Origin of the sequence: Psychroflexus halocasei (genome assembly GCF_900107595.1) — a bacterium.
GTDB classification, from domain to species: Bacteria; Bacteroidota; Bacteroidia; order Flavobacteriales; family Flavobacteriaceae; genus Psychroflexus; species Psychroflexus halocasei.
Map to the genome: position 1 here is coordinate 230,687 of NZ_FNQF01000001.1, position 229,772 is coordinate 460,458.

Annotated in this window: 202 protein-coding genes and 3 tRNA genes (1 of these 205 cut by a window edge); 74 read left to right on the plus strand and 131 right to left on the minus strand. The window is 34.1% G+C overall.

Going from position 1 to position 229,772, the window contains the following annotated elements; translation table 11 throughout:
* Positions 1 to 541, minus strand: the 5' portion of a protein-coding gene (locus BLV84_RS01010) for an alpha/beta fold hydrolase (RefSeq protein ID WP_093238156.1). It extends 227 nt beyond the left edge of the window; only the first 541 of its 768 coding nucleotides appear in the window; it begins with the start codon at positions 539 to 541; its stop codon lies beyond the left edge, outside the window.
* On the minus strand, positions 541 to 1,254 hold the full coding sequence (locus BLV84_RS01015; RefSeq protein ID WP_093238159.1) for a pyridoxine 5'-phosphate synthase: 714 nt from the start codon (positions 1,252 to 1,254) through the stop codon (positions 541 to 543). The genes BLV84_RS01010 and BLV84_RS01015 overlap by 1 nt, the downstream gene beginning before the upstream one ends.
* 87 nt (positions 1,255 to 1,341) lie before the next feature.
* Between BLV84_RS01015 and BLV84_RS01020 the strand changes: the two genes are divergently transcribed.
* The 8 genes from BLV84_RS01020 (at position 1,342) to murI (ending at position 9,274) form a co-directional block, all read left to right on the plus strand.
* Positions 1,342 to 1,989: a CBS domain-containing protein gene (locus tag BLV84_RS01020; RefSeq protein WP_093238162.1), complete on the plus strand. Its 648-nt coding sequence runs from the start codon at positions 1,342 to 1,344 to the stop codon at positions 1,987 to 1,989.
* Between the two features lie 13 nt (positions 1,990 to 2,002).
* Positions 2,003 to 2,884, plus strand: a complete 882-nt coding sequence (locus BLV84_RS01025; RefSeq protein WP_200796244.1) for an NAD kinase — start codon at positions 2,003 to 2,005, stop codon at positions 2,882 to 2,884.
* Between the two features lie 105 nt (positions 2,885 to 2,989).
* Positions 2,990 to 3,703 (plus strand): type IX secretion system protein PorG, encoded by a 714-nt coding sequence (gene porG / locus BLV84_RS01030; protein ID WP_262501503.1) that lies wholly within the window; start codon positions 2,990 to 2,992, stop codon positions 3,701 to 3,703.
* Positions 3,703 to 4,440 (plus strand): isoprenyl transferase, encoded by a 738-nt coding sequence (locus tag BLV84_RS01035; protein WP_093238174.1) that lies wholly within the window; start codon positions 3,703 to 3,705, stop codon positions 4,438 to 4,440. Before porG ends, BLV84_RS01035 begins: the two co-directional genes overlap by 1 nt.
* A gap of 58 nt (positions 4,441 to 4,498) precedes the next feature.
* Positions 4,499 to 7,027 (plus strand): outer membrane protein assembly factor BamA, encoded by a 2,529-nt coding sequence (gene bamA, locus BLV84_RS01040; protein WP_394330488.1) that lies wholly within the window; start codon positions 4,499 to 4,501, stop codon positions 7,025 to 7,027.
* A gap of 6 nt (positions 7,028 to 7,033) precedes the next feature.
* On the plus strand, positions 7,034 to 7,852 hold the full coding sequence (locus BLV84_RS01045; protein ID WP_093238179.1) for an OmpH/Skp family outer membrane protein: 819 nt from the start codon (positions 7,034 to 7,036) through the stop codon (positions 7,850 to 7,852).
* A gap of 33 nt (positions 7,853 to 7,885) precedes the next feature.
* Positions 7,886 to 8,401: an OmpH/Skp family outer membrane protein gene (locus tag BLV84_RS01050; protein ID WP_093238182.1), complete on the plus strand. Its 516-nt coding sequence runs from the start codon at positions 7,886 to 7,888 to the stop codon at positions 8,399 to 8,401.
* An 81-nt stretch (positions 8,402 to 8,482) separates the two neighbouring features.
* Positions 8,483 to 9,274 (plus strand): glutamate racemase, encoded by a 792-nt coding sequence (murI, locus tag BLV84_RS01055; protein ID WP_394330487.1) that lies wholly within the window; start codon positions 8,483 to 8,485, stop codon positions 9,272 to 9,274.
* Positions 9,275 to 9,277: 3 nt separating this feature from the next.
* Here murI and BLV84_RS01060 read toward each other — a convergent pair whose 3' ends face one another.
* Positions 9,278 to 10,291 carry a PorP/SprF family type IX secretion system membrane protein gene (locus BLV84_RS01060; protein ID WP_093238185.1) on the minus strand — a complete coding sequence of 338 codons (1,014 nt, stop codon included), beginning with the start codon at positions 10,289 to 10,291 and terminating at the stop codon, positions 9,278 to 9,280.
* A gap of 1 nt (position 10,292) precedes the next feature.
* On the minus strand, positions 10,293 to 14,639 hold the full coding sequence (locus BLV84_RS01065; RefSeq protein ID WP_159429375.1) for a choice-of-anchor L domain-containing protein: 4,347 nt from the start codon (positions 14,637 to 14,639) through the stop codon (positions 10,293 to 10,295).
* 72 nt (positions 14,640 to 14,711) lie between these two features.
* Here BLV84_RS01065 and BLV84_RS01070 point away from each other — a divergent pair, with 72 nt between their 5' ends.
* A complete protein-coding gene (locus BLV84_RS01070) occupies positions 14,712 to 15,629 on the plus strand; it encodes a NifU family protein (RefSeq protein ID WP_093238765.1) in 918 nt (305 codons plus the stop codon).
* Between the two features lie 87 nt (positions 15,630 to 15,716).
* Here BLV84_RS01070 and BLV84_RS01075 read toward each other — a convergent pair whose 3' ends face one another.
* The 6 genes from BLV84_RS01075 to BLV84_RS01100 form a co-directional block, all read right to left on the minus strand.
* Positions 15,717 to 16,520: a Rossmann-fold NAD(P)-binding domain-containing protein gene (locus BLV84_RS01075; RefSeq protein ID WP_093238191.1), complete on the minus strand. Its 804-nt coding sequence runs from the start codon at positions 16,518 to 16,520 to the stop codon at positions 15,717 to 15,719.
* Complete coding sequence (locus BLV84_RS01080) at positions 16,517 to 18,817, minus strand: M20/M25/M40 family metallo-hydrolase (RefSeq protein WP_093238194.1); 2,301 nt, start codon at positions 18,815 to 18,817, stop codon at positions 16,517 to 16,519. Before BLV84_RS01080 ends, BLV84_RS01075 begins: the two co-directional genes overlap by 4 nt.
* Position 18,818: 1 nt before the next feature.
* Positions 18,819 to 19,169: a hypothetical protein gene (locus tag BLV84_RS01085; protein WP_093238197.1), complete on the minus strand. Its 351-nt coding sequence runs from the start codon at positions 19,167 to 19,169 to the stop codon at positions 18,819 to 18,821.
* A gap of 103 nt (positions 19,170 to 19,272) precedes the next feature.
* Positions 19,273 to 21,159, minus strand: coding sequence for an OmpA family protein (locus BLV84_RS01090; RefSeq protein WP_093238200.1), 1,887 nt, complete (start codon positions 21,157 to 21,159; stop codon positions 19,273 to 19,275).
* Between the two features lie 19 nt (positions 21,160 to 21,178).
* Entirely contained in the window at positions 21,179 to 22,081 is a 903-nt protein-coding gene (locus tag BLV84_RS01095) for a PorP/SprF family type IX secretion system membrane protein (protein WP_093238203.1), read from the minus strand.
* Positions 22,082 to 22,158: 77 nt separating this feature from the next.
* Positions 22,159 to 25,503 (minus strand): T9SS type B sorting domain-containing protein, encoded by a 3,345-nt coding sequence (locus BLV84_RS01100; RefSeq protein WP_093238205.1) that lies wholly within the window; start codon positions 25,501 to 25,503, stop codon positions 22,159 to 22,161.
* Between the two features lie 168 nt (positions 25,504 to 25,671).
* On the opposite strand from BLV84_RS01100, the gene hflX reads away from it, so the two are divergent.
* On the plus strand, positions 25,672 to 26,898 hold the full coding sequence (gene hflX / locus BLV84_RS01105; RefSeq protein WP_093238208.1) for a GTPase HflX: 1,227 nt from the start codon (positions 25,672 to 25,674) through the stop codon (positions 26,896 to 26,898).
* A gap of 4 nt (positions 26,899 to 26,902) precedes the next feature.
* Here hflX and BLV84_RS01110 read toward each other — a convergent pair whose 3' ends face one another.
* From BLV84_RS01110 to BLV84_RS01130, 5 genes are all read right to left on the minus strand, one after another.
* Positions 26,903 to 28,210: an HTTM domain-containing protein gene (locus BLV84_RS01110; RefSeq protein ID WP_093238211.1), complete on the minus strand. Its 1,308-nt coding sequence runs from the start codon at positions 28,208 to 28,210 to the stop codon at positions 26,903 to 26,905.
* Positions 28,203 to 29,141, minus strand: coding sequence for a bifunctional riboflavin kinase/FAD synthetase (locus BLV84_RS01115; protein ID WP_093238214.1), 939 nt, complete (start codon positions 29,139 to 29,141; stop codon positions 28,203 to 28,205). Before BLV84_RS01115 ends, BLV84_RS01110 begins: the two co-directional genes overlap by 8 nt.
* Before the next feature lies 1 nt (position 29,142).
* A complete protein-coding gene (gene pth, locus BLV84_RS01120) occupies positions 29,143 to 29,709 on the minus strand; it encodes an aminoacyl-tRNA hydrolase (protein ID WP_093238217.1) in 567 nt (188 codons plus the stop codon).
* A gap of 82 nt (positions 29,710 to 29,791) precedes the next feature.
* Entirely contained in the window at positions 29,792 to 30,427 is a 636-nt protein-coding gene (locus BLV84_RS01125) for a 50S ribosomal protein L25/general stress protein Ctc (protein ID WP_093238220.1), read from the minus strand.
* A 15-nt stretch (positions 30,428 to 30,442) separates the two neighbouring features.
* A complete protein-coding gene (locus tag BLV84_RS01130) occupies positions 30,443 to 31,384 on the minus strand; it encodes a ribose-phosphate pyrophosphokinase (protein ID WP_093238223.1) in 942 nt (313 codons plus the stop codon).
* A 123-nt stretch (positions 31,385 to 31,507) separates the two neighbouring features.
* Between BLV84_RS01130 and BLV84_RS01135 the strand changes: the two genes are divergently transcribed.
* From BLV84_RS01135 to BLV84_RS01150, 4 genes are all read left to right on the plus strand, one after another.
* Positions 31,508 to 31,589, plus strand: a tRNA-Leu gene (locus BLV84_RS01135).
* 285 nt (positions 31,590 to 31,874) lie between these two features.
* The gene (locus BLV84_RS01140) at positions 31,875 to 32,705 is read left to right on the plus strand and encodes an OmpA/MotB family protein (RefSeq protein WP_093238226.1); all 831 of its coding nucleotides are present in this window, start codon (positions 31,875 to 31,877) and stop codon (positions 32,703 to 32,705) included.
* Between the two features lie 149 nt (positions 32,706 to 32,854).
* Positions 32,855 to 33,850 (plus strand): aspartate-semialdehyde dehydrogenase, encoded by a 996-nt coding sequence (locus tag BLV84_RS01145; RefSeq protein ID WP_093238229.1) that lies wholly within the window; start codon positions 32,855 to 32,857, stop codon positions 33,848 to 33,850.
* Positions 33,851 to 33,939: 89 nt separating this feature from the next.
* Positions 33,940 to 36,081, plus strand: coding sequence for a prolyl oligopeptidase family serine peptidase (locus BLV84_RS01150; protein WP_093238232.1), 2,142 nt, complete (start codon positions 33,940 to 33,942; stop codon positions 36,079 to 36,081).
* A 78-nt stretch (positions 36,082 to 36,159) separates the two neighbouring features.
* Here BLV84_RS01150 and aat read toward each other — a convergent pair whose 3' ends face one another.
* The 6 genes from aat to BLV84_RS01180 all read right to left on the minus strand — a co-directional run bounded on the left by aat (position 36,160) and on the right by BLV84_RS01180 (position 40,419).
* Positions 36,160 to 36,801 (minus strand): leucyl/phenylalanyl-tRNA--protein transferase, encoded by a 642-nt coding sequence (gene aat, locus BLV84_RS01155; protein ID WP_093238235.1) that lies wholly within the window; start codon positions 36,799 to 36,801, stop codon positions 36,160 to 36,162.
* A gap of 67 nt (positions 36,802 to 36,868) precedes the next feature.
* Positions 36,869 to 37,246, minus strand: coding sequence for a DUF3127 domain-containing protein (locus BLV84_RS01160; protein ID WP_093238238.1), 378 nt, complete (start codon positions 37,244 to 37,246; stop codon positions 36,869 to 36,871).
* Positions 37,247 to 37,255: 9 nt separating this feature from the next.
* Positions 37,256 to 38,125 (minus strand): flavin reductase family protein, encoded by an 870-nt coding sequence (locus tag BLV84_RS01165; RefSeq protein WP_093238768.1) that lies wholly within the window; start codon positions 38,123 to 38,125, stop codon positions 37,256 to 37,258.
* A 54-nt stretch (positions 38,126 to 38,179) separates the two neighbouring features.
* Entirely contained in the window at positions 38,180 to 38,725 is a 546-nt protein-coding gene (locus BLV84_RS01170) for a DUF4136 domain-containing protein (RefSeq protein WP_159429376.1), read from the minus strand.
* 49 nt (positions 38,726 to 38,774) lie between these two features.
* On the minus strand, positions 38,775 to 39,266 hold the full coding sequence (purE, locus tag BLV84_RS01175) for a 5-(carboxyamino)imidazole ribonucleotide mutase (protein WP_093238244.1): 492 nt from the start codon (positions 39,264 to 39,266) through the stop codon (positions 38,775 to 38,777).
* On the minus strand, positions 39,253 to 40,419 hold the full coding sequence (locus BLV84_RS01180) for a 5-(carboxyamino)imidazole ribonucleotide synthase (protein ID WP_093238247.1): 1,167 nt from the start codon (positions 40,417 to 40,419) through the stop codon (positions 39,253 to 39,255). Before BLV84_RS01180 ends, purE begins: the two co-directional genes overlap by 14 nt.
* 95 nt (positions 40,420 to 40,514) lie before the next feature.
* On the opposite strand from BLV84_RS01180, the gene BLV84_RS01185 reads away from it, so the two are divergent.
* Positions 40,515 to 41,672: a sensor histidine kinase gene (locus tag BLV84_RS01185; RefSeq protein ID WP_093238250.1), complete on the plus strand. Its 1,158-nt coding sequence runs from the start codon at positions 40,515 to 40,517 to the stop codon at positions 41,670 to 41,672.
* A 66-nt stretch (positions 41,673 to 41,738) separates the two neighbouring features.
* Here BLV84_RS01185 and obgE read toward each other — a convergent pair whose 3' ends face one another.
* From obgE to hpt, 3 genes are read right to left on the minus strand one after another with little or no spacing between them, the layout of a single operon-like run.
* Positions 41,739 to 42,761 (minus strand): GTPase ObgE, encoded by a 1,023-nt coding sequence (obgE, locus tag BLV84_RS01190; RefSeq protein WP_093238252.1) that lies wholly within the window; start codon positions 42,759 to 42,761, stop codon positions 41,739 to 41,741.
* Between the two features lie 4 nt (positions 42,762 to 42,765).
* The gene (locus BLV84_RS12650; RefSeq protein ID WP_093238255.1) at positions 42,766 to 43,338 is read right to left on the minus strand and encodes an adenylate kinase; all 573 of its coding nucleotides are present in this window, start codon (positions 43,336 to 43,338) and stop codon (positions 42,766 to 42,768) included.
* A gap of 2 nt (positions 43,339 to 43,340) precedes the next feature.
* A complete protein-coding gene (gene hpt, locus BLV84_RS12655; RefSeq protein ID WP_093238258.1) occupies positions 43,341 to 43,865 on the minus strand; it encodes a hypoxanthine phosphoribosyltransferase in 525 nt (174 codons plus the stop codon).
* Positions 43,866 to 44,339: 474 nt separating this feature from the next.
* Here hpt and BLV84_RS01210 point away from each other — a divergent pair, with 474 nt between their 5' ends.
* The 5 genes from BLV84_RS01210 (at position 44,340) to BLV84_RS01230 (ending at position 50,112) form a co-directional block, all read left to right on the plus strand.
* A complete protein-coding gene (locus tag BLV84_RS01210) occupies positions 44,340 to 44,582 on the plus strand; it encodes a hypothetical protein (protein ID WP_093238264.1) in 243 nt (80 codons plus the stop codon).
* 77 nt (positions 44,583 to 44,659) lie between these two features.
* Positions 44,660 to 45,301 (plus strand): GLPGLI family protein, encoded by a 642-nt coding sequence (locus BLV84_RS01215; RefSeq protein ID WP_093238267.1) that lies wholly within the window; start codon positions 44,660 to 44,662, stop codon positions 45,299 to 45,301.
* 430 nt (positions 45,302 to 45,731) lie between these two features.
* Entirely contained in the window at positions 45,732 to 46,637 is a 906-nt protein-coding gene (locus BLV84_RS01220; RefSeq protein WP_093238270.1) for a T9SS type A sorting domain-containing protein, read from the plus strand.
* Positions 46,638 to 46,776: 139 nt separating this feature from the next.
* Entirely contained in the window at positions 46,777 to 49,596 is a 2,820-nt protein-coding gene (gene polA / locus BLV84_RS01225) for a DNA polymerase I (protein ID WP_093238273.1), read from the plus strand.
* A 36-nt stretch (positions 49,597 to 49,632) separates the two neighbouring features.
* Positions 49,633 to 50,112 carry a UpxY family transcription antiterminator gene (locus BLV84_RS01230; RefSeq protein WP_093238276.1) on the plus strand — a complete coding sequence of 160 codons (480 nt, stop codon included), beginning with the start codon at positions 49,633 to 49,635 and terminating at the stop codon, positions 50,110 to 50,112.
* A 13-nt stretch (positions 50,113 to 50,125) separates the two neighbouring features.
* On the opposite strand, the gene hemB is transcribed toward BLV84_RS01230, so the two are convergent.
* Both hemB and BLV84_RS01240 read right to left on the minus strand, forming a co-directional pair.
* Entirely contained in the window at positions 50,126 to 51,118 is a 993-nt protein-coding gene (hemB, locus tag BLV84_RS01235) for a porphobilinogen synthase (protein ID WP_093238279.1), read from the minus strand.
* 6 nt (positions 51,119 to 51,124) lie between these two features.
* A complete protein-coding gene (locus BLV84_RS01240; RefSeq protein WP_093238284.1) occupies positions 51,125 to 52,798 on the minus strand; it encodes a glutamine--tRNA ligase/YqeY domain fusion protein in 1,674 nt (557 codons plus the stop codon).
* Positions 52,799 to 52,953: 155 nt separating this feature from the next.
* On the opposite strand from BLV84_RS01240, the gene folB reads away from it, so the two are divergent.
* Positions 52,954 to 53,310 carry a dihydroneopterin aldolase gene (gene folB, locus BLV84_RS01245; RefSeq protein ID WP_093238770.1) on the plus strand — a complete coding sequence of 119 codons (357 nt, stop codon included), beginning with the start codon at positions 52,954 to 52,956 and terminating at the stop codon, positions 53,308 to 53,310.
* 53 nt (positions 53,311 to 53,363) lie between these two features.
* Positions 53,364 to 53,434, plus strand: a tRNA-Cys gene (locus BLV84_RS01250).
* Between the two features lie 134 nt (positions 53,435 to 53,568).
* On the opposite strand, the gene BLV84_RS01255 is transcribed toward BLV84_RS01250, so the two are convergent.
* From BLV84_RS01255 to BLV84_RS01290, 8 genes are all read right to left on the minus strand, one after another.
* Complete coding sequence (locus BLV84_RS01255; protein ID WP_093238289.1) at positions 53,569 to 54,510, minus strand: T9SS type A sorting domain-containing protein; 942 nt, start codon at positions 54,508 to 54,510, stop codon at positions 53,569 to 53,571.
* Positions 54,511 to 54,514: 4 nt separating this feature from the next.
* Complete coding sequence (locus BLV84_RS01260; RefSeq protein ID WP_093238291.1) at positions 54,515 to 56,875, minus strand: zinc-dependent metalloprotease family protein; 2,361 nt, start codon at positions 56,873 to 56,875, stop codon at positions 54,515 to 54,517.
* A 323-nt stretch (positions 56,876 to 57,198) separates the two neighbouring features.
* The gene (locus BLV84_RS01265; protein ID WP_093238294.1) at positions 57,199 to 57,888 is read right to left on the minus strand and encodes a LysE family translocator; all 690 of its coding nucleotides are present in this window, start codon (positions 57,886 to 57,888) and stop codon (positions 57,199 to 57,201) included.
* Between the two features lie 37 nt (positions 57,889 to 57,925).
* Positions 57,926 to 59,629, minus strand: a complete 1,704-nt coding sequence (gene recJ, locus BLV84_RS01270) for a single-stranded-DNA-specific exonuclease RecJ (RefSeq protein WP_234953062.1) — start codon at positions 59,627 to 59,629, stop codon at positions 57,926 to 57,928.
* Complete coding sequence (locus BLV84_RS01275) at positions 59,629 to 62,340, minus strand: PD-(D/E)XK nuclease family protein (protein WP_093238300.1); 2,712 nt, start codon at positions 62,338 to 62,340, stop codon at positions 59,629 to 59,631. The genes recJ and BLV84_RS01275 overlap by 1 nt, the downstream gene beginning before the upstream one ends.
* Before the next feature lie 100 nt (positions 62,341 to 62,440).
* The gene (locus tag BLV84_RS01280; protein ID WP_093238773.1) at positions 62,441 to 63,811 is read right to left on the minus strand and encodes an OmpA family protein; all 1,371 of its coding nucleotides are present in this window, start codon (positions 63,809 to 63,811) and stop codon (positions 62,441 to 62,443) included.
* Between the two features lie 99 nt (positions 63,812 to 63,910).
* Positions 63,911 to 65,110: a glycine C-acetyltransferase gene (gene kbl / locus BLV84_RS01285; protein WP_093238306.1), complete on the minus strand. Its 1,200-nt coding sequence runs from the start codon at positions 65,108 to 65,110 to the stop codon at positions 63,911 to 63,913.
* Between the two features lie 17 nt (positions 65,111 to 65,127).
* The gene (locus tag BLV84_RS01290) at positions 65,128 to 68,253 is read right to left on the minus strand and encodes a UvrD-helicase domain-containing protein (protein ID WP_093238312.1); all 3,126 of its coding nucleotides are present in this window, start codon (positions 68,251 to 68,253) and stop codon (positions 65,128 to 65,130) included.
* 218 nt (positions 68,254 to 68,471) lie between these two features.
* Between BLV84_RS01290 and BLV84_RS01295 the strand changes: the two genes are divergently transcribed.
* Positions 68,472 to 69,080 (plus strand): superoxide dismutase, encoded by a 609-nt coding sequence (locus BLV84_RS01295; RefSeq protein WP_093238315.1) that lies wholly within the window; start codon positions 68,472 to 68,474, stop codon positions 69,078 to 69,080.
* A gap of 57 nt (positions 69,081 to 69,137) precedes the next feature.
* Here the strand turns inward: BLV84_RS01295 and BLV84_RS01300 are convergent, their stop codons facing one another.
* The 3 genes from BLV84_RS01300 to BLV84_RS01310 form a co-directional block, all read right to left on the minus strand.
* A complete protein-coding gene (locus BLV84_RS01300; RefSeq protein ID WP_093238318.1) occupies positions 69,138 to 70,175 on the minus strand; it encodes a glycosyltransferase family 9 protein in 1,038 nt (345 codons plus the stop codon).
* Positions 70,175 to 70,783 carry a DUF4254 domain-containing protein gene (locus tag BLV84_RS01305; protein ID WP_093238321.1) on the minus strand — a complete coding sequence of 203 codons (609 nt, stop codon included), beginning with the start codon at positions 70,781 to 70,783 and terminating at the stop codon, positions 70,175 to 70,177. The genes BLV84_RS01300 and BLV84_RS01305 overlap by 1 nt, the downstream gene beginning before the upstream one ends.
* Positions 70,784 to 70,912: 129 nt before the next feature.
* Entirely contained in the window at positions 70,913 to 72,748 is a 1,836-nt protein-coding gene (locus BLV84_RS01310; RefSeq protein WP_093238324.1) for a T9SS type A sorting domain-containing protein, read from the minus strand.
* 160 nt (positions 72,749 to 72,908) lie between these two features.
* Between BLV84_RS01310 and BLV84_RS01315 the strand changes: the two genes are divergently transcribed.
* Together BLV84_RS01315 and BLV84_RS01320 are read left to right on the plus strand one after the other, a co-directional pair.
* Positions 72,909 to 73,835 carry a mechanosensitive ion channel family protein gene (locus BLV84_RS01315; RefSeq protein WP_093238327.1) on the plus strand — a complete coding sequence of 309 codons (927 nt, stop codon included), beginning with the start codon at positions 72,909 to 72,911 and terminating at the stop codon, positions 73,833 to 73,835.
* 26 nt (positions 73,836 to 73,861) lie between these two features.
* Positions 73,862 to 75,139: an L-lactate MFS transporter gene (locus tag BLV84_RS01320; protein WP_093238330.1), complete on the plus strand. Its 1,278-nt coding sequence runs from the start codon at positions 73,862 to 73,864 to the stop codon at positions 75,137 to 75,139.
* Here BLV84_RS01320 and BLV84_RS01325 read toward each other — a convergent pair.
* On the minus strand, positions 75,136 to 75,789 hold the full coding sequence (locus BLV84_RS01325; protein ID WP_093238333.1) for a metal-dependent transcriptional regulator: 654 nt from the start codon (positions 75,787 to 75,789) through the stop codon (positions 75,136 to 75,138). The two genes, BLV84_RS01320 and BLV84_RS01325, sit on opposite strands and share 4 nt — an antisense overlap.
* 169 nt (positions 75,790 to 75,958) lie before the next feature.
* Between BLV84_RS01325 and BLV84_RS01330 the strand changes: the two genes are divergently transcribed.
* From BLV84_RS01330 to BLV84_RS01345, 4 genes are read left to right on the plus strand one after another with little or no spacing between them, the layout of a single operon-like run.
* Complete coding sequence (locus tag BLV84_RS01330) at positions 75,959 to 77,266, plus strand: TolC family protein (protein ID WP_093238336.1); 1,308 nt, start codon at positions 75,959 to 75,961, stop codon at positions 77,264 to 77,266.
* A 13-nt stretch (positions 77,267 to 77,279) separates the two neighbouring features.
* The gene (locus BLV84_RS01335; RefSeq protein WP_093238339.1) at positions 77,280 to 78,362 is read left to right on the plus strand and encodes an efflux RND transporter periplasmic adaptor subunit; all 1,083 of its coding nucleotides are present in this window, start codon (positions 77,280 to 77,282) and stop codon (positions 78,360 to 78,362) included.
* A gap of 6 nt (positions 78,363 to 78,368) precedes the next feature.
* Positions 78,369 to 81,572, plus strand: coding sequence for an efflux RND transporter permease subunit (locus BLV84_RS01340; protein WP_093238342.1), 3,204 nt, complete (start codon positions 78,369 to 78,371; stop codon positions 81,570 to 81,572).
* An 18-nt stretch (positions 81,573 to 81,590) separates the two neighbouring features.
* Positions 81,591 to 81,779 carry a YgaP family membrane protein gene (locus BLV84_RS01345; protein ID WP_093238345.1) on the plus strand — a complete coding sequence of 63 codons (189 nt, stop codon included), beginning with the start codon at positions 81,591 to 81,593 and terminating at the stop codon, positions 81,777 to 81,779.
* Between the two features lie 77 nt (positions 81,780 to 81,856).
* Here the strand turns inward: BLV84_RS01345 and BLV84_RS01350 are convergent, their stop codons facing one another.
* The 6 genes from BLV84_RS01350 to panC are packed head-to-tail and all read right to left on the minus strand — an operon-like array spanning position 81,857 to position 88,139.
* The gene (locus BLV84_RS01350; protein ID WP_093238348.1) at positions 81,857 to 83,377 is read right to left on the minus strand and encodes a lytic transglycosylase domain-containing protein; all 1,521 of its coding nucleotides are present in this window, start codon (positions 83,375 to 83,377) and stop codon (positions 81,857 to 81,859) included.
* 49 nt (positions 83,378 to 83,426) lie between these two features.
* Positions 83,427 to 84,794 carry a DNA repair protein RadA gene (gene radA / locus BLV84_RS01355; protein ID WP_093238351.1) on the minus strand — a complete coding sequence of 456 codons (1,368 nt, stop codon included), beginning with the start codon at positions 84,792 to 84,794 and terminating at the stop codon, positions 83,427 to 83,429.
* 8 nt (positions 84,795 to 84,802) lie between these two features.
* Positions 84,803 to 85,945, minus strand: coding sequence for an alpha/beta hydrolase (locus BLV84_RS01360; protein ID WP_093238354.1), 1,143 nt, complete (start codon positions 85,943 to 85,945; stop codon positions 84,803 to 84,805).
* 30 nt (positions 85,946 to 85,975) lie between these two features.
* Entirely contained in the window at positions 85,976 to 86,938 is a 963-nt protein-coding gene (locus BLV84_RS01365) for a lysylphosphatidylglycerol synthase transmembrane domain-containing protein (RefSeq protein ID WP_093238357.1), read from the minus strand.
* The gene (gene panD, locus BLV84_RS01370) at positions 86,935 to 87,285 is read right to left on the minus strand and encodes an aspartate 1-decarboxylase (protein ID WP_093238360.1); all 351 of its coding nucleotides are present in this window, start codon (positions 87,283 to 87,285) and stop codon (positions 86,935 to 86,937) included. Before panD ends, BLV84_RS01365 begins: the two co-directional genes overlap by 4 nt.
* 8 nt (positions 87,286 to 87,293) lie before the next feature.
* Entirely contained in the window at positions 87,294 to 88,139 is an 846-nt protein-coding gene (gene panC, locus BLV84_RS01375; protein WP_093238363.1) for a pantoate--beta-alanine ligase, read from the minus strand.
* A gap of 100 nt (positions 88,140 to 88,239) precedes the next feature.
* Here panC and BLV84_RS01380 point away from each other — a divergent pair, with 100 nt between their 5' ends.
* The 5 genes from BLV84_RS01380 (at position 88,240) to BLV84_RS01400 (ending at position 94,404) form a co-directional block, all read left to right on the plus strand.
* Positions 88,240 to 89,076 (plus strand): glycogen/starch synthase, encoded by an 837-nt coding sequence (locus BLV84_RS01380; protein WP_093238365.1) that lies wholly within the window; start codon positions 88,240 to 88,242, stop codon positions 89,074 to 89,076.
* Position 89,077: 1 nt separating this feature from the next.
* Positions 89,078 to 90,640 carry a BamH family beta-barrel-assembly machinery protein gene (locus BLV84_RS01385; RefSeq protein WP_159429377.1) on the plus strand — a complete coding sequence of 521 codons (1,563 nt, stop codon included), beginning with the start codon at positions 89,078 to 89,080 and terminating at the stop codon, positions 90,638 to 90,640.
* A 20-nt stretch (positions 90,641 to 90,660) separates the two neighbouring features.
* Complete coding sequence (gene glmS / locus BLV84_RS01390) at positions 90,661 to 92,508, plus strand: glutamine--fructose-6-phosphate transaminase (isomerizing) (RefSeq protein WP_093238370.1); 1,848 nt, start codon at positions 90,661 to 90,663, stop codon at positions 92,506 to 92,508.
* Positions 92,509 to 92,609: 101 nt separating this feature from the next.
* A complete protein-coding gene (gene atpD, locus BLV84_RS01395) occupies positions 92,610 to 94,118 on the plus strand; it encodes a F0F1 ATP synthase subunit beta (protein WP_093238373.1) in 1,509 nt (502 codons plus the stop codon).
* A gap of 10 nt (positions 94,119 to 94,128) precedes the next feature.
* Positions 94,129 to 94,404, plus strand: coding sequence for a F0F1 ATP synthase subunit delta/epsilon (locus BLV84_RS01400; protein ID WP_093238376.1), 276 nt, complete (start codon positions 94,129 to 94,131; stop codon positions 94,402 to 94,404).
* A 57-nt stretch (positions 94,405 to 94,461) separates the two neighbouring features.
* Here BLV84_RS01400 and BLV84_RS01405 read toward each other — a convergent pair whose 3' ends face one another.
* A complete protein-coding gene (locus tag BLV84_RS01405; RefSeq protein WP_093238379.1) occupies positions 94,462 to 94,971 on the minus strand; it encodes a CvpA family protein in 510 nt (169 codons plus the stop codon).
* Positions 94,972 to 95,014: 43 nt separating this feature from the next.
* Here BLV84_RS01405 and BLV84_RS01410 point away from each other — a divergent pair, with 43 nt between their 5' ends.
* The 3 genes from BLV84_RS01410 to BLV84_RS01420 all read left to right on the plus strand — a co-directional run bounded on the left by BLV84_RS01410 (position 95,015) and on the right by BLV84_RS01420 (position 96,871).
* A complete protein-coding gene (locus tag BLV84_RS01410; protein ID WP_192869974.1) occupies positions 95,015 to 95,371 on the plus strand; it encodes a hypothetical protein in 357 nt (118 codons plus the stop codon).
* A 63-nt stretch (positions 95,372 to 95,434) separates the two neighbouring features.
* On the plus strand, positions 95,435 to 96,457 hold the full coding sequence (pheS, locus tag BLV84_RS01415; RefSeq protein WP_093238384.1) for a phenylalanine--tRNA ligase subunit alpha: 1,023 nt from the start codon (positions 95,435 to 95,437) through the stop codon (positions 96,455 to 96,457).
* Between the two features lie 18 nt (positions 96,458 to 96,475).
* Positions 96,476 to 96,871: a hypothetical protein gene (locus BLV84_RS01420; protein WP_093238388.1), complete on the plus strand. Its 396-nt coding sequence runs from the start codon at positions 96,476 to 96,478 to the stop codon at positions 96,869 to 96,871.
* A 3-nt stretch (positions 96,872 to 96,874) separates the two neighbouring features.
* On the opposite strand, the gene BLV84_RS01425 is transcribed toward BLV84_RS01420, so the two are convergent.
* Genes BLV84_RS01425 through BLV84_RS01445 form a run of 5 tightly spaced genes read right to left on the minus strand, consistent with a single transcriptional unit; the run spans position 96,875 to position 100,862 of the window.
* Positions 96,875 to 97,765 (minus strand): EamA family transporter, encoded by an 891-nt coding sequence (locus tag BLV84_RS01425; RefSeq protein WP_093238391.1) that lies wholly within the window; start codon positions 97,763 to 97,765, stop codon positions 96,875 to 96,877.
* A gap of 16 nt (positions 97,766 to 97,781) precedes the next feature.
* A complete protein-coding gene (locus tag BLV84_RS01430) occupies positions 97,782 to 98,819 on the minus strand; it encodes an NAD(P)H-dependent glycerol-3-phosphate dehydrogenase (RefSeq protein WP_262501504.1) in 1,038 nt (345 codons plus the stop codon).
* Positions 98,820 to 98,825: 6 nt separating this feature from the next.
* Positions 98,826 to 99,413, minus strand: a complete 588-nt coding sequence (gene nadD / locus BLV84_RS01435; protein WP_093238394.1) for a nicotinate (nicotinamide) nucleotide adenylyltransferase — start codon at positions 99,411 to 99,413, stop codon at positions 98,826 to 98,828.
* 2 nt (positions 99,414 to 99,415) lie between these two features.
* A complete protein-coding gene (gene gmk, locus BLV84_RS01440; RefSeq protein WP_093238396.1) occupies positions 99,416 to 99,994 on the minus strand; it encodes a guanylate kinase in 579 nt (192 codons plus the stop codon).
* 1 nt (position 99,995) lies between these two features.
* Positions 99,996 to 100,862, minus strand: coding sequence for a YicC/YloC family endoribonuclease (locus tag BLV84_RS01445; RefSeq protein WP_093238399.1), 867 nt, complete (start codon positions 100,860 to 100,862; stop codon positions 99,996 to 99,998).
* A gap of 113 nt (positions 100,863 to 100,975) precedes the next feature.
* On the opposite strand from BLV84_RS01445, the gene lpxB reads away from it, so the two are divergent.
* Entirely contained in the window at positions 100,976 to 102,094 is a 1,119-nt protein-coding gene (gene lpxB / locus BLV84_RS01450) for a lipid-A-disaccharide synthase (RefSeq protein ID WP_093238402.1), read from the plus strand.
* Between the two features lie 75 nt (positions 102,095 to 102,169).
* Here the strand turns inward: lpxB and BLV84_RS01455 are convergent, their stop codons facing one another.
* The 6 genes from BLV84_RS01455 to hemA all read right to left on the minus strand — a co-directional run bounded on the left by BLV84_RS01455 (position 102,170) and on the right by hemA (position 107,629).
* Positions 102,170 to 102,823, minus strand: a complete 654-nt coding sequence (locus BLV84_RS01455) for a 3-oxoacid CoA-transferase subunit B (protein ID WP_093238405.1) — start codon at positions 102,821 to 102,823, stop codon at positions 102,170 to 102,172.
* A gap of 17 nt (positions 102,824 to 102,840) precedes the next feature.
* Entirely contained in the window at positions 102,841 to 103,539 is a 699-nt protein-coding gene (locus BLV84_RS01460; protein WP_093238782.1) for a CoA transferase subunit A, read from the minus strand.
* 156 nt (positions 103,540 to 103,695) lie between these two features.
* Positions 103,696 to 104,724: a uroporphyrinogen decarboxylase gene (gene hemE, locus BLV84_RS01465; protein WP_093238785.1), complete on the minus strand. Its 1,029-nt coding sequence runs from the start codon at positions 104,722 to 104,724 to the stop codon at positions 103,696 to 103,698.
* A gap of 35 nt (positions 104,725 to 104,759) precedes the next feature.
* On the minus strand, positions 104,760 to 105,410 hold the full coding sequence (locus BLV84_RS01470) for a uroporphyrinogen-III synthase (RefSeq protein ID WP_093238408.1): 651 nt from the start codon (positions 105,408 to 105,410) through the stop codon (positions 104,760 to 104,762).
* Positions 105,411 to 106,331, minus strand: coding sequence for a hydroxymethylbilane synthase (gene hemC, locus BLV84_RS01475; RefSeq protein ID WP_093238411.1), 921 nt, complete (start codon positions 106,329 to 106,331; stop codon positions 105,411 to 105,413).
* Positions 106,332 to 106,366: 35 nt separating this feature from the next.
* On the minus strand, positions 106,367 to 107,629 hold the full coding sequence (gene hemA, locus BLV84_RS01480; protein WP_093238414.1) for a glutamyl-tRNA reductase: 1,263 nt from the start codon (positions 107,627 to 107,629) through the stop codon (positions 106,367 to 106,369).
* Between the two features lie 197 nt (positions 107,630 to 107,826).
* Between hemA and BLV84_RS01485 the strand changes: the two genes are divergently transcribed.
* From BLV84_RS01485 to BLV84_RS01495, 3 genes are all read left to right on the plus strand, one after another.
* Positions 107,827 to 108,717, plus strand: a complete 891-nt coding sequence (locus tag BLV84_RS01485; RefSeq protein ID WP_093238417.1) for a helix-turn-helix domain-containing protein — start codon at positions 107,827 to 107,829, stop codon at positions 108,715 to 108,717.
* A 147-nt stretch (positions 108,718 to 108,864) separates the two neighbouring features.
* Positions 108,865 to 109,884 carry a ferrochelatase gene (gene hemH / locus BLV84_RS01490; RefSeq protein ID WP_093238420.1) on the plus strand — a complete coding sequence of 340 codons (1,020 nt, stop codon included), beginning with the start codon at positions 108,865 to 108,867 and terminating at the stop codon, positions 109,882 to 109,884.
* 3 nt (positions 109,885 to 109,887) lie between these two features.
* Positions 109,888 to 111,249, plus strand: coding sequence for an MATE family efflux transporter (locus tag BLV84_RS01495; RefSeq protein WP_093238423.1), 1,362 nt, complete (start codon positions 109,888 to 109,890; stop codon positions 111,247 to 111,249).
* Between the two features lie 39 nt (positions 111,250 to 111,288).
* On the opposite strand, the gene BLV84_RS01500 is transcribed toward BLV84_RS01495, so the two are convergent.
* From BLV84_RS01500 to BLV84_RS01580, 17 genes are all read right to left on the minus strand, one after another.
* On the minus strand, positions 111,289 to 111,915 hold the full coding sequence (locus BLV84_RS01500) for a carbonic anhydrase family protein (protein WP_093238788.1): 627 nt from the start codon (positions 111,913 to 111,915) through the stop codon (positions 111,289 to 111,291).
* 225 nt (positions 111,916 to 112,140) lie between these two features.
* Positions 112,141 to 112,902: a tetratricopeptide repeat protein gene (locus BLV84_RS01505; protein WP_093238426.1), complete on the minus strand. Its 762-nt coding sequence runs from the start codon at positions 112,900 to 112,902 to the stop codon at positions 112,141 to 112,143.
* Positions 112,903 to 112,904: 2 nt separating this feature from the next.
* Positions 112,905 to 114,671, minus strand: a complete 1,767-nt coding sequence (locus BLV84_RS01510) for a BatD family protein (RefSeq protein WP_093238429.1) — start codon at positions 114,669 to 114,671, stop codon at positions 112,905 to 112,907.
* 5 nt (positions 114,672 to 114,676) lie between these two features.
* Positions 114,677 to 115,585: a tetratricopeptide repeat protein gene (locus BLV84_RS01515; RefSeq protein WP_234953063.1), complete on the minus strand. Its 909-nt coding sequence runs from the start codon at positions 115,583 to 115,585 to the stop codon at positions 114,677 to 114,679.
* Positions 115,569 to 116,618: a vWA domain-containing protein gene (locus BLV84_RS01520; protein WP_093238435.1), complete on the minus strand. Its 1,050-nt coding sequence runs from the start codon at positions 116,616 to 116,618 to the stop codon at positions 115,569 to 115,571. The genes BLV84_RS01515 and BLV84_RS01520 overlap by 17 nt, the downstream gene beginning before the upstream one ends.
* Positions 116,618 to 117,622, minus strand: a complete 1,005-nt coding sequence (locus BLV84_RS01525; RefSeq protein ID WP_200796245.1) for a vWA domain-containing protein — start codon at positions 117,620 to 117,622, stop codon at positions 116,618 to 116,620. The genes BLV84_RS01520 and BLV84_RS01525 overlap by 1 nt, the downstream gene beginning before the upstream one ends.
* Entirely contained in the window at positions 117,612 to 119,264 is a 1,653-nt protein-coding gene (locus BLV84_RS01530) for a hypothetical protein (protein WP_093238441.1), read from the minus strand. The genes BLV84_RS01525 and BLV84_RS01530 overlap by 11 nt, the downstream gene beginning before the upstream one ends.
* A complete protein-coding gene (locus tag BLV84_RS01535) occupies positions 119,261 to 120,124 on the minus strand; it encodes a DUF58 domain-containing protein (protein WP_093238444.1) in 864 nt (287 codons plus the stop codon). The genes BLV84_RS01530 and BLV84_RS01535 overlap by 4 nt, the downstream gene beginning before the upstream one ends.
* A 54-nt stretch (positions 120,125 to 120,178) precedes the next feature.
* On the minus strand, positions 120,179 to 121,183 hold the full coding sequence (locus tag BLV84_RS01540; RefSeq protein ID WP_093238447.1) for an AAA family ATPase: 1,005 nt from the start codon (positions 121,181 to 121,183) through the stop codon (positions 120,179 to 120,181).
* 181 nt (positions 121,184 to 121,364) lie between these two features.
* Positions 121,365 to 122,573 (minus strand): murein hydrolase activator EnvC family protein, encoded by a 1,209-nt coding sequence (locus BLV84_RS01545; RefSeq protein ID WP_093238450.1) that lies wholly within the window; start codon positions 122,571 to 122,573, stop codon positions 121,365 to 121,367.
* The gene (locus tag BLV84_RS01550; protein ID WP_093238453.1) at positions 122,570 to 123,325 is read right to left on the minus strand and encodes a lipoprotein insertase outer membrane protein LolB1; all 756 of its coding nucleotides are present in this window, start codon (positions 123,323 to 123,325) and stop codon (positions 122,570 to 122,572) included. Before BLV84_RS01550 ends, BLV84_RS01545 begins: the two co-directional genes overlap by 4 nt.
* A 6-nt stretch (positions 123,326 to 123,331) precedes the next feature.
* On the minus strand, positions 123,332 to 124,693 hold the full coding sequence (locus BLV84_RS01555; protein ID WP_093238456.1) for a tetratricopeptide repeat protein: 1,362 nt from the start codon (positions 124,691 to 124,693) through the stop codon (positions 123,332 to 123,334).
* A complete protein-coding gene (locus BLV84_RS01560; protein ID WP_093238459.1) occupies positions 124,693 to 125,706 on the minus strand; it encodes a sugar phosphate nucleotidyltransferase in 1,014 nt (337 codons plus the stop codon). The genes BLV84_RS01555 and BLV84_RS01560 overlap by 1 nt, the downstream gene beginning before the upstream one ends.
* 23 nt (positions 125,707 to 125,729) lie before the next feature.
* Entirely contained in the window at positions 125,730 to 126,164 is a 435-nt protein-coding gene (gene dut / locus BLV84_RS01565; protein ID WP_093238793.1) for a dUTP diphosphatase, read from the minus strand.
* Positions 126,165 to 126,173: 9 nt separating this feature from the next.
* Entirely contained in the window at positions 126,174 to 127,628 is a 1,455-nt protein-coding gene (locus BLV84_RS01570) for a lipopolysaccharide biosynthesis protein (RefSeq protein ID WP_093238463.1), read from the minus strand.
* A 120-nt stretch (positions 127,629 to 127,748) separates the two neighbouring features.
* Positions 127,749 to 129,155: a DUF5689 domain-containing protein gene (locus BLV84_RS01575; protein ID WP_143521308.1), complete on the minus strand. Its 1,407-nt coding sequence runs from the start codon at positions 129,153 to 129,155 to the stop codon at positions 127,749 to 127,751.
* A 52-nt stretch (positions 129,156 to 129,207) separates the two neighbouring features.
* Positions 129,208 to 132,063 (minus strand): carboxypeptidase regulatory-like domain-containing protein, encoded by a 2,856-nt coding sequence (locus BLV84_RS01580; RefSeq protein WP_093238471.1) that lies wholly within the window; start codon positions 132,061 to 132,063, stop codon positions 129,208 to 129,210.
* A 135-nt stretch (positions 132,064 to 132,198) separates the two neighbouring features.
* Between BLV84_RS01580 and BLV84_RS01585 the strand changes: the two genes are divergently transcribed.
* On the plus strand, positions 132,199 to 133,239 hold the full coding sequence (locus tag BLV84_RS01585) for an endonuclease/exonuclease/phosphatase family protein (protein WP_093238474.1): 1,041 nt from the start codon (positions 132,199 to 132,201) through the stop codon (positions 133,237 to 133,239).
* Between the two features lie 103 nt (positions 133,240 to 133,342).
* On the opposite strand, the gene atpG is transcribed toward BLV84_RS01585, so the two are convergent.
* The 12 genes from atpG to BLV84_RS01645 form a co-directional block, all read right to left on the minus strand.
* Complete coding sequence (atpG, locus tag BLV84_RS01590; RefSeq protein ID WP_093238477.1) at positions 133,343 to 134,212, minus strand: ATP synthase F1 subunit gamma; 870 nt, start codon at positions 134,210 to 134,212, stop codon at positions 133,343 to 133,345.
* Between the two features lie 57 nt (positions 134,213 to 134,269).
* Positions 134,270 to 135,853 (minus strand): F0F1 ATP synthase subunit alpha, encoded by a 1,584-nt coding sequence (atpA, locus tag BLV84_RS01595; RefSeq protein ID WP_093238480.1) that lies wholly within the window; start codon positions 135,851 to 135,853, stop codon positions 134,270 to 134,272.
* 41 nt (positions 135,854 to 135,894) lie between these two features.
* Entirely contained in the window at positions 135,895 to 136,425 is a 531-nt protein-coding gene (gene atpH / locus BLV84_RS01600) for an ATP synthase F1 subunit delta (RefSeq protein ID WP_093238483.1), read from the minus strand.
* A 3-nt stretch (positions 136,426 to 136,428) separates the two neighbouring features.
* Entirely contained in the window at positions 136,429 to 136,923 is a 495-nt protein-coding gene (locus BLV84_RS01605) for a F0F1 ATP synthase subunit B (protein ID WP_093238485.1), read from the minus strand.
* Positions 136,924 to 137,014: 91 nt separating this feature from the next.
* Positions 137,015 to 137,236 carry an ATP synthase F0 subunit C gene (gene atpE, locus BLV84_RS01610; protein ID WP_093238488.1) on the minus strand — a complete coding sequence of 74 codons (222 nt, stop codon included), beginning with the start codon at positions 137,234 to 137,236 and terminating at the stop codon, positions 137,015 to 137,017.
* Positions 137,237 to 137,269: 33 nt separating this feature from the next.
* Positions 137,270 to 138,346 carry a F0F1 ATP synthase subunit A gene (gene atpB, locus BLV84_RS01615; RefSeq protein WP_093238491.1) on the minus strand — a complete coding sequence of 359 codons (1,077 nt, stop codon included), beginning with the start codon at positions 138,344 to 138,346 and terminating at the stop codon, positions 137,270 to 137,272.
* A gap of 120 nt (positions 138,347 to 138,466) precedes the next feature.
* Positions 138,467 to 138,865, minus strand: a complete 399-nt coding sequence (locus tag BLV84_RS01620; protein WP_143521309.1) for a hypothetical protein — start codon at positions 138,863 to 138,865, stop codon at positions 138,467 to 138,469.
* Positions 138,852 to 139,097 carry an AtpZ/AtpI family protein gene (locus BLV84_RS01625; RefSeq protein ID WP_093238497.1) on the minus strand — a complete coding sequence of 82 codons (246 nt, stop codon included), beginning with the start codon at positions 139,095 to 139,097 and terminating at the stop codon, positions 138,852 to 138,854. The genes BLV84_RS01620 and BLV84_RS01625 overlap by 14 nt, the downstream gene beginning before the upstream one ends.
* Complete coding sequence (locus tag BLV84_RS01630) at positions 139,051 to 139,470, minus strand: bactofilin family protein (RefSeq protein ID WP_093238500.1); 420 nt, start codon at positions 139,468 to 139,470, stop codon at positions 139,051 to 139,053. The genes BLV84_RS01625 and BLV84_RS01630 overlap by 47 nt, the downstream gene beginning before the upstream one ends.
* A gap of 7 nt (positions 139,471 to 139,477) precedes the next feature.
* Positions 139,478 to 141,991, minus strand: coding sequence for a type IX secretion system periplasmic lipoprotein PorW/SprE (gene porW, locus BLV84_RS01635; RefSeq protein ID WP_449421142.1), 2,514 nt, complete (start codon positions 141,989 to 141,991; stop codon positions 139,478 to 139,480).
* A gap of 96 nt (positions 141,992 to 142,087) precedes the next feature.
* Entirely contained in the window at positions 142,088 to 142,807 is a 720-nt protein-coding gene (locus BLV84_RS01640; RefSeq protein WP_093238506.1) for an ABC transporter ATP-binding protein, read from the minus strand.
* 3 nt (positions 142,808 to 142,810) lie between these two features.
* Positions 142,811 to 144,286 carry a DUF5687 family protein gene (locus BLV84_RS01645; protein ID WP_093238509.1) on the minus strand — a complete coding sequence of 492 codons (1,476 nt, stop codon included), beginning with the start codon at positions 144,284 to 144,286 and terminating at the stop codon, positions 142,811 to 142,813.
* Positions 144,287 to 144,407: 121 nt separating this feature from the next.
* Here BLV84_RS01645 and BLV84_RS01650 point away from each other — a divergent pair, with 121 nt between their 5' ends.
* Positions 144,408 to 144,944: a 3-hydroxyanthranilate 3,4-dioxygenase gene (locus tag BLV84_RS01650; protein ID WP_093238512.1), complete on the plus strand. Its 537-nt coding sequence runs from the start codon at positions 144,408 to 144,410 to the stop codon at positions 144,942 to 144,944.
* Here BLV84_RS01650 and BLV84_RS01655 read toward each other — a convergent pair.
* The 3 genes from BLV84_RS01655 to BLV84_RS01665 all read right to left on the minus strand — a co-directional run bounded on the left by BLV84_RS01655 (position 144,941) and on the right by BLV84_RS01665 (position 149,825).
* Positions 144,941 to 147,178 (minus strand): patatin-like phospholipase family protein, encoded by a 2,238-nt coding sequence (locus BLV84_RS01655; RefSeq protein ID WP_093238515.1) that lies wholly within the window; start codon positions 147,176 to 147,178, stop codon positions 144,941 to 144,943. The two genes, BLV84_RS01650 and BLV84_RS01655, sit on opposite strands and share 4 nt — an antisense overlap.
* Positions 147,168 to 148,973, minus strand: a complete 1,806-nt coding sequence (gene uvrC / locus BLV84_RS01660; RefSeq protein ID WP_093238518.1) for an excinuclease ABC subunit UvrC — start codon at positions 148,971 to 148,973, stop codon at positions 147,168 to 147,170. Before uvrC ends, BLV84_RS01655 begins: the two co-directional genes overlap by 11 nt.
* Before the next feature lie 99 nt (positions 148,974 to 149,072).
* The gene (locus BLV84_RS01665) at positions 149,073 to 149,825 is read right to left on the minus strand and encodes a TerB family tellurite resistance protein (RefSeq protein WP_093238796.1); all 753 of its coding nucleotides are present in this window, start codon (positions 149,823 to 149,825) and stop codon (positions 149,073 to 149,075) included.
* A gap of 180 nt (positions 149,826 to 150,005) precedes the next feature.
* Here BLV84_RS01665 and BLV84_RS01670 point away from each other — a divergent pair, with 180 nt between their 5' ends.
* From BLV84_RS01670 to BLV84_RS01700, 7 genes are all read left to right on the plus strand, one after another.
* On the plus strand, positions 150,006 to 151,163 hold the full coding sequence (locus BLV84_RS01670; RefSeq protein ID WP_093238521.1) for a homogentisate 1,2-dioxygenase: 1,158 nt from the start codon (positions 150,006 to 150,008) through the stop codon (positions 151,161 to 151,163).
* 36 nt (positions 151,164 to 151,199) lie between these two features.
* On the plus strand, positions 151,200 to 152,360 hold the full coding sequence (hppD, locus tag BLV84_RS01675; RefSeq protein ID WP_093238524.1) for a 4-hydroxyphenylpyruvate dioxygenase: 1,161 nt from the start codon (positions 151,200 to 151,202) through the stop codon (positions 152,358 to 152,360).
* An 89-nt stretch (positions 152,361 to 152,449) separates the two neighbouring features.
* On the plus strand, positions 152,450 to 153,223 hold the full coding sequence (locus BLV84_RS01680) for a DUF3108 domain-containing protein (RefSeq protein WP_093238527.1): 774 nt from the start codon (positions 152,450 to 152,452) through the stop codon (positions 153,221 to 153,223).
* Between the two features lie 93 nt (positions 153,224 to 153,316).
* Positions 153,317 to 154,573, plus strand: a complete 1,257-nt coding sequence (locus BLV84_RS01685) for a M23 family metallopeptidase (protein ID WP_234953064.1) — start codon at positions 153,317 to 153,319, stop codon at positions 154,571 to 154,573.
* Between the two features lie 102 nt (positions 154,574 to 154,675).
* Entirely contained in the window at positions 154,676 to 157,348 is a 2,673-nt protein-coding gene (locus tag BLV84_RS01690; protein WP_093238530.1) for a TonB-dependent receptor, read from the plus strand.
* A 105-nt stretch (positions 157,349 to 157,453) separates the two neighbouring features.
* A complete protein-coding gene (locus BLV84_RS01695) occupies positions 157,454 to 158,596 on the plus strand; it encodes an ATP-binding protein (protein WP_093238533.1) in 1,143 nt (380 codons plus the stop codon).
* A gap of 1 nt (position 158,597) precedes the next feature.
* Positions 158,598 to 159,338, plus strand: a complete 741-nt coding sequence (locus BLV84_RS01700) for a metallophosphoesterase (protein WP_093238536.1) — start codon at positions 158,598 to 158,600, stop codon at positions 159,336 to 159,338.
* On the opposite strand, the gene dxs is transcribed toward BLV84_RS01700, so the two are convergent.
* Positions 159,335 to 161,107, minus strand: a complete 1,773-nt coding sequence (gene dxs / locus BLV84_RS01705; RefSeq protein WP_093238539.1) for a 1-deoxy-D-xylulose-5-phosphate synthase — start codon at positions 161,105 to 161,107, stop codon at positions 159,335 to 159,337. The two genes, BLV84_RS01700 and dxs, sit on opposite strands and share 4 nt — an antisense overlap.
* 37 nt (positions 161,108 to 161,144) lie before the next feature.
* On the opposite strand from dxs, the gene BLV84_RS01710 reads away from it, so the two are divergent.
* A complete protein-coding gene (locus BLV84_RS01710; protein WP_093238542.1) occupies positions 161,145 to 161,591 on the plus strand; it encodes a nucleoside deaminase in 447 nt (148 codons plus the stop codon).
* Here BLV84_RS01710 and BLV84_RS01715 read toward each other — a convergent pair.
* Positions 161,588 to 162,436 (minus strand): alpha/beta hydrolase family protein, encoded by an 849-nt coding sequence (locus BLV84_RS01715; RefSeq protein ID WP_093238545.1) that lies wholly within the window; start codon positions 162,434 to 162,436, stop codon positions 161,588 to 161,590. The genes BLV84_RS01710 and BLV84_RS01715 overlap by 4 nt on opposite strands.
* Positions 162,433 to 163,203: an alpha/beta fold hydrolase gene (locus BLV84_RS01720; RefSeq protein ID WP_093238548.1), complete on the minus strand. Its 771-nt coding sequence runs from the start codon at positions 163,201 to 163,203 to the stop codon at positions 162,433 to 162,435. The genes BLV84_RS01715 and BLV84_RS01720 overlap by 4 nt, the downstream gene beginning before the upstream one ends.
* Before the next feature lie 281 nt (positions 163,204 to 163,484).
* On the opposite strand from BLV84_RS01720, the gene BLV84_RS01725 reads away from it, so the two are divergent.
* The 3 genes from BLV84_RS01725 to BLV84_RS01735 are packed head-to-tail and all read left to right on the plus strand — an operon-like array spanning position 163,485 to position 166,958.
* Positions 163,485 to 164,147, plus strand: coding sequence for a succinate dehydrogenase cytochrome b subunit (locus tag BLV84_RS01725; protein WP_093238551.1), 663 nt, complete (start codon positions 163,485 to 163,487; stop codon positions 164,145 to 164,147).
* Positions 164,148 to 164,159: 12 nt separating this feature from the next.
* Positions 164,160 to 166,163, plus strand: a complete 2,004-nt coding sequence (locus BLV84_RS01730; protein ID WP_093238554.1) for a fumarate reductase/succinate dehydrogenase flavoprotein subunit — start codon at positions 164,160 to 164,162, stop codon at positions 166,161 to 166,163.
* Positions 166,164 to 166,211: 48 nt separating this feature from the next.
* Positions 166,212 to 166,958: a succinate dehydrogenase/fumarate reductase iron-sulfur subunit gene (locus tag BLV84_RS01735; protein WP_093238557.1), complete on the plus strand. Its 747-nt coding sequence runs from the start codon at positions 166,212 to 166,214 to the stop codon at positions 166,956 to 166,958.
* 70 nt (positions 166,959 to 167,028) lie between these two features.
* Here BLV84_RS01735 and BLV84_RS01740 read toward each other — a convergent pair whose 3' ends face one another.
* Positions 167,029 to 167,973: an NAD-dependent epimerase/dehydratase family protein gene (locus BLV84_RS01740; RefSeq protein ID WP_093238560.1), complete on the minus strand. Its 945-nt coding sequence runs from the start codon at positions 167,971 to 167,973 to the stop codon at positions 167,029 to 167,031.
* A gap of 102 nt (positions 167,974 to 168,075) precedes the next feature.
* Here BLV84_RS01740 and BLV84_RS01745 point away from each other — a divergent pair, with 102 nt between their 5' ends.
* The 3 genes from BLV84_RS01745 to BLV84_RS01755 are packed head-to-tail and all read left to right on the plus strand — an operon-like array spanning position 168,076 to position 171,166.
* Entirely contained in the window at positions 168,076 to 168,582 is a 507-nt protein-coding gene (locus tag BLV84_RS01745; protein WP_093238563.1) for a hypothetical protein, read from the plus strand.
* On the plus strand, positions 168,572 to 169,060 hold the full coding sequence (locus tag BLV84_RS01750) for a nuclear transport factor 2 family protein (RefSeq protein WP_093238566.1): 489 nt from the start codon (positions 168,572 to 168,574) through the stop codon (positions 169,058 to 169,060). Before BLV84_RS01745 ends, BLV84_RS01750 begins: the two co-directional genes overlap by 11 nt.
* Positions 169,061 to 169,108: 48 nt before the next feature.
* Positions 169,109 to 171,166, plus strand: coding sequence for a M13 family metallopeptidase (locus BLV84_RS01755; protein WP_093238570.1), 2,058 nt, complete (start codon positions 169,109 to 169,111; stop codon positions 171,164 to 171,166).
* A gap of 77 nt (positions 171,167 to 171,243) precedes the next feature.
* Here BLV84_RS01755 and BLV84_RS01760 read toward each other — a convergent pair whose 3' ends face one another.
* Complete coding sequence (locus BLV84_RS01760) at positions 171,244 to 171,477, minus strand: hypothetical protein (RefSeq protein ID WP_093238574.1); 234 nt, start codon at positions 171,475 to 171,477, stop codon at positions 171,244 to 171,246.
* A 69-nt stretch (positions 171,478 to 171,546) separates the two neighbouring features.
* On the opposite strand from BLV84_RS01760, the gene BLV84_RS01765 reads away from it, so the two are divergent.
* Both BLV84_RS01765 and BLV84_RS01770 read left to right on the plus strand, forming a co-directional pair.
* Complete coding sequence (locus BLV84_RS01765) at positions 171,547 to 172,689, plus strand: serine hydrolase domain-containing protein (protein WP_093238577.1); 1,143 nt, start codon at positions 171,547 to 171,549, stop codon at positions 172,687 to 172,689.
* A 2-nt stretch (positions 172,690 to 172,691) separates the two neighbouring features.
* Entirely contained in the window at positions 172,692 to 173,402 is a 711-nt protein-coding gene (locus tag BLV84_RS01770) for a 3'-5' exonuclease (RefSeq protein WP_093238581.1), read from the plus strand.
* Between the two features lie 74 nt (positions 173,403 to 173,476).
* Here the strand turns inward: BLV84_RS01770 and BLV84_RS01775 are convergent, their stop codons facing one another.
* Genes BLV84_RS01775 through BLV84_RS01785 form a run of 3 tightly spaced genes read right to left on the minus strand, consistent with a single transcriptional unit; the run spans position 173,477 to position 177,853 of the window.
* A complete protein-coding gene (locus tag BLV84_RS01775; RefSeq protein ID WP_093238584.1) occupies positions 173,477 to 175,303 on the minus strand; it encodes a M1 family metallopeptidase in 1,827 nt (608 codons plus the stop codon).
* Between the two features lie 3 nt (positions 175,304 to 175,306).
* Positions 175,307 to 176,980, minus strand: coding sequence for a S8 family serine peptidase (locus BLV84_RS01780; protein WP_093238587.1), 1,674 nt, complete (start codon positions 176,978 to 176,980; stop codon positions 175,307 to 175,309).
* A 15-nt stretch (positions 176,981 to 176,995) separates the two neighbouring features.
* A complete protein-coding gene (locus BLV84_RS01785) occupies positions 176,996 to 177,853 on the minus strand; it encodes an MBL fold metallo-hydrolase (RefSeq protein WP_093238590.1) in 858 nt (285 codons plus the stop codon).
* A 94-nt stretch (positions 177,854 to 177,947) separates the two neighbouring features.
* Between BLV84_RS01785 and BLV84_RS01790 the strand changes: the two genes are divergently transcribed.
* From BLV84_RS01790 to BLV84_RS01800, 3 genes are read left to right on the plus strand one after another with little or no spacing between them, the layout of a single operon-like run.
* Entirely contained in the window at positions 177,948 to 179,837 is a 1,890-nt protein-coding gene (locus BLV84_RS01790; protein ID WP_093238593.1) for a cation:proton antiporter, read from the plus strand.
* 34 nt (positions 179,838 to 179,871) lie between these two features.
* Positions 179,872 to 180,972, plus strand: a complete 1,101-nt coding sequence (gene dprA, locus BLV84_RS01795; RefSeq protein WP_093238596.1) for a DNA-processing protein DprA — start codon at positions 179,872 to 179,874, stop codon at positions 180,970 to 180,972.
* A gap of 10 nt (positions 180,973 to 180,982) precedes the next feature.
* Positions 180,983 to 181,426: a hypothetical protein gene (locus tag BLV84_RS01800; protein ID WP_093238599.1), complete on the plus strand. Its 444-nt coding sequence runs from the start codon at positions 180,983 to 180,985 to the stop codon at positions 181,424 to 181,426.
* Positions 181,427 to 181,507: 81 nt separating this feature from the next.
* Here the strand turns inward: BLV84_RS01800 and BLV84_RS01805 are convergent, their stop codons facing one another.
* The 18 genes from BLV84_RS01805 to BLV84_RS01890 all read right to left on the minus strand — a co-directional run bounded on the left by BLV84_RS01805 (position 181,508) and on the right by BLV84_RS01890 (position 197,644).
* Positions 181,508 to 182,401: a DUF3078 domain-containing protein gene (locus tag BLV84_RS01805; protein WP_093238802.1), complete on the minus strand. Its 894-nt coding sequence runs from the start codon at positions 182,399 to 182,401 to the stop codon at positions 181,508 to 181,510.
* Between the two features lie 21 nt (positions 182,402 to 182,422).
* Positions 182,423 to 182,929, minus strand: a complete 507-nt coding sequence (locus tag BLV84_RS01810; protein ID WP_093238602.1) for a DUF2480 family protein — start codon at positions 182,927 to 182,929, stop codon at positions 182,423 to 182,425.
* Positions 182,930 to 182,949: 20 nt separating this feature from the next.
* The gene (locus tag BLV84_RS01815; protein ID WP_093238605.1) at positions 182,950 to 183,273 is read right to left on the minus strand and encodes an SUF system Fe-S cluster assembly protein; all 324 of its coding nucleotides are present in this window, start codon (positions 183,271 to 183,273) and stop codon (positions 182,950 to 182,952) included.
* Positions 183,274 to 183,283: 10 nt separating this feature from the next.
* Positions 183,284 to 183,655 carry a SufE family protein gene (locus BLV84_RS01820; RefSeq protein ID WP_093238805.1) on the minus strand — a complete coding sequence of 124 codons (372 nt, stop codon included), beginning with the start codon at positions 183,653 to 183,655 and terminating at the stop codon, positions 183,284 to 183,286.
* A gap of 52 nt (positions 183,656 to 183,707) precedes the next feature.
* Complete coding sequence (locus BLV84_RS01825; protein ID WP_093238608.1) at positions 183,708 to 184,121, minus strand: META domain-containing protein; 414 nt, start codon at positions 184,119 to 184,121, stop codon at positions 183,708 to 183,710.
* Entirely contained in the window at positions 184,118 to 185,356 is a 1,239-nt protein-coding gene (locus tag BLV84_RS01830; protein WP_093238611.1) for an aminotransferase class V-fold PLP-dependent enzyme, read from the minus strand. Before BLV84_RS01830 ends, BLV84_RS01825 begins: the two co-directional genes overlap by 4 nt.
* A 48-nt stretch (positions 185,357 to 185,404) precedes the next feature.
* Positions 185,405 to 186,718: a Fe-S cluster assembly protein SufD gene (sufD, locus tag BLV84_RS01835; protein WP_093238614.1), complete on the minus strand. Its 1,314-nt coding sequence runs from the start codon at positions 186,716 to 186,718 to the stop codon at positions 185,405 to 185,407.
* Between the two features lie 20 nt (positions 186,719 to 186,738).
* Positions 186,739 to 187,497, minus strand: a complete 759-nt coding sequence (sufC, locus tag BLV84_RS01840; protein ID WP_093238617.1) for a Fe-S cluster assembly ATPase SufC — start codon at positions 187,495 to 187,497, stop codon at positions 186,739 to 186,741.
* 3 nt (positions 187,498 to 187,500) lie between these two features.
* Entirely contained in the window at positions 187,501 to 187,911 is a 411-nt protein-coding gene (locus BLV84_RS01845) for a hypothetical protein (RefSeq protein ID WP_093238620.1), read from the minus strand.
* A 13-nt stretch (positions 187,912 to 187,924) separates the two neighbouring features.
* Positions 187,925 to 189,370: a Fe-S cluster assembly protein SufB gene (gene sufB, locus BLV84_RS01850; protein WP_093238623.1), complete on the minus strand. Its 1,446-nt coding sequence runs from the start codon at positions 189,368 to 189,370 to the stop codon at positions 187,925 to 187,927.
* A gap of 11 nt (positions 189,371 to 189,381) precedes the next feature.
* Positions 189,382 to 189,711: a HesB/IscA family protein gene (locus BLV84_RS01855; protein ID WP_093238626.1), complete on the minus strand. Its 330-nt coding sequence runs from the start codon at positions 189,709 to 189,711 to the stop codon at positions 189,382 to 189,384.
* A gap of 73 nt (positions 189,712 to 189,784) precedes the next feature.
* A complete protein-coding gene (gene thiL, locus BLV84_RS01860) occupies positions 189,785 to 190,837 on the minus strand; it encodes a thiamine-phosphate kinase (protein WP_093238629.1) in 1,053 nt (350 codons plus the stop codon).
* A 157-nt stretch (positions 190,838 to 190,994) separates the two neighbouring features.
* Positions 190,995 to 192,374, minus strand: a complete 1,380-nt coding sequence (accC, locus tag BLV84_RS01865; protein WP_093238632.1) for an acetyl-CoA carboxylase biotin carboxylase subunit — start codon at positions 192,372 to 192,374, stop codon at positions 190,995 to 190,997.
* Positions 192,375 to 192,428: 54 nt separating this feature from the next.
* Complete coding sequence (accB, locus tag BLV84_RS01870) at positions 192,429 to 192,926, minus strand: acetyl-CoA carboxylase biotin carboxyl carrier protein (RefSeq protein ID WP_093238635.1); 498 nt, start codon at positions 192,924 to 192,926, stop codon at positions 192,429 to 192,431.
* 18 nt (positions 192,927 to 192,944) lie between these two features.
* Complete coding sequence (locus BLV84_RS01875) at positions 192,945 to 193,943, minus strand: beta-ketoacyl-ACP synthase III (RefSeq protein WP_093238638.1); 999 nt, start codon at positions 193,941 to 193,943, stop codon at positions 192,945 to 192,947.
* A 269-nt stretch (positions 193,944 to 194,212) separates the two neighbouring features.
* Complete coding sequence (amaB, locus tag BLV84_RS01880; RefSeq protein WP_093238642.1) at positions 194,213 to 195,766, minus strand: L-piperidine-6-carboxylate dehydrogenase; 1,554 nt, start codon at positions 195,764 to 195,766, stop codon at positions 194,213 to 194,215.
* 150 nt (positions 195,767 to 195,916) lie between these two features.
* Complete coding sequence (alr, locus tag BLV84_RS01885) at positions 195,917 to 197,020, minus strand: alanine racemase (protein WP_093238646.1); 1,104 nt, start codon at positions 197,018 to 197,020, stop codon at positions 195,917 to 195,919.
* Positions 197,021 to 197,023: 3 nt separating this feature from the next.
* Positions 197,024 to 197,644, minus strand: coding sequence for a thymidine kinase (locus tag BLV84_RS01890; protein ID WP_093238650.1), 621 nt, complete (start codon positions 197,642 to 197,644; stop codon positions 197,024 to 197,026).
* A gap of 99 nt (positions 197,645 to 197,743) precedes the next feature.
* Between BLV84_RS01890 and BLV84_RS01895 the strand changes: the two genes are divergently transcribed.
* Complete coding sequence (locus tag BLV84_RS01895) at positions 197,744 to 198,913, plus strand: hypothetical protein (protein ID WP_093238653.1); 1,170 nt, start codon at positions 197,744 to 197,746, stop codon at positions 198,911 to 198,913.
* A complete protein-coding gene (gene rsmI, locus BLV84_RS01900) occupies positions 198,913 to 199,581 on the plus strand; it encodes a 16S rRNA (cytidine(1402)-2'-O)-methyltransferase (protein ID WP_093238656.1) in 669 nt (222 codons plus the stop codon). The genes BLV84_RS01895 and rsmI overlap by 1 nt, the downstream gene beginning before the upstream one ends.
* Positions 199,582 to 199,634: 53 nt before the next feature.
* Here the strand turns inward: rsmI and pyk are convergent, their stop codons facing one another.
* The 5 genes from pyk to BLV84_RS01925 form a co-directional block, all read right to left on the minus strand.
* Positions 199,635 to 201,065: a pyruvate kinase gene (gene pyk, locus BLV84_RS01905; protein WP_093238658.1), complete on the minus strand. Its 1,431-nt coding sequence runs from the start codon at positions 201,063 to 201,065 to the stop codon at positions 199,635 to 199,637.
* A complete protein-coding gene (locus tag BLV84_RS01910) occupies positions 201,065 to 201,553 on the minus strand; it encodes an IPExxxVDY family protein (RefSeq protein ID WP_094030645.1) in 489 nt (162 codons plus the stop codon). The genes pyk and BLV84_RS01910 overlap by 1 nt, the downstream gene beginning before the upstream one ends.
* A gap of 122 nt (positions 201,554 to 201,675) precedes the next feature.
* On the minus strand, positions 201,676 to 202,428 hold the full coding sequence (rnc, locus tag BLV84_RS01915) for a ribonuclease III (protein ID WP_093238664.1): 753 nt from the start codon (positions 202,426 to 202,428) through the stop codon (positions 201,676 to 201,678).
* 15 nt (positions 202,429 to 202,443) lie between these two features.
* Entirely contained in the window at positions 202,444 to 203,694 is a 1,251-nt protein-coding gene (gene fabF, locus BLV84_RS01920; RefSeq protein WP_093238667.1) for a beta-ketoacyl-ACP synthase II, read from the minus strand.
* Positions 203,695 to 203,705: 11 nt separating this feature from the next.
* Entirely contained in the window at positions 203,706 to 203,939 is a 234-nt protein-coding gene (locus tag BLV84_RS01925) for an acyl carrier protein (protein ID WP_093238670.1), read from the minus strand.
* A 150-nt stretch (positions 203,940 to 204,089) separates the two neighbouring features.
* Here BLV84_RS01925 and purN point away from each other — a divergent pair, with 150 nt between their 5' ends.
* Positions 204,090 to 204,680: a phosphoribosylglycinamide formyltransferase gene (purN, locus tag BLV84_RS01930; protein WP_093238808.1), complete on the plus strand. Its 591-nt coding sequence runs from the start codon at positions 204,090 to 204,092 to the stop codon at positions 204,678 to 204,680.
* A gap of 3 nt (positions 204,681 to 204,683) precedes the next feature.
* On the plus strand, positions 204,684 to 205,298 hold the full coding sequence (locus BLV84_RS01935) for a ribonuclease H1 domain-containing protein (protein ID WP_093238673.1): 615 nt from the start codon (positions 204,684 to 204,686) through the stop codon (positions 205,296 to 205,298).
* A gap of 5 nt (positions 205,299 to 205,303) precedes the next feature.
* Here BLV84_RS01935 and BLV84_RS01940 read toward each other — a convergent pair whose 3' ends face one another.
* Together BLV84_RS01940 and xrtF are read right to left on the minus strand one after the other, a co-directional pair.
* Entirely contained in the window at positions 205,304 to 205,744 is a 441-nt protein-coding gene (locus tag BLV84_RS01940; protein WP_159429378.1) for an exosortase F system-associated membrane protein, read from the minus strand.
* On the minus strand, positions 205,737 to 206,288 hold the full coding sequence (gene xrtF / locus BLV84_RS01945) for an exosortase family protein XrtF (RefSeq protein ID WP_093238679.1): 552 nt from the start codon (positions 206,286 to 206,288) through the stop codon (positions 205,737 to 205,739). The genes BLV84_RS01940 and xrtF overlap by 8 nt, the downstream gene beginning before the upstream one ends.
* Before the next feature lie 90 nt (positions 206,289 to 206,378).
* Here xrtF and BLV84_RS01950 point away from each other — a divergent pair, with 90 nt between their 5' ends.
* The 5 genes from BLV84_RS01950 to BLV84_RS01970 all read left to right on the plus strand — a co-directional run bounded on the left by BLV84_RS01950 (position 206,379) and on the right by BLV84_RS01970 (position 212,675).
* Complete coding sequence (locus BLV84_RS01950) at positions 206,379 to 206,837, plus strand: GAF domain-containing protein (RefSeq protein ID WP_093238811.1); 459 nt, start codon at positions 206,379 to 206,381, stop codon at positions 206,835 to 206,837.
* A 129-nt stretch (positions 206,838 to 206,966) separates the two neighbouring features.
* On the plus strand, positions 206,967 to 207,731 hold the full coding sequence (locus tag BLV84_RS01955) for a polysaccharide biosynthesis/export family protein (RefSeq protein ID WP_093238682.1): 765 nt from the start codon (positions 206,967 to 206,969) through the stop codon (positions 207,729 to 207,731).
* A 1-nt stretch (position 207,732) separates the two neighbouring features.
* The gene (locus tag BLV84_RS01960; RefSeq protein WP_093238685.1) at positions 207,733 to 210,144 is read left to right on the plus strand and encodes a GumC family protein; all 2,412 of its coding nucleotides are present in this window, start codon (positions 207,733 to 207,735) and stop codon (positions 210,142 to 210,144) included.
* Positions 210,145 to 210,224: 80 nt separating this feature from the next.
* On the plus strand, positions 210,225 to 210,626 hold the full coding sequence (locus tag BLV84_RS01965) for a C40 family peptidase (RefSeq protein ID WP_093238687.1): 402 nt from the start codon (positions 210,225 to 210,227) through the stop codon (positions 210,624 to 210,626).
* A gap of 96 nt (positions 210,627 to 210,722) precedes the next feature.
* Complete coding sequence (locus BLV84_RS01970) at positions 210,723 to 212,675, plus strand: ComEC/Rec2 family competence protein (protein ID WP_394330489.1); 1,953 nt, start codon at positions 210,723 to 210,725, stop codon at positions 212,673 to 212,675.
* Here the strand turns inward: BLV84_RS01970 and BLV84_RS01975 are convergent.
* From BLV84_RS01975 to BLV84_RS01990, 4 genes are read right to left on the minus strand one after another with little or no spacing between them, the layout of a single operon-like run.
* Positions 212,659 to 213,198, minus strand: coding sequence for a thioredoxin family protein (locus BLV84_RS01975; RefSeq protein ID WP_093238693.1), 540 nt, complete (start codon positions 213,196 to 213,198; stop codon positions 212,659 to 212,661). The two genes, BLV84_RS01970 and BLV84_RS01975, sit on opposite strands and share 17 nt — an antisense overlap.
* A gap of 25 nt (positions 213,199 to 213,223) precedes the next feature.
* Positions 213,224 to 215,305 carry a peptide MFS transporter gene (locus BLV84_RS01980; RefSeq protein ID WP_093238696.1) on the minus strand — a complete coding sequence of 694 codons (2,082 nt, stop codon included), beginning with the start codon at positions 215,303 to 215,305 and terminating at the stop codon, positions 213,224 to 213,226.
* Positions 215,306 to 215,321: 16 nt separating this feature from the next.
* Positions 215,322 to 217,139 (minus strand): peptide MFS transporter, encoded by a 1,818-nt coding sequence (locus tag BLV84_RS01985; RefSeq protein WP_093238699.1) that lies wholly within the window; start codon positions 217,137 to 217,139, stop codon positions 215,322 to 215,324.
* Positions 217,140 to 217,163: 24 nt separating this feature from the next.
* Complete coding sequence (locus BLV84_RS01990; protein WP_093238702.1) at positions 217,164 to 219,344, minus strand: S9 family peptidase; 2,181 nt, start codon at positions 219,342 to 219,344, stop codon at positions 217,164 to 217,166.
* Between the two features lie 212 nt (positions 219,345 to 219,556).
* On the opposite strand from BLV84_RS01990, the gene BLV84_RS01995 reads away from it, so the two are divergent.
* Positions 219,557 to 220,861: a hydroxymethylglutaryl-CoA reductase, degradative gene (locus BLV84_RS01995; protein WP_093238705.1), complete on the plus strand. Its 1,305-nt coding sequence runs from the start codon at positions 219,557 to 219,559 to the stop codon at positions 220,859 to 220,861.
* Positions 220,861 to 221,778: a GYDIA family GHMP kinase gene (locus BLV84_RS02000; RefSeq protein ID WP_093238708.1), complete on the plus strand. Its 918-nt coding sequence runs from the start codon at positions 220,861 to 220,863 to the stop codon at positions 221,776 to 221,778. Before BLV84_RS01995 ends, BLV84_RS02000 begins: the two co-directional genes overlap by 1 nt.
* A gap of 58 nt (positions 221,779 to 221,836) precedes the next feature.
* Here BLV84_RS02000 and BLV84_RS02005 read toward each other — a convergent pair whose 3' ends face one another.
* The 6 genes from BLV84_RS02005 to BLV84_RS02035 all read right to left on the minus strand — a co-directional run bounded on the left by BLV84_RS02005 (position 221,837) and on the right by BLV84_RS02035 (position 229,517).
* On the minus strand, positions 221,837 to 223,990 hold the full coding sequence (locus tag BLV84_RS02005) for a peptidylprolyl isomerase (protein ID WP_093238712.1): 2,154 nt from the start codon (positions 223,988 to 223,990) through the stop codon (positions 221,837 to 221,839).
* Between the two features lie 123 nt (positions 223,991 to 224,113).
* Positions 224,114 to 225,403 (minus strand): hemolysin family protein, encoded by a 1,290-nt coding sequence (locus BLV84_RS02010; RefSeq protein WP_093238716.1) that lies wholly within the window; start codon positions 225,401 to 225,403, stop codon positions 224,114 to 224,116.
* A gap of 192 nt (positions 225,404 to 225,595) precedes the next feature.
* The gene (gene lptC / locus BLV84_RS02020; protein ID WP_093238721.1) at positions 225,596 to 226,162 is read right to left on the minus strand and encodes an LPS export ABC transporter periplasmic protein LptC; all 567 of its coding nucleotides are present in this window, start codon (positions 226,160 to 226,162) and stop codon (positions 225,596 to 225,598) included.
* 8 nt (positions 226,163 to 226,170) lie between these two features.
* Positions 226,171 to 227,535 carry a tetratricopeptide repeat protein gene (locus BLV84_RS02025; RefSeq protein WP_093238724.1) on the minus strand — a complete coding sequence of 455 codons (1,365 nt, stop codon included), beginning with the start codon at positions 227,533 to 227,535 and terminating at the stop codon, positions 226,171 to 226,173.
* A 9-nt stretch (positions 227,536 to 227,544) separates the two neighbouring features.
* The gene (locus BLV84_RS02030; RefSeq protein ID WP_093238727.1) at positions 227,545 to 228,789 is read right to left on the minus strand and encodes a BamG family beta-barrel-assembly machinery protein; all 1,245 of its coding nucleotides are present in this window, start codon (positions 228,787 to 228,789) and stop codon (positions 227,545 to 227,547) included.
* On the minus strand, positions 228,786 to 229,517 hold the full coding sequence (locus BLV84_RS02035) for a type III pantothenate kinase (protein ID WP_093238729.1): 732 nt from the start codon (positions 229,515 to 229,517) through the stop codon (positions 228,786 to 228,788). Before BLV84_RS02035 ends, BLV84_RS02030 begins: the two co-directional genes overlap by 4 nt.
* Before the next feature lie 99 nt (positions 229,518 to 229,616).
* Between BLV84_RS02035 and BLV84_RS02040 the strand changes: the two genes are divergently transcribed.
* A tRNA-Phe gene (locus BLV84_RS02040) sits at positions 229,617 to 229,689 on the plus strand.
* The last annotated feature ends 83 nt before the right edge of the window (positions 229,690 to 229,772 follow it).

Genomic DNA, 229,772 nt, shown 5'->3' on the forward strand with positions numbered 1-229,772 from the left:
CCTTCAGGCTATCAAGATTTACTCTTAATCCGTATTCCTTTTTATTCTTTCTATATAAATTTTTTAATAAAAATTGACGAATAGATTTTATCTTGATGTATTTAGACAATAAATCATCAGCATCTTTTCGAGATTCAAAACAAGCCTCATCAACTGCGGTCAAGCCTTCTAAAATTTGTTGATGATGTGGCGCATAATATTTTGGAGCAATATCAACGACAATCATTTTATTAACGTAAGTCGGGAAGTGAGCCGAGAAAGTCATAACAGTTTTACCTCCCATTGAGTGCCCTATTAAATCAGCAGAAGACATGTTGTTTTTATCCATATAGCTTTTCAAGTCTGCCGCTAACAAGTCGTAATTGAATTCATCACAATGCGGACTTCTTCCATGATTTCTCTGATCGATTAAATGAACTTGATAATTCATCTCATCGGCATATCGCTTAGCTAATGTTTTCCAGTTATCTCCCATTCCTAAAAAACCATGTAAAATCAAAAGTGGTTTTCCTTCTCCTATCACATTCGCGTATAAATCCATTACTTTAATTTATTTAAATATTGTTTCACAACGTTTTCCAAACCTAAATACATTGCTTCAGAAATCAATGCGTGACCGATAGAAACTTCTTTTAAAACAGGAATTTGCTCTTTAAAATAAGCGATATTATCAAGTGATAAATCGTGACCGGCGTTCACACCAAGCGCTAAACTATCAGCTAAAACAGCACATTCCTTATAAGCTCTTATCGCTGTTAATTTATTATTTTGATAATGTTTCGCATAAGCTTCGGTGTATAATTCAATTCTGTCAACACCAGTTTTTTGCGCGCCTGTAATCATGTCTTGATTAGGATCAACAAAAATTGAAGTTCTGATGCCCTCTTTTTTAAAAAGTGAAACTATTTCTTTTAAATAATCTTCATTTTTTACAGTATCCCAACCAGCGTCTGAGGTTATCGCATCAACAGCATCTGGAACTAAAGTGACCTGCGTAGGCTTGTTGTTCAGGACAAGGTCAATAAATTTATCATTAGGGTTTCCTTCAATATTGAATTCGGTTGTTACTACTTTTTTTAAATCAGCAACATCTTGATAAGTAATATGTCTTTCGTCTGGTCTTGGATGCACAGTAATTCCCTGTGCTCCAAAAGACTCGATACGTTGTGCTGCCTCAACAACATTTGGCATATCGCCACCCCTTGCATTTCTTAAAGTCGCAATTTTATTTATGTTAACACTAAGTCTTGTCATTTTACTAAAATTTAGGTTTCAAACAAAAATACAATCTAAATTAAGATATAGGAGAATAGATTTTGTGTATTTTGCACTAAAAAAGCGATGAACTGGTTAAGTCTTGTCAATCCTGACGCTGATGTTTATAATTTTGATGCAAATTTTGAAAGTGAAATCTTCAAATCTGATGCGTCTCATTTTATCATAACTGAAAAAGATCAGTTTAAGGGATGTTTATCTCGAGAGGCATTAGATTTATCCAAAAAAGATGTTTCACCGAAAGACTTTACAGACGAATTTGAAATATTTTTCGGTCAAAGCCATCAAAATATTTTGGATATTTTCTCCCTTTTCGCCAATCATCAAACGAACAGACTTCCTATACTCGGCGATCATCATACATTCATGGGTGTCTTACACCTGAACGATATTTTTGAGATTATAAGTGAAACAAATTTTATTTCTAATAAAGCTGATACAATTATCATCCGAAAAAGCTCAATAGATTTTGCATATTCGGAATTGTTTCATTTATTGGAAAGTATGAATGCTAAAATTCTCGGTAGCTTTATCAGTGATCACAATTCTGATTTTGTTGAAGTTTTTATCAAAATTAAACATCAAGGTCTTAATGAAATTTTACAAAGCTTGAGACGCTTTAAATACAATATTGTGAGTCAACATCACGAAGATCAACATGAGATTAAGCTTAAGGAACATTCTGCTTATTTAGATAAATATTTAAACATTTAAAAAAGTTATGCCTATGAAAGTTGGGATTTTCGGACAATCATATTATCCGCAAACGCAAAAGTATCTTCAGCAGCTTTTAGGTGTTTTAAAAAAACATCAAATTGACATTCGTTTTGAGAAGAAATATCTTGAAATGATTATTGCCAATAAGTTCATTGATCCAAGCTCAGATTACGATTCTTTTGAATCACTAGACAAAACTTACGATTTACTCTTCAGTATTGGGGGCGATGGTACAATCCTTTCTGCTGCAAGTTTGGTTAAAGATTTAGAGATTCCGATTATCGGTATTAATACGGGTCGATTAGGCTTCTTGGCAACCATACATGACAACGAAATTGAGTCTCGTATTGAGGAAGTGCTCAACGGTAATTATTCAATTTCCAAGAGAAGCTTAATGAAAGTCGAAGCTTCTGAAAACAACGAAAAGCTCGGGCCTTTTAATTATGCACTCAACGATCTTGCTATCAATAGAAAAGACACAACTTCAATGATTACGATTGAAGTTTGGCTTAACGGTGAATATCTAAATGCTTACTGGGCAGACGGACTAATCATATCAACACCCACAGGATCAACAGGTTATTCTTTAAGTTGTGGTGGCCCCATCATTATTCCAAAAACAAATAGTTTTGTGATTTCTCCGATTGCTCCTCACAATTTAAACGCGCGACCACTTATTATTCCTGACGACACGGAAGTCAAATTAAGAATATCGAGTCGAGAAGATAGCTTTTTAGCATCAATTGATGCAAGAACAATCGCAATGCCAAATAATTGTGAAATCTATATCAAAAAAGCAGATTTTAAAATAGGTTTGGCAACTCAAAAAGAAGATAGCTTCTTAACAACACTTAGGAAAAAGTTGCTCTGGGGAGAAGATAAACGTAATTAAAAAGCAATAAAAAGTTATAATTTCTGTTTTAACTACAAATTTTTGAAATTTGCTGAAAGGCAGGACATTATTTTTATATTTGCAAACTTTTAAAAACAATTGCTTTTGAGATTATTAATCCTCATGCTTTTTATCATTACCTCAGCGGTGACTCAGGCTCAAACTTATGAAGCAGGCTTAGTTTTAGGAGGTACCAATTTTGTTGGCGACGTTGGCTCTTCATCCTTTACAAATCCTAGTGATTATGCTAAGAAGGATAAGTTTAGCTATGGCGCCATCTTTAAATGGAACCGAAGCCCACGACATGCATTCAGGTTTAGTATTATTCAGCATCGGACTTTCGGGTATGATCATCTTTCAGAATCTATTGGAAGGCAAAAAAGAGGATATGAGTTTAAGAATAGCCTGACTGAATTTTCAGTTGGACTCGAGTTTAATTTTTGGGAATGGAATTTACACGATTTTAAACGTCCACAATTTGTTCCCTATGTTTCAACAGGATTAAATTTTTTCATTGCAGACCATTTAGGTCCAAATGAACCCGAAAAAGAATTGGTCAAAATTGATGAAAACTATAATTTCGCCATTCCTTTAATTTTTGGAATTAAAGGAGCAGTTTCTGAGCGTTTTGTTATCGCATTAGAGTTTGGTGCGCGTTACGCGTTTACCGATAATCTAGACGGAAGCAATCCGCAAGAATCTATAGAAATAGATGAAATAGTCTCGTTTGGAAATCAAAATATGAATGATTGGTATATCTTTGGAGGTGTCACTCTAACTTATACTTTTGGCCGAAAGCCTTGTTATTGTAAATTTTAATGGAATACAAATCTCACATAAATAAAGAAAAATTACCGCAGCACATTGCTATCATTATGGATGGTAATGGTCGTTGGGCAAAAAAACAAGGTTTATTGAGATCTGTAGGACATGAGAAAGGAACAAAATCTGTTCGTGAAGTTGTTGAGGGTTGCGCTGAAATTGGCATTAAAAACTTAACACTTTATGCATTTTCAACCGAAAACTGGAACAGGCCTAAACTAGAAGTTAAAACATTGATGCGTCTTCTGGTTTCTTCACTCAAAAAAGAAATTAAAACATTACAAGACAACGATATTAGCCTAAATGCTGTTGGCTGTTTAAATAATTTACCTTCTAAAGCAAAAAAAGAGTTAGAAGAAGTTATTGAGAAAACAGCTCATAATAAACACATGACACTGACACTAGCACTGAGTTATGGTTCAAGAGAAGAACTTGTCAATGCCGTCAAAAACATTTCAGAAGAAGTAAAAAATAATCAATTAAACATATCGGAAATTTCGGAAGAAACAATCAACACGCACCTTTACACAAAAAATTTGCCAGATGTTGATTTGATGATTCGTACGAGTGGTGAACAACGCATTAGTAATTTTTTGTTATGGCAAATGGCCTATGCGGAATTTTATTTTACGCCAGTTCTGTGGCCTGATTTTAGTAAAGAAGATTTATTTGAAGCTATATTTAAATATCAAAAAAGAGAAAGAAGATTTGGAAAAACTAGTGAACAACTATAAGACCTTGAGATTAAATTACACATTAATCTTAGGCTTATTTCTTAGCATTTTCGGCATCATGTCAAAAAGCAGTCAAGCCCAAGACTTGCCAATTTCTAACGCTAAGAAATATGAACTTGCTGAAATCAAAGTCACTGGCTCAACCAGCTATAACGAGAGCACCGTTATTGCATTTACAGGCTTAAAAGTTGGGGATGAACTTTACATTCCTGGTGATAAGCTGAGTAAGGTTTTAAAGAAACTATGGGATTTAGGTCTTTTTAGCGATATTAATTTCTATATCACTAAAATTGAAGATGGTAAAGCTCACTTAGAACTCGAAATTGTTGAAGTTCCTAAACTTGAAAATGTGAAAGTTAGGGGTATCAAGGAACGTAAACGTAAGGATATTATCAAAGATTTTGATGTTGAGAAAGGAACAAAACTGACTGACAACTTTAAAATTAAGCTCAAAAACAATATTGAGAAAAAGTACCGAGAAAAAGGCTTCCTTAATGCCAATGCAGATATTATTACTTCTGAATCTAACGATAGTCTTAGTCAAGAAAATAAAGTTAATTTACTAATCAATATTGACAAAGGTGAAAAAGTAAAAGTTGCCGAATTCAATTTTTCTGGCAATGAAAAGTTTAGTGACAGAAAACTAAGAGGTATTGCGACAACAAAACAAAAGAACTTTTTCAGATTTTGGAAACGCTCTAAATTTTTAGAAGACGAATACAAAACAAGTAAAGAAGACATCATTAAGTTTTACAAGGAAAAAGGATACCGTGATGCTAGAGTCGTCTCTGACACCATGTATAGCCAAGATGGAACTGATGATGTAATTGTCAACGTTGATTTAAATGAAGGTGACAGATATTATTTTGGTAAAATTAAATTCTTAGGTAACAGTATTTATACTGATCAACAGCTCAATCAGATTTTAGGTATTCGCGAAGGTGACCCATACAACGGTACAATTTTGCAGAATAAAATTGCGAATAAAGAAAAACCAGATGCGCAAGACATCACTAACCTTTACCAAAACAATGGTTATTTGTTCTCAAATATTACTCCAGTTGAAACAAAAATTTATAATGATACCATTGATTTTGAAATCAGAATCCATGAAGGTAAACTAGCTTATTTTAATAACATCACTGTTGTTGGAAATAATAAAACAAACGATCACGTTATTTACCGAAACTTAAGAACACGTCCAGGACAAGTCTATAGCAAACAAGATGTTGTCAATACTGTACGTGAACTTGGTCAATTAGGATTCTTTAACCCAGAAAATTTAAATCCTGAATTCCAAAATGTGGATCCTCAATCAGGAACATTAGATTTAGAATATGTTGTTGAAGAACAAGGAAGCAGTCAAATCGAACTTCAAGGAGGTTACGGCGGTGGAGGCTTTATTGGAACATTAGGTTTAAAATTCAATAACTTCTCAATCAGAAATATTTTTAATAAAGATGCTTACAAGCCCATTCCAATGGGTGACGGACAATCGCTTTCATTAAGAGCGCAAGCAAGTATCTCTTTTCAAAATTACAGTTTATCATTTGTAGAACCTTGGTTGGGTGGTAAAAGACCTGTACAACTTTCGGTATCCTTATCGCATACAATTCAGTATCTATACAACCCGATTACAAGAGACGCTGATAGTGACAGAAGCTTCTCCATTACAGGAATCAACGTTGGTTTTGCTAAACGTTTAAGAGAACCTGATCAATACTTCACGATTTCTTCAGCGATTGGTTACCAGCATTTCAGCATGAACAACTATAATATTGGTTTGTTTAGATTCCCTGACGGTACATCTGAAAACTTTACAATCACTTTGGGTATCAATAGAGACAACACTTTTAAAAACCCAATTTTCCCACTTGGTGGATCAAAATTTGATTTCTCTGTGAAATTTACACCACCATATTCTGCTTTTAATAATGTTGACTATTCCGAATTGAAAAAAGAAAGAGCAACAGCAATTGAAAATGGAAATGATAAAAGAGTTTCGCAAATTGATCAAGAAAGATTTAATTGGTTAGAATTTTATAAAGTTAAATTCTCTGCAGATTGGTATAACAAAATTGTTGGAGATTTAGTTTTAAGAACAAAATTTGAATTCGGTTTCTTAGGTGCTTATAACAACGATAGAGGAATTCCTCCGTTTGAAAGATTCTTCTTGGGTGGTGATGGATTAGCAGGTTACGCACTTGATGGTCGTGAAATTGTCTCTTTAAGAGGTTACCCAAACCAGTCAGTCGTTCCTAAATCAAGAACTGTCAATGGTGAAGAAACATTTAACGATGGTGCAACAATTTACAATAAGTATACAATGGAGCTGAGATACCCAATTACATTAAAACCTACAGCTTCAATTTATGCATTGACATTCTTAGAAGGCGGTGCAACTTATGATAATTTCAAAAATTTCTCTCCATTTGAATTAACACGTTCAGCTGGGGCAGGATTAAGGATCTTTATGCCTGCATTTGGTTTGCTAGGTATTGACTTTGGCTACGGCTTTGACCCAGTTCCAGGTACTTCAGGTGCCAATGGATGGGAAACTCATTTTATTATCGGACAACAATTCTAGATTGGCATGGTTTTTTCTTATAAACAAAACAAGTTCTTATATTTATTGCTTTTCACTTTGATTAGCATAGCGGTAACCGCACAACGCGGAAACAAAATTGCTTACGTTGACATGGATTATATCTTAGAGCAAGTTCCTGAGTACAGGCAGTCTCAAGATAATCTCAATCAGCGTGTTCAGAAATGGAAAACTGACATTGCAAAAAAGCAACAAAAAATCGATCAGTTAAAAGAAGAATTAAATGCTGAAAGACCTTTGTTGACACCTCAACTCATTGAGGAGTTAGAAGATGAGATAAGTTTTCTTGAAGATGAACTTCTAGCGTATAGAAATGATAAATTTGGTGTTGAAGGAAAGTATATCACTCAAAAGAGACAATTAATTCAACCTATTCAAGATCAAGTTTTCAACGCAATACAAGATATTGGTGATAGCAGAAACTATGATTTTATCTTTGAAAATTCAGCTGATGCTCTCATGTTATTCTCTGCAAAGAGACATGATTTAAGCGATGTTGTTTTAAAAATGATTCAGATCAATGCACGTGGTAATAAAGATACTGAAGAAGTTTTAGAAGAATTAGATCAGTACAAATCTGTTGAGAAAGCAGAGCAAGACGAAAAGAAAGAAGCAGAAAGAGAAGCCGCTAAAGAAAAGAAGAAGCAAGAGAGAGAAGATATTATGAGTGAGCGCCAGAGAAAAGTAGATTCACTTCGCGCTGATAGAGAAAGAAAATTTGAAGAAAGAAGGCAGAAAATATTAAAGCAAAGAGCAGAAAGACAGAGAGAAAGAGATTCGATAAAAAAAGCCAGAGAAAACGATTAATACTAAATAAACAATAATTTAAAAACTAAAAAAATGAACAAAATCAAATCAATATTAATTGCATTGACATTGACCTTAAGTTTAGGTTTCGCAGCAACAACGCAAGCACAATCTAAAGTTGCACACATCAACGCTCAAGAATTTATTGAAAATTTACCAAGCTACAACAATGCGATGTCTCAATTACAAAAATTAGAACAAAGCTACCGTAGCGATATTGATGCGACACTTAAAGAAGCTCAGAAAAAAAATCAACAATATCAATCTGAAGCTGAAACGGTAACGCGTGAGGAAAATGAAAAAAGAGCGATGGAATTGCAAGAGATGGAGCAGTCAATCCGTGAATACCAACAAACTGCTAGTCAAGAAATCCAAAAGAAAAGAGAAGAGCTTTTAAGACCTGTTCTTGAAAAAGCAAGAGAAGTGATTCAACAAGTTGCTCGTGAAAAAGGTTACGAGTATGTTTTTGACTCTTCAACAGGAGCTGGTGTTTTGATGGCTGATGGTTACGATTTAATGGACGATGCTAAAGCAGCAATCGGAGAGTAATTAAATTTTACACATAATCTTATTATAAAAATGACCAATAATCTTGGTCATTTTTTATTTTTATACGAAACTTAAACAATTGTGTCAATAAAAGATTTTCCCATTGGTGTATTTGATTCTGGTGTTGGTGGCACATCAATTTTAAAGGAATTGATGAAAGCTTTACCTCATGAGCGCTTTATCTATTTAGCAGATAGTAAAAATGCACCTTATGGCACAAAACCAGTTGATGAAATCATTAAACTCAGTCAAAAAAACACAACACATCTAATTTCTAAGAAAGTAAAACTTATTGTCGTCGCTTGCAATACAGCAACGACAAACGCGATTTCTATACTACGAGAAAGTCACCAACTTCCATTTATCGGGATTGAACCTGCTATTAAACCCGCAGCTTTACAAACAAAATCTAAAAGTATTGGAATTTTAGCAACAAAAGGAACACTGAGTAGTGCTTTGTTTGAAAAGGCTTCAGAACTCTTTAAAAAAGATATTAACATCACCGAAGTTGAAGGAAAAGGAATCGTTGAGGCTGTAGAAAATGGAGAGACAGAAAATAAAGATTTTCAGAAAAACTTAAAAAAACAAGTTGACATATTTAAAGACAATGCAATTGATTGCTTGGTTTTAGGCTGCACTCATTATCCTTACATTAAAAAAGATTTAAAAATTTTATTACCTGGTATTAAAATCATAGATTCAGGTTATGCTGTTGCTAAACAGACAAAAAGAATTCTGATTGATAATAAAATTCTTCAAGATGAGCCTAAAAAACAAATTGTTGACATTTATACAAATGCCAACAATTTAAAAGTTATTGATCAGATTTTTAAAAACCAGACTAAAGTCAATTGTCAGTTTTTAGATTTCTAATTCTTATTTCAAGAATGGACAGTTACATTTATAACGTCTTTTATTTTCTCCAAAGTTGATACCCAAAGTGATTTGATGAAATCCAGAATTTGAAAGAACAACTGAATTCGCTTGATATGTGTACATATAAGCAAACATAAAACGATCATAAGTTACACCAACAAATGGAGATAAATTTTGGTAATTATCTGCGGTTTCAACCTCACCAGAGGCGTTATTAAACTCGGCTGCATCTATTGCTCTTCTGTATGATAATCCGCCCCAGAAGTTGCCAAAAGGCGTCATATAATAGGCTTTGAAGTTAACATCTATGTTAGATTCAGCAGTTTCATCTTTGTAATGGTACATCAAAGAAGGCTCAAATGACCATTTTGATAAATCTCTATTAAACGTATAACCAAAAGAAGCTAAATATTGTCTTTGATTATCAGTTTCGTAAACATCAGTAAATATCTTTCTCTCTTGCGGCATGATATTTTTAACAGTCGCATGTAGAAAAAACTCTCCATATAAATATGATAAGCCAAAGTCTAAATTAAAATAAGCATCTGTTTGCTCAACACCTGTAATAATAGGATCAGGATTTTCTATATTGCTCAAATCTGATTCATCCAACTTTTCTTGAGAAAAGCCAAGATTCATTCCAAAGGATAAAATATTCGCTTTTTCGTTAACATTAGAAAAAGGAATATGATAAGCAAATGTTGCCAATGCGCCTTGTTGAGAAAAACGTCCATTTGAATCTTTAAAAAGAATTCCGCCTACACCTACATTCTCCCCTATTCGTCCATTAATACTTGCAGTGTATAATGCTGGTGCGTCATCAACATCGAACCATTGCTGACGACCTGTCAATCTAATTTTGTTTTCAGAAGAAGCACCTGCCATTGAAGGATGGATCAAATAATAGTTATCAGTTAAATAATCCTTATAAATCGGTAGTCCGCGTTCTTGTGCCGTTAGTGAGATTGTAAAAAGTATTAATAATAATACAAAGGGGTTTTTATGTATTGTCATCTTATCGTTTTAATGTAAAGTGAGATTTAAATGTTTTAGTTTGTTCTGTTCGCGGTTCAATATAAGTAATTGTAAACCAATAATCATTAGATGGTAGTAATTCTCCTTGGTAACGACCATCCCAACCTATACCAGCAGGTGTCATTGTGTAAATATGCTTACCGTAACGATCATAAATTATAATTTCAGCATCTGGTTGATCAAAATTTGTGATATTCCAAGTATCATTATAACCATCTTCATTAGGTGTGAAAAATTCTGGGAAATCAATCAAGGTTATTGTTTTCTTTTCAAGTCCACAACCAAATTTATCTCTAGCTGTCACTGTATGTTCACCTCCCACGACATTATTAAAGATAATTTCAGTTTGCCCTTCTTCAAGATCAAACCAATCACCGTAATCTAATCTAAACTCATAATCGCCCAAACCTATATCAGTTATTATAACGCCAATAGCATGCTCATTATTTTGGAAGGCATCTGTTAAAATATTGAGTTCAAAGTCTATTTGTCCACTTTCTAAAATTGTTGCTGTCGATGAATTCTCACAGGCTATACCTGATAAAGCATTTGTAACAATAACTGTATACTCTCCTGGTTGCTCAGCTGTGATGTTCGATGAAGTTTCTCCTGGAATCAATTGTCCATCCAATTGCCATTCGAAATCATAATCCACTTCAGATAAACCTGTATCTATGTTTGGTGGTGATGTTTCCGTAATCACCAAGTTACCATTTTCGTCTAAACATACTGATTTACCATCATTATTAGAAATATCAACAATCGGAATAACATTATCAAGAGCAAAGCTTGTCATTTCAGAACGACAACTAGATGCTGTATTGATGACAGCTGCAAAAATTTCATTTTGAGAAGACCCTAAATTATAGGCTCCTGGATTTTGAATAGGATTTTCATTATTAAAATCTGCAGCAGTTGCATAGTAAGCAACTACATCGCCAGTTCCATTAGCATTGATAAATGCATCCTGAACAGTTAAATCAACTTGAGAATTAGCATCATTTTCAAAGTCTATACAAACTTCTAAAGTTGGTGCAACAGAAACTGTTGGCTGAGGCGTAATCAATAACTCAAAGGTTGACGTGGCTGTACAAGTTGTATTGTTTGAATTTAAGATTTCAATTGTTATAGATTCCTCAACATTAATATTATAATCTTCTGGCGTATTTATCAAATCTCCAGCTTGATTGTAATAATTAACTTGGTGCGAATCTAAACTTTGATTATTTCCTAAAGCTAAATCTTCTACCATTGTTAAATCATAATTTGCTGTTCCTAATACAGGGTCTATACATGATTCTATATCTTGAACTGCAGCAACTTCAACATCATGAATAATAATCTGAAAGCTACCTATTGAATAGCAGCTTTCTAAATTAGAGTTTTCAATTCTAACATATATATCTTGTGTTGCATTAATCGGAGAATAAGCTGTGACATCCTCTCCTGCAGAAGTTAAACTATTATTACCAGCAGCTGCATCAGCTTCAGTTAAATAATATGAAACTTGATAATTTCCTGTTTGTGAACCAATCACTTCAGTTTCATTTTGTGTTAAATCAAATTCTTGTGTTGAGCTGAAATCTCCACACTTTTCAAGATCAATTGTGTTTTCTACAAGAGGTTTTTCAAAAGCTTCTATAAGAAATGAAGAAGTTTCGAAACAGCTTGTATTTTCATCATTAACAACATTCACATAAATTGTTTTTTGACCTAAAATAGCTATTGTATATGCCTGTATATCATTAATTGCTGCATCGGTATCATTATTTAAAGCTGCATCTTCTGATGAGTAATAATACACGCTATAATCATTTGCATCTTGCTCATCTAAAGCAGGATCTGTTTTTACTGATAAATCAAAAACTGTTGTTCCTGTGTTTGGATCTTGACACTCTTCAATAACATCTGTCGTTGTTAAATCGCCAATTCTAACATTGTCAACTTTCAGGGTAAAGCTGCCCGTATCAAAACAACCAACTGTATTTGGGTCTAATACGCTTACAAAAATTTCTGTATCTTCAGTAGCTTCATAATTTTCTACATCATTATCCGAAATTGGGTCTGTTCCTGCTTCAGCATCATCTTGAGTTAAAAAGTATTTAAATACAAGATTATTAGGGTTTTGTCCATTCAGATTTTCAGGAATTTCAATATTAGTCAAATCAAAATATACTGGTACTGAATAGTCATTACATTGTCGTAAATTGGTTAATTCATCAGAGATTTCAAGATCTTGGTAAGTAATTTGAAACTCAGCAATCTCAATACAACCCGTTAACTGATTTAAAACAAAACCTTCTGCACGCGCAAAAATCGGCATTGTTGTCCCTTGAAAAGTGAAGTTATCTGGGTTTGTAATTGGGTTTGTATTATTTTCTGCATCTTCTAAAGTTGTAAAGTACTTAATTTGAAAGTCGCTTAAATCATCTCCCGGATCAATCATATTTGGACTATTAATCGTCAAATCAAAAGGGTTACCCTCACATTGTGTTAAATCAATTGGAGCTGGTTCAGGAATTGGTGTTGGGTAAAACTCAACAAGTATCTCAGCAGTTAATTCACAATTACCCAAATCATAACTAACACCATAGAGGCCTGGTTCAGAAACATCAAGAGTAAAGCCTGACTCTCCTGCTATTAGTTCATCATCTTTAAACCATGTAATTTCAACATCATCAGGCAAATCGATTGTTGATGAAACGTCTAAGTCTAAAGTAATTGTTTCACCTTCACAAGCCGCTTCATCACTTCCCAAAAGAATATCATCACCTAAATCTAAAGTTCCAAAATCAAAAGTTCCGGCTGATAAAAAGATCGCTGAATCCAAGATAGAATCACCACGATCAGCAATCACCATTTTGATATGGTACTGGGTATCAACGATTAAATCAGCTTCAGCTGTCATCACAACTGTATAACCTCTATAAGCGATTGGATCAGCAACTCCATCAGCACCTAATAATCCGTAGTAAGCATCAAAATATTCAACATTTTGGGAATTACATCCAGTGTTATATTCATCATCTCTAATTGATGTCACCGATATCGGATCATTTGTTCCTGGAACAACAGCTATGTTTTGTGTTTCTCCAGTTTCTAGATTTGTTAATAAGAAAGCAAAAGAATCAGAATAATAACATTGATGAGTTCCATATTCTTCAGAAGCAAAAACAAAATCAAAATTTAGAGTTGTTGAAGCCGCTACAAAATCAAACTCTAAGATAGAGGCATCATTTGAGTTGTCTGGTTCCAAGTCTGGAACTGCATTTTCTAAATCAGAATCACCTGCCCAGGAACCATCACTTATAGGATCGTCGTGTGGCCCTGGGGAATTAGATGCAACACCTGTTGTAATCACAATTCCTTCATCAATACCAAAACTAGAATTATTTCTATTAAAATAACCAATACTCGCAGCATTAGGATTACCTGAGAAAATAATATTATCAAGAATTGCACAATCATTATCAACCAAGATATCTTTAACAAGATCTTCAGTTGAAGTAATCGTTTTATTTTGACCTGTATTTGGTGTGACAACATCAAACTGAGTTGATGCCGAATAATTATCATAAGGATAACCTGCTTCAACAGAAATATAACGCGCTTCAGTCGTGACGTTTATTGTAAAAGGCGTTCCAGCGCAACCGAATTCATCTTCAACAGTTATAGTCACTATAAAAGTCCCTATTTCATTGTAAGAGTGGGTGACATTTGCACCTTGCACATGAGGAGTTCCATCACCAAAATCCCAAGTATAAGTTAAGTTATCATATATACCTGATGAAGGTGTAACGTCTGCAAAAAAATCAAGTTGCTCATCAAAAGCAACATTTTGGGTATTATCAAAGCCAGTGCTAATTCCCATGTCATAAGTCTGACAAGGATCTCTGATATCAAGTTCGGCTTCCCAGCCCAAATCATCGTTAGAAATGGGAGAGGAAAAAACAAATGTCAAACAACCTGTCGGGTTGTCATCGCTGGCAGTCACTGATTCTAATTCAGCATTATCACCTGTAAATCCACCGCCTGTATATACGCCTATTTCAGGTATTTCAGGATCGTCAGTAAGATCTCCATCGTATATTGTCAAGTTTGACGGACCTAATACAAACTCAGAGAATCTAGCCACAAGAAGTTTTCCATCTGTTTCAGGACAAATAGTATGTGTGAATGTTCCTTGCTGTATTCCTCCATTTGGACCACCTGAATCATAAAAAGTCCCTGAATCAGTCGGTGTGATTTCACCATCTGTCATAATTATTTCCTGCGAAAAAACAGGAAACACAGCTAAAATCAGTAAAAAAAATAATAATTTTTTCATCATAAACAATTTCTTATATCGCAGGTCAGGATGGCTTTATTTTGTAATTTTGCAAATAAAAATGTTATAAATATGCAATCATTTACAGTTGATGCCAAACCTACAAATAAACCTACAATTTTCAAATTCGAAGTTAACGTTTTTTTAACCAAAAACAATTCCTTTGAATTTAAAAACATAGAAGAAGCTCAAATTTCTCCATTAGCCACTAAACTTTTCTATCTTCCATTTGTTAAAACAGTATTCATTTCTCAAAACTATATTGGCGTAGAAAAGTACAATATTGCTGAATGGGACGATGTTAAAAACGATGTGGCAGACCTCATAAAAGAGTTTTTAGAATCAGGCCAAGAAGTAGTCGTTAAAGAGGTTGAAAATGACAAGAAAAAAGTGCCTGTTACAGTTTATGCAGAAAGCACACCTAACCCTGCGGTAATGAAGTTTGTGGCTAATAAAAAGTTGGTCATCGAAATGGCAGAGTTCAAGAACATTGACGAAACAGAAAACGCGCCAATGATTGAAAAACTTTTCCATTTCCCGTTTGTTAAAGAAGTTTTTGTTGATTCTAATTACATCTCAATTCAAAAATATGATATGGCTGAATGGGATGATGTCACTTTAGAGTTACGTGAATTTATCAGAACTTATATTGAGGATGGTGGCGATATAGTTAGAACTGGTGCTGTCTCTTCAAAAAATTCAGAAGAAAAAAGTAGTTCTGCGCCTCAAATAGACGTCAGCAAACTTGATGATATTTCTAAAAAAATCGTTGAAATTTTAGATGAATATATTAAACCAGCTGTTGCTAGTGATGGTGGTAATATCGCATTTAAAAATTATGATAAAAACTCTAAACAAGTTGAAGTGATTCTGCAAGGTGCTTGTAGCGGTTGCCCTTCGTCAACTATTACTTTAAAAAACGGAATCGAAACTATGCTAAAAGAAATGCTTGGCGATTCTGTGAGTGAAGTTGTTGCGCATAACGGCTAGAATCACTTTTACTTATCCTTTAAACTAAAAATGACCTAAAGTTCTTATCAACTTTAGGTCGTTTTATTTCATAGAAGTATCAAACGCTTAATTCATTTCTATATTTAATTGATCTAAAGTATGCGTTGACAAAATTCGTTTTCCCACTTGCTTGCTTTGATGATCAAATTTGGGTGTATCTAATGAAAAATCTTGTGCTGCTTTTTGATAAAATTCTTTTCTGGATATTTCTTCAGGATGAACAGCATGGAAAATATAATTTTCGAGTTTATCAAAATTATTGATTAGTTCCTGACAAATTGAAATGACATCTTTTTGATAACTCATATTAACTGGCGCATCAGGATTAGGCAGGTTTGTGCGTCCTGCTAAATATTTTATAGGATGTCGGTCAGGACCTATCAATCCTCCGCATCTTAATATTTTGAGCTTTCTACCTAAATTTTCGAGAAGCATATTTTCAGCTTTGAGTAAGGGATTATCTTTTTTTTCAAATTCTGAAAACAAATAAGCTTCATCATAAACTTTAAAGTGCGATGTATCTCTAAAAACTGAAGTAGAGCTGATATAAACAATTTTCTGAAGCTTATTATATTTGCTTAATTCACGAAGCAACTGATTGATTTCGTTTAAAAATAAATCTGCTGATCTCGATCTTATTCGTGGAGGAAAATCAATAATTAACACATCAAGATTACTCAAAAACAACTCTATATCGCCTTTAATTTCTTTGGGTGAAATTTGAATTTGAAAAGCTTTGACTCCTTCTTTTTCAATAAGGCTCAACTTTTCTTGACGTGTCGTAGTTCCTGAGACTTGATTTTTTTTGTTTTTTAAATGCGTAGCTAACGGTAAGCCAAGCCAACCGCATCCTAAAACACCAATTTTCATTGTATTTTTATTTTTTGCGTTGTCATGATTGCGTCATTAATCACAAAAGGTTTTGGCATCATCCAATTCGACCTTTTCGATACTTTAAGCTGCGCGTTATCAAGCAAATCATAATTAATTTGACGAATATATAAATCTGGATGCAAATTCTCTTTTAAACTAAAGTTAAGTTCCAAAGCTTCATTTTGAACAACATAATAATCGATTAAAGTTGATTTATTTCTATTATAAAAAGGATGAATAAAAGCAGGATTTTTAAAAGGAATTATCTCCTCATTGACAGAAAAATTTTCAAAATTCACACTCTTATTCATTGAAACAATAAGTCGCTTTGTACTTTCTGAAGGTTTTATTTTAAGCTGATAATTTACGATACCATTTTTATTTTTTAGCTTTTCAATAGAAGTCTGGGCGGAAGGAAAGTTTAAAAATTCAGCATTTGCCGTGTACTTATATAAAGAATTGTACTTGCTCTGAATCAAAGGCTTATTCTCATCGTTCAAAATATCTTTAAAATAAGGTGAAGTCCATTCATCTAAAATGTTATCATAAGTATGCCAATAAGCTTTTTGTTCATCTAAATCGGCGTGATAAATCAGCGAATTAGGTTTCGGTTGACTTTCTGTGAAACTGGAATTGAAATGTGCTTTTACTAGAAAGAAAAACCCTCCTATCAAGAACACAACAGAAAGTATCTTTTTAAAATTATAAGAATGAAGAATTGGATAGATTAATATGAAAATTAAGATGATAAAAAAGCCGCTTAACATCAACATTTCTAAGCCTAAACCGACAGGAAAAAATAAAACATATTGAGATAATATGGAGATAACAGGAATGGCTAATAAATTTTTTAAAACGCCTTTTAATTTAAACCTCATCATATCAACGAGTAATATGAGCTGTGAAATGAGCAGTGGGATAATGAAAAAGGTGGCACCTTTTAAATAAATATTGATAAAAAAAATCAGCATCAACCATAAGAATAGTCCAGACAAAGTCACTTCATTGACAATGCTTCGTCTTGAAAATCTATAAAAAACAAATAATAAAATTGCAATTGTCAGTAAACTAAAGCCAAAAATATAATCATGTCCGTTGTATGTAAAACCATGTAAAATCTCAGAATACTCTGGATATATTATTAATATGAGCTGCCAGAGACCATAAAGTAAACCGCTAACAGCAACGAGGATTGTTAGCCAAATAAAAGTAAACTTCAGAAACGATCTCCACCTCAATCTTTTAATTTTTCTGCCTTGAAAAATCAAAAAAATGTATAACACAATTGCACAAGCAAACAAAGGCCAAGCCCAGAAATAGTCAAAATGAATGATACCAATATAAGGCAAACTGAAATAGGCGTGATCATCTTCAACTAATAATTGCTCCAGATCTGAGTTGCCGAATTGATTAATACTTACTTGTAAGTATTGAAATTGATGCAAAAGGCTTTCATCATTCAAGTTTTCAGGTTTGTCTAAAGCCGTATGGTAATCAAAATGATCATCGATAAAAGCAAAAAAGAAACTTGGTATATCAGATTTTTCTCTAAAAACTGTCGCATCAGTATCATTGGGCAAAAGTTTATAAACGCTATACATCAATGAATTTGTGAGCGGTTGATTCATTTTAATTTTAGAAAAATCCTTGATGAGATTTGCATTACCATGATTGGTTTCTAAAATCATATTACTTGGCCCTCCACTCCCTCTAGCTTCAAAATTGAGAACCAAACCAACATCTTTTGCTAAAGGATGTTTTTCAACAAAAAGTTGAGCGCCATTCAGGCCTAATTCTTCGGCATCAGAAAATAAAACAATGATGTCGTTTTTAAAAGTCTGTTTTTCCTCTTTAATAATTCTCAGCCATTCTAAAATCACTGCAACTCCAGAAGCATCATCGCTCGCACCGTATGATGAATGCGGCGCAGAGTCGTAATGCGATAAAATAAGGAGAGATTTTTGTGCTTGACCTGTCCCAGAAATATGCGCAACAATATTTTCGGGAATTGTAAAAACAGCATCTTTATTTAAACTCACCCCTTGCTGTGTGTGCGTAGAAATATCTAAGTTATACAGTTCATTTAAAATGTAATTCCTGACTTTCGAATGTTCATCAGAACCAACAAAATGGGGCTTTTTAGCAATTCCCCTAACATGATTTTTAGCTTTTTCAATAGAAAAATGCTTTGTGTTTTGAGAGTTATTCTCAGGTTTGGGAGTGAGTAAACCGAAACTTAACCAAACAATAAGAACAAGAAAAATAAAAGACAAGAAATCTAAAAAAGTACGCATTCTAATCTCTTTTAACTAATGACAGATAATCATTATTGATAGGTAAGTAACCTTGATCGTAAACAAAGTAATAGATATGTCCTTTTTTGGTTTGATAAGTACTTGTATAAAGCGTAAAATCAAATCCGTCCCTTAATAATTTAGATTTTGGGACACTTATTTTTTTATCAGGATTGTATTTTTGAAGAATACGATAATTTTTTCGCAACTGGTTATTTGTATTTCTAATCAGATTCGTGCTATCACGGTTATGTCTGTTGTTAAAAGCATTTCTGCAATAATCAGAGCAAAAGCGCTTATCACTTCGGCCAGATATTGGTTCTTCACATTCTTGACATGTGCGTTTAGACATAGATATATGATGATTAAAGATCAATAAATATAATACATTTAAAACAAAAGCCCCAATCTTATGAAAAGACTGGGGCTCTGATAAAATTTAAACTTAATTGTGTTTACTCAATAATCTTAAACTCTGAGCGTCTGTTTTTTCTATGATCATCTTCAGTACAGTTGCTTCCACAGTCAACTAAAAGATCTTCTTCTCCTCTTCCTTCTCCTTCTAAACGTGACGCATCAATTCCTTTTGAAACTAAGTAATCGATTGTGCTTTTTGCACGCGCTTCTGATAAAGTTTTGTTGTATTCTGCTCGACCTCTTCGGTCAGTATGACTCGTAATTTTGATACGGATATCATCGTATTTTTTCATAACCTCAGCAACATTATCCAATTCTAAAGCTGCTTCTGGACGAATCTTTGCACTGTCAAATTCAAAGAAAGTATTTTCTAAAGAAATTGAACGTTCTTTAATGATTTCTTCAATTGGAGTCAACATAACTTCAACCATCATTTGCTCTCCTTCAGCTGAAATACGCTTAGACGAACTTTCGAAATCTTTTTTATTCACCTGAATATCATAATCCATGCTAGACAATACAATTGTGTTTGCCTCACCTGCTAAATCAGTTTTTAAAGCATCAATCTCGCTTTCATCTTCATCATAGATAATAACTTCAGCTTTGACAACTGGCTCATTTGTATCTTCATTAAGTACAGTGACAATAACTTCTGTTTGGTCTAATGGCTCTATTAATTCTGCAAAATAAATGTTATCATTTAATGGATCATTTCCTCTATTAGAAGCAAAGTAACCTGACTTCATTGAAGATTTAAAAGTAAATGCAAAATCATCAGCTGAAGAATTAATTGGCTTACCAATGTTACGTGGTTCATCCATTTGTCCATTTTTGATTGTTGTATAAAACACATCAAGACCACCAATTCCTAAATGTCCATCACTTGAGAAATAAAGTTTGTCATCAGCATCAACAAATGGGAAGCTTTCACGACCTGGCGTGTTGATTTTGTCTCCCAAATTTTTAGGCTCACCAAATTTTCCTTTTCCTTTAACTTCTACCTTATAAAGATCTGATTGACCTTGACCACCTGGACGATCACTTGAAAAGTAAAGCGTTTTGTTATCTGGGCTTAAAGCTGGATGACCTGTTGAATATTCAGAACTGTTGAACGGTAAAGGCTTGACATCAACCCACTCGTTATTTCTTTTGGTTGCCATAAAAAGCTTCAGTTGGTTTATACCTTCTTCATCTTTTTCATAATCACCATCAACATAATCATTACGTGTAAAGTACATCGTTTTACCATCATTGGTAATCGCAATTGTCCCTTCGTGAAATTTAGAATTGACATCACCTTCAATTCCTGTTTCATCTTTAAAAGTTCCACCAACATTTTGCGCAACAAAAACATCAAGTGTTGGTTGATCATTCCAACCATAAGTTCTTCTTGATTTATTTCTAGCAGAAACAAAGTAAAGTTTACCGTCATGCTCATAAGCACCAAAATCAGAAACGTTTGAACTTAAATCTGATTTTCCAATCTCAAATTTTGGTTCCATAAATAATAATTTGGAAACATAATCTGGATTCTGTTTAAATGCTTTAGCTCTATCGTCCTGAGGATCCATTTGAGCAAATTTTCGCATTGCAGATTTAAACTCATCTAACTTTTCATTAGCCAAAAGCGTTTGCGCGTATGCTAGGTGATCCTTAGCTGAAGCGTTTTTATCCATTTTCAAATAACGCTTGTAATAAGTTTCAGCTTTTTTTGTTTTGTAAATTTTATAGTTTGAAATCGCTAATTGTTTATAAACGTAAGCATCAGCTTTTCCTTTTTTGATGAGCTTTTCATAATCCTTTATCGCATCGACAAACTCAAGTCTATCAAAGTGTTTATCACCTTTTTTAGTGTTTTTGTTTTGAGCATGTAAAGCTGTTGTACAAACAACAAAACTCAATAAATATATGTATAATGTTTTCATAGTTGTAATATCTTATGTTTTAGAAGTATCGAGGTGAAATGAATGTTTTCTTCTTGAAGAAAATATCGAAAATAACGAAAGCTTCATAAGAAGGCTCGTTCAAGTCATTAGTCGATGAATCGTAAGCAAAGCCTAATTGTAACCAATCGGTTGCTTTTACACTCATTAAACCACTCACTGCATCTTCATAGCGGTATGATGCGCCTATTTCAAATCTATCATAAAACAAGAAGTTTGCATTGACATCAAAAGAGACGTATGAGCTAAACTCCGTTTTAACTAATGTCGATGGTTTGAATTTAATGTTTTCATTTATATCAAAAACATAACCAGCCGTCACAAAATAGTGTTGCTCTTGTGTCCCAAAGCCACGCCCATTTTTATCTAAATAAGTTTCAGAGAGAAAATTTGGCACAGACAAGCCTAGATAATATTTATCTGAATAAAAGAAAAGTCCTGCGCCTAAATTTGCAAAAGATTCAGAAATATTTGGTTCAAAAGCTGCATCATTTTGTTGCGCTAAATCAATAAAGCCAATATCCTGAAATGTTGCACCTGCTTTAATTCCAAAGGCAAGTTTGTGTTTTGCATCTAAATCGATTGTATAAGAAATATCTGCATAAACATTTGTTTCTTCAACAGGTCCTATTTGATCTTGAACTCCAGATATACCTAAACCTAAACCATTGCCTACAGGTGAATGTGCAGCAAATGTAAATGTTTGTGGTGCACCATCAATACCAGACCATTGATCTCTGTAAAGTAGACCTATTGACAGACTCTCTTTTGAACCTGCATAGGCTGGATTCAACACATTCATATTATACATGTACTGAGTATACTGAGGGTCTTGTTGCGCATTTGATTGCTTACTAAACAGCATCGCTGCAAGCACGACTGTTAGTATATAAAATTTTTTCATGTGTGTCTAAATTTAATTTTATGAGTAAGTTTTAAAGAAGCTCCCATTATTGAAAACGAGAGCTTATTTATATGTTTTTATTTACGCTTAATGTAAATCCAACCTTTCTTTTCGTTTCCAAAAACTGGATCTTGTTTCTTAAGTTTAATCACATAGAAGTATGTACCTCCCACAAGTTTATCTCCATCATTATTCTGACCGTTAAACTCATCAACATAGTTGTTTTGAGAAAATACTGATCTTCCATTTCTGTCAAAAACCTCTAAACTTTCGATACCAGACCTATCGTTAAGGAAAGCTAAATCTAATTTATCATTTTCACCAGGTGTTTCATCTGGCGATAAACCTTGTGTAATTTTACATCCCGCATTCTCATATGGTGAAATTTCAACATTAGTTGTAAGAGCACTGCTTGTTGCAGTACAAGTTTGGATACTTATTTCTACCGTATAATCATCAGTATAAACACCATCATTTTGGTAAGTTACTGTAATTGTTGATGATGTTTCACCGCTAATCTCATTTCCGTTTTTAAACCATTTGTAAGTGACTTCTGATTCATCAGCATTGATTAACTCTGCTGTTAAAACACTCTCATACTCTGGCATTACAGGATTTCCTGTATTATCCTCACAGTAATTAAGCATCATATTCGGATCTAAAGATGATGTGATTTCTACACCTAAATCATCTCTTTCTAGAATTGCTACAGTACCTTCAAAGGCACAGTTTGTACCGTTTGGCGTCACAATTACTTTGTACTCTCCATAAGAAGATGGAGATAAAGTCGCTGTTGTTTCACTGGTAATTAAAGAGCCATCTAAGTACCACTCATAAGTCACTCCTGCATCAGTATAGTTAGATGGTGTTGCATCAATCACTTCTGTAGTGATATCACAGGATACAATATTTGTTTCACCTAAATCAACAACCGGTGATTCGTTAAAGATATATTCAACACTTTCGGTTACTGAACATCCATCAATTGTAACCTTTACTTCATAGACCCCCGAAGTTGAGACATCAATAGATTCTGTTGTTTCGCCAGTTGACCATAAGTAAGTTGCGTTTACAGCATCACCATCTGTGATTGTAGCAGTGATTGTTTGCGTTCCTGCATCACAGAATGTTTCATCTTGACCTATATCAACAATGAAATCTCCGCCTTGAACTGGAAATTCGATCAAGGTTTCACAGATATGTGGATTACTTGTTGCTGAAGAATTTATTGTTTCAATAAGTACAGAGTAATCACCATCTTCACTAATATTTAAAGTTGATGAAGTTTCACCAGCTATATCATTTCCATCAAGCATCCACTGATAGTTAACCTCATTATAATCTGATACATTTCCTAAAGTTGCATCTAATATTAAGGTTTCACCGTCACAAAGACTCATATTAGCTGGAACCGTAACATCTGGCTCTGGCTGAAATTCAACTGTAAAATATTCTCTCTCCTCAGTATAATTTGTATCCTCATCATAACTTTGAAGTAAATACTCTCCTGATTCAGTTACTTCATAAACTGCTGATGAAGCCCCGTTAATAGGGATATAAGAATCTGTAGCTCCATCATAGTATGACCATTGAAAAGCTTCATGCTCATCAATAAACTCTGAAGTTAATGTCACTGTTTCTCCAGGACAGCCTTTCACAGTGCTATTGAAGACTAAATCACAGTTTGTTGATCCAGCGCCAGAATCACCAAAGTTAGTTTGACCAAAACTAATATAACCTGGTGATTGGTTATAGTTGGTAATTAACACTAAATAATATTCTCCTTCTTGTGCATTGTTAATCGTAAAATCTTCAACTGGCTCTGCTGAGTAACTACAATCAACCTCAACCGAGCTATCTAATGCTGCGCCACACTGCCCTTCAGGATCATCAAATGGTCCGTAAGCTATAAAGTCAACATCAAGACCATCACCAATTGGGTTACCATCACCATCAAAAGCTGTGTTTTGTGTAATATTAAATGAAATATTACCAGATTCTTGAATTTGAACAAAGTACCACGCTGGGTTTGGCTGAGAATATAGACATCCGTAATCAGGGCCATCTTCTGAAACAGTTTCATTTAAATAAAAGTAACCATTAGGAAAAACTAATGGCTCAGCATTTCCATCATCATCATATGGTGCACAGAAAGGGGCAGCATCAGCACAAGTTTCGTTGTCTTCACCAAATTGTGGTGTTGTTAAACACAAATCAAAATCTGAGTTAGAAACCGAATCAGAAAAAACACGTATATAATATGTGTTTCCTATTGTTAGGTCTGTCATAACGACAGCATCACTATTTCCTAAGTTATCAAACTCTTCACTACAGAATAATTCTTGTGAAGTTTGACCGTCGTATACAGCATGTGATATCGCAAAACCACCATTTAAAATAGTTGCGATATGCTGATCTGAAGTTGCTGTAAACTGAAACCAAACTTCTTGAACAGCTGGGCCGCCACAAGACACGTCAAAGCTTGAAGCATTTGTACCGTTTAAAGTTGATGAAACAATATCAACACAGAAGTTACCTTCGTTAGGTACAATTTCTGTTGCAACATCAAAAGGATCATCTTCAGTTGTAAACATAATTTCGTTACAACCTACAGCATCTCCTACAGAGTTATAAGCAATTACTGTTACATAATAATCAGTTGAAAATTCAAGTGTATTCGCTGGTGTATAAGTTAAACTCGGACCAACATCTACATTATCAGCAACATCAGTACCTCCTGAAGTTGTACCAATGCTAATTTTATATCCAGCTGGCAATCCATCTGGCTCAGACCATGAAAAGCCTGTCGTAACGCTCACATCTGTCTGACCGTTATTAATATTATTAAGTTCTGTACAGTTAGGTGGAGAGTTAAGCACTTGTGATCCGCTAACGTTATCAATATAGAACCTAAAGTTATCAGCATTTTTAGTAATAAGCCAACGTAATTTAAAATCAGAGCCAGCAGCTAAATCTGCAGCAGGGATTGTAAATTCTGGTGCAGCTGCACATTCATCTGAAACGACGTGGTTGTTATCATCTATTGTTCCAAATGTTGTCCATGTCGCACCATTATCTAATGAGTATTGCACTTCGGCAGTACCCCAACCAGCAGGAAAGGCAGACTCGTCTTGAGAATCAATCACTTTATAATCAAAATTAAGTGTAAATTCAGTTCCGTTAGATTGTCCTACAATATTCTTAGATGTCAATTCTGCATTTGTAAGAAAGAAACCCGTTAAAGTAACTCTAGCACTTTGCCCTTCACAAGAAGCGACGTCATCAACCAAAAAATTACCTGCTCCTGTATTTCCTTGCCAACCAGGAGGTAAACCTTGATTAAAGTTCTCGAAAACCCCTATTTGACTATAGCCTACATAGGGTAAACAAAAAAGTAATGTTATAAGTAAAATTTTTTTCATGAGGTGATCATTTATTTTGTCCGTGAATATATAAAAAATGTTAGAAGTAAGTTAATATTTAGTTTCAAAAGTTTAGAAATCAAAAAATATTAACAAAAACGACCTAAATTTAAGTTTTACACATCTGCTTTTTTCTTAGTATTTTTGTCATCACACACAATTTATTATATGATAGAAAAACAAACCACAAAATACGAATCTGCAGTTTTAATAGGCATTATTAGCCAACATCAGGATGAAGAAAAATCAAAAGAATATTTAGATGAATTAGAGTTCTTAACTTACACAGCTGGTGGAAAAGTCAAGAAAAGATTTCAACAAAAACTCGACACACCTAATCCTAAAACCTTTATTGGAACTGGTAAAATAGAAGAAATCCGAGAGTATATTGAGGAGCATGAAATAGGTTCAGCCATTTTTGATGATGAATTGACGCCTGCTCAACAAAAAAATATAGAGAAAATTCTTAAATGTAAAGTCGTTGATCGTACTTATCTCATCCTTGATATTTTTGCGCAACGTGCCAAAACAAGTTACGCTAGAAAACAAGTTGAGCTCGCTCAATACGAGTATTTACTCCCTAGACTTGTTGGTCTTTGGACTCACCTCGAGCGACAACGAGGCGGTATTGGAATGCGTGGCCCTGGTGAAACTGAAATTGAAACCGATAGAAGAATCGTTAGAGATAAAATAAGTTTGCTTAAAAAGAAACTAAAAACGATTGATAAACAAATGTCTGTTCAGCGAGGTAATCGCGGAAGTTTAGTTAGAGTTGCTTTAGTTGGCTACACCAATGTTGGAAAATCAACCTTGATGAATGTGATTAGTAAAAGTGAAGTCTTTGCTGAAAACAAACTTTTTGCAACACTTGATACAACAGTGAGAAAAGTTGTGATCAGAAATCTTCCTTTTTTACTGACAGACACTGTTGGATTCATCAGAAAATTACCAACACAATTGGTCGAGTCATTTAAATCAACACTTGATGAAGTCAGAGAAGCCGATTTACTTCTACATGTTGTTGACATTTCTCATAAAAACTTTGAAGATCATATTGAATCTGTCAATGAAATCATGAAAGACATCAAAGCACAAGATAAACCTGTCATTATGGTTTTTAATAAAATTGATGCTTATGAACCTGAAGAAATCGAGCAAGATGATTTAGAAACTGAAAAAACTTCAGCTCATTACACATTAGAAGAATGGAAACAAACCTGGATGAATAAAATGGGAGATCGCGTTTTATTTATTTCTGCGACTGAAAAAGAAAATTGGGATGACTTCAAAAAGAAAGTTTATGAAGCTGTTCGTGAAATCCACATCACGCGTTTTCCATACAATGACTTTCTCTATCCTGAATATGACAAATACACTGACGAGGATTCAGAATAAAAAACTATTCCTTTAAGTAAAGCCAGTCGTTATGCTTGAAGTAATTCCATTTCAGCTGGCTTAATTCCTGGTCGGGATGCACCAAATATCTTGATTTTTGATTGTTTACTTTGATGCGAGCATTTGCATAAAATTCAACATCCTGATTTTTATATTCCTTTTTTAAATGTTGAACAAATTGCCAAAAAACATCAGGTTTAGATAACGATCTCTGTTGCTTTGGCGTTAAATAATCATTTAAATCAACTTTACGTTTATAGTCAACATCTTCACCTTTTATATAAAATTGAACCGATGAAGCTTTCGACCTTAACATCATTCGCCAACTCATTCTGTGAGCCTCTTCCGTCCACAAAACATCGTTTTTAATAAAATGATGACGCAATGGTAAAGCAACTTGAACAATCATCCATATTACAACAAAAGCTTTAATCAATTGATGGCGACTCGTCATCACAATCTCTGAGTTTAGAACCTGAAATTTTTCTTTTTTTCTTAAAAACAAATGCCTTATTTTTTCAGGTGGAAAAAAGAAAACTGAAAATGCTAGTGACATATAAGGAAAGATGCCTATCTGAAAAACGATACTATTAAATAAGTGAAAGAAAATGCTAAAAACAAATGCAGCCTTTCTCGTTTTCTTCCATAATAATAAAGGCACGATGAGCAAATCAAAAAATATTCCGAAATAAGCAACCACGATATGCGTCCAGTCTTTCTGAAGTATGTCGCCAACAATCCAATAATGACTGCGAGATGCCATTAGTATTTTAGCAACGGAAGCATCCAACCAATCAGGATATAATTTCGCGATAGATGCAAAGCTATACACGATAAACAATTGTGTTATCACCCAAATATTCACCCAATTTGGCATGCAAAGAGATTCTTTAACATAGCCTTTTTTAGCATCAACAGAATGGTATCGATGCGCTGGAAAAAAACACATCATTAATGAAATTAAAATCAATAAATAATAATGATTGTTATAAGAAGACTTTTGCATCAAATAAGCAATCGTCCAGAAAACAGTAAATCCAATAATGCTAAATCGATAACGATAACCTATGGCCACCATAATGCCAAAAACACCCATGATGAAAAAATGGATGTACATATAAGGCCCTTGCAAATATTGCAAAAAATCAAAGCCTATAAAGTTAAAAGTAAATTTAGGCTCAACCAATACACGCCTTACCCAGCCTGTCAAGATTGCGCCCCATGATTCTAAAGAAATCAGGATACCAAAAAAAACTCTAAATACAACTAGAGCAGAATTGTCAACTGATTTAAATAGGAGTTTATCAAGCATCTTTTAGCATGTCAATATAATTTAGAGCTTGCTCTTTATCTTTATTCATCGCTTCGATAAGTTGATTTGGACCGTCAAATTTCTGCTCGCCTCTCAAGCGTTTCAGTAACTTAATTGAAATATGTTGACCGTATAAATCTTTATTTAAATCAAAGAAATAAGTTTCAACACTTTGCTTCACTTCATTAAATGTTGGATTTGTCCCAATATTCATCAAGCCAAAATAAGGTTTTTCATCAATTTCTGATTGAACAACATATACACCTTCTCTTGGTATTAATTTATAATCTTCTTTAATTTTTAAATTAGCTGTAGGGTAGCCTAACTCTTTCCCTAAACCTTTGCCTCTTACAATCTCACCTGTTAATTGAAAAGCTTGTGTTAAGTATGAATTTGCCAATTCAATATCACCTTGATTTAAAGCATTCCTGATTTTCGTTGAACTTACTGCGACTTCGTCAATATCTTGTTTAGAAATCTCTTCAACACTAAAGTTATATTTTTTACCAAAATCTCTTAAATCATCAATATTGGCAGTTCTATTTCTACCAAATCGATGATCATAGCCAATAATGATCTTTTTTGCATTCAGTTGATCAACTAAAATGTCTTTGACGTAATTTTCGGCTCTTAATCGAGAAAACTCAAGCGTAAAAGGTTGTATAATTAAGTTATCTAAATCCGTTTGGGCTAAAATTTTCTTTTTTTCTTCAAGAGTGTTGATCAGTTTTAGATCACTGTTTTGCTGCAAAACCATTCTAGGATGTGGGAAGAAAGTTAATAAGGTTGATTTTGAATTTGTTTGATTAGCAGCATTTATCAATCTTTTGATGATTTTTCTATGCCCAACATGAACACCATCAAAAGTGCCAATTGTTACAATTGTCTGTTCACTTGAATCGAATTCTGAAATATGATGAATAATTTTCACTTTATTTTCCGTTATAAGAGTTCATGGTATTTGCTAAGCCAGCTGTTCCAAATGACTTGATTAAATCTTGACATTTCTCAAGGCGTTCTTTTAAATGATTATCTTCTTCTTGACTCCATTCTCCAAGCACGTAGTTCACTTGATTTCCTTTCGAAAAATCTCCACCAACGCCAAAACGTAAACGCGCATACTTCTGAGTTCCCATTAAATTCTGAATATCCTTCAAACCATTATGTCCACCATCACTTCCTTTTCCTTTCAGGCGCAGCGTACCAAAATCTAAATTGATATCATCCGTCAGAACCAATAAATTTTCAAGAGGGATTTTTTCTTCATTAAGCCAATACCGAACTGCTTTTCCGCTTAAATTCATAAAAGTGCTTGGCTTTAACAGAATAAATGTTCGTCCCTTAAAGCGATATTTAGCAACAGCTCCAAGCCTTTGCTCTTCAAAAACCAATTCGTTTTGACGCGCAAAGCTATCTAAAATTTTAAAACCAATATTATGTCTGGTATTGTGATATTTAGGTCCAATATTCCCAAGACCAACAACTAAAAACTTCTTCATAAATTCTGCAGATCTATTTTATGGTAAAAATAAAAAAGCATCCCGAGTAAGGGATGCTTTTCAGAGAATTTAAACTAAATTCTTATTCTTCAGTTTTTTCTTCAGTCGCTTCTTCTGCACCTTCTTCTGTCTCATCGTCTTCGTCGTCTTCATCTTCAGTCGTTACTAAATTACGAGAAGTTCTTACTTGACAAATAACAGTGTTATCTGGGTGAAGGATATTATAGTCTTCACTTGCCACAGAAGTAACGTAAAGTTTTTTACCAATTTTAAGCGGCGTTACATCTGCAAGGATATAATCAGGAAGATTACTTGCAAGACCTCTTACTGTCATACGACGTAAGTTAAACCTTAATACACCACCATTTTTAACACCTTTAGGAACTCCTTCTGAGTGAACAGGGATTTCCATTGTGATTTCTTGTTCATCAGAGAACTGATAGAAATCCATGTGTAAAATTTCGTCTGTTACAGGGTGAAATTGAATATCCTGTAAAACCGCGTTTACCTTTACTCCGTCATTCATCACTAACTTTACAGTGTGAACGTCAGATGTGTAAATCAAATTTTTAAACGCTGCTGCTGGCGCGTGAAAATGAATCACACTATCTTCCCCTCCGTAAAGTACGCAAGGGACCTCTCCAGCATTACGTAAGGCTTTTGTACTCTTCTTGCCTACGCTTTCTCTTTTAGATCCTTTGATCTCGATTGACTTCATAAATTATATATTAAATTACATTAAAAATTTCGAACTAATTGATTTGTTGTTATGCACAGCTTTCATGACATCTGCAAAAAGTTCTGCACAACTAATCACTTTAATTTTATTTGACTCTTGCTTTAAAGGAATACTATCTGTTACAATTAATTCCTCTAATGCTGAATTTTCTATTTTATTATAAGCATCTCCTGATAAAACAGGATGCGTACAAATTGCTCGCACTGACTTTGCGCCTCTTTCTATCATCAAGTTAGCTGCATGTGTCAATGTTCCGGCAGTATCAACCATGTCATCAACCAAAATAACGTTTTTGCCTTTCACCTCGCCAATAAGCTCCATGTGAGAGATAACATTTGCCTTTGCGCGCTGTTTGTAACAAATCACAACATCGCTTTGTAAAAACTTAGAATATGCATAAGCTCTTTTTGAGCCTCCCATATCTGGTGATGCGATTGTGATATCCTCAAGATTTAAACTTTTTAAATACGGCAAAAATATTGTTGACGCATATAAATGATCAACAGGTTTTTCAAAAAAGCCTTGAATTTGATCAGCGTGTAAATCCATTGTGATGATACGTGTTGCACCTGCTGTTTCCAACATTTTTGCAACAAGCTTTGCAGCAATTGGCACACGTGGTTTATCTTTTCTGTCTTGTCGTGCCCATCCAAAATACGGCATTACTGCTGTAATATGTCGAGCTGAAGAACGTTTTGCCGCGTCAAGCATCATCAGCATTTCCATTAAATTATCTGATGAAGGATGTGTTGACCCAACGATAAAAACGCGAGAACCTCGCAAAGATTCCTCAAATGAGGGTTGAAACTCTCCATCATTAAAATGTGAAGTAATCACATTTCCTAATGGAACGCCATAACTTTTTGCAATTTCCTCTGCTAGAACTTTTGATTGTGAGCAGGCAAATATTTGCGCTGCTGTTTTAGAATCAGCCATAATTCATGTTGTGTTTATGGGTTGCAAACTTACACATTTTCTAAAAATTGATTGAGTATTTTTAAAAATTATTTACTTCAGATTAAAATAAATATAGTAAATTTGCAATCACAATTTAAAAAAGCCTTGGTGGCGGAACTGGTAGACGCGCTGGATTCAAAATCCAGTTTCTTCGGAAGTGCGGGTTCAATTCCCGCCCAAGGTACGCAAAACCCTGTAAACCATTGATTTACAGGGTTTCTTGTTTTAATCACAAAACTTCAACATACAATAAGACTGTAACTTCATTAAACGATCTCATCAACGCAGTAAAAAACCTGTTGCCTTTAAAAAAGTAAAGATGATAAAGCGATAGCAACCACTAAAGTTGCTTTATTAAAAAGTGTTTTTTAAGATTTGCTAATTTCATTTAACAAAAGTATAGCAATTTCAATGTACGAATAATCATTATCGAATGTTTACATTGGACAACAAAAAAAATTTACCTAACATGAAAAAAGTAATTTTATTAACCAGCCTTACTATTTCAGTTTTAGCAACCTCTTGTGTTTCTAAAAAGAAATACACAGCTCTTGAGTCTGAATTAGACAACACGAAGTCTGAATTGATGAAAACTAGAGTTGAAAAAGACGAGTATCAAACTAAGTATGAGAAAGTTCAAGAACGTGTTTCTAATTATTATGCAAAGATTAATTCTTTACAAAAAGAAAACAATCGCAAGCTTGAGATGGCAGGAGACTTAGCACCTGTTTCTAAAGACTCAAAAGAAGCGATGAGAGAAACATTGAAAAATGTTGATCCAGAAAAACTAGCAGGAGCAAAAACTTTAAGTGATTCATTAAACTTGGCTGTCTCTCACAATTTAAAAGAATCTTTATCTGATGGAAATGATGAAGACATCGATATTGATGTTGACCAAACTGTTGTCCAGATCACAATTTCTGATAAACTTTTATTTAAAAGTGGAAGTTATTGGGTTAGCTCAAAGGCAAACAAACTTTTAGAAAGAATCGCTGAAGTTGTGAAATCAGAGCCAGCGATGGAAGTTTTAGTTGAAGGCCACACAGACGCGCAAACGCTAAAAAAAGAATCTTACATTCAAGACAATTGGGACTTAAGTGTGCGCCGTGCAACATCAATCGTCCGTTTAATGCAAGACAAGTATGGCGTTGATGGTAAGCAATTAATTGCTGCTGGAAGAAGTAGTTTTAAACCTGTTGCAGATAATGATTCTGCCGATGGACGTGCAAAAAACAGAAGAACAAGAATTATCATTCTGCCTAATTTAGATAAATTCCTAGCAATGCTAGAGTCAAAATAAATTAGTGTTTTGTAGTTCTCTTATCACAGAGAAGCTAATTTAGAAGCCATTTCAAAATTGATTTTTGGAATGGCTTTTTTTGATGTTGATGATTTCATAAATCAACATCTTATTCTGAGATTTATCTTTATTTTTGAAAAAACTAAGAAATGAAAATTGCTGTTGTTGGCGCTACAGGACTTGTTGGACAGAAAATACTTCAAGTTTTAGCCGAACAAAATATAGAAATAGACCAACTCATCCCTGTTGCTTCTGAAAAATCTGTTGGAAAGGAAATCAAATTCAAAAATGAAGCCTACAAAATTGTCAATTTACAGACGGCTTTAGATCAAAAACCAAATATTGCTCTTTTTTCAGCAGGTGGGAAAATTGCTTTAGAATGGTCCCAAAAATTTGCCGCAAATGGCGCAAAAGTCATTGACAACTCATCTGCTTGGCGAATGAATTCTGATTATAAATTGATTGTCCCTGAAATCAATGCTGATCAACTCACAAAAAGTGATAACATTATTGCTAACCCAAATTGCTCAACCTCGCAGTTGGTGATGGCGCTTTATCCGCTTCATCAAAAGTTTAAAATCAAGCGAGTGATTGTTTCTACTTATCAATCCATTACTGGAACAGGCGTTCAAGCTGTACAGCAACTGGAAAATGAAATGAATAATCAGAAAGGGAAAATGGTATATCCATACCCTATTCATCAAAACGCTATTCCGCATTGTGATGTTTTCACAGACAATGACTACACCAAAGAGGAGATGAAACTCACCAATGAAACCAAAAAAATATTAAGTGATGACAGCATTCAAGTCGTAGCCACAGCAGTTCGTATTCCTGTGATGGGTGGACATTCAGAGTCTGTCAACATTGAATTTGAAAATGAATTTGACTTAAAGGAAATCAGATCAGCTTTAAATAACTTTGAAGGCATCAAAATCCTTGATAACACAAGTGTAAACACCTACCCGATGCCAATTTACGCTGAAGGAAAAGATGATGTTTTTGTCGGTCGAATTCGAAGAGATTTCAGTATCAAAAATGGCTTAAACCTCTGGATTGTTGCTGATAACCTAAGAAAAGGCGCTGCAACTAACGCTGTTCAAATTGCAAAATATTTGATAGATCAACAATTTGTGAAAAGTTAATAGCTGCACACAACATCATTTATTTAAGCAACAACAGCTTAAAACCTATGTCATAAATATCCTTTATATTTACAAAAAACAATTTTAGCATGAAAAAAATCTTAATTGTCAGCTTAGTTGCAGGCCTTACTGCTTGCCAAAATGAAGCTGATAGCGACAAAAACAAAATGACAAAAATAGATTATCCCGACACCAAAAAAGTTGAGCATACTAATACTTATTTCGGTGAAGAAGTTAAAGATCCTTACAGATGGTTAGAAGATGATCGCAGCGAAGAAACTGGAGAATGGGTGAAAGCTCAAAACAAAGTCACTAGTGCTTATCTCGACCAAATTCCGTACAGAGACAACCTAGAGAAGCAACTCTCTGACATTTGGAATTATGAAAAAATTAGCGCACCTTTTAAAAGAGGAGACTACACTTATTTTTATAAAAACGATGGCTTACAAAACCAATCAGTTTTATACAGATACAACAATGAAGATGGCCCAGAAGAAGCAGAAGTTTTCTTAAACCCGAATAATTTCAGCGAGAAAGGAACGACTTCTTTAGGATCTGTCAGCTTTTCTGAAAATGGAGAAACTTTAGCTTATTCAATTTCTGAAGGTGGAAGTGACTGGAGAAAAATAATTTTGATCAATGCTGAAGATAAAACACAAATTGAAGACACTTTAGTCGATGTGAAATTTAGCGGTATTTCTTGGAAAGGAAATGAAGGCTTTTTCTACTCTAGCTATGACAAGCCTGAGGGAAGTGAACTTTCAGCAAAAACTGATCAGCACAAACTCTACTATCATAAACTCAAAACTGATCAGAAAAATGACGAGTTGGTTTATGGTGATACTGATGAGCAAAAGCACAGATATGTTTCTGGATACGTCACTGAAGACAATAAGTATTTATTAGTTTCTGCGGCAAAATCGACTTCTGGGAACAGACTTTATATTAAAGATTTATCAAAAAATAACGCAAAGTTAGTTGATGTTGTTACTGGTTATGAAAACGATGTCAATGTTATCGAAAATGTTGGTGATAAGCTTTATATAGTAACGAATTTAGATGCGCCAAATCAGCGTGTGGTTACTGTTAATGCTCAAAACCCAGCACCTAAAAACTGGAAAGATTTCATCCCAGAAACAGAAAATGTTCTTTCAGTTTCAACCGGTGGAGGAAACTTTTTTGCGTCTTATATTGTTGATGCTGTTTCAAAAGTAAAGCAATATGACTATGATGGAAACTTAGTTCGTGATATTAAGCTTCCTGGCATTGGAAGTGCAAGTGGTTTTGGCGCTAAAAAAGAAGACACAGAGTTGTATTATTCTTTCACAAACTACACAACACCAAGCAGTATTTACAAATTTAATATCGCAGAAGGAACTTCTGAACTTTACCAAAAGCCAGATATCAAATTTGATCCTGAGCAATTTGAAAGTGAGCAAATTTTTTACGAATCAAAAGATGGGACAAAGGTTCCGATGATTATCACTTACAAAAAAGGTTTAGAGTTAGACGGAAGTAATCCAACAATTCTTTATGGATATGGCGGCTTCAATATTTCATTGACACCTTCGTTCAGTACTGCAAATGCAGTTTGGTTAAACAACGGTGGTGTTTACGCTGTTGCAAACTTAAGAGGTGGCGGTGAATATGGAAAAAAATGGCATAAAGCAGGAACTAAATTGCAAAAGCAAAATGTTTTTGATGACTTTATCGCTGCAGGTGAATATTTAATCGACAGCAAATACACTTCTTCTGAAAAATTAGCGATTAAAGGTGGTTCAAACGGTGGTTTATTAGTTGGTGCGACAATGACACAACGTCCAGATTTAATGCAAGTTGCTTTGCCAGCTGTTGGCGTTTTAGATATGTTACGTTACCATACATTTACTTCTGGCGCTGGTTGGGCTTATGATTACGGAACTTCTGAAGATGATAAAGAAATGTTCGAATACCTTAAAGGATATTCACCCGTTCATAATGTCAAAAAAGATGTGGAATATCCAGCGACAATGGTCACTACTGGTGATCATGATGACAGAGTTGTGCCAGCGCATAGCTTTAAATTTGCTGCAGAATTACAAGATAAACAAGATCCAAGTGCTAATCCAGTTTTAATCAGAATTGAAACTGATGCTGGTCACGGTGCTGGGAAACCTACTTCTAAAGTGATTGCTGAATACGCAGATGTTTTCGCTTTTACACTTTATAATATGGGTATTGAAAAGTTATAATTAAAACATTTTTCAAAATATCAAAAAGGCGATTTCATTGAGTTGAAATCGCCTTTTTTTATTGAATACTTTTTAAGTTTACAAACCTAAATGAGATAAAAACGCTTCTCTTGAAATTTCTTTAGCACCTAATGAAGCTAAATGCGCTGTATAAATTTGACAATCTATCAATTGAACACCTTCTTCTTTGAGTTTTTCAATCAAACTGATAAAGCCATATTTTGAGGCATTGCTGATTTTAGTAAACATGCTTTCTCCACAAAAAACAGCTTTTTCTTTAAGGTTGATACCATAAAGACCAGCAACAAGTTTTTCGTTTTCATAAACTTCGACTGATTGTGCAAAACCCATTTGATGCAGCTTGAGATAAGATTGTATCATCTCTTCAGTAATCCAAGTCCCATCTTGACCTTGACGGGGAATTTCAGCACAGGTACGAATCACACTTTCAAAATCTTGATTAAAAGTCACTTTAAATTTCTGATCACGAAATAACTTTCGCATCGATTTAGAAACTTTTAATTCATCATGAAATAAAACCATTCGCGGGTCTGGACTCCACCACAACAATGGTTCATCATCAGAATACCAAGGAAAAATTCCATTTTGATAAGCGAGAATCAAACGTTCTGGAGACAAATCGCCACCAAGAGCTAAGATCCCTGTTTCATGTGTTTGTTCAGGGTGAGGAAAAGAAAGCGTATTGTCGAGTAAATGCATATTTTCAAAAATAAAAAAAGCCTCAATAATGAGACTTTTTTTTAGGTTATTTTAAATGCTTTTCATTTTAGAAAGGCAGATCATCATCCTCATCATTATTCAAATCACTGACTGGCTCAAATTGATCATCAGATGAGACTGGTGGTGTTTGAGGTGAATTCTGAGATTGATCTAAACTCTCGATTCTCCATCCTTGTATAGAATTGAAATACTTCGTTTCGCCTTGCGGGCTTACCCATTCGCGACCACGAAGGTTGATACCAATTTTGACATTCTGCCCAACCTGATATTTATCTAAAATTTCTGTTTTATCCTGAACAAACTCAACCATTAAATGTTGTGGATATTGTTCTTCAGTAGTAATGACAACTTCCCTTTTACGAAAACCGTTGTTCCCAAACTCTTTAGTCTCTCCTTTCACTTTAATCTTTCCTTGTACCTCCATAACTTTTTTTTATTTTGCTAATAATATTTTCCATGCGTCTAAAACGCGATTTTCATTTAAGTATTCTTGTGCAACTAAATGCACTTTGTGATCTGTAGATTCGTCTAAAAAAACCTTTAAATCTTTTTCTTCTATAAATTTCTTGATTTCTTCATGAGAAGGCAACTTTTCAACATTACCCAATTTTCCAAAATCATTACCTGTTAATATTTTGCTTTCTTTGATGTAATTCGGAATTTCATCAACGCCTATTCCTAGTTTTTTCACTGGCTTTTCAACTTCAAAAAGTCCTTCTTTTGCGCGTGAATACCAATTGCCTCCCATTCGTGAGACTAAATCAATTTTTGATTGATCAATTTTTAAATCTGCATTTAACAAGTCTTCTTGAACATGAAGTTTCACAACTTCACAAATAATAAGGTTTCCTGATCCACCTTCTTTTCCAAGTTCAATAATTTCATTGACTTTGCACTCATATTGCACAGGTGACTCAGCAACTCTAAAAGGTTTTATTAAATCAGACTTTACAGCGGTTAAACCACTTTTCTCAAACTCATTAACACCTTCAGCATATTCTGTACTTGACAAAGACATTTGCTGAACTATGGCGTAATTGACAATATTAATGACAACTTCTTTTGTGATTTTGCAATTTTCCAATGTGTGTTTAGTTGTGTTGTTTCGAACACGTCTTGCTGGAGAAAAAACCATGATTGGCGGGTTAGCTCCAAATACATTAAAAAAACTAAAAGGTGATAAATTAGGTTGTCCGTTTTCATCAACAGTACTTGCAAATGCAATAGGTCTGGGCCCTATTGAACCCAACATAATACCATGCAATTCAGGTGTTGATAAATCACTCGGAGAAAAGCTTTTCATTTTTGTCATTTTGACAAATTTAATCAAAGTCTAATGAAGTCTAAAACTTATTTATTATTCTTCAAGTAAAGCTGGATAAAATCCTGGATATTTCTTAAGTGCGTCACTAATCATTTGTGCATAAATTGTAGGGTTTTCCTTAGGATCATTAAGTAATTTAGATGCTGGAATTTCTACAACAGCTTGCCAAAAAAGCGATTTGGTTAAAGCATCAACAAACTCAATTGTCAACGAAAACTTATCTTTTGTTTGACCGCTTATCGGGACGTTTGCACCATAACCAAAGCTACCTGAAGCACCACCAAAGCCAACATTGACATTAGGTGAATTTTTTATCACTTGATAAAATTCAGGAATCACGATAATTTCAAATTTAGGGATTAACTTTTCTTTTAAACCATAAGCTTTAAGCGTATCATTTAAGTGTGAAATGATGATTTCTTTATCTTGATCAGATAAAACAGGCTCATCAATATCAAACAAATGATAGGTGTTATATTTTTCGAAATTGACTGTTTCATCATAATCATGCATCACGTTAGTTGTCGAACAACTTTGTAAGGCAAAAGCAAGAACGAGAAAAGCAAAGAAAGTTTTCATAAAAGTCATATTAGAAGATTAATAACATTGCAACAAAAATTGATCCAAATTAGCTTTTCAAATCTTTAGACATTTGGTTAACCTTTTCTTTCATTTCCTGTTTGTAGTCAAGCATTTTTTGAGCTATTTCTGAATCTGTTGCACCAAGAATTTGGATTGCTAATAAGCCTGCGTTTTTTGCAGCATTAAGCGCAACTGTTGCAACCGGGACGCCGTTTGGCATTTGTAAAATAGATAATAAAGAATCCCATCCATCAATCGAGTTACTCGATTTTACTGGAACACCAATCACAGGAAGCGGCGTTAAAGAGGCTAACATTCCTGGTAAATGCGCAGCGCCACCTGCACCAGCAATAATTACATTAAACCCGTTGTGATGTGCTGATTGCCCAAACTCTAACATTTTTTCTGGTGTGCGATGTGCAGAAACAACATCAACCTCAACCCCAAGACCAAACTCTTTTAGAATATCAATCGCATCTTGCATCACGGGTAAGTCACTTGTGCTACCCATGACAACAGCTATTTTATAATTTTTCATCAGAAATAACTTTTATTTTTTGTTTTACTTTTTCAGCCATTTCTCTGGCTTCTTCTATCGATTCATTGATAATTGTGACATGACCCATTTTACGAAAAGGACGTGTTTCTTTTTTACCATAAATATGTGGCGTCACACCTTTAAGAGCAAGGATATTTTCAATATTTTTATAAAGAACTTGACCTTCATGATTTTCATCACCAACTAAATTAACCATAACAGCAGGTTTTTTTGTAGATGAATCGCCTAAAGGCAAATCTAAAATAGAACGCAAGTGCTGCTCGAATTGATTAGTGTAATTTCCTTCAATCGTTAAATGTCCACTATTATGAGGACGAGGCGCAACCTCATTCACCAAAATTTCACCATCTTTTGTAAGGAAAAATTCAATCGCTAATAGACCAACATGCTCGAATTTTTGTGAAACTTTTTCTGCTAAATATCTAGCCTTCTGTGCAATTTCATCTGTAATTCTGGCTGGTGATAAAACATATTCAACTTGATTAGCTTCTGGATGAAACTCCATTTCAACAACTGGATAAGATTTTGTTTCACCCGAAGGATTCCTTGCAACAATCACAGCCAACTCCATTTCAAAGTCGATCATCTCTTCAATAAGACAAGGCGCATCTACTAATTTATCAAAATCTGCTTCTGTTTTTAAAACCTGAACACCCTTCCCATCATAACCACCAGTTGCAGCTTTCCAGACTTGTGGTAATTTAAATTCGTTATTTTGATATGCTGATTTTAATTCTGATAATGATTCAAAATTGGTGAAAGGAGAAGTAGGAATATTATTTTTTTTATAAAAATTTTTCTGTCTTTGTTTGCTTTGTATCAACTCTAAAGTTGCAGAGGAAGGATAAACTGTTTTGCCAAGTTCTTCCAGTTTTTGAAGCGCTTGAAGGTTAACAGCCTCAATTTCAAAAGTGATTAAATCAACTTCTTTACCAAAATTGACAACAGTCTCGTAATCTTGAATATCGCCATAAACAAATTTATTGCACGCAATTGCCGAAGGCGCTTCAGTGTTTGACTCTAAAACATGTGTTGCGATATCAAATTTCCGAGCATCATAAAGCATCATTTTGCCAAGTTGACCGCCACCTAAAATTCCTATTTTAAAATCTGTAGAGAAGTAATTTTGCATAACACAGAAATATATTTTTAGCGTTTAAGCGCTGTGATTGAGCAAATATAACTAACTTTTCACCGTTCTATTTTCGTAATATTGAAAAAAATAAAATGAATTTATTCGGCAATAAAGATTTAGCACGACTCTTTATCATTTTTTCTTCCTTAACCATTGTTATTCTTGTCTCATGGAATGTTTTTCTGTTTTTCGACAGAATCAAAAAAGATGAACGTCAGAAAATGAAAGTTTGGGCTGAAGCACAAAAATCACTGAATACAGCTAATGATAATCAAGATCTTGATCTTGAACTTTTTGTGATGAGTCATGACATCAACATCCCGATGATCAATACAGATGCAGACGGAAATATCTTGAGACATCATAATATTAAAAAATCTATATCTGAGGATTCTATTGAATTATATAACGAACTCAATACATTAAAAAACACCAACAAGCCTATTGAGGTTAACATGGGTGAAGGCAATAAGCAGTTTATTTATTATGGCAACTCTGATATTCTTGAAAAAATAAAATATTATCCTGCGATACTTCTTCTTATTTTCTTCCTCTTTTTGAGTTTGATTTATGTGTTTTTTAAAACTTCAAAAACCAGTGAAAAAAACAAACTTTGGGCAGGAATGGCTAAAGAAACAGCACACCAAATTGGCACGCCACTTTCTTCATTAGTCGGCTGGATAGAGATTTTAAAGTCTGACCCCAATGTTCAAAATTCTTATGTTGAAGAAATGGAAAAAGACATCAATCGACTGCATAAAATCACGGATCGTTTTTCTAAAATTGGTTCTGAAGTTGAGTACGAAAACCTTGATATCATCAAAGAAACACAACTCACAGTCGATTACATCATGAAGCGACACAGCAAGCTCATTACATTTGATGTCAATCTTGACCAAAGTGAAGAAGCTATTGTCAGCTTGAATGATGTTTTGTATAGTTGGACACTTGAAAACCTCATTAAAAATGCTGTTGATGCGATGCGCGGAAAAGGTAAAATTACAATTGAATCTAAAGTGACACAACAGTGGGTTTCAATATATATTTCTGATGAAGGTAAAGGCATTGAAAGCAACAAATTCAAACAAGTTTTTGAAGCCGGATATACCTCAAAAAAACGAGGCTGGGGTTTAGGTTTGTCTTTAGCTAAAAGAATAATTGAAGATTACCATCACGGAAAAATACGTGTAAAACACAGTGAAATCAATAAAGGAACTTGTTTTGAAATTCGCTTAAAGCGCGTTTCCTAAAAACAAAAAACTCTTATTCTGAATTTCAAAATAAGAGTTTTTCGTTTTATATAAGATGTTCAATAATTAATTTTCTGCTTTTGTTTTATCAAAACTAACAGACTCCCACAACTTATCTTTTAATTCCTGTAAACCAGTTTGAGCAACTGAAGAAATATAAAGATATGGCGTCTCATTAAAAGCTGTTTTTAACTCTTCGTCAAGTTCAGCCTTGAGTTCGTCATCAAGCATATCAGATTTTGAAATCGCGATTAATCGAGATTTATCAAGCAATTCAGGATTGTAACGTCTGAGTTCGTCAACCAATATTTCATAAGCTTCCTTTATGTCATCAGCATCTGCTGGCACTAGGAAAAGCAATGTTGAGTTACGTTCTATATGACGTAGAAAACGATAACCTAAACCTTTGCCTTCGGCAGCACCTTCAATAATTCCTGGAATATCTGCGACAACAAAAGATTTAAAATCTCTGTATTTAACGATACCTAAATTAGGCTTAAGAGTTGTAAACTCGTAATCAGCAATTTTTGGCTTTGCTGCTGTAATCACAGAAAGCAATGTCGATTTACCAGCATTTGGAAAGCCAACCAAACCAACATCGGCTAAAACTTTAAGCTCAAGCGTAATTGATTTTTCTTGACCATCAATACCTGGCTGTGAGTAACGCGGTGTTTGATTTGTTGAAGTTTTGAAATGTGCGTTTCCTTTTCCACCCATTCCACCTTCAGCAACGATAAATTCTTCAGCATTTTCTGTAATCTCTTTGAGAATTTCATTGGTTTCGCTATCACGAACGACGGTTCCTAAGGGAACTTCAATAATAGCATCTTCACCATCATGACCAGTACTGGTTTGTTTACCACCATCACCTCCATGTGTTGCTCTGACGTGTTGTTTAAATTTAAGATGAAAAAGCGTCCAGTAATTTTTGTCACCACGGATGATGACGTGTCCTCCACGACCACCGTCACCGCCATCTGGGCCACCTTTAGCAACAGCTTTTTCACGCCTTAAATGCGTTGAACCCTTTCCGCCCTTACCTGAGTTGACATGGATTTTAATATAATCTACAAAATTACCTTCAGTCATTAATTTATAATTTTTCTACAATTTGCGCTAAGCGATCAGCGATTTCATCAATACTGCCAACGCCATCAACGCTATAATATTTATTTTTTTCTTGGTAGTAATCTTTTAAAATCGACGTTTCTTTATAGTAAACAGAAACACGATTTCTGATAATTTCTTCATTGGCATCATCTGCTCTTCCTGAAGTTTTACCGCGTTCTAGTAAACGTTGAACAAGCACTTCATCATTGACATCAAGCGCAATCATGCCGTGAACCTCAGTTTTTAAAGTTAATAAAAACTCATCTAAAGCTTTAGCTTGTGCGACTGTTCTTGGGAAGCCATCAAAAATAAATCCGTTACCGTGTTGATTTTCTTTAACTGCCTCTTTGAGCATACCAATTGTCACTTCATCAGGAACTAATTCGCCTTTATCAATGTATTCTTTGGCTTTGTTTCCGAGTTCAGTTTGGTTTTTGATATTGCTTCTAAACAAATCACCTGTTGAAATGTGATTGAGTTTAAAATTTGTTTTTAAACGTTCTGCCTGTGTTCCTTTCCCAGCACCTGGAGGGCCAAAAAGTACGATATTAGTCATCTTTAAGATTTTAGTTGATATATTTCAGGTAAGTTACGCCCCAAATCGTCATAATCAAGTCCGTAACCTACAATAAATTTATTCGGGATTTCTAAGCCAATATAATCAATAGGTATGTCATATTGATAAGCTTCTGGTTTGTAAAACAAGCTCATTATTTTATAAGATTTTACTTTTGCATTGTCAAGAGCTTCGATAATTTTAGCCAAAGTATGGCCTGTATCAATAATGTCTTCAACAATAACAACATCTTTACCTTCAAGATTTTGCATCCCGATTAAAGTTTGCACCTCGCCAGTTGAACTCGTTCCTTGATAGGAAGCTAATTTTGTAAAACTCACTTCACAATCTTGATTATAATTTTTCATAAAGTCAGCTAAAAACATAAAAGCACCGTTTAAAACACCAACAAAAACGGGAGTTTTGTTGGTGTAATCTTTTTCAACTTTTCTAGACAAAGTTTCAACAGCAGTCGCTAGTTCTTGTTCTGATAAATACGGCTTAAATTCTAAATCGTGAAGTTTCATAAATTCCTATAAAAGTGCAAAGATAGACTTTGTCTAAGAATTATATAATTGGTTTTAAATGATTTTTGAAAATTTAGAGTTGATTTGGCTATTTCAACATGGCCATTAAACATAACCTAAGTAAATCCTCTTCCAATTGCAAATAATGATAGCATTAATTGAACACAAACTTTTATTATTAATACAAGTTATTGTTTAAAAAATTAACCTCATATGTAATTTTTTTTTAACTTTTTGACTAAAAATTTTGTTAACCATATATATTAGTTTTATGAAATATTCATTCTTAAAATCACCCAAAACAATTTCAAAGTCCATCCAACTGAACGGAATAATATAAAATAGAAAATTTGATTTTGCAGTGGTTGAGGACAGAATACATTTCATAGTCTTAAAAACAAAAAATTTGTGTACTAAATGCCAGACTTAAAAAAAGGCTAGATTTAGTTTTTATTAACTTTAAATTTTTATAATATGAAATCTTTAATTTTAAGTATTGCTTTTGTTTCAACATCATTTTTTGGCTTATCCTCCAACACTGAAACTACCTTTGAAACAGCAAGTGTAATTGAGGAGGATGCACTTTATTGCAGCGCAGAAGGTAAAACAGAAGATGGAGCAACTGTTGAAGTCACATGCTGGTTTTGTGACTGTCAAGATAACATTGATGCGTTAAACGACTTGATCAATGACAATAGAGGTGGAAGTGGAGACTAAATAACTTTACATTTTTAAATTAAATTACTTTAAAGCCTTAGGCATTCAGTTTAAGGCTTATTCTAATATAAATACACATGAAAAATATTATAAAATTAACTTTGATTCTGTTTTTATTAGCTTATGAATCAAATGCTCAAAACATAAAAGTAACTTATAATTATAGTGCTGCTAGTGGCCGCTTAGAACACCAACCAACTTTATTAATATCAAAAGAAAACTCACAATTTCATGTTGATTACGATGATAGAACAATGAAATATAACGCATCAACACTTAACTTTAAAGGCCAAACTTATGTTATCAATTATGAGTATGCAACAAAAGAATTTACAGAATTAAAATACCTTGATGATAATGAAGTTAAAGCAAGCTGGATAAATGATCAGGAATGGGAAATACTAGATGAAACTAAAACTATTTTAGATTATTCAGTAAGGAAAGCTAAAAAAAATAGTGGAGACCAAATCATGTATGCGTGGTTTACAACAGAAATACCTGTTAAAACCGGACCTTTTAGACATGCAGGTTTACCTGGTTTAATTTTAGAATTCTCATATTCGAGATCAAACAGTAAATGTATTGCCGAAAATATTGAATTCAATGTTGATAAAGATTTAAAAGATTTTTCTAAAGCTTTTAAAATAACTAAAGCAGAGTTAAACAATTTAAAAAACAACAAAGAAGTTATTAGAAAACGAATTCAAGAGGCCTATTAATGAGAAAATAAATTATGAGATATATTATTTTCTTTTGTTGCTTAATTTCATTTGGTAATTTACTATCTCAATCAAAGATTTCAGGTCATTAGATTTAACCATCAGAAAAAAAACAAACACTAGATGGTCGTTTTCATTTAGTTTATCCAATCTATTAAATGCAGATACTTTTGAAACAAGAAGCTTTGATCAAGCTCTATTTACATCTTCTAATAACAACATTTTTAATAGATATTTTAGCATTGGCGCTCAATATAAGTTTAAATGATTTTTGAAAATTTAGAGTTGAATTTGGTTAATTAAAAGTTTTAAAATACAGAGTCATTTCTATATTTATTGAGATATTTTAAGGAATTATCATTTAAATCGTTTTATTTAATAGATATTCAACAAAATTATTGTAAATTTATTAACAATTCAACCATTCCCTATGAAAAATGTATTTTATGTTTTATTACTTTTAAATTTCTTAGGCTACTCTCAAATAACAAGTATACCCGATAGCGAATTTGAGCAAGCTCTCATTGATCTTAATATAGATTCTGATGGCATCATCAACGGACAGGTACTCACCAGTGATATTGAAAATGTGGAAGATTTAAATCTAGCTTTAAATAGTGGTTCTTACGCTATTACCGACTTAACTGGCCTTCAAGATTTTGCACAACTCAAAAATTTAAGAATTGACAATTTATATTTATCAAATAACGATCTATCACTTGATCTTACTGCGAATACAATGTTAGAATCACTCATTATGTTAGGCGGAGATGATGCGTTTACGCATGATATTGAAATCATAGATTTAAGCGAAAACCCAAACATCAGTCTAATTCAGACCACAGGGATTTGGTCATTAAAACAATTAAATTTAAAAACTGGCACAACTGATGTCAGTAATTTAGATATTAATATCAGCATTGCGCCAAATAATTTACAGGGCGATTCACATGAAAATTTAAATGATAGTCAATTCTGCATTAAAGTGTCTGATGAAGCTGCAGCAACAGCAGGAACAGGCGTTTACAGTTCTTGGAACATAACAGCTATTAACAATCCTTATCTTTTTTCTGAAACATGCGCCTTAAATACAATCGAATTTAATCAAGAATTAGTCAGTATTTACCCCAATCCAGCAAATGATATTCTAAATATTGAAGCCAAGAATGTAAAGTTTACTTCTATTAAAGTATTTAGCTTTCAAGGTCAACTTGTTAAGGTGTTTAATAATTTAGACATGAAAACTCTTGATGTTAGTGATTTGAAAAAGGGTTTGTATTACATCGCTCTTAAAAGTGATCGCGGTGATATGATAAAGAAATTTATTAAGGAGTAGTGATTAATGATTCATTAATAATTTAGAAAATTAGTTTCAACTCTTGATATTCTCTTAAAAACACAAAGCGAACTTCTGATAAAGCTATTTACTTTGCCGTATATTTTTAACTTTACAAAACATTTTTAAAATACGCTTTATGTCTGCCAAGAAACGCTTATTTCTTATCGATGCTTATGCCTTAATTTTTAGAGGTTATTATGCTTTTATTAAAAATCCACGAATCAACTCTAAAGGTCAAGATACATCAGCAATTATGGGTTTTATGAACTCTCTTTTTGATGTGATTAAAAGAGAAAATCCTGATCATTTAGCGGTTTGCTTCGATAAAGATGGAAGCGCAGAGCGAAAAGAAATTTTTGAAGATTATAAAGCGAATCGTGATGAAACGCCACAAGTCATCAGAGATTCAGTACCAATTATCAAAGATATTATCAAATCCATGCATATTCCTGTTGTTGAAATTTCAGGAATGGAAGCAGATGATATCATCGGGACATTGGCAAAACAAGCTGAGAAAGAAGATTATGAAGTCAATATGGTGACGCCAGATAAAGATTTTGCACAGCTTGTTTCCGATAGCATTTTTATGTACAGACCTGCCAGAATGGGCAACGGCATCGAAAAATGGGGACTTGAAGAAGTGAAAGAACGCTTTGGCGTTGACAGACCTGAGCAAGTGATCGATTACCTTGGCATGATGGGTGACGCTGCAGATAATATCCCTGGACTTCCTGGCGTTGGCGATAAAACAGCGAAAAAATTCATCAAAGAATTTGGTAGCATGGAAGCGCTTCTTGAAAATACCGATCAGTTAAAAGGTAAAATGAAAGAAAAAGTTGAAGCGCATAAAGAACAAGGGATGATGTCAAAAAAACTTGCCACAATCATTACTGATTGTGACGTCAAGTTTGATGCTGAATCTTATGAAGTTTCACCTCCTGATGTTGAAAAAGTCGTTGACATATTTAAAGAACTTGAATTCCGTCGTTTAACGGAGCAATTCATTAGAATGTACAATCAACCTAAAGAAGGAGAAACTCCTGAAAAAACTGATGAAAATAAAATAGCTGGTGCTGGACAATTTTCTCTTTTCGGAAATGACACAGACAAAAAGAATGTTGATGTCGATGAACTTCAAGGTTACAAATCTTTAGAAAATACAAGTCATTTTTATCAATATATCGCTGATGATTTCGCTTTAGAATTATTTCTAAACAAATTACTGAAGCAAAAATCCGTTTGTTTTGATACCGAAACTACGAGCCTCAACAGTCTTGAAGCTGAACTTGTTGGCATTGCTTTTAGTTGGGAAAAACATAAAGGTTATTATGTTTCTATTCCTGAAAACAGAAAAGAAGCTGAAACGATTCTTGAAAAACTGAAAGCCTTTTTTGAAAATGAAAATATTGAAAAAGTAGGCCAGAACTTAAAATACGACATCAAGGTTTTAGCAAATTATAATATTGAGGTGAAAGGACAATTGTTCGACACCATGCTTGCGCATTACATCATCAATCCGGATATGCGCCACAACATGGATATTTTATCAGAAACTTATCTGAATTATTCACCACAACCTATCACAGACTTGATTGGTAAAAAAGGTAAAAACCAAAAGACAATGCGCGATATCGACATTGAAGACCAAACAGAATACGCGGTTGAAGATGCTGATATTACTTTTCAATTAAAGAATTATTTTGAAAAAGAATTAGAGGATGCGCATAACAAACCTCTTTATTTTGATTTAGAAATTCCGTTAATTCGTGTATTGGCATCAATGGAAATCAATGGAATTCATCTCGACAAAAACGCGCTTGAACAACTTTCTGAAAGATTAGAAAAAGACATTAAAAAACTTGAAGAAAGTATTTATAAAGAAGCTGATGAAACTTTCAACATAGGGTCACCAAAACAATTGGGTGAAATATTATTTGGCAAATTAAAAATCGCCAAAAAACCTAAAAAGACGAAATCAGGTCAATACTCGACTGCTGAAGATGTTTTATCATTTCATGCAGAAGAACACCAGATTGTTCGTGAAGTTTTAGAATGGCGTCAACTTTCAAAACTCAAAAGCACTTATGTTGATGCTTTGCCAAAACAAATCAACAAAAAAACAAATCGCGTACATACAGAATTTATGCAAACCGTTGCTGCAACAGGTCGTTTAAGTTCTAACAACCCAAACCTGCAAAACATTCCTATCCGAACGGAACGCGGAAGAGAAGTCAGAAAAGCTTTTGTACCTCGTGATGAAAATCACACTTTACTCGCTGCCGATTATTCACAAATTGAACTGCGAATTATCGCTTCATTAAGCGAAGAAGAAACGATGATTGAGGCTTTTAATAATGGAGAAGACATTCACGCTTCTACCGCAGCGAAAGTTTTTGATGTTCCTATTGATGAAGTGACTCGTGAGCAGAGAAGCAATGCAAAAACTGTCAATTTCGGAATCATTTACGGTGTTTCTGCTTTTGGCTTGAGCAATCAAACCGATTTAAGCAGAAAAGAATCAAAAGAATTAATTGACACTTATTACGAAACCTACCCAAAACTGAGAAGTTACATCGATCAGCAAATTGCTTTTGCTAGAGAGCATGGTTACGTTAAAACCGTGATGGGCAGACGCCGTTACCTTAAAGACATTAATGCAAGAAATGCCATGGTAAGAGGTGGCGCCGAGCGAAATGCTGTCAATGCGCCAGTGCAAGGAAGTGCTGCTGACATTATAAAAGTGGCGATGATTTCTATTTTTGATGAAATGAATAAAAGAGAAATGAAGTCTCAAATGCTTCTACAAGTGCATGATGAATTGATTTTTGATGCGCATAATGATGAAGTTGATGAACTCAAAACTTTGATTAAAGACAAAATGGAAAGCGCCTTCAAACTCAATGTTCCTCTTGATGTTGAAATCGGGACTGGCAACAATTGGCTTGAAGCACATTAATTTTTTAATAAGCAAGAGAACCAAAATTAGATTTAATTGGAAAATTCTGATAAAAACTGGTATGTTATTTATACCAAACCAAGAGCAGAAAAGAAAACAGCCAAACGATTGAACGACTTTGGCATTGAAGCTTACTGCCCAACAGTTAAGGAAATTAGAGTTTGGAGTGATCGTAAGAAGAAGATTGACAAACCTGTTTTACCTTCCATGATATTCGTCAAAATATCAGAAGATGACAGGCATTTGGTTTTTAATATCAACACGGTTACCCGTTACCTATTTTGGGATAAAGAAGCTGCCAAAGTGAGCGAAAATGAAATCAATGAGTTAAAAGCATCTTTAAATTCAAAATCTGCTTATCAATCTATAGATTTTGAAACAATTAAAATTGGAGAAAAAATTGATTTGTCGAAACTCGGATTTAAAAATGAGGAAGGCACAATCAAGAATATAAAAGACAATAAGTGCTGGATTGTCTTAGAAAGATTAGGCTTCATTATTAAACTTGAAGCCTAATCTGTGAAATAATTTATTTATTTAAAAGTCGTAAAGCATCTTTTGCAAAGTAAGTTGCAATCATGCTTGCGCCTGCTCTTTTAATAGCCATGAGTTGTTCTAGAAGAACTTCTTCATAATCTAACCAACCTTTTTCTGAAGCAGCCTTAAGCATCGCGTACTCGCCACTCACTTGATAAACAGCAACTGGCACATCAACTGTATTTGCAAGATCTCGTACAATATCAAGATAGCACAAACCTGGTTTCACCATTACAATATCAGCACCTTCATCAATATCTGTTAAAGTTTCAGTGATGGCTTCTTTTCTGTTAGCAGGATCCATTTGATAAGTTTTCTTGTCCTTAGGCACATCTTTAACATCAACTGGCGCTGAATCTAAAGCATCACGAAATGGTCCGTAAAAAGCTGAAGCATATTTAGCTGAGTAGCTCATAATTCCTGTATTTACAAAGCCCTCATCTTCTAAAAGTGTTCGCAGGGCTAAAATTCTGCCATCCATCATGTCACTTGGCGCAACAAAATCAGCACCTGCTTTTGCATGACTCAAGGCCATTTTAGCTAAAGCTTCAACACTTTCATCATTTAAAATTTTTCCGTCTTTTACAATACCATCATGTCCTAAACTCGAAAATGGATCGAGCGCAACGTCTGTCATCACAAGCATTTCAGGTGTTGTTTCTTTAACAACTTTAATCGCTTTTTGCATTAAGCCATCATCATTTGTGGCAGCCTCACCTGTGTTGTCTTTTTGGTCTTGCTCTACTTTTACAAAAAGCAAAACTGATTTAATCCCAAGCTCCCATGCTTCTTTTACTTCTTCAACTAAAGTATCTAAACTATAGCGGAAGTAATCAGGCATTGAAGCAATTTCTTCTTTGACATTTTCACCTTCAGTAATAAAAATTGGCAGAATAAAATCATTAGCTGATAAATGATTTTCTCTTACTAAATCTCTAATTGCCGAATTTTGGCGTAAACGTCTATTTCTATTTAATGGATACATTATATTTTATTTTCCTTTCCACGAATCTCTTAATGTCACCGTACGGTTAAAAACCAAGTGATCAGACGTTGAATCTTGATCAACACAGAAATAACCTATACGCTGAAACTGAAATTTATCTAATTCCTTAGCTGAAGTCAAACTTGGTTCAACTTGAGCTGTAATCACTTTTAAACTTTCAGGATTTACAAAATCTAGAAAATCTTTTTCTTTATCAGCCGTTGGATCATCAACTGTAAACAAACGATCGTACAATCTGACTTCGGCTGGTTTCGCATGCTTAACTGAAACCCAATGCAAAGTTCCCTTTACTTTCCTTTTTGAAGCTTCAGTTCCGCTACCACTCTTGGTTTCTGGATCATAAGTACAATGCACTTCAATGATGTTTCCATCATCATCTTTGATTGCTTTTTCAGCCTTGATAAAGTAAGCATTTTTTAAACGCACTTCTTTTCCAAGTTTTAAACGGAAGAATTTACGATTTGCTTCTTCTCTAAAATCTTCTTTTTCGATATAAATTTCTCTAGAAAATGGTAATTCACGTGTACCTGAATTTTCATCTTCTGGGTTGTTTTCCGCAACCAACATTTCTTCTTCACCTTCAGGATAGTTTGTGATCACAACTTTTAGTGGATCGAGAACAGTCATCACACGTGGTGCAGTTTTATTAAGATCGTCACGTACTGAAAATTCCAATCTTGACACGTCAATCATATTTTCACGTTTACCAATACCGATATCATTGGCAAAGTTTTTAATTGAAGCCGGTGTATAACCACGACGACGTAAACCTGAAATGGTCGGCATACGTGGATCATCCCATGAATCGACAACTTTACTTTCAACAAGTTGAAGTAACTTACGTTTACTCACGATGGTATGACTTAAATTACGACGTGCAAATTCACGTTGTTTTGGCTCAAGTTCACCTTCTTGACTCACACATTTGATAAACCAATTGTAAAGTTCACGATGCGGTTGAAATTCTAAAGTACAGAAAGAATGAGAAATATTTTCGATAAAATCTGACTCGCCATGCGCCCAATCATACATTGGGTAAATACACCAATCATTTTCTGTGCGATGATGCGCTTGATGTAAAGTTCTATACATCACAGGATCACGCATCAGCATATTTGGCGAGCTCATGTCAATTTTTGCTCGCAAGACGTGGGCTCTTGGTTCAGTTAAACCATTTTTCATGGCTTCAAAAAGCTCTAAATTATCTTCAACAGAACGCTCTCTGTGCGGGCTTGGTTGACCTGGCTCAGTTGGTGTTCCTTTTTGTTCAGCGATTTTTTCTGAATCTTGACTATCAACATAAGCTTGTCCGTTCTTAATCATTTCAACAGCCCATTCATAAAGTTGTTGAAAATAATCAGAAGCATAACATTCCTCTGCCCATTCAAAACCTAACCATTCAACATCTTTTTTGATGGCGTTGACATAAGCGCTTTCTTCTTTAATCGGGTTTGTATCATCAAAACGCAAGTTAACAGGCGCATTATAACGTAAGCCTAATCCGAAGTTCAAGCAGATTGACGACGCATGACCAATGTGCAAATAGCCATTTGGTTCAGGTGGAAAACGAAATTTTAATTTCGACTTATCGAAACCCTCTTTAAGATCAGTTTCAATAATTTGTTCTATAAAATTTAAAGATTTTTTTTCTTCAGACATGATCTAAATTTATAAGCTGCAAAGTTACCAAAAATAAAAAGTTCATGTGTTTTTATAAGCTAAGTATTTATTAATAATGTACGTTGATATATAAAAATCAAATCAACATGAAGTTCTATCAAACAGAAGCTTTACTTTTGCAAAAAAATAATGAGATGGATCAAATTATATTAGAAAACGTCCGCATTTATACAAATCACGGTTGTTTAGATGAGGAGGCGAAAATAGGTAGTGATTATCGTGTTGACTTACGTATAGATGCAGATTTATCAACATCTGCACAAAGCGATGAATTGAAAGACACTGTTGATTATGTACATCTCAATAAAATCATTAAAGAAGAAATGTCTGTCCGTTCTAAATTACTTGAGCATGTTGCGCAGCGTATTTTGGATAGAACATTTAAAGATTTGAAAATGGTGCAGTTTGCAGAAGTTAAGGTTGCTAAAATCAACCCACCGATTGGAGGCGATGTACAAGCTGTGACGATTGTAATGACAAAAACTCGTTAAAAGACTCGCTTAATTAAAGATTATTATTAACTTTGCAATCGCAGAATAATTATGGTGTCGTGGCCGAGTGGCTAGGCAGTGGTCTGCAACACCATCTACAGCGGTTCGAATCCGCTCGACACCTCTAAAAAACCTAACTTTTCTTAAAGTTGGGTTTTGTTTTTTATACGAAATTATACAGCGGTTCTCCCGAAATCTCAGGATATTGACAAGTTTCAAAAATCTGACTTTTGAAATGATAGTTGTAACATATTTAAACTATTCAGATTTTAAAATTTTAATAAAGCGAGACCTATTTCCACTAATTACTTTTATAAAATATAGACCAGATTTTAAATTTTCTAAATTTAAGGAATGATCAATATTTGAAAAGGTTTTGATTCTTTGGCCATTAAAAGAATATAACTCTATTGCATCTAATTTAATTTGGTCTAAATTTTCAATTTTTAAAATATCCTTAACTGGATTAGGATACACTCTTATTTTAGTTTGTAAATCAAAATCAGAAGTTGATAAATAACAATTTGAAGAAAAATTGTACAACACATAAGTATAACCATTGACATCAGGTTCAGGAGTTATAATATTCCATGTATTGTAAGGATAATCATTGTCAGCAGCAGCTTGAGGGTCACTAACGTTTATACAAACTGTTCTGTTATAACCTGGATCCCAATATTCATGCGACAAATCAATAGTTAAATTTACTAAAGTTGAGTTAGGGTTATTTAAATTAAGATGAGTATCACCGTTATTATTTATTAAACTTATCAGCTCAAGATTATTTAGGTTATTAAGTACCAAATGCGGAATATTTATCAACGGGCTTGTATCATAGCTTGAATCATCAGCCCTAAATTCTCTTAGATTTAGATTAGAATTAAATACACTTGCTTTCTCTTCAGAAAGCTCAACCCATGCATTACTTAAGTTTAGAATTTCAAGAGCTGTAAAATCTTCGATACCTGTAAAGTCAGTTATGATAAAGTCATTATTCATTGGGTCGTAAAGATTTGTGAAATCTAATTCAATAATATCAGAAATATCACTGGTTAGCACTTGACCATTGATAACACCATCACTATCGATATTTAAATCAATAAGTGCTTGCTCAAAATTTTCATCCGGAATCGCTGTGGTTTGTGCTGTTGCTAGATGAGCTATTAACAGCATAAAAAATAATTGTTTATGTAGTATCATAATTTTAATTTTTTAGAAGGTGTTTTGTATCTACAATTACATTATCTGTAACAAGATTTATGATATATTGCCCACTAGGTTTATTACTTAAATTTATTGTCCCATAAGTCGCTGTGACGTCTAAAAGATAATTATAACTAACACCTGTAATAACATGAGTAACTATTATGTAGCCAGTGCTTGCTGTACCAATATTATAATTAATGTTAAAATCGTTTTGAGTTGGATTTGGAAATATACTTTCAATATTTCTGCTTTCTTTGACCGTAAATGTTTTATAATCTTTATGACCATCACTCTCAGCTATTACTTCGAGTTTGTAATCTTTTAAAGCAGCGTTTGTCACAGACAAAGTTTGACTACTAATAATAAATTTACCGTCTTGATCATACCAATTATATATGGCATTTTCATTAATACTTTCTGCATCTATTATAGTATTATTTTGATCAACTTCTACCTTAGCATTAGCAGTAAAATACTGCCTTGAATAATCTCTATTGATATGATATGTGAATCCTCCCAAAACCATACCACTTTCTGATATTGTTTGTGATACATTTAGAGTGTATGTTGCATCTGTAACTTTACGGATTAAAAAATTTATTTGAGGAGTTAATATACCCCATTCATTAGGTTTGAAATCAATGTTATCTAATGAAGAGTTATTGCCAAGAATGTAAACCTCTCTATCAGAGAGACTAGAAACCTTTATGTTAGTAGCATGACCACCACTTTCCTGCCAAGTGTTCCAAAGATTTTCACTCAATTTTACTCTAATTTCTGCTTCTTGCCAAATTAAGTTATTTTCATTTGTAAAAAAATTAATATTACTTTTTACTCGTTCTGTCGTATTATAATTACCTGCTGAAATACTACCTATATAGCTGTTTTGACTTAAGTTAACAGTAGTAGTATTTTTATAAACTATATTATTATTGTTTCTGGTGTTTGTAGCAGCACTAGATCCTTCTGGAAATGTAATTGGATCTTCTGCAGACACTATACGACTTAAGAAGCAAAACATCCAAGGTTTAGATGTAAAACCAGCGTTTTCATAAACATCTGGATTTTTTGGCTGCCATTGGAATTCTAATATAGTCTCATCTTCACTTCCTGTTATAGGTATGTTTTGACTACCAATTTGATTACCTATATCTAAAGAGTTAAAAGAATTATTGAAACCTTGCCAAACATCTGGCCAAATTTGTTCTCCTATTCCACCTTTAGCCCAATAAAGTTCAAGACTGTCAGTCCCTAATGAAGGGTTACAGCTTTTATTCTTTAATCTTACATAAACATAAACAGGTGTATTATCATCTATATAATGTAAATCCTCATGTTCATGAACATCAAAACCATCCTGTTGATTCCTTACCCAAATATCTGGACTATCCCAAATGACACCAGTTTGTCCATCAGGCTCTATACCATTATCTAAATTTGAGTTGCTACTATATAAATCAATATAATCATCATCTAAGATATTAATATAATGACCATTTGAGTGATACTCTATAGTTTCATGAATTCTGATTTTTTGACCAGTTGTAAATAATGTCCTGCAATGCTGCCTAGTGTAAGCCATAAAATTTTGAATTTCATTTACAGTGATTGTGTAGGGAGTTCCTTCACAATCTGTTAGATTTCCAGTATAAGTATTACAATCCATTGAAACATATTGCATATTAGAACCATAAAACTCAGGAGAAGCTTGAGTATCAGTCACACTATCTCCGAAAATGTTTGCATTATAATTTTGATCATTAGAATCACGCGTAACTGTTTCGCAAATTGAACTATCGAAATGATGATGAGTATGTTTTAGCCCTAAATTATGACCTATTTCATGTATAAAAATCCCTGTTGTGATTTGATCAGCTTTAATTGACAATTTAGAACTTCCCCATGCGATGCCTCTGAAATTCAAATTATGCGGCACAATGACTCTAATTGCAATGCCATCATAGGAATTAATTTGGGATTCATCAAAAAGTTGATAAATATTTGTGCTAGTAGTGTCATAATGTTCATCTGAAACGATATATCCAAAATGCATAAGATTAAAACAAACATTGAATTCATTATATACACCGTTTAAATATTCCATCATATTATAGGCATCTAATTGTGATATTGATTGTAGACCGTCTGTTCTCTCAATTCCCCATATAGCAATATTTAAATTTCTTTGAGGAAAAGTGTTCAAATAGTTCTCATCTGTAGAGGCGGAATAAATACCACTATTAATAACTGTTTCAGGGTTTAAAGTTTTACCATTTTGAGTTCCGCAAATTGAGTTTTGTGAATAAATTGTAGCTGAAAATATTAATGCAATTAATAGAATTAATTTTCTTAGTTTCATGGTTAAAGGATTTTAATTAAGTCAATTTACTTATTTTAGTATTATTTTATTATTATATGTTTCACAAAAAATACAACTTTTATTTAATACTAAATGTTAAATTTTTAAACTATATAAAAAATACTTTTTTTTTACAAGATAATGCGCAATATGCTTTATTGATGAATTAAATCAATTTTATAAGAAATTCTAAGAATTTTTTCTTTGAACTTTAAAGATTTTTCACACAAAAACAGAGTCATTATTTATTAAAATTTCGCTCGGAATTTTAATTTTAAACAATGTATTTTTTTAAAAAAATAACCAATTATGATTATTGAGTTTTATTCGAATTCTTGAAACATTGTGATGTCAAGATTTTCTTCAATTTCATGCATATCTTCAGGGAAGGTTCCTCTTAAAACAAGGATGATTCCGAAGATCAACATCAGAATGCTAATGGCTTGCTTCATCAGAATAATTCTTTTTGTCGTCAACTTTTTATTGAGGCGCTTGGCAAGCAATATTTTTAAAATGTCGATAATGAGGTAAGTAATTAGGATCGTCCCAAAGAAAACTGACATTCTTTTAGGATCCATTTCCAAGGTCGGTCCGAAAATAATTAATAAACCTAACCAAAAACCAAGGACGCCAATGTTGATAAAATTGAGCAAAAAACCTTTGACAAACACGCCTATGTAATCTTTGCGTTTGAGCTTTTGAACCTCAAAATTTGCAGATTTACGCGCTGATTTTTTTACTTTAATAAAGCTAATAACACCATAAACCAGTAAAACTGTCCCACCAAAAATAAATAAAGCTGGGTCATCTTTTATACTTGTCAGTAGTTTATTGGTACTGAAATAAGCAATACAAAGAAAAATAAAGTCGGCTAGAATTACGCCTAAATCAAAGGTCAATGCTGCCCTAAAACCTCTCAAAGCCGCAGTCTCTAACAAAACAAAAAAAACAGGCCCAACCAAAAAAGCTAAAAAAAAGCCTAATGGTATGGCTGATAATATATCTTCAAACATTCCGTTGATTCTCTATCTCAAAGTTAATAAATAAGAATTAACTTTGAGTCATCACTCTAATGTCTTTAATATTCAGCTGAAGATTTACTTGATTATTCCACTCATTTTCTTCAATTGTAAAAACAGCCTCAAGATGATCATCTTTTGAAATTTTTTCTAAGATATCACCCAAGCCAAATCCAATAGCACTAATAGCAATATTATCTTGGATTAATTTACATTTTAGATGCTTACTATCTTTCCCGACAGCTTTTGCATAAGGATCTAATTTTAGATGAGAGGCGTAAAAAGTAGGTTTCATATTTTGAGGCCCGAAAGGTGCAAATTGCTTTAAAATCCTGTTCATTTTATCTGTAATATTTTTTAGCTCGATTTCAAATTCATATTGAATTTCAGGAACTAGCAAATCAGGATCAATGCTATTTTTGACAATAGATTCAAATTTATTTTTGAAAGCTTCATAATTACTTTCTTCAAGTGTTAAACCCGCAGCATATTTATGCCCACCGAATTGTTCGATAAGATCAGAACATTCTTCAAGCGCATTATAAACATCAAACCCAGTGACTGATCGTGCTGAAGCCGCCAATTTATCTCCGCTTTTTGTAAAAACTAAAGTTGGTTTGTAGTAAGTTTCTGTAAGTCGCGAAGCCACGATACCAATAACGCCTTTGTGCCAATTTTCATGATAAACAACATTGGTAAAACGGTCTTCTTCCTGTAAATCTATAATCTGCTGAAGTGCTTCATTTGTAATTTGCTTATCAGTTTCTTGACGAAAAGAATTATCTTGATTGATTTCTTCAGCAAAAGAAGTTGCTTTTTCAATATTATTTTCACATAATAAATTAACAGCTTCTAGACCGTGTCGCATACGTCCAGCGGCATTGATTCGAGGGCCAACACTGAAGACTAAATCTGTAATGGTGAAACTTTTACGTTTAGTTTGCTCCAATAAAGCAGTAACACCTGTGCGTTTTCTGGCATTAACTAATTTTAAACCGTAATAAGCTAAAATCCTATTCTCACCAGTCATCGGTACGATATCTGAACCAATGGCAATGGCAACTAAATCCAAATAATGATAAACTTTACGCTCGCTAAGTCCAAGTTTTTCCTGAATGGCTTGCGCTAACTTGAAACCGACGCCACAACCACAAAGTTCATCGTATGGATAATGACAATCGTCGCGTTTAGGATCTAAAACTGCAACAGCTTCAGGTAAATTCTCTCCTGGCCTGTGGTGATCACAAATGACAAAATCAATATTTTTTTCTTTTGCATAAGCTACTTTATCGATAGCCTTGATGCCACAATCTAACGCAATAATGAGATCAATATTTTGTTCGGCAGCAGTGTCAATTCCTTTGTAAGAAACGCCATAACCTTCGGCGTAACGATCAGGGATATAGGAAATCACCTTGTCAGTTAGTGTTTTTAAATAGCTTGACATTAAGGAAACAGAAGTTGTGCCATCAACATCATAATCGCCATAAACCATGATTTTTTCGTTGTTTTCAATTGCTGAAATAACTCTCTTCACAGCGACATCCATATCTTTCATCAAGAACGGATCATGAAGATCTTCAAGTTGAGGCCTGAAAAACTGCCTTGCTTCATCGAAAGTTTTTATGTTTCTATTGATGAGCAAATGCGAAATTTCTTCACTTACATTTAAAGATTCAGCCAATTGCTTGACAACTTCATGATTATCAATTTTCTTTTCAGTCCATCTTTTCATCATACTTCTTTTTCTTCAAAAGCTTGGTTAGGATCAAGGATTTCATTGATTAAGGTAATTAATTTTTCTTTAAATTTACTTAAAACTGATTGATCAATATACTGACTCGAAGCATTAGTTTTGTCTTTAAACTCCATGAAGCCTGAGTTTAATTTTTTGAATGTAATGATACCAACAATTGACTGATCTGTCAATTCATCTTCGCAAAGTAGGGCATAAAACAACAACTGAAAGGCTTTACTGTAATCGTAATCAGATATTAATTCCTCCCATTTTTTAGCATCTAAAATAAGTTGATTTGGCTTAACTTCACCTGTTTTATAATCGACAATTCTCAGTTGATGATTGAGCATATCAATTCTATCAATTTCACCTATCATTTTGACTTTAAGGTCAAGTTTGTCATCCTTCAAGAAAATTTCTTTACGCTTTTCGAGTGATTTTAAAACCAGTTCATTGTTTTTGACAACTTGTAATTCTTGCTCAAGAAAGCGTTTTGTCTGCTGTTTTGCAATTTCATAATGCAATAAATTTTCACCAGACTGAATTGCATCTTCATTAAATTCTCTAGCAAATTGTTTCTTTAATTCGAGCTCATAAGTCTGTAAAATTTTCTTGAGATGTTCAACTGTAATAATTTCATTGAGATATTCTTTATAAACATTTTCAATCGTTTTATGGATCACGTTACCATGCACGCGATACGAAACAGTGTCTTCTATCTCTTTTGTTTCTTTGATGCCAAGAACATATCTTTTATAAAAATCAAGTGGGTTACGGATATAAGTCGTCAATGCAGAAGCTGAAATACCACGCTCAAAACGCTTTTTCAGAATGCTGATCATTTCGGGCGTTTTCTTGACTTTTGAGAGTTCATCATGCAAAACATTTGCAGTCGCTGCACCAGTAAAGTGTTGTATTTGATGTTGAGGTCTTTTAAAGTACTTTAACTGTTTCAGAAAACGGCTTTCTTCACCTTTGGACATGCCCTCAGTATCTGTATTGTATAAAAAATGCGCTTCTTTTACATCTTGTAAAAGTCTAAAAAAGTGATAAGCATAAACATCGTCTTTTTCGGTATAAGTCGGTAAATCGTATTGTTTTTTTAAATCGAAAGGGATATAAGAGTTTTGAGTTTTCCCCAATGGTAAAACACCTTCGTTAACTGAAGTCATAATGATGCGTTCAAAACTTAAAACACGTGTTTCGAGCATTCCCATAATCTGTAAACCATCGTAAGCATCGCCGATAAAGTCAACCGTCTGCTGACTCAAAATGTCTTTATAAATTTGCTTAAGTGTTTTAAAGCTAGTGATTAAGCTGGTTGAACTGTTATAGGTTTTTACCTTTTCAAATACTTTCTGAAAACCTCTAAGGTAAAGAAGTCTGACTTGATCATCCTGATAAGTTTGTTCAAAGAAAACACTGAGCTTGAACATCTTGTCAAGAAATGAGTCAACACTTTTGTAATCATAGAAAATAAGCTGAAGTTGCTCTGAAAATTTTTCAGAAATAGACTGAGAAACTTCAAACAATCTTTCTTTAGAGATATAAATTTGATTTGCTTTTAATAACTGGCTTTTAAGTTTCTTTTGTTCTTCAAAGAAAATACTTTTAAACATCGGATGACTGATAATTTGAAGCAAAACTTGATGATAAATCTCTTGGTGTTGATCAACTTGCCAATCTATAATACGCTCAAAAAACGAAGCAAAACTTGTCTGGCTTAGCGCCAGTCCCATTGTAATATTTGCCTTTTTTACGTTATCTGGTAAAGCATTTAAAATAGGTTGAAGCAAATTTTCATCACCCAAAATCAAAGCTGTTTTTTTGAGTTCAGCTTCAGAAAGATGAGATAAAATTTGTCCGACTAGTTTGGCCTGACCTATTTGTTTAGAGACATCATAATACTTAATGTCCTTTTTTTGGCTAAAATTGTTTGTGCTGGCTTCTAGAGGTTGATTTTTATATAAAGACCAACTTTGAGCATAAGTACGCATAAATTCTCCTGCTTTATGTTCTTCTAAAAGATACTGATCAATATCCCAGAAAACCTTAGCAGATTTATGTTCTGTTAAATAACGAATCAATTTTATTTCTGCTGTATTTAAAGCATTGAGACCGACGAAAACAAAATCTTTATTTTTCCTTTCAGCGTATGATTCTATATTTTCTATTGCAACTCTGTAAGCCAAGCCCTGATAAGCTTTCTGTTGGCTTAAAAGTTGTTCTCGTAAAGTTTTATAATAGATAGGCAAAGTTTTCCAAAACTTCAAATAGTTTTGAACCATTTTTGTTTGATCAGCTCCTTTTGACCAATGCTCAACATCTTTGATGTCTTTTAGATGATTAAAGAATTGAGAGGTATCAACAATGTATCGATCAATTTCATTAAAGTCTTGTATTAAGGTATGTGACCATCCATAAAAAGTTTCAAAGCTTTCTTGCTCATCTTTAGGTGTAATTTTTTTATATATACCATATAATTCAAAAACTGTTTCTAAACTATCGATATAATTTAGCCCTGAAACATCGGCAATAAATTCCTCAACACTTAAAACTTCAGGGAAAATAAAAACATCCTGCTTTGTTATTTGAGTCAAACGTCTCTTAAAAGCATTTGCTGACCTTCGACTAGGAAAAACAAAACAATTATTTTGAAGTTCGTCAACATCATACTTTAAAATGATATCATCTAAAAATTGAGACATAAAGGAGGTTTTAAACTAAAAACGATGGACTTCAAATATAATTCAAAAAAAAGACTGTCTCGAAAGACAGTCTTTAATATTATTTGAAGTTCTTAAAATATTACTTCGCTAAATTGATTTCAACTCTTCTATTGGCAGCTCTACCACTTCTAGTGTTATTAGATTTGATAGGTTTAGTTTCACCATAACCTTTAGAAGAAAGTCTGAATTCATCAACACCATTTTCCACTAAGAAATTCTTAACAGAAAGTGCTCTTGCATCAGAAAGCTCCATATTATTTTTAGCACTACCTACACTATCAGTATGACCTTCAACAGTAAACTTAGCGTTAGGATACTCATCTAAAATTGCTATAATTGCATCTAGTGCTTCTTCAGAATCCTTTGTAATAGTTGTTTTTCCTGTAGCAAAATTAATTGTTTTCGCGTAGTCATTCAATTCTTTTTGAACTTCATCACTCACTTCAGGACAACCGTTATTTGCTTTAGTACCTGCAACGTCTGGACACATATCATCTTTATCTAAGACACCGTCTCCATCAGTATCTGGCCATGGGCAACCATTATTTTCTTTTGGTCCTTTTTCATTAGGGCAATCATCATTATGATCTGCAACACCGTCTCCATCAGCATCTGGGCAACCATTCATTGCTTTAGTACCAGCAACTTCTGGGCACTCATCTTGAGGATCTGGGATTCCGTCACCATCAGTATCAGGACAACCGTTAAATTCTGGTAAACCTGGTGTATTTGGACATTCATCTTCTTTGTCTGGTATACCATCACCATCAGAATCTGGGCAACCATTAAATTCTTTTAAACCTGGTGTTTCTGGACATTCATCTTCTTTATCATAAACGCCATCTCCGTCAGTATCAGTTCCGCCAAATCCAAGCTTTACTCCAACTGCATGTTGAAAGTGATTAACTCCTGAATCTTCAAAAGCTGCTTTATAAGATGAATCTAACGTCAATGCAATATTGTCTGTCATCCAAAAATTAATACCAGCACCTCCATTAAAAGTTGCATCCCCATTACCATCTAACCAATAGTAACCAACACCAGCTGATAGGAAAGGATCTACAACTTTAGTGTTAAACAACTCCATAAAGCTATATTGAACAGCTGCATCAACTGAGTAATACGCAAGATCATCTACAGCGATATCTCCCATATCTGTAATCTTGTTGACAGAACCTCCAAATTGTGCATTAAAGCCTTCGCCTAGGTATCTTCCTACAGTCACTTTAGAGAATGATGGCATAATATTCCAGTGATCTGCTGCATTAAAAAGCTCATCAAAAATGTGCTCGCTTGAAATTGTTCCTTCACCTACTCCATTTCCAGTTGGGTAAAAGTCAATTGCGTTTGTTCCTACCGAGACAGCCCAAGGGTTATCTTTGGTCTGCGCATATGCAGTGATAGCAAAAACAAACATCATAATGAATGTTAATTTTCCTAAGTGTTTCATAATCATCTTTATTAAATTAGTGTTTTGTCAAACAAAAGTACTTCATTAACTGTATCTTATCAAAAAATTTTATATTAATTTTTTTATAAAACTTATGATTTAATTAATAACTCCCATGGATTGACCAATTTTTTTGAACGCCTTAATCGCTCTATCAAGATGCTCTTTTTCGTGCGCTGCAGAAAGCTGAACTCTAATTCTTGCTTTTTCTTTTGGCACAACTGGATAGAAGAATCCAATAACATAAACCCCTTCTTCAAGAAGTTTTGCCGCCATTTCTTGAGCTAGTTTTGCATCATAAAGCATCACAGGAACAATCGCTGAATCGCCATCTACAATATCAAAGCCTAACTCCTTAATATTCTTTTTAAAGTAAGCTGTATTATCGGTTAACTTCTTTCTGAAGCTATCATCATTTTCTAAAATATCAAAAACCTTTAAAGATGCACCAACGATTGCAGGTGCTAATGAATTTGAAAACAAGTATGGACGTGAGCGTTGTCTTAACAGCTCTATAATTTCTTTTTTACCTGTTGTATAACCACCCATTGCACCACCAAGCGCTTTACCTAAAGTTCCTGTAATGATATCAACACGGTCTAAAACACCTTTTTCTTCGAGTGTTCCAATTCCTTTATCTCCAATAAAACCTGTCGCGTGGCACTCATCAATCATCACAAGAGATTCATATTTATCAGCCAAATCACAAATTTCATCTAAAGGCGCAACAAGTCCGTCCATCGAGAAAACACCGTCTGTGACAATCAAAATGTTTCTCGCTCCGTTTTCTTTTGCTTTTTTTAACTGATCTTCTAAATCAGACATATTACCATTTTCATAACGGTAACGTGCTGCTTTACATAAACGCACACCATCAATAATTGATGCGTGGTTTAGTGAATCTGAGATAATTGCATCATCTTTTGTCAACAATGGCTCGAAAATACCGCCGTTTGCATCAAAACATGCAGCATAAAGTATTGTGTCTTCAGTGCTGTAAAAACTTGCAATTTTTTGCTCGAGTTCGACATGAATATCTTGTGTTCCACAGATAAATCTAACACTTGACATACCGAATCCGTGACTATCTAATGTGTCTTTTGCTGCCTGAATAACATCAGGGTGTGATGATAAACCTAGATAATTGTTAGCACAAAAGTTTAAAACTTTTTCTCCTGTGTTGATTGTGATTTCAGCGTCTTGTGGCGATGTAATCACACGTTCTTTTTTATACAACCCATCATCTTTGATCGATTGGATTTCATTTTGTAGTTGTTTTTGTAAGTCTTTTGAGTACATAGTTTTTATTTACAAATTTATAGAATCTTTATTTCAATGCTTTCAGAAATATAAACAATCATTTTTTGCTCAATTTTGTAACCTAAAGCCTCAATAGCATATGCGTAGGTTTGAACTTGAATAGCATGATTTTCTGAAAAACTTCCTGTTTTATAATCAATAATAATAGCCTTTTTATCGAGAGTACAAAATTTATCTGGCCTCAACATTTCTCCCTTATAGTAAATTTCTCTTTCATTAAATGTCGTCCATTCGTCTGAAAAATAAACTTTCAGGGTAGGATGTTCTGTAATTTCAGTTAATTGTTTTTTCAGAATCTCTTTTTCTTCTAAAGATATTTCTCCTTCTGATAAAACTTTTTCTAATTGTAAATCAATATCAGCTGTGATACAGATATGCGAGAGCAAATCATGAATTAAATTTCCTCTTCGCCTGGCATCCATTTGTTCAGCTTCTGAAATTGACTCCGACTCTGTCACCAAATTAACATGATGCTTATCTTTTGATGCTAAAAACTGAATTGGGAAAAGCTGATTTTGATCTTTCTTTTTTCTTTTAAAATCATCGATATCTGATGTGCCGAATTCTATCTCAATGTCATTTAAAGCTTTATTATTTTCTAACGCATAAGTTTTAAATGTATTAAAATAATCAGAGTTATTCGGTTTCGTTTCATTTGAGAAAACATGCAATTCTTGCGAAGCTCTTGTCAGCGAAACATATAATAAATTCATGTTTTCTAATTCCGTTTCACTTATTAATGACTCCACTTCTGTTCGAAAAACGGGTTGTGTTTCCGTTTTTGAAGGTTTAGTGACAAGACCTAAAGGCAAATCTTTATCCTCTTCCAAGGGAAGCCAAACATGGTTTTGCAAGATATCAGCATACTTTTCATCGGCAAACGGCAACAGGACAATCGGAAACTCGAGCCCTTTACTTTTATGTATTGTCATAACTTCAACGGCATCTTGATTCTCTGGTGCAACAATTCCTTTTGCTGATGCTTTTGCTTCCCAATGGTTTAAAAATGATTTTAGGTCATTTGTTTTCTTTTGTGTAAAATCAAAAATTTCATCTAAATAAAACTGAACATAAGCATTTGCAAATTCAGCTAATTCGAAAGCATCAATTACATATTCAACAGCATCGTATAAAGGTAGCTCATGAAATTTTTTTGGATCAAAATGAATCTCATACTTTTTTAATTCTTGCCAAAACCCAGTCTTTGAAGCTTTGGTTAAGTTACTTATAAAACCAAAACCATCATCTAGTTTAATCAAATGTTTTTCAAGATAAGAAACAACTCGATATTGCGCATCATCATCGTCCTCATTTTCCAGAAAACTCAATAAAGCATCTAGAAATTGAACAGTCGCATCTGAAGATATCAAAAGACTTTCTGATGAAATAATCGGAATTCCAGCCTCTGTTAAAGCATCTGCTAAAACAATACCTTGATCCTTCTTTCTGACCAAAATACAGATATCTTTAAGCTGAAAACCTTGTTCTGCTTTTTGTTTGATTTTACTGACAACAAGTTCTGCGTATTGCTCCTCTTTTTCTTCTTTATTTTTGGCCTCAATAAATTGAATATTGACATAACCTTTCGTTTTCTTAATCGGTTGTTGTTCTAGTTTTTCTCTTTCATAAATCGATTTCACCAATTCACTATCAACGAGGTTTTTAGCCGAAGCAAAAAGCCCATTATTAAACTGAACGACCTCTTGAGAGCTTCGGTAATTATTAGGTAAGTTGACAACTTGAGGTGTCAAATTGAAATTATTTTGTCCATCGATTAAATCAACGAATTGACCAACATCACCACCGCGCCAGCGATAAATCGACTGTTTAGGATCGCCAACTAAAGTTAAGCTTCCCCTTTCGTTATTTTCATAAAGCGAGCTCAAAGCATTATCAACCAGAGGTTGCATATTTGTCCATTGCATTTTGGAAGTATCTTGAAACTCATCAATAAAAAAATGTTGAAACTTCTCTCCTAATCTTTCATAAATAAAAGGTGTTGGCTGATCTTTTAATTCTGCATTTATGGTTTTATTAAAATCAGAAATCAATTGAATATTTCTTTCTTCTTTAATCAGATTCATTTCAGTTTGTACCAAATTAAGAACAGAAAGTTGTGTCAGGTTTTTTAAAACTTTTGTATTGATTTTAACTTGATCAATTTTCGCTTTAAAAAGCGAAACCACTTCTAAAATTTGAGGCGCAACACTTTCTATAGCTTGCTTCTTTTCATCAGCTGTTTTTTTTGTGTAGAAGGTAGATGTATCACTTGTTTCCATCCACTTTGCTGTCATTTTAATATCGGAAATATTCTTTGTGTCGACAACTTTTTTAAAAAAATTAGGAATCGTATTTCTACTGAAACCATCCATTATTCCTTGCGAGCCAAAAACATCTAACATTTGTACTGCAAGTTCTTTTACTTCAACTTCAAGCTTTTCATTTTCTTTGATAATTTGTTTTTTTGTCTTTGTAAAATCATCAATTTCAAAATTTTGTAAAACTTCAACATATTCAATTTCATTATCGTTGAGCAGTAATTTTGAAGCATCTAAAATATCTTGAAAAATGTACCCACTTTTATCATCGTAGATTTTTTCAGTCGTAAAATCAATCAGAGTTTTGGTTAACTTTTTATCATGACCAACTTTGTCTATCACACGATTTACTGCATTTTCAAGCAATGAAAGCGTATCCATTTCAATATCAAAATTGAATGATAAATTGAGATCTTTAGCGAAAGTTCTAATTATTTTATGCGTAAAAGCATCAATTGTAGAAACTTCAAAAGCAGCGTAATTATCTAAAATTTGCTCGAGTAAAATGAGAGATTTTTTTTGAATTTCAACTTTTTGTAAACCACTCATTTTCATGACTAATTCGCACAAGGCAGAAACATCGTCTTCTTCTTTCATTTGAGAAAACTCAACCAAGCTGTCCAGAATTCGCGTTTTCATCTCAGCCACAGCTTTATTTGTAAACGTCATTGCCAATACACGTCTAAAAGACTGATTATCATTGGCTGAAAGTATTTTTGTAAGATAATCAGCTGTAATTGTAAAGGTTTTCCCAGAACCTGCTGAAGCATTATAAATTCTATATGAAGTCGCTACTGTTTGCATATTTATTTTTTATTAAAAAACTGAAAGATACGAAGAGCTGACGAAATCTAGGATGACACGACTTTTTTAATTTCATTATTGTTCAATAAAATCAATCTGCTTAAAAAAGTGAACCTAGACAGCGTCCATTTTAAGGATTTTATAACATGAAATAATTTAAAAACTTGACTCTTATGCTTACATTTGAGTTTAATATATTGAACTTAAAAAATATTATTATGGCTTTTGAACTACCAAAATTAGATTATGCACATGATGCATTAGAACCACATATTGATGCAAAAACGATGGAAATACACCATGGCAAGCATCACAATGGTTATACAACAAAATTAAATAACGCAATTGAAGGAACTGATTTAGAAGGGAAATCAATTGAAGAAATTCTTAGAAACTTAGATTTATCAAATACAGCTGTAAGAAATAATGGCGGTGGATTTTACAACCACAGTTTATTCTGGAAAGTTATGTCGCCAAACGGAGGCGGAAAACCTAGCGGTGAATTAGCTAAAGCAATTGATGATGCTTTTGGTTCTTTTGAAGATTTTAAAGATAAATTCTCTAAAGCTGCAGCAACACAATTTGGATCAGGTTGGGGTTGGCTTTGCGTAAATGAAGGTGGAAAATTAGAAATTCACTCAACGCCAAATCAAGATAACCCATTAATGCCAAATGTTGGCTGCTCAGGAATGCCGATTTTAGGTGTTGATGTTTGGGAACATGCATATTACTTAAACTACCAAAACAGACGTCCTGATTATATTGAAGCATTCTTTAATGTGATTAACTGGGATGAAGTTGCCAAAAGATATGCTGAGCATAAATAAGCTTTAGCGGCTAAAAAATTACTAAGAAGCTGTTTCATTTATTTGAAGCAGCTTTTTTTATATCAATTCTTCTTCAGCTGTTTCAATGATTTCTTTCGGATCTATTGAAAACATGACATTCTCATAACCTTCAATCATTTTGTTGCCATAAACCGAAGTTGGTAATAGTGGATAACGCTCTAAATCTGGTAAAATCTGCTGAATTCTTTTCTGATTAAAAGGTGCAAATCCAGCATAAGGGTGTGTCGCTCCCCAGATAGTCACAACACGCACACCAAACATGGCAGCCAAATGCCCGTTTCCGCTATCCATGGAAATCATTAAATCAAGGTTGGAAATTATTTGTAATTCTTGCACAAAAGAAAATTTACCTGCTACTGATGTGCATCCAGAGAATTTGTTTTCTAGTTTTTTTAACTTAATAACTTCATTCTTTCCTCCGCCAAAAAGCAAAATTTGATAATTTTTATTTTGTAAACTCTCAATAACTTCCTGCATTAAAGCTAAAGGATATTGTTTTGGCTCATGTGCTGCAAAAGGTGCAATACCGATAATTTTTTTAGAAAAATCGAGTTTCAATTCTTCTTTAACTTGCTGATCAATGGGAAGTTGATGGTTGAGATAAAAAGCATTAAAATCAATATAAAAACCAAGTTTTTCTAAAACATCTGCATAACGACAATGTGTCGACTTCAGTTTTAAAAAAACTTTATTTTGAGTTCGCGTTAAGCGTTTTTTTGCTTTTCTTCCTTTGTCAATTTTCACATAATCATGACCGAGAATTTTAAGAAAACCGCAAACTATTTTTGATCTTAAAACGTTATGAAAATCGGCCACATGCGTTGGCTTTAATTGATGTAAAGTTTGTGCCAAACGCCATAAACCGACAACACCTTTGTGTTTTTTCTTTGTGTCAACCTCAACAGTCTTGACATTTGGTAAATGATGAAATAATTGACAGAAAAAAGCTTTACTTACAACAGTCACCTTGATATCAGGATGTTGTTGAAGCAAAGCTTCTATTACAGGAACTGTCATGGCAACATCTCCCATAGCAGATAACCTGATAATCAGAAGATGTTGGTGTTTTGTCATTATTTTTTACTTCTTAATACAGGGTTCATTTCATCATCATTGTACATCTTCATCTGCTTATAGACTTTCATATACTTTTCACCTTTTTCAATATCTTCCAAAAGTTGATCAATCGCGGTTGATAAATCTTCACGTTGCTCTAAAAGAACATCCAATTTTGCTTGACAAGAAGCAATATGTGCTTTAGAAGCATCTTTACGCTCAGCTTCTTCTTGCATGTGATAAATTTTGAGTGCTAAAATTGACAATCGATCAATACCCCAAGCCGGACTTTCAGTGTTTATTTTAGCATCAGCTTTAGGTTTCACCTCTTTGTATTTTTCTAAGAAATAACTATCAATAAACTCAACTGTATCAGTTCGGTCTTGATTGGAAGCATCAATTTTTCTTTTTAAAACCAAAGCATCATCAGCATTGATTTCTGGATCACGGATTAAATCTTCATAATGCCATTGCACAGTATCAATCCAGCATTTTCTGTATAGTAAATGCGAAAGTAGATCTGTTTTTTGATCGTAAGGGTTTGAAAATTCTTGAGCCACATCATCTTTGATGTGATAGGTTTTGATGACTTCCTGAAAGATGTCATTTGCTTGAGGTGAAAACATAATTTTATAGATTTGTTACAAATATAACATTCCAAAATTAGCTTCACAAAACTGGGTGTTGTAATAAATTAGTTTCAATCTTTTAGACATTTAAAAAAACGCCTTCATAAATTAATTGAAGCATTTAATCTACTTCACTGATAATTTTATTGTGTTAAGTCTATGGTCTTCAGCTTTAAGCTTCACAATATAAACCCCAGATGAGAGCTGATCTAGCAAATGAATTGGCTGTCCTATTTTTACTTTATTTTGAGTAAAAACCTCTCTACCCATGAGGTCGAATATAGATATTTGCATTTCTCCAAAATTCTTTCCTTCCACAGTAAATTGACCATCTGTGGGATTAGGCCACAAGCTCAATTTCTGATGCTGATGATCTTCCACACCCATCCTTTTCTGCATAAATTTAATTAAAAAAGAATTTGTAGGATTATTACCGTCAGGTAATTCAGATTGGTAAGCATTAGATGTTGCTATAGCATTGTAACTCATAGTTGTTCCTGTTAAGTAAAAACCATCTTCATCATTCATAGGAAGCACCTTCGTAATTGCATCTCTTTTTTCTCCACCATAATAACTAGCATAAGATAAGTTTCCATCATCTGAAAATTTTGCAAAATACCCATCATGATTTGCTCCACCTGTATTCGGATTAGGTTGTTCTTGATAAGCACCATCTGTAGAGATATGTTCATAAGAGTTTGTAGTACCAGTGAGCCAAAACTCGTAAGCCTCTGATGAACTGTTATAACTTAAATTAAAAGGAATCATACCATTTGCACCATAATAAGTGCACCAAATTCTATCGTATGTTTCACCATCCATCTTTAAGAAAATCATGTTGCTATGTGATCCAATTAAGTTTTCTTGATAACTTCCTGAACTGGCAATGTTAGTGGCACTTTCACTAGCTCCTGAAACATAAATATTATTCTGTAATACAATAATATTTTGACCTTTATCATTTTCATCACCTCCATAATAAGTGCTCCACAAACGACTACCAGAAGATGAGAATTTTGAGACAAAAATATCTCTATTACCATTATTTTGCATTTGATAAGCATCTGTAGTTGAAAAGTAACCTGTCGCATCTTCTGTTGTACCAACAACAAAAAGATTTCCTGATGAATCTACGCTTAAATCTGATACTATATCATTAACTGCACCCGATCCATAATATGTTCCCCAGACTCGTTCTCCATTTTCATTAAACTTCATAATCAAACCAACTCTTTGATTATGCACATCTGTAAAAATAACGTTTTCTTGAAAGCTTCCAACAGTGGTTAAATGCGAAGTAGAATTTGTATTTCCTGTTATAAACACCTGTCCATTTTCCACGGTAACACTAGAGATGGCTTCCATACGCTCGCCATCTATATAAGTTGACCAAATCAAATTTCCTGAAGAAGAAAATTTTGTTAAAAACCCTGAAGTATAACGCGGAATAGTTATTGGTTCCATGTCAACCATGAACTCTTGAAAAGAACCAGTTGTTGTCATCCCTGTTGAACTGCTTGTTGAACCTACAATATATAAATTATCATTATACAAAGTTATGTCTGTTGGCCAATCACCGCCTTCACCACCGAAAAAAGTAGACCAAATTAAACTCCCTTCGGAATCAAATTTGCTAAGCAAAATATCTGATTCACCTCCTCCATAAGTTGTTTGGTGTGCTCCTGATGTTATGTAGTTAGCAGCTTCTGTTTCCATATTTAAAGCCCAAACCTCAGATAACATATAAATGTTTCCATCAGAATCTATTGCGCTTGAAACAGACTTTGTTGTATAAGATCCATAATAAGTACCCCAAATTCTATCATATAATGAAGAGTTATTTTGAGCAGTTAAATTCCCAAAAGACAAACAGATCAATATAGTCATGACTTGTGCTACATTTTCTAAAGCCACACTAAAGTAATTATTAAAAGAAAAAATAAAATCTTTGCCTTTCTTCATAGTGTTAAATTTCAAACAATCAAACCTTCAAATATAAAATTTAATTCAATATAATTTATTTTTTTGATTATTATTTAGACACACATAGCAATGTCGTGAAGGTTTAGGACAACTATTTTAAATAGATGTCTTATTTTCACACATCAAACAGAACTGGACTATGAAGGAAAAACAAAAAGATAAACGTTCAATCGCGATTTATGGCATCACGGCAATGCTATTAATTCTTTTACATTATTTATTAAATTTCATCATTTTCGGCTCTTGGCGTGAGTACATTCCCTTCATGAAAAAGTTGAGCATCAGCTTATTTCTCATCGCCTTAATTTTACTAATCAGTAAATTAGTTGAAAACAGAGTTAACAAACAGAATCAACTTGAAGGAGATCGGTACAATTTAATTCGTATCACAAGATTATTAGCTGTTTTTTTTATCATAATTGTCATTACGGCTTTCCTTTTCCAAAATTTATATGCAGCAGCGGTTAGTTTTGGTTTATTCTCCTTAATTATAGGTTTTGCTTTGCAAGCGCCAATCGCTTCATTTATCGCTTGGGTTTATCTCATATTTAAACGTTCATATTTAGTTGGCGACCGTATTCAAATTAAAGATTTTAGAGGCGATGTGATTGAAATCAGTTACTTAGACACGACTATTGAAGAATGCAGTGGAGACTATTTAGGCAACGACAGAAAAAGTGGCAGAATTGTCAGATTTCCGAATAGCTTAATTTTAAAAGAAGAAATTACAAACTATTCTGGACCTGACATCCCGTTTATTTGGAATGAAATCGCTGTACAAATCGCTTATACAAGTGATATCGATTTTGTTGAAAAATGCTTACTTAAAGCTGCTTCAGAAGATTTTAAAGAAAAATATCCACATCTTTCAAGCAATCAGCATAAAAAAAGAAAGCCTGCTGTTTATTTCAGAAATAACATTTATGCCTGGATGGAAGCCGTAGTATCATACCCAGTTGAACCTTATGACACAACAGGCCGAAGAAACAGAATTCTTAAAAAAGCTTTGCCAATGTTGAATGCCGCCCCTGAAAAAGTTCAATTTCCTGAAGGTAGGTTGAGATAAAATCTTTTGAAATCATAAAACTTAAAATGAGTCAATCAAAGTCAAATCGCTGGTTTATTGCCATCATGGCAACACTACTTCAAGTTATTTTAGGAACCGTTTACGCTTGGAGTTTTTTCCAGAAACCTATTATGTTAGTATACGGCTGGAGCAATGTTGAAACCATGTGGATTTTCAGTATCTCAATTCTTTTTCTGGGTTTATCCGCTGCTGTCGGTGGTCGGATTCTTCCAAAGTTTGGCCCTAAAAAACTAGCAACGATTGGCGCATTACTCTACGGTTTAGGTTATCTCGTCAGCGCCTATGCCATGCAAATTCAAAGTTTAACTCTATTTTACATTGGCTTTGGTGCGATTGGTGGCATTGGTTTAGGTTTAGGCTATGTGACACCAGTGGCAACTGTTTCAAAATGGTTTCCTGACAAAAAAGGCTTGGTGACAGGTATGGTCGTGATGGGTTTTGGACTCGGCGCACTTGTGATGTCAAAATTAATTGCGCCTCTATTTTTAGAAATTGCAAATGACAATATCATTGAAGTTTTCATATACATTTCAATCTGTCTTATTATTTTAGGGACTATGGCTGGGTTATGTATGAAAAATCCACCTGAAGGTTTTATTCCAGATGACTATCAACCAGAAAGTTATGAAAGCCATCAACAAGAATCAGGACATGATTTGAGCTTAAAAAGCAGTTTACTTTCAAAAAAATTCCTGGGCATGTGGCTGATCTTTTTTCTAAATATTTCTGCTGGCATTATGTTCATCAGTTTACAATCGCCAATGATTCAGGATTTGCTTCTCTTAAAAGATGCATCAATTTCTGCTGAAGAGCTTTCTATTGCTGGTGCAAGCTTGATTGCAATCAGCTCATTATTTAATGGTGTTGGACGATTTTTTTGGGGAGGCATTTCTGATAAAATAGGAAGAATACAGGTTTTTAGACTCTTTCTGGCTTCACAAATTATCGTATTTATTCTCATGATTTACACAGAAAACCCTTGGATTTTCGGCGCGCTTGTTTGTTATGTATTATTGTGCTATGGTGGTGGTTTTGGTGCAATGCCATCTTACGTTCTCGATGTTTTCCACGCTAAATTAATGCCTGTTGTTTACGGCGTAATTCTTACAGCATGGTCAATTGGTGGAATTGTCGGACCACAAGTTGCAGCTTTTATCAGAGATTATTATGCAAATACACCAGAGCTGATCGGTTCTCGGACTTATATTGCCGGGACAATTTTACTTGGTTTAGGATTTATCATCAGCTTAATGCTAAGCAATAAATCAATCACTGAAAATTAGTTCTTAATATAAATATTAGACGAAACCATGAGAGAAACACGTAAGTCTTTATCTTTAAGTTTAATCAACATTGAGTTATCAAAGTTTTCTTTATCAAGAACTTCAATCTTCTCACCTAATATAAGTCCGTTTTTATCAAGATATTTTAAAAATTCAGAGCTTGTATCTTTAACACCTATCAAAGTTCCTGAATCTTTCACATTTAGTTTTGATAAAAGTGTTTTCTGAGCCACTTTTAAATTTCCTTCAGCATCAGGAATCGGATCTCCATGCGGATCTCGCTTCGGAAAATCAAGGAATTTATCCAATTCTTGAGTTAATTTTTTTGATTTTATGTGTTCGAGTTGTTCAGCAACTTCATGAACTTCATCCCAGGAAAAGTTCAGTTTATCAACCAAAAAAACTTCCCATAAACGATGTTTTCTGATCACTTCTAAAGCTGCTACTCTTCCGATTTCTGTTAATTTTGCACCCTTATATTTCTTATAAACGACTAATTTTTTCTCTGATAATTTTTTCAGCATATCAGTTACCGAAGAAGCTTTACTGTCAATCTGCTCTGCAATTGCATTTGTACTCACACCATCTGGATGATTTTCTTCCAAGTGGTAAACTGATTTGAGATAATTTTCTTCAGAAAGAGAGATCATAAAATTAATTTTATCGTCAGGCAAAAATATGATTTTTCTCTAGCTTATATCTTTTCAACAAATCTTTTTGACTGCTATTTCTGGTCAAACACTCCTCAATCGCTCGGTAACTTATGTTACTGTCAGCATTAAACTTAGCTTGTATTTTTGCAGTGATAATAAATAAATCATGCAAAATAGAATTCTTACATTATTGTTGATCTTAATGGGCTCAACCGCATTTGCTCAAGAAGTGAAGCTTATTTCAGAAGACGATATTCTGAGTGAATTAGAATCAAAAAATTTAAAGATTCTAATGGCTGACAAAGAAACTGCTAAAGCCAAGGCTGACTATTTTCAGTCTTCCGCGGTGTTTTTACCTCGCATTTCAGCAAGTTATACCGCAACGCGAACAACAAATCCGTTGATGGCATTTGGTTCAAAACTTAATCAAGAAGTTTTAACGCAAAATGACTTTAATCCTGCTTTACTTAACGATCCTGACGGGATAAATAATTTTGCCACCGTGATTAGCGTAGAACAACCTTTAATTAATGTTGATAAGTTTTACGAAAGACGTGCTGCTAAACTCAAAGTGACAGCAACTGAATTGCAAGGCGAACGCTTTAAAGACTTTATGAAACTCGAAACACGTAAAGCCTATATGCAATTGCAAATGGCTTACAAGCAACGTGATGTCATTGAACTTGCTCTTAATACGGCTCAAAAACACCAAACTAATGCAGAGAATTTTCTTGAAGAAGGTTTGATTCAAAAAGCTGATATTTTAGATGTCAAAATCCGTGTTAGTGAACTTGAAAATCAATTGGTTCACGCAGAAAGTCAAATCGAAAATGCCTCTGATTTTCTCAAATTTGTCATTCAATCTGATGAGGAATTAACCTTAAAACCTATTGAGGATTTGAAACTCAATGCTGATTTAAATGAATTGAATTCTGCAAAAGTCAAAGATGAAAGAGAAGATATTCAGGCGATGACACATGCTGTAAAAGCAAGAGAAAAAATGCTAAAAGCCTCACAAATGACTTATTTGCCAAGCCTCAACGCTTTTGGAAGTTATGAACTTTATGATGATGAGTTTTTTCAAGCTGATGCTAATGGGTACCTCATTGGTGCCCAGCTAAAATGGAACATTTTTGAAGGCGCTCAACGTATTGGAAAAATAAAAGCCAAAAAAGCCGAATTACAAATGGCCGAAATGGAACTTCAGAATTATAAAGACGAATCAAAGCTAGCTTTACAAAAAGCAAAACGCGAATATAAAGATGCTTTAAACGAAGTTAAAACAACAGCAATTTCAGTTGAACAGGCTCAAGAATCTCTGCGTATTAAGCAAGATCGATTTGCTGAAGGTTTAGAGAAATCAACTGAAGTTTTAGATGCCGAAGCAAAATACTCTCAGCAACAACTGAAGCATTTTAATGCTATCTTCAAACACAATTATACTTCATATTACCTCAGTTTTTTAACAAAATAAACAAACCCTAATCATGACAAAATCTTTAATAAAATCAGTTGCATTCATTTTCATCGTCAGCTTTATGAGCTGTGGCGAAAAGGAAAATAAAGAAACAACAAAACAACAGAAAGATCCAATTACAGTTGAAACAGCAACAGTTAAAGCATCAAACTCTTCATTTATCAGTACAAGCGGACAAATCAAGGCGCTTGATCAAGCAACAATGAGCACAAGAATGATGGGTTACATTGAAGAAATCCCTGTTGAAGTTGGTCAAAAAATAAAGAAAGGGCAACAGCTCATTCGTATCAACAGCCAAGAATTAAGTGCTAAAAAAGCACAAGTTGCGGCACAAATCAATAAAGCTGAAGCCAATTTTAAAAATGCTAAACGGGATTATGAACGCTATCAAAATTTATTAAAAAAGAACAGCATTAGCCAAAAAGAATTTGATAATGTTGAGACAGCTTACAATATGGCAAAAGCAAATCAAGAAGCGGCGCAACAGATGAAAGCCGAAATTCAATCTCAGTTTGCTTACACAAATTTGCAAGCTGCTTTTGATGGTGTGGTCACTAATATTTATGCAGAAGTTGGAAATTTAGCCAAACCTGGCGAACCTTTATTAACCATAGAAAATCCTTCGAAATTTGAAGTTCGTACAAGCGTATCAGAATCACAAATTTCAAATATCAATACAGGTGATGAAGTTGATGTTTACATCTCAAGCCTTAGCTTAAAAGCAACGGGGAAAGTTTCAGAAGTTGCTGGTTCTGCATCTCAAACAAATGGACAATATGTTGTCAAAGTTATTTTAAATGAAAACCCAGAAGGCATTAAATCTGGCATGTATGCTAATATTGATTTTAAAATTGAAAAAAGTTCATCAACTGGCTCTCAAATAATGATTCAGTATGATGCAATTGTCAGTCAAGGTGAATTACAAGGTGTTTATACAATCAGTAGTTCAAATACAGCAATTTTAAATTGGTTACGACTCGGGAAAAAACAAGGCGACATGGTTGAAGTCATTTCTGGTATTTCTGAAGATGATGTTTATATTCTCAATGCAGAGTCAAGATTGTATAACGGCGCTCCAATTCGTCTTAAATAAAATATCATGAAAGAAGGTATTGCTGGCAAAATTGCCAAAGGTTTTTTAAACTCAAAACTGACCATTTTATTGATGGTCGTGTTTATGGTTATTGGTGTTTACAGCTCGTTTTTAATTCCACGTGAAGAAGAGCCACAAATCGATGTGCCAATGGCAGATATTTTTGTGGGTTATCCTGGCGCAACACCAAGTGAAGTTGAGTCGAGGGTGATTGCTCCACTCGAAAAAATAGTTTCAAACGTAACTGGCGTTAAATTTGTTCATTCTTCTGCACTTCCTGGTCAAGGGATGATGATTGTTCAGTTTTACGTTGGTGAAGATGTTGAGCGTTCTTACGTCAAGCTTTATAACGAAATCATGAAGCATATGGATAAAATGCCGCATGGTATCACACAACCTCTTGTTAAAACAAGATCTATTGATGATGTCCCAATTATGGGAGTCACATTGTGGAGCGATAAATATGATGATTTTCAGCTTAAGAAAATCATGCAAGAAGTTGAGAATGAAGTTAAAAAAATTACTGATGTCGCACGTACTGATATTATTGGTGGACGTGATGAGGTTTTAAATATTGTTTTAGATCCATCAAAGATGGCTTCTGCTGAAGTTGATCCTTTAGAAATCAGGCAACAAATTTCAGCCAATAATGTGCAAATGCAGTTAGGAAGTTTCAGTCAAAACAACCGTGAGTTTAGAGTGAAGACAAATGGTTTTTTTGAAACTAAAGAAGATCTTGAAAAATTAATTATTGGCCAGAAAAACCAAACGCCAATTTATCTTAATCAAGTGGCTTCGGTAGAACTAACGGCAGAAACGCCTCATCAATATGCGAGTTTTGGGTTTGGTGCTGGTGATGGCAATATCGTTGAAAATCCATCAGAGTATCCTGCTGTCACTTTATCAGTTGCTAAAAGAAAAGGTGCTGACGCAATGAATATCGCTGACCAAATTTTGGAGCGTATTGAGCTTTTAAAGCAAAACACCATTCCTAGTGATGTTAAAGTTGAAGTAACTCGTAACTATGGAGAAACAGCTTCTGATAAGGTTTCTGAGTTAATGCTTCACCTCATCGGTGCAATTATCGCCGTCACTTTGGTTGTGATGTTAGCCATGGGATGGCGAGGTGGTTTGGTCGTCTTTTTATCAGTGCCAATCACTTTTGCTTTAACTTTATTAAGCTATTATTTACTCGATTATACTTTAAATAGAATTACACTTTTTGCTTTGGTTTTCGTAACAGGAATTGTGGTGGATGACTCCATTATTATTGCAGAAAATATGCACCGACACTTTAAAATGCGAAAGCTTCCTTTTAAAAAGGCAGCGCTTTATGCGATTAACGAAGTTGGAAATCCTACAATTTTAGCGACTTTCACTGTCATTGCTTCTGTTTTACCAATGGCATTTGTTAGCGGTATGATGGGACCTTACATGAGTCCGATGCCAATTGGTGCCTCCATTGCAATGATTTTATCACTTTTTGTTGCTCTAACAATCACTCCTTATTTGGGCTATATTTTCTTAAGAGGAAAAGAGCAAAAGAAAACAAGTCAGACTGTTGATGAAGATGAAACAAGCGGGATTGAAGATACTAGAATTTACAAGATTTACAATAAATTTGAGAGACCTCTTTTAGAAAATAAGAAGAAAGCATTTCTTGCTATTGGCGTGACAGCTATTGTTTTATTCGGAACGATTGCTTTGTTTTTCACAGAAACAGTTTTGGTAAAAATGTTACCTTTTGATAACAAAAATGAATTCCAAGTGATTGTTGATATGCCTGAAGGAAGTACACTTGAAGAAACCTCTGCGGCTGTAAAAGATATCACGCAGTATATTTCTCAAGAAGAATATGTTGTCAATTACCAAAGTTATATCGGAGCTGCGGCGCCAATAACTTTCAACGGTTTGGTGCGTCATTATGATATGCGCCAACAAAGTCATCATGCAGATATTCAGGTTAATATCAAAAATAAAAATGAGCGAAGTTTACAAAGTCATGATATTGCTAAATTGATGCGACCAGGAATTCAAAAAGTTGCAGAAAAACATAATGCCAATGCAAAAATTGTTGAAGTACCACCAGGTCCACCAGTATTATCAACTATTGTAGCTGAGATTTATGGACCAAATGAGGAAGAGCAAATCAGGATTGCACAAGAAATCAAAGACATCTTAAAAAACACAACTGATGTTGTTGATATCGACTGGCGAATTGAAGCGCCACAAACTGAAATCACTTACGATATCAATAAAGATAAAGCTCAAAAAGCAGGAATCAGTACACAACAAATTGTTCATAGCTTAAGAACCGCTCTAGGAAATGATGCCGTAAGCGCAATGTATATGCCTGAAAAAGCTGAGCAAGTTGATATTGTTTTAAAACTTGATGAAACACAGAAAAATATTGACGGTTTAAACCAAATTGAAATCAAATCACAAAGAGGTCAAATGATACCTATTGGTGATTTAGTCACGATTAAAGAAGGTGAAATCCCGACAAGTAAATACAGAAAAAACCAGATGTCTGTTGTTTATGTAACCGCTGAAATGGCTGGTGAACTTGAAAGCCCTGTTTATGCGATCTTAGGCATGGAGGAAAAGCTGAAAGAAATTCAATTACCAGAAGGTTATGAACTTAGTGAGCTCTACATAGGTCAGCCTGAAAACACAAATAATTACACTGTAAAATGGGATGGCGAATGGCAAATAACACTTGAAGTTTTTAGAGACTTAGGTTTAGCTTTTGGTGGTGTAATCATCATAATTTACATGTTAATTGTCGGTTGGTTTCAGAACTTCAAAACACCAATTGTGATGATGGTTGCAATACCTTTATCAATGATTGGGATTATTTTAGGTCACTGGATCATGGGCGCTTTCTTTACAGCAACTTCATTTATTGGGATGATTGCTCTCGCAGGAATTATGGTCCGGAATTCCGTATTGCTAATTGACTTTATCAACATCAGATTAGCAGATGGCATTCCTTTAAAACAAGCCGTCATTGAAGCAGGTGCTGTGAGAACAACACCAATTTTATTGACAGCAGGAACAGTTGTGATTGGTGCGTTCGTGATTTTATTTGACCCAATTTTCCAAGGTCTTGCCATTTCGTTAATGGGCGGAACAATTGGTTCTACATTCTTGACACTACTTATTGTGCCATTGGTGTATTACTTAATGATGAAAAACAAGTACGAATAATTTTAAAAATAAAGAAAAATGAGAAATAGATTAGTTAGAGGAATTGCTGGTACATTTGTACTAATCAGCCTTCTCCTTGCGGTATATGTCAATATTAATTGGTTATGGTTTACAGCTTTTGTAGGCGCTAACTTGTTACAATCTTCAATTACAAAATGGTGTTTACTTGAAGATATTTTGAGAAAATTCTTTGGTGTAAAAGATTAATTCTTTCACTGAAAGATTAATTAAAAAAAGGCGTTTTCAATTAAGAAAGCGCCTTTCTGTTTTTTAGAAAATTGATATTATCCTTTACGAATCTGAAGTGTCATTCCTGGTTTTAAACGATTTGTATTTAAATCATTAAGTTTTTTAATATCTTCAATTGTGACATCTTGAAATTTACGAGAAATACTCCAAAGCGAATCTCCGTTTTTAACAATATAAGTTGATCTATTTGAAGAAGATTTTTTCTTTAGAGACTTTTGTTTCTTCTTTTCTTTCTGAGGTGAAGACTCAACAACTGCCGTTGGTTTTTTCGGATAAATTGTTAATCGTTGACCAATCTTTAGCCTGTCAGATCTCAAATTATTCCAACGTTTAATTTGACTTGTATAAACGCCAAATTTAGAAGCAATTTTACCTAAATAATCACCAGATCTAACACGGTATCTTATTTTATCATCAGCTTTATAATACTTAGGCAAAGGCTCTTCTTGTCGTGCAATTTGTGTTTCTGCGTAATTATAAATTTTATTTTCATTTGCTACAAACAAACCAACAGCATGATAAGGCAAGCGTAAATAATATTCTTTGTCCTTTTCGTAAGGAATAATGCCTAACTTATAGCTTGGATTTAAAAATTTCAAATATTCTAAATCTAAATCAGTTGCAGTGGCAACATGTTCAAGCTTGATAAGTTTTTTTGTATGAATTGTATCTGTTGCATAGAATACATGCGAAGGCTCATTTGGTGCCAAGTTGTGTTCTTCAGCATATTCAAAAAGATACATCATTGCCTGGAATGATGGCACATAACCCGCTGTTTCACGAGGCAAGTGTCGTCTGAGTTTCCAGTAATTAATTTCGCCGCCACTTCTTCTTATCGCTTTGTTAACATTGCCAGGACCAGAATTATAGGCAGCAAGCGCCAAATCCCAATCATTAAACATGCTATGAAGTTTTTTCAGATATTGTGCAGCTGCTTCAGTTGAAGCCACAGGATCCATACGTTCATCAACATAACTGCTCACATCCAAATCGTACATTTTACCAGTGGTATACATAAATTGCCATAAACCCGTGGCGCCAACTCTTGACTTAGCACGAGGATTTAAAGCAGACTCTACCAATGCGAGATATTTCATCTCAAGAGGAATATCGTATTTATCAAAGGTTCTTTCGAAAAGCGGAAAGTAAAAACGACTCAAACTCATTAAACGCTCTGTACTGACTTGGCCTCGACTGAGATAATAATTGATTACGCTTTCTAAAGAAGGATTATACTCAATATGAAACGGCATTTTTTCATTCAGACGCTTAAGACGCTCTTTTAAAACCTCAGTTTCAACAGATTTGATAGAAACTCTTTCTAAATCCTTCTGAGTGACATCGTCATGAATTTGCTCAAATAGATCAGAGCTTGAAAGAGCTTGTTGCCAGACAGAGTCAAGACGGATTGTTTTTTTATAATCTTCAAAAACAATCTTAACTGAGTCTTGAATAATCTCGTGAAATTCCTGTTTACTCAGCTCATTTTCAGGGTTGATTTGTGCTTGATGGCTTGCCGTCAAAAGACAAAAACCTAAAATCATTATATATCTCATGCTTCATTATTTCTTATTGAACGAATTCAAAAATAAGATTATTACAATTTTAAAATAAGATTTTAACTAAATCCTGAATTTTAGAAACTTTATAAATTTCAATTCCGTAGTTTGTCTTCGGTAATTTAGCTTGTTTGGAAACGACAATTCTTCCAAAGCCTAACTTCTCTGCTTCAATCACACGCTGCTCAATTCTCGTGACTGGCCTAATTTCTCCAGCCAAACCGACTTCTGCTGCAAAGCAAATATCATTTGGGATGGCTTCGTCTTCATTTGAGGATAAAATTGCAGAAACAACAGCTAAATCGATCGCGGGATCATCAACATGAATACCACCTGTGATATTTAAGAAAACATCTTTTGCGCCAAGTTTAAAACCAGCCCGTTTTTCTAAAACTGCCAAAAGCATGTTTAATCTTTTGACGTGATAACCCGTAGTGGAACGTTGTGGTGTTCCATAAACTGCTGTGCTAACTAAGGCTTGAATCTCAATCATCAGCGGTCTGATACCTTCTAAAGTTGCGGCAATTGCAGTTCCGCTTAAGCCATTGTCAATTTTAGAAATCAATAAATCAGAAGGATTCTTGACTTCTTTTAAACCATAAGCCTGCATTTCAAAAATACCAAGTTCATGTGTTGAGCCGTAACGATTTTTGTGTGCTCGTAAGATACGGTAAACATAATTCCGGTCGCCTTCAAATTGTAAAACAGTATCAACCATGTGTTCCAAAACTTTTGGTCCAGCGATACTACCTTCTTTATTAATGTGACCAATCAATAAAACTGGTGTGTTTGTTTCTTTGGCAAATTTGATGAGTTCGGCTGCACATTCGCGCACTTGAGAAACACTACCTGGTGAACTTTCAACATAGTCTGTATGAAGTGTTTGAATAGAATCTATGATTAAAACATCAGGTTGAACTTCACCGATTTGTTTAAAAATATGCTGTGTTTTTGTTTCTGAAAGAATATAACAATTATTCTCTTTATCAGAAATTCGCTCTGCTCTCAACTTGATTTGTTGCTGGCTTTCTTCACCTGAAACATAAAGAACTTTATCATTAAATTGAAGTGACAACTGTAAAAGCAAAGTACTTTTCCCAATACCAGGCTCGCCTCCTAAAAGTGTGACAGAACCAGGCACTAAGCCACCACCCAAAACACGATTAAATTCTTCATTTTTGGTTTCCATTCTTTGAATAGCGGAAACTTTAATGTCAGCAATGCGTGTTGGCTTTTGCTTTCTTTTCAAAGGAGAATCTTGCGTGTGCGAATCCCAACTGGGTTTAGATGTTTTCTTCTCTACAATTTCTTCTGCTAAAGTATTCCATTCTTTACACGCGTTACATTGGCCTTGCCATTTAGCGTATTGAGCGCCACAACTTTGACAGTAATAGAGCGTTTTAGTTTTTGCCATAATAAATTTTAGTAGCCAAAAGTTTCTTTAAGGTATTCTGCTTTATCAAGCACAACATCATTTGTAATTCCACCTGCTTCTTCTAGACCATATGCATTTTGGTAACTACGCATGGCTTTTTTAGGTTTTCCGATTTCTTCAAAATAACGTCCTCTGAAATAATTACCTAAAACAGTTTTAGGCATTTTATCTTCAGCAAGCTTAGAGAGGTCCTTATAAAGTTCAAACTTTTTATTTTTTTTAATGGCCTTATCGATTAACATTAAATCGTTGACACGGTAATCAATTTCAAGTGCATAAAGCTCATAAATAGTTTCATGTTTTCTAATAAGATATTCAACATAATCATCAGCTTTAAGAAGTTGATCTTGATATTCTTTTTCAGAAATTGGTTTATATAATGAGAAAATATTCTGAAGCGCTCTCGGTAAGGCAATAGTTACCATGCTGAAATGATCAGCATCTTCAACATCCTTATAATAATAATGAAACCTCTTATTATCAACTAATGAAAATTGCGCGTTGGCTTGTCTAATTTTATTTTTTAAAGACTCAATATCATTTTCAGCTGTTGCTAAATAATACCAAACTTGATGTTTTGATTTTTCAAAAGCATCATTTAAACGACTGATATTTTTCGTTGTATAGTCAGGACTTAAATTGATATAACCTCTAAAAACAGGATTTTCTTGCATTAAAAAATAACTTGCAAAATCAGCCATATAATCTTGTGCTACAATGACTGAGAAAGGTGATGCACGGTAATTTTCGTATACAAATTTCATCACTTCTAAACTGACAAAATCATAAAATTTAACACCTTTATCTTTTGGGTAACCCTTACTATCATCTTTTTGGCCGTCTTCCATTCTGTAACCAGCTTGGTTAATACCAATGACGATCACTTCAGGAATATAATCCCAGTAGGAGTAAAAATCAGAAATACCAGCAACTGGTTCAAACAAATAATCACCATCGAAGGTAACAATAACTGGATAGCTTTTATCAGCATTTTTCTTGTAGTTACGCGGAAGTTGAACTTTAATTTGTCGAGTTTCTTCAAGAATTTTAGAGTCGACTTTAATGTATTCGGTTTGAGAAAACCCTAGACTAAAACAAAAAGTTAAAGTCATTAAGATCAGTTGCTTCATAATAATAAAATATCTATAAAAGTAAGGAAATTAATTTTTATTAACAAGAGGTAATAAAATTGCAGAAATTCCGCCAATGACAATCACCATTAAAGTTTGCGCAACCCAAACAATCCATCCAAAGGACTCTCCAGCCACTTCACTTCCGCCAAAAAGAGCAATACTCGCACCAACAGTAACAGGGTAAATACCAATGCCACCGTTAGTAATTGACATTGAAAACGAACCAAAAACAAAAGCGACCAACATTACATTGAGACCTAAATCTGCCGTTTCAGGCACGCTATATTTCACCACGACAAACATAGCCACATAAAGGAACCATATTAAAAAGGTGTGTGCAATAAATGCTGATCTATTTTTCATTTTTAAAATAGATTTCATCCCTTTCAGAACACCTTCTAAAAATTCTCTGATTTTAATAATTAAGGCGTGATTTGATTTTCTAAGAATTTTAAGACCAACAAGAAATATAACAATCAATAGTAACATGATTCCGAATGTCATCACAGGATTGATCGATTGTTCTTCAAAAAAACCAAGTATAATCTCAGCTTGCATTGCAATCGTTAAACCAACAATACCTAGAAGCATGATAAAATCAATAACGCGTTCAGTGACAATCGTCCCAAAACTTTCTTGAAACTTAACTTCTTCATAATTAGAAAGGCTCACTGCTCTTAAAACTTCGCCAGATCTAGGCACACCGAGATTAGCGAGATATCCAAACATCAATGACATAAATGTGTTAGAAAAACGCGGTTTTACGTTAAGAGGTTGAAGCAAATAATGCCATCTGTAGGCACGAGACATATGGGATAAAACACCTAAAAATACAGAAATTGAAACCCAAAAAAGGTCAGCTTTTTTAATATTCTCCCAAATAAGTTGACGCTCTTCAGCTTCAAATCTAGCGATAGAAATCACAACAAAAAAAACACCAATCACTAATGGAATAATGATTTTCAGGAGTTTTTTTGTTTGCGGCTTCATGATGTAAGTAGATTATCATCATTAGGAAAAACAAGACTTGGTTTAAAAGCTTTTCCTTCTTCAATTGTCATAAATCCATAAGACATGATAATGATGATATCTCCAGGAGCAACGCGTCTTGCTGCGGCTCCATTTAAAGTAATCTCACCACTTTGACGAGGACCAGGAATAACGTAAGTTTCTAAACGTTCACCATTGTTGTTATTCACAATTTGAACTTTCTCTCCTTCTATAATTTGAGCAGCATCCATTAAATCTTCGTCAATAGTAATGCTACCGATGTAATTTAAATCTGCACCAGTAACTTTAACTCGATGTATTTTTGATTTGACAACTTGTATTTGCATAAATTTATTTAAAAAGCAATATTATCGATTAATCTCACTTCGCCAGCAAAAGCAGCCATAAATCCGCGGTAAGATTTTTCATTTTTCTTTGTATCAACAGGCACTAAACTATCAGCTTCTGCAATTTCAAAATACTCAAGATCCAGGGTTTGATTCCTGTCGAAATCGGACTGAATCATTTCTTTAATCTCTTGAAAATCTTGGCCTTCATGAAAAGCAGATTTCGCTTTTTGTAAGCTTTCATATATTAAAGAAGATTCTGATAATTGATGATCTGTCAACCTGAAATTTCGAGAACTTTCAGCCAAACCGCTTTCCATTCTTGATGTTGGACAGCCAATAACTTCTACATCTTGCTCAGTGATCTCAACCAATTTTTTAACCAATGCCAATTGCTGATAATCTTTTTCACCAAAAAAGGCCTTATCAGGTTTGACAATATCAAAAAGTCTTTTCAGAATTGTCCCAACGCCATTGAAATGTCCTGATCTAAATTCGCCTTCCATGTACTGAACGATACTTCCGAAATCGAATTCTTCAGCTTCAACATTTTCACCATAAACTTCTTCAACACTTGGACTAAAAACAATGGTTTTGGCATTGTTATTCAGGAGCAAATTATAATCTGCATCATGGTTTTTTGGGTAATTTTTAAGATCTCCAGCATTGTTAAATTGCGTTGGATTGACAAAAATACTGACAATAACGTAGTCACAATGCTTAAAGGCAAAGTTAACTAGACTAAGATGACCCCGGTGTAAGGCTCCCATTGTAGGCACTAAACCGACTATTTTCTGTTGCTCTTTGAGCTTAACAACTTCTTTTTGAAGTTTTTGTGAGTCTGTAATGTTCACTCTTGTTTTCTATAATTAATTTGCAAAGCTAATATTTTCGCGTCAATCCGCATAAAATTTTGTAAATTTGCAACTTTATTAATAATCATCTAATTTTCCCATGAAAGATAAACGCATATTATACGTCTCGTCTGAGGTTGTCCCATATTTGCCAGAGAACAACATTTCCTCAATGTCATTTGAAGCACCTAAAATGGTTAATGCTGCTGGCGGTCAAACAAGAATTTTTATGCCGCGGTTTGGGAATATCAATGAAAGAAGACACCAACTTCATGAAGTGATCAGGTTATCAGGAATGAACCTTGTTGTCAATGACCTCGATATGCCTTTAATTATCAAAGTCGCTTCTATTCCTAAGGAAAGAATGCAGGTTTACTTCATCGACAACGAAGATTATTTTAAAAGAAAAGCAACCTTGACTGATGAAGATGGTCAATTATTCGAGGATAATGATGAACGTGCAATTTTCTTCGCAAAAGGAGTTATTGAAACCGTTAAGAAATTAAACTGGGCACCAGATATTATTCATATCAATGGATGGCTAGCATCATTATTACCTATGTATTTAAGAAACTACTATGGTAATGAACCTTTATTTAAAGAATCAAAAATTATTACCTCCGTATACAATCAAAGTTTTGATGATACGTTAGATTCTGAAATGATGAAGAAAGTTTTATTTGACGGTTTGGAAGATGATACTGTTGAACACCTCAGAACACCGAATTACACAAACATCATGAAAGTTGCAATAGACAACTCTGATGGTATTATTTATGGTGGTGAAGATGTTCCTGAAGAATTACAATCATATATTTCAGAGAAAGATTTACCAACATTAGAATATAAATCTCGTGAAGTTTTTGCACAAGCTTATCAAACTTTCTACCTGAGAGATATTTTAAATGAAACAGAAGAAGAAGCAGAAGACAACTAGAATGAATAGAATTTTTAGAAACACCCTAGGTCTCATCGGCCTCATTGCCGCTTTTACAGCATGCCAAGAAAATAGTTTTGAAAATGGAAGTGATTTCATAGGTAGCATAGATATGCAACCGGCTTATGAAATTGATGAAATCACATCTTACAGCGAAAAAATTAAATCCGTACAAACCAATGGTTTATCAAATTACCTATTAGGAACTTATGATGATCCTGTTTACGGCAAAAGTTCAACAAGCTTATTAACACAGTTAAGGCTTGATAGAACGAGTCCTGATTTTGGTACAAATCCTGAGGTTGATAGTGTTGTTCTTTCGTTTCCATTTTATGGTCGCGAAACAGGTGAGAATGAATATGAATTAGATTCTATATATGGAACTGGAGATTTTAAATTAAAAATTTATGAATCTAACTATTTCCTAAGAACTATAGATCCAGGAAGTGATGGTGACTTTGATGAAGATCAAGCATACTATTCTGATCAAATTGGTGATTTTGAAAACTTCTTTAGTACAACACCCGTTTTTGAATCTGATGTTATTACATATAACGATGTCACTTCTCCAATCACGCTTATCGATAGTAGTGATCCTGAAGAAAATGATACGATTAATTTGTCTCCACGTATCAGAATTAAATTACCGGTATCTTATTTCAAAAATAAAATCATTGACAAAGAAGGTAGTGATGATCTCGTTAACAACAATAAATTTGTCAACTATTTCAGAGGGCTTTACATCAAAATGGAGCAGACAGGTCCTGAACCAATCATGTATTATTTGAATTTTAATAACGATGCTTCTGAAATAAAAATTCATTACACAACTGAAAGAGAGAGCCTCAATGTTGAAGATTCAATCGTTCAAGAAAACGAAACTTTTAAATTAAATTTTAAAGGCATCAAGGTCAATCTTTATGATAATAATTTTGATGTTGACTTAACAAGTCAAGACAAAATAAATGGTGAAGAGAACATTTACCTAAAAGGTGGAGAAGGTTCTGCAGGAATCATTAATTTATTTGATGGTGCTGACACTGACGGAAATGGAGTTTCAGATTTGTTAGAGGAAATCCGTGAAAAAAATTGGATTATCAATGAAGCAAATTTGATGGTCTACGTTAATGAAGACATTTCGCCAATCAACACTGACAAAGCAAGACGTCTTTTTGTTTATGATGCAGATAAAAACAGAATTTTAGCTGATTATCAAAACGATCCAACAGTCAATAGTGACAACCCTTCAACTTCCGCTTCCATTCACCTTCCTCCTTTAGATGAAGATGAAAACGGAAATAAATTTTACAGATTAAGAATCACAGATCACATCAACAATGTGATTAATAATGATTCAACTAACGTTAAACTTGGTCTTTTACTTTCTGAAAATGTTAATCTCACAAGAATTAAAAAGGTTAAAAATGGACCTAATTCAGAAATCGATAAAATTATTGAAAGTTCCGTCATCAGTCCAAGAGGCATGGTTCTACACGGATCGAATTCACCTGATGCTGAAAAAAGACTAAAGTTAAGAATCATCTATACAGAAACAGAAAATTAATTTAATCTAACCAAGAAATTATGTGTGGAATTGTAGGATATATTGGACCTAAAAACGCTTACGATGTTGTTTTGAAAGGTTTACAAAGATTGGAATATAGAGGTTATGATAGTGCTGGTATTGCATTATATAATAATGACAAATTAAAGATTTGCAAAACAAAAGGAAAAGTTTCCGAACTTTTATCAAAATGCGAATCTGAAAAAATAACAAACGGTCACATCGGCATTGGTCACACAAGATGGGCAACTCACGGTGAACCTAATGATGTAAACTCACATCCGCATGTTTCAAATTCAGGTGACTTAGTGATAATTCACAACGGAATTATCGAAAACTACGAGTCGCTTAAACAGGAATTAACGAACAGAGGTTACACTTTTGAATCTGACACAGACACAGAAGTCTTAATCAACTTGATTGAAGACGTTAAAAATAAAGAAAATGTCAAACTAGGAAAAGCTGTTCAGGTTGCACTAAACCAAGTTGTTGGCGCTTATGCTATTTCAGTTTTTGACAGAAATAAACCTAACGAAATTGTTGTTGCGAGACTCGGTAGTCCACTTGCAATCGGTGTTGGTGAGGATGAATACTTTATCGCATCAGACGCCTCTCCTTTTATAGAGTTTACCAATAAATCTATCTATCTTGAAGATGGCGAGATGGCTGTTGTAAGATTAGGTAGAAAGGTAAAAGTAAGAGAAATCAAAAATGACAAACTCGTCAAACCTTATGTTCAAGAACTTCAACTAAGTCTTGATCAAATTGAAAAAGCGGGTTATGATCATTTTATGCTCAAAGAAATTTATGAGCAACCAGAAGCTATTAAAGACACTTATCGCGGTCGTATGTTACCAGAGAAAGGTTTAATTCGCATGTCTGGTGTTGATGACAATATTGAAAAGTTCTTAAATGCAAAACGCATTATCGTAATTGCATGTGGCACCTCGTGGCACGCAGGATTGGTTTCAGAATATTTATTTGAAGATTTTGCAAGAATTCCTGTTGAAGTCGAATACGCTTCAGAGTTTAGATATCGAAATCCAATTATCAATGAAGATGATGTTGTGATTGCTATTTCCCAAAGTGGGGAAACTGCAGATACAATGGCTGCCATAAAAATTGCAAAAGAGAAAGGCGCATTTGTTTTTGGAGTTTGTAATGTTGTCGGTTCGTCTATCTCGAGAGAAACACATGCTGGTGCTTACACCCATGCTGGTCCGGAAATCGGTGTCGCTTCTACAAAAGCATTTACAACACAGATCACAATTTTGACTTTAATCGCTCTAAAACTAGGAAAACAAAAAGGAGAGATTTCTAATTCTCAATTTCATGCTTACTTAAATGAGCTTAACACGATTCCTGAAAAAATTGAACGCACGCTTGAAACAAACGAAGAAGTCATCAAGGTTGCAGAAGCATACAAAAATGCAAAGAACTGCCTTTACCTAGGACGTGGACATAATTTCCCCGTTGCTTTAGAAGGTGCATTAAAATTGAAAGAAATTTCATATATACACGCTGAAGGATATCCGGCAGCAGAAATGAAACACGGACCAATTGCGCTAATTGATGAAATGATGCCAGTCGTTGTTATTGCAACTAAAAAAGGACATTATGAAAAAGTGGTAAGCAACATTCAAGAAATCAAATCTAGAAAAGGAAAGATTATCGCTGTAGTCACTGAAGGAGATACTTCAGTTAAACAAATGGCGGATCATATTCTTGAGGTTCCAGATACAATTGAAGAATTTACACCGCTGTTGACGACAATACCATTGCAATTATTATCATACCACATTGCTGTGATGCTTGATAAAAATGTCGATCAGCCCAGAAATTTAGCAAAATCAGTTACAGTAGAATAAAGACAATTATTTTTAAAATTGAGAAACATTTAGTTTAAAAAAGTGATATATTTGCAAACTGAAAAATTAATTTTTCTCAAACATCATAAAACTCCTTGATAATGTCACAAATTACAGGTAAAATATCTCAAATCATTGGTCCAGTCATCGATGTTGAGTTTGAAAATTCAAAAGATTTACCAAAGATTTACGATTCTTTAGAAATCAAAAGAGAAGACGGCAATATATTAGTCTTAGAAGTTCAATCTCATATCGGTGAGAACGTTGTAAGAACAATTGCGATGGATTCTGCTGATGGTCTCAAAAGAGGAACTGAAGTTCTTTCAACTGGTGATCCTATTCACATGCCAGTTGGTCAAGATATTTACGGCCGTTTATTTAATGTTACTGGCGATCCTATTGATGGTATGGCGGAACTTCCTAAAAAGGGAAAAGCTGGTATGCCTATTCATAGAGAAGCGCCGAAATTCGAAGATCTTTCTGTTTCAAAAGAAGTTCTTTACACAGGTATCAAAGTTATTGACTTGATTGAGCCATACTCAAAAGGTGGTAAAATTGGTCTCTTTGGCGGTGCTGGAGTTGGTAAAACAGTTCTTATTCAAGAGTTGATTAACAACATTGCAAAAGGACACGGTGGTTTATCAGTTTTCGCAGGTGTTGGTGAAAGAACACGTGAAGGAAATGACCTTTTAAGAGAAATGCTTGAGTCAGGCATTATTAGATATGGAGATGATTTCATGGAGTCTATGGAAAATGGCGGATGGGACCTTAAAAAGGTTGACAAGTCTGCAATGAAAGACTCTAAAGCAACTTTCGTATTTGGTCAGATGAATGAACCTCCTGGAGCACGTGCACGTGTTGCATTGTCAGGATTAACGATTGCTGAGTACTTTAGAGATGGTGCTGGTGAAAGCCAAGGGAAAGATGTTCTTTTCTTCGTCGATAATATCTTTAGATTTACACAAGCAGGTTCAGAGGTTTCTGCACTATTAGGTCGTATGCCTTCTGCAGTTGGTTACCAACCTACATTAGCAACCGAAATGGGTGCGATGCAAGAGCGTATTACATCAACTAAAAAAGGATCGATTACTTCTGTACAAGCGGTTTATGTTCCAGCGGATGATTTAACTGACCCGGCTCCAGCGACAACATTTGCTCACTTGGATGCAACAACAGTATTATCGCGTAAAATTGCTGAACTTGGTATTTATCCTGCGGTTGACCCTCTTGAGTCAACTTCAAGAATCTTAACAGCTGATATTTTAGGTGAAGATCACTATAACTGTGCACAACGCGTTAAAGAGCTTTTACAACGCTATAAAGAATTACAAGATATTATTGCAATTCTTGGTATGGAAGAATTATCTGAAGAAGATAAATTAGCTGTATCTAGAGCACGTCGTGTTCAACGTTTCTTATCTCAACCCTTCCACGTTGCTGAGCAATTTACAGGCCTTAAAGGTGTTTTAGTTGATATTAAAGAAACAATTAAAGGATTTAATATGATTATGGATGGTGAATTAGATCACCTTCCTGAAGCAGCATTTAACCTTAAAGGTACAATAGAAGAAGCGATTGAGGCTGGAGAGAAAATGTTAGCTGAAGCTTAAAATCAAGATTATGCAATTAGAAATTGTTACACCAGAAAAAGTCATTTTAAATCAAGATGTTCAATCTGTTAGCGTCCCTGGAGTTGAAGGCGAGTTTCAAATTTTAGAAAATCACGCCCCAGTTATTTCAGTACTCACTAAAGGTCACATCAAACTTGAAGCAAATACAAAATTACCTAAAGAAGTCGAAGATGATTTCCATAAAGTGAATGGTAAACTTTGTATGGAAATTACTGGTGGTGTTATCGAAATGAATAATAACAAAGTTATTGTTTTGACAGATTAAGCAAAGCAATGACTTCATCATATAAAAGCTCATCTCTTCAGGTGAGCTTTTTTTATGTTAAATATTGCGGGTATGCTCTTCAAATAATTCAGCTAATGCAGGAAAGTAATTTTGATATAATCCAAATGTGTTTTGAAAAACTAAAGAATCCTCAAGCCAATCTTCTGATTTAAGAGAGTAAAAAGTATCTATATAATCTAAACTCAAATAGAAAACGATTAAAAGCAAGAGTAACTTCATCAATCCAAACAATCCTCCGAAAAGTCGGTTAACAAGTCCGAGAGCTATAATCTTTAAAAAACCTGTAATTAATTTAGCTAATAAATGAACTAAAGTCACAACAATAACAAAAAGTATAAAAAAGCTAAATATCTGCAGACTCTCTTCAGACCAATCCAAATATTGAGAAATATATTGAACTGAAATAAACTCATAATAGCTATATGAAATCCACAAACCTAAAAACAAGGCTACAAAACCAGCAAGTTCAATAAAAAAACCTCTCTTTAAACCTTTAAATAAAAATAAGATGGCAATAACACCAACAACAATATCAAAAATATTCATGCGGTAAATATACTAATTTAGGCGAAAGCCATAACTTTGTGATATGATTGGAGACGAAAAATTAAAAGAACGTTGGAGTGAGCTTTCCGATAAACTTTCTCACCAATTTGGTGATGGAGAAAAGCTTGAGTTAGATGCAATCATCTACCTCGTTGGTGTGCAAGAGTTAGGCAAACCACAACTTAAATTTAAAAAAGATGATAAGGTCAATTTAATGCATATCGCTATTTGTAAGTTGTTAGAAACATATGGCTACTATGAGTTTGACTTTGTTGATGAAGATGGCTGGCCGCATTATAAAAATGTTTCAAAACTTCCTGCCTTAAAAGCTGGTGAGCAAAGTGTTTTAATGAAGGAAGCCATCGTTACCTATTTTTTAGAAAGAGGATACATCAATTAAAAGAACATAGCAACAAAGCATTAATTAATTTGTATTTTTGCAATCTCATTTACAAGCCGACTTATGATTGATCAGATTAAATCTCATATTGAAACCGTTAAAAACTTCAATGCTTCATCTGAAAAAGAACTTGAAGAATTTAGAATTTCTTACCTAGGTAAAAAAGGAATTCTCAATGATTTCTTTTCGAAATTTAAAACTGTTCCTAACGAACAAAAAAAAGATTTTGGAAAAGCAATTAATGAACTCAAGCAAGAAGCAAGCTCTAAAATTGAAGGACTTAAAGCTGCCTTTAAAAATCAACAAGAGGAAAAAGGGATTTACGGCGATTTGACGAAGCCAGGAGAACAGATAGAGATTGGCTCAAGGCATCCCATTTCTTTGGTGAAAAATCAGATTATCGAAGTTTTTTCTAACATTGGTTTCAATGTTTCTGAAGGTCCTGAAATTGAAGATGATTGGCACAACTTCTCTGCCTTAAACTTACCTGAATATCACCCAGCACGTGATATGCAGGATACATTCTTTATTCAAACAGATCCGAAAGACATCTTGTTAAGAACACATACATCTAGCGTTCAGGTAAGATATATGGAGAATAACACACCACCGATCAGAACAATTTCCCCTGGTCGAGTATTTAGAAATGAAGACATTTCATCAAGATCCCATTGCATATTCCATCAAGTTGAAGGTTTATATATTGATAAAAATGTTTCTTTTAAAGATTTAAAACAAACATTAATGTATTTCACTGAACAGCTTTTTGGTAAATCAAAAATAAGATTAAGACCTTCTTATTTCCCATTTACAGAGCCAAGTGCGGAAGTTGATATTTATTGGGGATTAGAGACAGAAACCGATTACCGCATCACAAAAGGCACAGGTTGGCTTGAAATTATGGGTTGTGGTATGGTTGACCCAAATGTTTTGAAAAACGTAAATATCGATCCAAATGAATATTCTGGATTTGCTTTCGGGATGGGAATTGAGCGTATCGCGATGCTTCTTTACCAAATTGAAGATATCAGAATGTTCTACGAAAATGATATTCGCTTCTTAAAGCAATTTAAATCAGTTCTTTAATAACCATTATTTTGATAGATGAAGAAAGACATCCACATACCAGAAGTAGAAAACGTTTATGTTGCTGCTCTTTATGAATTTAATGATGACTTCAATTCCAATGAGTGGAATATTTATATCATCAACGAGAATAATGAAGCTTTAGAAACATTACTGATCGTTTCCGATGGAAAATCAGCTCAAAAGAAAACCTCAACTCTACGTAAAAAACTTGAGCGATTACCAGCAAAAGCGATTGCCCATTTAGAATATTTACAAGATGATTTAACAAGTTTCGAAAATGCTTTTAAAGTGACTTACTTTATCGACAATAAGATGTATCACAAAGACTTTGTATTTCCTCCACATTCAATTTCTCAAAAGAAAGTGAAGAAAATAAAAGCGATTGATAAAAAAGGCGTTTTAGCGCAGTAAAATTTATCGCACTGCTTTTTTATAGTTCATTAGAATGATAGCTGATAAAATCATGAGAATTCCGATCCATTTGATATAATTTTGTTGCTCACCAAGCACGAAATAGCCCATCATAACTGCGACTGGCAATTCAATAGATGATATGATCGCGCCTAAACCTACATTGATTTTAGGCATACCTGAAGTCAAGAATAAGGGAGGCAATATTGTTCCAAATAAAGCTAAAATAGGTCCCCAAAGTTTTAATATTCCAAAATCAAATTCGCCTCCAAAGGTGAAAGCTGTAAAAATTGTTGCGACAATCAGCCCTCCAAGAATCATCCATTTACTTCGTGTTATTGAGTGGTATTGAAGAGAGACACGAGAGGATGTAATGATGGTGGCTGCGAAAGAAATTGCTGCACAAAACCCATAAAAAAGACCTATTCCACTTGCAGATTGATCTTTCGTTAAAATATCAGCAGCCAAAACTGTCCCTACTAATACCAAAATTACAGAAAATATTTTTTGCTTTGTAGGCTTTACTTTATTCACAATTATATCGAACATAACGCCAATCCAAACACTCTGCATCAGCAAAACGATCCCTACAGAAACTGTAATTGTTTCCATGGCTAAATAATAGAAAATACTTGTAAACCCTAAAGAGGTTCCCGATAACATCAGGTATAAACGAGACCTATTCCTCACAGCTTTAGTTTCTTCAGGACGATTTGATTTTTTGAGAAAAAAATTCAAGAAAATCAATCCGATAAAGCCAATAAAAAGCTGTGCGAAAGTCACTTCATAAACTGTAAAATCTTCTTTGTAAGCAAGCTTCACAAAAGTTGTAAGCATACCATAACATGAGGAGCCAAGAGCTACAAAGAGCGCTCCCTTTAAAACTGAATTCATATATTAATAAGTAAAATTAAACTAATTTATCTGCAAGCTTTGCAAATACCTTTTTAGGATTTTTATCTAAGTAAAGTACTTTATAAACGGCATTGATGATAGGTGTTTTTGCTTTTTGATCATCTTTTTTATTGATGTCGTAAGCACTTTTTGCTGCATAATAACCTTCAGCAATCATACTCATTTCAAGTTGAGCACTCCTCACAGTGTAACCTTTCCCAATCATATTTCCAAATAAACGATTTCGACTAAAAACGGAATACCCTGTCACTAAAAGATCACCTAAGTAAGCTGAATCGTTAATGTTTCGCTTCATTTTATAACGCTTTTTGATAAAGCGTTTCATTTCTTTAATCGCGTTACTCATCAAGACACTTTGGAAGTTATCACCATAACCTAACCCATGAGCAATCCCTGCAGCAATTGCATATATATTTTTAAGCACAGCTGCATATTCAGTACCGATAACATCTTCAGTAATATTGCATTTGATATAGTTGCTGCTTAAATGGTCGGCAACAAGCTGGGCTTTATTTTCATCAGCAGAAGCTATTGTAAGGTAAGATAATCTTTCTAAAGCTACTTCTTCAGCGTGACATGGTCCTGTAATAACACCTATATTTTCATAAGGAATATCATATTTCACATTAAAATGCTCGCCAACTAATAAATAAGATTCTGGTACAATTCCTTTAATTGCACTAAAAACAATTTTATCTTTAAGAGGTACTTTAATTTTATTAAGTTCATTCTGTAAAAAAGCAGATGGTACAACAAAAATCAAAATATCTGACTTTTCAACAATTTTATTTATATCACTAGACAAGTAAAGTTGTTCAGTATGAAACTCCACAGAGCTTAAATAATTTGGATTATGCCCTTCTTTTTCAATATGTTCAATAGCTTGATCATCTCGGATGTACCAGTTAATTACATCAAGGTTTTCACTCAACATCTTTACGATAGCTGTTGCCCAACTTCCTCCGCCAATCACTGCGAAATTTTGTGATTGAGAATCTTTTATTTCCCCTGCTTTTATGTTTTTTGCTTCCACGTTTTCTTAATTTCTATAAAAATTCATCTCATCAATATATTTCCAAACTTTCGTTGGCAATAGCGGTTCCACATTCTTTCCTTCTTTTATTGACTGACGAATCAAAGTTGACGAAATTTCAATAATTGGTGTATCCGTTTTTATAATATTTGGATGGTTTTTGAATTGCTCAGGTACCTCTCCATCAGAAATTCTTGGACACACATAAATTTTATGATGCTCCAAAATATAATCATAATTTTTCCATTTATGAAAATGATTCAAATTATCTTCTCCCATTATAATCGCAAACTCATTCGTCGGGTGTTTTTCTGCTAATTTTGTAAGCGTTAGGCTTGTGTAATTAGGCTGTTCCATTTTGAACTCGATATCACTTGCTTGCAAGTGCTCATAATCTTCTAAAGCGCGATAAACCAATTCAAATCGATCGTAATTATCAAGTAGGTTTGAGCGTTTTTTAAAAGGACTTTGAGGTGTCACAACCAACCAAACTTCATCTAAATCAGTAAACTGTGATAAATGATTTGCAATAATCAAATGCCCGATATGAAAGGGATTGAATGTTCCAAAGTATAAACCAACTTTCTTATGCATAGTTACTGATTTACAAAATCATCAACAAGATGATAAGCTTCATCTAAAGCTTCATTCAGGTTATTATTAACAATAATATGATCAAATTGTGGTGCTGTTGCTAACTCAATTGAAGCTTTTGCCACACGCATATTAATTCTATCTTCAGTTTCTGTTTGGCGTTTTTTTAAACGGATTTTAAGTTCCTCAATACTCGGCGGCTTCACAAAAACAGCCAATGTTCTCTCAGGATAAATATTTTTGATATCTAGACCGCCAACAACATCGATATCAAAAACAACGTGTTTTCCTTTTTTCCAAATACGCTCGACTTCTTCTTTTAATGTTCCATAAAAGTTATCGCGATAAACTTCTTCCCACTCCAAGAAATCATCATTTTTAATATGTGTTTTAAATTCCTTTAAACTCATAAAGTAATAATCTTCTCCATCTTTTTCATGGCCTCGAGGCTCACGCGATGTTGCCGAAATTGAAAAGTCGAGATTCAATTCTTCTTTTGATAATAAATAACGTACAATTGTCGTTTTCCCTGAGCCTGAAGGAGCAGAAAAAACAATAAGTTTACCGTTTTCAGATAGCATATTAAAGGACGTTTAAAAGTTGTTCTTTTATTTTCTCTAACTCGTCTTTCATCTTAACGACAAGTTTTTGCATTGGTGCATAATTTGATTTTGAACCAATGGTGTTGATTTCTCTACCGATTTCTTGACAAATAAAATTCAATTTTTTTCCATTAGAATCCTTAGATTCTAAATTCTTTGAAAAGTAATCCAAGTGGTTTTCTAAACGAATTTTCTCTTCAGTGATATCATATTTTTCAATATAATAAACCAATTCTTGCTCAAAACGATTTTCGTCAACATTGGTTTTTAAATCATCAACAGCTTTATGTAAACGTTCTCTTACGTTTTTTATACGTTCAGGATCAATTGAAATCACTTCTTCAACAAGGCTTTTCAGATTATCAATCCTTAATCTGAAATCCGTTTCAAGCGACTTGCCTTCATCTAAACGATGATTGATTAGTGCTTTTAATGCTTCTTCTAAAGTTGATTCAATCGCCTTGATTTCATTTTTTGCTAAAGTTGTTTTATCTGTAGATAAAGCTTCAGGAAATTTCATAGCAATTGCTAATAATTCAGAAAAATCTTTATTTTCATCTGGCTGAATTTCTTGTAACTGCTTGATATAGCCTTCAACAACTTTTGTATTAATCACGGCGGAAGCTTCTCCTGATTTAGATTCAACATAAAGAGAAACATCGACCTTACCACGTTTAAGAACCTCAGCGATTTTATTTCTTAAAGGAATTTCAATTTCGCGATATTTTGAAGATGCCCTAAAGTTGACATCTAAATTTTTGCTATTTAAAGATTTGAGCTCAACATGTATCGTTTGACCTGCGATCTCTTGCGAGCTTTTACCGTAACCCGTCATGGATTGAATCATAATCAGTATTTAGAAATGAATCTGCAAAGGTAAAAAAACTAAAACTATGCTCGCTATTATATCTGATTATGCATTAATTATTTTAATTTTACCCAGTTAAATTGCTTATTTCTATGAAATATTATCTCATTGCCGGTGAAGCTTCTGGAGATTTACATGCTTCGAATTTGATGAAAAGCTTGCTCAAAAAAGATGAAAATGCAGATTTCAGATTTTGGGGCGGCGATTTAATGAGTGATGTTGCGCAACAAAAACCCGTAAAGCATTACAAAGACCTTGCTTTTATGGGTTTCATAGAAGTTCTGATGAACCTTAAAACCATTTTAGGAAATATCAAAGTCTGCAAAAAAGACATTGAAAAATATAAACCTGATGTGATTATTTTTATTGATTATCCTGGTTTTAATATGCGTATTGCGAAATGGGCAAAAGAGAGAAATATCAAAACTTTTTATTATATCTCACCACAAATTTGGGCATGGAAGGAAAACAGAATAAAAGCGATTAAGCGCGATGTTGATGAAATGTTTGTGATTCTTCCTTTTGAAAAAAGTTTTTACGAAGAAAAACACAATTTTCCAGTGCATTTTGTCGGGCATCCACTCCTTGATGCAATTGATAAACTTGAAGTTACACCGATTGAAAAATTTCGTAAAAAACATGATTTAGACAATAGAGAAATCATAGCGATTTTACCAGGTAGTAGAAAACAAGAAATTGTCAAAATGCTGTCAACAATGCTTGATATGCCTAAAAAGTTTGAAGCATATCAGTTTATTATTGCAGGCGCTCCAAGTCAAGAGAAATCTTTTTATGAGCAATTTCTGGTCAAAGACAATGTCAGTTTTGTCACTAATGAGACTTACCAACTTTTATCACATTCAAAAGCTGCAATGGTGACTTCTGGTACTGCAACTCTTGAAACTGCTTTATTTGATGTTCCTGAAGTCGTTTGCTATAAAGGCAGCGAAATTTCTTACCAAATCGCCAAACGCATTATTAAACTCAATTATATTTCTTTGGTCAATTTAATTATGGATCAAGAAATTGTCAAAGAGTTAATTCAAAATGAATTTAACGCAAAAAATCTTGAAGTTGAACTTAAAAAGATTTTAGACGATAAATACTCTACTCAAATGAAGCAAAAATTTAAAACGCTTAAACAAAAGTTAGGTGGCGTTGGCGCAAGTGATCAAACTGCTGATTTGATGCTTGATTTACTCCAAAAATAAAACCGTTTAAACAAATTGCCTAAACGGTTTTTATCAGTTTATTCTTTATAAAAAAATGAATTGATTTATATGTTTCTATAAAACCATTTCTGGAATATCACCTTCAACGATTAAATCGCCTTCTGTCGCTTTCTTTATTTCTTCAACAGAAACACCAGGTGCACGTTCTAAAAGTTTAAACTTTCCATCAACAATATCCAAAACAGCTAAGTTTGTGACAATCTTGGTGACACATTTTACGCCTGTTAATGGCAAAGTACAAGATTTTAATAATTTTGATTTGCCTGCTTTATTCGTGTGCATCATTGCCACAATAATATTCTGAGCTGACCCAACTAGATCCATTGCACCTCCCATGCCTTTTACCATTTTACCTGGTATTTTCCAATTGGCGATATTTCCATCTTGTGCAACTTCCATCGCACCAAGAATGGTTAAATCAACATGTTGACCTCTAATCATTCCGAAACTCATAGCTGAATCGAAAAAGCTTGCACCGGGTCGAGCCGTAATTGTTTGCTTACCTGCGTTAATTAAATCTGCATCAACTTCATCTTCAGTCGGAAAAGGTCCCATTCCGAGAATTCCATTTTCACTTTGAAACTCTACTTCTATATCATCTCTGACAAAGTTTGCAACAAGTGTCGGGATACCAATTCCGAGATTGACGTAATAGCCATCTTTCACTTCTTTTGCAATACGTTGTGCTATTCCTTTTTTATCTAACATAATTTCTTTTTCGATTTTTAAGATTCTCTAACTGTTCTCTGCTCAATGCGTTTTTCGTAATTGTCGCCTTGATAAATGCGTTGAACAAAAACACCTGGAATATGTATGAAGTTTGGATCTAATTCCCCAGGTTCAACAAGCTCCTCAACCTCAGCAACAGTAATTTTAGCAGCGCCACTCATTACCGCATTAAAATTTCTTGCTGTACCTTTAAAAATTAAATTCCCTGCTTTGTCGCCCTTCCAAGCCTTGACAAAAGCAAAATCTGCTTTAAAAGCTTCTTCTAAAATATGAGGTTTTCCATCAAAATCACGTTCTTCTTTCCCTTCAGCAACTTCAGTTCCATAACCTGCAGGCGTAAAAAAAGCTGGAATACCATTTTGTGCAGCACGACAACGCTCAGCCAAAGTTCCTTGCGGTATAAGATCGACTTCCAATTCGCCACTTAGCATTTGTCGCTCAAACTCAGCATTTTCACCAACATACGAAGAAATCATTTTTTTGATTTGATTCTTCTTTAGCAAAAGTCCTAAACCAAAATCATCAACACCTGCATTGTTAGAAATACAGGTGATGTATTTAATATTACGCTTAGACAATTCACTAATGCTATTTTCCGGAATACCGCACAAGCCAAATCCGCCTAGCATAAAAGTCATGCCATCTTCAACACCATCAAGTGCTTCTGTGACATTATTTACAGTTTTTGTAATCATTCTTTTTAAAATTTGTGTTGAAAATACACATTTTTTAATGTTTTGACAAAGAAGAATCATCACAAAATGAATCTTTATGTTTTTAGTATTGAACAAAAAAGCCAACGAAAATCGTTGGCTTTGATATTAAATATCTCAAGTTTAAAATTGAAATGATTATTTAGCTTTATAGTTTTTAACTGCATTGACAAATGCTTTCGCGTGATCAACAGGAATATTTGGTAAAATACCATGACCTAAATTGGCGATGTATTTATCTTTCCCAAATCTGTCAATCATTTCAATCGTCATGCGTTCTATCTCTGGAATTGGAGACAACAATCTTGAAGGGTCAAAATTCCCTTGAAGTGTGATTGAGTTATTTGTAAATTTTCTCGCATTTTCAGGGCTACACGTCCAGTCAACACCTAAGGCTGAAACACCTGATTGCGACATTTGCTCAAGTGCAAACCAGCAACCTTTACCAAATGCAATCACAGGAATATCATCTTTTAACGCATCGATAATTTGTTGAATATATTTCCAAGAGAAATGCTGATAATCTTCAGGCGACAACATGCCTCCCCAGGAATCAAAAACCTGAACAGCATCTACACCAACTTCTACTTTTCCTTTTAAATAGGCAATCGTCGTGTCTGTAATTTTTTGTAATAGTTCATGGGCAGCAACAGGATTTGAGAAACAAAATTGTTTTGCTTTATCAAAGTTTTTAGAGCCTTGACCTTGCACACAATAGCAAAAAATCGTCCATGGAGATCCAGCAAAACCGATTAAAGGCACTTCATTATCCAGTTCCTTTTTTGTCATTTTAATGGCGTTATAAACATAACCTAGTTCTTCATAAACATTAGGAACAACAGCATCTTTTACATCTTGAGCAGAACGAATTGGATTTGGCAACCAAGGCCCAACGCCTGGTTTCATTTCTACTTCAATATTCATTGCTTGTGGGACAACGAGTATGTCACTAAATAAAATAGCGGCATCAGTTCCGACTTGACGAATTGGCATTACTGTAATTTCAGTGGCTAATTCGGGTGTACGACAACGCGTAAAAAAATCATACTTTTCTTTAATTTTCATGAAATCAGGCAAATATCTTCCTGCCTGTCTCATCATCCAAACCGGAGGTCTTTCAACGGTTTCGCCTTTTAAAGCTCTTAAAAATAAATCGTTTTTTATCATTGTCATTATATTAAACTCTTGTCTGTAAAAATTATTTATTGCAGTATTTTCACTGCTTTAACAATCACACTTTCAACACTCGTTTGTGATGAATATGCAACTTTCTCGACATAACTTTCAGCCGCTTTTGCCGTTGTTGTTCCTATGCAAACAGCCTGAATTGATGTCATTTTAGGATTAGCCTCAAAAAAAGATCGAATCCCACTTGGACTATAAAACAAAACAACATCAAAATCTTTATCAAATTTTTGATGTCGGCTTGTGGTTTGGTAAATATGATGTTCATTGAGTTTTAAATTTTTCTCAACAAATTCATGAGGTATTGTATCTAAACGTTGCTCACTGCAAATTAATGAGAAATCTTCATCAGCATAATTTTCTGTGATAATTTCTGCTAATTGAGAAGCGTACTCACAAACCAAGGCAACTTTATAATTATTCTTATAAAGCAGACCAGCCGTTTTTTCGCCAACACAAAACAATTTATCAATCTGAAATTTATTTTCAATGATAAGTTTAGCTGTATTTTGACTTGTAACGATTGCGTTTTTGATTGGCTGCTTAGGAAAATTATCAGTTAAAGCAGTAATTTTGATTGCATCATAATGCACAAGTGAATGTGATGTATTCAGCAATAATTGTTGCTGTGCTTCTGTTAGCTTTTTTGTAGAAAGTATTCTTGCCATTTATAAGACTTCTCTTAGTTCCTTCATCAAAGTTTTTGCAGCTTTATTCTTCAGAAGTTCTTTAGCGACTTTAACTCCAAAACCTTCAGCTTGATCAACATTTATAGTTTTTGAAATATCGTATTTCTGTTGACCATCTAGACTAAAAAGAACACCTTCAAAATGAAGTTGATCTTCTCTAATTTCAGCAAAAGCACCAATTGGCGCCGTACAGCCGCCCTCTAAAGTTCTTAAAAAATCACGTTCAATGGTGACAGCTATATCTGTTTCAGGATGGTTTAAAGCTTTTAAAGCATTGAAACTATGTTGGTTTTCCCTCATACAAACCGCCATAATTGCACCTTGTGCAGGTGCAGGAATCATCCAATCTAATTCGGTATGATTCTCTGGTGTCAGCTCAATACGTTCAAGGCCAGCCGCAGCAAAAATCGCTGCATTCCAATCAGAATCTTTTAATTTTTCTAAACGCGTAATCACATTTCCACGCAAGTTAACAACATCATGTTTGGGATACTTGTTAAGCCATTGCGCTTTCCTTCTCAAACTTCCAGTTGCAATAATGCCATGAGGTTGATTGAGAAAAATTAAATCTTTATGAACTAGGATATCTTTATGATTTGCACGTGGCAAAACTGCACCTTTAATAACACCTTTTGGCAATGCCGTTGGCACATCTTTCATGGAATGCACAGCAACATCTATGTCGCCATTAATCAAGGCAACATCTAGTGTTTTTGTGAAAATCCCTGTAATTCCCATTTCATACAAAGGTTGCTTTAAGTTCAGGTCACCTTGTGATTTAACGGGTTTGAGTTCGGTTTTATATCCTTGGTTTTCTAAAAGAGTTTGAACTTTTTTCGCTTGCCAAAGTGCAAGTTGGCTATCGCGCGTTCCAATTTTAATCGTTTGTTTATCTTCCAATCGACAGAAATTTAAAAATGATAAAAGAAATTAATTTACTTAGACTTTTCTTGCATTTCAAGCTCAAAAACTTTTTTGAGTAAAGCAACGCTATCTTCTGTTGATCCGTTTGCAGCTCTCAAATGACTTGCAAAACTTCTTGTAATTTTGTGAATCAAACGGTCGCTAAAAACCTCAGCTTGTTCTTTATCAAATCCTTTGACTTTTCTGCTTTGGTAATCTAACTCTTCAGCTTGAAAAGCTTTGAATTTATCTTTTAATGCTTTAATTGTTGGTGCAAATTTTCGCGTGTCTAACCACTCGTAAAATTCATCTCTTTCCTCTTCGATAATCAACTCAGCATCGGGAATAAATTTTTTACGTTTTGATAAAGTTTGATCTGTCATCTGTGATAAATAATCAAGATGAAGCAATGTAACATCATCAATTTTAACAACATCTTCAGAAACGTTTTTCGGAATAGAAAGATCCAGAATTAGCAAAGGTTTCTTTGGGAAGATAATCTCGTTAGTAATTGTAGGCTGCTGAGCGCCAGTTGCGACAATTAAAATATCTGTTTGACGAATTTCAGCTTGAAGTTCTGAGTAATCTTTAACCGTTAAATTAAATTTTCCTGCAACCTCTTCAGCTTTATCTTTCGTTCTGTTAATTAATGTAATATGCTTGTTACTCGTGTGTTTCACAAGATTCTCGCATGTGTTTCGACCAATTTTACCGGTACCGAAAAGCAAAATGTTTTTTTCTGAAACGTTTTCAATATGATCTAAAATGTATTGTACTGATGCAAATGAAACCGAAGTCACGCCAGAAGACATTTCTGTTTCATTCTTAATTCTTCTACTAGAGCGAATGACAGAATTGACCAATCTTTCTAAAAAAGGATTGATCAAGTTTCGGTTTTTAGAAATTGTAAAAGCCGTTTTTATCTGACTAATAATTTCAAAATCACCTAAAATCTGACTATCTAAACCACAACCGACACGAAACATGTGAGAAACCGCTGTTTCGTTTTCACGGACGTAACCTACTTTTTTAAATAAATCTTGATCTCCAATACTAAATTCACAAAGTAAATCGACGAGTGTATTGGCATCATCTGCAAAGGCGTAAATTTCTGTTCTGTTACAAGTTGAAGTCACCGTAATCGCATCGAGTCCGATACTTTCAGCTTTATCTAACAAGGATTTACGCTGGTCAATACCCAAACTAAATTTTCCTCTTGTCTCCGCATCAGCCTTTTGATAACTCAAGCCGACAACAAAAAAAGTCTGGTATTTTGATACGTTATATTTGTACATTTATGTTTTCAGAAAGTTTAATACAAAAATAGAACAGAAGTATTTCTAAAAGTAACGCTAAAAGTTCATTTAATGTCGTTTAAAGTCTTTTTACCTAAAAAATGATTTATATCAGCTAATAGGCTTACTTTTGTAATGTTACCCGTACTTTCAATGGTTTTTAAATAGAATCATTCTAAATAAAAAAATTATTTTCTATGCCTCTAAGCTTAAAAAGTAACGCTAAAAGTTCATCTCAGTTTTATGAGCTTGAAAATGGAATCTACATTATTAACATTCAAAATGAATCTGATGAGCCTGATCAAATCAAAAGAAAGTTAGGCGAAGATTATATTCAATTTCACTTTTGTTTAAAGGGCATCATCAAGTTTAACTTCAACCAAGGCCAATATGCCTTGAATATTAAAGAAGATAAATCACTATTACTTTACAATCCTCAGCGTGAGTTACCTATTAATATTGATATTCATCCAAAATCATGGGGTGTTTCGATTTTAATTTCTATCAAAAAACTTCATAGTTTATTTTCTGCAGAAGCAAATTATATAGATTTCCTAACAGAAGACAATCGTGATAAAAAATACTATACTGAAGGTAACTTGTCACCAGCAATGGCAGTTGTGCTGACACAATTTATGAATTTCAACTTACATCCTTCAATAAAAAGTATTTATCTAAAGGCCAAAGTTTATGAATTGATTGCACTTTACTTCAACAGACCTGAGGAAGTTGACATTGAACAATGTCCTTTTTTAGATGATGAAGATAATGTGAAAAGAATAAAATTAGCCAAAGAAATTATCATCAATCGTATGGTTGAACCACCCACTCTAAAGGAACTTGCTGAAGAGGTTGGCTTGAGTTTGAAAAAGCTTAAAGAAGGATTTAAAGAAATCTATGGTGATACGGTTTATTCTTTCTTACTCAACTATAAGTTAGAATATGCGCGAAAGCTTCTTGAAGATGGACAACACAATGTTAATGAGGTTGGTTTGTCAATTGGTTATTCCACGGCAAGTCATTTCATCACTGCTTTTAAGAAGAAATTTGGAACAACTCCAAAAAAGTATGTAGGCAACTTTATGTAATTATAATTTCAAGTTCTGTTTGTAAGTCTTTTAGTACAAAAAATTAAGATGTTTAAAAAATGAAAGTTTATTTTGTTAAGATAAAAATATAAGTTTTTCAAAATGAACTTCATCTTAATTCCATTATGTTTGTAAAAAAATGAAGAAATGAAAGGAGTTTTACTTGTAAATCTAGGTTCTCCGGCGAGTACAGATCCTAAGGATGTCAAATCTTATCTTGGTGAGTTTTTGATGGATGAAAGGGTGATTGATTTGCCTTATTTGTTACGAACGATTCTTGTAAAAGGCATCATCTTGAATACGAGACCTAAACAATCTGCCAAAGCTTACTCAAAAATTTGGTGGGATGAAGGCTCACCTCTTATTGTTTTATCCGAAAAACTACAAGATAAAGTTAATCAAGAAACAAGTGTTCCCATCTCACTTGCCATGCGTTATGGTGAACCTTCAATGAAAAATGGATTACAAGAACTTTATGACCAAGGCGTCACTGAAGTTTTGTTAGTTCCACTTTATCCGCAATTTGCTATGGCAACAACTGAAACGATTATTGTTTTAGCTGAACAATTACGTGATGAATTTTTCCCAAAAATAGATTTTACAGTTGTTCCACCTTTTTATAATCATCCTGACTACGTCACTGTTTTATCAAGAAGTATTATTGAAGAACTGGAAAAAATTGATTACGATCATTTACTTTTCAGTTATCACGGCGTTCCTGAAAGACACATTAGAAAAAGTGATATTACAAATAGCCATTGTAAGATTGATGGAAGTTGCTGTCAAACACCTTCAAAAGCTCATCAATTTTGTTACAGACATCAGTGCTATGAAACAACGCGTTTGGTTGGAGAAAAACTGAAGCTAAAAGAAGGCACATTCAGTACAAGTTTTCAATCGAGACTTGGTTTTGACCCATGGTTAAAACCTTACACAGACAGAACTGTTGAGAAAATGGCTCAAGAAGGCATAGAGAAAATTGCCGTTGTCACACCAGCATTTGTTTCTGATTGTTTAGAAACACTTGAAGAAATAGCGATGGAAGCTGATGAAATTTTCAAAGAGAATGGAGGTACAGAATTTACTTTTATCCCATGTATTAATGACAGAGAAGATTGGGTGAAAACGCTCAGTCGATGGATTGATGAATGGGCATTATCAAAATAAATTATGGCGAGAGTCAACGCCGAAAAGCTGGGGACAGAACCGATTAGTCAATTATTAATCAAACAATCTGTTCCCGCTTCAATAGGCATTTTAGTGATGTCAATCAATATTTTGGTTGACACTATTTTTGTAGGAAACTGGATAGGACCAATTGCAATTGCTGCGATTAATGTGGTTTTACCAGTTTCATTTTTTATAGCTGCGCTAGGAATGGCGATCGGCATTGGTGGTGCATCTGTTATTTCTCGTGCATTAGGCGCTGATTTAAAAGAAAAAGCTCTTAAAACATTTGGGAATCAAATCAGCATCACCTTACTTATCACATTAAGTACAATGGCGCTTGGCTTGATTTTTATGAACACCCTGATTCCTGCTTTTGGAGGAAAAGGTGATATTTTCGAACCTGCAAAGATTTACTATCGTATTGTTGTTATAGGTGTCCCTATTCTTGCTTTGACAATGATGGGGAATTCAGTAATTAGAGCTGAAGGTAAACCTAAGTTTGCCATGATTGCTATGATTATTCCATCCATTGGTAATTTGATCATGGATTACTTCTTTATCAACGTCTTTGATTGGGGAATGATGGGTGCTGCATGGGCAACAACAGGTTCATACATTCTGTGTTTACTTTATATTATTTACTTCTTCATGTCAAGTAAATCAGAATTAAAACTCCGTTATCAAGATCTTGGTTTTGATGCTAATATTTTAAAAGAAATTGCAAGTTTAGGTTTCGTCACGATGGCAAGACAAGCTGTTGTTAGTTTGATTTATCTCATCTTAAACAATATTTTATTTAAACTTGGCGGTGAAAATTCAGTTACAGTTTATGCCATTATATCACGTATGCTAATGTTTGCACTCTTCCCTGTGCTTGGCGTGACACAAGGCTTCTTACCAATTGCAGGATTTAATTATGGTGCTAATAAAAGTGAACGCGTCCGCGAATCAATTAACAAAGCCATATTATACGCAGCTGGATTAGGTTTGCTGGTGTTTGGGTTGATCATGTTCTTTGCGCCAGAAATAGCAAGTGTCTTTACACAGGATGCTGATATTTTAGAAAAAACACCTTCTGCAATGCGTTGGGTTTTTGCTGCAATCCCAATTATTGCTTTACAATTGATTGGTTCAGCTTATTTTCAAGCTATCGGAAAAGCTAAGCCTGCATTTTTCTTAACATTATCAAGACAAGGTTTCTGTTTTATTCCGCTTATTTTAATATTACCTAAATTCTATGGCGAATTTGGCGTGTGGATTTCCTTTCCTTTAGCAGACATCTTATCAACGATAATTACAGCGTTTTTCCTTAATCGAGAGATCAAAAAAAACCTTTTAAATAAAAAAAGCACTATTTCCTAAAACAGTGCTTTTTGAAATAATATCATTAGTTTGATTTCTTTATATCAATTTAATTTCTCCTGATTTTAAATAATATACACCACCAACAATTTTGATCACGCCAGAATCTTCTAACTTTTGAAGGACTGGACTGTTTTTTCTAATTTTATCAATGGTTAATTCTACATTCTTAATCACAACAGACTGAACATATGCTTTATTTTTTGACGATTGTTCACCTTCAATGTCACCAATTGCTTCAATGGCTGGCTGAATATTATCAAGCATTGCAGTCATCGTTCCAAATTTCACTTGGTCACAAGCAGCAGAAATTGCGCCGCAAGATTCATGACCTAACACAAATATCAACTTACTTCCAGCAATTCCACAAGCAAATTCCATACTACCAATAATATCAGAATTAGCAAAATTACCAGCAATACGCGCAACAAAGACGTCACCCAAACCTTGATCAAAAACAGTTTCAACAGGCACACGACTATCAACACATGATAACACAATTGCCTTTGGGCTTTGCCCAGTTACAGCCATCGTTTTCTGCGCGTTATAATCTCTTTCATGCGAGTCGTCTTTGATGTATCTTTTATTTCCTTCCATCAAATCAGATAAAACCATTTCAGGTGTTAACTTGCTTTGTTCTTCTTTAGTAATTATCTTATTAATCATGTTTGGATTTTTTAAACTGTTTAGCTCTTTAGAAAACATGTTTTTCATAAAAATGTATCTCTAAGTAGACTTAATTATGAATGTGAACAATCTAAAGTTCTAAAATTAAATAATCGTCAACAAAAGTATTTTATAAATTTAAATTGACAATCAAGTTTCTAATAAAATTAGAAACTTGATAAAGATTTTCTGATTTTAAATTCAAAAAAGCTGACAATGAATTATTTACTGAATTGTTTTATAATTTGCGTTTCGCATCCAAACTACAGTTCCATCAGGAAGTTTGATTTCTTGAAAATTATTAAACTTAGAAAGCAATTCAACTTTGGTTCCTTCGTGAAGTGTCAAAACAGCCTCATTTCGTTGGTTTGGCTCTGAGAAAACTTCTATTTCATCATCAAAAAGAATCGCATAATCTTTACTCAAGAAAGTTTCTGATAGCCTATTGGCTTGCCAAAAACTCAAACTTGCCAAGATTAAGGAAATAAAAAAGAGACTTAAACCCAAACGCTTAAATTTAGATTCACTTTTAAACAAATAAAGAACAAAACTCAACGCCATCAGAATAACGAAAGTAACAACGAGATAAGCCCATTGATCAACGCTTAGTAAATGATTGAAACGGTTTATTAACTTTTGAAAATCTGAAATTTCTACTTTAGAAAACTGATCGATCGTCATATTTTCTGCATACTTCAGGTTTTCCTGAACAAACTTAGCATTTGGTTTTAATGCTAAAGCTTTTTCATAAGCGTAAATAGCTTCGGCAAGTTTATTTTGCTTAATGTAGGCATTCCCTAAGTTGTAGTAAAGCTCAACAGATGTTTGTCCTTCATCAATTATGGAATTATATAAATTTTCAGCAAGTTCATATTTTGCATTGTTATAAGCTTGATTTGCTTTATCAAAATTTTGAATAGCGTTTTCCTGAAATCCAAAAGTCAAACTCGTCCAACAAAAGACAATGATTAAAATTAATTTTTCCATTTTCAAATTTGTTTATCAATCTTAGAAATCAATACACTTGACTTTTTATAATCTTCCTCCATTGAATGGCTTTCTGCAGAAGCATAACGGGCTAATTCGCATTTCTCAATCATTGACATCATCGCTTTTAAATCAGCTTTGTCAACAGATTTATCTTGTAATCTTATTTTTAAATTCTCTTTGGCTAATTCATGCGTTTTAATGCCAAGCTTAGCTTTTAAAAACTTGTGTAAAGCCAACTCTAAGTTTGTATAAAAAATTTCTGGCTGACCTATTGATGATTTCGCTTCAGAAAGATATTTTTTAGCTAATCTGTCTAAATGTTTATTGGTTTTGTTTTTCGAATCTGTTTGAAACAATCCACTTTTTCTAAAAACCAAAAGAAAAGGAATCATCAAAGTGAATACACCCACTAAAATCCAGAATAAAGTTGACTTAAAAAAAGGCGTAGACTCAATGGATTTTAAGTTTGTTTCTGGACGTATGAAATTGAGTTGTGTGATGTCGCTCACATAATTTTTGTTCTGTTCATTCATCTGAACTGTGTCAGTAGAATTTGTAGATGTTGTTGCGACATTTGGATTGGCTTTAACATCAAGACTGATAGCCTTAGAATTAATCGTTTTATAAGCCTCAGCTCTTGGATCAAAGTAAGTAAAACTCAACGGATTAATTTTAAACTGACCAGGCGTGTTTGGCACTAAAGTGTATTTATCTTTCACTTCACCATACATTCCACTTACACTTGTTTTGACATTTTCAGTATGTTCGGGATCATAAGATTCAATCGCAGAGGGAAATTTAGGTTTTGGCATATTCATCAAGGATAAATTTCCTTTACCAGAAATAATCACATCATAATTGAGAGATTCAGTTGCTAAAAGTTCAGTTTTATTTGTTTTTACATTGAGTTCAAATTCACCAACTGCACCAGAGAAATCAATAGGCTTACCTTCTTGAGGCAGGCTTTTCACGTCAACAGTTTTACTTTTTGCAGAAACTGTTTTTTGAGCAATGTCATACAATCGACGTCCAAAAAAATCTCTTTTATTGGAAGGTACTTCAACTGAAATATCTAATGAAAGTGGTTCGATAACTAGCTTACCCGTTTTTTGAGGATACAAAACAGTTCGTCTTAACTCAACATAACGGTAAGGATTTCCGCCGTAAGTTCCCTCTTTAACTTCTTGACGTTTTAAATCTATATTTTGACTCCAAAAACCATTGTATTTTGGTTCATCTAAGCTCTGCCAGTTTCTGACATTAGTGGTCGGACTCACATAAAGCTTATAAACTACGGAGATGCCTTCGTTGAGGTATGGCTTATAATTACTGACTTCAGCAACCAAATGAATTGCATCTGACAAATCGATTTGATTGCCAGTTCCATCTCCTGGGTTATCAACGGCTGAAGTCACCTCAATAGGTATTGGTGAAGTTTTATAAACCTGACCATCAACTTCAATTTCTGCTTGTCCAACTTCTAATTTTCCTTTTTTGGTAGGTTGAAGGAAGTAAGTATAGGTTTTAGAAAATGAGCTTTTCCCGTTCACCCATGTTGATTGAACAGACTGATTTGGTCCAGCAATTTTTCTGAAATTATTGAATGAAGGCGCTCTAAAATTGTCACCATCGTGATTGACAGTAAACTCAATTTTAACGCGTTCATTAATTCCCATTTTATCGCGGCTTGATTTAGCCACAAAACTCACTTGTGCAAACACTGAGGAGCATACAAGGAGATTTAAAAATAGAATTATATTTTTCATTTTAATTACCAATCTTTTTCTGTTTTAACCTTTGAACCTTTTGCTTTTTTGGCATTTATTTTTTCTTGAATTTGGTCTTCCTGATTTTCTATTGCTTTTAATAAACGCTGAACTTGCTCAGGTGAAAGCTTTCCTTTTTGAGGCTTTTGTTGTTCCTGTTCACCTTTATCTTTATTGCTTTTATTCTGTTCTTTATCTTTTTTGTCTTGCTGATCTTTTCCTTCTTCCTTTTCATCAGACTTATCTTTATTCTGATCGCCTTCATCTTTATTTTCTTGATCTTTCTGATCGCCTTTATCTTTTTGATCTTCGCTATCGCCGTCTTTATCAGAATCTTTGGACTTGTCTTCTTGGTCTTGATCCTGATCTTGATCTTTTTGTTGATCTTGATTTTCTTGTTTATTATCATCGCCGTCTCCTTTGCCATCATTCTTCTCATTCTTTTGCTTTTCTTTGGCTAAAGCATAATTGTAACGTGTTTCTTCATCATTAGGATTATTTCTTAAAGCATTTTTATAAGCTTCAATGGCGCCTTTATAATTTTCTTCTTCCATTAAAGAATTACCAAGATTATGATATGCCTTATGAATCAAATCTTTATCGTTCGTGTTTTTTATCGCCTCTAAAATACGTCTGCGAGCAGCAGGAACCTCATCATTATCTAAATATAAATTACTGAGATTATAGGTTGCCGTTGAATTATTTCCTGTTTTGGCTAAAGCTTGACGATAAGCCGCCTCTGCCTCAGCAAAATCACCAGAAACAGCTTTTTCATAAGCCTCAGATAATAGTTTTTTATCCTCTTTTCTTAATTCAGGTTTATCTTGCTGCTGTTGCCCTTTTGAATGTTTTGAAAACATTAAAAAAGAAACTGTCAAAACCAAGTATAAAAGTTGTTTACTTCTTTGCATCATCCTTGTCATTAAATAAATTCAACCTTTGTATCCAGTTTGTTTTTTTATCGAAAACGAACATATCTAATATGAGCAAAAGAATCGCTAAACCTAAAAACCATTGATATTGGCTTTTAAAATCAGCGTATTGTTTCGATTCAAATTCTGTTTTCTCTAATTCATTGATATTGTCAAAAATCTGATCGACCACTTCTTTTGTATTCACGCCGTGCATATAATCTCCATCAGTAATTGAGGCAATTGTTCTTAAAGTGTTTGGATCCATTTTGGTAATGACCGTTTCACCATTTTTATCTTTTTTATAAGATTGCGTTTTACCTCTTTTTTTGATCGGGATTGGTGCTCCCTTTTCTGAACCTAATCCGATTGTGTAAATCTTAATTCCTTTTTCTGCGGCTTTTTCACTGATGGCTTCAAGGTTGCTTTCGTGATCTTCACCATCGCTTAAAATTACAAGAACTTTATTTGTTTGATCTTCATCATTAAAATAAGTTGTTGCTAAATCAATCGCTTGGTTAATGGCCGTTCCTTGACTTGAAACCATATTTGTGTTCATGGTTTTCAAAAAAGTTCGTGTTGTTCCATAATCAGTTGTGATTGGTATTTGTGGGAAAGCACTTCCTGCATAACCAATTAAGCCAACACGATCACCTGCGAGTTTATTAATAACTTGATTCGTGATTTGCTTGGCTTTTTCAAGTCGATTGGGAGCAATATCTTCCGCCAACATACTTTTGGAAACATCAAGCGCAAAAACAATATCGATGCCTTCACGTTTTACCGTTTCTATTTTGGTTCCTGCTTTCGGGTTGACAAGCGCAACCGTTAAAGCAATGATCCCTAAACTAATAATTAGCAGTTTTAATAAGGGTTTACCTTTAGAGAAATCTGGTGCTAAATAGTAAAAAAACTTTGCTTCAGCGAACTGAGCTTGACGTTTTTTCTGCCATAATGCATAAACCCAAAACACCAAAAAGAGAATTGGAAGCAGAGCTAAAACCCAAAAATAATATGTTTCTTCAAGAATATACATTATACAAAACTTCTAAATACTGTAAATTTCAACAATTGTTCTAAACAAATAAGACCCAAACCTATGAGGATTAAAAGTCTAAATTTCTCATCATAATTGTAATATTTAAATTCCTCAACTTCTGATGTTTCTAATTTATCAATTTCATCATAAATTGATTTTAACTTCTCATTATCTGTTGCTCTAAAATATTTCCCACCTGTTTGCTGAGCAATGTCCTTTAATAAAGCCTCATCAATTTCAACCTTAACTTGGCGATAAACATAACTTCCATCTCCACGAACGGCGACCGGTGACAGTGCTTCTCCATTCGTTCCTATCCCAATAGTATAAACTTTTGTATCGTATTCAAGTGCCAATTCAGTTGCTGTCACAGGATCGATAAAACCTGAATTATTAACACCATCTGTTAAAAGAATAATGACTTTACTTTCAGCCTCACTTTCTTTAAGCTTATTGACAGAAGTTGCCAATCCCATTCCGATAGCAGTTCCGCCTTCAATAAGGTCGTTAAACTCAATCCCATCAATCGCTTTTAAAGTGATTTCTTTATCACTTGTAATCGGTGTTTTGGTATAACTTTCACCTGCAAAAATTGTAATACCAAATCTGTCATTTGGTCTTTGATTTACAAAATCTTTTGCCACTTGCCTTAAAGCTTCAAATCGATTTGGCTTTAAATCTTTTGCCAACATACTTGCAGAAACGTCAACAGACATGACAATATCGATTCCTTCAGATTTTTTTACTTCAGTTGATTCGTCAACTTCTCTTGGTCTTGCCATCGCAACGATAAAAAAGCAAAGCGCTGCTATACGTAACACCAATAAGAAAGGACGCAGTTTAGCGAGTAAACTTTGCTGACCCTGAAATGCTTTTGTACTTGATAAAAGCAAGCTTGAGTACTTCTTTTTATGACTCAAAACAGCCCATAAAATGAGTAAAGGAATGACCGTTAAAAGCCATAACCATTGCGGATGTTCAAATGTGAGATTAGCGAACATTGGCATCAGGTTTTTCAAATTCAACTGAATTGATGATACGCTCCGTTATCGTTTCAGCGTATTCATCTTCTGCGTTATAGATAATTGTAATTTGCTGATAACGCCCAGCAAATCCAAAGTTTAAAATTTGATAATTCTTTTTGATATCGTTTTGTGTAATCGGGTTTTTAATCGCAAAACTTCCAAAAACTTTCACACCTTCAACACCTTGATAAGTTTCAAAGTTTTCATTCTTCATCAAAATATTATAAGCGCCTTTTTCTTCTAAATTCTGATAAACGCCTTCAACTGCTTTATCTAAATCAAAATCAACTTCTTTTTCAAAAGAAACCTGACTTAACACCACAAATAAATTAGAATAAATACTTCCTGAAGCAAAGGTTTCTTGCTTTGAAGCTTGTACAGTTTTGATACCTAAGCTGTCTAAATTTTGACGTATGAGAACTTCTGGCGTTGTAATCTTCACAGCAGGAACTGAATACTCACTTGTGATCCAATCATTTTCAAGCATAGATTTGCTTTCGTTACCAAAAACATTGTCTCTCACATAATCAAACCCTTTTGTAGCAACTAAAGATGAAACACCTAAAATAAGAAGTAAAACACCAATGGCAACGCCTGCTATTATTTTTTGTTTTTTACGCTTTTGTCGCAATTGCTCCTGATAAGCTCTATCTTTTCGTTTCTCTTCAGCTGTTGGTTCAGGAATTGCACTTTGTACATGCTTAATAAACTTTTCAATGTCTTTACGATAAGCTTTTAAACTAATGACATCAGGTTTTTGTCCTGCAAATTTTGAGAAATCGGCTTGAACTAATATCTTTTGATAAGTCTCTAAATATTTCTCTTTGAAGTTAACTTTCTTGTCTTCCTTTTTTTGATAAAGCACTTGCATCAATTCGCTGGACGTGTACTCCATTGCACGAACCTCAATTTTTTCATCTAGGTAACGGCGACTGATGTTTGTCAATTCAGTGATATAATCTTTAAGCTGTCGGTTCGCGATTAAATCAGATTGATCTAATTTTTTTAAGGAAACTTGCGCTTGCTGATAAGGCGGTAATCTCTTTTTAGAATGGTCTATTTTCTTTTTGTATCTAAAATAAATGAAAGCAAGAAGAATTATTAAAGCAATGATACCCAACGCCCACCAAAACCATTTTGGTAATTGGAAAGGTTTTTCAATGCCAATTTCACGTTTGATTGGATACAGTTTTTGTTTCGTCGTATCAACTTCAATCGAGGCGACACTTAATTTGATACTGTCGGTTAAAAAAGATTTTTCATTAATTTTTAATAACTGAGGCGGAATTGTGTATTGACCAGAATCGAACTGAGTGAGTTTGTATTTCTTTAAAAGCTTTAAATTTTTGTTTTTTAAAAAAGTAGTGTCAATTTTTAAGTCTTCAACCATTTCCATAGGAACAAAACTTTGCTCTTTAGGAAAAATAACTTGATCTGTTTCTAAAACACCTTCAACTGAAATGCTGTAGGAAATTTGTTCACCTATTCGCATTCGAGATGTATCGATTTCAGCTTTAACATTTTGAGAAAAAGCATCTGAAAAACATAAAAACATCAGACAAGTCAATGTCAAATGTTTTACCGATAAAATCGAAAAATGTTTAAACCTTTTTATCATCTTTTTTTAAAATATGCTAATAATTTCTTGACATAACTTTCATCAACGCGGCAATTCATGTAACCAGAACCGCTTAATTTAAATGCGCGATAAAAATAATCAACCTGATCTCTATATTGTTTTTGGTAGATTTCTTTTACACTTGCTGACGAAGTATTCACCCAATTGAATGCTCCAGTTTCAGCATCTTTCATTTGTACCAAGCCTAAACTCGGTAAACTTTCTTCGCGTTCATCATAAACTCTGATGCCAGTCACATCATGTTTTTTAGCAGCAATTTTCAATTTATGCTCATAAGTATCATCCATAAAATCGGACAACACAAAAACAATCGCTTTCTTTTTGAGCATGTCAATCATATATTTGAAAGCTTTGCCTAAATCTGTTTTTTTATTTTGAGGTTTAAACTCTATCAATTCACGAATAATTCTCAATACATGAGAACGTCCTTTTTTGGGTGGAATATACAGTTCGATTTGATCTGAAAACAGCATCAAACCAATCTTGTCATTATTTTTGGTGGCGGAAAAAGCGAGTGTTGCTGCTATTTCTGTAATGATGTTATCTTTAAAATCAGCTTTAGTCCCAAAGGAGTTAGAAGCAGAAACGTCAACAAGAAGCATCATTGTTAACTCGCGCTCTTCTTCAAAAACTTTCACAAAAGGCTCATTATATCTCGCTGTCACATTCCAATCAATGCTACGCACATCGTCACCAAATTGATATTGACGAACTTCGCTAAAAGTCATTCCGCGACCTTTAAACGCAGAATGATATTCTCCACCAAAAACATTATCGCTAAGGCGACGTGTTTTGATTTCGATTTTGCGAACCTTTTTTAGTAATTCTTTAGTTTCCATAAAGTGAAAAAATTGACATCTTAACTCAAAATAACGATTGGGAAATCGTCACTTTTACGGCACTTCAATCTCGTTAATCACTTTGTTGATGATATCTTCTGTTTTGATATTTTCAGCTTCAGCTTCATAAGTAATTCCGATTCTATGACGTAAAACATCATAAACAATAGCACGCACATCTTCAGGAATCACATAACCGCGACCTCTGATAAAAGCATAACATTTTGCAGCAGTCGCCAGGTTAATACTTCCACGAGGAGAAGCACCAAAACTAATCAGCGGCTTAATCTCTTCTAAACCATAACGTTCTGGATAACGTGTTGCAAAAACAATATCAAGGATGTAGCGTTCAATTTTTTCGTCCATATAAACCATACGAACCGCTTCTTGCGCTCTTAAAATTTGATCGAGAGAAACAACAGGTTGAATTTCGTCATAAGTGCCTTTTAGGTTAGCTCTTACAACCAACTGCTCTTCTTCGAGTTTTGGATAGTCGATCACAGTTTTCAACATAAAACGGTCAACTTGTGCTTCTGGTAAAGGATAAGTTCCTTCTTGTTCAACTGGGTTTTGAGTTGCCATCACTAAAAAAGGTGGCTGTAACGTAAAACTTGTATCACCAATTGTGACTTGCTTTTCCTGCATAGCCTCTAGTAAAGCAGATTGCACTTTAGCTGGCGCACGGTTGATTTCATCTGCAAGGACGAAATTTGCAAAAATCGGCCCTTTTTTAATACTGAAATCGTTTTCTTTAATATTATAAATCATCGTTCCAACAACATCGGCTGGCAACAAATCTGGCGTAAATTGAATACGACTAAAATCTCCTTTGACCGCTTTTGATAATGTATTAATCGCCAATGTTTTGGCAAGACCAGGAACACCTTCCAGCAAAATGTGGCCTTTCCCTAGCAATCCAATTAATAGGCGCTCAATCATATGCTTTTGTCCAACGATAACCTTGTTCATTTCGTTGACTAATAAATCAACAAAAGCACTTTCTTCTTTCACTTTTGCATTGATAGTTTCAATATCAAGTGCTGCATTTTGTCCTTCCATAATCAGAATTTCTTATAGACGTATAAGTTCGTTTTATTACAATCTCGCGCAAATTCAAAAATAAATTGATTTTGCGTTGTTAATAGGAGGTTAAAAATAAAAAAATGGAGAAATAATTATGCTTATTTTATCAAAAAAGACAGAATTCTCTAAAGTAATTGGGAAATTGATGTTCTCGCATTTACATTTTGTAAATCCAAAGTTCAGGATTAAGTTTTTTCAAGTTCTTAAAAAGCTGAAAAAACAATGTTGTTTTTCCTGATGAAGGGTTTTTACCTACACGGCCAATATCCTGGTTTCTAAAAACAGTATCACCTTTTTCCACATAAACTTTGTCTAAGTTATTGTAAACCGTGATATAATCACCATGACGAATCATCACGGCAATATTTGCTCCAGGAATTTTATTGATTTGGCTGACTTCACCTTCAAAAATAGCACGCGCATTGCTGTGCTTTTCAGTATCAATTCTCACACCATTACTTTCAATCATTGTAGTTCTCACAATCGGGTGCCGGTGCTTACCAAATCGCATAGAAACAATACCTGAAGTTACTGGCCACGGTAATTTGCCTTTGTTTTTAGAAAAATCTTTTGCTAAAGCTTTTGCCTCTGGTGTTAATTTAAAACGGGTTGTTGATTTTGACCCAGATTTTGCATTTTCACGTGCGATGGCTTCCTTAATTAAACGTTCAATTTCTTGATCAATTTTAGCGACTTGCTTCTGCTTATCCTTGATTTCACTTTTGAAATCTTTTTCTTTAACTTTAACTTGCGCTAGTAAAGATTTTAAATTCTTTTGATCAGAAACCAATTCACTTTTAGCCTTTCTGTTTTCGGCTAGAATGCTCTCTTTTTCTTTGCGCTGTTTGAAAAGCTCGTCGTTTAAAGCTTGTAGTTCTTTAGTTTTAGCCTGAATTTCTTCACCTTGTTGCTTTCTGTAATTCGCGTATTGCTTCATATACTGCAAGCGTTTATAAGCTTGAAAAAATGACTCGGACGATAGCAAGAACATGATGCGGTTTTGTTGATTGTTACTGCGATAAGATTCCTGAATCATCAAACCGTAATCTTCTTTAAGGTTGGATAAATCTGTTCTTAACCTATCAATTCTATTTGCGTTTTCGTTGATGTTTTGTGTAATTAAGTTTGCTTCTTGGTTGTAAACGCGCACCAACTTTTCGACAGAAGTAATTCTTAATTGAATTTCTTCAACTTCCTCTAAAAGTGATTTTTCTTTTTGTTGAGTAGAAACAAGAATCCTATTGATTTCAGCAATCTCTTTCTGTATTTCTTTACGTCTGGTTTCAAGTTCAGCTTTAGTTTGTGCAAAAATGCCAGTTGTTGCAGTTAAGAGTAAAAAGAAAATAAAAAACCTCAATTTAATCATAGCTTAGCTGGTTTATAAGACGATGGTACTGAATAAGGAAAACTTAATTTTTGATTTAAACTTCTCGATTTGTAATCCAATTTGATTTTAACCAAATCATCATTTTCTTTGGCTAAAATAACAATCTCATTTGGGAAGTAGTTATTTTTATCTTGTCTGTAATCTTTATAAAAAACTTTCAAATCTCTGTCTTGCTGACTCAAACCTTGCTCAGCTAGCAGAAAATCAGAAGCTGAGATTTTTGCTGTAAAAATCAAAAAATTCTGAAGTTCACTGATGTTTAAATATGCATTTTCTGAGTAATACATGTGTTTTTTCTTTAAAGGCTCTAAATTTCGACCGATCAAGAGGTTTTGTATTTGCTCAAAATCGATTTCTAAACCTAAATATTCCTTCGCGATTCGGAAATCACCATCAAAGTATGTCTTGTCTAACTTTTCGTAATACTGAACTTTTTCAGGAGTGATTAACACTTTAGCAACAGAAACAAGTCCCATCACTTTTGCGCTCAGCCAAATTTTTTCATCTTTCAAAATGCGGTAATTAATGCTTAAACTCTGTGCGTCCTTTTCACTTTCGTATGAGACTTTCATCTTTCCAGAAATGCTTTCAAAGGCTGGCGAATTCTTTTCAAAGTTCTTTAAAGCAACACGTTCTGAAACTGGTTTATCAAGATCGGATGCTGCTTTTTTTGTACCACACGACGTCAGCACAAAAGTAAAAACAAGGATAAAACTGATATATTTTCTCATAGAATCTTATTCTTTTAGATGCTTAATTTTTTCCTGATAGAGCTTCGTTTTTTCAGCATTTTTTTCTGTCTGATAAATTTTTAAATAAAGCTCATATATCTGAAGTTCAAGCTGTGTGTTATCAATCAATAAAGATAAACTCATCTCTAATTGATCGATGGATTTTTGTGTTTGATTTAACTCAAATAAAGCCGCTGCTTGCGTATAATAAAATATCGCCTGTGACGGATAAACGCTTAAAGCCTGCTCGCTTGTATTGAGGGCATCTTCAAATTTACCCAGATAAAGTTCAAGGTTTAAAATCTCTTTATATAACTTGAAATCATTGGGTTTATTGCGCAAAGCTTCTCGGTAATGACCTAGCGCTTTCTCTTGATCTTTTTCTTTGTAAAAGTTACCCAGCTCTTTTTGGCTTGATGTGTTTTTTTCTGAAGTAATGGCTTGATCTAATAAACTGATTAAATCTTGTTTTATTTCGGCATTTTGCTCAGCATAAATTCGGTAGGCATTGATGACTTCAACTTTTTCTTTCTCAGCAATCATCGGATTATTGAGTGTTTTCTGAGCATATTTCTTAGCCAAATCCTTCTGCTCAGTTTTGATATATGCTAAACTTAACGAGGGCAAAACATCAACAAATTCTGGTAGATTTTGTTGCGCTTTTTGAGATAATTCAATCACTTTTTCAAATTCATTTCGATTTAGGTAAATACGGTTCAAAAAACGATAAGCGTTTTTATCTTTTGAATTCTTTTTTAATCGATTTTGAAAATAAGAAATGGCTGCTTTTTCATCATTTTGGGAACGATAAATAACATAGCGTTGTTGATCACGAGAGTCTGAATAACCATAGCGTTGATCAAATTCTTGAAGTTGATTTAAGGCCTTATCATACTGCTTTGTGATATGATAAAGGTTGATGAGTTCTTGTTGATAATTTGAATTATTTTCTGAAAGAATTAATGCTTGCTCAATTGCTTTTTCAAAAGTTTTATTCTGTGTGTAAAGCTGATACAAAACCTGATGCACATATTTTTTCTGATCTGCTTCAGCTTGACCTAAAGCTTTATTCAAATAAGATTCAGCTTTTGAATATTCTTCTAATTTTCCATGATTTTTACCCAGCAGAAACAAAGCTGCAAAATTAGTTTCATCAAGTTTGAGACATTTTTCTAAAGCAGAAATTGCTTTTTCAGGATTCTCAATCGCTTCTTGAGCGAGAGCCTCAAAAAAAAGTTCTTGAAATTGATCAGATACATCTCCTAAATCATCACGATTAACTTCGTTTTGATTGATTTCTTCTTGTGCAAATAAGGTTAAACTTGCTATAAAGAAAAAGAGAAAAGAGATGTATCTGATTTTTTTCATTACTCTAAAACTGAATAATCACCGATGCTAATCGCTGTAAATTCACCGTTGTATTTTGCAAAATTACCAATCATTGCATTATCGAGTTTTGCATTTTTGATTTCGGCATTTTCTTGAACAAGTGAATTCTTCATTTCTGTATTTTCAACAACTGTATTGTTTCCTAAAGAAACATGAGGACCGATTTTTGCATTTTTAAGCACAACATTCTCTCCTATAAAGCAAGGTTCGATAATTTCAGAATTTTCAATTTTAACTGAATCAGAAATCAAGTTTTCTTTTTGATCAGCATGAATAAAATTCAGCATACGCTGATTGGTTTCAACAGTGACGGTTTTGTTTCCGCAGTCCATCCACTCATCAACTTTTCCTGGTTTAAAAACACGACCTTCAGCACGCATTTTATCAATTCCATCATTGATTTGATATTCACCTCCACGCATGATATTTTCTTCAATCACTTCTTCTAATTTAGATTTAAGAAGCGCAACATCTTTAAAATAGTAAATACCGATAACTGCCAAATCTGAAACAAATTCTTCAGGTTTTTCAACTAAATCAACGATGTGGTTATCATCATTTAATTGAACAACGCCAAAAGCACTTGGGTTATCAACTTGCTTCACCCACATCACAGCATCAGCATCTTTATCAAGCGTAAAATCAGCTTTAAAAAGTGTATCGGCATAAGCCACAACAGCAGGTCCGCTCAAAGATTCTTTGGCGCACATGATGGCGTGACCAGTTCCTAAAGGTTTATCTTGATAATAAATACTAGGTTTAGCATTTAAATTTTTAGCAACTTCAGTGAGTTTATTTTCTATTTCTTGACCGAAATCTTCAGAGATAATAAAAGCAACTTCATCAATCTTTTCATCCAAAACACCTGCAATATCTTCTACAAGGCGCTGAACAATTGGTTTGCCAGCAATAGGAATTAATGGTTTTGGAACGGTTAAAGTGTGAGGTCTTAAACGTGAACCTCGACCTGCCATAGGCACTATAATTTTCATAATCTATATTCTAAAAGTTAGTTTTATTTTTTGCCGGTGCTGCCAAATCCGCCTTCACCCCGTTCAGTTTTGTTGAGTTCTTCAACTTCAATCCAATCAGCTTGTTCACATTTTGCAAATACAAGTTGAGCGATTCTATCGCCATGAGAAATTTTAAAATCTTCTTGAGACATGTTGATAAGAATCACACCAATTTCGCCACGATAATCAGCATCAATTGTGCCTGGGGAGTTAACAAGTGAAATTCCTTTTTTAAGAGCTAGTCCACTTCTTGGTCGCACTTGCGCTTCGTATCCTTCAGGGATTTCGAGAAAGATTCCAGTTTTCACTAAGCATCTTTCAAATGATTTTAGTAAAATATCTTCAGTAATGTTTGCTCTTAAATCGACACCTGCAGAAAACTTTGTTTCATAAGATGGAATTGGATTAGAGGATTTATTAAGAATCTTGATTTGCATAGGCTTCATTTATGATTTTAATAATTTCTTGATTTCGTTTTTTTCTTTAAAATAAATGAAGAAAACAAAAAAGGCTAAACTTGCAATGCCGAAGATATAATTTTCTTCAAAGGTATAAAAAGAAAGTGCTCCTAAACCAACGGATACAAGCATATATAAAAGTATTCGAGATGTTTGGAAAGGGATAGGATAATATTTTTTCGAGTAAATGTATGACAAGACCATCATGCTTGCATAGGCCAATAAGGTTGCGATGGCAGAGCCGTAATATCCGATCATTGGGATCAATAAGATATTCATCACAAGTGTCAACAATGCGCCAAAGCCAGAAATATAGGCACCAAACTTTGTACGATCGGTGATTTTATACCAAACTGATAAATTGTGGTAAATCCCAAGACAAAAGTTTGCTAATAATATAAGTGGCACAATGGCTAATGCTTCATAGTAACTTTCATCACGGACGATAAGCAGCTTTAAAGGCTCGATAAAAACCATCACGCTCAACAAAATAATTGCGCCAATAATAACGAAGTATTTTGTAATTATGGCATAAGCTTTTTGAGGGTTTTCAGTTTTAGCATGGCTAAAGAAAAAAGGCTCAATACCTAAGCGGAACGCTGTAGCGTAAAGCGTCATGAAAACAGCTAATTTATAACAAGCGGAATAAGCACCAATGGCTGAATCAGCAATATCATCTGACAACAAATATTTTAATAAAATTCTGTCAAAAACCTCATTTACTGAAAAAGCCAAACCAGCAAGTAAAACGGGATAAGCATACTTCAGCATACGCTTCCATAAGGCTTTATCAAAATTAAAACTAAGCTTAAAATAAAAAGGCAAAAGCATCATTAAAGTCGCTGCACTTGCAACTAAATTGGCAATAAAGACATAATTGACTTGAAAATCTGGAATATATAAAGCCTCAAAGAATGAAGATTTTGTATGCCAAGAGACGAGCCAAGCTAAAAAGAAAAATGTGAGAAATACATTGATAGAAACATTGATTAATTTAATAAGAGCAAATTTTCTAGGTTGTCCCTTAGCTCTTAAATAGGCAAATGGAATAATCACAAAAGCATCTAAAGCCAAAATCCAGATGATTAATTTATAATGATCAGGATGTATGTCTAAAAGTTGAGATAATTGTGGCGTAAAAAATAAAGCGATGATCAAAAACAAAGTTGTTGTCCCAACTAATGACCAAGCCGAAGTATTGATGACATTCTGTTTATTTTCTTTAAGATTAAAAAATCTAAAAAAAGCGGTTTCCATGCCATAAGACAGAAACACATTGAACAACACAAAATAAGCAAAGATAACAGAAATACGACCGTAAACGGCTGAATCTGTTAAGTATTCGGTGTGAATTGGCACAAGAATGAAACTGATCATTCGAGGCAAAACCGTTGCTAAACCATAAATAAAGGTTTGTTGAAATAGCTTTTTATAAAGACCCAATACTTATTTTTTAAGTTGCCAAATTTAAACAAATAATACGCAACTGCGTTCCAGGTTTAAGACGAAAAAAGGCTGTCATGATATGACAGCCTTTTTTGAATTCAAAAATCAAAATGATTTTTAGTTACCTGTAATTTTAATATCGTTGATATGATAACGTGTTGTTGCATCAGGATCAGAACCTAAATATCTGAAACCAATTCTAACATTATCACCAACACAAGAAATATTTGTTGGCCCAACATTTTGGAATGAACCAAAACTACTTGAAGGACCAATTGGCACATCAAGATCTAACAATGCCCACTCTGTTGTTGATGGATCACCTGTATAATTATCTGTGATAAAAATAGATAAAATAACACCGTTATCATAGTTTGATTGAATTCTCATGCTTAAATCTTCAGCAGAAGATGTTGATAAATCAATTTCTGAAGAAACTAACCATACCTCATAATCTGTTTGACCAGAACCAAATCCTGAAATCTGTGCGTATTTATCACCTTGGTAAGATGCTAATTCGTAATCTAAGCTTCCGCCAGTTACATTAATATTTTCCCATCCAATTGAAGCAAAAGTAGTTGCAGAGTTAAAGTTCTCTTCATAAACAATTGAAGTACTTCCATTAACAGGACCACAATTAATAACCTCTGGGTCACAACGCTCGTTCGTCATATCAGCGCTTGCTGGTGTATTTAAAAACATTGTGTATTTGTCGCCTTCGTAAGTTCTAGTTAAAACACCTGAAATTGTTCCTGAACCTTGTGGAAGAGAAACAGCTTTAAAGTCAGAGAAAGTACTTGTACTCAATGTCATTTGACCATTAGAAATACAGCTTTCAAAAGTACGTTCAGCATCAAATTCATCAGCATCTTCACCTGCATATGAGATTGAAGAAATAACGTTTCCGTCAGCATCAAACTGCATGTAAGATTTTTTGAACTGAACTTCAGCGAATTGTACGAAAGTATTAACATTTGCTGCTGATAAATCATCAAAAGAAACCATACTTGGAACAATCGTCGCTATTTCTGTTGATCTTAAAACATGCTTTTCAACTGCTGGTGCAGTGATACGAGCAATGTCAGAACCATCACTGATTCCTAAAGTTGGCTCGTTAAATTCAGAGTTTGGGTAATTCTGAACATTATCAATTCTCTGTCCAATTGTCAATCCATCAAGCTTGATATAAACTTTCTGACCGAAAGCATATCTTGTAAACAAAGGTGTTGCATCAACTTCGATAGCAATACCCATTGTTGGATTTTCAGGTTTATCTTGAATCACTAATTGCTTATAAAAGTTTCCACCTTCATCAGATGAAACAACATAGCCTTCTGCATAATTATTTGTTTCTTCGAAAGTGTAATTTTCATAATCATTTTGAACTAGTTGATTATAAACCGTTGATAGATTAACTATATTTCCATCAATATTTGGTTCTTCTTCTACAATGTTTAAATCTGCGTAATCATCATCTTGCACGCAAGAGGTCAACATTGTACTTGCTCCGATAAATAGGAGCATCAAAAAATAATTTATTCTTAAATTTTTCATTATCATCTGAATTTATATTTTATTAAAATCTTAGGTAAACATTTAAATAATAGGTTGTTCCGTAACCATAGTAATGACGGTTACCAAAAACGGCACCGTTAGAGCGGCTCATATCTTCTCCTCTTGTGTTAAAGTTTGATTTTCTGGTTTGTTCAAAACCTCCTGTTTTATAAACTTCATCAAAAAGGTTACTCACCACTGCGAAGAAACCAATATACTTATCACCAACTCTCCAAGATTTTCCTCCTGTCAAATTCACAAGCATATAATCATCAAACTTCTCTTGCTTTAATAAGCCTCTTGCTTCTTCATTATCGTAATCTACGAATTTAACACCATCATAATCAAGCGCAAAGTTGTCTGATCTTAGCAATCCACTAGGTGAAATATAAGAATTTGAGAAATGGTTCGCTGTGACACCAACATTCCAATAATTAGGATCTCTGTACTCGAAACCTAATTGGAAAACACGCTCTGGCCCACCAGAAACGTGAAGCTTTTTCATGTCAGTTTTTCCGTCTCCAAAACTTAATTGTTTTCCTGGGAAATCTTGACTTGTCAAGTATATATTAGGATTATTATCATAGATATAATTTCCTACAGAACCTGCTGCTTTCAATTTTAATGTTGGCAAAATTTGTGCTTCAACACCAAACTCAACGCCATAGTGTTTTCTATCAATACCCGACATGACTTCTTGTACAAAAGCACTTCCATCATCAGCAGGCAAGCCAGTAATATCTTCAGTAAAATAAAAGGCTACATTTGTTTCATCTTGAAAACCAGCATAAAAACCAGTAACACGTGCATTTAGTAATGGTGATTTATAGATGTAACTTACATCTAAAGATTGACTTGTGACTTCAGTTAAACCATCAATAACTTCATGGTTTTGACGTGCGTTACTATAAGAGTTTCTAATAGTCGGTGCATCTTGAGCATAAGAAAGGTTCATATCAATTAAGTGACGACCCGTGATTTTATAAACCCCACCTAGTTTACCTCCAAATGTTGTAAAATCAAGTTTCTCTCCTTTACCAAAAGATCCAGCACCGGGGAAGAATCCGTTTTCGTAAAGACCAGTTCTTTGGTAATTTGTTTGACCAACTTTACCACCAACGTAAAAATCTAAGCGATTATATTTGAATTGCATTTGTGCAAAAGCATCATAAACTTCAGCATCAATTTCATAGTTATATTTATAACGATCACCTTCATAAACAAGACGGTTAGGATTATTTAAATCTGATTGTGCGAGATCTTGAGCAACACCTGAAATAAAGCCTGATTCTTCAGCAAAGAAGTCAATATCTAAATAACTTTGACCCCCAAGTAAGTCTTCCATTTGAGCAAAGTTCTCACTGTTCAGCTTTTTATAATTCAAACGACCGTTTAAAGTCATGTTTTCATTGATTTTAGCTGTTAAGATAGAGTTTGCCATAATTTTAGAATCTTCAACTCTGTCACTGTATAAAGCGTAAACAGAATTGTTTCCTTTAAAGTTACGGTTACCACTGTAAAGGCTACCCCAATCTAATTGACCTCCGTTAACAAAAGCTTCTCTTGCCTGGTAAGCACTTTGAAAATCAGCAGGTGTTGGGTTGTCATCTTGTAAATGGTAACTCGGCAAGTTTTGGTAATAATTAGCTGATGGATTTCTCGCACCACCTAAGTAAAATGGCTCACCAGTATTTGGATCAATTTCCAAACGTGTACCACCATTATCAATACGTGTTGTTGACATAAATCCGGTTTGGTAGCCAACGTTAGTATTTAACTTAATATCTTCATTGATATCCCAGTAATGGTTCAGCATAAAAACTGGTTCTTCGGTTTTACGAATTTTAGAGTTACGCTTATCATCACCATGCCACCCCCAGTTTGGGTTATAGCTTCTCCCTTTAAGCGCGACAACCTCCTCAGTTAAAGAAGTACTCATCCCTCTTCTGTTAGGCGCGTAAAAGCCTGTAAAATTTAAGCTATGCTTATCATTCAACTCTTTTTCAACAGCGACGAAAAATGAATTAGCATCATAAAGGGTTCCGTCCTTAAAACCTTCTTCACCAAAACGACGTGAAAGAAGAACAGAGTAAGACCAACCACCTTCTAAAGCACCTGAGTTGTAACTTCCCATCACACGACCTTGGTAACTTCTGTTAGAAGACGCATAAGAAACACGACCTCCTTGACGCATTTTAGAAGCTCTCATAATAATATTAGTTGTACCACCAACATCACCAAAATTGTAATCACTTGCTTTTGAGTTTCTCACAAAAACACGGTTACGCTGAACATCATTCAATCCACCCCAGTTCCCCCATGATGGGCGACCAGAATAAATTTTATTCATTTCCAAACCGTTGATCAAAACTTTACCGCTTGCATTATCCAGTCCTCTTGGGTTAAAAAACGCAGCAGAAAAATCGTAAGCAGCAGCTCTTAAAAATGCATCTTGTGAAGATGCTAACAAACCTGAGATGTTGTATGCCGAAGCATCATCACCATCAAGCTCATTGTCCGTCAAACTAATTGTACTGATTTGAAGATTTTCTTGTGCAATATCAAATTCTAAAAACAAAGTCCCCACATCAAGTGTTTCGCCTTCGTTAATAACAATTGGATACCGACCTGTCGAAAACTCTTCTTCATCAACAATTAAAAAATGTTCACCAAGAGGTAGGTTTAACCCCTCAAATGTAAAAGATCCGTCCTTTAGTGTCTCAACACTAAAATCAGATCCTTCAATAGTGACAGTCGCTCCAGGAATACTTTTTCCTGAGACATCTTCAAAAACTTTTCCAACCACATTAGTCTGCTGAGCAAACATTTGAATGGTAAATAAAAAAGCGAAGAAGCCATAAATCTGTAGTCTACGCATGTTGCTAATTTAAAGTTAAATTTTTTCTTTTATTAACAGATAAAAGAGGACAACAAAGGTAGTGATTAATTATTAATTCATTAATTTTACGTACTTAAATTTAAGGCCTAACACAAAAATAATATCCAAATAATTATGTCTAAATTAAAACTATTTACAATCGTTACTTGTCTGAGTTTAACATTTAGTTTTGCTCAGAAAAAAGATTATAAAGTGACAACTGTTGCATTTTATAATGTTGAAAATTTATTCGATACAATTAACGATCCGAAAAAAAATGATGAGGCTAGTCCTATCATGGAAATGAGAGAAAGCATTAGAGGCGATGTTTACATCAAGAAACAAAAAAACCTTGCAAATGTGATTAAACGCATTGGTGCTGAATTGTCACAAAACGCTCCTGCAATTGTTGGCCTTGCTGAAATTGAAAACTTTGATGTTTTACAAGACCTTGTTAATGAGCCTAAATTAAAGAAATACAATTACGGAATTGTGCATTACGACTCTCCTGATGAAAGAGGAATCGATGTTGCTTTACTTTATCAAAAAGGTATTTTTAAACCGACACATACAGGTAGAAAAGAACTGATTATGTATAGAAATGGTAGCAGCACGAAAAGAGATTATACAAGAGATCAATTATACGTGAAAGGCTTATTAGATGGTGATGAAATTCACTTTATGGTGAATCACTGGCCATCGAGAGGTAGTGAAGAAGCTAACAGAATTAAAGCAGCTAAATCTTCTCGCTCCGTTGTTGACTCTGTTATGAGCAATGATCCGAATGCAAAAATCATGATGATGGGGGATTTCAATGACGGACCTTACAACAAAAGTATTACTGATCACTTACACGCAAAAGGTAAAAAGAGACAAGTAAAATCGAAAGAGCTATATAACCCATTTGACAAACTCTTTAAAAGAGGAATTGGTACAATTGCTTGGAGAGATACTTGGGATTTATTTGATCAGATCATGGTGAGCAAATCATTGATCACTAAAGATTACTCGAGCTACCAAATGTATAAAGCCGGAATTTACAATGCTAATTTCCTTCAAACATCTGAAGGCAGATATAAAGGTTATCCTTTCAGATCATTTGCTGATGGTGGTTTTACTGGCGGATACAGTGATCACTTCCCTGTCTACATCCACTTGATTAAAGAAGTTGATTAAACTTTTAAATTTAGATCACAAACAAAAAATCCTCGATTGAAATATCAATCGAGGATTTTTTATTTGAGATCAGCTTCTGATTTCTAAAAGAAGCTTATTTAATTTAAGCACTTAAAGCTTCAGCTCCTGCAACAATCTCTAAAATTTCATTAGTAATCGATGCCTGTCTAGCTTTGTTATAAGAAAGCTTAAGGTCATCTCTTAATTCAGTTGCGTTGTCTGTTGCTTTGTGCATTGCAGTCATACGCGCACCATGTTCAGAAGCTACAGAATCTCTTAAGGCTTTAAACAATTGTATTTTTAAAGATTTAGGTATCAACTCTTGAATGATATCAACCTTATTAGGTTCGTAGATATATTCAGTCGCATTTGGCGAAACTTTGGTCTCACCAACTTCAGTTTCTAAAGGTAAAAATTGCTCTTCTTTAATAATTTGAGTTGCAGCATTTTTAAAGCTATTATAAACCAATATGATTTTATCATATTGACCTTCAGCATAAGACTTCATCAAATACTCAGCAATCTCTTTAACATTATCGTATTCTAAATGATCAAAAATCTCGTTATTATTATGAATAACATTGAAATCTTTCTTGAGAACATCATCGGCTTTTTTACCAATTGTCAATAAATCAATTGTCGCTGCATCATCAAATTGTTTTGAAACGAGTTTTGAACGCTTCACAATATTTGTATTGAAAGCTCCAGCCAAACCTCTATTTGATGAAATCGGAACGATCAAAACCTTACTCACTGGTCTAACTACCGTGTAAGGACTTTGCGCCTCACCATCAAGAGAAGCACTAAGATTTTGAAGTAGTTCTGTTAATTTTTCAGCATAAGGACGCATTCTTGTAATTGCATCTTGAGCTTTGCTCAACTTTGCAGCCGAAACCATCTTCATGGCACTCGTGATCTGCATCGTTGATGAAACAGAGGTAATCCTATTTCTTAATTCTTTTAAGTTAGCCATATTCTAATCAATGAATAATTAGAAAGAGTAGGTTTATGAAAACCTACTCTTTACAATCTAATTTGTAAATTTTTCAGCGATTTCTTTCGCCACTCTCTGAAGTGTATCAGTCACTTCATCAGTTAATTTTCCAGATTTTAAAACATCAAGAACATCTTCTCTATGTTTCATTTCTAAGAAATTTAAGTAATCAGTTTCAAATGCTTTCACTTGATCAACTGGTACATTTCTTAAAAGGTTTTTAGAACCCGCATAAACAATTGCAACCTGGTGTTCAACTGGGAATGGACTTGACTCGCCTTGCTTAAGAATCTCAACGTTACGTTTACCTTTCTCAATAGTTGCCATTGTTGAAGCATCTAAATCAGAACCGAACTTAGCAAAAGCTTCAAGCTCTCTATATTGTGCTTGGTCAAGTTTTAATGTTCCTGCAACTTTCTTCATTGATTTAATCTGAGCTGAACCACCAACACGTGATACAGAAATACCAACATCAATTGCTGGACGAACACCAGAGTTAAATAAATCAGTTGTCAAGAAAATTTGACCATCAGTAATCGAAATAACGTTTGTAGGAATATATGCAGAAACGTCAGCCGCTTGCGTTTCAATAATTGGTAAAGCAGTCAAAGAACCTCCACCTTTCACTTTATCTTTTAAAGATTCAGGTAAATCATTCATTTGTTTAGCGATATCATCATCATTGATCACTTTAGCTGCACGCTCTAATAATCTTGAGTGCAAGAAGAAAACATCACCAGGGTATGCTTCACGACCTGGCGGGCGTCTTAATAATAAAGAAACCTCACGGTAAGCAACTGCTTGTTTGGATAAATCATCATAAACAATTAATGCCGGACGACCTGTATCTCTAAAATACTCTCCAATAGCAGCACCTGCCATTGCTGAATAGACCTGCATTGGCGCAGGGTCTGATGCATTTGCTGCAACAATAGTTGTGTAAGCTAAAGCACCTTTCTCTTCTAATAAGTTAGCAATACCTGCAACAGTAGAAGCTTTTTGACCAATAGCGACGTAGATACAAAAAACTGGCTCGCCTCTATCGTAAAATTCTTTTTGGTTCAGGATAGTATCGATACAAACAGTTGTTTTACCAGTTTGTCTGTCACCAATCACAAGCTCACGTTGACCACGACCAACAGGAACCATTGCATCAATAGCTTTAACACCAGTTTGCATAGGTTCAGTTACAGGTTCACGATAAATAACACCTGGCGCTTTACGCTCAAGCGGCATTTTGAAGGTTTCACCTTCAATAGCACCTTTACCGTCAATTGGTTCACCAAGTGTGTTCACAACACGACCTACAATCCCTTCTCCAACATTGATAGAAGCAATTTGTTTCGTACGTTTAACAGTGTCTCCTTCTCTAATTTCAGAAGATGTTCCAAACAAAACGACACCAACACTATCATCTTCAAGGTTAAGTATCATTCCGTTTAAGCCACTTTCAAATTCGACTAATTCGCCATATTCAGCATTGGTTAAGCCATAAACGTTGGCAATACCATCACCAACACGTAATACTGTTCCAACTTCTTCTAATGATGCTTCAGATTCGAAGCCTGAAATTTGCTTTTTTAAAATTGCCGAAATTTCAGCAGGATTTACTTCAGCCATAACTTTATTGTTGCATTAAATGGTCACAAGGACCGTTGCTTTTAATTTAAAAATTCTCTTTTCAAGGCGTTTAAATTACCTTGTGCACTTGCATCAAACTGCAAGTCTTTCAGTTTCAATATAAATCCACCTAAAATAGATTCATCAATTTCGTTTTTAATCTTCGCAGAATAGCCAGTAACATTTTTAATTGTTTCTTGAACTTTTGCCTCAACTTCAGGAGTTAAAGCAGTTGCAGTTACAACAGTTGCTTCCTGAATATTGTGGAGATCTTTATATTTAGAAATAAATTCAACAGCAACAAGCATCAGAATATCAATTCTATTGTTAATTGCTAATGTTTTGAAAAGTTCTTGCACCAATTGATCCGTTTGCTTAAAAACATCAACCACTATATCAAGTTTAGTTGATAATTTAACGACAGGACTAATCAAGACAGCTCTCAGTTCCTTATTCTGATCTATTGTGAGATGGATTAATTCCATATCCCTATAGACTGCCTCTAGCTTATTTTGCTCTTGCGAAAGCTCAATCGTAGCTTTTGCATATCGGTATGCTGCTCTTCTACTCATAGTTTAGTTAGCTTTAACGTCGTCAAGCATTTTGTTGACAAGTTCCATTTGAGCTTTGTCACTATTTAATTCTTTTTTGACAACCTTTTCTGCAATATTAATTGAAAGTTCTGCAACCTGTGCTTTAATTTCTTTAATAGCAGCCTTTTTCTCAGCCTGAATCACTTCTTGCGCTTTGTTAAGGATGTCATTTGATTTAACTGTTGCATCTTCTGTTGCCTCAGCAATAATATTCTTTTTCATCTGCTGCGCTTCTCTCAACATTTCGTCACGTTCAGCACGCGCCTCTTGAAGCATTTTCTCGTTATCAGCTTTAAGATTTGCCATCTCAAGCTTTGCTTTTTCAGCAGATGCTAAAGCGTCATTAATAGACTCTTCTCGTTTTCTTATCGACCCTAAAATAGGTCTCCAAGCGTATTTTGACATCAAGAAGATCAAGATTAACAAAACGATTACTTGCCAAAAGAACAATCCAAAATCAGGTTTTATTAACTCCATAGTTTAAATAATATCTAGTATTAATTTAATTTTTTAATTAAAGTACTTCTCTCTAACCAATCGTTAGAGAGAAGTACTTTTGTTCAATGTTTTACTTAAGCACACCTAATAAAGCTGCTACTACACCGAATAACGCAACACCTTCAACAAGTGCCGCAGCAATAATCATTGCAGTTTGGATTTTGTTTGCTGCCTCTGGTTGACGAGCGATCGCTTCCATAGCTGACGCACCGATTTTACCAACACCAAATGCTGCTCCAAAAACTGCTAAACCAGCTCCTAAAGCTGCTAATCCTACATATAATAACTCCATAGTAAAAAAAATTAAAAAATTAAAAAATTAAAATTAATGATGTTCTTGTACGGCTGCCCCTATAAAAAGCGCCGATAGCATTGTAAAAATAAAAGCTTGTAGAAATGCAACTAAAAGCTCTAATACCATAATAAATAATGCAAAGGGCACCGAAATACCAGCTACACCTACGTTTTCTAATATAAAAATCAAACCTAGCAAACTAAGAATGATGATATGTCCTGCTGTAATATTCGCAAATAAACGAATCATCAAAGCAATAGGCTTGATAAACAAACCAATCAATTCAATTGGAGCTAATAAAATTCTTACTGGAACAGGCACGCCTGGCATCCAAAAAATATGAGCCCAGTAATCCTTATTACCATTAAAAACAATTAAAATCAAGGTAAACAAACCTAAAGCAACTGTCACCGATATATTTCCAGTAACGTTGGCTGCACCAGGCAAAAGACCTAAAAGGTTTGTCACCCAAATAAAGAAAAAGACTGTCAACAAGAAAGGCATAAACTTCTTATATTTTTTCTCACCTATTTGTGGTTTTGCAATATCATCTCTAACAAAAAGAACTAAGGCCTCTAAAGCATTATTCATACCCTTAGGCGCATGAGCGTTTTTCTTGTGATGACTTGCCAAGCTTAAGAAAAAGAACAACATGACAATCACAGTTAAAAACATTGCAGCAACGTTTTTAGTGATAGATAAATCAAGCGGCTCAACTGCATTTGCAGGATAGCCATCCTCACCCATCTTTAAAGTATTTTCACCAGCATCTAACTGATAGATTCCTTCATGATAATTCACGAACTTCAATCCATCTCTTTCTACAACATTTTGACCTTCAACATCGTGATGAAATTCGCTTGACATAAAAGCCACCAGACCAGCATCTGTATATAATATAACAGGTAAAGGAAGTGTAAAAGAATTATCACCACTTCCAAAAAAGTGCCACCCATGCGCATCACCAATATGATGCATAATCATATCTGTAGGGTTAAATTCTTCTTCCGCTTCTGCGATATCTTTATTAGCAAATGATGCAAATGGTAACATTGTAAAAGCTAATGTTAGCGCCATTACTATCCTTAAAGATTGGTTTGCTTTCATAGTACCCGAATTGTGCTCTCTAAAATTTCGGTGCAAAGATATACTTTTAATCTTTATTAGAAAGCCTTGCTATAAAAAATATACTTTCTTATCAATTAGCCCTATTTTATTGAAATAGTTCTACTTAGCTCGAAGCAGCTTCACCACAAATAAAGTTTCGAATAAAAGGAAAAGAAAGTAAGGAATGAAAAAACTAAATATATCTAAAGTGATGTGATTATTATCTGAATCATTAAGAATAACTGGAAGAAGAAAAATAATCGAAAAAAACATTTTAACCAAACCTAAGCCTATAAACGCAAAACCTGTTTTGTCACTAAAAGCCTTGTCAATCATCAGTAAAACTGTGTAAATAAGCAAGGTCATAAAAAACAAAAAAATGTAAGTGATAAAGGTTGGGTAATAAATATTCACATCTAAACTTATTTCTATAATTAGATACTGAACCAAACCCGACAAAACAGCAAATGGAATTAAATATTTGATGAATTTCAGAAAAGATTGTTTATGTATTATCATCATTTAAGTCTTTGACTGATTTATAAACCTGATAGAGCGATATAAAAACGCCTAACAAGGAACAAGATATTGTAAATACTGAAAATTTATTTTCATATTTACCGTCAAGCCAAATCCCCAAAAGGACGCCTCCTAGAATCACGATGATCATCTGAAAAGCTAAGCCTGAGAAAGTAACCCAGTTACTAAGCGGTTTCTCCTTTTTTTTGTTTTCTTTTCCTTCCTTTTTCATCATTCAAGGTTTTAACACCATCTTTCATCACGCAGGTTGCATTAAATAAAGCTCCTGGTTCAATAGATAATTTATCAGTGATTACTTCACCTTCAATATGGGCGGATGACTTTAAACTCAACTGGGATTCAACAATTAATTTACCTGTAAACTTGCCTTCAAAATCTGCACTATGACATTTAACCTCTCCTTCTACACATCCTGATTTACCAACGACAATTCGTCCTGGTGTTTTAATTGTTCCTTCCACCTTACCATCGATTCTGAAACTTCCTTGAGACTCAATATCACCCTTGAATGTTGTGCCTTGAGCAATTTTGTTTTGTTCTTTTGTCAAATCTTGTTTTGGATCTTTTTTCTTTTCTGAAAACATAATCGTTTTATTTATTTTTGAATTCTTCTTTCATTTTATAAATCTGAATCACCCTGTAATTATGAGATGATGCTATAAAGTAAGAAGTCGAATTTAATTCTTCAAGCTTTTCAACTAATTTCTTGGCCAAACCTTGACCACCGAGTTTTGAGTTAAGACCATGAACAACCAAGAAAGTTAAATCATTACTGTAAGCATCTTTGGTTAAGTCAAAACCATAGCCCATTTCTTGGATTTCATTTTTGGTCGTTTCTTTTAACTCGTTAACATTAACATCAGATGTTATCTCGAAGACAAGTTTAAATTCATCTGCTTCAGCCTCATCGTTAAACTCAGCTTTTGCAACTTTTTGATCTAATTGATTGTATTTGTCCTGCGCATACTTTCCTTCTTTAGATTGCGGATAAGTCAATGCAACATAATTCAATGCCTTCTTGTAAGCTTTCATCCCGTCAACACGTCCAATAGCTTTTGCTTTCAGCAACTCAAACTTAGGGACAATATTTGTTCCTGTAAATTGCGCCGAATAAGCATTACATTCCGCTACGACAGAAGCATAATCCCCACTTTCATATTTCTTGTAAGTCTGGTAATAAATATTTTGTGGGTTATTCGCATCACTTGCAAATGCTTCTGGATTTCTAATAATTTTTGCGTAATTAGATTCAGGATGATTTTGTAAAATATCATTTTTCCATTTCAACTCCTTTGAGCTTTCACCTGTATCTTGATAGATTTTGTATAAATAAAATTTTGAAGGTAAAACAAGGCGTTCCTCTGGGTTTTGATTCAGAACAGATTCCAATTTATCAGTCGCCAAATCGTAGCGTTTGAATTTTTCTTTATAAATAATTCCTAATTGATAGTAAGCGAAATTTCTATCATCAGAAATTGAGTCAATAACTTTTTGTTCTGTAGGAATTTGAGAAATATAAGTTTCAGGATCGTATTTTGGAGATTTGAATTCTTCTTCCATCGGGTCGACATCACTATCAGCTCCTTGGGCTATTGCATCATCAGACTTCTGAGGTTTCATGCGCCAATTGTCTGCTAGTTTAAGCTCACCCCAAGTTTTTGTAAATTGTTTGTAAGCGCGTTGTTTTAAATTTTCATTATAAAAAACTGATGCGCCTTGCACTGGAGCTCTCGAAGATCTTTGTTTAAAACCTTGACCTATTTTCAAAGCTTTATCTGAAGTGAAAACACTCTTCGCCTCCTCTTTAAGTGAGTCAACATGCTTTTCAAAGTAAGCTAAACGCTCATTTTCAGAAGCATCAACTAAATATAAAATACTATCGTTCTTATTTGCAATCGCTTCATATTTAATGACATCATCCAGATTTTCTCTTTTTTTCTGAATTCTTATTTTCTCACGTGTTCTTTCTGTCAAGTTAGTGAGCGTACTATCATAATATTTCCCTGCTGTAAGATATGAAGCACGGTTAAAGTAAATATCGCCCAAATCTTTGTAGGCTTGTGCTTTTAAATAAGGATCTTCTGATCTTTCTTTTAACGATGCGTTATACGATTCTACTGCTAAATCAATGGAATCAAGCTGATTGAGATAGGCTGCTCTTTCATAATGGATAAAATCTAAAAAAGGTCGATTTTCTCTGTCTTCAATTAATTCATTGAAAAACAGATCCGTTTCATCATAAGCTAAATTCTCATAAGATTCTGTTTTCTTTTGTTCCAGAAAAGCGTGAATTCTATAAGTTCTCGGTGTCTTTCTATTGAGCTCTATAATTTTTTCAAAAGCTAAATGAGCGCTATCATTTTGATTAAGTTCTTGATAAACTTGTCCTTTTATATAGTAAAGTCTGCCTTTTAAAGCATCATCTTTTGTTAGGTCAATCGCTTGATCAATCGCAGGAATTGTCTCTGGAATATTGTCAACCTTGATATAAACCTCAGCCAATGATGTCAATGCCAAAACACGCACCTCATCATCCATTTCTTTAGTATTGATAAGATTTTCTAGATTTTCAATTGCTTCTTGATGATAACCCAAACGCATATTTGCTTTTTCATTCCAAATCTTGACTTCATTGATAGTACTACTTTTAGGATAGTGATTCAAGATAAAGCTAAAAGCATCTTTCGCAGGAATAAATCTTTGATCAAAATATCGCGATTTACCAAGCAAGAGAAAAGCTTCATCCATTTGCGGATTGTATTCTTTGCCGCCAACATACATGGAGTGTTTTTGGATAGACTTCGTTGCCTTTTCTTCAGCTCTTATGAATTTTTCATTACGATTTTCGTCATCGAGACGTTCTTGATCTGGCAAAACTTGCATGCGCTCAATTGGCAGAATCTTCCAATAATCTTCTTGATACGAGTCGTGTAATTCTTCTTGACCTTCTTCTAACGCAATATTCCCATTATAAAGTATATTATAATAAGTTCCCATTGCATGGAAATTTCGATTCAAAAATTTGTCCTTTTTTCTGGAGCAACCAGAAAGACTCAAGATAAGAAAGGAGAAAAAACCTAGGTAAAGAAGTGATTTTTTAAACATATAATTAAAGCTAGCGCAAACATAACTAATTTTCAGCCTGTTTATTATGTCTTACAAAAATAGATTTTTAAAAGAAATTAAGAACTTTTTATGACATCAATTCATCTCTTCTTGACCAAAATATGCATTTAATTCTTCTAATGTTGCCTCGCTTGTCTGTGTATCCTTCACAATTTCGCCTTTATTTAAAACGACAATACGCTCGCAAACTTCAGTGACATGCATCAAGTCGTGACTGGAGATTAAGATTGTGACTTCATTATTGTCTGATAATTCTTTGATAATCTTTTTTAAACGAATCTGTGTTGTCGGATCTAAATTTGCAAAAGGCTCATCTAAAATAATGACTTCAGGATTTCCGATAAAAGTTGCGACAATACCTACTTTTTTCTGGTTTCCTTTAGATAAATCTCGTAAATATTTTTTTTGATTTAAAATTTCTCCATGAAAAAAATCAGAGAAACCAGCTAGTAATTCGTCCACTTCAGCTTTTGATACGCCACGTAAATCTCCAATAAAATAGAAATATTCTTCAGCTGTAAGATAACCAATCAAGAAACTTTCATCAATAAATGATGATGTAAAAGGTTTCCAATCTTCACTTTCACTCACAACAATATTTTTGCTTGTAATCTGACCTGTTGTTGGCTGAATTAAATCTAGAAGCATACTGAAAAAAGTTGTTTTTCCAGCGCCATTATTTCCAACTAGACCAAAACTTTGTCCTTTAGGAATTTCTAATTCAGGGATGTTTAAAACCTCGACACCTTTATAGGCTTTAGTCAGATTCTGAGTATTGATAAGTATATTTTCCATAGTTTATTTCTTTTCGTCAAAAGCAGCAATTGTTTTATATTTGCCCTTCTGATAGACTTTTTCAATTTTATTTAAAAAAACATTTTTCAACAACAACCCAACAACGCCGCTCAAACCAAGCACAATCAATCCTGCGTCGAAGCTGATTAATTTATAAGGTATGTAGAATAAAAGCATTGGACCAAATATTTTTGGTAAGCTAATTAAGAGTTGCGCTGGGCTAAAACCATTTGTGTTTGAGAATGCTTTTGCTTTTTGATTCAGCTCAACTGGCACGCGATTGAGAGCACCTCCATAAAGTGTAATAAAAGTGTTTAAACCTATATTAAACAAACCGCCAGCTAGAATCATGGCGTAAATATCCCAACCAAAATAAAGATAAGGCAAACTTAAAATTGTGGAAATAAGGGTTGCGAAAATCATCAAATACAATTTTGATTCTAAATATTGACGATAAGGAATATTCTGGCTCATCATCAATTTATAATACTCACTATCCCAAGACGGTACAAGCTGACCAAAAGTGAGTAAAAATCCACCTGTAATAAACATTGACGCAAATGCCAAAATGACCGGAATCTCTGAATACATGTCTTGTGTGTAAAAAATCAATCCATAAAAAAGAAAGAAAAATGAAGTCAGCAAAACTTGTTTTGGACGTGCATTTCTTAAAATCATTTTGACATCGTTTTTCAAGAAAATTGAAAGTTTACCAAATCGATCTAAAAAACTGAGGTTATAAGATTTAACGTCAGATGCTTTTTCAACAATAGCACCGTCGATATAAAACTGCTTAAAAATGAAATTATAATTTATTTTGAAAAGTAAATACAGAAGAATCATCGGAATAAGTATCCAATATAAATCTGTATAAATCGCATAAAAAGCTGTCCCGAAATAGCTTGCAATATCAATAATTCCGTAAAAGTTGAGAGCCAACAAAGTTGCGACTAAGCCTAAGATTATGAAAAAGTAAACTTTAGTTTTATTGATTAAAAAATTGGCGTAATTAATAGAAAAACCAATACAAATAAATGAAAGCAACCAAACTAATGTCCCAATAACATCATAAGATTTAAAAAGCAAAACACCTGCGATAGGGACAAAGAAAAACATTGGCAGAATGTTGAAAAACGATAGATTTGTTTTAAAAAGCAAAAACCTGACAACCGCCGACCTTTTAATAGGCAGAATTAGTAAAGGCTTTATATTCATCACAGGGAGTTGTTGCAGAAAATAACGAAAAGCCAAATCACCTAACACGTAATATATCAAATAATTATTTAAAACCTTAAACGGATCTTTTTCTGGGAAGGCTTCTTCTAGTCCAAAAACAACACCAATACCAAGAAAAATTGCCATTGCTAAGAAATATAAAGCTCCAAAAGCCAAAAGAATTTTGATTGCTAAACCTTTTTGGAAATAAGAAGACCTGGAAAACTGTTTCCATTCTAAGCTTACAAAATTCCTAATTTTCATGATATCCAATTTATTATTTGTTGTTAACTATCATTTTTTGTTACATGTAAAATTATTTTTTTTAATTGAAATCGACACTTTTAAAAACAAATAATTACTTTTATGAAAAATCTATATCGTTATGCCTGTTTCAGCACCTTTCAATTTAAATAAATGGATAGAACAAAATCGTGATTTGTTAAAGCCACCTGTCGGAAATAAAAATATTTACAAAGATGCTGGTGACTTTATCGTTATGGTGGTCGGCGGGCCAAATGCCAGGAAAGATTATCACTACAATGAAACTGAAGAATTATTTTACCAGCTTGAAGGTGAAATTGAAGTACATATTCAAGATGAAGGCAAGAAAAAAACGATGAAATTAAGTCCTGGTGATATGTATCTGAATCCTGCAAAAGTTCCACATTCCCCTGTTAGAAAAGAAGGCTCAGTTGGCTTAGTCGTTGAGCTCAAAAGAACAAACTTGGACAGTGAGGACGGCTTAATGTGGTTTTGTGATAATTGTAACCACAAGCTCCATGAAGTCTTTTTCACCTTAAATGATATTGAAAAAGATTTTTTAAGCCACTTCAAAGATTTTTATAGTGACGAGAAAAAAAGAACTTGTGATGAGTGCGGCACGGTTATGCCAGTTGACGAGAGATTTACTAAAGATTAAAACCAATAACCAATACTGATATACCATTCTGCCTTTTTCACCTCTGGCGAATATGAACCTACTAAATGTATTGGGCCTAAAAAAGTTTCAAGTCCATAACCCAGTGCATAACCTGAGAAGCTAGGTTCAGTAAACCATTCACCATCACTAAATAAATCATCATCAAGATTTGCAAAATTGGCGTAAGCTAAAATATGATGACTTTGCATAAAGTTGTAATCTAAGCGAATATCTCCTTTGATATAACTATTTCCTGATATTGTAAAAAAATCATAACCCAAGAAGTGCTGAAAGTTATTGATGGTTTGATTTCCGTAACCTCCTAAATAAAAATTCATACTTGCTAAATCTTCATTACCAATTGTAAAACCTACTTCACTTGAGAGGAAGGCATTAAGACTTTGAGAGATTTTAAAAGCTTTTGAAACACGACCTTTTAGAATAGAAAACTCCGAATAATCATCAAAAAAAGGCAAATAAATATTCATTTTCCCTTCAAAAAGAAAACCTTTAGAAGGAAAATAAACATCATCAAGGCTGTCGTATTTAAAATATCCATACGGACTTGTCAATATTGAATTATCAACTTCTGTTACCTCATTATTTTCATTTTGGTCAATGATAATTGTATTTGTGGTTGCACTCAAATGCTTATACTCGGCACCCATTCCAAATCTCATATTGCTGAATAAACGCGTTTCTACAAAAAGTTGATTTGTAAAATCCTTAAACAGTAAACGTACCTCATTTACATCAGCAATCGGAATTTGCGTATTATCAACAATAAACTGGAAATCAACATCATCAGAAAAACGGTTATATTTTGAATTAAACCCTATACTCCAATAGCGACCCTTATCAATAAAATAACTAAAATCATATCTTAAATTTTCTCCAATAATAAAGTCAATTGATGTATGGTCATTTTTTAAAAAAAGACTTTTTCTAGTAAAGTTAACTAGGGCTGATGTTTTATATAACTGGTCATAATGCGCTCCAAATCTAAGATATGTATCAACTTTATTTTCATAATCCATAAGGCTAAGAATATAACCATCGTCATCCTTATCTAAACTATAATGTATTTTATTAAAATTATCTGTAGAAGCCAAGTTATTCAAGCCGTTATTTAATTGTTGATAAGGTATTTTTATATTTTGCTCGACATTTAATTTACCGACGATATAACTTCTCGGATATTTTGAATCCCCATCAATTCTAACAGACTTTATGACTAAACTATCAACAATCTTCAATTCATCTTTTGTCTTTTGAGGTTTTTGTAAAGCTGCTATTTTGTTTAGTTCCAACATAGCAGAATCACCTGAAATTTCTCCCTGTTTAATGATTTCAGAACCTTTATCAAAAGACATAATGGTATAATCTGAAATATTTGGTTTGATATACAAATCGGTTAAAGCCAGCTTAGGCTCCATCGCATTAATTGTTCTGAAGTTATTGACTTGTGTAAAAATATCAAGGCCACTTTTAAGGTTTTCGCGCGTCATTAAACTGTCTTGCACATCGACACCGATGATGAAGTCAACATCTCTTTTTTTCATTTCTTCAACAGGGTAATTATTCAAAACACCTCCATCAATATAGAGTTTATCTTCAATATTAACTGGCCGAAACAATGTTGGAATGGAGCCACTAGCAGCCATGGCTTCAGCTAGCCTTCCTTCTGTTAGTATTTCTGCTTTCCCTGTTTCTACATTTGTCACAATACAATAAAAAGGAATAGGCAATTCATCAAAATTTTCATTTTGAATATGCGCTGTGAGTTGAGCTAAAAGATTGTAGATGTTTTGACCTTTTGAAATACCTGAGGGAATTGTAGGCTTAAAGTCTTCAAAATTCAAGCGAATTGCATAACGTACAGATTGCTTCTTTTCAAAATAGGTTTTAGATTCTCTAGGAAAATCATCTTGAATCAGTTTTTTAAAATTCATTTGTCTAAAAACAGAGTCCAACTGATGTGTTGTATAACCCGCAGCATAAAGTCCACCAATAATAGCACCCATGCTCGTTCCTCCAATTTCATCAATTCGAATGCCAGCTTCTTCAATTTTCTTAATCACGCCAATATGTGCCAAACCTTTAGCACCACCTCCGCTTAAGACAAGCCCAACACGTATATCTTTATTGGAATTCTTTAAGGAATCCAAATCTATGTTTTGAGCTGAAAGCAAACTCACAGTAAAAATCGTAATGATTAAAAATTTAATTTTCATGAGTTATCTCTTGATAAAATTCTATAATTTTTTGTGCTCTAGATTCCCCAACAACTGCTGCTAAATCTTCTTTTGAAGCTTTTTTTATTTTTGACAAAGATCGGAAATGTCGCAATAAGTCTATTGCTGTTTTTTCACCTATGCCAGGTATTTTTTCGAGTTCTGTATCTATTGCTGCTTTGCTTCTCTTGTTTCGGTGAAATGTGATGCCGAAGCGGTGAGCCTCATCTCTTAAACGCTGAATAATCTTTAATGTTTCAGATTTTTTATCTAAATATAGTGGATATTTATCTCCAGGATAAAAAAGCTCCTCTAAACGTTTTGCAACACCAATAATTGGCAATTTACCACGCAAGCCTAATCTTTCCAAAGCTTTCAATGCTGATGACAACTGACCTTTACCTCCATCAACAATAACCAGCTGTGGCAAATCTTCATCTTCTGCCATCAATCTTTTATATCTTCTGTAAACAACCTCCTCCATTGAGGCAAAATCATCTGGCCCTTTTACTGTTTTGATATTAAATTTACGATAATCTTTCTTGCTTGGCTTTCCGTTTTTAAAAACAACACAGGCAGCCACAGGATTTGTGCCTTGAATATTTGAGTTATCAAAACACTCGATATAACGTGGTTCTTCATGTAAACGTAAATCCTTTTTCATTTGCGCCATCAATCTATTGGTGTGCCGCTCAGGATCAACGATTTTAATTTGTTTAAAACGCTCCATTCTGTAATATTTAGCATTGCGCAGTGACAAATCGACTAAAGCTTTTTTATCACCTAATTTTGGCACAGTCACTTTAATATTTTCGCCTAAATCAACTTCAAATGGAACTAAAACTTCTTTTGACAAGCCTTCAAAACGTTGACGAATTTCGATGATGCCTAACTCTAATAAAGTTTTATCATCTTCATTCATTTTCTTTTTCAATTCAAGTGTTTGCGATCGAATGATTGCACCATGCTTCACTTGTAGAAAATTAATATATGCAAAAGCCTCGTCACTTTTGATGCTAAAAACATCAACATCACTAATTTTTGAGTTGACGACAGTTGATTTAGCTTGGTAATTTTCAAGTGCTTGTATTTTTTCTTTAATCTTCTGTGCTTCTTCAAAACGCATGTTTTCAGCTAAAGTTTGCATTTGTTTTTTAAAAGCATCTAAAGAATCTTTAAAATTTCCTTTTAAAATTCGTCTGATTGAGTTGATTTGCTCAGCATATTCTTCTTCTGTTTGCAGACCCTCACAAGGCGCCATACAATTACCGATGTGATATTCTAAACATCGCTTATATTTTCCCTGTTCTACTTTTTCTTTAGACAAATCGTAATGACAAGTTCTGAGCTGAAAAAGTCCGTTAATCAACTCTAATAATATTTTAACCGTATTTTTGGTCGGATAAGGTCCAAAATATTCACTGCCATCTTTAATCAAATGTCGTGTCGAGAAAACACGCGGAAATCTTTCTTTTTTGATGCATAACCACGGGTAAGTTTTATCGTCACGTAACAAAATATTGTAACGCGGTTTGAGTTTCTTAATCAGATTATTTTCAAGTAATAAAGCATCAATTTCAGACTCAACAACAATGTGTTTGATGTCTTTAATTTTAGAAACTAAAATCTCCGTTTTGCGATTGTCATGCTTTTTTGTGAAGTATGAGGAAACCCGCTTTTTAAGATTTTTAGCTTTCCCGACGTAAAGAATCTTGTCTTCTTTATCATAATATTGATAAACTCCAGGACTTTGCGGAAGCGTTTTTAGAATAAGATCAATGGATGGAGAAGACATTTTTGACTGAAAAAATTTAGAGTAAAGATAAAAAAGCTAATTGATAAACGCGTAGAATCAAACCTTAAAAGGGAATAAAACTTCTAACAAAAAAGCTTTTTATAAACCGCGTTCCTTTTGTATTTTCTCGTAGGCTTCTTGCACTTTTGTAAACTTCTCTTGAGCTCCTTTTTGGTGTACTTCATCCATGTGTTGTAATTTATCTGGATGGTATTTTTTAGCCATGGTTCTGTAAGCTTTTTTAACTTCAGCATCAGAAGCAGATTTTTCAATCTCAAGAATTTTATAAGCATTATCAGCCGATTGAAAGAACATAGCCTTAATACTCTCAAAATCTTGAAGACCAACTCTCAAGTGTTGCGCGATATTTCTGATCACTCGCATTTCAGAATCTGAAACATGTTGATCGGCATTAGCGATGTTAAATAAATAATGTAATACCTGCAAACGCACTTCATAACTTAAGCGAGGTCTGAGATAAGCGCAAATACGATCTGCAGAAATCTCTCTGTTTTTCACAACATTATTAAAAGTTCTAAAAGTTGCATTGGCACGTTCTTTTCCATAAGATTGAACGAAATACATGCGTACATAATCCATTTCAGACTGAGAAACTTGCCCGTCAGCTTTAATCACTAAAGAAGATAATGACAATAGATTCAACTCAAAATCCGATGGAGAAACACTTCCTTTTTGTGACTCATCGAAAATATCAAAAAAGGAACCTGAGTCACTTGACTTAGAAGATGAGAAGAAAATACGTTCTAAAATACTGCCAATAAAAAAACCAATAATAGAACCTATAAATCCTCTAAAGGCAAACCCGATAATTGCAAACAACCACTTCAATATTTCTCTTTTTGGCTTGCAAATATAAGCTAATTGATAAATTTTAAGGAAAAAACCAATTGAGTTTAAGAAAAACCTTAAAAGACAAATCTTCAAAAAGTTAACGTTTAAGTTCTGATGATGATGAGTTTTTTATTTCGTTTTTACATCTATTTTATAGATATTTGGAAAAACATAAGAACTATGCCTTTTTATCATAAACTCGGAAAAATTCCGCATAAGCGCCACACAATTTTTAAAAAACCTGATGGCGGACTTTATTATGAACAATTATTTGGCACAATAGGCTTTGATGGCATGTCGTCCAATCTATATCATGTCCATAGGCCAACTCAGGTAAAAGAGATCAAATCTTCTTATGATGTCAGTCCGAAAATCGCAATTGAGAATAACATCAAATCTTATCGATTTCACGGATTCAAAACAACGCCAGAAGATGACTTTTTAGAGAGCAGAAAAACGGTTTTACATAACAGTGATTGCAGTATCACTTTAGCAGCACCAAGACAATCAACGAAAGATTATTTTTACAAAAATGCGGATGCAGATGAGCTTCTTTTTATACATAAAGGAAAAGGAAAACTTCGCACGCAATTCGGAAATTTAAATTTCAAATACGGCGATTATTTACTTGTCCCTCGTGGTGTGATTTATAAAATTGATTTTGAAACTTCTGATAATAGACTCTTTATTGTTGAATCAAGAAGACCAATATATACACCAAAGAGATACAGGAATCATTTTGGCCAGTTACTCGAACATTCTCCATTTTGCGAACGCGACATCAGGCAACCTTACGAGCTTGAAACCAATGACGAAAAAGGAGATTTTTTGATAAAAGTGAGAAAACAAGACCGTATTTTTGATATGGTTTACGCCACACATCCTTTTGATGTTGTGGGTTACGATGGTTATAATTATCCGTACGCATTTTCAATTCACGATTTTGAACCTATCACAGGTCGCGTGCATCAACCGCCGCCAGTACATCAAACTTTTGAAACAGATGCGTTTGTGGTTTGTTCTTTCTGTCCAAGACTTTACGATTACCACCCAGAAGCAATTCCTGCACCTTATAATCACAGTAATATTGACAGTGATGAAGTTCTTTATTATGTTGATGGCGATTTTATGAGTCGAAATGACATTGAAGCAGGACATATTTCTTTACATCCCGCAGGCATTCCGCATGGGCCACATCCTGGCGCAGCAGAACGCAGCATTGGAAAAACTGAAACAGAAGAATTAGCCGTGATGGTTGACACTTTCAAACCTCTTCAGGTGACTGAAGAAGGAATGAAAATCGCTGATGACAGCTACCATAAATCATGGCTTGAATAAAATAAACAATCACTAAAACTAAAATATTTAAAAATTATGGCAAAAAAAGTAGAGTCCGTCAATTACGGTTTAGAAAAAATTTTTGAGGGCGCGCAAGATTTTTTACCACTCTTAGGTACTGATTTCGTTGAGCTTTACGTCGGTAATGCAAAGCAAGCAGCACATTATTACAGATCAGCATTTGGATTTCAAACTTATGCTTACAAAGGTTTAGAAACAGGAAGTAAAGACAGCGTTTCTTATGTTGTGATGCAAGATAAAATCAGAATTATTCTGACATCACCTCTTAACTCAAAAAGTCCGATTAACGATCATATTGTTAAACATGGTGATGGCGTTAAAGTGATCGCGCTTTGGGTTGAGGACGCTAAACTTTCTTGGGAAGAAACCACAAAAAGAGGTGCTAAATCTTACATGGAACCAACTGTTGAAAAAGATGAACATGGTGAAATTGTTAAATCAGGAATTTACACTTATGGCGAAACTGTTCACATGTTTATTGAACGCAAAAACTATAAAGGTCAATTTTTACCAGGTTATGAAAAATGGGTTTCTGATTACAACCCAGAGCCTGTTGGTTTAAAATTCATTGACCACATGGTCGGAAATGTTGGCTGGAACGAAATGAATACTTGGGTCAAATGGTATGAAGATGTGATGGGCTTTGTCAACTTCTTATCTTTTGACGATAAACAAATTCACACAGAATACTCAGCTTTGATGAGTAAAGTGATGAGTAATGGAAACGGTAGAATTAAGTTTCCAATAAATGAACCAGCAGAAGGAAAGAAAAAATCTCAAATTGAAGAGTATCTTGATTTCTATGAAGGACCAGGCGTTCAGCATATTGCTGTTTCTACAGACGACATTATCAAAACAGTTTCTGATTTAAGAGCCAGAGGAATTGAGTTTTTATCAACTCCACCAGATGATTATTACAAAGCTATTCCTGGGAGGTTAGAAGAATTTGACCATGAATTAAGAGAAGATATCGAGAGATTAAAAAGTCTTGGAATTATGGTTGATGCTGATGAAGAAGGTTATCTTTTACAGATTTTCACAAAGCCAGTACAAGATAGACCAACACTCTTTTTAGAAATCATTCAACGTATGGGCGCACGCGGATTTGGAGCAGGTAACTTTAAAGCCTTATTCCAGTCTATTGAGCGAGAGCAAGGTTTAAGAGGGACACTTTAGAAATCTTAAATAATCTATAATTAAATCCTGCCAATTGACTTTGGTAGGATTTTTGAATATTTCAGGCTTGACCCATTAAAACTAAACAATTGAAAAAATCATATTTCCTCACCATAGTCTTTATTTTAAGTCTTACAGCCACTTATGCACAAAGTGCTTATCAAGCTGGAGAAGATTTAAAATTTAAAATAAAATATGGTTGGTTTAAAGCCAGCGAAGCCACACTTAAAGTTAAAAAAGCAGAAATCGACAATAAAGAAGTTTTATTTGTTGATGGTTTTGGTAAATCGACAGGCTTGTTAGATATATTTTTCAAAGTTCGTGATGAATATAAATCTTACATAGATCCTGAAACTGATTTACCTCAAATGTTTGTTCGTAAAATTAATGAAGGTGGACATATTAAGGATAAGAAACTTGTTTTTAATCACGATTCGAATTCAGTCAAAGTTTACGATCGCAAACACAATACCTCAAATCATTTTTCATTTAAGGAAGGCTCACAAGACATGATTTCAGTTTTGTATTACCTTAGGAATACAGTTGATAGAAAAAAGATTAAAGCTGGAGATGTGATTAAAGTTAATTTATTTTTTGATGAAGAAAACTTCCCTTTTCAAGTTAAATTTTTAGGTCGTGAAAAAATTTCAACAGATTTTGGTAAAGTACCTACTCTCAAATTTAGACCTTACGTCATGGCAGGTCGTGTTTTTGAAGAGAAAGAAAGTCTAACCATGTGGATTACAGATGATAAAAACAAAATCCCAGTAAAAATTGAAGCCAAATTAGCCGTTGGATCTTTAACTGCTAGACTGACTGAGTTCCGAGGACTTAAACACTCTTTTCGCATCATCCCAGATTAAGGAATAGACTCATCCAACTTAGCTCAATTTTAATTTAACAAAAATTGGGTTTTAAAAAAGCTAAAAAATCTATTTTTGCAGAAAAATAAGCTCTTGAAAACAGCAAAATACTTTTTTTTATTTGGCACTTTGCTACTTTTTGCCGCTGGATGTCAAAATGATAAAAAAACAGCATCCAAAAAAGTCAAGGAAGAGAAACCAACTAAGGTTATCGAAAAGAAACCCTTGATCGGTTATGGTTTAAATCTTGACGATTTCAGTATCGAACGCGACACCGTTCGTTCTGGGGAAACTTTCGGTTCTATTATGGATGAAAAAGGCGTTAGCCCTGCGAAAGTTTATCAAGTCACCCAACATATCTCTGATAGTATTATCAACTTTAGACGAATTAATAAAGGTAAACCTTATATCATTCTTAAAAATAAAGACACAACTGAGACAAGTCGTTATTTTATTTATGAAAAAGACCGTATCAATTATGCCGTCATCGATTTAGGCGACTCAATTAAAGGACGATTAGGTAAAAAGCCAGTCACTATTAAGCGTAAAACAACCTCTGGTGTCATCAAGACTTCTTTATCACAAGCGATAAGCGATGCTGAGTTAAATTATATTTTAGCAAGCCGTTTTTCTGAGATTTACCAATGGAGTGTTGACTTTTTTAGACTTCAAAAAGGAGATCAATTTAAACTTGTTTATAAAGAAAAATTCATTAACGACACTGTTTATGCGGGTCTTCAAGAAGTTGAAGCTGCTATTCTTAAACATAAAGGAAGGGAGTTTTATGCATTCAATTTTGAAATAGATTCTTTAACAGGTCGAAAAGATTATTTTGATGAAAAGGCTAAAACATTGAGAAGCTTCTTTTTAAAAGCGCCTTTAGAATACAGTAGAATTTCTTCACGTTACACCAGACGCCGCTTCCATCCTGTTCAAAAAAGATGGAAAGCCCATAAAGGCACAGATTATGCCGCGCCTACAGGAACTCCGATTTGGTCAACAGCCGATGGTGTTGTCACAATATCTGGCTATACAAGAGGAAATGGCAAATATGTTAAGGTCAGACACACAAACAAGTACACAACACAATATTTACACATGTCTCGTCGAGCTGTTAAAAAGGGAGACTACGTCAAGCAGGGAGACATTATCGGTTATGTAGGAAGCACAGGCTTAGCTACAGGACCACATGTTTGTTATCGTTTCTGGGTTGATGGAAGACAAGTTGATCCTTATAAACAAGACCTTCCAGATGCAGAACCTATGAAAGAAAAAATAAAACCTTCTTATTACGATTTTATCGAACCTTTGAAAACTAAGCTTGATAAAATCAAGTACATTCAGATTTAAACTCATAAAATTTAAGAAATTCGATTTCTTAACATTAAGTTAATATACACTAACTTAATGTGTGCGATTTTTGCAAAAAATTTATAAACAAAATTTTTCGCAATGAGAACATTATTTCTAGGTCTATTCCTTATGTTTGGTTTAGTCTTATCTGCACAAACCATTACTGGTACTGTTGTAGATTCAAAAATGAATGCACCACTACCTGGTGCTAACGTTATTGTTAAAGGAACCACAACTGGTACAACTACCGACTTTGATGGAAACTTTACAATAAACGTTAAAGAAAGTCAAGGAACTTTAGTTTTTTCTTACGTTGGCTTCGAAAAGAAACAAGTAAAATTTAACGTTACTGGCTCTAGTTTAGACTTAGGTTCAGTTTCATTGAACGAGGACGCTGAATCTTTAGACGAAATTGTGATTGTAGGTAAAGGTATTATTGATGTTGCTACAGGAAGACAAACACCAGTTGCGGTAAGTACTGTTACATCAAAAGATATTACTAAAGTTGCAGGTAATGCTGAATTTCCTCAGCTTTTAAGATCTGTTCCTTCTGTTTACTCTAACTCTCAAGGTGGTGGTTACGGTGACTCTGAAATTAGAGTTCGTGGTTTTGACCAAAGTAACACAGCTTTCTTGTTAAATGGTCAACCAATTAACGGAATGGAAGACGGTAACATGTACTGGTCAAACTGGCAAGGTGTTAAAGACATCGCTAGCGCAGTTCAGGTACAAAGAGGACTTGGAGCTTCTAAATTAGCAATTTCTTCAGTAGGTGGAACAATCAACATTGTTACACAAACTTATAACAGCATGCAAAGAAGCTACGTTCAGCAAGAAGTTGCGAACAATAACTATACTAAGTCAACTGCTTATCACTCAACGGGTGCTAACGAAAATGGCTGGTCTTCAACTTATATGTTATCTTACTGGCAAGGCGATGGTAACTTTTATGACGGAACTGAAGGTGAGGGAACAACTTACTTCTTTTCTGTAGGTTATAAACCTTCTGATGAACATGCCTTCAACTTCCTTTTAACTGGCGCTCCACAAATGCACGACCAAGCTTACCAAGGAAATATCGGATATGCTTTAGATTACGGAAGACGTTACAATGAAAACTGGGGTACTTTAAACGGTGAGTACTATAACGAAAGAACAAACTTCTACCACAAACCAGTAACAAACTTTAACTGGGATTGGAATATTTCTGATAAAAGTGATTTATCAACAGTTGTCTATGCTTCTTTCGGTAGAGGTGGTGGAACAGGTCCTTTAGGACGTTACAACGACAAATTTAACGCTAACAGACAAATTGATTTTGATGCAATTTATGCACATAACAGAGGTTTAGCTCCAACTAATATTGGTGGTCAAGATTATATTGTTGGAATGGATGATTACCCAAATGAGATGGGTTATATCACTAGAGCTTCTATGAACAACCACTTCTGGACAGGTATTGTTTCTAACTTTAACCATGAAGTTAATGACGAGTTAGAATTTAATGTAGGTTTTGACTACAGATATTACCATGGTGATCACTACAGACAAGTTGTGAACAAACTTGGTTTAGACGGATGGTATGAAGGTGGAAACGGCTCTATCCCTGGCGGTCAAGTTGTTTTTGACTCAAATGATATTTCTTTATTTGGTCCAACTTTCAACACAGTAAGAAGCGATCAACAGATTGATTACAGCAACTCTGAAGACATTTCTTACATCGGTGGTTTCGGTCAAGTTGAATACGCAACTGATAAATTCTCTGCCTTCTTACAAGGTTCTGTTTCAAACCAAAACCATACACGTTACGACTATTTCGCATATACTTTACCAGAAAATCAAGAATCTGAAAGTATTGAAAACTTAGGTTACAACCTTAAAGCTGGTTTAAATTATATCATTAATGATAATCATAATGTTTTCGTAAATGCAGGTTTCTACTCAAGACAACCTTTCCACGATAACATTTACAAAAGATATTCTAACGATATCAATCCATTAGCTGAAAATGAGGATATCACAGGTATCGAAGTTGGTTACGGTTTGTCTCTAGAAAAGTTTAGCATGAACCTTAATGCATACTGGACAAAATGGGCTAACAGAACTGATACAGGTACAATTAGAGCAGATCTAGTTGGTAATGATGGTATCGATGAAGAATATATCACAAACTTTACGCAAATTGAACAAACTCACTACGGTGCAGAATTAGATTTCGTTTACAAACCAATTGATGGACTAACAATTAAAGGTCTTGCAGCTATCGGCAACTGGGAATATTCAGACAACCCACTTCAAGATGTTTATGACTCAAATAGTCTAGAGATCATTCCTTCTTTATCAGGAACAGAATCTTATGTTGATGGTGAGAAAATTGGTAACGCACCACAAACAACTTTTAGCTTAGGCGCTAACTATAGAATTACAAGAAACTTAAGTGTTGATGCTGATTGGTACTACTACGCTGATCTTTTCGCGGACTTAGATCCTCTTGAATTTACTGACCCTAACGGTGATAACACAATTATTGAATTGCCATCTTACGATTTAGTGAGAATCGGAGCATCATATGAGTTAGAGTTAGAAGGTAAAAAATCTTTAGAATTCCGTGGAAGTATTGATAACTTGTTCAACGAAGTTTACTTAACTAGCTTAAGTTCAAACAAAGCAGTTGAAGCTGGTGATCGTACATTCAAAGGAATTAGCGAAACAAACAGAGGTTATTTCGGATTTGACAGACAATGGAGCTTAAGTGTTAAGTTCAATTTCTAAATCATAATTTATAGAATTATCCAATTGAAAGCGAGACTTTAAAAGGTCTCGCTTTTTTTATACCTTTTATTTTTATTCAGTTTAAAAGTGTAATTTTACAACACGATGCTTAATAAACGCCTTCTTGTTAAAAACCTTTTAGCACATAGTAGTGAGAATAGTTTCTATGATAAAAAACAACAACTCAATTTAAGCTCAAAAGAAGGTAAAGCTAAATTTCTGAAGCATGTTTGCGCCTTAGCCAACTCAAACCCGAATAACGCAAGTTTTATAGTTGTCGGCGTAACAGATCAAGACAATGAAGTGATTGGCACTGATTTTTTTGATGACAGTAAAATTCAAAACCTCATCAATGCCTATCTCAACAATCCGCCGCGTATTATTTACGAGAATGTTCAATTCCCACATTTGCCAAATCAAAAAGTCGTTGGCTTAGTCAGCATTTACCCAAAAGAAGAAAGCAGCATCTGTTCGCTACGTAAGAATATATGGAAATATAAAAGAAATCAAGCTTTTGCTCGACAAGGCAGCAATAGCAAACCTATACCAAAAGAATTCAACTCTGATAAACACAGCAATCACATCGCTGTAAAAACCATTGAAGACAACTCGCATAACACCATCAAATATACTCTTGACAACGTCTTTGAGTTTATGGAAAAGGCAAAAGACTTCAACCCTCAATATCATGTCTTTAAAGAATATTTTGTTGTTTGCTGGGCTGGACAAAAAGTAAATAGAGATAAGCAAGAATTTCTCTCACGTGTCAATATTGAACTTATCAATGAACAAGTCAAACTTTTTTACTCAACTTTTGATGAAGTCAAAATAAGTTATGATGACGAAAAATTCGAAATTGTAGAATACGTTCATTTAGGTTTGAAAACAAAATTCAATCATTATCCACTTGAAAAAGTCAGCATCAGCTTTAAGAATACAATGAGTTATGATATCCAAACAGAGATGCTTTTTGATCCGCCACAATACGATGCAAAAACATTAAGGCATTATATGAATCACAATGCTACACTTTTAAAAAAAATTGAAAAAAATTTAAAACTGACGAATTCAGAAATTCGTGATCTTGAACAATTGCCAAGCATTTACTTAATCGCCTATCTCAATGGTTTTGAAAATGCACTAGATAAACTTAATTTAGCCAAAAATTTGCTAAAAAATGATTTTGACTTGGCATATCAAGGCGTAAAAGATAAATTACGAATTCTAAGAAAAATCAAATACAACTAAAATGCCTAAAACTTATGTGATTGGTGACATCCATGGTGGGTTACTTGCACTAAAAGATCTTCTCCAAAAATTAGATTTAAGAGACGAAGATCAACTCATCTTTCTTGGCGATTATGTTGATGGCTGGAGCGATTCTGCTCACGTGGTTTCATATTTAATTCAAATCAAAGAAGAATTAAATTGCAGATTTATTAGAGGTAATCATGACGACTTGGTTTTACAATGGTTAACAACCGATTTTAACAATGAAAAGTGGTTGCAACATGGCGGCGAAAGCACAAAAAAAACCTATGAAAACTTAGACCAAACAATCATAGATTTACACATTAATTTTTTAGAAAATTTAGAAGATTATATCATCGACGAACAAAATCGATTATTTCTTCATGCAGGATTTTCAAACATGAGTGGACCCAAATATGAATATCACCCAGAAACAGTTTACTGGGATAGAACGCTTTGGGAAACCGCTTTATCATTAGACCCAAAAATTAAGAAAGAAGACAAAATCTATCCGAAAAGATTAAAACTCTTTAAAGAAATTTACATTGGTCACACACCTGTCACTCGTTTAGGAAAAACTGAACCAATCAATGCAGTAAACATTTGGAATGTTGATACAGGTGCAGCTTTTAAAGGCCCTTTAACAGCTTTAGAAATTAATACAAAAGCCTTTTATCAAAGTAAGCCTGTACACGAATATTACCCAGATGAAATTGGTAGAAACTTCAGTAAGAATTAAAGCATTTCTTCAATCTTTAAAGCGATTTTATCAGCCGATAAACCAACAAGATCATAAAGTTCTTCAGGACTTCCATGCTCAATAAATCTATCAGGAATGCCTAATGGATGAATTTCTCCAAGATAATTTTTCTGTTGCGCTTCCCTTAAAACAACACTGCCAAAACCACCTATAACAGAACCATCTTCAACAGTGATAATTTTATCATATGTGTTAAAAATTTGATGAAGTATTTTACGATCAAGCGGTTTTAAAAATCTAAAATCATAATGACTAGGCTGACATTGATCTTCAACCAATTTGATAGCATTTTGAACTTCATGAGCTACACTTCCTAAACTCAAAATAGCAATATCATGACCTTTTGAAATTTGCTTTGCTTTTCCAATTTCTAATTTCTCAAAATCAACTTGCCAATCTATATTAAAAGCTCTTCCACGTGGATAACGAATCGCAAAAGGATGCTCATCATATAGCGATGCTGTGTAAAGCATTTGTCTCAACTCAATGGCTGATGAAGGCGCAGCAATGACCATATTCGGAATACAATTGAGGTATGCTAAATCAAAACTACCGTGATGTGTTGCACCATCATTACCCACCAAACCAGCACGATCTATACAGAAAACAACTGGCAAGTTTTGCAATGCAACATCGTGGATCAATTGATCATAAGCACGTTGTAAAAATGTTGAATAAATTGTGCAAAAAACTTTCTGCCCTTGTGTTGCTAATCCTGCGGAAAAAGTAACAGCATGTTGCTCTGCAATACCAACATCAAAAGCGCGGTTTGGCATTTCTTGCATCATATATTTCAAAGAACTTCCTGTTGGCATTGCAGGAGTAATACCAACAATATTTTGATTCTCTCGTGCTAATTCTAATAATGTTAAACCAAAAACATCCTGAAATTTAGGAGGTAAATTTCTGTCATCTTTAGGCAAAAGTTCTCCAGTGTTTTTATCAAACTGCCCTGGTGCGTGGTAAGTGACCTGATCTTGCTCAGCACTTTTTAATCCTTTTCCTTTTTTAGTGATCACATGCAAAAACTTTGGCCCTTTGACTTGTTTGAGCTTTTCTAGAGTTTCAATGAGTTTAGGCAAATCATGACCATCAATCGGACCTTTATAATTGAAATTCAGAGCTTCAATCATATTATCTTGAGCTGGTTTTCGACCTATTTTAGCTTTGGTTAAATAATTTTTAAGTGCGCCAACACTTGGATCGATACCGATAGCATTATCATTTAAAATCACAAGTAAATTAGCATCCGTGACGCCTGCGTGATTTAATCCTTCAAAAGCCATCCCTGCAGCAATTGATGCATCACCAATCACAGCGATATGTTGTTTTTCTTTGTCGCCTTTTAATTGTGAGGCGATTGCCATTCCTAAAGCTGATGATATTGAAGTTGAACTATGACCTACGCCAAAAGTGTCGTATATGCTTTCATCGCGTTTTGGGAAACCACTGATGCCGTTGAGACGCCGATTGGTTTCAAAAACATCACGCCTACCCGTCAGTATTTTATGACCATAAGCTTGATGTCCCACGTCCCAAACTAATAAATCTTCAGGGGTATCAAAAACTTTATGCAACGCAATTGTCAGTTCTACAACACCTAAACTCGCCCCTAAATGTCCTTCTTTAGTCGAAACAACATCGATGATAAAAGCACGTAATTCAGATGTCAACTCTAATAATTCAGCTTGACTTAATTCTTTTAAATCTGCTGGCGAATCAATTTTTGAAAGCAATTCATAATCCATACCACAAAGTTACCAATTAGAAATTGTATTTTTGAATATGCTTCAACCATTTGACGATAATTATTTCATGAAAAAAGCTTTTCAACAAGCCGAAATGGCATACGAAAAAGCTGAAATTCCTGTAGGCGCGATCATCACGCATGGTAATCAAATTATAGCCCAGGCACATAATTTAACAGAACAACTCACCGATGTCACTGCCCATGCAGAAATGCAGGCTATCACAGCAGCAGCCAATTATATCGGCGGAAAATATTTGCACGATTGTACGCTTTATGTAACACTTGAACCTTGCCAAATGTGTGCTGGCGCTTTATACTGGAGTCAAATCTCCAAAATTGTTTTTGCAGCAGAAGATGCCAAACGCGGTTACCGATCAATGCAAGCTAAACTTCATCCTAAAACAAAGGTCGAGTTTGGCATTATGGAAGAAGAAGCCGCACAGCTCATAAAAGATTTTTTCTTAGAAAAGAGAAAGTTTTAATTTGAATTTTCTAAAATAAAATCAACACTGACCTTGATGAGTTCTTGTGTTTGTTTTGGTAAAACAGAAGCTTCAAAAGGATGTTTCATACTATAAACATGATTCGCATCTTTGATGAAGTGCATTTCAGAATTCGGAATTACTTCAGCCAATCTATTCGCTTCATTTAAGTTGACCGCTTCATCTGAAGTTCCGTGAACGATTAATGCTGTCTGTTGCAAATTTTTAGCTTGTTCCAAAATTGACAAACGTTTTTCATTGGCTTGAAAATCTTCAAAAAATTGAAAATAATGCGGCATCATTTGGCCTGTTCGTCCATTCTTGACATGGTAAACACCTTTTCCTTTCCACTCTTCGAAATCATCTCCTTTTGGAAATCTTTCTTTAAAATCCGCTACGGATGACCATGAAATGACTTTCTGAATTCTCTTATCTTCAGCAGCTTTAAGATAAACAATGCCTCCGCCTCTGCTGTGACCAATCAGATTAAGTTTTTTGTGATGAATATGCGGATTAGTAGCAAATTCACGCTCAACCCAATCAATCACTAAACCTAAATCATTCAGTTGTTTGGAATAATTATCTTGTCCAAAAGCTTCTAAATCTTCAAAAGTCGAAGGAGATTCAGGCGTACCACCGTAATGTGAAAAATTAAATTTTAGAAAAGCAATTCCTTTTTCAGCAAAAGCTTCAGCGATCAGATGCCAAGCACCCCAGTCTTTAAAACCTTTGTAGCCATGACAAAAGATAACGATCTCTTGATTTGTAAATCTTTTAGAATAAGTATAATCAATCAAGATAGGTTTTCCGTTTTGACCTTCTATTTGTGCATTTTTCTTTATCATAAAAATTCTTTTATCAGCTGAATCACTTTCTCGGGATGCTCGATCAAACTCATGTGTCCACCAGATAATACAGCTGTGTTTAAATCGTATTTTTCAATTACAGATTCCATATCTTGAAAGCTTGCTATCTGATCTTGATCTCCGAAAATAAGTAAACTTTGTGAACTAAACTGATTCAAAATATCAGATCTATTTCTTCTGTCGCGCATGGCCTCCGTTATTAAAATCAAAGCTTGAGTTTCACATTGTTGGGCGACTTCTGCAGCTTTATTAAATTCATATTTCTGATGTGTTTCTGGTAAAAACAAATTCTTGACAGCCATTGACTTAAAGGCTCGTGGATGTTTTTTCAATAATTCAATCGCTCGATTTCTGTCTTTTTTTCTTACATCTGAATCCGCTAAAGAAGTAGAGTTCAGCAAAATCAATTTTTGTAAAATATCAGGGTATTTTTCAGCAAAAGCTAAAGCGATATAACCGCCTAAAGAATGACCGATGATTGAGAGTTCATCGATTTTATGAAGTTTGACAAACTCAAAAATAAGTTCTGCTAACTTTTCTAAATTATTTGCTTCTTCAAAAACAGGAGAATCACCATGTCCTGGTAAATCGATTGTGTAAACTGTGTATTTCTCTTCATCGAAATGTGATAATACTGAATTCCACATCTTTGAACTTTCTAAAAAACCATGAACAAATAAAAGTACATGATTGCCATTTCCTCGTTTATCATAATATAGTGGTGATCGCAGGTTGATAGATTTCATAAGTGTTGACTCAAAATTTATATAGAACTAAAATCAAATTTATTCAAATAATTTCTTAAACATCATGAAATTTAAATCAGAATTTCTAGATTTAATTTTTGAATGACAAATCAAATATTTTTAGCCTTAAATGAATTAAATCTTTGAATTTTAAATTTATCTGAGAAAAAATCAAGTGTTTTTAACTTTAAAACTATTCTAAATTATATTTAAATATAAGGCCTCACTTGTATTTAATCAATATCAAGTGTACTTTTGGTGTAAATTTCAAACAAATTGTAATGAGTGGGATATCAAAAACATCAATAGCAAGGAAATTTGCTATGGCACTTTCAGGACTATTTTTAGTTCTATTTTTAGCACAACATTTCACAATTAATTTTACTTCTGTATTTAGCGAAGACACTTTCAACGAAATTTCTCATTTTATGGGAACAAATTTCTTAGTGCAAGCTGTTTTACAACCAGTTTTAATTTTTGGTGTTGTTTTTCATTTTATCATGGGATTTATTTTAGAGATCCAAAACAACAAAGCGCGTGTTGTCAAGTACAAAAAGTACAGTGGCGGTGCTAACTCAAGTTGGATGTCAAGAAATATGATTTTCTCTGGAGCAGTTATTTTATTGTTCTTAGGTCTTCATTTCTACGACTTTTGGTTCCCTGAAATCGTTCATAAATATATAGAAAGTCATCCTGAAGATGCAACACGTTACTACTCAGAAACTGTTGCTAAATTTGCAGGAGACCCGATTAGAACTGGTCTTTATGCCATCTCATTTATCTTTTTGATGTTGCACCTCCTTCATGGATTTGCATCATCATTTCAATCAATCGGATTCAACAATAAATATTCAAGAGCCTTAACGGTTTTCGCAAAAGCTTTTGCTGTTGTGATTCCTCTAGGATTCATCTTTATTGCTGTATTTCACTATATTAATAATTAACAGGAAAGGATTATGTCAGTTTTAGATTCAAAAGTACCTCAAGGTCCCATTGCAGACAAATGGACAAAATATAAAAACGAAATCGACCTCGTTAACCCTGCCAATAAGAGAAATATAGATGTTATTGTTGTTGGAACAGGACTAGCAGGTGGTAGTGCAGCTGCAACTTTAGCAGAATTAGGCTACAATGTCAAAACATTTTGCTTTCAAGATTCACCGCGTCGTGCGCATTCAATTGCGGCACAAGGCGGTATCAATGCTGCAAAAAACTATCAAGGTGATGGTGACTCAAACTATCGCTTATTTTACGATACAGTTAAAGGCGGTGACTACCGCTCAAGAGAAGAAAACGTATATCGATTAGCTGAAGTTTCAGGAAATATTATTGACCAATGTGTTGCTCAAGGTGTACCATTCGCTAGAGAATACGGAGGTTTACTAGATAACAGATCTTTTGGTGGTGTACTTGTTTCACGTACATTTTATGCTAAAGGTCAAACAGGTCAGCAACTTTTACTCGGTGCTTATTCAGCGATGAATAGACAAATAAACCGTGGTAAAATTCAAGCATTCAACCGTCACGAAATGATGGAACTTGTTGTTGTTGACGGAAAAGCAAGAGGAATTATCGCTAGAGATTTAGTCACTGGTGAAATTGAAAGACATTCAGCTCACGCTGTTGTGATTGCTTCAGGTGGTTACGGAAACGTTTTCTACTTATCGACAAATGCGATGGGAAGTAACGTGACTGCAGCTTGGAGAACACACAAAAAAGGTGCTTTCTTTGCTAACCCTTGTTATACACAAATTCACCCGACTTGTATTCCAGTTTCTGGTGACTTGCAAGCAAAATTAACCTTGATGTCAGAATCATTACGTAATGATGGACGTATCTGGGTGCCAAAGAAAAAAGAAGATTCAATTGCAATTCGTGAAGGCAAATTAAAGCCAACACAAATTGATGAAGAAAACAGAGATTACTATTTAGAAAGAAGATATCCTGCATTTGGTAACCTCGTGCCGCGTGATGTGGCGTCAAGAGCTGCTAAAGAAAGATGTGATGCTGGTTTTGGTGTCAACAAACAAGGTCAAGCAGTTTACCTTGATTTCAAAAGTGCCATCCACCGTTACGGAAAAGAAAAAGCTTTTACATCTGGACATAAAAACCCTTCTCAAGAAGAGATTATACGTTTAGGTAAGCAAGTTGTTGAGTCAAAATACGGTAACCTTTTTGACATGTATCAAAAAATTACTGATGAAAATCCATACGAAACACCAATGATGATTTATCCAGCGGTTCACTATACGATGGGCGGACTTTGGGTTGATTACGATTTAATGACAACAGTTCCTGGTTGTTACGCTATTGGAGAAGCAAACTTCTCTGATCACGGTGCAAACAGACTTGGTGCTTCAGCATTAATGCAAGGTCTTGCAGATGGTTATTTTGTATTACCTTATACAATTGGTAATTACTTAGCTGATGATATTAGAACAGGAGAAATTTCAACAGACTCAAAAGAGTTTGAAGAAGCTGAAAAATCTGTTAGAAATACAATTGACAAACTGATCAACGTGAATGGTGAAAAACCAGTTGATTACTTCCACAGAAAATTAGGATTGATTATGTGGAACAAAAGTGGAATGTCAAGAAATGCTAAAGGTTTAGAAGAAGCAATTCATGAAATTGCAGAACTGAGAGACGAGTTTTATAAAAATGTACGTGTGACAGGTAAAGCAGAATCAAAAAATGCTGAACTTGAAAAAGCAACACGTGTCGCAGATTTCTTAGAATTAGCTGAACTTTTTGCAAAAGACGCTTTACACAGAAATGAATCTTGTGGCGGTCACTTTAGAGAAGAATACCAAACTGAAGATGGCGAAGCGATGAGAGATGATGAGAACTTTAAATATGTCGCTGCATGGGAATTCAAAGGAAAACCAAGCGAAGCAGTCATGCATAAAGAAGACTTGAATTTTGAAAACATTGAATTGAAAACAAGAAGTTATAAATAAGAAACTTAAGAGTTTTTCTGAATTTATAACAACTAATTATCAAAGAGTATGAAACTTAAATTAAATATATGGCGTCAAGAAGATGCTAACGCAAAAGGAGGATTTGAGACTTACGACTTAGATGGCATTCATGGTGATATGTCCTTCTTAGAAATGCTTGACATCCTTAACAACGAACTTGTTGAAAAGAACGTTGAGCCAGTAGAATTTGACCACGATTGTCGTGAAGGTATTTGCGGGATGTGTTCATTACAAATTAATGGCGAGCCTCACGGTCCTGATAAAGGAATCACAACTTGCCAACTCCATATGAGACGCTTTAAAGATGGCGATACAATTACAATTGAGCCATTTAGAGCAAAAGCATTCCCTGTGATTAGAGACTTAGTCGTTGATCGTTCTTCTTTTGATAGAATTCAGCATGCAGGAGGATACATCTCTGTCAATACCTCTGGAAACACACAAGATGCAAATAGCATCCCTGTTGAAAAAGAAAACGCAGATTTGGCATTTAACGCAGCAACATGTATTGGATGTGGTGCTTGTGTTGCCGCTTGTAAAAATGCAAGTGCAATGTTATTCACCTCAGCTAAAGTTTCTCAATATGCTTTGTTACCACAAGGTGAAATTGAAGCGACAGAACGTGTTTTAAACATGGTTCACCAAATGGATAATGAAGGTTTTGGAAACTGTACAAATACAGGCGCATGTGAGTTAGAATGCCCTAAAGGCATTTCTTTAGAAAACATCGCACGTATGAATAGAGAATATTTAAGCGCAAGCTTTAAAGGATAAGCAATACTTTATCATAAAATAAAAAAGCTCCGTTATTGGAGCTTTTTTGTTTTATCATTTTACTAAAAATTTATTTTAAACTTTTAACGCCTTTAAGCATTGCACTCACCATAGCTTCAAGATCATATTCATGTTGCCAGTTCCAATCTTTTTGTGCTTCTGCGTCATCAATTTTTGACGGCCACGAATCAGCAATGGGTTGTCTAAAATCTGGTTCGTAATCTATTTCAAAATCAGGGATTTCTTTTCTAATCGCATCAGCCAGTACTTTTGGTGTAAAACTAATGCCGCCCAAATTGTAAGATGATCTTACTTTAACATCATCAGCGTCAGCCTCCATCAATTGAATTGTTGCCTTAATCGCATCATCCATATACATCATTGGCAAAGCTGTTTCTTCACTTAAAAATGATGTGTACTTCTCTCCTTTTGCTGCTGAATGAAAGATCTCAATTGCATAATCGGTTGTGCCGCCACCTGGAGGCGTTTTATAACTAATTAAACCTGGGTATCGAATACTTCTCACATCAACGCCGTAACGCTTAAAATAATATTCGCACCAACGCTCACCTGCTTGTTTACTAATACCATAAACGGTTGATGGTTCCATCACAGTTTGCTGTGGCGTATCCATTTTCGGAGTTGTAGGTCCAAAAACGGCAATACTTGATGGCCAAAACACTTTACTGATTTTATTCTCTTTAGCAAGATTCAACACATTGAATAAAGTGTCCATATTCAGCTGCCAAGCTTTCATCGGAAACTTTTCAGCAGTTCCACTTAACATCGCTGCCATGAGATAAACGGTGTCAATATCATAATGTAAAATAGTATCTTGCAAAGCATGGAAATCTGTTGCATCCAGAACCTCAAAAGGACCTGCATTCATAATGTCTTCCGAACCTTCCCGAATGTCACTTGCGATGATGTTATCCTTACCGTGTTTCTCTCTTAGTTTTGCAGAAAGCTCAGAACCTATCTGGCCACAAGCTCCGATGATGAGTGTTTTTGCCATAAATTTAATTTTTGACAAATATAAACATTGATGCAAGCATTCTTGCTAAAAATAGTATAATTGTAAAGTCCCCTTTTTGCAAAATCAAAATGGATTATTCTTATGAAAAAAGTATGTGGAATTTTATTTTGTCTAGCTTTTCTATCATGTCAAAATGATAAAAATTCTAAAAATGATACCCAAGAAAAAATTGATTTCTACGAAAATAAAGTTCAAGTTGACACCATTTTTATTCAACAATTAAGCAAACCAGCTAGCGAAGTTGCTATGGATTGGAATGCCTATGTTGCCTTACAATCTGAAATAAATAGAATGAAAAATTTTAGTATTTCTGAAGTTTTAAATAACACAGATAACATTATTCGTATTTCTGATTCATTACAAAAAAGTATTCCTGATCCTCTTCAGAAAAGAACAGTAAATTCTCGTTTGAAATTGATTGAAACACAAGCAAAAAGATTGAAGCAACTCTTGCATTTTAGAAGTCAAGACTCTTCAAAAATCAACGAATCAATTTATAAATTGGTCCAAGGTTACAGCAGTTTAAATATTCAGATCAACGAGATTTATATAGAAACCCCAAATTTTGAATTTCAAAATGAAAATTAAGTTCCTCATATTTATCTTCTGCTTTCAAATTTCACTTTTTGCTCAAGACAAAACTGAAATCAACAAAACTTTAGATCAATGGCACAACGCAGCAGCAAATGCCGATGAAGATATCTTCTTTGGTTTAATGATAAATGAAGCCATTTTTATTGGAACAGATGCAAATGAAAACTGGCAACTCAAAGAATTTAAAAAATACGCACTTCCACATTTTAAAAGAGGAAAAGCTTGGACTTTTATACCTCAACAAAGAAATATTTATTTTAATAAAAATGGAAATACAGCTTGGTTTGATGAAGTTTTAAATTCTGAACACATGGGTTTATGCAGAGGAAGCGGAACACTTGTTAAAGAAAATAACCAATGGAAAATAGCGCATTACGTTTTATCCATTCTCGTCCCTAATGAAAACGTCAAAGATGTTTTAAAGCTTAAACAAAGCCATGATAAAGACTTCACTGAAAAGGAAAACAAATAAGTGTAACTTTACAGAAATAATTAGACATATTATTAAAACAATAACAAAATGAAAATCAAACAATTAACTTTGTCTTTGGCGTCGCTTGCAGTTCTTGCAAGTTGTCAAGATGGCGAACAAAAAAATGAAATTGCAGAATCTGCTCCAGGGATTGATGTCAAGTACATGGATCAGGATGTGCGACCACAAGATGATTTTTACACTTATGTAAACGGTCAATGGAACGCAACAGCTGAAATTCCAGACGACAGAACGAGCTGGGGAGGCTTCCAGATTTTACGTCAAAAGACAGATAATGATGTTTTAGAAATCCTAAAAAAAGCTGAAGCTTCTGGTCAATATGAAGCTGGAACTGATCAAGCAAAAGCACTCAATGTGTTCAACTCAATTATGGATACTGAACGCCGTAATGAAGAGGGTTTAAAGCCAATTGAAGCAAGCATAAATAAAATTGACGCGATTAAAAACGCTAAAGATTTACAAGAATTATTAGCTAAAAATAGTTCTGAAATTTCATCTCCATTCTTTAGTTTATCAGCTTATTCAGACCCGAATGATAGTAACATTAATATTGCTTACATCGGGACTGGAAGTTTAGGTTTACCTGAGCGTGATTATTATTTAAAAGATGATGAAGATTCCAAAAAAATCAGAAAGCAATATGTTGATTTCGTGACTGAAATGCTTCAATACTTAGGCGATTCTGAGGAAGATGCGCGTGATCAAGCTAATCGTATTTTAGCTTTAGAAACTGAATTAGCTAAAGATCGTTTAACGAAAGTTGAACGTCGTGATTTTAGAAATTATAACAACAGATTTCATGTTGACAACCTTGACAAAGCAGCAAGCAGCGTTGACTGGAAAAAATACATGAAAGATTTAGGCGTCGAGAAATTACCTGATACTGTTTTAGTCATGGAAACTAAGTACATGACAACGCTTGATAAAATGCTTAAAAGAGGAAACGTAGACGATTGGAAAGTTTTATTACGTTGGTCAACTTTAAATGATGCTTCAGGTTATTTATCAGAAGATATCGAAAAAACAAGTTGGAATTTTTACAGCAAAACTCTAAGCGGTGCTCAAGCGCAACGTCCACTTGACGAAAGAGCGCTTTCTGTTGTGAACAATACAATTGGTGAAGCTGTTGGACAGCTTTATGTTGATGCGAAATTTCCACCGGAAGCTAAGCAAAAAGCTGAGGCGATGATACAAAATGTCATCTTGGCTTTTGAAAAAAGAATTGATGATCTTGAGTGGATGTCAGAAGACTCAAAAGCTGAAGCAATTAAGAAACTAGAGAAATTTACTGTTAAAATTGGTTACCCAGACGAGTTTAAAGATTATTCTGATTTAAAAGTTAATAAAGACAAATCTTACTACGAAAACATGATTGCTGTTGGTGAGTGGAATTACCAAGACAATCTTTCTAAAATTGGTGAACCTGTTGATAAAACAGAATGGGGAATGGCTCCGCAAATTGTGAATGCATACTTTAACCCAATGTTTAACGAAATCGTATTCCCTGCAGCAATTTTACAACCACCTTTTTATGATTATAAAGCTGATGCCGCAGTTAATTATGGTGGAATTGGCGCTGTGATTGGTCATGAAATTTCACATGCTTTTGATGATAGTGGTGCGCGTTTTGACGCCGAAGGAAACTTAAAAAACTGGTGGTCAGAAGAAGATTTAAAACAATTTACGGAAAGAGGAAAAGCACTTGCTGATCTTTATAGTTCTATTGAAGTTCTGGATGATGTTTATGTTGATGGAGATTTCACATTAGGCGAAAACATCGGTGATTTAGGTGGTGTTTTAGGCGCTTATGATGGTTTACAAATGCACTTAAAAGAAAACGGAAATCCTGGAAAAATTGAAGGTTTAACTCCTGAACAAAGATTCTTCATGTCTTGGGCAACTGTTTGGAGAACTAAAACAAGAGATGAAGCTTTAAAAACACAAGTTAAAACTGATCCGCATTCACCTGGAAAATACAGAGCTTATGTTCCTTTACAGAATGTTGATGCTTTCTATGAAGCGTTTGATATTAAAGAAACTGACAGCCTTTACATCGCTCCAGAAGAGCGCGTGAGAATCTGGTAAGTTAATGTGACAGATTAAAATAATTTATAAGCTGCTTGAATAAACTCAAGCAGCTTTTTTTATGCCATAAAAACAGCTTACTCTTCCTCTTCAAGTTGCTTCAGCTTTTTGACTTCATTCTTTTTCAGATATTGCAAAATCATCATTGCAGAGACAATGAGTAAAAGCGATATTAATAATGATGATTCAAAAGCTCTATTCATAAACACATAAATTGTGTAAATTAGAAAACCGATCCATACCAAACCTGTGAAGTAAAACAAAGATTTTAATGTTTTAATGCGACTTTTTATTGTTTCTTTCTTATCCATTTGAGTTGCTTATAAATCAAAGTTAAAAAATTCAATTATCTTAGAGACAAATAATTAATATTCTCCTTCATGAAAGTCATTCGTCAAGTCCTGAAATGGGTTATTGGTCTACTACTTTTAATCTTTGTCCTTCTCTACATATTCGATGCAACCTATATTTTAAAGGGTATTCGTGTCGTTTATTTCACTGGCCATAAAACTGCTTTTATTGATGATTATCCTTATTTCGATAACCGGACGATTGAAAACAAAACCGTTCAGCCTTGGAAAGAAAAAGAATCAAACATCAAACCGACAAGCCGTTTACAAGACACTAATGAAGAATATGGGACTATCGCTTACATGATTATTAAAAACGGTGAAATTGTTTACGAAAATTATGCTGATAATTATTCAAAAGATTCTAAAACAAACTCCTTTTCAATGGCAAAAAGTTTGACGAGTGTTTTACTTTTTAAAGCCATTCAAGATGGGTTTATTAAAAGCTTAGATCAACCCATCACTGATTTCTATCCAGATTTTAAAGGTGAGTTTGCCGATCAAACCACAGTTGGCGATTTAGCCTCGATGGCATCTGGTTTAAATTGGGAAGAACATTATTACAGTCCATTCTCAATGACAGCGAAAGCTTATTATGATGATAATATTTCTGAGCTTATTGAAAGTTTAGCTATTGATGAAAAACCTGGTGAAAGTTTTAAGTACCTCAGCGGAAACACGCAACTTCTCGGGATGACTATCACAAAAGCAGTTGGTAAAAGCCTTTCAGAATACCTCAGCAAAAGTATTTGGAAACCTTTAGGCATGAGAGATACAGCTTATTGGCAGCTTGATGGAATTGATAATGGCATGGAGAAAACATATTGTTGCATCGCTTCAAACGCACGAGATTTCGCGAAAATCGGACAACTTTTTTCACAAAACGGACAATGGAACGGAGAGCAAATTATCAAACCTAAATTTGTTGAAAAAGCGACAAAAGCACGCTTCAAAGACAGTCCTTACGGCTATGGCTTTTGGATCAGCGATTATAAAGACAAACACATTTTTAGTATGCGTGGTATTTTAGGTCAATACGTCATCAGCATTCCTGAAGATGATTTAGTGATTGTAAGACTAGGACATAAAAGAGACCAAGAAAAAGTGAATGAATTTCCTAAAGATTTTTATATCTATATCGATGAAGCCTACCAAATGCTGAAAAACCAATAATTATGTTAGATAAACTTCACCTTGACAATATTCTTTTTTTAGACATTGAAACAGTTCCTGAATATGAAGATTTTCAAGAACTTGACCCTACAATGCAAGAACTTTTTGACACAAAAACAGCTTATAAAAGAAAAGAAGAAACCGCTGAAAACTTTTATGAAAATGCCGGTATCTGGGCTGAGTTTGGGAAAATCGTTTGTATTTCAGTTGGCTTTCTCGTAACCAAAGAAAGTGAAAGACAGTTTAGAATGAAAAGTTTTTCAGGTGAAGAAAAAGAACTTCTGTTAGAATTTAAATCACTTTTAAATACACATTTTAATCAAAATCAACATTTGCTTTGCGCACATAATGGAAAGGAATTTGATTTTCCCTACATCGCAAGACGTATGCTGATTAATGGAATCAAACTTCCTAAAAAGCTCAATTTATTTGGAAAGAAACCTTGGGAAATCCCTTATCTAGATACTTTAGAACTCTGGAAATTTGGCGATTATAAACATTACACTTCTCTCAAATTATTAACAGCTATTTTAAAAGTCCCTTCGCCAAAAGATGATATCGATGGTAGCCAAGTGAAAGATGTTTATTACAAAGAAAAAGACGTCAACAGAATTGTCACTTATTGCGAAAAAGATGTTCTGGCCATTGTCCAAATCATCTTAAGACTGAGGCAAGAAAAGCTTTTAGAAACTCATGAAATCATGAGTGTTTAGGAGATAATGCAAATTAAAAAAGCCATCAAGTTTCTAAAATTTGATGGCTTTAAGATTTATAAATCAAAGAAATATTACTTCAATACTTTCACATTATTTGTACGATCAATATCAGCCATAAGTTGACTTGGATCAATTTCAATTTTAGTAATTGCAAAATTAGTCACAGGTAACTCAAGCTTATAAGTTGGAAAAGCCCAAGGCCAATCGTCTTCTACAACATCTTGGTTTGGTTTTGTCCAGCGCATCATTCTCAAAGGAATATAAATCATTTGAGTAGATCCGTCTTCGTAAGTCACCTCAACTTCAAGTGGCATCGGCATTAAGCCTTTACGCTCTAGATTAACGATTATTGTATTTTGAGTGACATCATTTTGTACAGATGTGATTGCATAATCAATCTGATTCGTTGTACGTGTCCAATCATTAAGGTACCATGACAGTTCAGCATCACTTACTTTTTCAGCTATTCTGATAAAATCATTAGGTGTTGGATGCTTAAATTTCCACTCGTCATAATAACGATGAATTGTTTTTTGCAAATTATCTTCACCGATTAAGTAGCCTAATTGAGATAAGAAAACAGCACCTTTCGAATAAGCAGAAGCGCCATAAGCCGCATTATACTTGTATCGATCAGCATGTGTTGTCTGTGGATGCTCAAAGCCTGAATTAGCTAGGCCAATGTAAGAGTTATAAGAATTTTTATGTGGGAAATCAGGATCTTTCTCAAAAACAGCATTTTCAGCTAATGTTGACATATAAGACGTAAATCCTTCGTCCATCCATTCATGTCGTAACTCGTTCGTTGCCAGCAAATGCTGAAACCAAGCGTGAGCTAATTCATGAGCTGTTACGCCAACTAAACTCCCAAAACTTCTTTCACCAGTAATTAAAGTACTCATCGCATACTCCATACCTCCATCACCACCTTGAATTACTGAATATTGCTTGTAAGGATATTGACCAATATGCTTGTTGAAATACTTTAGGAGTCCTTCAGTTTTATCCTGTAAATTCACCCAGTTTTCTTTAATATCTGGGTTGTCTTTGTACAAGAAGTGAAGCGTTGTGCCATCATAAGCCGTACGCTTGTCATGGATATACTCTGGATCAGCAGCCCAAGTAAAATCATGAACGCCTGGCGCTACAAAATGCCATGTGAGTTTACGACCTTTTCTTTTCACTTTTACACCTTCTTCTTCATAGCCATAACCGATTTCATTAGGGTTTTGCAAATAACCTGTTCCTCCTAAAATATAGTCTTTATCAATTTTAATTTTCACATCAAAATTTCCCCAGACACCGTGAAATTCACGACCGATGTATGGATCAGCATGCCAACCTTCAAAATCATATTCAGCTAATTTCGGATACCACTGCGTCATTGACAAAGCGACTCCTTCAGCTGAATTACGACCAGATCTTCTGATTTGCACAGGGACTTGACCTTCAAATTTCATATCAAAAGTTGTACTATTGCCTGGCAGAATCGGATTTGCTAAACGAACTTCTAGCACAGTTCCTTTGACTTGATAAGAAGCATTCTCACCGTCTTGCATTAAACTTTTAACCTTGATAAAACCGATTTCATCTTCTGAAAGTTTAGAAATTCTATCTGTCACCCTTCTATCAGGATCTTTAATTGACCTTGATCTGACATCCATTTCACTTCCTGGTTGAAAAGCATTAAAATATAAATGATAATAAGCTTTATAAAGTGTATCTGGAGAATTGTTTGTATAAACTAATTCTTGCTCACCGTCGTATTGATATTTTTTAACATCAAAATCAATATTCATTGTGTATTCAACATGTTGTTGCCAATATGAGGTATTGTTTTGTGCAAAAGCAACAAGTGAAAAAATGAAAAGATTTAAACTAAAAAAATAACGTAACATAAATTAAAGTTTTGATGCGTAAATAATCGCGTTGTATAAGTTTACCATCTTTCCTGATTTAGAAAGAGTATTAAATGGTCGCATATCTTCAGCATCTCCTCCAACGATAACTTCCATATCAGTTGTTAAACCACTATTAACGATAGCATCTTTAACTTGTTCTGCAGATAATTTTGGAAAAAGAGAACGAAGAACAGCTGCAACACCTGCAACATTAGGCGAAGCCATTGATGTCCCTTGTAAAAACTCGTATTTATCTAAAGGTGTAGTTGCATAAATCGCTGAACCTGGAGAAAATACATCTACACTTTTACGTCCGTAATTTGAAAATCCTGATACTAAATTTTTACCGTAACTTGGCGTAATTGAACCAACATTGATAAAGTTAGAAACGATTTCATTCTCATTTTCTGGCCATTGATCGTTAGGATAAACACGTTTTTCATCAAGATCAATCCCTTCATTTCCAGCAGCATTAACAATTAAAACGTCATGCTTTGCAGCATAAGCGATAGCTTCGTTAACTTTATCTGGGTGTGGCGAATGGTATTTTCCAAATGAAGTATTAATAACTTTTGCACCATTATCAACTGCATAACGAATACCTATTGCAATGTCTTTATCATACTCATCACCGTCCGGAACAGCTCTAACAGCCATAATTCTTACTTTCTCTGCAACACCATCCATCCCGATGTCGTTATTTCTCTTTGCAGCAACAATACCAGCAACGTGAGTTCCGTGCTTAGCATCTTCTTTCTTAGGGTCTGGACCTGCAACTTGATTGTTTCCATAAACAGAAACAGTAAAATCATTTTCATCATCACCTAACTTTTCTGCACGTGCATTTAAATCAATGTTAAAGTGAGAATCAACTCTATTTCCATAATAATCGATACCACCTTGTAATTGTTTTTTGGCTTTTTCTAAATCTTCACCAACATTAGACATAATGTTCATCAAAAACATTTTCTGTTGATTGATTTTCTCATCATCAGACTGCATGTTTTTAAGATTCTCCAAAGTTAAATCTTCTCCTTTTAATGAGTCTGTCAAATTTTTCTGAGCAGTTGTTAACTGTTTAATTAGGCTATTGTAATAGCCAAGATTTGCCTGTGTTTCTTGCATTTCTTTATCAAGCTCAGCTTTTGCAGCCTTGTACATGACAAACTTTTCTTTATCTTCAGCAGAAACATCAGCCAAAGTTTTCCCTTCAAACTGACCTTGATAATCTCTAACAATACGCGTCATTTCAAGATTTTCTTCGATGATATCTCCTAAAAAGTTCCAGCCATGAACATCGTCAACATATCCGTTGTTGTCATCGTCAACATTATTATTAGCAACTTCTTTAGGATTAACCCAAACAACATCTTTTAAATCTTCGTGCTCAATATCAATTCCGCTATCAACAATAGCAACAATAACTTCTTTTCCTTCGTAATCTTTGATCAGTTCATCATAAGCACGCTGTGTACTCATCCCAGGGACAGTGTCTTTGACCAAGTCCATGTGGGCCCAAGATTTTCTAGCATCTTCAGAGAGTGAAGATTTCTTGACATCGCTAAAATCGTTTGTTAGCGGTGTAGCATCAATTTTAGGACCACTTGCACAGCTAATCATAAGTCCTGAGGCAAAAACAAGGCCTGTGACTTTTTTTAAAGAATTAAATTTCATTAGATAAATATGTGTTTAATTAAACAGTTCGTTAAATGTAAATGTTTCATGATGTCTTGCACCTTTTTCGGTATCTTTTAAGGTGATTATTTCATTATGTGCATCATGCTCCAAAAATAAGTAATAGTTTTGATTTACAGCTTCATCCAAAAAAGCTTTCTTTTCTTTTAAGGTTAAAAGCGGTCGGGTATCGTAACCCATCACAAAAGGCAAAGGCACATGACCTGCAGTTGGTAGCAGATCAGCTGCAAAAACTAATTTTTTGCCTTTATAACTTATGATAGGTATCATTTGTTTATCGGTGTGACCATCAACAAAAATAACCTCAAATCCTAGTTCTTGATAAAAATGACGTTGAGATGTACGCTCAAGGAAATTAAGTTGACCAGATTCTTGAATCGGTAAAAGATTTTCCTTCAAAAAAGACGCCTTCTCTCTATCGTTTGGATTTATTGCCCAATCCCAATGTTCACGATTCGTCCAAAATTTAGCATTTTTAAATGCAAGTTCGTAACCAGTTTTATCTTTATTCCACTGAACACTTCCGCCGCAATGGTCAAAATGTAAGTGTGTCAAGAAAACATCTGTGATATCATCTGGATGAAAACCTTTTGCTTTCAATGAATTTTCAAGGCTATGATCACCCCAACGGTAGTAATAACTAAAGAATTTTTCGCTTTGCTTATTGCCTAACCCAGTGTCGATTAAAATTAGTCTGTCTCCATCTTCAATGAGAAGACTAGTTGCGGCAATATCAATCATATTATTTGAGTCAGCAGGGTTTGTTCTTTGCCAAAGTGATTTAGGAACAACGCCAAACATTGCACCTCCATCTAGCTTAAAATTCCCTGTCTCAATAGGGTGTAATATCATATTATGAAGCTTTTATTGCCAAAATACTAAATCTGTCTTAATTTAGGCTTTCATATTTTTTGAATTATGCTATTTTTAACAACAAAAATTATTTATGGTTGAGTTAGCTGGTATTATTATTTTAGGAATTCTTGCTCAGTGGTTTGCGTGGCGTTTAAAAATTCCTGCAATTTTACCTTTAATCCTCATCGGGCTAATAGTTGGTCCTGTGGCAACACTTTTTACTCCTGACAATACGAAACTCATCGAGCCTATTTGGAATGGTGAATCTGGTTTGTTCCCTGGTGAAAGTTTATATTATTTTGTTTCATTAGCTATTGCTATTATTCTTTTTGAAGGTGGCCTGACCTTGAGACGAAGCGAAATTTTAAATGTCGGTCCTGTTATTGTTAAATTAATAACTATTGCTGTTGCAATAACCTTCGCAGGAGCTGGTATAGCTGCACATTTTATTTTAGGACTAAGTTGGCAGATCTCTTTACTTTTCTCCGCCTTAATTATTGTGACTGGACCAACAGTTATCTCTCCAATTCTTAGAAATATCCCACTTAAAAAAGATGTTTCTTCCATCCTTAAATGGGAAGGAATTCTTATTGACCCGATTGGCGCTTTGGTTGCTGTTTTGGTTTTTGAATTTATTATGGCAGGAAAAGGTGAAGCTTATACTACAACTGCTTTAATTGAATTTGGAAAAATTGTTTTATTCGGATTTACATTTGGATTTACTTTTGCCCATGCTTTGAGTTTTGCAGTTAAAAAGAAGGTAATTCCTCATTATTTACTAAACGTTTTTACGCTTGCTACAGTTCTAGGTGTTTTTGTACTTGCCGATCAATTTGCTCATGAAAGCGGACTTTTAGCCGTTGTTGTGATGGGAATTATCATGGGACATACAAACCTTCCTAACCTTAAAGAATTGCTTTATTTTAAGGAATCTCTTAGTGTTTTGCTGATCTCAATCTTGTTCATTTTACTTGCAGCGAATATCAATTATGAAGACTTATTGCTGGTTTACAATTGGGAAACATTGATATTATTTGTGGTGGTCGTTTTTATTGTCAGGCCGCTTGGCGTATTCCTCAGTAGTATCAACTCAACCTTAGAGTTTAATGAAAAACTCTTTATCAGTTGGGTGGGCCCTCGTGGTATTGTTGCTGCTGGTATTGCCTCTTTATTTGGCTTAAAACTGATGAATCAAAATATTCCTAATGCTGAATTAATTACGCCTTTGGTCTTTACAATAGTTTTAGGAACAGTACTTTTAAACGCAACAACTGCAAGGCCAATTGCTAAGTTATTTGGTGTATTTTTAACAGATGCACAAGGTATTTTGATCGTTGGCTCATCATCTTTTTCAAGATTAATTGCTCAATATTTAAAAGATAATAAACGTCACGTTGTTATTGTTGACAACAACAAGAGCAATATTGAGAAAGCTAAACAAAAAGGAATTGATGCAATTCATGCTAATATTTACTCTGATGATTTAATCGATAATATCGAGCTTAGTGACGTGGGTTATATGATGGCATTAACAGGAAACACTTCTGTTAATAAAAAAGCAATTGAAAATTTTGCGAAAACTTTTGGCGAACACGGAACTTACCGTGTTATTTCTTCCGAGGAAATGGAGGATCCTGAACAAAATCCAGAGGAAGGCTTATTCTCTCACACTGATGATTACATCAAACTTGTAAACTTGTCAAGAAGATTCCCTAAGATTAATGAAATTGATTTAAATTCTGAAGAGCACTACAGAGGCTTGGTTGAAATAAGTAAAGTTGATTCTGATATTATTCCTTTATTTATTAAAAATGAAGATGGTAAGCTTAACATTATCAACTCAAACAGTGTGGATATCGAGATAGATCAAGGATCAGTTCTGGTTTATCTGGGTAAAGAATTTAAGCAAGAAGAATCTAAAGAAGTGACTAAAGATGAAGAAGAAATTGACGTAGAGATTGATGAAGAAAAAACAGAGTAATTTATAAATCCAAGAGAAAGATCCTCTTTTAAAAATGACACTAGACGAACTTCAACATGCGATTGCACTCAAACTCATTCCTTCTGTTGGAGACACAACAGCTAAAAAGCTCATACAGCATTTTGGTTCTGCAAAAGCCATTTTTAATGAATCAAAAAAAGATTTAAAAAACTTAACTGGTATAGGTGAAGTTAAGCTGAAAGCGTTTAAAGATCCTGCCTACTTGATCAAAGCGGAGGAAGAGATCAAGTTTATTGAAGAACATAAAATTGATTACACTTACTATAAAGATAAGAACTATCCGCATTATTTAAAACAATGTATTGATTCTCCAATTGTATTATTTTCAAGAGGTAATATTGATTTACAAAATAAAAAAATTATCAGTATTGTTGGAACCAGAAAGATAACAACAAGTGGTATTGAGTTTTGTGAAAAATTGATTGAAAACATCGCTCCACTCAATCCAGTTATTGTTTCTGGCTTCGCTTATGGTGCAGACATTACAGCTCATAAAGCTGCGATAAAAAACAATTTACAAAACATTGCATGCTTGGCACACGGACTCGATCAAATCTACCCGAAAGTTCATAAGAAATACATGAAAGATGTTGAAAATAACGGTGGCTTCATGACAGATTTTTGTAGTTATCAAGAATTTAATCGTAACAACTTTTTATCTCGAAACCGAATCATCGCGGGAATAAGTCAGGCAACAATTGTTATTGAAAGCGCAGAAAAAGGAGGTTCTTTGGTTACGGCGCATATTGCAAACTCATACAATCGAGAAGTATTTGCTGTTCCTGGTAGGCCTACAGATCAATATAGCAAAGGCTGTAATTCTTTGATTAAAAGACAGATGGCTCATTTACTCACCGATCCTGCTGACATTATTTATCATCTCAACTGGGATATTGCAGAAGAGAAAAAGAATAAACAAACACAACTCTTCGTTGAATTAACAGATGATGAAGAAACTTGCCTTAAAATTCTTGAGAAAAAAAGAAAGGCTGAACTTGATGAAATAGCCATTAACTGCCAGTATTCAACTTCAAAAACAGCAAGTATTTTATTAAATTTGGAACTTAAAGGATTAATTAGACCTTTGCCTGGTAAACAATTTGAATATATATAAATCTTAAATAATGAAAACTCTTAAAACTTTGTTTCTTGTCGGTTTAGCGATAATCGCTATAGCTTGTAACGAGGAGCAGAAAACAAAAATTGAATCTGATTTTAAAAAGGAAATTGATAAAGCCATTGAAATTCATGATGATGTAATGCCCAAAATGAGTGATATCAACAAAAAAATCAGAAACCTTGATACGCTTACAGGAATAGATAGTACAACGGTTAATGCATCTAAGGAAAAATTAAAAAACGCTCATGGCGAGATGATGACCTGGATGAAAGATTTTAGTCAAGGTTTTAGCACAAAAGAAATCAGAGAAGGCTTGCAAACTGACAATGCTGATACAATTGAACTTAAAACAAATTTAGCTATCAAGTTTAGAGAAAAAGCCATCAAGATGCAGAAAAACATCAATGAAAGTCTAGAAGAAGCTAAGAAGGTTTTAAATAAAAACTAATTACTAAATTCTTTACTAACAAAAAAAAGGCAGATTCACTTTACAGCGAATCTGCCTTTTTTATGAAATAATATTAATTGCTTAAAGTTCAAAATTGACACCAACACCTAAAACTTCTCTTACTTGAAAACCTTTAGCAGCATTATCATCATAAATCGCTTGAAAAGTCAGGTTTGTTGAAATGTACTTATTGACTTTTAAAACTAAATTCATGGTATAATCAAGATCAACATTTTGTGGATCTTCTAAATAGTTTGAATACAATGCTAAAATATTCTCCACGCTGATATTCTCCATGATATTAAACTTAGCATAAGCATTAACCGAAGCTCCAAACTCAAAGCGTGTTGTTTCACCTTCATCCAATCCAAAAAAATCGCCATCTTCATAACCAGGCGTTGTTGTAAACTCTTTATCGGCAGAAATCATACGCCCTGATAATGGTGAGATATTAACTTTAAGGTTATTGCTTTTTTTCCATAAAGCACCTAAAGCTATTTGCGTATAAGCAGGTGACATAAATTGCGTTTCTTTCTCTCTGATTTCTTCACCGGTGTTTGGATCTTCATCAAATTCATAACCTTTATCAAACTGTGTTTTGAAGTTGAGCAAAGCTGAAGCAAACCAGTTTGTATCTTGAAATTGACGTCCTACAATTGAATTAATTTCAAATCTATCACTTGTTTTTCTATAAAAATCCTGCTCTTTTGTTTTCGTAATACCATAGTCGGCAAGAATTTTTGTATCCCAACTATACTGATCTTTCTCGTAATTAATATCATAATTAATCACAATATTACCTGAGTAATTTGAGGTTCCGCCACCTTGCCATTCCGCATTAAAAGCAGATTGATTAATAAGTAGTGAAAAGGTTCCTCCTGTTTTCCAGATTGAATCTTTTGGAGTTGGGTTTGAGTCTTGCGCATATAGACCAAGGCTCAGAAATAAACTTAAAAGAAAACTTATTTTCTTCATAGACATACTAATATTTAGGATTTATTTTTTCTTTTTATAAAGCGGAACTGCAGAACAAGCCTCACCATACATGATGCTTTTAGCATATTCTTGAAGCTTTGAAATAATTAATAAGTAGGCGTTTTGTGGCACTGGTTTATCGCTACAACCTTTCACAATAATTGGCTTATCTTGATATTCAGATAAATCAATATCTTGAAGTTTTTCAGCATACAGAATACTTTCTAAAACCTCTAAATCACCGTAAATAATTTTTTTAGCATAAGCCTTAAGATGTGTAGCAACAAGCATATATGCCCAAGTTGGCACAATAGCATCTGATGAGCAATGCAAAGCAATATAAGCATCTTTGTACTGCTCCCAATCAAACTCTTTTAAAGCTTGGCGAAATTCTTTCTCACGCAATACAAAACCTTCATACAGCCATTGCTTTAAGTCTATTTGAGAGCGCGTTCCTGGCACATAATAATCTTCAAGATTAAATGTGATTAATTGACTTTGTGCAACTCGGTTGACAATTTCTGACATAAATAATTTTTATCTAAAGCTTAAAGCATTCCTAGTTCAAGCTTTGCTTCTTCACTCATTAAATCTTGTGACCACGGTGGGTCGAAGGTCAATTCAACACGTGTATCATTTACTGAATCAAGAGATTTTACTTTCTCACCTACTTCCTGAGGCATTGATTCTGCCACCGGGCAATTAGGCGAAGTCAAAGTCATTAAGATTTTTACATCTCTATCTTCATTGACAAAAACGTCATATATCAATCCAAGTTCATAAATATCAACTGGGATTTCTGGATCATAAATTGTTTTTAAAACACGAACAATCTCGTCGCCTAATTCTTGAGTATCAACTTTATCTGACATAACTTTTCATTTAATGGTTACTGTACGCAATCGCATACATTTTCAATTGTTTAATCATACTGACCAATCCATTTGCGCGCGTTGGCGATAAATGATCTTTTAAACCGATTTCATCTAAAAAATCAGTATCAGCATTCATAATTGCCTCCGGAGTTTGGTTGGAGAAAACACGAATCAAAATCGCAATAATTCCCTTTGTAATAATCGCGTCACTATCAGCAGTAAAAATAACTTTACCCTCTTCAAAATCTGCTCTTACCCACACTTGACTTTGACAACCTTTTATAATATTATCCTTTGTTTTATATTTTTCATCGATTATTGGAAGCGATTTCCCGAGTTCAATCATGTACTCATAACGCTGCATCCAATCATCAAACATGCTAAATTCGTCAACAATTTCTTCTTGTATTTCTTTGATATCACTCACTATATTATTGTTTTTGAGCTTTAATTAAAGTTTCTCCTTTATCATTTTTAAAAATAATCTCTTTTTCTGTTTGTTGAAAAGTCGAGATTTTTGCTGCTAATTGAAAGAGAAGGTTTTCGTTTTCCATTTGTTTAGCGCAATATTTCTTTGTTGAAACACCATGACCTAAATCAATACGACCATCGGTAATTGCATAATTAAAGCTATAATTATTACAACCTCCAAAACCGTATATTTTGGCATCTTTACTAGAAATACTCAGATCTAAATCTGCTTCTGAAACATCCTTCTGACCAAGTTTTACAATTTTAAAATCGTCAGATTTTAGCTTCTTAGAACTAGCAGCGGATTGCCCAACCTGACATGAAACAGCTAAACCTAATAAACAAAATAAAAAAACAGCTTTTATCAATCTCATAATAGCATTGATTTTGCTTTTTTGACAGCTTCAATAAAGGCATCAATTTCTTCTTTAGTATTGTAAAAAGAGAAAGAAGCACGAACTGTACCTGGGATTTTATAAAACTTCATAATTGGCTGAGCACAGTGATGACCTGTTCTTACAGCGATACCCATTTTATCTAAAAGCGTTCCGATATCATAAGAATGAATACCTTCAATGTTAAATGAAATGACAGCCGTTTTTTGTTCAACAGCGGTTCCGTATATTCTGACATCACCAACTTCATTCAATTGATTTGTCGCATAAACCAATAGCTCCATTTCATAATCTGCAATCGCATCAAAGCCAATCTTATTCATATAATCAAGAGCGACACCAAAGGCAATTCCGCCAGAAATATTTGGCGTTCCTGCCTCAAATTTATGTGGTAAACCTGCATAAGTTGTTTTCTCAAAATCAACTTCAGCAATCATCTCTCCTCCACCTTGATATGGCGGAAGTGCTTCAAGAAGTTCTTGTTTTCCATATAAAACACCCACACCAGTTGGACCACACATTTTATGCGCTGAAACTGTATAGTAGTCAATATCTAAAGCCTGAACATCTGCTTTAATATGTGGAGCAGCTTGTGCACCATCTATCAAAACTTTAGCACCAACAGCATGTGTTTTCTCAATGATTTCTTCAATAGGATTAATTGTCCCTAAAGCGTTTGAAACGTGATTAACAAAGACAAGTTTCGTATTGTCATTGAGTAACTGGTCAAAAGTATCAAGCTCAAGTTCACCGTTTTCTGTCATCGGGATAACTTTAAGCTTGGCTCCTGTTTTTTCGCACATCATCTGCCAAGGCACAATATTAGAGTGATGCTCCATCGCCGAAACAATCACCTCATCTTGCTCATTCAAAAGCTGAGAATAACCATGAGCCACCAAGTTTATAGCATGAGTTGTACCAGCTGTAAAAATGATTTCATGAACGTGTTCTGCATTGAAATGTGATCTTATTTTTTCTCGCGCTTGCTCATAAGCGTCTGTTGCAATTTGGGATAACGAATGTACACCTCGATGAATATTGGCATTGTAATCTGAATAATAATGAACAATCGCATCAATGACCTGTTGTGGCGTTTGAGAGGTTGCTGCATTATCAAAATAAACGAGCGGTTTCCCGTTTATCTTACGTTGAAGAATTGGGAAATCCGCTCTAATTTTATTCATGTCCAATGTATGTTTAGAAGTCTCTTGCATTGTTTTAAAATTTAATGAACTCCCAAACAATGATAATGACCTTAAAATTTATGAGTCGAAACCTAATTCAACACCAATTTTTAAAGCGATTTGTTTGGTAATTCTTTTCTTAATTTCAGGAATTTTCACGCTGCTTAAAACATTGTTTGCAAAAGCAAACATCAGCAATGCACGTGCCTCTTTGTGAGGGATTCCTCTAGTTTGTAAATAATAAAGTGCTTCTTTATCTAATTGACCAATTGTACATCCGTGACTACATTTCACATCGTCAGCAAAAATCTCCAACTGTGGTTTTGAGTTACAAGTTGCTGTATCGTCAATCAAAATATTGTTGTTACTCTGGAAACCGTCTGTTTTTTGAGCAATTTTATCAACGAGTACTTTTCCGTTAAAAACACCAACAGATTTCTCTGAAAAAATGCTTTTATAATCTTGATAACTCTGACAATTAGGCTGTTGATGATGAACCAATGTGTTATGGTCAACATGCTGCTTACCTTCAATAATTGTTACACCTTTTAAAATAGAGTTGATATTTTCTCCTTCTTGGTAAAAATTAAGATTATTTCTTGTTAATTTACCTCCAAAAGAGAATGTATGCACTGAAGCAACACTGTCTCTATCTTGCTTCACAAAAGTATTATCAATTAAAGAAGCTGAAGTGTGATCGTTTTGAATTTTATAGTAGTCGAGTTTAGCATTTTTCTCAACGAATACTTCAGAAACAACATTGGTTAAAACTGGATTTTCAGTTAAACTTTGATGCCTCTCAATGATTTCGACCTGAGATCCTTCTTCAAGAACGATTAAGTTTCTTGGTTGTACCATCAAAGCTTCTTCATTTCCTGTTGAAAAATTCAGGATTTGAATTGGCTTCTCAGCAGCTACATTTTTAGGGATGCGGATGTAAGCACCTTCTCTTGTAAAAGCTGTATTTAAGGAAACCATGCTATCTTCTGGGACAGCTTTATTGAAATATTTATCAATAACTGGCTTGTATTTGTCTTTATTTAAGGCAGAGGACATCAAGCAAGCATCAATCAACTCGTGCGTTGTATTTGATAATTGTGATGAAAAAATACCATCGACAAAAACAATTGTATACGTATCAATATCGTGGATAAAATACTTCTTAACATCCTTATAATCAAGCGCATCTTCTTTTTTCGGGAAGAAGTTATAGTCTTGTTTTAAAATAGGTTTTAAAGAAGTGTATTTCCAATCTTCTTGTTTTTTTGTAGGAAAACCAGTTTCCTCAAAAAACTTGATAGCTTCATCTCTGTGTTTATGGATATCACTTTCCATATCGACATTCTCTTCAAAAAGCAGATAAGATGAAATTAATTTATCTTTTAGTGTCATTTTTATTACTTTTTGAGTGATTAAAGACGTGCAGTTTGTTCTTCCTTAATCCAATCATAGCCGCGTTCTTCAAGAACCTTAGCAAGCTCCTTATCACCAGATTTAACAATCTTACCATCAAGTAAAACGTGTACAAAGTCAGGAACGATATAATCTAATAAACGCTGGTAGTGTGTAATTACCAATGTTGCATTTTTATCTGTTCTTAAATTATTGACGCCGTCAGAGACAATTCTTAAAGCATCGATATCAAGACCTGAATCTGTTTCATCAAGAATGGCCAATTTTGGTTCTAACATTGCCATCTGGAAAATCTCGTTACGCTTCTTTTCTCCACCTGAGAAACCTTCATTTAATGAACGCGACAAGAATTTTCTATCAATTTGAAGTAGTTCAGATTTTTCTTTAATTTTTTTCAGCATATCTTTTGCTGGCATTGCTTCTAAGCCTTGTGCTTTTCGAACTTGATTAATTGATGTTCTTACAAAGTTAGTCACCGATACACCTGGAATTTCGACAGGATATTGGAATGAAAGAAAAATTCCTTTATGTGCTCTTTCATCTGGAGAAAGTTCTGATATATTTGATTTTTCAAAAATAATATCACCTTCAGTTACTTCAAAATCTTCATTTCCAGCGATAACAGAAGCTAATGTACTTTTACCAGAACCATTTGGTCCCATAATCGCATGAACTTCACCAGCATTTATTTCAAGGTCAATTCCGTTTAATATTTCTTGACCTTCAACGTTAGCATGTAGGTTTTTTATTTTAAGCATGATTTACTTTGTTTCTAATTTGACTTTTTGTTTTTGTGGTGCTTTGACTTCAACAATATCTTCGATGATCAGCCATTCCTCCCACGTATTTTTTTGTTCTGATTTAGTAATTTCACCTGTTAAAATCACAGGAATCATATCAAAACTATCTCTTTTAACTTCGTTAGTTTTTTTGACGAGCTCATTCGCTTTATCGTTCATTTTTATACCATAAATAAAGTCGTCTCCTTTTAAAACAGCTAGATTATCTAGGTAAATAAATTCACCTTTAATCAATTTTCCTGCTTCATATATGCGCGTACTTTTAACTTCTTTCATTGTTTTTTCAGTTTCAGAAACTTCAGATTTTTCACTTTTCTGACAAGCAACAAGTGATATTAAAACGAAAACAATAATAACTTTGAGTCCTTTCATCATAACTAATTAATTATCCAACTGAACCTTCTAATGAGATTTGCAATAGTTTTTGAGCTTCAGCAGCAAACTCCATAGGAAGTTTGTTTAGTACTTCTTTACTGAATCCATTCACGATCAGTGCAATTGCACTTTCAGTATCGATTCCTCTTTGGTTACAGTAGAAAATTTGATCTTCACCAATTTTACTTGTCGTGGCTTCGTGCTCAACTTGACCAGTTTTGTTTTTCATCTCGATGTAAGGGAAAGTATGCGCTCCACATTTATTCCCCATCAATAATGAGTCACACTCTGAGAAGTTACGTGCATTTTCTGCGCGTTTATTCATCTGAACTAAACCTCTGTAAGAGTTTTGAGAATTACCAGCAGAAATTCCTTTTGAGATAATTGTACTCTTGGTGTTTTTACCAATATGTATCATTTTCGTTCCCGTATCTGCTTGTTGATAATTATTTGTCACAGCAACTGAGTAAAACTCACCTACTGAATTATCACCTTTTAAAATACAGCTTGGATATTTCCATGTAACCGCAGAGCCAGTTTCGACTTGTGTCCAGCTAATTTTTGCATTTTTCTCACACAATCCTCGCTTTGTCACAAAGTTAAAAACACCTCCTTTACCTTCTTTATCACCAGGGAACCAGTTTTGAACTGTACTGTACTTAATTTCAGCATTATCAAGTGCGACAAGCTCTACAACTGCTGCGTGCAATTGATTCTCATCACGCATTGGCGCTGTACAACCTTCAAGGTAACTGACATAACTTGAATCTTCAGCAATCACTAAAGTTCTTTCGAACTGACCTGTTCCAGCTTGGTTAATTCTAAAATATGTAGAAAGCTCCATTGGGCATCTCACACCTTTTGGAATGTAGCAGAATGAGCCATCACTAAAAACGGCTGAGTTCAATGCTGCAAAAAAGTTATCTGTTGTTGGAACAACCGAACCTATATATTTCTTAACAAGTTCTGGATGTTCTGAAATAGCTTCAGAAATTGAACAGAAAATAATTCCTTTTTCACGAAGATTCTTTTTAAATGTTGTCGCAACAGAAACTGAGTCCATCACAACATCAACAGCAACACCAGCTAATTTCTTTTGCTCTTCTAATGAAATACCTAATTTCTTAAATGTGTCAAGTAATTCAGGATCAACCTCATCTAAACTATCATATTTCGGTTTGTTATTAGGTGCCGAATAATATGAAATAGCCTGGTAATCTGGTTTTTCGTAACCGACGTTTGCCCAATCAGGCTCTTCCATTGTTTTCCAATGTCTGAAAGCCTCTAATCGCCATTTCGTCATCCAACCTGGCTCACCTTTCTTTTTAGAAATTCCTATCACCACATCTTCATTAAGGCCGGGTGGAAAAGTATCAGATTCAATATCGGTGTAAAAACCGTACTCGTACTCTTTATCTTTGAGTTCTTTTTCTAATTCATGTTCTGTATAAGACATAGCATTCTTTTTTATAATGAAAAACTTTCGCCACAACCACATGTGCGTTGTGCGTTTGGATTATTAAAAACAAAACCTTTGCCGTTAAGACCTCCTGAATATTCTAGTGTTGTACCTACGAGATATAAAAAACTACTTTTATTAATGACTATTTTTACGCCATTATCCTCAAATACTTTATCTTTTTCTTGATGATTTTTATCAAAATTCAAATCATAAGACAATCCAGAACATCCGCCACTTTTTACGCCAACACGTACAAAGTCGTTGTCAATCTTAAAGCCTTCTTCAGCCATTAAGGCTTTCAATTTTTGCTTTGCTGTTTCACTTACTTTGATCATCCTTTTTTAGATTAATTCTAATTAATTCACAAAGATACATTTAACCTTATCAAAGACAAACTCATTAACATTATTATTCATCTTCATCAACTGTGTTCCAACCTCTTGCTTGCATAGGAATCTTTGTATTCATCCTTGAGATTAAATGAATCCCTTCTTTTTCTTCAACCATGTGGCCAATGACTGTTAAATGCGGATTAGCTTTGATTTTCTCATAATCATTTTGACTAATCGTAAAGAGCAATTCATAATCTTCACCTCCATTTAAAGCAACAGTTGTGCTATCCAAGTTAAACTCTTCACAAGTCGAGATAACTTTAGGGTCAAGAGGAATTTTATCTTCATATAGATTAGCACCAACTTTAGAACTTTTACAGATGTGCATGATTTCAGAAGAAAGTCCGTCGCTAATATCTATCATTGAAGTTGGCTTCACTTCAAGTTTTTTCAAGAGTTCAGGAATATCTTTTCTTGCCTCTGGCTTCAGCTGTCTTTCGATAAGATAAGTGTATTCAGTTAAATCAGGTTGTGAATTTGGATTCACCTTAAAGACTTCTTTTTCTCTTTTTAGAATTTGCAAACCTAAATAAGCGGCACCAATATCACCAGTCACGACTAGTAGATCGTTTGGTTTAGCACCATTTCGGTATGCAATATCTTCTTCTTTTGCTTCACCTAAAGCAGTGATGCTGATTTGTAAACCTTTGACAGATGAAGTTGTATCTCCTCCAATCACATCTATATTATATAAATCCGCAGCTTTTGTAATTCCTGCATATATTTCTTCAAGCGCTTCAACAGTAAAACGATTTGAGCATGCGATAGAAACTGTTATTTGTTTTGCTTCGGCGTTCATCGCATAAACATCGGATAGATTAACCATCACAGCTTTATAACCCAAATGCTTTAGCGGCATGTAAGACAAATCAAAATGCACACCTTCAACCAAAAAATCTGTTGTTACAAGAGTTTTGTGCTGATGATCTATCACAGCAGCATCATCGCCAATTCCTTTAAGAGTAGAGTCTGGGTGTTTAATTTTAAAGTGCTGTGTTAAATGATCTATCAATCCGAATTCACCTAACTCTGATAATTTTGTTTTACTATCTTCTGTGTTGTCAAACATGGTTTCAAATTATTTTGCAAAGTTAGTAATAAAGATTTTGATGAGGGTATGATATCATCTCAGCTCAAGCTTCCAAATGCTAAAGTTCTCTAAAAAATTGCATAAAAAAAATCGCACTTGAGAAAGTGCGATTTCAGAAGATAAATCTTTTTATATTCTACTCGTCATCATCATCGTCTTCATAATCACCTTTAGGTTCTTCAGGCATATTAAAATCTTCCATAAATTTTGTTGTGTAATTACCAGAAACATAATCAGGATGTTTCATTAACAAACGATGAAATGGAATTGTTGTTTTAATCCCTTCAATAACAAATTCACTCAATGCACGACGCATTTTATTAATCGCTTCTTTACGTGTTTGTGCAGTCACAATCAACTTTGCAATCATAGAATCGTAATTGGGTGGAATCACATAATCACTGTAAACATGTGTATCCACACGGACACCATGACCACCAGGAATATGCAATGTTGTGATCTTCCCAGGTGAAGGTCTAAAGTTATTGTAAGGATCTTCAGCATTGATACGACATTCGATAGAATGAAGTTTAGGGAAATAATTTTTACCAGAAATTGGTACACCTGCAGCAACTAAAATCTGCTCTTTGATCAAATCATGATCAACGACTTCATCAGTAATTGGGTGTTCAACTTGAATTCTCGTATTCATTTCCATGAAATAGAAATTTCTGTGTTTATCCACGAGAAACTCAATTGTTCCGGCACCTTCATAACTGATATATTCTGCGGCCTTTACTGCTGCATCTCCCATTTTCTTTCTGAGTTTATCAGTCATAAAAGGAGAAGGTGTTTCTTCAGTTAATTTTTGGTGACGTCTTTGCACTGAGCAATCTCTTTCAGATAAGTGACAAGCTTTTCCTGTTTGGTCTCCAACAATCTGAATTTCAATATGGCGTGGCTCTTCAATAAGCTTCTCCATATACATATCATCATTACCAAACCCAATTTTAGCTTCTTGTCTTGCTGATTCCCAAGCTGCTTCAAGTTTATCTTCGCTCCAAACAGCTCGCATTCCTTTACCACCGCCACCAGCAGTAGCTTTAAGCATCACAGGATAACCAACTTTTTTAGCGGTTTTTTTACAGTCTTCAAAGTCTTTTATAATTCCCTTTGAACCTGGAACACAAGGCACGCCAGCAGCTTCCATGGTTGCTTTAGCTGTTGCTTTGTCTCCCATTTTCTCAATCATTTCAGCTGAAGCACCGATAAATTTGATGTCATGTTCAGCACAAATCTTTGAAAAATTGGCATTTTCAGATAAAAAACCATATCCAGGATGTATTGCATCTGCATTGGTAATTTCAGCAGCTGAAATAATATTTGGTATTTTCAAGTATGATTCGCTAGAGGCTGGCGGTCCAATACAAACAGCTTCATCAGCAAACCTTACGTGCAAGCTTTCCTTATCAGCAGTAGAATAGACAGCAACAGTTTTGATGCCCATTTCTTTACAAGTGCGAATAATTCTTAAAGCTATTTCGCCGCGATTTGCGATTAATATTTTCTTAAACATAGGCTTTTCTTTTAATAAAGATTAAAAAGTAAATTGTTAGAAGAGAACATCAATTTAAGATGGATCAACTAAAAATAAAGGTTGATCAAATTCAACAGGAGAAGAATCATCAACTAACACCTTGACGATTTTACCTGAGACCTCACTTTCAATCTCGTTAAATAATTTCATAGCTTCAATTGTACAAAGCACATCACCTTCGTTAATTTGACTACCCACTTCTACAAAAGCTGGTTTATCTGGTGAAGGTTTTCTGTAGAAAGTTCCGATAATTGGAGACTTAACAGTAATATATTTATCATCACCTGAAGGATTTTCAGATGTCGCATCGGCTTGAGGTGCTGCCTGAGCAGGTGCAGTCGCTTGAGGTTGAGCTGACATTTGCTGCTGTGGCATTGCTCCCATTGGGATTTGCTGAACGACTGTTCGCTCTCCACTATCTTCTGAACCTGTTTTGATCGTAATTTTAAAGTCATCCATTTCAAGCTTAACTTCGCTTGCTCCAGATTTCGCTACAAATTTAATAAGGTTCTGAATTTGTTTAATTTCCATAGTTTAAGTTTTTGTGAGTTATTTAGTATTATAAGCCCATTTCAAGTAGATTGATCCCCATGAGAATCCTCCTCCAAATGCAGCAAAGATAATATTATCACCCTTTTTTAACTGTTTTTCGTAATCACTTAATAATAAAGGTAAGGTTGCGGAAGTTGTATTCCCGTAACGCTGTATGTTCATCAAGACCTTTTCTTGGTCTAAGTTCATTCTTTTTGATGTTGCATCAATGATGCGTTTATTGGCTTGATGCGCAACTAACCAACTGACATCATCAGCTTTTAAATTGTTGCGTAGCATTATTTTTTCGCTCACATCAGCCATATTAGAGACGGCAAACTTAAAAACTGTTCGCCCATCCTGAAAGACGTAATGTTGCTTATTTTTAACTGTTTCTTCAGTTGCTGGCATTTGCGAACCACCAGCGTCAATCTTTAAAAATTCTCGCCCAATTCCATCGGTACGCAAAATCTCATCTTGCAAACCAAAGCCATCCTTATTTGGCTCAAATAAAACTGCACCAGCACCATCACCAAAGATAATACAAGTTGCGCGATCTGTATAATCTATAATTGATGACATTTTATCAGCACCAACTAGTAGAATTTTTCTATAACGACCAGATTCTATATATGAAGAAGCTGTTGACATGCCGAATAAAAAACTCGAACAGGCTGCTTGTAAATCGTAAGAAAAAGCATTAGTTGCACCAATTTTTGTCGCTGTATATGCCGCCGAACTCGCGACAGGCATATCAGGTGTGGCGGTTGCAAATAAAACAAGATCGATTTCTTTAGGATCAAGGTTTGCTTTTTCAATCAAGTTTTCAGCAGCTTTAATTCCCATATATGATGAGCCTTTCCCTTCATCTTTAAGAATTCGTCTCTCCTTAATTCCTGTTCGGGTGGTTATCCATTCATCGTTTGTTTCCACCATATCTTCTAACATTTTATTTGTTAAAACATGGTCTGGCAAATAAGAGCCGACAGCTGTTATCGCTGCTTTAGTTTGATTCATACTTTGAATATTTAGCGTCTAATGACAGCTTTAAAATTGATTTTTGAGAAATAAAAAACAATGCAAATTAAAATGATTTTTACTCTTAAACAAAAAACTATACTGCTAAAATATTATTTTGTTTCAAAAATAAAACACAAACACCTGAATTAAAGCAATTTACATATAAATATTGATTTTTATTATCAGATTCGTTTTTAAGAATGCTAAAATTTGTAAAAACAAAAAAGCCCTGAAACTTTCAGGGCTTTTATAATAAAAACTGAGCTTTATAAATCGAACTTGATTCCTTGCGCTAAAGGCAACTCAGTTGTATAATTAATTGTATTTGTTTGTCTTCTCATGTAAACTTTCCAAGCATCAGAACCTGATTCACGGCCGCCGCCAGTTTCTTTTTCACCACCAAAAGCACCGCCAATTTCAGCACCTGATGTTCCAATATTAACATTAGCAATACCACAATCTGATCCTTCAACAGATAAGAAACGTTCTGCTTCTCTTAAATTATTTGTCATAATTGCAGAAGAAAGTCCTTGAACAACACCATTTTGTAGATCTAAAGCGTTGCTGACATCGCCTGAATATTTCATAATATAAAGAACAGGACCAAAAGTTTCATGCTGCACAATTTCATAATCATTTTCAGCTTCAGCAATTGCTGGTTTAACGTAACAACCACTTTCATAACCTTGACCTTCTAAAACGCCGCCTTCAACTAAAACTTTACCACCTTCTTCTTCAACTTTTTTCAAAGCATTGAGGTAATTGTTAACCGCATCTTTGTCAATTAATGGACCAACGTGATTATTTTCATCAAGTGGGTTGCCTATTTTAATTTGCTTGTAAGCATCTACGATTGCGTTTTTAACTTTATCATAAATTGAATCGTGTATAATCAATCGACGTGTCGATGTACATCTTTGTCCGCAAGTTCCAACTGCGCCAAAAACAGCACCAATCACTGTATTTTTGATATCAGCATCTGGTGTGACGATAATCGCATTATTTCCTCCTAATTCTAAAAGTGATTTACCTAATCTTTTAGCGACAGCTTGTGCAACAATTTTCCCCATTCTGATAGATCCTGTTGCAGATACGAGAGGAATACGTTTGTCATTCGTCATGTATTCACCGACTTTATAATCACCAGTAATTAAAGATGAAATTCCTGCTGGCACATCATTTTTCTCAAAAACACGTGCAGCAATTTTTTGACAAGCCACTGAAGTCATCGGTGTTTTTTCAGAACCTTTCCAGATACAAGCATCACCACAAACCCAAGCTAGAGCTGTGTTCCACGACCAAACTGCAACTGGGAAGTTAAACGCAGAAATAACACCAACAACACCTAAAGGATGCCACTGCTCGTACATGCGGTGACCTGGGCGCTCAGAGTGCATTGTTAAACCGTGTAATTGTCTAGAAAGTCCAACTGCAAAATCACAGATATCAATCATTTCTTGAACTTCACCTAAACCTTCTTGGTAAGATTTACCCATTTCATAAGAAACAAGTTTTCCTAAAGGTTCTTTTAGGCGCCTTAATTCATCATTAAACTGACGAACAACTTCACCACGTGCTGGTGCTGGCCAAGTTCTCCACTCTAAAAATCCTTTGTGAGCAGTTGTAATAACTTTCTCATAATCTTCTTGAGTTGTCGCTTGTACTTTTCCGATTGAAGCGCCATCAACAGGAGAAAAAGATTCAATCATTTCACCATTTGCAAAAGATTCTGTTCCTGTAGAAGTTCCTTTATTTTCTTGCTCTAGACCTAAATCTTTAAGCGCTTTATCAATGCCGAAATTCTTAGCAATATCACTCATATTATTCTTTATTTTATTTGATTATTAAACAATTTCTTGCGAATGTAACATTTTTTTCACGGATTTAATAAGGCTATTCCTTAAATCGATGTTATTTGAAATACAACTTATTAACGTCATAAAAGTGAATTTAAAAAGTAGAGTGATAATTCAAATCTCAATAACACGTGTGACACGTTGTGAGATTCGTGTGATGATTTCGTAAGGAATAGTTTGCTGAAATTTATCAAAGCTGACTGCTGAATGTTCTTTTCCAAAGATAGTAACATCATCACCTTCTTGACAATCAATCCCTGTCACATCAACCATGAGCGTATCCATACAGACATTCCCAACAATTGGCGCTTTGTGTCCATTCACCAATATCTCAGCTTTTCCATTACCAAATTGACGTGCAATACCATCTGTATAACCAAGAGGTAAAGTAGCGATTTTTGCTTCTTTCTCCGTTTTGAACATTCGCTCATATCCCACGCTTTCTCCTTTTTGGATTGTACGAAGTTGAGCGATCACAGTCTTTAGGTTTGAAACAGGAATGAGTTGAGCGTTTTCAGCTTCATTATTACCATAACCGTAGAGTGCAATACCTGCACGCACCATATCAAATTCCGCCTCTGGATAATTAAAAATACCACTAGAATTACATAGATGTGATACGAAAGTTTCTCCGAATTTATGAATGAAAAATTGACGTGCTATTTGAAATTTCTCAATTTGCTGCTTTGTAAAATCAACTTGAGAAGCAGTACCGGAAGCTGCCAAATGAGAAAACAAACCAGATAATTTAACTCGTTTATTCGTTTGTATTTCTTCATAAATTTCATCGAGCTCATCGAGATCAAAACCCAATCGATTTAAGCCTGTGTTGATTTTTAAATGAATTGGAAAATCAATTGTTTCCAATTCATTTAGATGCTTGTTAAGTCCAATTAAGAAATTGAAACTATAAACACTTGGTGTTAAGCGGTAATCAATCAAATTAGACAATTCTTCGATTTGAGGATAAAAAACCAATATTGGCGTTTGTATGCCAGAGTTACGCAACCTCACGCCTTCTTCAGTGTAAGCGACAGCAAGATAATCAACACCATAATCGACTAATTTATGAGCGATAATTTCAGAATCCGTGCCATAAGCAAAAGCTTTGACAACTCCCATTATTTTCGTTTCAGGCTTCAATTGACTTTTAACTGTTTTATAGTTTTCAGCCAAAGCCTTTAAGTCAATAATTAATCGGGTTTCTTTTGTTGTCATTTATTATTCAGACTCGTTAATCTTATTTTCTTTATTCTTAAGCTTCTCTTCTCGCATCGCTCTATAAAAAGCCGCACGACTTAAAGGTTCATAAGCTTCAGTTTCGCCCAATAAAACCAAATCGTCTTGTGTAGATTTTCTAAAACTATATTGTGCTAAATTTCCTGTGCGTGTGCAAACTGCGTGAACTTTTGTCACGTATTCAGCGGTTGCCATTAAGTGCGGCATCGGCCCAAAAGGATTGCCTTTAAAATCCATATCCAAGCCAGCAACGACAACACGAACGCCACGATTGGCAAGATCATTACAAACACTCACAATTTCGTCGTCAAAAAATTGCGCTTCATCAATCCCGACCACTTCACAATCATCTGCAAGAATACGTATGTTAGCTGCTGCTGGAACTGGTGTTGACCTAATGGCATTAGAATCATGAGACACAACATCAGCATCATCATAGCGTCGATCAACTTCTGGTTTAAAGATTTCGACTTTTTGTTTGGCAAACTGGGCACGTTTCAATCTACGGATTAGTTCTTCAGTTTTTCCTGAAAACATACTTCCACAAATCACTTCTATCCAACCAAATTGCTCATCAGGATTTACTGTATTTTCGAGAAACATTTTGTAATTTAGGCGTTTAAAATTAAAGTTGAGATTCACTTTCCAACTGCTAAAATTAGTAAAAAATTAAGCGTAATTACAAAGCGAAAGGTAAAAGTTATGAAAAGAGTTTTAGAAGATGAATTGATTAGTTTGGCTCACAGGATTTTAAAATTAAAAAGCAGAGCAGACATACACCAATTAAAAAAAGAAGCAGGAATGCTTTATGAAAAATTAGCCGTTTTATCTTTTGCAGAAAAACATTTTGGCGGAATCAAGCCCACGATAGGAAAGACAGAATTTTCTGATGCTTTTTATTCTCAATATTCGCATATTGATGAAGATGGAGATCATAGAAGTCCTGATGGCACAGAATATAACCCTGAGCCAATTTCTGAACCCAATACAGAAAAAATAAAAGATATTGTTTCTCACATGCCACCGGAAGCTGAACAAGTTGATTATTTAATGAATCAATTTAAAAAGTTATCTGCAACTGATTTTAGTGAACTTGAAGAAAAACAAGAGCTTCATCAAGACACGGAAGTTGATCAGCAAAAAGAAGAGGAGGATTCTCAAGAAGATTTAGAAGACAAAACTCAAGAGTCAGTTGAGAAAAAAGCTGACGAAGAGGAAACAATACAAGAAAAACCAACTCAAGAAGAAGAAAAACAAGACTTTCAAACTCAAGAAGAACTTCAAACTAATCAGGGTGAAATAGATGATGAGCAACCTGTTGATAGCTCTCCAAAAGAAAAACAGGAATCAGAAACCGAACAAAATACTGAGGAGAAAGCTTCAGAAGCATCGTCATTTGAACAAGATTTTGGAGTTCACTTTGACGACTTGCCTTTTTTTGAACCTAAAAAGGAAGACGAACAAGAGTACAAATCTGAAACTTTGGAGGAAAAAAATAGTGAGCCTGAAGTTGAAAACAGCTCGCATCGAGAAAAAGAAACACAGGAAGAACCTCTACCAGATAATATTAAGAAGCAACAACCTAAACGCACAATTGATCTGTTTAATCAAGATAAAAAATCTTTAAATGATCGCCTTCAAGTTGGTTTTCAAATAGGATTAAATGACAGATTGGCCTTTACAAAAGCGCTTTTTGATAATAATGTAGAAGATTACAACAGAGTCATGTCTCAAATTAGCACGTTAAATTCATTTGAAGAGGCTCAAAACTTTATCGACCACAATATCAAACCAGAGTATAACAATTGGGAAGATAAAGCTGACACTTACAAACGTTTTATGAATTTACTCAAACGAAAATTCGAAGCTTAATGTCAAAACTTTTCCTTGTTCCTACGCCGATTGGCAACCTCAATGACATGACTTTTAGAGCCGTTCAAACGCTGAAAGATGTTGATATCATCTTGGCTGAAGACACACGTGTTAGTGGAAAACTACTCAAACATTTTGAGATAGATACGCCAATGAAAAGCTATCATCAACACAATGAACATCATAAAACGGACATTATTATTAAAGCCATTAAAAATGGACAAACTCACGCTTTAATCAGTGATGCGGGAACTCCAGCTATTTCTGATCCTGGATTTCTATTGGTACGCGAATGTATAGCTGCTGATGTTCAGATAGAGTCTTTACCTGGTGCAACGGCTTTTGTCCCTGCACTTGTCAATAGCGGTTTACCCAATGATAAATTTGTTTTTGAAGGTTTTCTGCCTGTCAAGAAAGGAAGACAAACAAAACTAGAAGAACTCGCAAAAGAAAGAAGAACTTTTATACTTTATGAGTCTCCTTATAAACTGATAAAAACACTAAAAAACTTGGGAGAACATTTAGGAGAAGATAGACAAGTCTCCATTTCTCGTGAGCTCACAAAACTTTACGAAGAAACGCTGAGAGGAAGCATCAAAGAAATGCTATCACATTTTGAAACTCACAAACCCAAAGGTGAATTTGTACTCGTGATTTCTGGGCAATAAAAAAGCCCCGTTGTTATTTCAACGAGGCTCTTCTGTATAATTTGAGATTTTTTCTATTTGATTTTTGAAACACGCAATGTGTTTACCATTCCTTTATCTTCAATTGGCATAGACGCTAAGTTGATCACATAGTCTGATTTTTTTGCATAATTGTTATCTACAACATGCTGGTTGATATCTTTAATTGTTTGATCAGTAGAGTCAAATTTATCGTAATAATAAGCTGTCACTCCCCAAAGTAAACTCAACTGCGTTAAGATTCTCTTATTAGAAGTAAAGGCTACAACATTAGCATTTGGTCGCCAAGCTGAAATCTGGAACGCAGTATATCCGGAGTTTGTTAACGTACAAATTGCGCTTGCCTCAATTTCATTTGCCATTAAAGCCGCGTGATAACACACAGACTTTGTCATATATCTTTTAGTTTTGATATAAGGTGGTTCATGAGGAACACGAATCATTGATGAATTTTCAACAGCTCTTACAATTTGAGCCATTTTCTCAATCACTTGTACAGGATATTTCCCAACAGAAGTTTCACCACTTAGCATTACAGCATCAGCACCATCCATAACAGAATTCCCAACATCATTCACCTCAGCTCGAGTTGGTGTTAAGCTTGTAATCATGGTTTCCATCATCTGTGTTGCAATGATCACAGGAATTCTTGCCTGCTTAGCTTTCATCACAAGTTCTTTCTGAATTAAAGGAACTTCTTGCGCAGGAACCTCAACACCGAGATCACCTCTAGCAACCATTAAGCCATCACAGTAAGCGATAATCTTATCAATATTCTTAACACCTTCCGGTTTTTCTATTTTAGCAACAATAGGGATTTTGTGATCACTATGTTCTTTAATGAGTTTTTGTAAAGTTTTTAAATCGCTTGCATATCTTACAAATGAAAGCGCCATCCAGTCAACCTCTAGTTCGCAAGCGAAAATAGCGTCCTTAATATCTTTCTCTGTTAAAGCAGGAAGAGATATTTTGGTGTTTGGTAAGTTTACACCTTTACGAGAGCGAAGCGGTCCGCCTTGAATAACCTTAGCTTTAACCTCATTGGTTTTATTCGTTGAAACGACTTCAAAGATAAGTTTACCATCATCTAAAAGAATGCGCTCACCTTTCTGAACATCACGAGGAAAAGTTTCGTAATTCATGTAAACGCGTTCGTTTGTGCCTTCAAACTCTTCACCAGTTACAAAGTAAATTTCGTCACCTTCACTAACAACAACCTCATCTTTCATTTTCCCAACGCGAAGTTTCGGTCCTTGAAGGTCTCCTAGAATTCCAACATTAAAGCCATATTCTTCATTGAGCTCACGTATCATTTTAACGCGCTCTTTAACGTCATCGTAGCTTGCGTGAGAGAAATTAATTCTAAAGATATTAACACCTTTTTCCATCATTGCTTTCAGCGTTTCTTTACTGCTTGTTGAAGGTCCTAGTGTCGATACTATTTTAGTCTTTTTAGATGTTTTCATTACTTAAAAATTAAATATTCTGGATTTACAATTAAACTCTGATCAATTAAAGAAGCACTTTGAATGCCATTAATTTGATGCAGAATTTTTAGAATTTTAGCACTGTCAAAGATATTCATTTCATCTTCAACTTTGATAAGATAATCGGTGTGTTTTAGGTTTTTAAGCAAGTAAAAGGTTTGAGTAGAGTGATGATCAAATAAAAAGTCATCATTCTTAGTAATTAAGGTTTCTATAAAGCATTTATTAGACACCAAAAACATTTGGCAATCCCAATGAGAATCATAAAAATCGAAACAAATAAAGCTAGCTCTTTCTTGCTCATTATATTTTAGCTGTAAGTCCTTGTCAGATCTCTTAAAACTCACTTTAAAATACTTATTGATAAGATAGGCAACTTGGTGTGCTTCTAAACTTGTTTGGATAGAGATCAATTTAAAATCTTCATTACAAGAATCATCCAAATAAAGTATTTTTTTAGTTGACAAAACACATGAATTTAAAAGTCAAAAAAAACAAACTTAACCCTAAAACAACGAAAGTTTGAATTTAAGAAAAATCTTGATTTAAACACAGTTTATATGGTTAAACTATACCTAAAAGAAATGCCTTAAATATTAAGCGCCTTGGTTTTAATCTCATTTTGCAAGGCATAATAAGCACGTTTAGCAGCTTTTTCTTCTGCCCTTTTTTTAGAAGTTTCTCTTGCTTTAGAAACGACCTCATCATCTATATAAAAGCAAACAGAAAAGTGTTGTTGTTCATCACAACCATTATCAACTTTAGTACAAAACTCAAACTCGTGTTTATTTTTCTGACACCATTTGATCACTAAACTTTTATAGCTTGTCACACGCTTTTCAAGTTCATTCAAGTCCACGTATTTATCAATAAGACATTTTTGAATAAATCTTTCTGAAAAAAGATAACCTTGATCTAAATAAATTGCACCAATTAGGGCTTCGAAAATATTACCCGTGATATTCTTACCCAATTGATGATCAGGAATGTTACGCATCAATAATTTGAGAAGTCCCAGCTCTTCTCCGATAAGATTTAAATGCTTTCTACTCACTATTTTAGATCGCATAACAGTCAGATAACCCTCATTTCCTTGGGGCGCATGTTTGAATAAATAGCTTGAAATCACTGTATTGAGAACCGAATCACCTAAAAACTCTAAGCGTTCATAATTGAGATCTGAACCATTTTCATCTTTTTCTTGCATAGATGAATGCATAAAAGCACGATAATAATGGGCATAAGATTGTGGCTCGAATTCAATAATTTTTTCGAGATTTTCACAAAAAATCCCGTTCGGTTTTGAACGGGATTTCCTAAATAATTTATTGATAAAATTCATATTAAATTATGAATATTATTCGTACTTCTTGAATGCGACACAAGCGTTGTGACCACCAAACCCAAAAGTATTACTCAATGCAACTTTAACATCGCGTTTTTGAGCTTTATTTAAGGTTAAGTTCAGTTTAGCGTCAATATTTTCATCAACAGTAGAGTGATTTATCGTAGGCGGCACAAGGTTATTTTGCATCGCTAAGATAGAGGCAATCGCCTCAATAGCTCCAGCTGCTCCCAACAAGTGGCCTGTCATAGATTTTGTTGAGTTGATATTAATATTTTTAGCATGGTCGCCAAAGACTTCTTTAATGGCTTTTAACTCAGCAACATCTCCTAATGGAGTTGATGTTCCATGCGTGTTGATCGCATCGACATCTTCTGGTCTGAGTCCTGAATTTTTAAGACAGTTTTTCATCACAGCGATTACACCTTGTCCTTCGGGATGAGGCGCCGTCATGTGATGTGCATCAGCAGAGAGACCTCCACCGATAACTTCAGCATAAATTTTTGCACCACGTGCTTTTGCATGCTCATATTCTTCTAGAATTAATGCGCCAGAACCTTCACCTAACACAAACCCATCACGAGTTGCATCAAATGGCCTAGAGGCAGATTCAGGATCATCATTTCGAGTTGAAAGAGCGTGCATTGCATTAAAACCACCCATACCTGCTTGGGTTACCGCAGCTTCACTACCACCTGTAACAATGATGTCACTGTCTCCAAGTCTGATTGTGTTTAGAGCATCAATCATAGCGTTAGCCGAAGATGCACAGGCCGAAACTGTTGTGTAGTTTGGACCCATGAAGCCGTGTTTGATTGAAATATTACCAGGAGCAATATCTGCAATCATTTTAGGTATAAAAAATGGATTAAAACGCGGTGTACCATCACCCTTTGCAAAATTTAAAACTTCATTTTGAAAAGTTTCTAAGCCGCCGATTCCAGCACCCCATATCACACCAACTCTGTATTTATCAACAGTATCTAAATCGATACCTGAGTCAGCAATTGCTTCATCTGAAGCAACCATGGCATATTGGGCAAATTTATCTAAACGTCTAACTTCTTTTCTATCAAAGTAATCTTTGGTATCGAAATTTTTAATCTCGCAAGCGAACTTAGTTTTGAAGTGCTCTGTGTCAAAATAAGTAATAGGCGCAGCACCGCTTTTACCAGTTGATAAGCCCTCCCAATACTCTGAGATAGAATTACCAATTGGCGTCAGTGCACCAAGACCTGTAACAACAACACGCTTAAGTTCCATGTAATGCTTTGTTATTTTGCTTTTTCGATGTAATCTACAGCTTGACCTACAGTTGAAATATTTTCAGCTTGATCGTCTGGTATTTGAATATCAAATTCTTTTTCAAATTCCATAATAAGCTCTACGGTGTCTAAAGAATCCGCACCTAAGTCGTTAGTAAAGCTAGCTTCAGTTACAACTTCGTTTTCGTCAACACCTAGCTTGTCAACGATAATTGCTTTTACTCTTGATGCAATGTCTGACATGATTTTATTTTTTTAAGTTTAGTTTAGTGGGCAAAAATATAAAACTTTATTCTAAAACAAGTTTTAATTAAAAAAATGTCTCCTTTTTTCCTATAAAAAATTATTAATCATTGATATTTGTTAGCTTTACAGCTTAATAATTTTTTTATCGTGGATCAGAATTCTCCCAAAAAAACCAAAAAAATCGTCATTTTCGCTTCAGGAAATGGGACTAACGCAGTCAATATCTTCAATTATTTCAAATCTTATGAAGATATTGAGGTCACGCATATTTTTTCTAACAAAAGAGATGCAAAGGTTTTAGAACGCGCTAATCGTTTAGGTATTACACCTGTTTGTTTCACTAAATCAGCTTTTTCAAAAACTGATGAAGTTTTAATTCTTCTAAAAGAAATCAAACCAGATCTTATTGTTTTAGCAGGTTTTCTTTTAAAAATACCTCAAAGTATCATCGATGCATTTCCTGACAGAATCATTAACATTCATCCTTCTTTATTACCAAAATATGGTGGTAAAGGCATGTATGGATCTAAAGTTCATGAAACTGTTATTGCAAATAAGGAAGTGAAATCTGGTATTAGCATTCATTATGTGAATCCTATTTATGATGATGGTAAAATAATATCTCAACATGAAATTAGTGTTTCTGAAAGCGATACGCCCGAAAGTCTAGCCGAAAAGATTCATGAGTTAGAATACAAGTATTTCCCTCAAGTTATTCATCAAATTTTATCTTCTTAAAAAATGGCTAAGAAAAAATTCTATGTTGTTTGGGATGGCTGGGAACCCGGTATATATAAATCTTGGGACGATTGTAAAAAGATGATTAAAAACTATAAATCTGCCAAGTACAAATCTTTTAAAACTTTAGAAGAAGCAAAGTCCGCGCTTGAAAAAGGTTTTTTCGAATATCATAAAACTAAAAATCAGCTAAGTCAAAAAGCTTTAGCTGACATTAATTTTAAAAGTATTTCAGTCGATGCTGCTTCAAGTGGAAATCCTGGTAAAATGGAATATCGCGGCGTAATAACAAAAACAAAAGAAGAACTTTTTAAAATTGGTCCTTTTGAACAAGGAACAAATAATATTGGTGAATTCTTGGCTTTAGTACATGGTTTAGCTTTTTTGAAAAGTAAAAACAGTCAGCTTGCCATCTACTCTGATTCTAAAATTGCGATGAGTTGGGTGAGACAGAAAAAGTGCAAAACCAAATTAAAAGAAACAGCTGTTAATGCTAAAGTTTTTGAATTAATTGCACGAGCGGAAAACTGGCTGAAAACAAACTCTTACAATACTGTTATTTTAAAATGGAACACTAAAGAATGGGGAGAAATCCCTGCTGACTTTGGTCGCAAATAAATCTGTTATTCTTTTTGTTGTGACATCATTTTTTGATAATAAAATGCAGGTATCAAAATGATGATTAAAACTGGCTGAACCAAAAACCTTCTTGTATAAAACAGATAAAAATACTCACCTTGAGTCAAATTTGTGAGAAAGTAGACTAATACTGGCGCTAAAACGATATAATTAATTGCATACAGTAAAGCTGCAAATTTTAATGTTCTTTTACTTCTGAATAATAAAAAAATAATTGCTAAAGAGATGACACTATTCAATAGAAACCTTAATGTAATTTGAGTTAATTCATGAAAAACATCAAATACAGGCGGTTCAGCATAACTGAATTCTGTAGCAAAAAAAACACTTAACTCGCTGCCGAATATATCTTGGTCAAAAAAACGTATCGCTGCTAAAGCAATAAAGAGTAAAACAACCAATGTGTAACGTAAAAATTTAAACATCTTTAGGTGAGGTTTTAGGTCTAAAATTACGAATCCAAATAAACCAAAGTATAAAAACAACACCATAAATAAACGCAGGGAACAAGGTGGTGTGAAGGAGATCTGTGTATTCTGGATATTCGTAAATCGCAATTGTTAATAAAGCAATCCGTAAAATATTTAAGGCATAAATAATAACTAAGCCTGCAAAAATATAAAGCAAAGTTGATTTCCAGTCTTTCTTGAAAGCAAGTATAAAAGCAAGAAAAAGAACCATAACGCTGATGGCATTACAACCTTCAACAATACGGACAACGTAATCACCATTAACTGCAATACGCATTGAAGGATCATAATCACTTGGAATTGATTTGGTCTCGTAACCAAACGCTTCAATTAAATCCTGACTTTGTAAGGCGACAATATGTGTGATAAATTCAGGATAATATTTCTGAGAGCTGGCATTATTCAAATAAAGATTATATAAAAATGCAAGTATCAAATAACTCCCAAAGAATGTAAGCAAAAAGCGGATAACAGGTTTATTCTTTTGTAAAAGACGCATTATGTAAAAGAGATTGGTATGATTAAGCAAAAATATAGAAATCTTCATGAAGACTCAGCCAAATATAAATACTTTTGCAGAAAAAAAGTAATGGAATTTAATGAACTTAAACACAGGGTTTCAAGCCTTATAGAGAAACAAGATGTGAACCAAGACGAAAAATTGAGATTGATATGTGAACTTCTAAAAGCTGAAGTTTCGCATTATGACTGGGTCGGTTTCTATTTTCAAAACGAAGATAAAGAAGAATTAATTTTAAAAGCCTTTGCAGGTGAACCAACTGAGCACACCATCATTCCTTTTGGCAAAGGTATTTGCGGCCAGGTAGCAGTCTCAAACGACAACTTTTTAGTTGATGATGTGAAGGCGCAAAATAATTATATTGCTTGTAGCATTGATGTTAAATCTGAAATTGTTATCCCTCTATTTGTCAATGGTAAAAATATAGGTCAAATTGATATTGATTCACATACCGCAAAAGCATTTGACAAGGATGATGAAGACTTTTTGGTATGGGTGAATGCTGAAGTTTCTAAAAAAATGTTTTAATTTTTTTGAATGGTTTAAATCATCTAAAAATATTACTTTTACACAAAAAATTAGTAATCCTATTGTAACTGCCTTATTTAATTGAGCTATCCTTTTAGGTAAAATTTAATTTGACATATATTTGCATCCATGAAAAACTACCTCTATTATATCCTAACCATTGTTGTTTTTGCTTCATGTGCTCCTAAGAAAAACATCATATACTACCAAGACTCAGATTCTGTTGAACTTAAGTCAGTTGAAGAGATTTATAAACATCCTAAGATACAAATCAATGACATATTGCACATCACTGTGTCAGCATTGAATCCTGAGAGTGTAATTCCATTTACATCGGAGATTTCCAAAAATCAAACACAAAGTATACGTATGGAGTTATTAAAACTTCAAGGATACCTTGTCAATAGTGATGGAGAAATCAATTATCCTCAATTAGGAAAGATTGATGTTAAGGGGAAAACAACTCAAGAAATCACAAGTTTAATTCAGGAAAAGCTTTCGAAATTCATAATTATGCCTCGCGTTTCGGTAAGAATTATTAATTATAAATTCACAATTGAAGGAGAGGTCAAAAAGCCTGGCACTTATGAATCTTCTGAAGAATTATTGACTCTACCGCAAGCATTAGGTATGGCTGGTGACTTAACAATTAATGGAAAACGTAATAATATAAAGATCATTAGAGAGGTGAATGGAAGCAGAGAGGTAAAAACAATTGACATGACAAAAACTGGGTGGCTTAATAGTCCTTACTATTACGTATATCCTAATGATATTGTTTATGTGGAACCTAACAGTCCAAAAGTGAAACAAGCCGGATTTATAGGAAATACTGCTACATTACTATCAGCGCTTTCCGTAATTTTATCAGCAATTGTTATAATCACCCGATAATATGGATAACAACTACCAACAGAACGCATACCAAGACACTGAGAACAATAGTGGTGAGGATATTAAAAAGACAATTTTTCAATATTTGAAATATTGGCCATGGTTTATTATTTCAGTTATCATAACAGTAGGCTTAGCATATATGTATATGCGTTATTCGCCTGCCATATATAAAACTAGCTCTAAAATCAAAATTCTAAAAGAGCAAGAAGGATTAGATCTTCAAGGTTTACAAGGTGCATCTCCATTAATAGACATGAGCTCTGTAAATTTAGATAATGAAATTCAAATACTTAAGTCACGTCGTATCGCTAAAAAAGTGATAGAGGATTTAAGGCTTCAAACGAAATATTACACATCTGGTACAATTAAAGATCGTGAAATTTGGGACAATCAAGTTCCTTACATCATTGATTGGTCTGCTTCCGACAGCTCTGATTATAAAGAGCTTCCTATGATGAACCTAAAGTTTGAAACTCAAAGTAATTTTAAGTTAATTGAAGTCGAATCAGACTTTAAAATTTCTGCAAAGCTTGGAGACACTATTGAGTATAGTAATCAAAAGGTTGACAATATTAAATTCAGTATAGGGATAAATCCTTTTTACAAAGGTGATTTAGCTTCCTTCATTGAAAAATCTTATAGTTTCAAAAAATCGAATCTGGACCAGACAATCACAAATTTAACTAAAAATTTAGTGACTGAAACTGTAGATCAACGAGCTGATATTATCACAATAATTATTGAAGGAGAAAACGAAAGCAAAAACGAAGACATACTCGATGAATTGATGAAGCAGTTCAATCAAGATGGAGTTGATGATAATAGACTTATTGCCAAAAGAACACAGGATTTTGTAGAAAAAAGACTCGACTTTATTGTTGAAGAATTAGACACTGTTGAAACTGGTATTGTTGATTATAAAAAAGCTAATGATTTAACTGACATCAAAGGAAACACAGAGTTGCTTTTCGAAAAGGTTGGCAAAACCGAAATGAAGCGTTTTGAAATAGAAACCCAAGTTGAAATAGCAAATGAGTTTAAAAACCTTGTCAACAACCAAGAATCTATAAGTCTTTTACCTGCTAATTTAGGCATTGAAAGCAATGAGGTCAATTCGTTAACTAAAGCATACAATGATTTAGTTCTCGAGAGAAATGAAATCATGGTATCTTCTACTAAAGACAACCCAGTAATTAAGTCAATTGATCAGCGTTTAAAAGAGATTAGAAAAAACATTAATAGATCAATTGATAATTATACGGAAAGCTTAAAAATATCATTAAAAAACACACGAACAAGAGAATCAATATTTAGCTCTACAATTGATAAAATACCGAATCAAGAAAAAGAGATTAGAAGCATTGAAAGAGAGAGGTTAGTCAAAGAGAAATTATTCTTATTTCTTTTACAGAAAAGAGAAGAAGCGACTTTAACTTATGCAATTACAGCACCCGTAATTAAAGTTGTGGATTTTGCTTACACACAACCTAATCCTGTTAGCCCAAAAAAGAAAATTATTGCTTTAGCTGCTTTAATTCTCGGTCTGATCATTCCTTTTGGAATTTTATACTTAAAGTTTTTGCTTGACACTAAATTAAACTCAGCAGATGCAATTAAAAGAGAGCTTCCAGATATTCCTGTTGTTGGTGAAATACCATTAACTAATGTTTCTGAATTCAATATGATTACGCCTACTGATAGAAGTCCTCTAGCCGAATCTTTTAGAATTTTAAGAACAAACATTAATTTCATCAACTTAACTGCAAGCCAGAAAAAAAAGCACAACCAAGTCATTTATGTCACTTCATCGACTAAAGGTGAAGGTAAAACTTTTGCTTCAATAAATTTAGCCTCAGTTACTGCGCATCAATCAAAAAGCACTCTTTTGGTTGGTTGTGATATTAGAAATCCACAATTGCACAACTATTTTGGACTTGATAAGAATGTTAAAGGCCTAAGTAATTACCTTTACGACACAAGTATTTCAATAGATGATGTAACAATTGAAAATGTCAATAACAGTGATTTGGATGTTATACTTTCAGGAGAAATACCACCAAATCCTTCTGAGATTCTACTTAGCTCAAGATTCGATGAATTTATAGAAGACGCTAAGAAAAAATATAAGTATATAATTGTTGATACAGCTCCTACAATATTGGTGACTGATACAATAATGATATCCGATAAAGCTGATATCACGCTTTATTTAACAAGAGCAGACTATACAGATTTACGACTATTAGATCATATTAAAGATTTAAAAAAGCATAAGAAATTAAAAAATATTGGTATCATTCTTAATGGCGTTAAACAGTCGGGGCGTTATTCTTACAACTATGGCTATGGTTACGGATATAATGAAGATACCTCTAACGGTAAAAAGAATTGGAAATTTTGGAAAAAGTAAAAAAACAGAATCCTTATTATTTAATTCTTATCTTTAGTTTTATTATTACGCTATTTTCTAGTTGCGGATCTAAAAGAAAGATGGCAAAGGAAATTAGCAAAGAAGAAAAGATTGTTAATTATGCCAAAAATTATTTAGGAACTCCATATCAATACGGTGGTACGACGCCAAGAGGCATGGATTGTTCAGGCTTAATCCAAACATCTTATTATCAATATGGAATCAAAATGCCTCGCTCTACTAAAGGCTTATTGAAAGCGGGCAAGAGAAAACCTTTAAGAAAAGCTAAAGTTGGAGATCTTGTTTTTTTTAGAACCTCTAAACGTTCTCGAAAGAAAAACCATGTTGGTATCGTCACTAAAGTTAATGGTGATGCTGTTGATTTTATTCACTCAAGCACATCAAGTGGCGTTATTATTTCTTCTACCGAAAATCCTTATTGGAACAAAGCCTTTGCCGAGCTTAGGCGCTATATAAAGTAGAACTTGAAATTTTTAAATATCAACTTAATCATCCTCACATTATTTTTATGTGTAGGAGTTGCTTTGGGTTTTCATTTCGAAATCCAAAACAAGGCTTTGATATTTATCTCCACTTCTAGTGTTTTCATCGTCAGCTATTTTATTATCAAAAGAAATCTAAAGCTGTCATTTATATTTTTTGGCTTAGCATGTTTAATGCTTTTTTTTATCGGGTACGCGCGTGCACAATTAGAGTCTCCACTACTTCAAAAAAATCATTACGCACAAAGCGATATAAGTCATCAAACGCCTGTTCAGTTTCAAGGAGAAATTACTGAAGTTCTAAAAGCTAACGCTTATAATGATAAGTATTATCTCGAATTATTTCAGATCAACTCTCAAGACAATCGTGGTAAAATACTTTTAAAAGTTAAAAAAGATTCCCTTAACAAACCACTCAAAATTGGTCATCAAATTCATGGGATTGCGACTTTTAAAGATTTAAACTCTCCTCAAAATCCACAAAGATTCAACTATAAAGCGTACATGAAATTTCAGTCTGTCTATGCAACTTTAGACACTCAGAACGAATATATTGAAGTTTATAAACTCAATTATTCACTAAAATCTCACGCTGATGAAGTAAGGTTTATTATTAAAAACAAATTAGAAAATGCTGGTTTTAATGGAGAACCTTTAAACTTAATTGAAGCAATGTTGCTTGGGCGTCGTGACAACATCAGTAAAGAAACACTCTCAAATTTTCAAGATTCAGGTGTTATCCACGTTTTAGCTATATCAGGTTTACACGTTGGTATCATCTTAATTTTCTTGCATTGGCTAACGTATTTTACGCTTTATAACCGATTAACGAGACTTGCAAGACCTCTTATCGTCATTATTGGTCTTTGGGGTTTTGCTTTTATAGCAGGTTTGTCACCTTCAGTTGTTAGAGCTACATTGATGTTTAGCATTTTAAGTTTTAGCTATTTTCTTCAAAGACGAACAAGCACTGTCAACATTTTATGTGTTGCACTTTTACTCATGCTTATTTACCAACCTCAGTACTTATTTCAAGTTGGTTTTCAATTGAGTTTTACAGCTGTTTTAGGAATTCTGATACTTCACCCAAGGCTTAAAAAAATCTATCAACCACGCTATTTTTTAGACAGAATCATTTGGGACGTTTTGAGCGTTTCTATCATCGCACAAATTAGTGTTCTACCTTTGCTTTTATATTACTTTAATCAAGCTTCTGCCCTATTTTGGCTAGCTAATATTATAGTGATTCCGTTTTTGGGAATTATTTTGGGTTTTGGAATTTTCAGTATTGTTTTAAGCTTATTAGGCTTGATGATTAAACCTTTAGTTGTTGCTTATAGTTTTATTTTAGAAACTCTCCTTAAGGCTATTGAATGGGTCGCTGTCCAAGATCAATTTATATTTGCAAATATCTATTTCAATAAAGCCATGTTATGGACAAGTTTGTTAATACTAATCAGTCTCTTGGTATGGGATAATAAATCTAAAATTAGATCTTATACATTTTTGAACATCAGTGTTTCAGCTTTCCTCATTGTGTTTTTAAATGCTTATAAAACATATAAAAATCAATCAGATTTATTTGTATTAAAAAGCTATAACAAATCTTTAATAATAGAAATTAATGGCTCAGAAATGATTGTTTATAAGGATTCCATAACTGAAAGTAAAGAGAAAGATTATGCTACGAAGAGTCTAGCGCAGTTGAAAGGAATTCAAACAATTCAGGAAAGACCTCTAAAAAATATCTATAAGCTTAACCAAAATAAAAGTCTCTTAGTGATAGACTCACTTGGCGCTTATGAAAAAAATCATCTTAATGATTACGTTCTACTTAGAAGTTCTCCAAAAATAAATCTGGAGCGTTTTATAAGCTCAACCAAACCGAAGTTGATTATCGCTGATGCAAGCAATTATAGGAGTTATTTAAACCGATGGAAATCAACATGCGAAAAATACAATATTGATTTCCATTCGATTTATGAAAATGGTGCTCTTGAATTGAGCAAGTTTAAAAAGTTGCCTTAAAATTTGATTGGTAAGCTTCCCATTCTTCTTTTGTTGTCACATTTTTATACTCGTCTTCAGCAATCATTTTGAGAAATACTTCAAGCTGTTGAGCAGTTTTGTAGCCGACAACTGGCGAAATCACATCAGAGTTTTCATCAAAGAAAACAACCGTTGGATAAGCACGAACTTTTAAAGCATGAGCAAAAAAGTGCTGACTATTTCTTGCCTTATCAGATTTTGAAGCATCATGATTTGGATTTTTATAATCAAACCCTTGATAATTCACTTCTTCAGTTCCTTCTGCATCAAATTTGACAGCGTAAAAATGTTCATTTACATATTCAATTAATTTCTTGTTCGTAAAAGTACGTTTATCCATTAATTTACATGGCCCACACCAATCTGTATAAATGTCTGCAAAAATCTTTTTAGGCTCCTTTTTTTGTTCCTCTAAAGCGTCATTCATTGACATCCAGTTAATCTCTTGTGCAGAGACATAAAAGCTGACTAATAAAATGACAAGGCTTAATACCCGTTTCATATTTTAAATTTTGATTATTTATAATTTATTTGACGCCATGCATCAATTTCTTCAATAGTGGATGTAAAGCTGAAACTAGTAAACCAGCGACAATAGGAATTGCAGCAAAAATCAAAAAGAAAGTTGACATGCTATATTCATCCTGTATCTGATCGACCATTCCTCCCATTGAAGCCGCTACTTTGTTACCAATAGCAATAGCCAAGTACCACATCCCGAACATCAAGGCAATCATACGTGCTGGCACTAATTTACTCACATAAGAGAGTCCAACCGGAGATAAACAGAGTTCACCCAATGTATGGAACAAATAAGCTAAAATTAACCAAATCATACTAACACGAACTACACCTGCTTCAGCTCCTTGTGGAATTATGCTTGATCCAAAAGCTAGGACTGCGAAGCCAATACCCATGACAATTAAGCCTAAACCATATTTAAATGCGGCTGATGGATTGTATTTACTTTCCCACCATTTAGAAAAGAATGACGCAAATGCAATGATGAAAAATGAATTTAGAATACTGAACCAAGAAACAGTTATCTCAACCTCGTTATCTTTCACTTCGGTTACAGTTCCTTCAACAATTTGTGACTGTAAACCTTCTTCTTGATAATCTAAGGCTAAATCTTCTTTCTTAACTTCATCAAGATATTGATACTTGCCAAGTTCTAGATGAGCAGCAACATTTTGACCAACGTTTAGCTCATCACTTGAAGTCAAATCAAATGATCTAGTGACTGCAGTTTCGCCTGCTTCAAGAGGTCTTGACGCCGAGATGGCTTCATAAATTGTTTTAGTTTCTCCATCAACAGTTTCTTCAATAGCTACAGCTTCATATTGTACTTCATAAGCTTTTGTAGAGAAATCTTGAGCAAGCATCCAAATAACAATACCCCAAACAACAGTAAAACATATAGCTAAAACAATGTTACTTCCTGGTATTCTAGCAAATGATTTTTTATTTAAAAGGTATAAAACCCAAGTAATAATCATTAATGGAATCACAGTCAGTAAAGTGTTAACCACGTTAAATATAATCGCTGAGTTACCTGTGAGTACACGATCGGTATAATCTCTTGCGAAAATAACCATTGAAGTTGCTGCCTGTTCAAAAGGAATAAAGAATAAAACCGTGAAGAATGCAAAAATAATAACTGCGATCATACGATCTCTCACAACTTTCTCATAACGAACAATTCTTCCTATGACCAAGAATAAAAATAAAGCAACACCTATAAGCGTAACCACTAAAGGTCCTGATAAAATATCTTTTGAAACTAGAAATTCTTCAGGTAGTAAGTTAATGTTTCCAATTTTTGAAGTTGGATCATTAATCAAATACAATAAACCAATCGCTGAAGTCACAACGATTAAAATTTTATCTAACGAAGTAAATTTATTCTCTTTGTAATCTTTAACCTCGTTCGCTTTTTCTTCCTTTGTCTGTCTTTTAGGTGGAGCACCAATTTTACCAAATAATGGTTTCGCTAACAGAAACTGAACAGTTCCGAATAACATGAAAACACCTGCTAAACCAAAGCCCCAAGACCAACCAACGCGCTCTGCTAAATAACCACAAAGCATCATTCCGAAAAAAGATCCTGCATTAACTCCCATATAAAAAATGGTGTAAGCACCGTCTTTTTTCTCTGGTAAGTAAACATACATTTCAGAAATAATGGACGTGATATTTGGCTTAAAGAAACCTGTTCCTAAAACAAGTAAGCCTAAGCCCATGTAGAGAGATAATTCAGTTTCAATAGCCATTGATGCATGACCCAAAGTCATGATGACACAACCTATTAAAACTGCCCAACGATAACCCGTTAATTTATCAGCGATAACACCACCCAATATCGGCGTTAAATAAAGCAAACCAGCATAAGTACCAAAAAGTGCTCCTGCATTTGAAGCTGACCATTCCCAACCAGGATTACTCCCAATGGCTGCCATTGTTAAGAAATTAACTAACAATACGCGCATTCCGTAAAAAGAGAAGCGCTCCCACATTTCTGTGAAAAATAAAACAAAAAGTCCAGCTGGGTGACCTAATACTTTACTTTTAAAAAACTCATCATGCTGAGTCGAACTTGCTGTTGCCATAGTCTATATATTCGTATTAATCCTTAATTTCTGTATCTGCGATTTCAAAACCTTCAGCTTCTAATCCTTCTACCTCTTTATCTTCCGCACCATGCGTCAATTTCTTAAGTCTTTTTAGGAAAAGAATAAGTAGGAAACCGAAACTCACTGTAAAAATTGTTAACCAAAGGAAAGTTTGATATTCCTGTTCGTTTTGTTCTTCTTCTAAAACGAAGCTCACGCCATAATCTTTACCATCTCCCTTATTCTCTGTCTGCTGAGCAGCATCAGGATCTTTTTCAAAAATCAAACGTGCGTGATAAGGGTCTTCCTTAGTCACTTCATTTGAAGATAGAGTTTCTTTTAACTCAGCTTTTCTTTTTCCACTTAATTCAAAAATAGGATTAAGGTCTCTTGTTCCTTCATATTCTGTGTACTGAACTTCACCGTTTTCTAGGTAAACATCACTTTTTACAATGAAGTTTTTATCTTCATTAATTGGATAATCGTAAACTTGAATAACTTTATTCTTTTCGTTTTTCACCTTCATGGTGTCTTTTTCCATAAAAGGTATGACTTGCTCTTTATTAAAAAGCATTGTTCCTTTATAAGGATCAAGTTGTGCTGATTCTCCAATGCTACCTGCAAGTTTATTACCAAAACCAGTTGCTGCGAAGAAAACCCCCATCATAATAGAAGCATATTTCAATGGCGCTAATTTGGTAATAAAAGAAAGTGCGACAGGCGATGTTGATAACTCACCAAGCGTATGAAATAAATAAGCTAGGAAAATCCAGATCATTGCTGCTTTTCCAAAAGTTTCAGAGCTAGCCTCTTTTGAAGCAAACATCATGAAAACATAACCAAGTCCCATGATAATGGTACCAACTGACATCTTGAATAAAGACGAAGATTCTCTTCCTTTTTTCTTCCACCACACCCAGAAACCTCCAACAAGAGTTCCGAAAATGATAATATATGCCGCATTTAGAGATTGGAATACAGCTGCAGGGATTTCTTCTAACCAGCTTAAACCAATATTTCTGTCAATTTTTGCATCTGTGTAAAGGTTCATCAATCCACCAGCTTGCTCAAAAGCTCCCCAGAAAACGACAACCATTAAAAATGAAATTAAAAGAACTATAACTCTATCTTTTTCAACTTTTGTTAAAGGTCTTTTAGCTGCTGCTTTTTCTTCTGGAGTAACATTATCTCCACCACTAAATTCTCCAACACCTTTAAGAAATTTCTGTCCCCAGATATAAACAACTTGTCCGAGTAACATTCCGATTCCTGCTAAGCCAAATCCATAATGCCATCCGTAATAATAGGCAACAAAACCAACTGAAATACTTGCTAAAAAGGCACCAATATTAATACCAATATAAAAAATAGTGAATCCGCTATCTCTTCTGATATCTCCTTCCTTGTATAGACCACCAACCATTGTAGAAATGTTTGGCTTTAAACCTCCAACACCAATGATAATCAATGTTAGACCTGTAAAGAAAGCCCAATCTTGAGGAATTGCAAGTATTCCGTGACCTAAACAAAGGGTAATTCCGCCCCACATCACAGTTTTTTTCTGGCCAAGTAACTTATCTGCAATCCAACCTCCAGGAATAGAAGCTACGTAAACTAACATTGTGTACCAACCGTAAAGCCAAATCGCATCTTTACTACTCCAGCCTAAACCAGGATCTGCAGCTGTTGCTGATGCAGCAATATATAATGTGAGGATGCCACGCATTCCGTAATATGAAAAACGTTCCCACATTTCTGTAAAAAATAGAATAAACAATCCGACTGGATGTCCAAATAATTCTGTTCTCTTTCTCTCTACTGTTGTTGCCATATATCTTAGTTCTGGTTATTTATTTTATAAATTTTCTGTAATAAAATCTGTCATTAAGTTGTACAAATGTAAGCGTGTGTTTCCTCCATAAATTCCGTGGTTTTTATCAGGATAAATACGCCAATCAAATTGTTTATTCTCTTGTACTAAAGCTTCGATTAATTGCATTGTGTTTTGTACATGTACATTATCATCTGCACTTCCGTGAATCAGTAAATAACTATTATCGTCATTAAAGTTTTTTACATGCGTAATAGGTGAATTGTCATCATAACCACTCGCATTTTCTTGTGGGGTTGTCATATAGCGCTCTGTGTATATCGAGTCATAGAATCTCCAACTTGTCACTGGTGCAACTGCAATTGCGAAACTAAAAACATCACCTGCCTGAAAAATTGCATTAGAAGACATGAATCCGCCGTAGCTCCATCCCCAAATACCAATCCTATTCTCATCAATATAATCACGCTGACCTAAAAGTTTTGCAGTATCAATTTGATCTTGAAGCTCAAACTTACCAAGTTCCTTTTGAGTCACTTTTTTAAAATCTCGACCTTTAAATCCTGTTCCACGACCATCAACAGTAACTATAATGTATCCTTTGCTTGCCAACATTTGATACCAATAATCGTTTGAACCCATAAAGCTATTAGAAACAGATTGTGAACCTGGCCCTGAATATTGATACATCAACACTGGATACTTCTTAGAAGCATCAAAATCCAAAGGCTTAATCATCCACATATTCAAATCATTTCCATTCACTTTAATTGTTGATAATTCTTTAGGCGATATTTGATACTCTTTTAATTTATTTTCTAAAACATCATTGTTCTTAATTTCTCTAACAACTTTTCCGTTTTTAGCTAAATTTAAAGTGTAAAGATTTGGTGTTTTAACGCTATTAAATGTATTCACATAATAAGTGAAATCTGCAGAAAAAGATGCTGAATTCGTCCCTTCTTTTGTGCTTAAATCTCTTTTTGATTCTCCGTTGAGCTTGATTGAATAAATTCCGCGATTAACACTTCCTGTTTCAGTACTCTGATAAAGAATACGCTTGTTTTGACGATCATAACCATAGTAAGAAGTCACTTCCCATTTACCATTTGTCACTTGATCGATCAGTTTTCCTTTCTTGTTATAGTGATAAATGTGTTTCCACCCATCTTTTTCACTCGTCCAGATAAAGCTGTTATCCTCTAAAAAAGTTAAGTCATCTGTGACATCAACATAGGCGTTATCTTTTTCTGTATGAATCAATTTTGCTTTGCTTGTTTTTGTATCCACAAAATAAAGTTTCAATTCATTTTGATGCCTGTTAGTTGCTTGCACGCTAAAAACATTTTCATCTTTTGTCCACTTCAATCTTGGCAAATATTCGTAGGCTTCTAAATTAACTTGATTCGTTTTTTGAGAATCAACATCATAAATATGTAAAGTTACATCTGCATTATTTTCTCCAGCTTTTGGATATTTAAAAGCATCTTGACTCGGGTACAAATCTTGTCCGTATCGACCATACATATCCATCGAAAACTCCGGAACATCAGTTTCATCAAACCTTAAAAAAGCAATTTTATTGCCGTCTAAACTCCATTCAAAAGCACGAACAAAAGCAAACTCTTCTTCATAAACCCAGTCCGTCAATCCGTTGATGATTTTATTATCAACACCATCAGTTGTGACTTGCGTTTTTTGGGTTGAAGAAATATCTTTAATAAAGATGTTATTGTTTTTCACATAAGCAACCTTCTCATTATTTGGAGAAAAAGTTGGTTCCTGAATCATCTCTTCATCAATACGGGTTATTTTTTTTGTTTTGATATCATACACGAAATAAATTCCTCTCGTTGATCTTCTAAAAATCGGTTGAATGTCAACTCCCAAAATCGCTTTAGATTCATCTTCGCTTAATTTGAAAGTTTGAAAATATTTTAATTCTGGAATATCAGCACTGTTTATTAAAGTGCTAGTTCGCTGACCCGATTTATAACTATAAATATCAACACGCATTTCCGATTTTTCTCGGTCATAATCTTGAATGATGTATGACTGCCCATCGTTTAGCGACTGCAAAGCTTGCAATCCCTCTTGTCTGAATGTCCCAGACCAAATTTCCTCTAAAGAAATTTGTTTGTTTTGAGCCGAAATTTGAAATGAAAATGCTAGAAATAAAAGGAATGAAAAAGTCCTGAAAAACATAAGCCTAAATTTGAATCTTCAATTTTACTAAAAAAACATTAAAAACCACTTGTTTTTAGTCATAAAACTGCTTACTGAAGGTCTTAAAATGCTAAAAAAAATTTGGTCGAGAGCTAAATCTCAAAAAATTGAATTAGAAAAGACGAAAATCACGCAGAGTCACTTGTAAATACTGTTGTATATTTGTTTGAAAATTGACAAGAAACAGCCTTATGCCAATAATCTCAGGTTTCTCAAAACTCAGCAAAGAATCAAAAATTGATTGGATTTGCGATCATTATCTCTCATCAAACAAAAACGCTAAACAAGTTCTAGCAAATTATTGGAATTCTGATTCTAAATTGCAGAAACTACATGATGAGTTTACTGAGAATACAATTTCAAACTACTACTTGCCTTTTGGTGTTGCTCCAAATTTCACTATCAATCATGAAACTTATGCAATTCCAATGGCTATTGAAGAAAGCTCGGTCATTGCGGCAGCAAGTAAAGCTGCTAAATTTTGGAATGATAAAGGCGGTTTCAAGGCTGAAGTTTTAGGCACAAAAAAGGTTGGCCATGTTCATTTAAATTACAAAGGTGATGCTCAAAAATTAAAAGATTTTTTTAATCAAATTAAATCTCAGCTAATAATTGATGCAAAACCCATCACTAAAAACATGGAGAAAAGAGGTGGCGGCATTCTAGATATTGAACTTGTTGATAAAACTGATCAACTCGATCATTACTTTCAACTGCACTGCACCTTTAATACTAAAGATGCGATGGGTGCTAATTTCATCAATTCTTGCTTAGAGCAATTTGGACAAACCTTTGAACGCGAAGCAGAAAAACATGATGCTTTTAAGGAAAATTCACCCGAGGTGATCATGTGTATTTTATCAAATTATGTTCCTGAATGTTTAGTCCGAGCTGAAGTTTCTTGTGATATTAACCAATTAGGAAAAACCAAAGAGGAAGCTGAGAAGTTTGTTAGAAAATTTAAGCAAGCCATCGATATTGCGACTATAGAACCTTATAGAGCTGTCACACACAACAAAGGTATCATGAACGGCATAGATGCTGTTGTATTAGCAACGGGTAACGATTTTAGAGCTGTTGAGGCTGGCATTCATGCTTATGCTGCTAAAGATGGACAATATAAAAGTTTGACAAAAATCAGCTTGAAAGATCAAAAGTTCAGATTCTGGATTGAAGTTCCTCTTGCAGTTGGGACAATTGGCGGTTTGACAAGCTTACATCCTTTAGTCAAAATTGCGATGGAAATGTTGGGCAAACCTAATGCAGAAGAACTTATGAAGATTATTGCTGTGGCTGGTTTGGCTCAAAACTTTGCTGCCGTTAACTCATTAGTGACAACAGGAATTCAGAAAGGTCACATGAAGATGCACTTGATGAATATTCTCAATCAACTCAAGGCTACAGAAGGTGAAAGATTAAAAGCTGTTGATTATTTTAAAACACACACAGCGACACATTCTGAGGTGATTGCGTATATTGAAAAATTAAGAGCGTAATGCAAAAATCAGACTTTTACAGTCATGGGAAATTGTTGATCACTGGCGAATATTTAGTTTTAGACCAAGCTAAAGCACTGGCATTGCCGACGAAATTCGGACAGCATTTAAATGTTAAGGAAACAGACTCTCAATTCTCAACTTGGGAAAGCTACTTGAGTGATGGAAGTTTGTGGTATAAATTTGAATTTACAATAAATCAAATTTGTCAAACTTCATATCAGCCTAAAAACGATTTTGAAGAACGTTTAAGTCAAATATTTAAATTTATAAGAAGTGAAAATTCTGAATTATTTATAAACGAATATAACTTTAAAACTCATTTAGAATTTCCTCAAAATTGGGGGTTAGGTTCTTCCTCAACTCTCATCAATAATCTTGCGAAATGGTCTAAAATAAACCCTTACAAGTTACTTGAAAACACTTTTGGCGGTAGTGGTTATGACATTGCTGCTGCACAAAGCAAAACAGCCTTGTTTTATACCAGGAATGATTTTGATCCTCAAGTCAAAACAATTCAATTCCCAGAGTTTCTAAAAGATCACATCTATTTTATTTATCTCAATCAGAAACAGAATAGCCGAGACGCAATAGAACACTATAGAAGCATAAGTCAAGCACAAAAAGATAAAAGTCTCAATGAAATTTCTCAAATTTCTGAAGAAGTTATCAATGTTGAAAATTTAGAACATTTTGAAGAACTTATGAAACAGCATGAAGGGATTTTGGAGAAGTTATTGGGTCAGCAAAAGGTTCAGGATAAATTGTTTCCCGATTACAAACATGGCATCGTTAAAAGTCTTGGTGCTTGGGGTGGTGATTTTGTGCTGGTGACAGCTAAAAACAAAGGCCAACTCTCATATTTCAAAAACAAAGCTTATCATACAATTCTCTCTTACAGAGAAATGATTTTATAAAAAAATGCCTTAAAACTTGAAGTCTTAAGGCATTTTATATTTTCAACTCAGATGAATCTTAATAGAAATTAGATCTATTATCCTCGATTTCTGAAGTTTCTTTTAAAGCTTTATAAACTGGATTGATATTATTCTCTCCAGATAATCTTTGTAATTTTTGATTGAAAGACTGAACTCTTTTTTGAGTTTCTTGATTAGCTTGTGATACATAAGAAGGTAATTCTGGCGCATCTTGCTTCGCTAAAAGTTTCACTAAATAAACACCTTTTTCTCCTTGAATGGCTTGGCTAACTCCATTTGTCTCTAAAGCAAAAGCTGCACCAACAACTTTTGGTTCACGACCAGCACCAGCTAAAACAGGACTTCCCATGTTTACTGCGGCAGCATCCTGAACACTAACTCCAAATTGAGATGCCACTGCATCTAAATCATTTGAGTCGATTTGGGACATAATTTCCTTTGCTTGTTTATTTGCCTTAATGATTGATGTCACTTTTTCTGAAGCTTCTTCAGCTGTTTTAACACCTTCTGGAGTTTTCTTAACCAACTCAGCAATAACATATCCACCAGAAATATCAAATCTATTGATATCACCAACTTTTGTTGTTTCTTCAAAAGCCCACTTAACGATATTTCTTTGCTTGCCTAATTGAGAAATTGTTTCATCTAATCTGTTCATTTTATTAACAGGAACAACATCAAGATTAACTTCTTTAGCAGCTTCTTCAACTGAAGATTCTTTAGCAGCTAATTCAAAATTACTCGCATTACGATATAAAGTATTTAGAGTTTTATCAGAAGCTTCAACAGATTTCACGATACGTGCAATTTTGTAAGCTTGCTTTTCATCTTTATTGTCAGTGACATGAACAACGTGGTAACCAAAATCAGTTTCTACAACACCTTTATGTCCAGCATCTTTAGAGAAAACATAATCATTAAAGTCTTCAACTAAACTTCCGTAAGTCACCCACTCTAAGTCTCCACCGTTTTCAGCAGATTGTTTGTCAGCTGAAAATGACGTTGCTAATTCAGCAAACTTATCAGCATCTTTACTAATAACATTTGTGATGCTATCCGCTAAAGCTTTTGCTTCTTCTTGAGTTCTTGTTGCGTTTGGATCAACATTAGTTCCTTCATAAGTGACCAAGATGTGCTTAACGCTAACCGAGTCAACCATCTGTTTTTTGTCGATCATTTTGATTAAGCTCATTGTTGATGCATCAACGTGAGGTCCGAAAACTTCACCTTTTTCCAACTTTGTAACATCAGATCTAATTTCTTCTGGTAATTGGTATTCAAAGAAATATCTGTCAGCGAAAGGAACATCTGAGTTCAAGTTGACAAATTCTTCTATATTATCAGTTGTTTTTAAACCTTTCTGAATTTCGTTTTCTTTGGTAACAGAATTATAAACTTCTTGATCATCTAAAAGTTTCTTCAAGTCAGCTTCTACACCTTTGATATCTTCAGCAGAGGATTCTTCTTTAAAGAAAACGTATCTAATATCTCTTTCAGCTTCTTGTTTAAAAGCACTTTTATTTTTGTTGATATAATCTTTGATATCTGCTTTGCTAACTTCAACGTCTGCAGCTTTATCAAAAGGAACTCTAACAAAAGCTAAATCTAAACTTGCATTTTGTTTTTTGAACGCTTGCTCAGCTTCTAGCTTTGTTGCGCCAATTCCTGCTCTGATCATGTCGTAATATAATTCAGCTTTTGCGATGGTTTCAATACTTTTTTCAAAGTTTAACCACTGCGGATACATTTCATTTGGTGATGAAACTTTAATTTCTGCAACGTATTGTTTTACTTTTTGAGGATCAAAGAAGCCAGCTTCGTTTGAAAACGTCGGATTTCCGGCTAATTGCTGTTCCATCGTATTTGTAATTTGATCAGAACCAACTTCAAGACCTAATTTATCTAATTCTTGATCTAATAATAAATTAAAAACTTCTGAATCCCAAATCTGGTTAACAGCCTGTATAGTAGAAACTTGACCTTGACTCTGCTGAACTCTGTTTTCAACCATCTGAGCAAATTCTTCTCTGCTAATTTCGCGATCTCCAACAACACCAATGGTGTTCATAGATTTCGTAGAAGTGAAACCACCTTGTCTGATGACATCCGCCAAAACAAAAGAAAATAATGCTAGTGCTATGATGACTATCAGGAAGACAGTGCGTTGTCTGATTTTACTTAAAATCGCCATTGAATATGTATTTTAAAAATAGTAGGTGGCGAAAATAAGACAATTCGGCAATAAATAAAACTTAATGCTTTGAAAATTAAGGGAGATTTTAATTTTTTATTAAGAAACCCAAATAGGCTGAACTTAATCTGGCTGTAAGACTTTGAGAGCAACCATTTCAATCTTTTTACTTGAAGCTTCCAATATTTTAATTTCAAAATTAGCGATGCGGATAACACTACCGATATCAGGAATTTCTTCAGCGTAATGCACAATCATACCACCTAAAGTTTCATAATTGTCAGATTCGGGTAAATCAAATTTATAAGTTTCATTCAGGTCATCGACTTCATGCCTTGCCGAAAAACGATAATAATTATCATTAATTTTTTGCTCGATCAAGTCATCTGAATCATGCTCATCTTCAATATCGCCGAATAGTTCTTCAACAATATCTTCAACAGTCAGCATACCGCTTGTCCCACCATACTCATCAACAACAACCGCAATACTCGTATGTTTAATTGTCATCAAATTCATCACATCTTTAACCAGCATTGTTTCAGGAATAAAAACAACTTCCCGAATAATGTCACTTATTTTATTTGGCTTTTTAAAAAGTTCAAACGAATGAATGTAACCAAGAATATCATCATTAGTTGCGCGATAAACCAAGAGTTTTGACAAACCGCTTTCTGTAAAAATAGAGGTTAATTCATCTTTAGAAGCATCAATATCGACAGCTTTAATCTCGTTTCTTGGCACCATCACTTCGCGTGATTTAACATCAGAAAATTGAAGTGCATTTTGAAAAAGTTGTATTTCAGAATCGAGTTCTTCCTTTTCATCAACAGCTTCCATTTGCTCGTCAATGTAGTTACCTAATTCAACTTTGCTGAAAGTTAACTGAACTTGATCGCCCTGAACTTTAAAGAAAACCTTTAAAACAATATCAGAGATCCAAATAATAAACTCAGAGATAGGGTAAAAGATGAAGTAAAAAATAAATGCTGGAATTGCAAAAATACGCAGCATTAAGTTAGAGTAAATTTGGAAAAAAACTTTAGGTAAAAATTCTGCGGTTAGCAAAATAAGCAATGTTGAGATCAGTGTTTGCGAAAACAAAGAAGCCTCAACCAATAAATAATGTAAAAACTGATTTTGAATTGGCAGAAGTGACTGAAACCAATTCATTATAAGATCGCCCATAAAAAGACCATAGACAACCAATGCAATATTGTTCCCGATAAGCATAGCAGCAATAAACTTTGAAGGTTTACCTGTTATGATTTTCAGAACTTTACTTGTGAGATCTTGCTGATATTTCTCTAATTCAATGTGAACCTTGTTGGAAGAGACAAAAGCGATTTCCATCCCAGAAAAAAAAGCGGAGAGCAGTAATGATAGAATAATGACGATTACCGCTGTACTCATTTCTTGGGTGACTTATCTTGATATTTTTTTCTAAATTTACGCTTAAAGAAAAACATAAAAACAGCAATGGAAGCCATAAAAATATAAAGGTAGCTGCGACTTTGAGATATTTCCCAAGTCACGATTGCTTCATAAATAAAAAACACTGCAAAAGCAATGTAAGCGTACTCAAAGTATTTGAAAAACTTCATATTATTGATCTAAATTGTCAATGGTTTGCTTCCCGATATTTGCTCGAGAATTAAATATAGTAAATTCTTGGTTGGCATCAAAACCGTCTCCGTTATTCACAGTTCCGTTTGATAACTTTAATTTATAATGCTGGTCTGTATAAATCCAAGATTCATCTTGATCCCAGTAAAGCTGTTCGGCGGTTAAGACAACGCCGTCATCAGTTGTAATTGAAACGCTGTCTTGCATATCAATCAAACCTGTTTCTTCATAAAGAATCGCATATTTTGCAAAAATACTCGATTTTGCTGAATCTTCACTAAAAAAATCTACATCAACAGTATTCGGAAATTCTCGGTAAGGAAAATCTTGATGTGTGTAATCTAAAACCTCAGGGCTTCTTAAATTAACCTTGACCTTTCCACTATCGGTATAAAAGAGATTGATATCATAAGCTTTTGATTGAGGAGCGTCTGTTAATTTATTAAATTGATTAACATCTCTTGAATTGTCTTGACATGAAAAAAGTATTGTCACCCAACTAAGCGTGACAATACTTGTTATTATAAATTTAATATGTCTAGACATTTGTTGTTTTAAAAGTTTGGCACTTTCACGCTCTCACCAATCCAACATGAGTAAGAAATTGTTTTCCCAGCCATACCTTCTTGAAAAATATCAGATTTTTGCGGTGCTCTACCTCTATAACTTTCTGCTGTTGCTGAGGCTGTTGACTTTAAAGAAGGATCAACACGACCAGCACGGTTTGCATAGTCAGCTGCTAACCAATAAACACCTCTTTTCTCAAAAGTTGTATTACCACAGTTGTTTGCGCTTTTAGCATACATTTCTGCAATTCTCAAGTAAACAACACCCATTGAAGGTTTTTGCGATAAAGCTTTTCTGTAATAAGAACGTGCTGAAGAAAAACTACCTTTATTTTTATAAGTTTCAGCAATATTATAATAAACACGTGCTTTATCAGCAGGCTTATCTTCCAACTCAGCAGATTGATTATAGTAATCAAGTGCTTTACTCATGTTACCATTTTTCTGCGCTAAACGCCCTAAATATAAAGCAGTTTTAGCTGATGGTTTCAAATCGTTTTGAGCTTCAACAACTTTAAAGAAAATAGGATCATCTGTACATTCCTTAGCAAATAAACGGCTTGCTGCATTCTTTAGCCATTGAACATCTCCTTTTTTAGCTTCAAAATCCTTGTTGTACATCGGGATTAAGTTCTCACAATCAGCTTTACTACCAAGCAAAGAATTGACACTTCCCTTAATTTTGTTATAGTTTCTTAAGTAGATTTCAGAATTCTTCATGATTTTCTTTTCACGAGAAGTCAAATCTTCTTGATTTTGTTCTTTTTCAATTAAAGGCTGAACCTGAGTTGCTTTTTTGTTCTCTTGCGTTTCGATCAATCCAATAACCTCATCATATTTATCAAATAAGAATTGGATATCTCTTTCGCCGTTATCATTTAAAGTATTTGCAATTCTGAAGTATGCATATAAAGCAACTGGATCAACAAAGTTATCAGCATCTTCTTCAACAATTGCTTCAAAAGCTTCTAATCTTTCTTCCAAAGTACCGATTTTATTTTTGTACTTCACTTTAGCGATATCTGAAAGAACCTTTGCTTTTTTGGTTTTGTTAGGAAAATGCTCTAAACGCATATTCTGATTTTCGATAAACTTTTCTACATACTTTACCTTATCTTCTTCGGTTTCAGCATTTTCAATAAAGTGTTCAAACATTTTTGCTCCATACTGATACGTAACTAAGCTTTCTTTTGGACAAACTTCAATAATCTTTTTATAATGCGTATATGCATTGTCATAGTTTTTCACCTTAGCACTTTCGCTAAATAAACTCAAGTTTGCACCACAATTCTGAGCAAATAAAGAAAAACTAAACAATAGTCCTGTTAATGTTAAAATTACTTTAGATTTCATAATGAATTTTTAATTAAATTTTGATTTTATAAACCACTTGTCGTTAAATGAGAAGCTGAGAAAAACACTGATATAATCTTCTTGAACTAAATTATTACTCTTTGTACCTCTCTTAAAGTATTCAACACCAATATTGGCATTGGTAAAAACTCTTCCCGCAGGTATTCCGAGTCCAAAATTTATGCCAAACTCCTCAATATCTTTTCCATTATAGTTTAAACCTGTTTTCTCAAATCTAATCCCAGCCCTGTATGACACACGCTTAAGAAAGTTTGCAGGATCATTATATCTCGGTATAAAAAAACCACCTAACTTAATGATTTCACGATCATCGTAAATAACATCATTGCTGAAATTATAAGTTAATTCAGAGAAATCATTTGCTTTCTGCATCACATAATCTGCTCCTACATACCATTTACGTTTCTGTCCAAAACCTAAACTCAAACTCGTCTTTTGAGGTAAAGTCAATTCAGAATCCTCAATTGGCATTTGATTTTCATCAATCACAATAATTTGATCACTTGAAAAAACTTGAACAGAGGCCAATCGGCGATCAACGGTTGCATCAAGATCCATTTCAGGTCTGAAGGTTGCTGCAAGTCTCAAGTAATTCTTCTTACCTACTTGAAAATCTTTAATGGCGCCAAATTCAAAATCAAAGCCTCTTAAATCTGTTTCAATCAATTCTCGTGAAGCATATTGCACTCCTTTTCTTGCAATTAAATTGTTATAATTAAGCGTTCCGAAATTATAATTAGCAGTAAAACCTAATTTAAAATCTTTAAAAATTTCAGCTCCAGCGCTCAAATAAACAGAGTTTAATCCACCTTCACCTTCATATTTATTTCTGATATCAGAGGTGTTTTCACGGATATCATATCCAACAGCAGAAACAGGTTTTATACCAAAACCAATACCAAATTTGTTAAATGGAATACCGACTGCGAAATAATCAAAAGTTGTATGTGAAAAACTTTCTGATTTTTCATTTGTTTCCAATGAAACACTATTAATTGTCATTCCCGCAGTTAAAGCCGTGTAAGACAAGTCGCCGTAAGCGGCTGGGTTTTGCAAATTCAGGTGAATGCTATCTGAGGTTGATGACAAGCCTGCCATCGACCTATTTTCAGCTGTTCCTCTAAAACCTTCATTTCCTATCCCTAGAAAAGAGTAAGGTGAAAATGTTCCTTCTTGTGCTGTACTTGCAAAGCTCACAAGCAAAACAACTACTATGCTGATTCTTTTTATCATGTATTTTTGTTGTATTCCAAAATAAAATTCAAACCTTCAATGAGAAAATTTGAAGTCGCAAATATGCTATTTTTTAAACGAGTTGACAAGAGTTGATGGTCACCTCCTGTTAAAATAACTGTTAAATCTTCATAATCAACTTGATAGGATTGTATAAATCCGTCGATTTCATTTGCCATTCCCTCCACAACACCAATTTGCATTGACGCTTTAGTGGATTGACCAATTTGACTCGCCTCATAATCGTCTGCAGATATCAACGGCAATTTACCTGTAAAATTATGCATAGCTTTAAATCGCATTGACAATCCTGGGGAAATTGCACCACCTTGATAAACTCCATATTTATCAACAAAGTCATAGGTTACGCAAGTGCCAGCATCAACTATTAAGGTATTTTGATCTGGAAATTGTTTAACGGCAGAGCAAGCCAAAGCTAATCTATCTAAACCTAAAGTTTCTGGCGTTTCATATGCGTTTTTAAAAGGTAAATTTGTTTGATGCGAAAGCATTAAACACTTTGTGTGAGCCGAAAGAAATGCCAAAACATCAGGATTTAAATGCGTTGTAGAAGCAAGAATACTATGGGTGATTTTATTTTCTCCTAAAACTTTTTCAAGTAAAAGCATCACTTCAGCATAATCTGTTTTATGAATTTTTAAAAGAGTATTCTTCTCAAAAACAGCTAATTTCAAAAAAGAGTTACCGGCATCTACAATGAGATTCATCCTATTGTTATTTGCTCGCAAATGTACAAATTTGAAATTTTACAAAAATTATTTTGGTGGATTGATAAATGCCATTATATTTGCACTCGCAAAACTAATGGTGCCTTAGCTCAGTTGGTAGAGCAAAGGACTGAAAATCCTTGTGTCCCTGGTTCGATTCCTGGAGGCACCACAGTTTAAACCTCAATCGTAAGATTGGGGTTTTTTGCTTTTTAATCCTTTATTAATGCATTTTCTTTATATTATTTATAGTCA

What these genes read in the sequence shown, in the direction of transcription:
- BLV84_RS01015 (WP_093238159.1), bottom strand. Translation starts at nt 1,254, where the DNA reads ATGACAAGACTTAGTGTTAACATAAATAAAATTGCGACTTTAAGAAAT.
- BLV84_RS01020 (WP_093238162.1), top strand. Translation starts at nt 1,342, where the DNA reads ATGAACTGGTTAAGTCTTGTCAATCCTGACGCTGATGTTTATAATTTT.
- BLV84_RS01025 (WP_200796244.1), top strand. Translation starts at nt 2,003, where the DNA reads ATGAAAGTTGGGATTTTCGGACAATCATATTATCCGCAAACGCAAAAG.
- BLV84_RS01035 (WP_093238174.1), top strand. Translation starts at nt 3,703, where the DNA reads ATGGAATACAAATCTCACATAAATAAAGAAAAATTACCGCAGCACATT.
- bamA (WP_394330488.1), top strand. Translation starts at nt 4,499, where the DNA reads ATGTCAAAAAGCAGTCAAGCCCAAGACTTGCCAATTTCTAACGCTAAG.
- BLV84_RS01045 (WP_093238179.1), top strand. Translation starts at nt 7,034, where the DNA reads ATGGTTTTTTCTTATAAACAAAACAAGTTCTTATATTTATTGCTTTTC.
- BLV84_RS01050 (WP_093238182.1), top strand. Translation starts at nt 7,886, where the DNA reads ATGAACAAAATCAAATCAATATTAATTGCATTGACATTGACCTTAAGT.
- BLV84_RS01060 (WP_093238185.1), bottom strand. Translation starts at nt 10,291, where the DNA reads ATGACAATACATAAAAACCCCTTTGTATTATTATTAATACTTTTTACA.
- BLV84_RS01065 (WP_159429375.1), bottom strand. Translation starts at nt 14,639, where the DNA reads ATGAAAAAATTATTATTTTTTTTACTGATTTTAGCTGTGTTTCCTGTT.
- BLV84_RS01070 (WP_093238765.1), top strand. Translation starts at nt 14,712, where the DNA reads ATGCAATCATTTACAGTTGATGCCAAACCTACAAATAAACCTACAATT.
- BLV84_RS01075 (WP_093238191.1), bottom strand. Translation starts at nt 16,520, where the DNA reads ATGAAAATTGGTGTTTTAGGATGCGGTTGGCTTGGCTTACCGTTAGCT.
- BLV84_RS01080 (WP_093238194.1), bottom strand. Translation starts at nt 18,817, where the DNA reads ATGCGTACTTTTTTAGATTTCTTGTCTTTTATTTTTCTTGTTCTTATT.
- BLV84_RS01085 (WP_093238197.1), bottom strand. Translation starts at nt 19,169, where the DNA reads ATGTCTAAACGCACATGTCAAGAATGTGAAGAACCAATATCTGGCCGA.
- BLV84_RS01090 (WP_093238200.1), bottom strand. Translation starts at nt 21,159, where the DNA reads ATGAAAACATTATACATATATTTATTGAGTTTTGTTGTTTGTACAACA.
- BLV84_RS01095 (WP_093238203.1), bottom strand. Translation starts at nt 22,081, where the DNA reads ATGAAAAAATTTTATATACTAACAGTCGTGCTTGCAGCGATGCTGTTT.
- BLV84_RS01100 (WP_093238205.1), bottom strand. Translation starts at nt 25,503, where the DNA reads ATGAAAAAAATTTTACTTATAACATTACTTTTTTGTTTACCCTATGTA.
- hflX (WP_093238208.1), top strand. Translation starts at nt 25,672, where the DNA reads ATGATAGAAAAACAAACCACAAAATACGAATCTGCAGTTTTAATAGGC.
- BLV84_RS01110 (WP_093238211.1), bottom strand. Translation starts at nt 28,210, where the DNA reads ATGCTTGATAAACTCCTATTTAAATCAGTTGACAATTCTGCTCTAGTT.
- pth (WP_093238217.1), bottom strand. Translation starts at nt 29,709, where the DNA reads ATGAAGAAGTTTTTAGTTGTTGGTCTTGGGAATATTGGACCTAAATAT.
- BLV84_RS01125 (WP_093238220.1), bottom strand. Translation starts at nt 30,427, where the DNA reads ATGAAGTCAATCGAGATCAAAGGATCTAAAAGAGAAAGCGTAGGCAAG.
- BLV84_RS01130 (WP_093238223.1), bottom strand. Translation starts at nt 31,384, where the DNA reads ATGGCTGATTCTAAAACAGCAGCGCAAATATTTGCCTGCTCACAATCA.
- BLV84_RS01140 (WP_093238226.1), top strand. Translation starts at nt 31,875, where the DNA reads ATGAAAAAAGTAATTTTATTAACCAGCCTTACTATTTCAGTTTTAGCA.
- BLV84_RS01145 (WP_093238229.1), top strand. Translation starts at nt 32,855, where the DNA reads ATGAAAATTGCTGTTGTTGGCGCTACAGGACTTGTTGGACAGAAAATA.
- BLV84_RS01150 (WP_093238232.1), top strand. Translation starts at nt 33,940, where the DNA reads ATGAAAAAAATCTTAATTGTCAGCTTAGTTGCAGGCCTTACTGCTTGC.
- aat (WP_093238235.1), bottom strand. Translation starts at nt 36,801, where the DNA reads ATGCATTTACTCGACAATACGCTTTCTTTTCCTCACCCTGAACAAACA.
- BLV84_RS01160 (WP_093238238.1), bottom strand. Translation starts at nt 37,246, where the DNA reads ATGGAGGTACAAGGAAAGATTAAAGTGAAAGGAGAGACTAAAGAGTTT.
- BLV84_RS01165 (WP_093238768.1), bottom strand. Translation starts at nt 38,125, where the DNA reads ATGAAAAGCTTTTCTCCGAGTGATTTATCAACACCTGAATTGCATGGT.
- BLV84_RS01170 (WP_159429376.1), bottom strand. Translation starts at nt 38,725, where the DNA reads ATGAAAACTTTCTTTGCTTTTCTCGTTCTTGCTTTTGCCTTACAAAGT.
- purE (WP_093238244.1), bottom strand. Translation starts at nt 39,266, where the DNA reads ATGAAAAATTATAAAATAGCTGTTGTCATGGGTAGCACAAGTGACTTA.
- BLV84_RS01180 (WP_093238247.1), bottom strand. Translation starts at nt 40,419, where the DNA reads ATGCAAAATTACTTCTCTACAGATTTTAAAATAGGAATTTTAGGTGGC.
- BLV84_RS01185 (WP_093238250.1), top strand. Translation starts at nt 40,515, where the DNA reads ATGAATTTATTCGGCAATAAAGATTTAGCACGACTCTTTATCATTTTT.
- obgE (WP_093238252.1), bottom strand. Translation starts at nt 42,761, where the DNA reads ATGACTGAAGGTAATTTTGTAGATTATATTAAAATCCATGTCAACTCA.
- BLV84_RS12650 (WP_093238255.1), bottom strand. Translation starts at nt 43,338, where the DNA reads ATGACTAATATCGTACTTTTTGGCCCTCCAGGTGCTGGGAAAGGAACA.
- hpt (WP_093238258.1), bottom strand. Translation starts at nt 43,865, where the DNA reads ATGAAACTTCACGATTTAGAATTTAAGCCGTATTTATCAGAACAAGAA.
- BLV84_RS01210 (WP_093238264.1), top strand. Translation starts at nt 44,340, where the DNA reads ATGAAATCTTTAATTTTAAGTATTGCTTTTGTTTCAACATCATTTTTT.
- BLV84_RS01215 (WP_093238267.1), top strand. Translation starts at nt 44,660, where the DNA reads ATGAAAAATATTATAAAATTAACTTTGATTCTGTTTTTATTAGCTTAT.
- BLV84_RS01220 (WP_093238270.1), top strand. Translation starts at nt 45,732, where the DNA reads ATGAAAAATGTATTTTATGTTTTATTACTTTTAAATTTCTTAGGCTAC.
- polA (WP_093238273.1), top strand. Translation starts at nt 46,777, where the DNA reads ATGTCTGCCAAGAAACGCTTATTTCTTATCGATGCTTATGCCTTAATT.
- hemB (WP_093238279.1), bottom strand. Translation starts at nt 51,118, where the DNA reads ATGTATCCATTAAATAGAAATAGACGTTTACGCCAAAATTCGGCAATT.
- BLV84_RS01240 (WP_093238284.1), bottom strand. Translation starts at nt 52,798, where the DNA reads ATGTCTGAAGAAAAAAAATCTTTAAATTTTATAGAACAAATTATTGAA.
- folB (WP_093238770.1), top strand. Translation starts at nt 52,954, where the DNA reads ATGGATCAAATTATATTAGAAAACGTCCGCATTTATACAAATCACGGT.
- BLV84_RS01255 (WP_093238289.1), bottom strand. Translation starts at nt 54,510, where the DNA reads ATGATACTACATAAACAATTATTTTTTATGCTGTTAATAGCTCATCTA.
- BLV84_RS01260 (WP_093238291.1), bottom strand. Translation starts at nt 56,875, where the DNA reads ATGAAACTAAGAAAATTAATTCTATTAATTGCATTAATATTTTCAGCT.
- BLV84_RS01265 (WP_093238294.1), bottom strand. Translation starts at nt 57,888, where the DNA reads ATGTTTGAAGATATATTATCAGCCATACCATTAGGCTTTTTTTTAGCT.
- recJ (WP_234953062.1), bottom strand. Translation starts at nt 59,629, where the DNA reads ATGAAAAGATGGACTGAAAAGAAAATTGATAATCATGAAGTTGTCAAG.
- BLV84_RS01275 (WP_093238300.1), bottom strand. Translation starts at nt 62,340, where the DNA reads ATGTCTCAATTTTTAGATGATATCATTTTAAAGTATGATGTTGACGAA.
- BLV84_RS01280 (WP_093238773.1), bottom strand. Translation starts at nt 63,811, where the DNA reads ATGAAACACTTAGGAAAATTAACATTCATTATGATGTTTGTTTTTGCT.
- kbl (WP_093238306.1), bottom strand. Translation starts at nt 65,110, where the DNA reads ATGTACTCAAAAGACTTACAAAAACAACTACAAAATGAAATCCAATCG.
- BLV84_RS01290 (WP_093238312.1), bottom strand. Translation starts at nt 68,253, where the DNA reads ATGCAAACAGTAGCGACTTCATATAGAATTTATAATGCTTCAGCAGGT.
- BLV84_RS01295 (WP_093238315.1), top strand. Translation starts at nt 68,472, where the DNA reads ATGGCTTTTGAACTACCAAAATTAGATTATGCACATGATGCATTAGAA.
- BLV84_RS01300 (WP_093238318.1), bottom strand. Translation starts at nt 70,175, where the DNA reads ATGACAAAACACCAACATCTTCTGATTATCAGGTTATCTGCTATGGGA.
- BLV84_RS01305 (WP_093238321.1), bottom strand. Translation starts at nt 70,783, where the DNA reads ATGTTTTCACCTCAAGCAAATGACATCTTTCAGGAAGTCATCAAAACC.
- BLV84_RS01310 (WP_093238324.1), bottom strand. Translation starts at nt 72,748, where the DNA reads ATGAAGAAAGGCAAAGATTTTATTTTTTCTTTTAATAATTACTTTAGT.
- BLV84_RS01315 (WP_093238327.1), top strand. Translation starts at nt 72,909, where the DNA reads ATGAAGGAAAAACAAAAAGATAAACGTTCAATCGCGATTTATGGCATC.
- BLV84_RS01320 (WP_093238330.1), top strand. Translation starts at nt 73,862, where the DNA reads ATGAGTCAATCAAAGTCAAATCGCTGGTTTATTGCCATCATGGCAACA.
- BLV84_RS01325 (WP_093238333.1), bottom strand. Translation starts at nt 75,789, where the DNA reads ATGATCTCTCTTTCTGAAGAAAATTATCTCAAATCAGTTTACCACTTG.
- BLV84_RS01330 (WP_093238336.1), top strand. Translation starts at nt 75,959, where the DNA reads ATGCAAAATAGAATTCTTACATTATTGTTGATCTTAATGGGCTCAACC.
- BLV84_RS01335 (WP_093238339.1), top strand. Translation starts at nt 77,280, where the DNA reads ATGACAAAATCTTTAATAAAATCAGTTGCATTCATTTTCATCGTCAGC.
- BLV84_RS01340 (WP_093238342.1), top strand. Translation starts at nt 78,369, where the DNA reads ATGAAAGAAGGTATTGCTGGCAAAATTGCCAAAGGTTTTTTAAACTCA.
- BLV84_RS01345 (WP_093238345.1), top strand. Translation starts at nt 81,591, where the DNA reads ATGAGAAATAGATTAGTTAGAGGAATTGCTGGTACATTTGTACTAATC.
- BLV84_RS01350 (WP_093238348.1), bottom strand. Translation starts at nt 83,377, where the DNA reads ATGAGATATATAATGATTTTAGGTTTTTGTCTTTTGACGGCAAGCCAT.
- radA (WP_093238351.1), bottom strand. Translation starts at nt 84,794, where the DNA reads ATGGCAAAAACTAAAACGCTCTATTACTGTCAAAGTTGTGGCGCTCAA.
- BLV84_RS01360 (WP_093238354.1), bottom strand. Translation starts at nt 85,945, where the DNA reads ATGAAGCAACTGATCTTAATGACTTTAACTTTTTGTTTTAGTCTAGGG.
- BLV84_RS01365 (WP_093238357.1), bottom strand. Translation starts at nt 86,938, where the DNA reads ATGAAGCCGCAAACAAAAAAACTCCTGAAAATCATTATTCCATTAGTG.
- panD (WP_093238360.1), bottom strand. Translation starts at nt 87,285, where the DNA reads ATGCAAATACAAGTTGTCAAATCAAAAATACATCGAGTTAAAGTTACT.
- BLV84_RS01380 (WP_093238365.1), top strand. Translation starts at nt 88,240, where the DNA reads ATGAAAGATAAACGCATATTATACGTCTCGTCTGAGGTTGTCCCATAT.
- BLV84_RS01385 (WP_159429377.1), top strand. Translation starts at nt 89,078, where the DNA reads ATGAATAGAATTTTTAGAAACACCCTAGGTCTCATCGGCCTCATTGCC.
- glmS (WP_093238370.1), top strand. Translation starts at nt 90,661, where the DNA reads ATGTGTGGAATTGTAGGATATATTGGACCTAAAAACGCTTACGATGTT.
- atpD (WP_093238373.1), top strand. Translation starts at nt 92,610, where the DNA reads ATGTCACAAATTACAGGTAAAATATCTCAAATCATTGGTCCAGTCATC.
- BLV84_RS01400 (WP_093238376.1), top strand. Translation starts at nt 94,129, where the DNA reads ATGCAATTAGAAATTGTTACACCAGAAAAAGTCATTTTAAATCAAGAT.
- BLV84_RS01405 (WP_093238379.1), bottom strand. Translation starts at nt 94,971, where the DNA reads ATGAATATTTTTGATATTGTTGTTGGTGTTATTGCCATCTTATTTTTA.
- BLV84_RS01410 (WP_192869974.1), top strand. Translation starts at nt 95,015, where the DNA reads ATGATTGGAGACGAAAAATTAAAAGAACGTTGGAGTGAGCTTTCCGAT.
- pheS (WP_093238384.1), top strand. Translation starts at nt 95,435, where the DNA reads ATGATTGATCAGATTAAATCTCATATTGAAACCGTTAAAAACTTCAAT.
- BLV84_RS01420 (WP_093238388.1), top strand. Translation starts at nt 96,476, where the DNA reads ATGAAGAAAGACATCCACATACCAGAAGTAGAAAACGTTTATGTTGCT.
- BLV84_RS01425 (WP_093238391.1), bottom strand. Translation starts at nt 97,765, where the DNA reads ATGAATTCAGTTTTAAAGGGAGCGCTCTTTGTAGCTCTTGGCTCCTCA.
- nadD (WP_093238394.1), bottom strand. Translation starts at nt 99,413, where the DNA reads ATGCATAAGAAAGTTGGTTTATACTTTGGAACATTCAATCCCTTTCAT.
- gmk (WP_093238396.1), bottom strand. Translation starts at nt 99,994, where the DNA reads ATGCTATCTGAAAACGGTAAACTTATTGTTTTTTCTGCTCCTTCAGGC.
- BLV84_RS01445 (WP_093238399.1), bottom strand. Translation starts at nt 100,862, where the DNA reads ATGATTCAATCCATGACGGGTTACGGTAAAAGCTCGCAAGAGATCGCA.
- lpxB (WP_093238402.1), top strand. Translation starts at nt 100,976, where the DNA reads ATGAAATATTATCTCATTGCCGGTGAAGCTTCTGGAGATTTACATGCT.
- BLV84_RS01455 (WP_093238405.1), bottom strand. Translation starts at nt 102,823, where the DNA reads ATGTTAGATAAAAAAGGAATAGCACAACGTATTGCAAAAGAAGTGAAA.
- BLV84_RS01460 (WP_093238782.1), bottom strand. Translation starts at nt 103,539, where the DNA reads ATGATTACAAAAACTGTAAATAATGTCACAGAAGCACTTGATGGTGTT.
- hemE (WP_093238785.1), bottom strand. Translation starts at nt 104,724, where the DNA reads ATGATAAAAAACGATTTATTTTTAAGAGCTTTAAAAGGCGAAACCGTT.
- BLV84_RS01470 (WP_093238408.1), bottom strand. Translation starts at nt 105,410, where the DNA reads ATGGCAAGAATACTTTCTACAAAAAAGCTAACAGAAGCACAGCAACAA.
- hemA (WP_093238414.1), bottom strand. Translation starts at nt 107,629, where the DNA reads ATGTACAAATATAACGTATCAAAATACCAGACTTTTTTTGTTGTCGGC.
- BLV84_RS01485 (WP_093238417.1), top strand. Translation starts at nt 107,827, where the DNA reads ATGCCTCTAAGCTTAAAAAGTAACGCTAAAAGTTCATCTCAGTTTTAT.
- hemH (WP_093238420.1), top strand. Translation starts at nt 108,865, where the DNA reads ATGAAAGGAGTTTTACTTGTAAATCTAGGTTCTCCGGCGAGTACAGAT.
- BLV84_RS01495 (WP_093238423.1), top strand. Translation starts at nt 109,888, where the DNA reads ATGGCGAGAGTCAACGCCGAAAAGCTGGGGACAGAACCGATTAGTCAA.
- BLV84_RS01500 (WP_093238788.1), bottom strand. Translation starts at nt 111,915, where the DNA reads ATGATTAATAAGATAATTACTAAAGAAGAACAAAGCAAGTTAACACCT.
- BLV84_RS01505 (WP_093238426.1), bottom strand. Translation starts at nt 112,902, where the DNA reads ATGGAAAAATTAATTTTAATCATTGTCTTTTGTTGGACGAGTTTGACT.
- BLV84_RS01510 (WP_093238429.1), bottom strand. Translation starts at nt 114,671, where the DNA reads ATGAAAAATATAATTCTATTTTTAAATCTCCTTGTATGCTCCTCAGTG.
- BLV84_RS01515 (WP_234953063.1), bottom strand. Translation starts at nt 115,585, where the DNA reads ATGATGCAAAGAAGTAAACAACTTTTATACTTGGTTTTGACAGTTTCT.
- BLV84_RS01520 (WP_093238435.1), bottom strand. Translation starts at nt 116,618, where the DNA reads ATGTATATTCTTGAAGAAACATATTATTTTTGGGTTTTAGCTCTGCTT.
- BLV84_RS01525 (WP_200796245.1), bottom strand. Translation starts at nt 117,622, where the DNA reads ATGTTCGCTAATCTCACATTTGAACATCCGCAATGGTTATGGCTTTTA.
- BLV84_RS01530 (WP_093238441.1), bottom strand. Translation starts at nt 119,264, where the DNA reads ATGATAAAAAGGTTTAAACATTTTTCGATTTTATCGGTAAAACATTTG.
- BLV84_RS01535 (WP_093238444.1), bottom strand. Translation starts at nt 120,124, where the DNA reads ATGGAAACTAAAGAATTACTAAAAAAGGTTCGCAAAATCGAAATCAAA.
- BLV84_RS01540 (WP_093238447.1), bottom strand. Translation starts at nt 121,183, where the DNA reads ATGGAAGGACAAAATGCAGCACTTGATATTGAAACTATCAATGCAAAA.
- BLV84_RS01545 (WP_093238450.1), bottom strand. Translation starts at nt 122,573, where the DNA reads ATGATTAAATTGAGGTTTTTTATTTTCTTTTTACTCTTAACTGCAACA.
- BLV84_RS01550 (WP_093238453.1), bottom strand. Translation starts at nt 123,325, where the DNA reads ATGAGAAAATATATCAGTTTTATCCTTGTTTTTACTTTTGTGCTGACG.
- BLV84_RS01555 (WP_093238456.1), bottom strand. Translation starts at nt 124,693, where the DNA reads ATGAAAAAAATCAGATACATCTCTTTTCTCTTTTTCTTTATAGCAAGT.
- BLV84_RS01560 (WP_093238459.1), bottom strand. Translation starts at nt 125,706, where the DNA reads ATGAAAATTATAGTGCCTATGGCAGGTCGAGGTTCACGTTTAAGACCT.
- dut (WP_093238793.1), bottom strand. Translation starts at nt 126,164, where the DNA reads ATGCAAATCAAGATTCTTAATAAATCCTCTAATCCAATTCCATCTTAT.
- BLV84_RS01575 (WP_143521308.1), bottom strand. Translation starts at nt 129,155, where the DNA reads ATGCTCCTATTTATCGGAGCAAGTACAATGTTGACCTCTTGCGTGCAA.
- BLV84_RS01580 (WP_093238471.1), bottom strand. Translation starts at nt 132,063, where the DNA reads ATGCGTAGACTACAGATTTATGGCTTCTTCGCTTTTTTATTTACCATT.
- BLV84_RS01585 (WP_093238474.1), top strand. Translation starts at nt 132,199, where the DNA reads ATGTCTAAATTAAAACTATTTACAATCGTTACTTGTCTGAGTTTAACA.
- atpG (WP_093238477.1), bottom strand. Translation starts at nt 134,212, where the DNA reads ATGGCTAACTTAAAAGAATTAAGAAATAGGATTACCTCTGTTTCATCA.
- atpA (WP_093238480.1), bottom strand. Translation starts at nt 135,853, where the DNA reads ATGGCTGAAGTAAATCCTGCTGAAATTTCGGCAATTTTAAAAAAGCAA.
- atpH (WP_093238483.1), bottom strand. Translation starts at nt 136,425, where the DNA reads ATGAGTAGAAGAGCAGCATACCGATATGCAAAAGCTACGATTGAGCTT.
- BLV84_RS01605 (WP_093238485.1), bottom strand. Translation starts at nt 136,923, where the DNA reads ATGGAGTTAATAAAACCTGATTTTGGATTGTTCTTTTGGCAAGTAATC.
- atpE (WP_093238488.1), bottom strand. Translation starts at nt 137,236, where the DNA reads ATGGAGTTATTATATGTAGGATTAGCAGCTTTAGGAGCTGGTTTAGCA.
- atpB (WP_093238491.1), bottom strand. Translation starts at nt 138,346, where the DNA reads ATGAAAGCAAACCAATCTTTAAGGATAGTAATGGCGCTAACATTAGCT.
- BLV84_RS01620 (WP_143521309.1), bottom strand. Translation starts at nt 138,865, where the DNA reads ATGATAATACATAAACAATCTTTTCTGAAATTCATCAAATATTTAATT.
- BLV84_RS01625 (WP_093238497.1), bottom strand. Translation starts at nt 139,097, where the DNA reads ATGAAAAAGGAAGGAAAAGAAAACAAAAAAAAGGAGAAACCGCTTAGT.
- BLV84_RS01630 (WP_093238500.1), bottom strand. Translation starts at nt 139,470, where the DNA reads ATGTTTTCAGAAAAGAAAAAAGATCCAAAACAAGATTTGACAAAAGAA.
- porW (WP_449421142.1), bottom strand. Translation starts at nt 141,991, where the DNA reads ATGTTTAAAAAATCACTTCTTTACCTAGGTTTTTTCTCCTTTCTTATC.
- BLV84_RS01640 (WP_093238506.1), bottom strand. Translation starts at nt 142,807, where the DNA reads ATGGAAAATATACTTATCAATACTCAGAATCTGACTAAAGCCTATAAA.
- BLV84_RS01645 (WP_093238509.1), bottom strand. Translation starts at nt 144,286, where the DNA reads ATGAAAATTAGGAATTTTGTAAGCTTAGAATGGAAACAGTTTTCCAGG.
- BLV84_RS01650 (WP_093238512.1), top strand. Translation starts at nt 144,408, where the DNA reads ATGCCTGTTTCAGCACCTTTCAATTTAAATAAATGGATAGAACAAAAT.
- BLV84_RS01655 (WP_093238515.1), bottom strand. Translation starts at nt 147,178, where the DNA reads ATGAAAATTAAATTTTTAATCATTACGATTTTTACTGTGAGTTTGCTT.
- uvrC (WP_093238518.1), bottom strand. Translation starts at nt 148,973, where the DNA reads ATGTCTTCTCCATCCATTGATCTTATTCTAAAAACGCTTCCGCAAAGT.
- BLV84_RS01670 (WP_093238521.1), top strand. Translation starts at nt 150,006, where the DNA reads ATGCCTTTTTATCATAAACTCGGAAAAATTCCGCATAAGCGCCACACA.
- hppD (WP_093238524.1), top strand. Translation starts at nt 151,200, where the DNA reads ATGGCAAAAAAAGTAGAGTCCGTCAATTACGGTTTAGAAAAAATTTTT.
- BLV84_RS01690 (WP_093238530.1), top strand. Translation starts at nt 154,676, where the DNA reads ATGAGAACATTATTTCTAGGTCTATTCCTTATGTTTGGTTTAGTCTTA.
- BLV84_RS01695 (WP_093238533.1), top strand. Translation starts at nt 157,454, where the DNA reads ATGCTTAATAAACGCCTTCTTGTTAAAAACCTTTTAGCACATAGTAGT.
- BLV84_RS01700 (WP_093238536.1), top strand. Translation starts at nt 158,598, where the DNA reads ATGCCTAAAACTTATGTGATTGGTGACATCCATGGTGGGTTACTTGCA.
- dxs (WP_093238539.1), bottom strand. Translation starts at nt 161,107, where the DNA reads ATGGATTATGAATTGCTTTCAAAAATTGATTCGCCAGCAGATTTAAAA.
- BLV84_RS01710 (WP_093238542.1), top strand. Translation starts at nt 161,145, where the DNA reads ATGCTTCAACCATTTGACGATAATTATTTCATGAAAAAAGCTTTTCAA.
- BLV84_RS01715 (WP_093238545.1), bottom strand. Translation starts at nt 162,436, where the DNA reads ATGATAAAGAAAAATGCACAAATAGAAGGTCAAAACGGAAAACCTATC.
- BLV84_RS01720 (WP_093238548.1), bottom strand. Translation starts at nt 163,203, where the DNA reads ATGAAATCTATCAACCTGCGATCACCACTATATTATGATAAACGAGGA.
- BLV84_RS01725 (WP_093238551.1), top strand. Translation starts at nt 163,485, where the DNA reads ATGAGTGGGATATCAAAAACATCAATAGCAAGGAAATTTGCTATGGCA.
- BLV84_RS01730 (WP_093238554.1), top strand. Translation starts at nt 164,160, where the DNA reads ATGTCAGTTTTAGATTCAAAAGTACCTCAAGGTCCCATTGCAGACAAA.
- BLV84_RS01735 (WP_093238557.1), top strand. Translation starts at nt 166,212, where the DNA reads ATGAAACTTAAATTAAATATATGGCGTCAAGAAGATGCTAACGCAAAA.
- BLV84_RS01740 (WP_093238560.1), bottom strand. Translation starts at nt 167,973, where the DNA reads ATGGCAAAAACACTCATCATCGGAGCTTGTGGCCAGATAGGTTCTGAG.
- BLV84_RS01745 (WP_093238563.1), top strand. Translation starts at nt 168,076, where the DNA reads ATGAAAAAAGTATGTGGAATTTTATTTTGTCTAGCTTTTCTATCATGT.
- BLV84_RS01750 (WP_093238566.1), top strand. Translation starts at nt 168,572, where the DNA reads ATGAAAATTAAGTTCCTCATATTTATCTTCTGCTTTCAAATTTCACTT.
- BLV84_RS01755 (WP_093238570.1), top strand. Translation starts at nt 169,109, where the DNA reads ATGAAAATCAAACAATTAACTTTGTCTTTGGCGTCGCTTGCAGTTCTT.
- BLV84_RS01760 (WP_093238574.1), bottom strand. Translation starts at nt 171,477, where the DNA reads ATGGATAAGAAAGAAACAATAAAAAGTCGCATTAAAACATTAAAATCT.
- BLV84_RS01765 (WP_093238577.1), top strand. Translation starts at nt 171,547, where the DNA reads ATGAAAGTCATTCGTCAAGTCCTGAAATGGGTTATTGGTCTACTACTT.
- BLV84_RS01770 (WP_093238581.1), top strand. Translation starts at nt 172,692, where the DNA reads ATGTTAGATAAACTTCACCTTGACAATATTCTTTTTTTAGACATTGAA.
- BLV84_RS01775 (WP_093238584.1), bottom strand. Translation starts at nt 175,303, where the DNA reads ATGTTACGTTATTTTTTTAGTTTAAATCTTTTCATTTTTTCACTTGTT.
- BLV84_RS01780 (WP_093238587.1), bottom strand. Translation starts at nt 176,980, where the DNA reads ATGAAATTTAATTCTTTAAAAAAAGTCACAGGCCTTGTTTTTGCCTCA.
- BLV84_RS01785 (WP_093238590.1), bottom strand. Translation starts at nt 177,853, where the DNA reads ATGATATTACACCCTATTGAGACAGGGAATTTTAAGCTAGATGGAGGT.
- BLV84_RS01790 (WP_093238593.1), top strand. Translation starts at nt 177,948, where the DNA reads ATGGTTGAGTTAGCTGGTATTATTATTTTAGGAATTCTTGCTCAGTGG.
- dprA (WP_093238596.1), top strand. Translation starts at nt 179,872, where the DNA reads ATGACACTAGACGAACTTCAACATGCGATTGCACTCAAACTCATTCCT.
- BLV84_RS01800 (WP_093238599.1), top strand. Translation starts at nt 180,983, where the DNA reads ATGAAAACTCTTAAAACTTTGTTTCTTGTCGGTTTAGCGATAATCGCT.
- BLV84_RS01805 (WP_093238802.1), bottom strand. Translation starts at nt 182,401, where the DNA reads ATGAAGAAAATAAGTTTTCTTTTAAGTTTATTTCTGAGCCTTGGTCTA.
- BLV84_RS01810 (WP_093238602.1), bottom strand. Translation starts at nt 182,929, where the DNA reads ATGTCAGAAATTGTCAACCGAGTTGCACAAAGTCAATTAATCACATTT.
- BLV84_RS01815 (WP_093238605.1), bottom strand. Translation starts at nt 183,273, where the DNA reads ATGTCAGATAAAGTTGATACTCAAGAATTAGGCGACGAGATTGTTCGT.
- BLV84_RS01820 (WP_093238805.1), bottom strand. Translation starts at nt 183,655, where the DNA reads ATGTTTGATGATTGGATGCAGCGTTATGAGTACATGATTGAACTCGGG.
- BLV84_RS01825 (WP_093238608.1), bottom strand. Translation starts at nt 184,121, where the DNA reads ATGAGATTGATAAAAGCTGTTTTTTTATTTTGTTTATTAGGTTTAGCT.
- BLV84_RS01830 (WP_093238611.1), bottom strand. Translation starts at nt 185,356, where the DNA reads ATGCAAGAGACTTCTAAACATACATTGGACATGAATAAAATTAGAGCG.
- sufD (WP_093238614.1), bottom strand. Translation starts at nt 186,718, where the DNA reads ATGACACTAAAAGATAAATTAATTTCATCTTATCTGCTTTTTGAAGAG.
- sufC (WP_093238617.1), bottom strand. Translation starts at nt 187,497, where the DNA reads ATGCTTAAAATAAAAAACCTACATGCTAACGTTGAAGGTCAAGAAATA.
- BLV84_RS01845 (WP_093238620.1), bottom strand. Translation starts at nt 187,911, where the DNA reads ATGAAAGGACTCAAAGTTATTATTGTTTTCGTTTTAATATCACTTGTT.
- sufB (WP_093238623.1), bottom strand. Translation starts at nt 189,370, where the DNA reads ATGTCTTATACAGAACATGAATTAGAAAAAGAACTCAAAGATAAAGAG.
- BLV84_RS01855 (WP_093238626.1), bottom strand. Translation starts at nt 189,711, where the DNA reads ATGATCAAAGTAAGTGAAACAGCAAAGCAAAAATTGAAAGCCTTAATG.
- thiL (WP_093238629.1), bottom strand. Translation starts at nt 190,837, where the DNA reads ATGTTTGACAACACAGAAGATAGTAAAACAAAATTATCAGAGTTAGGT.
- accC (WP_093238632.1), bottom strand. Translation starts at nt 192,374, where the DNA reads ATGTTTAAGAAAATATTAATCGCAAATCGCGGCGAAATAGCTTTAAGA.
- accB (WP_093238635.1), bottom strand. Translation starts at nt 192,926, where the DNA reads ATGGAAATTAAACAAATTCAGAACCTTATTAAATTTGTAGCGAAATCT.
- BLV84_RS01875 (WP_093238638.1), bottom strand. Translation starts at nt 193,943, where the DNA reads ATGAATCAAACTAAAGCAGCGATAACAGCTGTCGGCTCTTATTTGCCA.
- amaB (WP_093238642.1), bottom strand. Translation starts at nt 195,766, where the DNA reads ATGAGTGATATTGCTAAGAATTTCGGCATTGATAAAGCGCTTAAAGAT.
- alr (WP_093238646.1), bottom strand. Translation starts at nt 197,020, where the DNA reads ATGACAACAAAAGAAACCCGATTAATTATTGACTTAAAGGCTTTGGCT.
- BLV84_RS01890 (WP_093238650.1), bottom strand. Translation starts at nt 197,644, where the DNA reads ATGTTTCTCGAAAATACAGTAAATCCTGATGAGCAATTTGGTTGGATA.
- BLV84_RS01895 (WP_093238653.1), top strand. Translation starts at nt 197,744, where the DNA reads ATGAAAAGAGTTTTAGAAGATGAATTGATTAGTTTGGCTCACAGGATT.
- rsmI (WP_093238656.1), top strand. Translation starts at nt 198,913, where the DNA reads ATGTCAAAACTTTTCCTTGTTCCTACGCCGATTGGCAACCTCAATGAC.
- pyk (WP_093238658.1), bottom strand. Translation starts at nt 201,065, where the DNA reads ATGAAAACATCTAAAAAGACTAAAATAGTATCGACACTAGGACCTTCA.
- rnc (WP_093238664.1), bottom strand. Translation starts at nt 202,428, where the DNA reads ATGAATTTTATCAATAAATTATTTAGGAAATCCCGTTCAAAACCGAAC.
- fabF (WP_093238667.1), bottom strand. Translation starts at nt 203,694, where the DNA reads ATGGAACTTAAGCGTGTTGTTGTTACAGGTCTTGGTGCACTGACGCCA.
- BLV84_RS01925 (WP_093238670.1), bottom strand. Translation starts at nt 203,939, where the DNA reads ATGTCAGACATTGCATCAAGAGTAAAAGCAATTATCGTTGACAAGCTA.
- BLV84_RS01935 (WP_093238673.1), top strand. Translation starts at nt 204,684, where the DNA reads ATGGCTAAGAAAAAATTCTATGTTGTTTGGGATGGCTGGGAACCCGGT.
- BLV84_RS01940 (WP_159429378.1), bottom strand. Translation starts at nt 205,744, where the DNA reads ATGTTTAAATTTTTACGTTACACATTGGTTGTTTTACTCTTTATTGCT.
- xrtF (WP_093238679.1), bottom strand. Translation starts at nt 206,288, where the DNA reads ATGCGTCTTTTACAAAAGAATAAACCTGTTATCCGCTTTTTGCTTACA.
- BLV84_RS01950 (WP_093238811.1), top strand. Translation starts at nt 206,379, where the DNA reads ATGGAATTTAATGAACTTAAACACAGGGTTTCAAGCCTTATAGAGAAA.
- BLV84_RS01955 (WP_093238682.1), top strand. Translation starts at nt 206,967, where the DNA reads ATGAAAAACTACCTCTATTATATCCTAACCATTGTTGTTTTTGCTTCA.
- BLV84_RS01960 (WP_093238685.1), top strand. Translation starts at nt 207,733, where the DNA reads ATGGATAACAACTACCAACAGAACGCATACCAAGACACTGAGAACAAT.
- BLV84_RS01965 (WP_093238687.1), top strand. Translation starts at nt 210,225, where the DNA reads ATGGCAAAGGAAATTAGCAAAGAAGAAAAGATTGTTAATTATGCCAAA.
- BLV84_RS01975 (WP_093238693.1), bottom strand. Translation starts at nt 213,198, where the DNA reads ATGAAACGGGTATTAAGCCTTGTCATTTTATTAGTCAGCTTTTATGTC.
- BLV84_RS01980 (WP_093238696.1), bottom strand. Translation starts at nt 215,305, where the DNA reads ATGGCAACAGCAAGTTCGACTCAGCATGATGAGTTTTTTAAAAGTAAA.
- BLV84_RS01985 (WP_093238699.1), bottom strand. Translation starts at nt 217,139, where the DNA reads ATGGCAACAACAGTAGAGAGAAAGAGAACAGAATTATTTGGACATCCA.
- BLV84_RS01990 (WP_093238702.1), bottom strand. Translation starts at nt 219,344, where the DNA reads ATGTTTTTCAGGACTTTTTCATTCCTTTTATTTCTAGCATTTTCATTT.
- BLV84_RS01995 (WP_093238705.1), top strand. Translation starts at nt 219,557, where the DNA reads ATGCCAATAATCTCAGGTTTCTCAAAACTCAGCAAAGAATCAAAAATT.
- BLV84_RS02000 (WP_093238708.1), top strand. Translation starts at nt 220,861, where the DNA reads ATGCAAAAATCAGACTTTTACAGTCATGGGAAATTGTTGATCACTGGC.
- BLV84_RS02005 (WP_093238712.1), bottom strand. Translation starts at nt 223,990, where the DNA reads ATGGCGATTTTAAGTAAAATCAGACAACGCACTGTCTTCCTGATAGTC.
- BLV84_RS02010 (WP_093238716.1), bottom strand. Translation starts at nt 225,403, where the DNA reads ATGAGTACAGCGGTAATCGTCATTATTCTATCATTACTGCTCTCCGCT.
- lptC (WP_093238721.1), bottom strand. Translation starts at nt 226,162, where the DNA reads ATGTCTAGACATATTAAATTTATAATAACAAGTATTGTCACGCTTAGT.
- BLV84_RS02025 (WP_093238724.1), bottom strand. Translation starts at nt 227,535, where the DNA reads ATGAAATCTAAAGTAATTTTAACATTAACAGGACTATTGTTTAGTTTT.
- BLV84_RS02030 (WP_093238727.1), bottom strand. Translation starts at nt 228,789, where the DNA reads ATGATAAAAAGAATCAGCATAGTAGTTGTTTTGCTTGTGAGCTTTGCA.
- BLV84_RS02035 (WP_093238729.1), bottom strand. Translation starts at nt 229,517, where the DNA reads ATGAATCTCATTGTAGATGCCGGTAACTCTTTTTTGAAATTAGCTGTT.